Origin of the sequence: Leclercia sp. UBA5958, from assembly GCF_002430365.1 — a bacterium.
GTDB classification, from domain to species: Bacteria; Pseudomonadota; Gammaproteobacteria; order Enterobacterales; family Enterobacteriaceae; genus Enterobacter; species Enterobacter pneumoniae.
Genome location: NZ_DJCE01000011.1, coordinates 228633 through 453780, shown reverse-complemented (window position 1 = coordinate 453780; position 225148 = coordinate 228633). Strand labels below are relative to the sequence as shown.

Sequence of the window (225148 nt, the reverse complement as noted above, 5' to 3'; positions counted from 1 at the left end):
AATGGTCGCGCTGCTGGGGCCGTCCGGCTCTGGTAAAACCACGCTGCTGCGCATCATCGCCGGGCTTGAGCACCAGACCAGCGGACATATCCGCTTCCACGGTACCGACGTGAGCCGCCTGCATGCCCGTGACCGTAAAGTGGGTTTTGTGTTCCAGCACTATGCGCTGTTCCGCCATATGACGGTGTTCGATAACATCGCCTTCGGCCTGACCGTGCTGCCGCGCCGCGAACGCCCCAATGCGGCGGCAATTAAAGCGAAAGTAACCAAACTGCTGGAGATGGTGCAGCTCGCCCATCTGGCGGATCGTTTTCCCGCTCAGCTTTCCGGCGGGCAGAAGCAGCGTGTCGCCCTGGCGCGTGCGCTGGCCGTTGAACCGCAAATCCTGCTGCTGGATGAACCCTTTGGCGCACTGGACGCACAGGTGCGTAAAGAGCTGCGTCGCTGGCTGCGTCAACTGCATGAAGAGCTGCAGTTCACCAGCGTGTTCGTTACCCACGATCAGGAAGAGGCGATGGAAGTGGCCGACCGGGTAGTGGTGATGAGCCAGGGGAACATTGAACAGGTAGACGAACCAGAGCAGCTCTGGCGTGAACCGGCGACCCGTTTCGTGCTGGAGTTTATGGGCGAAGTCAACCGCCTGCATGGCACCGTGCGCGGCGGGCAGTTTCACGTCGGCGCGCACCGCTGGCCGCTGGGTTATACCCCCGCGCACCAGGGGCCAGTGGATCTCTTCCTGCGTCCGTGGGAAGTGGATGTCAGTCGCCGTACCAGCCTCGACTCCCCGCTGCCGGTGCAGGTACTGGAGGCCAGCCCGAAAGGACACTATACCCAGCTGGTGGTACAACCGCTGGGCTGGTACACCGATCCCCTGACGGTAGTCATGCGCGATGAAACCCCGCCACACCGCGGTGAGCGCTTATTTGTCGGGCTACAGCATGCCCGTATCTATCACGGGAAAGCGCGTATCGAAACGCGTGGGGATCTTGCTCTGGCCGAATCAGCCTGATAGGTTAATCAGTATGTTTATCGCCCGGTGGCGCTGCGCTAGCCGGGCTTTTTATTGAGCAAAAATCGTGAACACATTAGAGCAAACCATCGGCAACACTCCTCTGGTCAGGCTTCAGCGCATGGGGCCAGCCAATGGCAGCGAAGTCTGGGTTAAACTGGAAGGCAATAATCCTGCGGGTTCGGTGAAAGACAGAGCTGCGCTGTCGATGATTGTGCAGGCCGAGTTGCGGGGCGAGATTAAGCCCGGCGACGTGCTGATTGAAGCGACCAGCGGCAACACCGGCATTGCGCTGGCGATGATCGCTGCCCTGAAAGGTTATCGCATGAAACTGCTGATGCCCGACAACATGAGCCAGGAGCGACGGGCTGCCATGCGGGCCTACGGCGCCGAGCTCATTCTGGTCACGAAGGAGCAGGGGATGGAAGGGGCACGCGACCTGGCCCTTGAGATGGCCAGTCGGGGCGAGGGTAAGCTGCTGGATCAATTCAATAATCCGGATAACCCGTATGCGCATTACACCACCACTGGCCCGGAAATCTGGCAGCAGACCGGGGGGCGGATCACCCATTTTGTCTCCAGCATGGGCACCACCGGAACCATTACCGGCGTGTCGCGCTTTCTGCGCGAGCAGCCCAGCGCGGTCACGATAGTTGGCTTACAGCCGGAAGAGGGGAGCAGTATCCCGGGCATTCGTCGCTGGCCGCAGGCATATATGCCGGGCATTTATAATGCACAACTGGTGGATCAGGTACTGGATATTCATCAGCGCGAGGCGGAAAATACAATGCGTGAGCTGGCCATGCGCGAAGGTATCTTCTGTGGCGTCAGTTCGGGTGGCGCAGTAGCCGGTGCGTTGCGTGTCGCCGCGCAACATCCGGGCGCGGTCGTAGTGGCGATTATCTGCGATCGTGGCGATCGTTATCTTTCTACGGGCGTCTTTGGTGAAGAGAGTTATTCGCAGGGTGCGGGGATTTAAGCCTCATGGAGATGATTTTATTTCGGGATAAAACCCGGGCGCAGCAGAGCGATATCGTGGCGGTACAGTCTCAGGTCGTTTATGGCAGCGTGGGTAACAGCGTTGCGGTGCCAAACATTCGCCGCCATCAGCTTACCGTCACCGCCGTTCCTACGGTGCTTTTCAGTAATACGCCACACTATGACACCTTCTACGGCGGCGTCATTCCTGACGAGTGGTTTGTCGGCTATCTGCAGGCGCTGGAAGAGCGTGACGTCCTGCGTGAACTGAAGGCAGTGACCACGGGCTATATGGGGAGCGCCAGCCAGATTGCGCTGTTGGCCAAATGGCTGAGTGCGATTAAAGCCAGCCATCCCGAACTGCTGGTGCTGGTCGATCCGGTGATCGGCGATGTGGATAGCGGGATGTACGTTAAGCCCGAGATCCCTGAAGCCTACCGCCAGTATCTGCTGCCGTTAGCGCAGGGGATTACGCCCAACGTTTTCGAACTGGAAGTACTGAGCGGCCAGTCCTGTCGTACGCCGGAGAGCGCAATTGCGGCGGCGAAAAGTCTGCTCAGCGAGACGCTGAAGTGGGTCGCCATCACCAGCGCACCCGTTGCGGCGGATCCCGACCACATTCACGTGGTGCTGGTGACGGCCGGGGGCGTTAGCGTGAGCGCGCATCCGCGCGTGCAGGCCGATCTGAAAGGGACGGGCGATCTGTTCTGCTCAGAGTTGGTAAGCGGTATCGTACGAGGCAAGCCGGTAGCTGAGGCGATAGCACTGGCCGGTAATAGGGTGACTGAAGTGATGGACTATACCCTGCAAAAGGGCTACGACGAGCTTATTCTCCCAGCGTAGAAACAAAAATGGCGCCCGAAGGCGCCATTTTTCTGTGTGGCAAATTACTTCTTGATGCGGATAACCGGGGTTTCGCCCACGGTGACGCTGCCAGACAGTTTGATCAGTTCTTTGATTTCGTCCATGTTGGAGATCACAACCGGCGTCAGGGTAGACTTGGCTTTCTCTTCCAGCAATGGCAGATCGAATTCAATGACCGGGTCGCCCACTTTCACACGCTGACCTTCTTCAGCGATGCGCTTGAAGCCTTCGCCTTTCAGTTCGACGGTGTCGATACCGAAGTGTACGAACAGTTCAATACCGCTATCAGATTCGATAGAAAACGCGTGGTTGGTTTCAAAAATCTTACCGATAGTACCGTCAACCGGTGCAACCATTTTGTTACCGGTCGGTTTGATAGCAATGCCATCACCAACGATTTTCTCTGCGAACACTACATCCGGCACGTCTTCGATGTTGACGATCTCGCCGGAGAGCGGAGCAACAATCTCAATAGTTCCGGAGTCTTTTTTATCATCAGAAACCAGAGATTTCAGTTTATCGAACAAACCCATGATCTTCTCCTAAGCAGTAATTTGGGCCGCATCTCGTGGATTAGCAGATTGTTTTTTCTTCAATGAACTTGTTAACCAGCGTCATTAACTCGTCCGTTGTCGGTTGAGCAAGAGCTTGCTCTGCTAATACCTTCGCATCTTCGAAGTTCGTGTTACGGATAATCTTCTTAATGCGCGGGATGGAAATGGCGCTCATAGAGAATTCGTCCAGACCCATACCCAGCAACAGAAGTGTAGCACGTTCGTCGCCTGCAAGCTCACCACACATGCCTGTCCATTTACCTTCAGCATGAGAAGCATCAATAACTTGCTTGATAAGCGTCAGTACGGACGGCGACATTGGCTGGTAGAGATGTGAAATCATATCATTACCACGGTCAACTGCCAGGGTGTACTGCGTTAAATCATTGGTACCAATACTAAAGAAGTCGACTTCTTTGGCTAAATGACGCGCAATTGTCGCCGCTGCCGGTGTTTCCACCATCACGCCCACTTCGATTGACTCGTCAAATGCCTTACCTTCGTCACGCAGTTCCTGTTTGAAGATTTCGATCTCTTTCTTCAGCGCACGCACTTCTTCAACGGAGATGATCATCGGGAACATGATGCGCAGCTTACCGAAAGCGGAAGCACGCAGAATGGCGCGAACCTGGTCACGCAGGATCTCTTTGCGATCCATGGCAATACGCACTGCACGCCAGCCCAGGAACGGGTTCTCTTCTTTCGGGAAGTTCATGTACGGCAGCTCTTTGTCGCCACCGATGTCCATGGTACGGACAATGACCGCCTGAGAGCCACAGGCTTCAGCAACGGCTTTGTATGCGGCGAACTGCTCTTCTTCAGTAGGCAGCGCGTCACGGTCCATGAACAGGAATTCAGTACGATACAGACCCACACCTTCCGCACCGTTGCGCTCAGCGCCATCGACGTCACGGACGGTACCGATGTTAGCGCAAACTTCAACCTGATGACCATCCAGCGTGATAGCCGGCAGATCTTTCAGCTTCGCGAGTTCGGCTTTCTCGGTAGCAACCTGCTCCTGAACGGCACGCAGTTGCTCGATCTCTTCGTTAGTTGGGTTGACGTAAACTTTGTTGTTTACGGCATCCAGAATCAGATAGTCGTTGTTTTTCACCTGAGTGGTGACGCTACCGGTGCCCACAATGGCTGGCAGCTCCAGAGAACGCGCCATAATTGAGGTGTGGGAGGTACGTCCGCCCGCATCGGTGATGAAACCCAGCACCTTGTTCAGGTTCAGCTGTGCGGTTTCAGATGGGGTAAGGTCAGCAGCAACCAGAATAACTTCGTCCTGAATGGAGCTCAGGTCGATGATTGCCAGACCCAGGATGTTGCGCAGCAGGCGCTTACCGATGTCACGTACGTCAGCCGCACGCTCTTTCAGGTACTCATCATCCAGTTCTTCCAGGGCGGTTGCCTGGCCTTCGATAACTTCATGCGCAGCCGCGTCGGCCGTCATGCCCTTATCTTTAATCAGGGCTATGATTTCCTGCTCCAGCTCCTCATCTTCGAGCAGCATGATATGCCCTTCGAAGATGGCTTCTTTTTCTTCGCCAAAAGTTTCACCAGCTTTTGTTTTGATCGCTTCCAGCTGCGCAGATGCTTTTGCACGACCGCTCAGAAAACGTTCAACTTCCTGATCAACCTTGTCGGCAGAAACTTTTTTCCGGTCGATGACGATCTCGTCTTCCTTCAGCAGAAGTGCGTTGCCGAAAGCGATACCCGGGGATGCTAAAATGCCTGAAATCATAACCCTACCTTACTTGTGACTGATATTGAAAAGAACCCGGATACTTACTCGAGCTCAGCCATCAGTTTTACCAGATGCTCAACTGCTTTCTGCTCGTCTTCGCCTTCAGCGGAGATGGTGACGACGGTACCCTGAGTCAGGCCCAGAGTTTGCAGTTTAAACAGGCTTTTTGCGCTGGCGCTTTTGCCGTTGGAAGTCACAGTGATCTCAGAAGTGAAGCCTTTTGCTTCTTTAACAAACTGAGCAGCAGGGCGGGTGTGCAGACCGTTCGGAGCGGTAATGGTAACTTCTTGCTGGAACATTGTATTTCCCCAACTTATAGGTTTAGTGTTGTGGAACTAAAGTCTAGCCTGGCGGCTCCACTTTAGCCTGTATTGTTAGCACCGACTTAAGGGTACGCGGTATACGTTAGCGCATGACGTAACCTGGTGCCTGCATGTCTTGCAACTGACGCTTCGTCACATTAAACATTATGCCGTGGAAGCAAGACTTGAACCAAATCATAAAATCGATTCAGCAGCGTGATTTCGTGCGTTGATTAATTTCGCGCATCAAAATAATTGCCAGCTTAAATACCAGAGCTAACAGGGTGAAGCAATGCCGATAGAGGCAAAAGTTTGACGTGGGCCACAAAAAAGCACCCATAAGGGTGCTTTTTTACGCGTTATTTACATTCTGGCATTACTGTTGCAGTTCTTTCTCAGTGAAGAGATCGGCAAACAGGGCCGTACTTAAATAACGCTCACCCGAAGACGGCAGAATAACCACGATATTCTTGTTGGTAAAGGTTTCATCTTCAAGCAATTTTAACGCAGCGGCCACGGCGGCACCAGAGGAGATACCCGCCAGAATACCCTCTTCTTCCATCAGGCGGCGTGCGGTAGAAATCGCTTCGTCGTTACTGATGGCAACCACTTTATCGATAAGCTTCAAATCCAGGTTACCCGGGATGAAGCCTGCTCCAATGCCCTGAATTTTGTGCGGACCTGGTTTTAACTCTTCACCTGCCAGTGCCTGAGCAATGACCGGGGAATCTGTTGGCTCGACGGCGACGGTAATGAGATCTTTTTTGCCCTTCGTGCCTTTAATATAACGGCTTACGCCCGTCAGCGTACCGCCGGTACCCACACCGGAGATAAACACATCGACCTGGCCGTCAGTATCTTCCCAGATTTCCGGACCGGTGGTTTTCTCGTGAATTTCCGGGTTTGCCGGGTTGCTGAACTGCTGAAGCAGCAAATATTTAGCCGGATCGCTGGCAACAATTTCTTCTGCTTTCTGGATGGCACCTTTCATCCCTTTGGCACCTTCAGTCAGCACCAGATTCGCCCCCAGCGCTTTCAGCAGTTTGCGGCGTTCGATACTCATGGTTTCAGGCATGGTTAACGTCAGTTTATAACCACGCGCCGCGGCGACGTAGGCCAGAGCAATACCGGTGTTCCCGCTGGTTGGCTCAACCAGTTCAACGCCCGCTTTCAACACGCCACGTTTTTCCGCATCCCAAATCATGTTGGCACCGATACGGCATTTCACGCTGAAGCTCGGGTTACGTGATTCGACCTTCGCCAGGATGCGTCCATTACCGATACGGTTCAGTCGAACCAGGGGCGTATGACCGATAGTCAGCGAGTTATCTTCAAAAATCTTACTCATGGCCTGTCCTTAACTGTATGAAATTGGGATACCGACCCAGCATACCTGCTGAATAAGTATGGGGAAGTAAGGAATTCGCATATCTATATGCTACAAGGAAATAATGGGGATCAGTATGGAATAAGGAGTGATATAAGCCACTCCTTTTTGACCTTATTTCCACAAAGCATGTTTCGGACGGTAGCAGTCCACCCACATGGCGGTCGCGCCACAGACGGCGACGGGCATAATAAAGAGGTTAAGCAGCGGGATCATCGTGAAGAGGCTCGTCAGGGCACCAAACTGCATATTCGCAACTTTTTGCGAACGAAGAGCCGTGCGCATCTCTTTAAAAGGCACTTTATGGTTGTCGAAGGGGTAGTCGCAGTATTGAATCGCCAGCATCCAGGCGCTAAACAAGAACCAGAGCACCGGGGCCACGGTTTGTCCGATACCGGGGATAAAATAGAGAATCAGCAGCACCACGGCACGGGGGAGGTACCAGGCGAGCTTTTGCCACTCGCGTTTCATGATGCGCGGCAGATCTTTCATGATGCCCAGGATGCCGGTATCGGGCGGCGTTGCGCCGGTAAGGCGCGCTTCGAGCTGTTCGGCCAGTAGACCGTTAAACGGCGCCGCAATCCAGTTCGCCAGGGTTGAGAAAAAGTAGCCAAAGACCAGTAACACGGAAATGACTGCAATAGGCCATAACAGATAGCTCAGCCATTGCAGCCAGTCGGGTACATGACTCATCAATGATGGGATCCAGCTATCGAGCTGATGAAACAGCCACCAGAATGCGCCCCCCATCAGTAAGATATTGATCACCAGTGGCAGGATCACAAAACGGCGGATGCCTGGCAGGGAGACCAGCTTCCAGCCTTGTGAAAAGTACCAGACGCCACTGCGAGGGGAGGTAGAATTTGATGAAACCATAACCAGGTTGAGCTCCTTTTATCGCAACCAGTGAAATTGCCTGCCTATATTAGCCAGTTGCACGCTGTTGACCAGTTCGGAAATGTTCGAAAAAACAGCAAAAAGCACGATTTAATTCATCTTTATGCGGTGAATGCTCTGCATCCACTTGCACTTGACGTAATCGGCAAATACTCTTAGTGAGTAAATGTTTGCCGTGGTGGCAAGGTGTTAGAACAACAGAGAATATAATGATGCAGGATTTGCGTCTGATATTAATCATTGTTGGCGCGATCGCCATACTCGCTTTACTGGTGCACGGTTTCTGGACCAGCCGTAAAGAGCGTTCCTCTATGTTTCGCGATCGCCCACTAAAGCGCATGAAGTCTCAACGTGACGATGAGAACGATGATGACGACATGGAATCTGAAGACGAAGGCGTGGGTGAAGTTCGCGTTCATCGTACTCACAGTGCGCCCGGCGCAGGCTTTGGGGAGCACGAAGCCCCCCGTCCTTCGCAGCACCAGTACCAGCCGCCGTATGCCTCTGCTCAGCCGCGCCCCGCTAAGCCGGCACCGGTAGAAGCGCCTGTTCATCAGCCGCAGCAGCCTGTACAGACTCAGCCGGAGGCTCCGCAACCCGCAGCACAGCAGCCTGTGCATCAACCGCAGCCTGTGCACCAGCCTCAGCCTGTGCAACAGCAGCCTGTCCATCAGCCGCAGCCTGTGCAACAGCCACTGCAGCCAGAGCCGCAGCCTGTTCAGGTGCAGCAGCCTACGCCAGTAGTTGAACCAGAGCCGGTTGTGGTTGAAGAGCCCGTGGTAGAAAAACCGCAGCGTAAAGAGACGGTCATCGTCATGAACGTCGCTGCGCATCATGGGACATGGTTAAACGGTGATGTATTACTGAACAGTATTCAGCAGGCCGGTTTTAAGTTTGGCGATATGAATATCTTCCATCGTCATCTGAGTCCGGACGGCAGCGGCCCAGCCCTCTTTAGCCTGGCCAATATGGTGAATCCGGGGACCTTTGACCCCGAAATGACCGGTGATTTCACCACGCCCGGCGTCACAATCTTTATGCAGGTGCCCTCTTACGGTGATGAAGTGCAAAACTTTAAGCTGATGCTGCAGTCCGCTCAGCATATCGCCGATGAAGTGGGCGGGGTGGTACTTGACGATCAGCGTCGCATGATGACGCCGCAGAAGCTGCGTGAGTATCAGGACCGTATCCGCGAAGTTAAGGAAGCAAACGCCTAAGCCTGGCGTTCGTTTCATCCCTTATCAACCCCCGCCTGTCGGGGGTTTTTCTCATTGATGGTGCGACATGGACTCTATCGAACAACAACTCACTGAACTGCGAACCACGCTTCGCCATCATGAATACCTGTATCACGTGATGGATGCCCCCGAAATCCCGGACGCGGAGTACGATCGCCTGCTGCGCCAACTGCGCGATCTCGAAGCGCAGCATCCGGAGCTTATCACACCGGACTCGCCTACCCAGCGCGTGGGTGCCACGCCGCTGACGGCGTTTACTCAGGTACGTCATGAAGTGCCGATGCTGTCCCTGGATAACGTTTTTGATGAAGAGAGCTTCCTCGCCTTTAATAAACGCGTGCAAGACCGTTTAAAGAGCGTGGATGTACTGACCTGGTGCTGTGAGCTTAAGCTCGATGGCCTGGCGGTGAGCTTGCTGTATGAGAACGGTGTGCTGGTACGTGCCGCCACCCGCGGCGATGGCACTACCGGTGAAGATATCACCACAAACGTCCGCACCATTCGCGCCATTCCGCTGAAGCTGCACGGCGACAACATCCCTGCGCGGCTGGAAGTGCGCGGAGAAGTGTTCCTGCCGCAGGCCGGGTTTGAAAAAATTAACGACGACGCTCGCCGTACGGGTGGAAAAGTCTTCGCCAACCCCCGTAACGCTGCGGCTGGTTCATTGCGCCAGCTTGACCCGCGTATCACCGCGAAGCGACCACTTACTTTCTTCTGTTATGGGGTAGGAATACTGGAGGGTGGTGAACTGCCGGATACCCATCTGGGACGTTTACTCCAGTTTAAAGAGTGGGGCCTGCCGGTGAGCAATCGCGTGCAGCTTTGCGATTCTCCCGAAGCCGTGCTGGCGTTCTACCGCAAGGTTGAAGAGGACCGCCCAACGCTCGGCTTCGATATTGATGGCGTGGTGATCAAGGTCAACTCGCTCGCGTTACAGGAGCAGCTTGGCTTTGTGGCGCGCGCTCCGCGCTGGGCAGTGGCTTTCAAATTCCCGGCACAGGAACAGCTGACCGTTGTTCGGGACGTCGAGTTCCAGGTAGGACGAACCGGGGCAATCACGCCGGTGGCGCGCCTTGAGCCCGTCCAGGTGGCTGGCGTGCTGGTGAGCAACGCCACGCTACATAATGCCGATGAAATCGCGCGCCTGGGTCTGCGCATTGGCGACAAAGTGGTCATACGGCGCGCAGGGGACGTTATTCCGCAGGTCGTTAACGTGGTGGAGTCCGAGCGACCGGCCGATACCCGCGCTATCGTCTTCCCCTCCCACTGTCCGGTGTGCGGCTCTGATGTGGAGCGTGTGGAAGGTGAGGCCGTTACCCGCTGCACCGGCGGATTGATCTGCGGTGCGCAGCGTAAAGAGGCGCTGAAGCACTTTGTCTCCCGCCGCGCCATGGATGTGGACGGCATGGGTGACAAAATTATCGATCAACTGGTCGAGAAAGAGTACGTCCATAACCCAGCCGATCTGTTCAGGCTGACCGCCGGTAAGCTGACGGGCCTTGATCGTATGGGACCTAAATCGGCGCAGAATGTGGTCAATGCTCTGGAAGCCGCGAAACAGACTACCTTTGCCCGCTTCCTCTATGCGCTGGGGATCCGTGAAGTGGGTGAGGCGACGGCAGCCGGGCTGGCGGCCTACTTCGGTACCCTGGAGGCGCTTGAAAAAGCCAGCATTGACGAACTACAAAAGGTGCCGGATGTCGGTATTGTGGTTGCGACACACGTCTTCAACTTCTTTGCTGAAGAGAGCAACCGCGAGGTGATTGGCAACCTGCTGGCAGAGGGCATTCAATGGCCTGCGCCAGTGGTGGTCAATGCCGAGGAGATCGACAGTCCGTTTGCGGGTAAAACCGTGGTATTGACGGGCAGCCTTAGCCAGCTTTCACGTGATGATGCGAAAGCGCGTCTGGTGGCACTGGGGGCGAAAGTAGCGGGTAGCGTCTCAAAGAAAACCGATCTGGTGATCGCCGGCGAAGCGGCCGGCTCAAAACTGGCGAAAGCGCAGGAGCTTGGCATTGACGTTATCGACGAAGATGAAATGATGCGTCTGCTGGGAGAGTAACGTGGAGAAAGAGCAGCTTGTTGAGATTGCCAATACAGAGATGCCATTCGGTAAATATAAGGGCCGCAGGCTGATTGATTTGCCGGAAGAGTATCTGCTGTGGTTTGCCCGTAAAGATGAATTCCCTGCCGGGCGACTTGGTGAGCTGATGGCTATCACGTTACTGATCAAAACAGAGGGGCTGACTCAGCTGGTTCAGCCCCTGAAACGCCCTTAAGCCTTTGCGGCGCGGGTCTCTTCCTGCGCCTGCAACTTCTCGGTCTGCTGTTTATAACGGCGCGCCAGCACTGCGCAGAGCATCAGCTGCAATTGATGGAAGATCATCAGCGGCAGCACCATCATCCCTATTGCCGCTGTCGGGAAGAGGATATTGGCCATCGGGATACCGTTCGCCAGGCTCTTTTTCGACCCACAGAAGACAATAGTGATCTCATCCGCTTTATTGAAGCCGAAGCGGCGGGCGGCAAACACGTTGATGCCAATAATAATCGCCAGCAGCACCAGGCTTACCACCACGATAAACAGCAACGAACCCACGCCCACTTTATGCCAGATACCGTTGACTACCGCTTCACTGAAGGCAGAGTAGACCACCAGCAAAATGGAAGTCTGGTCAGTTTTAGAGATCCACTTCTTGTGTTTTGCCACAAAGGCGGCAGTCCAGGGGCGGGAAAGATGTCCCAGCACAAATGGCAGCAGCAGTTGCAGCATGATTTTACCCACCTGCTCGAGGCTGCCTTCTGCGCCGTGCAGATTCATGACCAGCCCTACCAGCAATGGCGATACGAAGATCCCCAATAGGCTTGAGGCCGACGCCGAACAGACCGCAGCCGCAACGTTACCCCCTGCAAGTGAGGTAAAGGCAATGGCGGACTGGACGGTGGCAGGCAGAATGCACAGATAAAGGAAGCCGCTATAGAGCGCCGGATCTACGTTAACGGGGGCCCACCAGGCAAAAAGCACGCCCAGCACCGGGAAGATAACGAAAGTGCTACACATCACCCAGAGGTGCAGCCGCCAGTGGCTACCGCCCGCAATAATTGCTTCGCGCGACAGCTTTGCGCCATGCATAAAGAACAACAGCGCGATAGCGGCGGTGGTCAGCCCTTCAAAGAAGGGGACAAAACCGCCCCTCGCCGGGAAGAAAGAGGCGAGTAATACGGTGACCACCAGCGTTAACGTAAACGGATCAAGAATCTTTAAAATTTTCATAACCACTCCTGAAAACAGATGCTGCTATTGTGCTTTTATCCGTTTGAGAAATAAAATTGATTTATTGCATCTATTCATGAGTAAAACAGATGAATTACTCCCTGCGTCAACTTCGTGTTTTTGTCACCGTCGCACAGGCGAAAAGCTTTAGCCGCGCCGGGGAGATGATTGGGTTGAGCCAGTCTGCTGTAAGTCATAGCGTGAAAGAGCTGGAACAGCAAACGGGCGTGCGCCTGCTGGACAGAACCACGCGTGAGGTGATACTCACCGAGGCGGGGCAGCAGCTGGCCGCGCGGCTGGCGCGTTTGTTAGATGAGCTTTCGAGCACGCTTCGCGATGTAGGAAGGGTAGGGCAGCAGCTTTCAGGCACGGTACGTGTAGCCGCCAGTCAGACTATTTCGGCGCATTTGATTCCACACTGTATCGCGCAAAGTAATCAATGTTACCCCGATATCAATTTTGTGCTGCATGATCGGCCTCAACAGTGGGTACTGGAAAGTATTCGTCAGGGAGAGGTAGATTTCGGCATCGTTATCGATCCTGGCCCGGTAAGCGACCTTGAGTGTGAAGTCGTGCTCTCGGAGCCATTCTTACTGCTTTGTCGTAACGATAGCCCGCTGGCAGCGCAGACGAGCGTGACGTGGCAAGCGCTGAAAGGAGCAAAACTGGTGTTGCAGGACTATGCCTCAGGAAGCCGACCGCTGATCGATGCCGCCCTTGCGGACCAACAGGTGAATGCCACCATAGTCCAGGAGATTGGACATCCTGCGACGCTCTTCCCGATGGTTGAAGCCGGGATTGGTATCAGCGTTCTCCCGGCTCTGGCTCTGCCTTTACCGCAGGGGAGCCAGCTCACGGTGAAACGATTTACGCCTGCAGTCGAGCGTAAGTTAATGCTGGTGCGGCGTAAAAATCGTTCGCTTTCTGGCGCGGCGCAGGCGATCTGGGAGGTGGTGCGCATCCAGGCTGAACAGCTCACACAAGCCCGTATGCGCGATCCCTTGTTTAACTCTGAGGCGCGTTAAACGTAAATATCAATTTCATGCTCATCGGAAGGTTTGTTTACGCCTTCCACTTTAGCTTGCGCCTGTTCTTGTTTTTGTTTTGCCTCTTCAGCCTGACGACGTAGCAGCATCTGCAGTTGTGCCTGCAGGCCGTCAATCTGCGCTTTCAGTATCTCTTGTTGCTCCTTTTTTTCTTCGGGAGTGCCGCTTCCCAGGGCAATATCCTTAAATTTCTGGCTCAGTTCAGAAATTTGGGCCGTAATACGACTGATTTGCCCAGCAATGCTGTTATTGCTTGAGCCGCTTTTACTGTTACTGCTGGTCTGTATTGATGGGGTTGATGCCTGAATTGTAGTCATATAAAGATCTCTTGCCGGAAATCCCTTTTATCGGCATAAGTTCGCCTCTACTTGAGATCACCTGCAAGAAATGACAGGTAACGAGGCGAAAGGTTATTGGCATGTAAATCTTCGGTTGAGCGATTGATAAAGACGATAGAGAAAGGGGAGTTACCGAGTGCATGCAGAGTACAAATCGCAGATAGCAAAAAAGCGCCTTTAGGGCGCTTTTTTACATTGGTGGGTCGTGCAGGATGACTCGCTTCGCTCGCCCTTCGGGCCGTCGCCGTAAACGGCTCCGGTGCCTCACTGCGTTCGGCTCGAGCCTGCTGCAGGTTCGAATCTTTCAAATCGCAGATAGCAAAAAAGCGCCTTTAGGGCGCTTTTTTGCATTGGTGGGTCGTGCAGGATTCGAACCTGCGACCAATTGATTAAAAGTCAACTGCTCTACCAACTGAGCTAACGACCCGAAATGGTGGGCGATGACGGGCTCGAACCGCCGACCCCCTCCGTGTAAAGGAGATGCTCTACCAACTGAGCTAATCGCCCATTTCGGAACTGCTGCGATAAGGTGAGAATGGTGGGCGATGACGGGCTCGAACCGCCGACCCCCTCCGTGTAAAGGAGATGCTCTACCAACTGAGCTAATCGCCCAATCTCAATTCTTATCTACACTGCGAGCCATCGAAGAAAATGGTGGGTGATGACGGGCTCGAACCGCCGACCCCCTCCGTGTAAAGGAGATGCTCTACCAACTGAGCTAATCACCCCCGCTGTGTGGAGTCGCATTATAGGGAGAGTTGAAAATGAGTCAACGCCTTTTCTAAAGATTTTGTTTGTTCGTCGTAAAATTAGGCAAAACGATCGCAAAACGCGCCATGCAGCATGATTTCTATACAAAAATGGCAAAGGTGGCGGTTCCGGCTGCAACAAGATTGAGGATTCAGGCTGGAGTGATAGAATATTGCCCACTCTCATTTCCAGGATATGCCGGTTGTCGGCATCTTTATTACTGTAAGGCCACTTCATGAAAATCAAAACTCGCTTCGCGCCAAGCCCTACCGGCTATCTGCACGTCGGCGGTGCGCGTACTGCTCTCTATTCCTGGCTTTTTGCGCGTCACAACGGCGGTGATTTCGTTCTGCGTATCGAAGATACCGACCTTGAGCGTTCTACGCCGGATGCAATTGAAGCCATCATGGATGGCATGAACTGGCTGAATCTGGAGTGGGATGAAGGCCCTTACTTCCAGACCAAACGTTTTGACCGCTATAACGCCGTTATCGATGAGATGCTGGAAGCGGGCACCGCCTACAAATGCTACTGCTCTAAAGAGCGTCTTGAGGCGCTGCGTGAGTCGCAGATGGCAAACAATGAAAAGCCGCGTTACGACGGCCGCTGCCGCCACGGTCATGAGCACCACGCAGATGATGAACCTTGCGTAGTGCGTTTCGCCAACCCGGAAGAGGGCTCGGTGATCTTCGACGATCAGATCCGTGGTCCGATTGAGTTCAGTAACCTGGAGCTTGATGACCTGATCATCCGTCGTACCGATGGTTCACCAACCTACAATTTCTGCGTAGTCGTTGATGACTGGGATATGGAGATCACCCACGTGATCCGTGGTGAAGATCATATCAATAACACGCCACGTCAGATCAACATCCTCAAGGCGCTGAACGCACCGGTACCGGTCTATGCGCATGTCTCTATGATCAACGGTGACGACGGCAAAAAACTGTCGAAACGCCATGGTGCCGTTAGCGTGATGCAGTACCGCGATGATGGTTATCTGCCGGAAGCCCTGCTGAACTATCTGGTGCGTCTGGGCTGGTCTAATGGCGATCAGGAAATTTTCAGCCGTGAAGAGATGATTAAGCTTTTCTCTTTGGGCGCGGTGAGCAAATCGGCCAGTGCATTCAATACGGATAAGCTGCTGTGGCTGAACCATCATTACATCAATACGATGCAGCCAGAATACGTTGCAACCTATCTGCAATGGCATATTGAGCAGGCTAACATCGACACCCGCAATGGCCCGCAGCTGGCTGAGCTGGTGAAACTGCTCGGCGAGCGCTGCAAAACGCTGAAAGAAATTGCCGAAAGCTGCCGCTATTTCTATGAAGATTTCGAGCAGTTTGATGCAGATGCGGCGAAGAAACACCTGCGTCCGGTTGCGCGTCAGCCTCTGGAAGTGGTTCGCGATAAACTGGCTGCCCTTACCGACTGGAGCGCTGAAGCTGTGCATAATGCCATTCAGGCGACTGCCGATGAACTGGAAGTGGGGATGGGTAAAGTGGGCATGCCGCTGCGCGTAGCCGTTACCGGTGCGGGTCAGTCTCCGGCGCTGGACGTTACCGTACACGCAATTGGCAAATCACGCAGCGTGGCGCGCATCAATAAAGCGCTGGGCTATATCGCCGAGCGCGAAAGCCAGCAGTAATCTCGTCAGGATGTAAAAATGGCAGGGTCAAGCCTGCCGTTTTTTTTATGTCCCGCTTGCCTGCAGATTGAGGCGGGTGAGAAAACCTTTTATCCCTTCCCGTGCCAACAGCAATGCCAGACGTTCTTGCTCATCTGCCGTCATCTTCTCTAGCGCATCGGTAATTTGCCGTAAAACAGCAGTGGGTCTGTTATCACCATATGGAGGGATACTTTCCGCCAGTTGGTAGAGCGCTTGACGTTTACGGATCGCCGGAATATTCATGATGTGTTTACGCACCTGAGCATCAATATAGACCAGGCGAGCGCGTCCACCTTTGACCCCGTTAATCCCTTCTGTTTTCCAGCCGTTTTTACGTATCCAGCGATTCACGGTCTGCCTGGCGACACCCAGACTATCCGCCAGCTCCTCGGTGGTCATTTTGCTGCGTAAGCTTTTCATAAGCGTTTAATCACGTATCCCTAAGCGTTGTAACAATCCCGAGATCCCTTCCCGGAGTAATAAAGAGGAGAGCTGTTTCTGCTCTTTTGGCGTCATCTCATTTGCCAGCGTCAGGAGCAGGGCAGAGAGCGAGTTGTCTCCGGCTATTTCTGGTAAGGTCGCGGCGTCGGGTGCCCTGCGTGCGCTGCGGATAAAATCGCGAACTTTATCGTTCACATGCACCAGGCGTGCTTTTCCACCTTGTACGCCAGGCTTTGGCGACGTTGCCCAGCCCTCTTTGCGCACCCATTTATTGATGGTTTGTCGACTGTAGCCAGTGAGTCGGGCCAACTCCTCCGGCGTCATTCTTTCCTTGATCATGCCATTTCCAGAGAATTACCAGGGTTAATTGAGGTTTCATCTTATAGCATCATTTAACGTCAAAACGTGACAAGTATAACTACAGGGTGCGAGTCTCCTCGCAATGTGGTTCATTTGCCTGATTTTTCGGCGATCAATCACTGACGGCTGAATTTGCCGTTGACACTCCGCAGCGGAATTCATATGATGCCGCCCGTCAACACGACAAGCTTTACGTATGGGGCTATAGCTCAGCTGGGAGAGCGCCTGCATGGCATGCAGGAGGTCAGCGGTTCGATCCCGCTTAGCTCCACCAATTTCTGAACCCAACAGAGTGAGGTTCGTATAAGCAACGCGTTGGGGCTATAGCTCAGCTGGGAGAGCGCCTGCATGGCATGCAGGAGGTCAGCGGTTCGATCCCGCTTAGCTCCACCAAAATTTAGACCCCCGTCGAAAGACGGGGGTTTTTTTATGCCTATGTAACATCTATTCGCACTTTTTGTTGCCAGAAATAATGCTTTCTATACCTTGACTCAATCTATATCAATAAACAGGTCTCTAAATAGACTTGAACTTGATTCGCGCAATTAATAAACCTATTATCCATCCGGTCAATGAGGCAAACGGTTAATAGATTATTTAATTTGATGAACAGAAAAGCTTACAATAATGTAAAGATATTTATAACAGCGCTGACGCTATGTCTGATTACTGTGCCCTTTTCCCGATATCTTTCTCCGCGCGCTATGGTAAATGGTCATGATGTCTATTTAGCATGGCTACCGTTAAGCGTTATGCTGGCGGTTATACTGTTATTTGGTCGTCGGGCGGTTATTCCTGTTCTTTTAAGTTTTATTGCTACTAACATATTAAGCGTAAGTTTAGCACCGCTACAACATGCTGTATTATTGTTTTGTCAGACTTTTTCGGTGTTTGCCGTCTGTGGCATGATGCGTCTCATGCTAGGCAAGCGCTGGCGCTACCGCGTGCCCAACAAATATGTCGGGTTACGTATTTTCTGGCTCGGTTTTATGGTGCCGATAGGTATCAAATTATCGATGTACCTTGCTGGTTATCTATTTCTTTTCCCGGTAACAATATCGACATTTTTCGGCGAGGGAACGGCAATATATAACGTTGTGGACATTCAGAGCCTGATTTGTGCGGCGTTAATTTTTACCATGATGTTCTATTATCCGTTAAGAATGATAATTAATCCCCGCTACGCCAGAACGTTCTGGCTACAGAGCGTGAAGCCCGTCTTTTTTCACAAGAAATCGTTATATATCGTCATCTGGTTACTGCTTTTAATTCTCATTATCGCCATTTTATGTGCTCCCGTAGAGTCACCCATCATTGCGGGATATCTAATGCCGATTATTTTTATCCTCTTTACGTTAGGTATTAGTCGCCTGAGCTATGCGCTTATATCGCTGTTCTGGGCTGCAACCGCGCTCCTGCTGTTAACCTACAATTACAACTTTCTTACAGGGGTCGAGTCGGGCCATTCTCTCTCCTTCATCCTTTCTGTACTGATCTCTTTTGCGATCTGTTTACTCTACATGTCGAAGATCTACCAGCGAAGTGAATGGCTTAAGCAGGGTTGGCAGGAGAGGGCGCTTACCGATCCGCTTACCGGTTTACCTAACATTCGCGCACTGGAAGACTTTCTACAAATCCACCCTGGCGCGAAACTCTGTTGCCTGCGCATGGATAATCTCGAGTTTCTAAGTCGCCATTACGGCATTCTTATGCGGGTTCATTGCAAACGCAGGATCACCGCATCGTTACAGCCGTTACTGCAAAAGGACGAGACGCTATTCCAGCTACCCGGAAGTGAGCTGGTACTGGCGTTGCTGGGGCCGGGGACGGCCGAGCGACTGCAGCATATGGTCGACCGACTCAACAGCCGTAAAATTGTCTGGAACAACACCGGGCTGGATATTGAATTTGGCGCCTCGTGGGGAGAGGTTGAGAATGGTGAACATCTGCATCATACGCTGGGGCAACTGAGCTGGCTGGCTGAGCAATCCTGCGCCGCGCATAATGTGCTGGCGCTCACCAACAGGATTGAAGATGCCTCCGGCCAAACCACCGACAGGGTATTGCTGCTGGGCCGCATTAAACGCGCTCTTGAAGAGGGGGGCTTACATCTTTACGCCCAGGCGATACGGGATGCTGAGGGGAAAGGTTACTATGAAATTCTCTCACGTCTGGAGAGTGAAGGTGAGATTATCACCCCCGATCGCTTCATTCCGCTGATTGCCCAATTTAACCTGAGCCATCGCTTTGATCTTAACGTCGTTGAGAATCTGCTCATTTGGCTACGCCAGCACCCCGTGACGGATGCCGGGACACGGTTTTCCGTCAATCTGCTGCCGATGACGCTGATGCAGCAAGAGGTGGCAGCAGAGATCATCGGCCTCTTTGAGCGTTACGGGGTGGCCCCGCAGACCGTCGTCATCGAGATAACCGAAGAGCAGGCTTTTTCGAACTCTGGAAGCAGCATCAAAAATATCCAGCAGCTCAGGGACTACGGTTTCCGCATTGCGATTGATGACTTTGGGTCAGGTTACGCCAACTATGAGCGTCTTAAGCGCCTGGAGGCAGACATCATTAAGATCGATGGCTGTTTTGTGAAAGATATCTGTACCGACAATATGGATGCCATGATTGTGCAATCTATTTGCAATCTGGCAAAAACGAAAGCGCTCTCTGTGGTAGCTGAATATGTGGAAACGCCTGAGCAGCGCGACATGCTGCTGCGTTTCGGTGTGGACTATCTTCAGGGCTATTTGATAGGCAAACCGATGCCTTTAGCGGAATTACAGGGATAAAAAAACCGGGAGCATTTGCTCCCGGTTGCTTTTACAGCGTCGTATTACAGAACCAGTGCTGCGATAGAAGCAGACAGGACGCTAACCAGCGTAGAGCCGTACACCAGCTTCAGACCGAAGCGAGAAACCACGTTACCCTGCTCTTCGTTCAGGCCTTTAATCGCGCCCGCGATAATACCGATAGAAGAGAAGTTAGCGAAGGAGACCAGGAATACAGACAGGATGCCTTCCGCGCGCGGCGACAGAGTGCCCGCGATCTTTTGCAGGTCCATCATGGCAACGAATTCGTTAGAGACCAGTTTGGTGGCCATAATACTGCCAACCTGAAGCGCTTCGCTTGCCGGAACACCCATCACCCATGCAACCGGGTAGAAGATATAACCCAGAATTCCCTGGAAGGAGATGCCCAGTACCGCAGCAAACAGGGCATTCAGTGCGGAGATCAGGGCAATGAAGCCGATCAGCATCGCAGCAACGATAATCGCAACTTTAAAACCAGCCAGGATGTATTCACCCAGCATTTCGAAGAAGCTCTGACCTTCGTGCAGATTTGCCATCTGCAGGTTCTCTTCACTCTCATCCACGCGGTACGGGTTGATCAGTGACAGAACAATGAAGGTGCTGAACATGTTCAGAACCAGCGCCGCAACCACGAATTTCGGTTCCAGCATTGTCATATATGCGCCCACGATAGACATGGATACAGTCGACATTGCGGTTGCCGCCATGGTGTACATGCGGTTACGGGACATCTTGCCGAGGATATCTTTATAGGCGATAAAGTTCTCAGACTGACCCAGGATCAGCGAGCTGACGGCGTTGAAAGATTCCAGTTTGCCCATGCCATTGACTTTGGACAGTACTGTACCGATAGCGCGGATCACAATGGGCAGAATGCGAATGTGCTGCAGAATACCGATCAGCGCAGAGATGAAGACTATAGGGCACAGAACTTTCAGGAAGAAGAATGCCAGACCTTCATCATTCATTTTACCGAATACGAAGTTGGTCCCTTCATTTGCGAATCCGAGCAGTTTTTCAAACATTTCGGAGAAGCCTTTCACGAAGCCAAGACCCACGTCGGAGTTCAGGAAGAACCAGGCGAGTAAAACTTCAATAACGAGTAACTGTACAACATAGCGAATGCGGATTTTTTTGCGGTCATGGCTGACCAGCAACGCAAGCGCTGTAACGACAACGAGTGCCAGGACAAAATGAAGGACGCGGTCCATATTTGCTCCAAATATGAGGCAGGTTTAATTTCCGTGCACATTCTATGTAACAACAGTAAAGAAAACGAGATCAAAGCCACACTATAGTCACGTCCTGTGACGAGACTCAAAAATAGTGACACACCATACAATTTTGTTATGTTATGTAAATGAGTTAAAAGTTAAGTTCGTGTGCTACGCTTCACAAATATGGGCGCATTCAATCTGCGCTACGTCTATTTTTATTTTCCAGCCCGATCATTGTTCTTAGCTATCACAGTCATCAATACAACCATCGCAAATGAACTTGATAATCATTCGCATTTTGATAGCATTAAACATAGCAAAGGCTATATTTTAGAGGCAGAGATGACGAACAGTCGCGTTGAGAGTAGCAGCGGCCGCGCAGCACGCAAGATGCGTTTCGCATTAATGGGACCTGCGTTCATCGCTGCGATTGGTTATATCGATCCGGGTAACTTTGCGACCAATATTCAGGCCGGCGCCAGCTTCGGTTATAAATTGCTGTGGGTGGTGGTCTGGGCGAATCTGATGGCAATGTTGATTCAGGTGCTGTCGGCCAAACTGGGTATCGCAACCGGGAAAAATCTGGCGGAGCAGATCCGCGACCACTACCCGCGTCCGCTGGTCTGGTTTTATTGGGTGCAGGCAGAAATCATCGCCATGGCCACTGACCTGGCAGAATTCATTGGCGCGGCCATCGGCTTTAAGTTGATTCTTGGGATTTCACTGTTGCAGGGCGCGGTCTTAACGGGTATCGCCACTTTCCTGATTTTGATGCTTCAACGACGTGGGCAAAAACCACTTGAGCTGGTCATTGGCGGCCTGCTGCTATTTGTGGCGGCGGCCTACATTGTCGAGCTGGTCTTCTCGCAGCCGGACTTTGTGCAGTTAACGAAGGGGATGGCCATTCCGAGCCTGCCGACATCGGAAGCGGTATTCCTCGCCGCCGGGGTTCTGGGGGCGACCATTATGCCGCACGTCATTTATTTGCACTCTTCTTTAACCCAGCATCTGCATCAGGGATCGCCAAAGGAGCAGTATTCCGCAACGAAATGGGATGTGGCGCTCGCAATGACCATCGCCGGTTTTGTTAACCTGGCCATGATGGCTACTGCAGCAGCGGCCTTTCATTTTAATGGCCATACCGGGATTGCCGATCTCGATCAGGCCTATCTGACCCTTGAACCGCTGTTAAGCCACGCTGCCGCCACGATTTTCGGCCTGAGCCTGGTGGCTGCCGGGCTCTCCTCTACGGTCGTTGGCACGCTGGCAGGGCAGGTTGTTATGCAGGGGTTTGTGCGCTTTCATATTCCACTGTGGGTACGCCGTACCATTACGATGATGCCTTCATTCATTGTGATTCTGATGGGGCTCGATCCGACGCGGATTCTGGTCATGAGCCAGGTGCTGCTGAGCTTTGGTATTGCGCTGGCGCTGGTGCCCTTGCTGATTTTTACCAGTGACAAATCCCTGATGGGTGAGCTCGTCAACTCGAAAATGGTGAAGCGAATCGGATGGGCGATCGTCGTGGTAGTGGTTGCGCTTAACCTCTGGTTGCTTATCGGGACAGCGCTGGGGTTATAAACATGGAGTGATAAAAAAAAGGAGCCGGTAGGCTCCTTTTTCGTATTAGTGGTGATGTCCGTGACCATGGCCATGGCCGCGACCACGACCTCCGCGATGATCATCCCGGTCTCTCCAGCCTTCACGGTAGCCGCGCTCATAAGCTTTACGCTTATCCCAGCCACGATGATAGCCATTATCATGTTTACGCCAGTGGTTGCCGCGCCATTCATAATGGCGATGCCAGTAGCCGCGGTCACGCCAGCCACCGCCGTCCCAGTAGTTACCGTAATTATCGCGATCGCCAATTTGTAATTTAATCGATGGCAACAGGGTGATTTCGCCAGCATTAGCAACCAGCGGTGCTGAAGCCAGTAAAACTGCGGCCAGAATCAGGGACCTGAACATTGTTATTCTCCTTCACGATCGGGGCCGAAGCCGGCCTGTTAACGCAATTTTACGGGGCTGTGAAGCCGCGTTTAATGCGCGTAACTCCGAAATGAGAAGGTGAAGCACGATTTGCTAAAAATACTGCTATTTTGCGCTGTCCAGAATCGCTTCGATTTCACTCAACTCTTCAGCAGCAAAATGGCGGTTCGCCAGCATGCCTACCGCATCTTCAATCTGTGCTGTCTTACTGGCACCTATCAGCATTGAGGTGACGGCACGATTTCTCAGCACCCAGGCGAGTGCCATTTGCGACAACTTCTGACCTCGGCGTTCGGCTATCGCATTCAGCATCCGCACTTTTTTCAGCGTCTCTTCTGTGAGCTGATCCGGATTGAGGAAACGGCTGCCGCTTGCGGCGCGGGAATCGGCCGGTATGCCATTCAGATAGCGGTCGGTTAATTGCCCACCCGCCAGCGGCGAGAAGGCAATGCAGCCCACGCCATTTTCTTGCAGCAACTCAAGCAGGCCAGCTTCCGGTGCGCGCTCGAACATTGAGTATTTCGGCTGGTGGATAAGGCAGGGGGTGCCTAAGTCATTCAGAATCTCAATGGCCTGGCGTGCAAGTTCGGCCGGGTAGTTGGACAGCCCGACGTACAGGGCTTTCCCCTGGCGGACAATATGGTCAAGCGCTTTCATCGTCTCTTGCAGCGGCGTTTCGGGATCGGGGCGATGGTGGTAGAAGATATCCACATATTCCAGACCCATGCGTTTCAGGCTCTGATCAAGGCTGGCAATAAGGTACTTGCGCGAGCCCCAGTCGCCGTAGGGACCCTCCCACATGGTGTATCCCGCTTTGCTGGAGATAATTAGCTCATCGCGATAGGGCAGGAAATCCTCCTGCAAAATACGTCCAAAGTTACGTTCAGCGGAGCCCGGTGGCGGGCCGTAGTTATTGGCCAGGTCAAAGTGCGTAATGCCCAAATCGAAGGCGCGCTGTAATAGTTGACGGCTGTTCTCGATCAGGGTGGTGTCACCAAAGTTATGCCATAGGCCAAGCGAGATGGCGGGCATTTTAAGGCCACTGCTTCCGCATCGCTGATACGTCATTGACTGGTAACGGTTTTTATCCGCCTGATAAACCATAGGTACGTCCTCTGAGCCGGAAATAAAGATGAGTGTATACGTTTACACAATAAACGAGATCGGCAGATTACAGCGCGAAAATTTGTAAAGCATTCTTTCCATAACCTCATTGTTTGTGTTTCTGGACACCCATCACGCTTCTTCAATACTCAAATTGAAGTCATCATAATAAGGACACCTGCTATGCGTACCCCCTACTGCGTCGCTGATTATTTACTGGATCGTCTTACTGATTGTGGCGTAGACCACCTGTTTGGCGTGCCTGGCGACTATAACCTGCAGTTTCTTGATCACGTCATCGACAGCCCCGATATCGGTTGGGTGGGCTGTGCCAATGAGCTGAATGCGGCTTATGCCGCCGACGGCTACGCGCGTTGTAAAGGCTTCGCTGCTCTTCTGACCACCTTTGGCGTGGGGGAGCTCAGCGCCATTAACGGCGTAGCGGGCAGCTTTGCAGAACATGTACCGGTTCTGCATATTGTGGGTGCGCCTGGCAGCGCATCTCAGAAAAAGGGGGAGTTGCTCCATCACACCCTTGGTGACGGCGAGTTCCGTCATTTTTACCATATGAGTGAATCCATTACGGTGGCGCAGGCGCTGCTCACCGAACAAAACGCCTGCTATGAAATCGACAGGGTGCTGATTGCCATGCTGCGCGAGCGCCGTCCCGGCTATCTGATGCTGCCTGCCGATGTGGCAAAAAAACCTGCCACGCCGCCTGTAAACGCTCTCATCGATGAGCGGTATGAGAGCGACGGTTTCCGCCTCGAAGCCTTCCGCCAGGCCGCGGAACAACGTCTGGCGATGAGCGAACGTACCGCGCTGCTGGCTGACTTCCTGGTATTGCGTTATGGCCTGCAAAAACAGCTTCAGCAGTGGGTCTGCGAAACGCCTATCGCTCATGCCACTATGCTGATGGGGAAAGGGATATTCGATGAACGTAAACCGGGTTTTTACGGTACATACAGCGGTTCTGCCAGCAGCGCGGCGGTAAGCGAAGCCATTGAAGGCGCAGACACCGTGATCTGCGTAGGGACACGTTTTACCGACACCCTGACGGCGGGCTTTACGCACACGCTCACGCAGCAACAAACTATCGAGGTGCAGCCGCACGCGTCACGCGTGGGCGACACCTGGTTTACCGGCATCCCCATGACGCAGGCCATTGAGGTGCTGCATCGCTTGTGCCGGGAACAGAGTGATGGCAGAAATCTGCCGAAACGGCCTATCCCTTCGACGGCGATGCACCACGGCAGCCTGACGCAGGATAGTTTCTGGAAAACCCTGCAAACCTTCATTCGCCCCGGGGATATTATTTTGGCCGACCAGGGGACCTCTGCGTTTGGGGCCATAGATCTCTGCCTGCCGAACGAGGTGAATTTTATTGTCCAGCCTATCTGGGGGTCGATCGGCTACACGCTCGCCGCCGCCTTTGGCGCTCAGACGGCGTGTCCGGATCGCAGAGTGATTGCCATTACCGGTGATGGCGCCGCGCAGCTGACTATTCAGGAGCTGGGGTCGATGCTGCGTGATAACCAGCATCCTCTCATTCTGGTGCTGAACAACGAAGGGTATACGGTCGAGCGCGCCATTCACGGTCCCGAACAACGCTATAACGATATTGCCCTGTGGGACTGGACCAAAATTCCCCAGGCGCTCAGCCTGGATTGTCAGGCTGAGTGCTGGCGAGTGAGTGAAACGGTCCAACTCGCCGAGGTGCTGGAGAAGGTGGCTCACAGCGAGCGGCTTTCGCTAATTGAGGTGATGTTACCGAAGCATGATATTCCGCCGTTATTGGGTGCTATCACCCGTGCGCTCGAGGCGCGTAATAACGCCTGATTAGCGATCTCTACGCCCGACGATCATCATCGGTCTGCCCGCCAGCAACAGCCAGGCGGGCAGCATGACGATGCAGAGTAACGGCATCAGGTTAAGATCCGGCACCACCACCGCAGCCATAAACAGGCTCAGCCACGCATCCCGCGTCACCACCAGCACCAGCCCCAGAATCGAACATGAAACGGTAATCGCCGCCGGCACTGCTTCGACGTGTTCGTGCAGCATCAGCCCCAGCGCCGCGCCGATAAACACGGCCGGGAAGATACGCCCGCCGCGGAAGCCGCACGCGGCCGCGACCACTAAGGCTGCCAGTTTAATCAGGGCAAACAGCAGATAATCGCTGACGCTGAAGACCTGACTAAAGGCCATCTGCTGCATCTCATCCAGTCCCTTAAATAAGGTTATCGGTCCGCCGATAGCGCCAAGGATCCCCAGCAGCAAACCGCCTGCGCCCAGAATCAACACCGGGTTTTTCAGGCGGTGCATAACCCTGTGCAGACGCGGCAGACACCAGACCGCCACCATGCCCAGAGCAATGGCGATGGCCGCAACCACCGCGCCGCTGAAGAGATCGACTAGCTGCATCTGCCCATAGTGCGCAATGGGCAGGGAGAAGTGGGGATGGTAAAAGAGGCTGGTGGTAAGCGCGCCGGCAGCAGCCGCTAACAGTGGGGCAAACAGACGATCCCAGAGGGGGAGATCATTATTACCGCTCAGGGTTTGCGAGAAAATTAGCGCGGCAGCGACAGGGGTGCCAAACAGTGCGCCAATGGTGCCGGCAGAGGCCAGGATCGTCCAGTCGAGCGCATCCACGCGTGGGAAAGTCCGTGCCCCAATGGCCACGGCCAGCGCAATATTGACTGCCATCACCGGGTGTTCCGGCCCCAGGCTCACGCCACCCGCCAGGCCAATAATCAGGGCGATAATTAACCCTGGCAGTACGCTACCATTCACCGGTGCACCGATCAGAGGTTCGGTGGCCGGATCGGGCCCGGCATGGCCAGGACTGTAGCGCACCACCAGACCGACGGCAATCCCCGTGAGGGTCAGCATCACCAGCGTCCAGACGGGAGAGTCAAAGCGCAAGCCCATGGCGGCAGGCAGCGTTTTCCACAGGAAAGCCTGTAAAACGGAAGCGACCTTCATAATAACGATCAGGATCAGACTGGATGCCACGCCAATAATTAACGCCGGGGGGGCCAGCAACAGCATGGTTCTGGCTCGCGGATGGAGCATGATGATTTCCTTGTAGAAAATGACACGCGTTACTTTGCACAATCAGTTTGTATCTCATAGTGCAATTGGTGCTGAAACGGTAAAGTTATTCTGTGACGTAGATCGATAATCCTGGGGCACTTTCACCCAGGCCGTTGTTGTTACGGTGCCTTGAATTTAGAGTGTGCCAAAGAGTTATTTTGACTTTAGCGGAGCAGTAGAAGAATGACAAAGTATGCTTTGGTAGGTGATGTGGGGGGGACGAATGCGCGTCTGGCATTATGTGATGTCAGTAACGGGGAGATTTCCCGCGCGAAGACCTATTCCGGGCTGGATTATCCCAGCCTGGAAGCCGTGGTGCGCGTCTATCTGACGGAGCACAACGTCAGCGTCGAGGATGGCTGTATCGCCATTGCCTGCCCTATCACGGGTGACTGGGTGGCCATGACCAACCACACCTGGGCCTTTTCCATCGAAGAGATGAAAAACAACCTGGGTTTTGCGCATCTGGAAATTATTAACGACTTCACCGCGGTATCGATGGCGATCCCGATGTTAACGCCAGAGCATCTTATCCAGTTCGGCGGCACGCAGCCGGTTGAAGGCAAACCGATTGCCGTTTATGGCGCAGGCACCGGCTTAGGGGTATCGCACCTGGTGCACGTCGATAAGCGCTGGGTAAGCCTTCCGGGCGAAGGGGGCCACGTCGATTTCGCGCCGAACAGCGAAGAAGAGGGCATTATCCTTGAAGAGCTGCGAGCAGAGATTGGCCACGTGTCGGCAGAGCGCGTCCTCTCGGGGCCTGGGCTGGTGAATCTCTACCGTGCGATTGTCAAATCAGATGGCCGCCTGCCGGAAAATCTGCAGCCGAAAGATGTTACTAAACGCGCACTGGAAGATACCTGTATTGATAGCCGTCGGGCGCTGTCGCTGTTCTGCGTCATTATGGGGCGTTTCGGCGGTAACCTGGCGTTGAACCTTGGCACCTTTGGCGGGGTGTACATCGCTGGCGGCATCGTACCGCGTTTTCTGGAATTCTTTAAAGCGTCCGGCTTCCGTGGCGGCTTTGAAGATAAAGGTCGCTTCAAAGCTTACGTACAGGATATCCCTGTGTTCCTGATCGTCCACGATAACCCCGGTCTGCTGGGGGCGGGCGCCCATCTGCGCCAGACGCTGGGTCAGGTACTGTAACGTCCTCTCCCGGTGGCTGTCAGGTCACCGGGACATCTCCCCTACAAGTGCATAAGCTGGCGAAACTCTTTCACCTTGCTACGGCTGACCGGCACCTGAAAATCGAGATCTTTCAGACGCAAAATATAGGTATTGTTAAACCAGGGCTCAATCTCGCGGATCTTGTTCAGATTGACACAAAATGAGCGATGGCAGCGGAAAAAGCGACTGGCCGGCAGCTTGCTACAAAACTCGGTAATGTTCATTGGCATGACAAAGGAGTCGCGCCGCGTGTAGACAAAGGTCATCTTTTCATGGGCTTCCGCATAGTAGATATCGTCCATCGGCGTCACGATGATGCGTTCGTCTTTGATCAGATTGATGGTGTCATTTTCACGCGGGGCAGGGGAGGCAACGCTCTGCCCGCTGCCCGATTGCTGTTGTGCCCAGGCCTGCTCCAGCTTTTGCAGCATGCTGACGATGCGCGACTCCTGGTAAGGCTTCAGAATATAGTCAAACGCTTCCAGTTCGAAGGCCTCAACCGCATGCTCCTTCCAGGCCGTGACAAACACAATGTAGGGCTTGCTGGCAAACTGGCTGATGTTTTGTGCCAGCAATACGCCATCCAGCGACGGGATGTTAATGTCGAGAAAAATGGCATCGACCCGGTTATGTTGCAGGAATTTTAAAACGTCCAGCCCGTCGTCAAAGGTCCCGACGATCTCCATCTGACTATGCGCTTTAATTAGCCAGCTTAGCTCCTGCTGGGCGAGTATCTCATCTTCCACAATGATGACTTTCATGCTAACTCCGGACTAAGGTAATAACAGCGTCTGGGCATGAACGGCTGAGCGTTCATTTGGGACATAAAACGCGATCTCGGTGCCCGGTTCAAGGCGGCGGATGTGTAGCCCCTCTCCGTAGAGGAGTTTCACCCGGTGATGCACGTTAAGCAGGCCAATTTTGTTGCCGGGCATTTCATTCGCTTCAACCCGCTCAACTACCTTCGGATCGATACCGTGTCCGGTGTCCCGCACCGATACGCGCACCCGATTACCGCACTCGGCAATACTGATGGTGACCACTCCTTTCCCTTTGCAGGGCTGGATGCCATGCACAATCGCGTTTTCCACCAGTGGCTGGATCAGCAGGCTGGGAATTACACAGTTTACCTCTTCATCAATGTCGTATATCACCGTCAATTTATCGCCGAAGCGAGCCTGCTCAATCGCGATGTAATCTTTAATCTGATACAGCTCTTTTTTGATATCGATCTGCTCATCGTCTTTCAGCTCAATGTTGTAGCGCAAATAGCGGGACAAATTAAAAATCAGCTGGCGCGCCGTATCCGGATTAAGGCGGATCGAAGAAGAGATGGCATTCAGCGCGTTAAACAGAAAGTGGGGGTTAATCTTACTCTGTAACGCACGCAGTTCAGCCTTATTGGCCATTTCTCGTAGCTGCTCGGCGCGGGAGACTTCCAGCTGTGTGGAGATAATTTGCGATAACCCCACGGCCATCTCCTGGAGCGAGGAGGTGATCTGGTGCGCATGGCAGTAGTAAATTTTCAGCGTGCCGGTGACCACCCCTTTTTCCCATAAGGGGATCACCAGCATCGAGTGAATTTCCGGCGTACGGTAGGCCTCATCGTTATTTTTGATGATGATCTTGCCGTAATTGATGGCCTGACGCGTAGTCGGGCTCACGTTGTCGTCATTGTCGCGATAGTTATCTTCCCCGACACCCACATAGGCCAGCACGCGGTCAATATTGGTAATGGCAACGGCATCCGCATGAATATCGCGGCGGATGATGTCGCACACCTGACGCAGAGATTCGGCGTTGATATGGCGAAACAGCGGTAGCGTTTTGTTGGCAATATCCAGAGCCAGCTTGGCCTGGCGGGCGGCGCTGGCCTCTTTTTCCCCTTCCACGCTCTGTACCAGCAGCACAATAAAGCCAACGCAGACGCTGCCGAGGATCATCGGCACACCGATTTTCGACACGATATCCAGGCCCAGTGCAATGGTGGGTGCCCAGACAACCACCAGGATCATGGTCAGGGTTTCGCAGGCCATCCCCGCCAGGATGCCAACTTTCCAGTGCTGTTTTTTCGGGACTTTGCGATTGATCCAGCCCGACAGGATGCCGGCAATAATGCTGGTGATAAAGCAGGGGATCGCCGTGACCCCTCCGATATCAATCAGATAGCGGTGCACCCCGGCGATGAGACCGGTAATAATGCCCACCCAGGGGCCAAACAGGATGCCGCCGGACATCACCGCAATAATGCGTACATTGACCAGCGACCCCTCTACCGGTACGCCGGACCAGGTACTGAACAGCGCAAACATCGAAAAGATGGCGGTAACGGCCAGCAGCTCTTTCGGCGAGTGCGCCGACTTATGGAGCAGTTCGCGGAACAGGCGGATGCGGATTAGAAAGAAAAGGCAAATCAGCATCAATGCCGCACGATCAAAGACCGCCAGCAGCATATTGAATATTTCGTGCACGAGAAAACCTGCAAGACGGGGAAAAAGGCATAATAAAAAACCTGACGCCGAATGACCAGCCATCACTCAGAATTATCAAATGAGGAAAGTCCATACAATCCAAAGGGGATAGGACGTAACGGGAAGCTGCTTCGCCAAAGAGAGGGACGTTTAAACCTGAGGGTAAAATGTTTGATATCATCATGTTAACAAAAAAGCATGTTTCAAGAACTTGCGGTCGTTTTAGTTCCTGTTTTCTCTCTGGCACTGTTCCCGTTTTCTGGCCGACGACTTTTTTCACTCAGCCTCTCGACAAGCTGTTTTTTTTCAGGCTATTTTCTCTACATGCCACAAACGTGGCAGCGTCGCTCGGACGGTCCGGGCGCTCACGTTAATCGAGGAATCTATGGCTGACTCCAGTCCTGAACGCCGCTTTACGCGTATTGATCGTCTCCCCCCTTATGTTTTTAACATCACTGCTGAGCTGAAAATGGCTGCGCGTCGGCGCGGCGAAGACATTATCGATTTCAGTATGGGTAACCCGGACGGTGCGACCCCACCCCATATCGTTGAAAAACTCTGCACCGTAGCGCAACGCCCGGATACGCACGGTTACTCGACCTCCCGCGGTATTCCTCGCCTGCGCCGCGCTATCTCCCGCTGGTATCAGGATCGTTATAACGTTGACATCGACCCTGAAAGCGAAGCTATCGTCACTATCGGCTCTAAAGAGGGGTTGGCGCACCTGATGCTGGCAACGCTGGATCACGGGGATACGGTGCTGGTGCCAAACCCAAGCTACCCTATCCACATTTACGGTGCGGTCATAGCCGGCGCGCAGGTACGCTCAGTGCCGCTGGTAGAAGGCGTCGACTTTTTCAATGAGCTGGAGCGCGCGATTCGCGAAAGCTATCCCAAGCCGAAGATGATGATTCTCGGTTTCCCCTCTAACCCAACCGCGCAGTGCGTTGAGCTCGAGTTTTTTGAGAAGGTCGTAGCGCTGGCTAAGCGCTACGATGTGCTGGTGGTGCATGATCTGGCCTACGCCGATATCGTCTATGACGGCTGGAAAGCGCCTTCCATCATGCAGGTACCCGGTGCTCGCGACGTGGCCGTCGAGTTCTTTACGCTGTCGAAAAGCTACAACATGGCCGGCTGGCGTATCGGATTTATGGTAGGTAATAAAACGCTGGTCAATGCGCTGGCGCGTATTAAAAGCTACCACGACTACGGCACCTTCACCCCATTACAGGTTGCGGCCATCGCTGCGCTGGAGGGGGATCAGCAGTGTGTGCGCGACATTGCCGCACAATATAAACGTCGCCGCGATGTACTGGTGAAGGGGCTGCACGAAGCAGGCTGGATGGTTGAGATGCCAAAAGCGTCTATGTACGTCTGGGCAAAAATCCCTGAACCCTACGCGGCGATGGGATCGCTGGAGTTTGCTAAAAAGCTGCTGCAGGACGCCAAAGTGTGTGTGTCCCCGGGTATTGGCTTCGGCGATTACGGTGACACCCATGTCCGCTTTGCGCTCATCGAAAACAGCGACCGTATCCGCCAGGCGGTGAGGGGCATTAAAGGCATGTTCCGCGCTGATGGGCTATTACCGGCTGCCACAAAAAATACGACGGAACAGGCGGGTTAACCATCCCAAAAAAAAACAGGCGCCAACGGCGCCTGCTTTTTTGACTGCATGTTCTTCGCTCAGATCATCAGGGCAAAGGTACCGGCCCAGACTAAAACAATCACCGACATACCCATAAAGAAATATTTCACGTTCATCGCTCCGCGCATCCACTGACACGCCTTAAAAACAGAGTCCAACTGAGTATAGAGAGGTGAAGTCAGGGCAAAGCGGAAATAAGAATTATCCCCGTAATAGACCCAACACCAGCTCAGAATTCTATGGCATCCCATTGCCAGACGGCGTTAATGTACGCTTAAAAATCAGGGGTGACAAGTGAGATTTTTTTAAATGATTTCCGTTACTTAGGGGTGTCGTGGAACGGCGACAGTTTAATTTCGCCGGGTAATAAATTTCACTTGAGCGAAGTCAAAACGAAACGGTAATGGCGAAGATGCAGATGTCTGAAAAGGTTAGTTTCTTAGTGAAACTAACCTGACGTCAGCATTATAAATAGAGGGACGTTTCGCCTTCAGGGCGGGTTTTAAAGCGGCGATGCACCCATAAATACTGTTCGGGAGCACGCATGATTTCGCGCTCAATGATCTTATTGATATAGCTGGCTGCTTCACTCTCATCTTCCGGGTAGTTTTCCATCACCGGTGTGATAAACAGACGATAGCCAGAGTTATCCTTTTTACGGATCATGGTGACGGTGAGCATGGCCGCTTTTGACAGGCGAGAAATCACAAAGGTGCCGTTAGTGGTCGCGACATCCTTCACGGCAAAGAAGGGGGCAAAGTTACTGCCTTTACGCCCATAATCCTGATCCGGTGCAAACCAGACCGCTTCGCCTTTCTTCAGGGCGCTCACCAGGCCACGCAGGTTATTACGGTTAATCATCGCCTTATTCGAGCGCATACGCCCGCGGGTCTGAACCCACTCCATCAGGGGGCTATTATGTTGACGGTAGGTCGCCATCATCGGCTGGCATAAACCCATGACCCGGCCACCGAGTTCCAGCGACATAAAGTGCACGCCGATGACCATCACGCCACGATTTTTGGCCAGAGCATGCTGCAAATGCTCAAGGCCTTCAACGTCAAACCATTTACGTACTCGCCAGTCAGGCCAGAACCAGGCCATGCCGGTCTCCAGCAAAGCCATGCCGATGGCTTTAAAATTTTCGGCGATCATCTGTTCACGCTCGTTTTCAGATAACGATGGGAAACAGAGCTCCAGATTTCTGCGTGCAATCTTCTCGCGACGTTTCAGAAAACGTCGTGACAGGCTACCCAGTCGGGTGCCAAGCCAACGTATCGCAGGGTAGGGGAGCTGCACGAGCAGCCACAAAACACCCAGACCAAACCACGTTACCCAGTAACGAGGATGCAGAAGTGAGCGTTTGAATTTGCTTTGCGACAAGATAAAACAACCTTTATGGAGGGGATATTGGTAACGCTATTATCACGTTACACCATAATGCTTTTAGAGACAGAGACCAATGGGTGGTATCTGAATAATTCGGAAATTAACCCCGACGCGACTGAAGCACACCAGGCGGCGGCGTAATGTAGCACCCTTGCACTGTACGTGACTAACACTACTTATAGTACGGAAAAAGATAATCTCAAAGAGGTCTGCGCAGTGTGCTTTTTATACGATAAAAACGGGTAAAAAGAAGCTTGCTTTTCGCCGGGATCGTTTAAAAAAGCAGCGAGCAAAACTATTTCGCGAACGTGATCAACGAACAGAGCGATTCTCTAAAGCTCCGGCGCGTCGTTATGCGTATCGCTGTACTTTGCATCAGCGAATGAGAAGTTTTGATAAGTGGGAGAGGCGTAAGCGGTGTGCATTAATGGTGTCCCCTGCAGACATCATGTATTGAGTGTAAGTGCAGGGGATTTATAAGGAAAGTTCTATGTGAAGAAAATTATGCCCGCTGTTATGCCCGCAAAGGGAAATCACGATGCTTTTCTTTGAGGGGGGAGGTGACTGAATTTCCAGTGCTGGTAGTCGGAGTACATCCATCTGGATGATCGACCATATTTGATTGGCTTGGGAAGTTTGCCGGCCTTGATTTGGTCATAGAAGTATTTGGCCGTGTAGCCAGCATCCTCGATCATGAACTTCATGTCAATGAGGGAGTCTTCGCGTAATTCGCGCATGGGTTTTACCTCCGGATTAGAAATCAAACCTGGAAGCCAGGCAAAAAAGAAGCCGCCCGTAGGCGGTAATAACATCAAGGGATTTACGAGGCAGTGCATCCGCACCCAATAGCCGACTCAGTGAATCAGCTATCAGTTGCGTTACAGGGTGAGCAGGTCGAGTTTTTCCAGCAGTGACGAGGTGTCTTCGTCGCTAATCTCTCCCTGGGTATTTAATTCTTCAAGGGCCTTAGCCATTACATCAATCTGCTCACCAGTGAAGAAATCATCACGATAGTCGAACCACGAAGCAGCAACGATCCTCCCTCCCGCCACTTCCATTCCAGCGCCTACAGATGGCTCCTTGCCATCCTCATACTCAACGACGAATGTCATTCTCCCCATAATCTCTCCTCATTCCGCACGCATAGCGCGGGTCGACTCTTTTCTGAATTCACGGTCTAGCTGAGCCTTCCAGACGTTGAGGTTCTTTCTAGCCATTTCCGTCATGCCACCTCCGAGATGGTATTTATTGCGATGGCGGTGACAGCGAATCCATATCCAAATTGCCACCACCCAGAAGATAAGTGGCCATAAAATAACTCCTGCCGAAGCTAGTATTAACACCGACAGAACCAGAGGTATTTCTCGTAACTCTGTGCTGAAGAAGTCATAAAATACGTTGCGAATCGCAATGAAAACGCCTCCGTACATACCGGCTGTGTATGACATACAGTCAAAATAATTGAATGGGTATCCGGCTGCAGCTGCCCAAGTAGGACGATCAATGAAGTGCTTAAACGTCAGCATTGGATTTCTCCTGAAGCATCAGAAAGACCACCATCGCTGCGCGGAGAGGGTTAGCATGCACGTGCCCATCGCCTGAATAAATCATCTGGACATCGTCGCCTGTGGTTCCATCTACTGCGGTGTCGTCAGGTACGCAAAGCCATTCATCATCCGCATTGATGAGACTTATTTTGTGGCCGACGATAATCGGCCATGCGTCTGCCGGGTTGTTGCATGGGTCAAACTCACCAACCATAAATAACCCACTATCGTTTTCACCTTTTACAATTGCACCCTTGAGCCCAAGGTTGTTTGTGTAGCTACCATCGCCGTAATAACATGGAAATCCAACTGAAATTGCCACTCGCTTGTTAATCTCAAAGTCGCTCATCTTGCTGTAATCCATCACACCACCTCATCCACTTTCAGGCCTTCAAATTTAACGGTGGCAGCAAACATGTCAGACGGGTCTCGGAAGAACTCGATTTTGTGAATTCGAAGAATCCCCGTCTTGCCATTGGTAAATTTAATCAGCAGCTTGTCACCACGTTTCGGGACTGGAGCAAATAACACCCCTACGTTGCAGCAGTGTCCGGTTATTGAGAACATCCGCTTTTGGTTAAAGTTACTCAAACCGTGAAGCGCATGGCCCCAGAATTGTTTTGTGTAGTCGAACTCCTGACTATCTTCCCAGGACTCCCTACGCAAAAAAGCCATTAATCTTTGCAGCATCAAATACTCCCTTGTTTCATGCGTAGCTCTTCGTCCTGCTGGCAATCAGCACATCGCTGACATCCCGGCACCTTCTCCTGGCGCAGCTCGGGGATAGCTTCACCGCAATCAACACAGTGCGTTGCTGATACCGCGTTGCGGTTGATGCGGTGAGCAGCTATAGCCTGTTCGCGTAGCATTTCTTCAAGCTCGCTGGCCTGGTCGATGATTTCGGTCATGACTCGACCGCCTTTCTAAGCCAAATAGCAACGGCGCCGTCTTCCGTGTCATGAATAGACCCGACAAACCAACCCTCACCGTTAGGCGCTTCAGGTTGCCAGGATGAGATATCGTAACCATCAACTTCAGGGTCGACATCTTCTTCATCTCGATGCACCACCTTCCATTCGAGACCGTACTTACCAAGCCACTCATTGAATTCATCAGGAGCAATAGACTCTCTGCCATCGCAAAAATCATCATATAGCGGGTGAGTCCAGTAGCCGTATTGGTCACGTTCAACGGGTAAGGCTTTAAATTCTATTGTCATGGTCACTCCTGAAACTGTCGGTTAATCCGGCTGACGGCAAACGCCAGCAATAAAAAGGGAGCCATAAGCTCCCGTGTGATTTGTGCTGTCATGCTTCCTCCCGTTGCGGGTCGAATTTATCCCAGCCATTGCGCTCGATGTTTGTCTGCAGCCGCTTATCACCTACCTCTTCAATGGTGCGGCCGGTAATCTCTGCTACCTCTGCGTTGGTGTGTCGCCACAGCAGCGCGAGCTCTTCGGTTGTCCATTCACGCATGATGAGTCCTCCGGCGCGAGCCAGTGATTTGCGCTTGCTGCGCACTGAGTAGATTGAACGCCCTGTTGCCGCTGCTATCTCTTCCGGGGTAAAGCGACCAAACAGAAACAGCTCAGCCTTTGTCCATGGCCTGCCAGTCATTCGAGATGGAAGAGGGGCGCCAATACGTGATGCCTGAGTTGTTACGGCGCGTTCCGTGCGCTCAAGCTTCTCTGCGATAAGGGGTAGAGGCATTGTTTTGCATACGTCGAGGAGGAATAGGTTTTCCCAGGGCTGCCAGAATTCCGCCATGACTACCTCCACTGCTCGCCAAAAGAGAATCCAATCTCTGCCAACGCCTCATCCATCTTCTCAATGAATTCCGGCACCATTTCGTTAAAGTCGGATATGTACTGCGGATCACGCTCAACAACGACGTGATGAATGCCTTCTCGCTTCATGCGCGGGTCGTAGTTCGCAAAGAACCAGGCATCTTTACCAGTCACCCACATGCTGTATTGCACCTGAGCGATATAGGCAGATTTGATAGCCTCGAAACCGCCGAGGCGGAACTTCATAAAATCGCGAGAGGTAAACGGGCATTTCAGTTCAAGGCCGAAACCGTTGCTGCATAGGCCGTCAGGGGAGCACGCCGTGCGCATGCTCTCGTCACGGAATAGGATTGGAGACTCCGTAACTTTGACGTCAGTGGTGAACTCGAAAAGGGAACGAGCGTCTTCCTCGTACTGCTTTCCCCAGGCCAGCGCCTTGGCGTTAACCTCTGGCGCTACTCCGGTGCATACCTCGGCGAGCAGAGTGTGGAAGTAGGAAATCTTCATGTCTGTCCACTTCTTGCCCGATCTTGGCTTGGATATGACGTTGTGCACTTCTGAGGCAGTGATGACACCGAGGCGCAGCCGGTGCCACGCCTCATCTCCCTGCTGGATAGTGGTTACGTCTATGCCGGTTCGATCCAGTATGATTTCTGGTGTCATGCGGCCGCCTTTTGCTTTAGGAAGCCGAGAGCTTTAACCGCTTCGACCTGAGTGAGCTCGCTTGCTTCACGGATATCGCGACGGAAAATCTTGGAGCAAAGCGGAAGCAGGTCGTCATCCCATGTTTTGTTCATCGAGATGAGGACGTCGTTAATCTCTTTAGTGATGGCCTCGTCAGCAGGGGTTACGTCTCGCTCAGGCTGCCGTTCATTGGAGAAATTGATTCCTTCCTCACCCTCTGTGTTCACGTGGTCAATGGCGGCATCCAGACGTTCGCGGCGCGGCCAGTATTTGGCAGCCTGCTTTACGACCGTCTTGAGGATCATCTGCTCCTCATCTGTCACCCACGGACATTTTTTGCTTCTGTCCTGTTTGTACTTCTTCCATGCCTCCGAACGGTCTCGTATCGCAAAGATAGCGTCGATGCGCATCGTATGTGTCAGGTAGTCTCCATCATCCGTTTTGACGGTAACGTAACCGCCAACAATTTCACCGCGCTGCTCTTCGGTATCGAAGTCGTTGTAGATATGAATCGGAGGCTTATCGAGCCCCTCGCGGCGGAACTGGTCATTTTTGCGGACTATGGCAGACTGGCACCACTTAATAGCGCCAGACTGTTGCGCAATGTGCATCAGGCCCATGTAGCTAATATCGAGGCAGATGGCCCCTTTACGCGGAACAAGATAAGCCAGCTTCTGAGCTGGATTGAGCGAGATACCGATAGCCGCAACGTTGATGATCGCGTTCTGTGTGCTGGTCTGGTTCTGGAATGCAACTTTGGCGAGGTAGTCGTTGTTCTGAAATAGCTGGATGGCAAACTGGCTTTCCTTAGCCCAAACCACCCGCTCGTCAGTGGCCGCCTTAATGAAAAGCGGCTCCTGTTGTTTAACGAAATCAACAAGGGTTAAGCTCATAATCCCTCCTTAGAACGGGCAGCCGGTACGGTGATTCCAGTCGTACTCCGCCTGGGCGTAAGCAACTGCCGAAATGAAATCGTTGTAGGCCTCGCCAGCTTTATCGCTGCGAAGTCCTTCGTATGGGCTGGAGTCAATCGGGACCGTGAAGTGGAAGAGGCCGGACGGCTCTTTTGGCATCATGTCGATGATTTGCTGCGCCCGGCCGTCGATCCACTTCTCTTTCTCGTCGTCGAGCTGCTGCTCAACCCAGCGCCGATCTTCGATTCGGTCGTAAGTGAGGTATGCGTTCATGGTTTCCTCAGTAGTGGATTTTCGCGCAGGGGATCAGGTCATCTTTCAGAGCAGTTAGCACTTCGATAGCCTGCTCGCGGGTTAAACTGGTGTGGCTGGTGAGCGCGTTAACGATGTTGGTGCCTACTGTCTTGCGGTGTTTCACGTCAGCTTCACGTTTTGCCTTCTCATCGGCGATGCGCTTCTCTTCAGCCATGCGGGCTGCTTCCGCCTGTTTTGCTTTCAGGCGCTCAGCCTCAACCGCCACGGCCTTTTCGCGTTCCGCCCGGGCTTCTGCTTCCTGCTTCTCTCGTACCGCACGCTGTTCCGCTTCAATGCGCTGGCGTTCGGCCAGCTCTGCACGCGCTTTCTCTTCGGCTTCACGGCGCGCTGCGGCTTCAATCTCTGCTTTGTGCTTCGCTTCGGCATCGCGGCGGGCCTGTTCTGCCGCTTCCTGCTTCAGCCGTTCGTCACGTTCGCGCTGTACCTGTTCCGCCTGGCGGCGCTGCTCTTCGCGGTCACGGTCAAACTTCTCATTCATCAGCAGGGCCAGTTCGTGGTCTGCTTCGATCTGCGCGGTGCGCTGGCGGTCAAACTCTTCGTTCATCACCAGCGCTTCGGCGTGCATCGCGTTCATGGCTTCTTCAGCCTTAATGCGTTCCTGATCGGCTTCCCATTCGGTGAGTGGGCGACGGGTTGCATCACGTAGCTCGTCACAGGCATCAACGAAACGCTTAATTTCGGCCTCAGCCGGACGCACAGCCTCTTTAAGGCGTTTCAGGTACTCACGTCCTGGCTTTTCGATTGCCGTCTTGCTGCGTGACACCTGCGCCGCCAGAGAAGCGACACGGTCACGACCTTTCTTCGTGGAAAGGTCCGGCACTTCATTTACTGCTTGGCGGATCTGTTCAAGAAAAGCGTCAAGGCCGCCCGATACGTAAAGCACTGGCGCCTGCTCCGGCTTGATTTCGATGACAGTTAAGTCCGTTACTTCGCTCATGGTTTCTCCTGAAATTTGGATGTGCAGATCCCGCCCGCAGAAAGCCAGGCCGATCGGTTGAATAGGGGGTTAGTGCTGGATAGGGTTGCCGTGACCATCCAGAAGGACGTCAATCACGCAGTCACTGAGGCGGATGATTTCTGCATCGGTGTGAAGGTACACCCATTTGCGCTCCTGAATGACTGCTGAGACACGATAGGTGCGGCCTTCATGCAATGCCACCATGCCGGGAGTGACGCACTGGCGAATGATTGGAGTGGTTCCGTAGTGATGAATCATTGCTTCACCTCCACCTGCTCTAGTAAGCCAGCGATGTGCATCTGCCAGCGGTTAAGCGTGAGCCTTTCCCGTGGTGCCGATACTGCAGTCAGCTGCCACTCGTTATCGTTGAGCTTTTTGGCGGTGTACTGCTTGCCGTTGTGGGTGACTTTCATGAAGCCTCCGGAGAAACAACGCCGCTCTTGCTAATGGTGCCCCTGCAGAAAGCAACGCCTTCACAGGGAAAAACCTTTACCTTTTCTCCATCCTTCAGCGTGAAGAGGACAAAAGTGCTCTCTTCAATCGTTAAAGGCCTCTGCACTATCTGGCCGTCTTCCAATTCGATAATCACAGTTGCGTGCTTAATATTCATAATCATCTCCGCCCTTAAGCCGGGCCGCTGAACGTGGGGGAATGCGCTATTGCGCTAAAGCATGGTTAGCGGTGGATGGCCGCCGGTTCATAACTGACCGCACTCGTAAATGCGGTGAGGTATTAGGCATTAAAAAACCCGCCGGAGCGGGTCTGTATGGTGGTATCAGAGTTAGTAGTCGTACTCGTAGGGGTAGTCCTGGTACTGACTCATGTCGTCCTGCGGATGCTCTTCAAATTCTTCTTCCATTGCCTCACCTCAATAAGTTGTTATTAACGCGCTGTGAAATGTGTTGGCGGGGACCTCCAGCTCTTGTCTGGCATGTCGCAGGTTGGACCCTGCGACGCTTTCACGCACATCACCGCGGCGCCACGATGATTAGCTATTAAGCGATGTCCCCATAATTGTTAACGCGCTGTGACCTGACCAGATTTGCGATGGCCAGCTGCGTACAACGCGACGTCAGGCAAGCATGCAGATCCGGAATTCTCTTCTTTGCCGAACATCGACAGCGTAGTGGCTGTATAGATTGCCCGGTCAACCTTGCTCATGCGCTTTGGTTTGTCCTGAGAAGCGCCAGAAGCTGCCTCAGCGCGTCGTTTAGCCATCAGCTCACCACGCTTCAGATAACGCCGTGTAACGCTGTTGGATGCGATTAAAGTGGTCATTCGATATCTCCGTTGGTGCACATCCTTGTGCGGCGATGGTTATCTGTGTTTGCGATCCCACATCCAGTCGCTTACTGTGGACCAGATGGTGAATGCCATTCCGATTGCGAAGGTGGCGATCATGCCGCCGAGAATTGGGTTGGTGATGATTTCTTGCATTTTGAATTCTCCGGTGGTTGCTTTGGTGTTGTGGTGCCTGTGGCCACAGGAGATCGTTTACCCCGTGCTAATAGCAGCTTTCACCACACCCCAAAGCAACTTCCTTTGGTCTCCCACAAGGGCGGGAGAAATTACCCCATCATGTTAAAGAACTGAGACTTCGTTCCGTGTCTCGGTGTTGCGTCCTGCTGATGGGATAAGAATACGGCAGGTATTCCAGTGTGTAAATACCCTGAGTATTTATTTTAGGTGTGAGATTGATAAGGTTATGAATATATGAGGTATTTATTTTTTGTGATTGGGTGATTTGTGATGTGCTGAGGTGGATTGTATGAGGACAAGCCCGGATATGAACCGGGCATTTTCGATTTTTAGTCTGCGAAAGTTAAGATTATGATCCCTTTGAGGATATCAGCAGCTAATGAGATGGCCATTGCTAAGCCAAAGATAATCCATGCAACCGAAATATCACTCTCTCCGCCATAGAGAAATCCATATTCTGGATCGGGGATATAAGTGGCGCCTTTGTAAAGCATGTAGCAACTACCCACGTAAAGCGCTATGCCTGCTATAGCTTGAACGGCGCTCAGCAATAAAATTACAAACCTGGCTCCTTTATGCTTCCAGGCCTGATGAATTTTTTCCGAAAGATTTTTCGTTATCTTCTTGTATCCCAGTCCATACATTGTCGATATGAACAGCATCGCGATGAAACTACCGATTGCGTAACCCAGCATCCATGTCTCCTTGTTAAGAATTAAATCAGCCTCAGCTTAGTCTCTACAGCAACACCAATGATCCTGCAGTTGCCGTTAACAGGAATCAGTGGCCATGCTGGATTTAATCCTTTCAGATAATGCTGACCGCCGTCGATTATCAATTTTTTGAAAGTTGCTTCGTTTGAATCGGAGAGTTTAGCGATAACCAAACTACCGTTGATAGGCTCTCTTCCTGTATCGAAGAGGACATAAGTACCCTCTGTTATGCTCAAACCTACAGGAGCTGTCATTGAGTCACCTTCGACCTTTAACCAGAAGGCGTCGCCCTGAATGTGTGCATCTGATTCAAGCCATAAATCGACATCTTTGAGTGTGTAAGGCTCACAAGCCTCGCTCCATGAACCTGCCTGAACGCTACTTAGCACTGGATATCGCTCCCCTTGTCGGTATGCTCCAACATACTTAACGTTTGATTCACCGCTGAGGCTTTCAGCCTGCTCCGCCGCTTTCGCTGCGAGAGATTTGCTAAAGTCGGAGATCGAAACCTGAAGCAACCTGGCGAAACCAGATGCCATCTCTACGTTAAGAGCGTTCCTACCGTTGAGGTAATGACCTACAGCACCCTGAGTAATTCCAAGCTCGTCAGCGATAGTGTATTGAGTTACACCCAACTCTTTCTTTTTCGACTCATACAAAGCCTTGAGACGCTTAGCATCTTCGAGCTGTTCTGTCGTCAGGGATTTTTTTGTCTCCATAACCGGCATTGTAATACCAGCACTATTCATATTAAAAATACCTGCCATATTGATTGTTATAAATACCTGTAGTATTCTTCATGTAAGGTAACAAACGGAGAGTGCCTATGAACCGAATGACACTTGCCGATTACGCGAAGAAATACGGGCAGGCGAAGGCCGCAAATGACTTTGGCGTAATTCAGTGTGCAATCAGTAAAGCCATCCGGTCTGGAAGAAACATCATCGTGACTGTCCAGGCAGATGGAAGCGTTGTTGGTGAAGAGGTTCGCCCTTTCCCAAGCAACAAGAAAACAGACTAAGCAACACCGCTCTTTAACATCGCTGCTCATCCTCTCCGCCCTTGTGGAGATAACAACTACGCATCAAAGGATGCGCATTAACTAATTCAACACAAAGGAATTTTAACTAATGGATAACACAACTACCCGAAACAAAACTCAGGCTCGAAAAATCGAATCCTGGATCCTGAATCAGATTGCATTGAAAGGCGCCTCAAACGTGGCCAAGGCAATCGGGATGGATAAATCAGGCATTACCCGCTGGAAAGAAAACATGCTGCCTAAGCTGGCGATGCTCTTAGCGGTTCTGGAGTGGGGTGTCGTAGATGACGACATGGCGAGACTTGCTAAGCAGGTAGCGGAGATCCTCACAAATGAAAAGCGCCCAGCTGTTGGTAGCAGTCTGGACGCTTAAGCACACTGTGTTACGCCAAGTAACGGAGCAAGTATGACAAAACCACTCAGTCCTTTCCAGGACAAATTACACAAAAACATACTACGTGATCGCTTCCTGTCCAGCTTCAAGCAGCCTGGTCGATTCCGGGCTGAGTTGGAGAAAGTGAAGCTGATGCAGAAGGAGAAAAGGTCATGAGTAATCTCGCAACCGTAACACAGTTAAGGCCAGCGCAACGGCCTGTGGAGCGTCGTGTGGCAGAACTTGAAGATGGATACACCCGTCTTGCAAATGCCCTGTATGACGAGCTTATCGGCGCAGATTTAACGAAGAATCAGAGCAAGGTCGCTCATGCCATTTGCCGGAAAACATACGGGTTTGGTAAGAAACTGGATCGCATATCTGACAGCCAGTTAGCCCAACTTACCAGGCTGCCAAGACAGAAAGTAAACAAGGCCAAGAATGAGCTTATCGCGATGAAGGTAATCCTCCGTGAAGGCAGTCAAATCGGGCCAAACAAGAACATCACAGAGTGGGAAATCGAAGGGTGTCACTACTCTGGTGATAATGTCACTGCATTGGTGACAAAAAATGTCACCAAAACGGTGACTAGCCTGTCACCAAAACAGAGTCACACAAAAGAAACTATTACAAAAGAAAAGAAAGAAAATACCCAAACCCACGAAGTGGGCTTGTTGGGTGAAGAAAAATTAACACCTCGCCAGAAGGGTACAAACCCCCGGGCAACGAAAACCAATCCTCGCTCTGCAGTACCAGAGTTCGATCGGGAACGTTTCAAGAACACCTGGAACTGCAAAGCCAATAAGTTCGGCATCCCAACTATCCGAAGCATCACGACATCCACCGAAGCTGGAATCAAGCGCCTGTGGCAGTCCTACCTGAAGCAGTGCAAGGAACTTGGCAAAGAGCCAAATGCAATTGACGACTTCCTGAATGGCTACATCGAACATGGTTACCAGCCTACGCGGTGGGCCTGCGGTGACAACCCAACAGGAACGCGATACGGAATTGAAACCGCTCTTCGCCAGGAAAAGATTGACCAGATTCTGGGGGCTGGAAGCTGATGGATAGTTACGATTTCGAACATCAACTGGTCGGTTCGATGATGGTTAAGGGCGATCACATCGACTGCCGTGAAATCGCAGGGAAGCTTCCTGCCGAAGCATTCGAGAATTTCCATCTGCGCAGCATGTATCAGGCGATCACCACGCTGCTTAACAAGGCTGAGCCGGTGGACATGTTTACCGTCAAGGATGCGGTGCCGCCAGGCACTAAAGATTTTGTGATTGAGGTGTCATGCAAGTGCACCTCAGCAGCAAACATCAGGGGATGGGCAAAGAGAGTCCGGCAGTGCTGGATGCTCCGCCGCGGGGAAGCTGAGCTAATTCGCGCAGCGTCTATCCTGGCATCTGCAGGAACTCACGACCTGAACGAGAAGATCGCAGAGGTGAGTGGTGTCCTGGCCAAGCTTCAGTTTGAGACAAACGACAAGCTTCCTCGCCGGGTGGGTGATTTGATCGAAGACTACATGACGGTTCTGGAGAGCCGCATGCAGGGCGCTGAATCTGGCATGTACCTGAAAACGGGTATTGAGCCAATGGATGACGAGTACGGAGGATTTGATCGTACAGACCTGATCATCATCGCTGGCCGCCCCGGGATGGGCAAAACAGAGCTGGCCATCAACATCGCCAACTCAATTGGCCGGCAGAAGGGAAGGGGCCTTGTTGTCTCGATGGAAATGTCAGAAATGCAGGTGGTAGAGCGCCACGTTGCTGACAGGGCCGGGTTATCTGTAGGAGCACTTCGCAACCCACTAGGGATGATTCAGGAACAATACACGAGACTCACAGCTGCGACCGGGATGTTACTGGAAGAGGACAACTACGTCATAGACGGCTCATTCACCGTTGACGAGTGCATTGCTCACGCAGAACGACTGAACATGGATGGCGGCCTGAGCTTCCTAGCCATCGATTACCTCGGACTGATTGAGAAGCCAAAAGCAGATCGTCATGACCTGGCCATTGCGGAAATCACTCGCAAGTTGAAGCAATTCTGCCTTCGAAACAAGGTGCCGGTAATCCTCCTCTCCCAGCTCAACCGCGCCGTAGAAAGCAGAGCAGATAAACGACCAAACCTAGCCGACCTGAAGGACTCAGGCGCCATCGAGCAGGATGCTGACGTGATTATCTTCCCCTATCGAGACGAAGTTTACGAAGAGCACAGCCACATGAAGGGCATTGCTGAAATCATCGTAGGCAAGTACCGGTCTGGCCAGCCCAAAACGTTTTACATGGGATGGAAGAATGGCCACTTCGTAAATATCGATCAGGAAGATGCAGCTAGGCAGTTCGCCGCCAATCAGGCAGAGCCGAAGTCGAAAGACTGGAGATAACAAATGAATACCGCAATGCAAATCATCATGAACTCACAATACCGTGAGTTCCCTGAAGCGCTTCTGACACTTGAACTCTGCCGCGCAGCAGCCCGGGCCGACGGTCGCAAGATTGGCGAATCACTCCGGGCCTGCGCGAAGGTGAAAGCCAGTCAAGCGAAGAACCGGAACCTGTTCAACACTCTCACCGAAATGAGCCGCAGCCAGTTTCCTGAGACGCAGATGATCCGTATCCGCGGATGTGTCGAGAAGATGGAAAAGGCTCTTGCCCGTGAAGTTGGCAACATGACACTAACGGAAGAAAATTTGCGCGAACTGCGCGGGGAGGCGGCATGAAACAGCTAAGCCAGCCGGATAAAGCCCTGGACTACATCGCAGAACATCCGGGATGTTCTCTCACTGAAATCATCCGGGCGACGAAGATTCCAAGAAAGTCTCTTGCTTCTCTGCTCAACAAATTAGCTTCAGACAGGACGCTCAGGCGAGAGGGTGAAACAGGTAAATATCGATACTACCTGTGCAATCCCGGGCAGAAACGAGTAACCGCCAAGAGTCGCCCAGCCAACTACAACCACAACGAAGTAAACCCCCTCACAACCCTATTCAACGAGCGCCTGGCATCAGTCAGGAGCGGGAGAGCATCAGCATGAGCAGCAGAGAGCAATTTGAAGCGTGGTTATCAAGCGAATATCAGTGGGCCAATGACGCGCTGAACGAGGCCCATTTTCATGGAGATGACGCTACATGTTACTACACCGGGGGCGACTTCATTTACGACGGACGCAGTTGTAGCGATGCGCTTTTCTGGGCGTGGCGTGGATGGCAGGAAAGCCACCAACAAGGCGAAGCCAAGTGCGCGGCGCTGGCTGCGGAGAATACGGGGCTGAATTCATTTGTTGACGCGTTGCTCTCCATCGCCTGGCATGGTGGCTCAGCTGATGGTGCGGAAATTCAGGAAATAGCTCTGAAGCATGGTCTACTTCGTCAGGAAGTCTACTCTGCTGATGAGCACGAAAATCAGGTTGATGACCCGGGTAACTTTGAAGACGGCGATCCGGTCTATTTCCGCGTTGAAACCCCGGCCACCGACGCCTTCCTGGCTGAAGTGCGGGCTCAGGGTGTGGAAGCGGCAGCGCAAAGCGAACAATTCTCGATGTGGGTTCAGCAGGGCCTACGTAGTTTCGCTATCGGCTTACGTCAGGGGGATTGGCAATGACCAAGCTTAATGAACCGACCTATGAAGAGCTGGAGCGTCGTTTCCAGAATTACTGCAAACATGACGGTGGCCGTATTTACGACGGAGTGACAAACACCATTTGCGCCATCTGCGGCTGGGATACCACCAAATGCCAACATCGCAAAGCCGATGGCTGGGATAAACATTGCCGCGAGTGTGGCGAACTGCTGAAACCGGAGGTAGCCCAATGACCAACAAACAGGCTTATCGCGCCGACAGCATCCACACCAACGGGGAGGGGTGATATGGCTCGTTATATCGCAGTAATTCACGGTTGGCACGTGGATAGCAATGGGTTCGGCGTGCATGAACTGAACGCTATAGACAAGGAATCCGCCTACAAAGAAGCGGTTTTGCTGAAACATAAGAGAGAAAGCACCTTCGATAGATGCGCATTCACCGTGGTTGAGATTGATGATAATGAAAGGATGGCACGCAAGCTCACCCTTCGCGAACGACTGACGGGGAGGACTAACCCATGACATTAACCAAAGAGTGGCTCCTGAAAACAATCGCAGAGCTTGAAAATGAGCGCGATGCTATTCCGGGAGCGGTAAACGAAGATGCGGCTATGGCGCTGGCGGCGATGAAACTGGCGCTGGCATCGCTGACGGCTGAGCCTGTTCTTTACGCTGCTAAGGAAACGCTTGCTTACGCTAAGATGGGAGAACCGCTCCTTAAGTGCTTATCTCAGCCAACCGGGGATGCGGTAATCCCCCTATACACCGCCACGCCAGCGCCGGTATCTGCGCCAGACTTTGGCGCATTAACGAAGTGTATCGTTCAGCGTCTGGTTGATTATGGCACCGCGGATGATGAAGCTATCGCAAGCGCGGAGGAGTTTGTTTACAACGCCTGCCGCGCCGCCATGCTTCAGGGAGGTGAATCATGATTAACCGCGCCAAGCTTCAGCACATTCTCGAATACGCCAAACAGCAAAGGCACATTGGCATGCACTGCAAGGTTCCGCCAGAGGATATGGTAGAAATCGTGGAGATGGCCATGCTTCAGGGTGCCGCTGGAAACTCTCCGGCGATTCCGGATGGCTGGGTGGCTTGCAGTGAGCGGATGCCGGAAGGGATGCAGACCGTAATTACTTCTAACGGTTTCGATATCGGACAGGCTTGGTGGGATGGAGAAGGCTGGAATTCATTTGACTGTCATGACGTAGTTCCCGGCGCTGTAACCCACTGGATGCCACTGCCAGCAGCACCGCAGCAGGAGGCTAAGTAGATGCCTAACCCATTCGACGCTGTGATGTATTTTCACTTGCGTACAAATTGGACCAAGACACGTAAAGGGAGTAAGAATTAAACTCCACAGTCAAAACGGAGTACGGCCATGACATGTGAAATCTGTGAAAAGCAGCCAAGAGGAAGGCGGGCCGCACCGCTTCCTTGCATGAATGAGGACCCAAACAAGAAGCCTATTAGCGCTCGGTTTCATGGCAGAGGCACAGACGAGACGTTTTATATCTGCGCAGAATGCGGTCATGAATGGGCGAGGGAGTCAGGGCCAGATGGCATGGGATGGCAATCGTAGGCGCAACTGCAAGAAACATTGATAACCAATTCTCAAATCTAGTGGTATAATTACCCCGTCGGCAGCCTGAACAACTGTCGATGGGGAATGCGCATTTGATGGGGACATTAAATGCGACCACAATCTGAACATATTCACCTGTCACAGATGCAGAAATGCACCTGCGATTTCTTGCATTCAGCGTTACCTCTCGGAGGTGGCGTGTGAAACAGCAATTCCTCCTCCGCAACGCCAACATTCGCGCCAATGCCATCAACGCGATTAACCAACTGCAACTCGACGAGAAGCGCCCGGTAGTCATCGAGATAAAAGAGATGACGCGCTCTATCGACCAAAATTCGAAGCTTTGGGCCATTCTGGGAGACATCAGCAGCCAGGTTGAATGGCACGGTCGCAAGCTCTCTTCTGAAAGCTGGAAGCACATCTTCACTGCTGCACTGGTTAAGCAGGAAGTGGTGCCTAACCTTGCCGGCGATGGCTTCGTTGTGCTGGGTCAGTCAACAAGCAAGATGACAGTTGCGCAGATGCGTGACCTCATCGAACTAATCCATGCCTTCGGGGCAGAGCGTAACGTCCGCTGGGACGAGGAATCCCGCTTAGCTATGGAATGGGCCTCTCGCTTTGGAGGTGCCCGTGGATAGCCCTCTCGTTCGCGTAATGAGCAATCACATCTTCAAGGTCAGAGCTAAGCGCAAAGCAGTTCCTGCACCTTCAGAAATTCCAACCCTCAAGGGCTACACGGCTCGCCTCGTCGATCAGAAATGGCTGCGCCTTGCAGCAAGGAGAGGTCATGCGTAAACCAACCCGTCGCACCTGCAAGGTATGCAAAGAGAAATTCACTGCCACCTTCGACAACGTCTGGTGGTGCTGTCCTGAACACGGCGCTATCTACGCACTTGAGCTGCGAGCTAAGCAGAAGGTGAAAGAGACAGCCAAGCGCATCAAGGAGCAGAAGGAAGCCGAGAAGGAAGGCCGCAAGCGTCGTTCTGAGCGCCGTAATGAACTGAAGCCGATCCGTCACTGGGTGCAAATGACTCATCGCGCATTCAACGACTGGCGCCGTGAGATGCTCTTGGCTGCTGGGCATGGCTGTATCTCCTGTGGAACCAAATCTGCATTTGCCTGGCATGCCGGACATTACCGCACCACTTCCGCTGCACCTCAGCTTCGCTTTAACCCCGACAATGTCTGGCTCCAGTGTTCCGCGTGCAACGTTCACAAATCCGGGAATATAGAGGCGTACCGTGCCGCCTTGGTCGAGCTGATTGGTGAAGAGCGCGTGCTGGCGCTGGAATCCAACAACGAAACCCACCGATATACCCGCGAAGAACTGGACGGCATCCGCGCCAAGGCTAGGGCAGAGCTTCGCGCACTGAAACAGCAGGAGGCCGCATGACAGACGCTTTACTTCTATCGGCATATCTCATTGCGGTCACCTGCTTTCTGATTAGGGAATGGGTTAAGCACAAGAGGCTTAAAAGGAAGATCGGCATAAAGATTAGAGCCATTCGATATGCGGAAAAATATCGAATGCTTAAAAGACTAATGAGGGGTTAGGCGTATGAATTTAACCGAATCCCAAAGATACGAAGCAGAGAGCGTAGTCAGGGCAAAGCTGCCACCCATAGCAAAGCACAGCCAGACTCAGACCAACCAGCCACAGAAGGAAGCCGCATAATGAAACTGGAATTAACCAACGACCAGCATCAATGGGTAGACCAGTGGCTCCAGTTGTGGGGCGCATGGTGCCAGACCGGCAAGATTGATAAAGCTATGATCAACATGATTGCCAGATTCATGGCGACCGTTGAGCCCCAGCAAGCATCACGACCGGTATGTAGTGATGATGACGGGATGCTCATTGATGCGGTCATTCGCCATTACCTGAAGAATGTGGATGAAAATGCCTGGCGGGTAATCTTCGCATACTACGTCTGCAACTCCAGTGAGATCCGCATTGCATCATGGCAGCATGCAGTAAGTAAGCCTCGCCTGATGAAGACCCGTGGCGGCAATCAGTATAAACACCCAAGCATCTCGACAATCCGCAGAGAGGTGAAGCAAATCATCAATGCCTCTCTGTTCTGTTTGTACCAGCCGCTGCAAAATGCGTTTAACGATCGCGAAAATGTGAGGAAAATTGCAAATAAATCACACAACGTGCTTGCAATTTAATGAACAAATGAGCAAACTAATTCGTATATGTTGCCAGTGTTGTGTGTGACATGACATTTTCGAATCAATAAAGCCTCGGTTAAATGCCGGGGCTTTTTCGTTTTTGCACAACAGGTAATAGCATTGGCGTCACCGACTCCGCGCTAACCACCATAGTCGATACAGTGGCAGTGCTCTTTCCGTTGTGGTGAATTGAAAAGGCATAGGACAAGCTGCCAGGCGTAAGTCGGACTTAGCCACCGGCCACCACACCTCAAATCCCGCCAGCTGGGATAGGCCGAAGAGCCGACATAAAACCCTCGTATTGCCAGTCTCGCCGCTGGCTTTTTTATTCCGTAGCGTTGATCAGTCAGCGCAAAAACGAACAAACCCGCACTAGGCGGGTTCGTGAATATGGGCGGCAAGAAGCTGCGCTAACAGCCTCCTGCCTGATTTGCTCATGCCTTTAGTCACGAACAAACCACGTTACTGCTAACCGTATCCTGGATTTGTTCAACTAACTATCATCCCTAATCCTAATTTGAACGAATCCTCCTGCTAAGCCGGAGGTTGGAATGAAACATATGGCAGACAAAGTAACCACTGCCGCTGCTTACACCACATCTGGGGCAACATTTCTGGCGGGGAGTATGTCATTAAACGAATGGCTGGCTCTCGGCGGTTTCGTTCTGGCTGTATTCACGTTCGCTATCAATCTGCACTACCAGCGAAAACGAGATCGCCGAGAAGAAAGTGCTCTAAGAATGCAGTTTGGAGATCGGCGCAATGAGTCAAATAATCCCCCTGCTTAACTACGAAGAGGGCTACAGGGAAAAGCCATACATTGATACCGAAGGCTATCCAACCGTGGCTTGCGGTATCAAGATAGGCCCAAAAGGCGCTTCGTTAAGTAACTACACATTCACCGTGCCACGAGAAGTAGGCGATGTCTGGCTTGAGTCATTCGTCAAAACCACTGTTGGTAAGATGAATGGAAATCCATCCATAGTGGCAGCCCTCAAATCATGCAACCCAGCTCGCCGTGACATTCTGATCAGCATGGCATACCAGATGGGCGTAGCCGGTCTTGCAGGGTTCAAAAATACTCTCGCCATGGTGGCCGCAGGGAATTACGCTGGCGCAGCTAACGGAATGCTATCAAGCCTGTGGGCCAAGCAAACACCAAACCGCGCGAAGCGTCATGCTGAAGTAATGCGTACTGGTGAAATGACAGCGTACGTGGGGCTTCTATGAAACTCAGACTCGTAGACGACTGGAGGCACTGGTGGAGATGGAACTCAACAAAGGTGATCGTCGCACTAGGTGCGCTACCGACGATCTGGTTTGAGCTTCCTCCCGAGTGGAAAGCAGAAGTCCCTTCAAGCTGGATGCGAGCCGGAGCCATAGCCCTGATGGTTATTGGCGTGATATCCCGAATGACTCTGCAAAAGCCACCTGAAGATAAACCGGAGGGTGATGATAAATGACGGCGATCCTTTCAAGTGGATGGGAAAGCATTCTCGGTATTGCCGGAGTGGTAATCGCTTTGCTCTTTTCCTGGTTCGGCGGGAAGAGTAAAGGCGCGACTACCGAGAAAGCAAAAGCAGACGTAGCTGCAGCAAATGAGACGGCAAAACAATCTCAGGCAGCAACAGATAAGCAAGCCGAGGTAATCAAGGTTGCCAAAAATGCAGAGCAAACTAACCAGTCTCTTTCTGATGACGCTTCTCGTGAGCGGATGCGCCAGTCGAAATACCACTCCGACGATTAAATACATCAATGTTGATTCAGCCTGCACCGCCTTCGGACCGATCATTACTCACGGTAAAGACCCTGACGTGATGGACGCAAGGACAGTAAAGGCTATAAACACCCATAACGACAAGTGGGATTCCCTATGCGCAAAAAGAGAGAGCGCGAAATAACTCTGCTCTACGGAATTTCACTGATACGCGATGATGTCCTGAATCATCCATTGCCAGAGCAATCATCAACAGACAGGATGATAACAATTGTTCATTGCGTATTTGCATTCACGATTGCGGTCACTATGGCCGGCGCATCAATCATCCTGATTTTATCGATTATCCCCACTAAGAGATAAGTCATCACACATCCCCTACACCGGATAAACGGAGCCAACAATGGCAGAAACAACCCTTATGACGGACGCGCAAAAGCTCAAGCTTGAAGTTTTTCGCATGGTGATGAATGACTCAGCTGCCACTGAAAAGGCAATTGAGTTCATTGCGGGCAGCGAACTCAACTTTGAGCTGTTCAAAGATGCTTATGCCAAAACGGCAACAGAGCCAACCGCCCTTGCTAAGACAGAGAAGGCGATCCGTGAAGCGAAAGAAGTATTAGACCTGTTCGCATAATCCATCAGGAGAAACACAATGATCAACCAACCATGGCCTACATACTCAGATGCCAGCGGGGCATTTGTTCGAGGCTTACCAATCAAAACCCTGACACAGGCTGTGGATGGTTCGGCAGTAGCAGAGTTCGACGGTCCATATCCAGACCAATACCTGTCTGCGCTGTTCATGTCCACATTCAAGCCGGTAGTGGGTGGCTACATCTTCCAGAGCCAATACGGCGAACTGCTGTATATGAGCAAATCGACATTCGAAGCTCAGTACACAGCAACCAGTACGCCGATCGCCTGGGGTTCAGTAACCGGGAAGCCGTCAACGTTCGCGCCAACGATCGGCACGACCGCAACAACCGCAATGGCTGGTAATAAAACACCAACCACCACTGAACGCGGTGGGGTGCTGCAACAGGCAGCAGAGGCAGCACTGGCAGCCCAGACAGTTACGGATATTGCCACTGCACAAACCGCTGTTAACAACATCGTCACCAAGATCAACAGCATTCTGACGAAGCTGAAAGCTGGCGGCGAACTGGCGTAGTTATTACAAAGCGTCTCTGATGGGGCGCTTGATAATAACTGAAGAGGGAATGGATATGGCAGCACCCAAAGACAACAATTTTGCCGAGGGGAATAGCGGCAAGCCATCTCAGTACAAGCCTGAATACGCAGCACAGGCAGAGAAGCTTTGCTTGCTGGGTGCAACGGACGATGAAATGGCTGAATTTTTCGGCGTTCATCGCTCAACCATCTACCGTTGGAAGCTTGAGCATGAAGAGTTTTGCAACTCCATAAAAGCCGCAAAGGATATTGCTGATGAGCGAGTCGTAAGGAGCCTGTATCAAAAGGCTACGGGCTACAACTATGTCGAGCAGCAGGCCTTCAAGCTTAAGGTTGACCAGCATGAAGAAGAGATCGAAGTTGTTGATGTTGAGCGTCACGCCCCAGCAGATACCACAGCCGCCATCTTTTGGTTGAAGAATAGACAAAAAGACCTGTGGCGAGACAAGCAAGAGATTGAGCACTCCGGCGAGATTAGCCTGATCGACCGAATCCAGGAGGCCCGTAAACGAGCGAGAGGTGAGTGATGTCTGACTTTGAGGCAATGCTTGCCGAGGATATGGGAAAGTTTTTCTACGACCCGCTCGGGTGGGTTAGGTATGCGTTCGACTGGGGTAAAGGCGAGCTATCTGGCTACGACGGCCCTGACGAATGGCAGAAAGAGTTTCTGACAGATTGGGGCGAAGCCATCAAGAATAACGACTTCGACGGCGTGATGCCGGTTGAGGCGTATCGATGTGCAACCAGTTCAGGCCACGGCATTGGCAAGTCAGCATTAACCGCCTGGATCATCCTCTACATCCTGAGCACGCGTCCGCAATGCAAGGGCGTGGTCACTGCGAACACCTCTGAGCAGCTTCGTACCAAAACGTGGGGCGAGCTTGGCAAGTGGAAGAAGCGCTGCATCACCGGCCACTGGTTCGAGTACAACAACGGCAAAGGCAACATGAACATCTACCATGTGGATCACATGGAGTCATGGCGTTGTGACGGGCAGACCTGCCGAGAGGAAAATAGCGAGTCGTTTGCTGGTCTCCACGCTGCCACATCCAGCCCGTTCTATATCTTCGATGAAGCATCGGCAGTGCCTGACAAGATATGGGAAGTTGCTGAAGGCGGTCTGACTGATGGAGAGCCGTTCTGGTTTGCGTTTGGAAACCCGACACGTAACACCGGTCGCTTTCGAGAGTGCTTCCGTAAGTTCAAGCACCGCTGGCGCCGCCGTCAGATTGATAGTCGCCTTGCCAAGATGACTAACAAGGCGCTGATCGCTGAGTGGGCTAGTGACTATGGCGAAGATAGCGACTTCTTCAAAGTGCGTGTGCGTGGCCTTTTCCCATCATCATCTGAAATCCAGTTTATCCCGCAGAACTACGCTGATGCCGCAATGAATCGGCAGTTAGAGCATGGGCAATATAACTTTGCACCGAAGATTATCGGCGTTGATCCTGCTTATACCGGTAGTGATGAAGCGTCTATCTACCTGCGGCAAGGGCTGCATTCCAGATTGCTCGGCACATACCCTAAAACCGATGACGACGTGATGTTTGCTCAGATCGTCGCATCGTTTGAGGATGAGCATAAAGCAGATGCAGTGTTCATCGACTTTGGTTACGGAACTGGCATCCACTCCATCGGGAAATCATGGGGCAGGGGATGGCGTCTGGTTAATTTTGCTGGCGAATCGAAAGACCCTCAGATGCTTAACAAGCGTGGCGAAATGTGGAACGCGCTGAAAAGTTGGCTGAATGAGGGAGGAAGCATTGATGACCAACAAACCTCTGATGAAATTGTCGCTCCTGAATACAAGGTGAAGCTCGACGGCAAGATCGTTCTTGAATCCAAAGACGAGATGAAGCGCCGCGGCATTCCATCACCAAACAGGGCTGATGCGCTGGCTCTTACCTTCGCGTTCCCTGTCGTCAAAAACAAACCTAAACCCACAATGCCCGCCCCGATTAGACCAGTTTCCAGAGGACGATAATGGCTGACAACGAAAACAGGCTGGAAAGCATTCTGTGCAAGTTCGACGCAGACTGGACAGCCGGAGACGAAGCCAGAACCGAGGCGAAGAATGACCTCTTCTTCTCCCGAGTCTCTCAGTGGGATGACTGGCTTAATCAGTACACAACATTGCAGTATCGCGGCCAGTTCGACGTGGTGCGCCCGGTAGTACGCAAGCTGGTCGCAGAGATGCGCCAGAACCCGATTGATGTTCTCTACCGCCCGAAAGACGGTGCAAGCCCTGATGCAGCTGACACGCTGATGGGCATGTACCGAACTGACGCCCAGAATAACGCGTCGAAGATATCGGTGAACGTCGCTGTGCGCGAGCAGATTGAATGCGGTATCGGGCACTGGCGGCGCGTCACCCGATACGAAGACCAAAGCCCGACCAGTAACAACCAGATTGTGCTTCGTGAGCCGATCCACTCCTCATGCTCCAGCGTGGTGTGGGACAGCAACAGTAAGCAGATGGATAAGTCTGACGCCCGTCACTGCACTCTGATCCACTCGATGAGCCGTGACGGCTGGAAAGCCTTTGCTGAAGAGCATGGACTTGATGAGGATATAATCCCGTCATTCCAGAGTCCGAATGACTGGGTATTCCCGTGGCTGACGCAGGACACCATACACGTCGCTGAGTTTTACGAGGTGGAGAGGAAGAAAGAGACCGTCTACATCTATCAGGATCCGATTACTGGCGCTCCGTCAGCCTACTACAAGCGTGATATCAAAAACGTCATCGATGACCTTGCCGACCGTGGCATGGTCAAGGTTGCTGAGCGTAAGGTAGAACGCTGCCGGGTGTATAAGTCCATCATCACCTGCACCGAAATTCTGAAAGACCGGCAACTCATTGCAGGCGAGCATATCCCCATTGTGCCGGTATTTGGTGAGTGGGGCTTTGTCGAAAGCAAAGAGGTGTATGAGGGCATTGTCCGCGGCACCAAAGACGGCCAGCGCCTGCGCAACATGATCATGTCATTCAACGCTGACATTGTGGCTCGCAACCCGCAGAAGAAGCCATTCTTCTACCCTGAGCAGATCGCCGGTTATGAGCACATGTACGACGGCACTGATGCTTATCCGTACTACCTGATCAACAGAACTGATGAAAATGGTGGCGATCTGCCTCCAACTCCTGTTGCGTATATGGAGGAGCCAGCCGTACCACAGGCCAATGCCTACATGCTTGAGGCCGCTACTGCAGCAGTGAAAGAGGTGGCTACGCTCGGCGTGGATGCTGAGGCTGTGAATGGTGGACAGGTTGCCTTCGAAACGGTCAACCAGCTGAACATGCGTTCTGATCTGGAAACGTTCGTATTCCAGGACAACCTCGCAACAGCGATGCGCCGCGACGGTGAGATTTACCAGTCTATCGTCAACGACATCTACGACATCCCCCGCACCGTTACCATCACGCTTGAAGATGGTAGCGAGAAAGAAGTGCAGCTGATGGAGCAGGTTGTTGACCTCTCCACTGGAGAAACAACCGTCCTTAACGACATCAGGGGCCGCTATGAGTGCTACACCGATGTTGGCCCATCCTTCCAGTCGATGAAGCAGCAGAACCGCGCTGAGATTCTGGAATTGCTCGGAAAGACGCCGCAGGGAACTCCTGAATATCAGCTGCTGTTGCTGCAATACTTCACGCTGTTGGATGGTAAAGGCGTCGAGATGATGCGCGACTACGCCAATAAGCAGCTGATCCTGATGGGCGCTAAGAAACCTGAAACGCCTGAAGAGCAGCAATGGCTTGCTGAGGCGCAGATGGCTAAACAAGGCCAGCAAGACCCGGCAATGGTTCAGGCTCAGGGGGTGCTTCTGCAAGGCCAGGCTGAACTGGCTAAAGCCCAGAACCAGACACTGTCACTGCAAATCGACGCCGCTAAGGTTGAGGCTCAGAACCAGCTTAACGCAGCGAAAATCGCGGAAATCTTCAACAACATGGATCTCAATAAACAGTCCGAGTTTAGAGAGTTCCTCAAAACCGTTTCAACCTTCCAGCAACAGCGCAGCGATGATGCCCGCGCCAATGCTGAATTACTTCTCAAAGGTGATGACCAGACGCATAAACAGCGCATGGATCTCGCCAGCATCCTGCAATCGCAGAGACAAAACACACCTTCCGGCAGCGTAGCCGAGAATCCTCAATAAGAGAGAGTTAATCATGCAAGACACCATCAATATTCAGGAAACTGAAGACTTAAACACGTCCGGCAATCAAGCAGCGGCATCTGCTGATGGCTCTGTTGTCGATAATGCCAACGACAACGCAGGGCATGGAGAAGGCTTCGAGATCGTCCTGAAAGACGATGAGGTAAAGCCAAAGCAAGACCCGGCAACAAACGCACACTTCGCAGCTAAGCGACTGGAGCGCAAGCGTCAACGTGAGCTTGAGCAGCAGGCGGAAGCAGTAAAGCGTGGCGAACTACCGGAGAACTTACGGGTTAATCCTGAATTACCCGCTCAGCCGAATGCTAATGACTTTTTCTCAGATGAAGCCATGGAGAAGTACGGCTGGGACAGTGGTCGCGCTCAGGCGGCATTCCAGCAAGCGAATAATGAGTGGCTTATCAAGGCTCAGGATGCGCGAAGCAATGCTGTCGCAGAGCAGGGTCGCAAGACTCAGGAATACACCCAGCAATCAGCGCAATACGTCGAGGCTGCCCGTAAGCACTATGACGCGGCGGAAAAGCTCAACATTCCTGATTACCAGGATAAAGAAGATGCGTTCATGCAGATCGTTCCGGCACCGGTAGCGACTGACATCATGCGTCTTTTCCCAGAGAAATCCGCCGCGCTCATGTATCACCTCGGGGCCAACCCAGAGAAAGCTCGCCAGTTACTGGCAATGGACGGGCAGTCAGCGCTGATTGAACTCACTCGACTCTCAGAACGTTTAACTCTCAAGCCTCGCGGCCAACAGGTTTCATCCGCTCCTCCTGCAGATCAGTCCATCACTGGCGATGTTTCGGCGGCTAACGTCGAAGCTATGCGCAAGGCCATGGAAAAAGCATCAAGCAAGGGCGATGTAGAGACCTATCGCAAGCTCAAGGCAAAACTTAAAGGAATTCGATAATGGCATTGAACGAAGGTCAAATCGTTACGCTGGCAGTGGATGAAATCATTGACACCATTACCAGCCTGACACCTATGGCGCAGAAAGCGGGTAAGTACACACCGCCTGCATCTGAAATGCAGCGTTCCAGCAACACAATCTGGATGCCTGTAGAGCAGGAATCACCGACTCAGGAAGGTTGGGACTTAACTGGTAAATCAACCGGTCTGCTGGAGCTTAACGTTCCAGTTAGTCTGGGTGAGCCTGATAACGACTTCTTCCAGCTGCGTGCTGACGATCTGCGTGATGAGACAGCATATCGCCGCCGCATTAACGCAGCAGCCAAGAAACTGGCGAGCAACTGTGAAGTTAAAGTTGCCAACCTGGCGGCGGAAATGGGTTCTCTGGTAGTTACCAGCAATGACCCTATCGGCACTGCAGCAGGTAGTGGCTGGGATTTCGTTGCTGACGCTGAAGAAATCATGTTCTCGCGCGAACTGAATCGCGATTCCGGCCTGTCATACTTCTTCAACCCGAAGGACTACAAGGCGGCCGGTCGCGATCTGGTTAACCGCGACATCTTTGGCCGCATCCCGGAAGACGCATACAAAAATGGCAGCATTCAGCGCCAGGTTGCTGGCTTTGATGATGTGTTGCGCTCTCCTAAACTGCCAGTCCTCCCGGCATCAACGGCAACCGGCCTGACCGTCAGCGGAGCTCAGAAGTTCAAGCCAGTAGCGTGGGATCTGGATGCCGACGGCAACAAGCGCAACGTTGATAACCGCCTGGCCACCGTAACGCTCTCTGCGACAACCGGACTGAAGCGCGGCGACAAAATCAGCTTCACCGGAGTTAAGTTCCTCGGCCAGATGGCTAAAAACGTACTGGCGCAGGATGCGACGTTCTCTGTCGTGCGTGTCATTGACGGTACGCATATCGAGATTACGCCTAAGCCGATCGCCCTGGATGACACTTCCCTGTCTCCTGAGCAGCGCGCGTATGCCAACGTGAACACCTCACTGGCAAACAGCATGGCCGTAAACCTGCTTAACAAAGTGACCGCCCGTACCAACGTATTCTGGGCGGATGATGCAATCCGTATCGTTAGCCAGCCGATCCCGGCTAACCACGAACTGTTCGCAGGCATGAAGACCAAGTCATTCTCCATCCCGGAAGTGGGCCTGAATGGCATCTTCGCGACGCAGGGCGACATCAACACTCTGTCTGGGCTGTGCCGTATTGCGGTCTGGTATGGCGTTAACGCAACCCGACCTGAGTCAATCGGGGTCGGCCTGGCTGACCAGGCGTAATCACTCAACCGCTAAGGGGCTTCGGCCCCTTTGTTCATTCTGGAGCAGAACATGACACAGATGGTGTATCGCCAAGGCGACATGAATAAGTGGAAGGGTGTTGGCTACGACTTCGAGATCATCGGTGAAGATGAGTTGCAGGAGTATCTCGATGCTGGCTGGTTTGCGCATCCTGATGACCTGGTGAAATCTCTTGCAGAGCCAGAGCCAGAGCCAGAGCCAGAAGTGAAACAACGTAAAAAGCCGGGGCCAAAGCCTAAGGCGGAAGACAATGCTGATAGCGACTAAAGGCGACATCGTCAGGGCGGCGCTGCGTAAGTTGGGTGTCGCGTCTGATGCCACGCTCACCGACGTTGAACCTCAGTCAATGCAGGACGGCGTTGATGACCTCGAAACGATGATGGCCGAATGGTACCAGGACGGTAAAGGCATCATTACTGGCTACGTGTTTACCGACCCGGACAACCCGCCCGCAGAAGGCGACGATCACGGCATGCGTTCCAGTGCTGTTAGCGCGGTGTTGTTTAACCTTGCCTGCCGCATTGCACCGGATTATCACATCGAACCAACAGCAAAAGTCATCACCACCGCCCGAAACGGGAAAGAGCTGCTTGTCAAAAACACGGCTCTCAGTCGCGCCAAGCGATCGTCTTATCCTAACCGGATGCCGATAGGCAGTGGTAACAGTTTCGCCACTCTGAATGGATGGCATTACTTCCCGGGAGAGCAGAACAATGCCGATCCAGCAACTTCCTCTGATGAAGGGAACGGGTAAAGACTACCGAAACGCCGACTACATCGACTACCTCCCGGTTAATATGCTGGCCACGCCGAAAGAGGTGCTTAACAGCAACGGCTATCTACGATCTTTCCCTGGCGTAGTAAAGCGAAGCGATGTTAACGGAATATCTCGAGGAGTTGAATATAACTCCGATCAGAACTCAGTATATCGAGTATGCGGCAACAAGTTGTATAAGGGAATCGAGGCGGTTGGAGACGTCCCAGGGACAGGAAGAGTCTCAATGGCTTACGGTAGGACATCACAGGCGGTGGGAGTTAACGGTCAAATTATTGAGTACCGTTACGATGGAACAACCAAAACCGTGGCTAACTGGCCGACAAGCTCAGGATACACACAATATGAACTAGGGAAGGCGCGCGATATTACCAGGCTAAGAGGGAGATATGCCTGGTCTAAGGATGGATCGGATTCATGGTTTATTTCTGACCTACAGGATGAATCACATCCGGACAGAAATGCAGCCGAATACCGCGCAGAGTCTCAGCCAGACGGAATAATTGGTATAGGGTCATGGCGTGATTTCATTGTGTGCTTTGGTGCTACCACAATTGAATATTTTTCTCTTACTGGAGCCACCACTGCTGGGGCTGCGCTTTATGTATCTCAGCCGTCACTGATGGTTCAGAAAGGAATCGCTGGTACCTACTGTAAGACCCCATTTGCCGATTCCTATGCCTTCATTAGCCACCCTGCTACTGGCGCCCCATCGGTGTATGTGATTGGTTCAGGACAAGCAACTCCTATTGCAACATCCAGCATTGAAAAGATTATCCGTTCATACACTGCTGATGATTTGGCTAATGGGACAATGGAATCCCTGCGCTTCGACTCGCATGAACTATTGATTATCCATCTTCTTAGGCATGTTCTGGTATATGACGCAGCCTCTAGCCAAAGCGGTTCCCAGTGGTGCGTTCTAAAAACCGGTCTGAGTGATGATGTGTACCGCTCTGTCGATTTCATTTTTGAAGGAAACCAGATTACCTGCGGAGACAAGTTCGAACCGGTATTAGGGCAACTTCAATTTGACATAAGCAGTCAGTACGGAGAGCACCAGGAGCATCTCCTGTATACACCTCTATTCCGCGCAGACAATGCGAGGGTATTTGATTTTGAGGTGGATGCCTCAACAGGAATCGCTCAATACGCCGACAGGCTTTTCTTGTCAGCGACAAATGATGGAATAAATTACGGTCGGGAGCAGATGATTGAGCAGAACGCGCCCTTTGTATATGACAAGCGCATTCTTTGGAAAAGGGTAGGGCGCATTCGGAGACTTGTTGGTTTCAAGCTGCGAGTCATAACCAAATCACCCGTAACGCTATCTGGATGCCAGATAAGGATTGAGTAATGGCGGATGACTCACTCAACACGCCAGTAACCATTCAGGCAACTCGTCTTGACGCCTCTGTTCTTCCTCGAAATATATTCAGTCAGTCTTATCTCTTATACGTCATAGCCCAGGGCACAGACCTTGGTAATGTGGCTGGGAAGGCTAATGAGGCAGGACAGGGTGCTTATGACGCTCAGGTAAGAAATGACGAGCAGGATGTAATACTTGGTGACCACGAAACCAGAATTCAGCAACTGAGAATAGAAGTCGATGATCACGAAGTCAGGATTACTGCTAACACCTCGGCTATTTCTGCGCTGGAAATTCGTGTAACCAACGCCGAAGGGGCAATCACAACCATCCAGACTGACCTGGCAAACCTGACTAATCGGGTATCAACGGCTGAAACAGATATAGACAGCCTGCAGGACGATTATGTATCCAGGACAAGAACAACCTCACAGTCACTGGCATCTCCACTGAATGTAACAACCTCGTACTCAGTTGGCGGAACTAAGGTTGTGGGCGCCAGGCAAACTGGATGGACAGCAGCAACCGGCACTGCACTACGAGGAGCTTTCAACTCCAATCAGGCATATACGATTGGCGCCACGTATTCACAGTCAGAAATCCAGGCCTTGGCAACCGGTCTTCAGCAGGCACGGCAAAGAATTAAGGCACTGGAGGACGACAGCAGAACTCACGGGCTTATCAACTAGGTGACGACATGCTCACAAAAATCGACGCCCTTACCGGGCAGGCATTGATGCGTCTATGGGGCGTCCCATCATTCCCTGTCGTCGAGGGCGATCACCTTCTCTGGAATGGCGTGGGCATCTTCGTTTGCATGGATTTCGGCGACCACGTTGACCTGCACATGGCAATGAAGCCAGGCGAGCGATACCGATGCCGGGAGGCGGTATCTGATGTCCTTTCGCTAATCGGAAACCGTGAGGTTCATGCACCAATCCGCATTGAGCACAAGCAGGTGTGCAATCTGGCTCGTAAGTTCGGATTTATCGAAACATGGCGCGGTGTTGTTGAGTACATAGACGATACTTGCGGAGAGTTGATTTTAATGAAGAGGTTCGCAAATGGGCGGCATAGCTAAAGGTATTGGTAATGCTTTAGGGAGTGTAGTTGGCGGTATCACCGGTGCCAACCAGGCGGCTGATGCTCAGGTAAAAGCCGCCAACCAGAGTAACGCAACCAATCTACAGATTAACCGAGAGCAGCAGGCGAGACTAAACCCTTGGCTGACAGCAGGGCAAACTGCGCTAACTGGTCTGACAGGTATTGCGGGAAACCCAATCGACCGCAATGCTTCGCTGCAATCCTATTTTTCCAGCCCGGAGTACCGGCAGCTATCAGATCAGGCCAGGTATCAGGGATTGAATGCCGCAGAGGCAACCGGTGGTCTTGGTTCGACCGCCACCGGCAACATGTTGGCAGCTATCGCCCCACAGCTTGGGCAGAACTACCTGAGTATGATGACCGACCAGCAAAATAACATGTATCAGCAATTGATGGGGCTTTCTAACGTTGGATTGTCGGCTGCAGGTGCCTCCAATGCTGCGGCGGGTAATTACGCCAATAGCTATGGGGATAACGTGTCGCAGATTGGCGCAGCCAAAGCTGGTAATTATCTGGCAAATGGACAAGCCATTACGCAAGGGCTCGGATTCCTCTCGGGAACTAGCGCTGGGCAGGCGTTCGGAACGGGCGTCGGCAACATAGTAAAAGGCTTGTTCTAAGGAGGAATGATGGCAATTAGCCCGATCGACTACACCTCTGGAAACGGATTTGCCCAGGGGCTTCAATTAAAGGGTTTGCAGGAAGAAATCCAGCAGAGATCTCTGGCAAATGAGCAGGCTCAGGCGGATCAGAACCGTCGCCGAAGCTTCTATGATGCGATTGGCTCCGCAACACCGGAACAATTGCCAGCTCTCCGCAAACAATTCCCGGAGTTCGCCCAGAACATCCAGCAGGAGATCGGCATTCAGGGCGCAGAGCATGCAGCCTTTGTTCACAGTGCGTTGAATAACTTGTCCGTGGCGGCAGCCAGTGGTAATCCTGATGCTGTACAGGCTGCAATTCAAAAGAGCGGACCAGCTCTCGCTAGTCTTGGGGTATCAACGGAACAGGCTGCGCAACTCTACCAACAGGACCCGCAGCAGTTCAATGGTCTGTTGAATGCTACCAGGCTGGCTACACTGCCAGCGGATAAGCAGTTTGATGTGCAGCAGAACCAGCAGAAGATTGACGAAACCATACGAAGCAACCAGGCAGGAGAGTCATTGCAACGCCGCGGTCAGGATATCTCCGCCGCAACTGCTCGACGTGGTCAGGACATGGCGAACCAGAGAGCAAGCGCCAGAACAATGGCCGCCGCTGATGGTAGTCGAGTGGTTCAGTTAGCAGATGGCCGAACTGTTAACGTGGGAGGGAAGCTACACGGTGCCGGAGCGAATGCGTTCTACGAAGGTATTGATGACAACGGGAACATGGTAAGGGTGCCGGCCAGTGCTATTGCTGCCCCAGCGACATCTGCAGCCTCCGCTCAGAATTACGCAATGGCAAAGGATCTTGATGCAATAGAAGGCGCCGACGCTCAGGCTGGGGATTTGGACTTCCTAACAGGTGTAACAGGAGGTAATGGTACACCGGCGCTGGGATCTGATTACCGTAGTCGCCTTACAGGAGGAGAGCAGCGCAAGCTATATAACGCAGCGCAACGAATTCAGGGGAAAATGCAGAACCAGGGCATTGCTGCTGCACGAGATATGGGAGCTAGCGGAATTAATACCGTCGCAGAGGCGAAAATGTATTTCCAGGGCATGCCGCAATTAGATTTCTCAAGCCCTGAGTCAGCTCAAGAATCCGTTAAAAACATACGGCAATATACCGACCAGTACAACCAGCAGTACAACGTAAACGTCGGCGGCGGACGGGCCCAACCATCGCAGCCAGCGCGTCAACAAAGTTCCGGGTTCTCTTCACTGTGGGGTGATTAATGGCTAAGGCATGGAAGGATGTTATTGCCTCTCAGCAATATCAGACAATGGCGCCAGAACAGAAAGCTCAGGCGCAGGAGCAATACTTCAATGAGGTTGTTGCTCCCCAAGCTGGCAGCAATGCAGTGCAGGCTAAACAGGCGTTCTATGCTGCGTATCCAGTACCAACGGCTGAGTCCCAGCCACTGCAAGCACAACAATCTCCCACGGCAGAACAACCGCAGCAACAGGGTGGGTTCATGTCAGACTTGGGTGATGCGGCGGCAGAGACTGGACGCGGCCTTCTTCAGGCTGGCGTTAACCTTGCCAATATTCCAGCCTCTATCGCTGATGCAGTAGTGAGTGCAGGCGCATGGGCTGGTAACAAGCTTGGAATGGGAGATGGAACCTACCAACCAGCCCCACGAGTAACCACTGAAGGACTTGCGCAAGATTTTGGAATGCAGCCCGGATCGTTAACGCCTCAGACCACAGAAGGCAAGATATTTGCGGAAGCTATTCCTTACCTGACCCCGGCAGGGGCAGAGCGGGCCGCTACTCAGGCGCCAACTATTGCTGGACGTGTGGCGCAAGGAGCATCACGCCTCCTGGCTGAGAATGCCGTTGGATCCATGGCTGCCAATAGCGAGCAGAATAACCCTGAGGCACTTGCTACAGACCTCGGCACAGGAGTGGTGTTAGGCGGTGCCATTAATCAGCTTGGGAGAGCTGCAGGGGCCGCATATCGTGGCGTAAAAGGAGCCATTTCTCCGGAGGCGCAGCAGGCGATCCGGTTTGCTGACTCTGCTGATGTCCCGTTGCACACGACTGATGTATTGCCTCCGAACTCACGCGTCGGGCGAATGGCTCAGACTACCGCTGAAAACATTCCGTTCGCCGGCACTAGCACCATGCGAGCCAATCAGCAGGAAGCTCGCAGCCAGTTGGTAGATGAATTTGCATCAAGGTTTGGTGAGTACGATCCGTCAATTGTTATTGGCAGCCTGAAGGCGAAGACAGCCGGGATTAAGCAAGCCGCAGGCAATCGTCTTGAGCAGGTGCAGAGCGCCATGACGGGCGTAAATATCCAGCCATCAAGGGCGTTACAGCAAATTGACACTGAGATAGCCAGTCTGCAGAAACTTGGAAAGGTTGCTGATAACGAAACAATCTCAAAGCTGCAAGCCTATCGTGACGAGCTGACAAGAAATGCAGGGGCAAGCGGTCCTATGGCAATGGATCTGCAGCAACTGAGTGGGCTCAGAAGTCAATTCCGACAGGATGTCAAAGGTGAGCGCGTTGTCATGCCCAACCGCTCTGATGCTGCCGTGCAGCGCGTCTATAAGGCCATGACAGGCGATATTGATAGTGCGATCGGTCAGAATCTTGGCAGTGACACGCTGCGTCGCTACAAGCAGGCCAATGCGGTATACGCAGACGAGGCAAGCAAACTTCAGAATACGCGACTGAAGAACGTGATAATGAAGGGCGACCTCACTCCTGAGGTGGTCAATAACATGCTCTTCAGCAAAAACAAATCCGAAGTCCAGAATCTTTATCGCTCAGTCGGCCAGACAGGACGAGCTCAAATGCGTAACGGCATAATTGGCAAAGCGATGGAGAAATCGGGTGGCTCACCAGACCAGTTCCTGCGCCAGGTTAACCTGATGTCTAACCAGACGGGGATTACGTTCAAAGGAAGAGATGCGGCTTATCTGAAAGGACTGAAAAACTACCTTGAGTCTACGAAGAGAGCTGGACAGGCTGGGGTTACTACACCTACAGGGCAGCAGGCTATTCCATTTATCATGGGGATAGGATCTGTAGTGAATCCTAAAGTTGCTGCAATTGGTGGAGGCTATGGGTTGCTTTCCAGGGTGTATGAGAGCGAGCTGGCGCGAAATGCAATGCTTCGCTTGGCAAATACTCCGAGAGGATCTACGGCGTTTGAGAAAGCATTATCTGATGCTGAAAGGGTAGTTAACTCATTTGCTCAGGGCGCCAAGTCTGAAGCATTAAGCGAATAGAGCTACGCCCACACAAATACCAAAAATCAAGAAAGCAAAGTTCAGCCAATCTCGTTCCATAACTCCTCCTCTGTTTAACCAATTATAAACGACCTTAACGCAACGCTGCGCAACATTTGTTGTGCGGCTTTGCTGCGCCCGGAGCACAGTAAATGTCAGATATAAATGCTAACGTAGTGGTGAGTAACCCTCGCCCTATTTTTACCGATTCCAGATCATTTAAAGCGGTGGCAAATGGGAGGATTTATGTTGGTGTTATCGACACAGACCCTACCCTCCCTGCAAATCAGATCCCTGTCTATCTTGAAAATGAAGATGGTTCGCACATACAGATACCTCAGCCATTGCTGATTAATGGTGCAGGTAAAATCGTATATTCTGGCAATTTGGTAAAAGTTGTTACCGTCAAAGGCCACAGCCTGGCTGTGTATGATGCTTACGGCGCTCAGGTAGACTACATCCCCAATGTATTAATGTATGACCCAGACCAATTAAGAACGCAGTTGGCCAGTGGGTCCCCAGGAGGTGGAGATGCGCTTGTCGCAGTTAACCAGCCTCCAGTAAATGGAATAGCCAGAACTCAGCACGATAAAAATTATGAGAGGGTGTCATTGAGAGACTTTGCTGGCGCTGTCGGCGATGACTGGACGGTTGCTTTGCAAAACGCCTTTAACTGGCTTTCTTCTGCATCAAACAGAACGCTTGTAATCCCTCATGACGGCGTTTTTGGTATTACATCTGCAACTCTTACATTGAATGGAGATTTAAGCAGAAACGCTCGCATTTTATGCGAAGGAAGCTTGACTCATCTCAGCACCACCGGAGATATGATCACTATCTCTGGCGGGATGTATGGTTCTTTTGAGTTCAACATCACTGGTGGTGGGTATATTCCGGGGAGCATTCCTGATTATCAATCAGCGGATCCAATAGGTTGCCAGCAGGCAATAGTATTCGCGGGTAACAGAGCGTGCAAGCTTAAGATAAGGGCGGTAGGCTACCCAGGGCGGGTGCTGAGAACTAAATCTTCAGGCCCTGTGAAGCAAAGCTTTATAGACCTCGACATCACAACAGGTAATGATACTTGTGGTCAGGCTATGTATTTGCAGGGCACCGACGCTTTTGGTTGTATCAGTTTCGCTAATACAAACTGGGATTATCATGGAAGTGTTTTAGATGGAATAACAGATTTAAGCGTAGTTTATTGGGAGGCTGGTTCAAAAGGATCGGGGACTCCGACGGTCACGTTTAATAACCTCACCAACTGTCACATAGGCACGCTGGCTATCGGTCAGGACAGAACAAATTCCTCCCTATTAGTTAACAATGGCAGGGCAATAACGATCCAAAAAGCACTCCTGGGTGAGTCCACGTATGGCCTGGAGGTTATTGGTAGTGGTAATGGGCAACCAATGCACCAACTGACCATTCACTCATTATTGTGCGCTAACGTGAGCACTGCGGGGGTAAGGCTTTCAAATGCGGTTGGTGTGACTATCAATGACCACGTCTTTGATGGTTGTCCTTATGATGTCATGTTCTATAACTTATGCCGAGATGTGATCATTAAGGGCCATCACAGAAACCCAACAACTGCATGCTTCTATGGCGCAGCATCTTCAACGTTAGAAAATTTGGTTCTTAGCGGTAAGTTCTACACGGCCGGCAATAGCATGTTCTGTGACCTCCGATTATCTGACACCACCAACGTTTTAATCGAAGACTTTACAGTGGTAACACAAGGCTATTACCTCAGGCTTAAGGACGCTAGCAACGGTGTATCTGTCAGGGGTGGTAACTGGTCAGGTACTTTGTTACCAATTACCAGCGCCATTGAATTCCAGCCGCGGTCAATAAAAGATATCACTGGGGTTGCTACCAGAAAGACTAACGTAGCTCAGTCATTCCCTATTGGAACTGTCACAGGAGGCAAGCTTTCTTACGCACACGGCCTGTACCGATCGCCTTCGGAGATGTCCGTGGTTGTATTCGATACGGCAGATGTTTTGGGGGCCACTAACTCATCTATAATCGTTCAAAACGTTGATAACGTGAACATTGTGTTTAAATACGTTGGCAGCGCAACATTAGCTAATACGCTGAACTTCAGGGTAACTTTGAAGTCAGAGGACCGGTCTAATTAAAAAGGGGCGCAAGCCCCTTTTGTTCAAAAGTAGAAATAGATTAGAGACGTCACCGACGCATAGAGCGATGCAACAAATATCACAGGCAAGGTGATTCGTTTGTTTACTATGCGTCCAAATTTAGACTCATTGAAGCAGAACAGGAATATTATTGCAGGGCAGATGAAATATCGACCCTGAATGCCATTAATCTTAACTGCAGGGAATTCAGTCCATTGCACAAGTAACGCACAAAAGATGAGCCCGATGGAGCAAATGGAGATCACAAGCGCAGAGTAGCTAATCCCGCCTTGTCTGGTTGTCAGCATAGCTAGCGCAATCGATGCCACAAACAACAAACTAAGGAGTTTATAATGATTATCGCTTAGGAACACATCCAACGGGCCAAGAACGCCGATAAAAGAGCGATAATAGAAATCGATTAATGTCGCATTGGTGATAGTGTTGAAGACGATAATTAGAGTTTCAACAGGATGTTTAATGTAATACTTCATTACATCGCCCTGTGAGTACCCAGGATGATGGACGCCAGCATCATTGGTGTTTGAAAGGGCAATAATGATCCACAGGATGGACATTATCAAGGGTAAGCCAGCAATAATGTATTTATATGCTGCCCTGATGTTTACCCTGGTGAAAAATGGAAGTGCACACACTGGTAACATGTTAGCTTTGCTTGTGGAAACAAGGAAGCAACATGCAGCAAGGGTAAAGAACAGACCTGTGCTTATCTCCTTTATTCGCGACTGGCAGAAGATGCACATCATCAAAACAGTTAAGCTTATCGTGATTGAGTCCAGCACAGGAGAAGCTATCTGGAACATTGCCATTGGCAATATTAACAGAGCTATAACTGGAGTAGGGAACCTGTAGATGCTCCATGCAGCCGCGAGGATTAGCATCGAGCAGGCAAACGTAATCACCCTTGCCAGATAATATGTATCAGTGATCCTGAAATTCAAAGCCTCCCCAATGAAAAGCGACACCGCCTGGGGAAGGTATACTAACGGGAAGTTGTAAGCAGTGTTGTAAGCTATGCTATATCTGGTCTCATCTTCCCACCTGTATTTATTAAGCATTCCTTCAACAGATGACGCATCGCCCTTTCCGATGCCATTTGCGTCACGGATAAAATTATCCAGGCCAACGGAAATATGCCCACCTGATCTAAGTCCATCCTCATGCCCCATAACGATGACGCCCTGAGTCAGCAGAGCTGCACGCTTGAAATGGGCGCCCTCGTCAGGTGACTGCATGGGTGGAGTCGCGAAAGATATCATCATGAAAGCAAATATTGCCGCGCACAGGAAAATAACATTCTTGTTTAGGAAGGATGTTACGCTCACTTCTCACTCCCTTTTGATTCGCAGTTATAGCTAAGGTAAGAAAGGTATTTCGCTTCCCTTCTACACACTGTGATCAGGTGCGAAATAATGGCACATCCAAGGCATAGCATAGCCATCACCATCACAGACGCAGCAGCTATTGCTGAAGGGAGTTTTGGAACAATGCCCATCTCTACAAAATCAGCAACTACCGGGGCGCCAATCATTAAAGATATGAATGCGAAGAAAGCGGCGACAAGGCTATAAAAAAGTAACGGACGTTCGTAGGCATAAAGCTGGATGATAGTCTTAAGTATTTTAATGCCATCTTTATAGGTTGATAGTTTACTGAGAGAACCTTCTGGCCTTTCACCATATGCGGTAGGAACTTCCCCTATGCGCATGCGCAATTCAAGCGCGTGAATAGTTAGCTCAGTTTCTATTTCAAAGCCGTGAGACTGGCATGGAAATGATTTTGCGTATCGACGGCTGAATACTCTGTATCCAGACAGCATGTCTTTGAAAGAGCCTTTAAATATTTTCGACACCGCACCAGTCAGCATTTTATTTCCAAAGCGATGCCCAGGGCGGTAGGTTTTCTCATCTCCATTCTCAACCCTTGTACCTACCACCATATCCAGATGATCGGCAAGAAGCCGCTTAATCATAGCTGGAGCCGCTGCAGCCTCGTAGGTGTCATCTCCATCGACCATAACGTAAATGTCTGCATTAACATCGGCAAACATACGACGTACAACGTTACCCTTACCTCTATAGCCTACATGCCTTACGATCGCGCCCTCTCTGGCAGCAACCTCTGCAGTGAAGTCGGTTGAGTTATTATCAAACACATAAATGTCAGCATCAGGTAAGTGCATTCTGAAATCAGTGATTACTTTCCCGATGGCTGCGGCCTCGTTATAGCATGGGATGACCACTGCAATTTTTTTATTGCTGTACATGTTCAATTCCTATTTGAAAACTACGAACTTTGAATAGATAAATCCAAGCACAAGGCTTGTACCAGAGAAGAAGATAAGCGTGGCTATTCCAGGGATGGAAAAATGGTCTGCAATCTTTCCTGTCGCGAAAGCCAAGAACCCCATGAAAGATACAAAAATTATATACCTTAACCCTGTGGCCTCCGCCTTGAATGTGTATTTAGCATTCATAAAAAAACTAAAAGTAACAGCCACACAGAAGCCGGCAAGATTGGCGACAGACTGACCAGTGTTAAGCAGGTGCATTAGCAGCGCGAAAACACCCCAGTGGATGAGAGTGTTGATCACCCCTATCGACACATACCGTGAGAATATTTTTAACATTTTCTAAATCAATGATTTTAGTGTGGCGAGAAGTCTATCATCCTATTCCTGGTTGATCGACCATAAACCCTTGCGATACTGTATATGTATACAGTTATTACGGGAGGGAAATTTATGCCACGCAGATACGAAATACCAGGCGCGTTCAAGGCAGCCATCAAGAGAGAGCCTAACGGGCGCCAGACAGTTTCCACGCAGGACTTTGTTACCCAGCTCGCTAAGGTGAACTGGAACTGGTCTCTGCATGAGGCCAACCAGTGGATAGAGCATTACGTCACCACCTTCAAGGACATCTCACCTAACGAGGGAGAGAACCGCTTGTTCATGCTCTACAACCCGAACGGAGGGCTGTGACATGGGATTTCCTTCGCCAGCAATGGATTTTATTGAGCAGCGTCTTACGCCTGCTGGTCTGTGCATGACCGGCGATAGCAGAATCGTCGAGACAGCGGACGGTTACGCCGTCATTGAGCCGGTTCGCAGGTTACGGGATGGAGAGGTATTGCTGATACTCATTGGCAGCAGCACTCAGTTTGCAAAGATGCAGGGCAGGGCGCTGATAACGAGTGATGGTGAGGCGATAGAAGGTGAGGCCATGGAAGAGGCTGAAGTGATGGGTAGGGTGACATATTTTATCAACCGGGCTCTGGGTAGTGATGACTGCCCGGTATAAGAAGTGGTGCGCACCTGAAATCTTACAAACGGATCGGTAGCGATTGTGATCTCAGGTGCGCTGCTTGTAAATGGGTAGGCTTCATTACTGGAAGGAGCTACGCAAATTAAGAAACCTTTTCATCAAGCCAGTCAGCCCAGAACTGCATCATCTCGCGACGAGTATCGAGATAGGCGGCATGGTTGTACACAGACCGGGTTCCTCCGCTGACGTGCGCCAGCTGCATCTCGATAGCGTCGCTATTCCAGTGCTTCTCATTCAGCACCGTGCTGAACTGGTGCCGCATACCGTGGCCGCTGGTCTCTCCTGCGTATCCTATACTCCTTATCACCCCGAGCACGGCATTTTCACTAACAGGCTTCTTCCTGTCACTGCGCCCCGGGAAACACAACTCGTATTGGCCGGTAATTTTTTGCAGAAAACGGAATAGTTCGATAACCTGGTCCGACATTGGAACGATATGAAGCTTTCTTCCCTTCATGACCTCAGGATCAACAGTAATTAACCTGTTTTCATAATCTATTCCCGACCATACCAGCGAACGCAATTCCACTGTGCGCATTGCTGTGTAGTGAAGGATCTGCGCAGCCGTTTTAGTGACAACCCACCCGCCATATCCATTTAAAGACCTCTGGAATTCGTGTATGCGGTGCATTGGAAGAAAAGGGTAGTTCTTCTTCCTGTAACCACGCATCGCGCCGGAAAGGTCCCTCGATGGATTGTATTTAGCCCTGCCAGTTACGATAGCATAACTGAAAACCTCGCCGCACCTTCTCCTAGCCTTATCAGCGCGTTCCATTGCGCCCCTGTCCTCGAAAAGCCGGATAACCTTCAACAGGACCATGGGCTCTACTTCCTCCATTCGCAAATGTCCGATGATCGGCAGTACGTCGTCAGTAAACATGCTCATCATCTCGTCGGCGTATCCTTTGGACCACACTTTTGATTTGTGGGCATGCCACTCTTTGAAGATATCCCCGAACGAATCAGTGACATCCTCTTTCTCTTTCTTCTTTATTGCCTGCTTCTGCTCTGCCGGGTCTATGCCTGAGAGCAACTTCATTTTTGCCTCAGACTGTTTCGCCCTGGCTTCGGTGAGGGAGATTTCAGGATAGGGCCCGATTACAAACGTCTTTTCTTTGCCGTCGAAGCGGTAACGCATGCGCCACACCTTTTTTCCTGACGGAGGTACGAACAGGAATAGGCCGCCAGCATCAGCCAGGCGATATGATTTTTCCGCAGGCTTAGCTGCGTCGATCTGCTTTACCGTAAGCATGTGGGCATAATTCCGTGGTCATTTTTGACTATGCCCGCAATATGCCCGCAAAAGTTTAGTGGAGTCAACACATGCCGGGTAACGTCAGGTAATGTCGAGGTGGCTAAGGCGGTTGCTGTGAGAGGGGTCTTGGTAACTTCAGGAAATGTGAGGTAATGGAAATGTGGTGTCCCCTGCAGGAATCGAACCTGCAACTAGCCCTTAGGAGGGGCTCGTTATATCCATTTAACTAAGGGGACGAGGCGGCACGAGTATAACGTCATTTACACTTTGCGTTAAGCGCGTGGCCGCCCGACTGCTTAAAGAGTCGCCATTCAGGTTGATTTTTTTGCGTCTTTCCCGCTTTCCTGCAACTCCTGTTCTTTCGCTTTGGCTTCGGCCTTGCGCTTATTTGACATGTCGTTACGGATTTGCGCATGGCTCAGCAGAGCAAAAATAAAGGTGCCGCCGCAGATATTTCCCGCCAGAGTTGGCAGAGCGAATGGCCAGAAAAATTCCGTCCAGGGGATTGTCCCATTGAAAACCAGGTAGAGAATTTCAACGGCGCCAACCACGATATGCGTCGTATCGGCCAGCGCAATTAGCCAGGTCATCAGAATAATGACCACGATTTTCGCCGAGCCAGCAGAGGGAAACATCCACACCATGGTGGCGATGATCCAGCCGGAAATAATCGCGTTGGAGAACATCTCCAGCGGAGTATTCTTCATCACGTCCATACCAATTTTGACAAAAGCATCTCGCGTCTCTTCATCAAAAATGGGCATATATTCAAACGCCCAGGCCGCTATCCCGGTCCCGACGATATTCCCCAGCAGTACCACGCTCCACAACCGCATCAACAGGCCAAAGTTGCTCCATGTCGGGCTCTGCATAACGGGCAGAACGGCGGTGACGGTGTTTTCGGTAAAGAGTTGCTGACGCGCCATAATGACGATAATAAAACCAAAGGTGTAGCCGAGGTTTTCCAGCAGAAAAGCACCCGGCACGCCGTCAAGCTGTACGTGGAAAATCCCTTTCGCCAGCAGAGACGCGCCCATCGATAGCCCCGCGGCGATAGCCGACCAGAAGAGGGCCATCGCATCGCGTTCCATCTCTTTTTCACCATCCTGGCGAATGTGCTCATGAATCGCCATCGCCCGAGACGGAAGATGTTCCTCGTCGACCTCTATTTTTTTGCCCCGACTTTTCTCTTCACTTTCGACTTCCAAATCTTCGGTATGCTCATCAATTTTCTCTTCTTTTAATTCATCCATTTCGCTGCTCCTGACGGGGTTCTTATCTATTAAGCGTAGCGACTTTTTGCCCGTATCCCTTGGGGAAGCTCCGAAATTCTTCTAAAGCTTATAAAGCCAATACATCTTCTTTAAAGCAGAGTTAAAATCGGCGGCGATCGAAAATGCTAAGCCAGGCTATTCTGAAATCATAAAGATGATGATTCCTGCCCGTAATTGTGTTCGTGGACATCGATAAACGTGCTGATACAATCACCTGCATGTTTACAGACGGAGCGCAAACGCTTCGTTGCGGATGGCAATCAACGATGGCCATACTTAACAGGGAGAAACCTATGAAACTTCGGCTATCGGCGCTTGCGCTGGGCACGACTTTGCTAGTGGGGTGTGCCAGTTCCGGAGAGCAGCAGGGGCGCTCGGACCCGTTCGAAGGGTTTAACCGCTCTATGTACAGCTTCAACTACAACGTGCTGGATCCTTATGTCGTCCGTCCCGTGGCGGTCGCCTGGCGTGATTACGTCCCTCAGCCGGCCCGTAACGGTCTGAGCAACTTCACCAGCAACCTTGAAGAGCCTGCCGTGATGGCGAACTATTTCCTGCAGGGCGATCCCTATCAGGGCATGGTGCATTTCACCCGCTTCTTCCTGAATACCTTGCTGGGGATGGGGGGCTTTATTGACGTGGCGGGGATGGCTAATCCTAAACTGCAGCGTGAACAGCCGCACCGTTTCGGTAGTACGCTTGGGCATTACGATGTGGGTTACGGCCCGTACGTCCATTTGCCATTCTATGGCAGCTTTACGCTGCGTGAGGATGGCGGTGATATGGTCGATACCCTTTACCCAGTGCTCTCCTGGCTTACCTGGCCACTCTCTATCGGTAAGTGGACCCTTGAAGGTGTTGAAAGCCGCGCGCAGCTGCTGGATTCCGATGGGCTGCTGCGTCAGTCTTCCGATCCGTACATTCTGGTGCGTGAGGCGTACTTCCAGAATCACGACTTTATTGCCAGCGGCGGTAAGTTGAAGCCGGAAGAGAACCCGAACGCCAAGGCGATCGAGAACAACCTATCCGAGATTGATGCGGAATAAAAAAAAGGTGAGCTAAGCTCACCTTTTTTACTGCCTGCGCGAAATCAGAACGCGTAGTTAAAGTTCGTACCGAACAGCCAGGCTTTCCCTTCAGATTTGAAGTCGTAAGCCGCAGCGCCTTCACCTTCGGTGAAGCTCACTTTCTGGCCGTGCATATAAGATGCACCGACGTCGATAGAGGCATCATCGTTGAAGGCATACGTCATACCGGCACTCAGCCACAGACGATCCTGGTCAGGAATGGAGATAGAGCGTTTGTCAGCCGGAACCGGGCTGTCATCGAAGGCAATACCGGTGCGGAAGGTCCAGTTTTTATCGTAATAATAAGTGGTACCCAGCGCGATACGATAGGCATCTTTAAAGCCTTCGTCCTTCTGGAACAGCACCTGGCCATTGTCGCCTTTCGCTTTCAGCTCCTGGAACTGACTCCAGCTGGTGTATGCCAGGCTGTAGTGAATCGCCCATTGCGGCGCAACGCGGTTATAACCCGAAACTTCCCACATTTCCGGAAGATTCAGGGTCAGGGAGCCGTTAACGGTTCTGCCGCCGGTGCCCGCTGGCAGCTGAGTCATCCCCATGCTGGCGAAGATTGAGCTTAACGCCGGATTGATAGAACTCTTGTAGTCGCCGTCGAAGTCGATTTTCACTTCAGAGCGATAGGTCAGGCCCCAACGGTTGTTTTTATCCAGCTCATAGAGGATACCGGCGTTCCAGCCATAGCCCCACTCATCCCCTTTCAGGTGAGCAATCTGATCGTCCGGAGAGTTGATACCGTCAACTAGCTGGGAAGGGACACCCTGCTGTTGCAAGCCGCCAGCCAGCAGTGGACCCAGGGAACCTGCGTAGCGCTCAATTTTGGCCTTCGCGTAAACGGCATCGAAACCAAGACCGAAGCTCCAGCTATTATTCAGACGATAGGCACCGCTCAGATTCAGGTTCACGGTAGTCAGATCGGTTTTACCGCCGTAAATCCCGGCACCATAATTATTATTAAATTCGGTTGCCAGACCATAGTTAGAGGTTACGGATGCGCCCCAGCCAAACTGTTCATTGATTGGCATAACGAAGTGCATATTCGGCACCCAGGCTACCGGGGCAATATTGTCCTGGTTGGCACTGCCCGTCAGGGCTGAGTTACCTTTTACGTCAACATCCGGATCGATATAAACGGCACCGATCGAGAAGGTCGGACGGTCGAACAGGGTAATCAGGGCCGGGTTACGGCTCACGTTACCTGCGTCGTCAGCGATTGCACCTTCCCCGGAATAGGCACGGCCAAGGCCCGAGGAAGAGAATTCGTTAAGCTGGAAGCCCGCTGACCAGGCGGAGGTGGAGACGATTGCCACTGCGACTGCTAACGCAGTTTTTTTAAACAGGGTTTTCTGGCTCATGACCATAACCTCATTGAGTTATTTTTATGCAATTTTTGTTACATAGAGTAACAGGAGCGCGAAGTGTAGGGTCTGAGGTAACACTTAGAAATCAGACCAGTGGCGAGAGTATAGGTCTGACCAGATGGAATGTTGCAAGTATGTTTATTAATTTCGCACAACATGTTTTTCGAAACGGGATCTGGCTGGCAATTTTGCCGCCCATCGGACTCCTCCGAATGGGTGATTTTTGTTTTAGATCATTTTTAAGTGGGATAAAGCGTCAGGGTCGCGCTTTACGCCATTAACGACTGGAGAGCGGATTCCCCGGGGAGTAAAATATCAGCATCGTGTTTAGCTCGCGCCCTGCGCGAAAAGAGAGGAAAGCGACTATGAGTAAATGCAGTGCTGATGAAACCCCGGTTTGCTGCTGTATGGATGTTGGCACCATCATGGACAACTCCGATTGCACCGCCTCATACAGCCGTGTGTTCGACACCCGTGCCGAGGCTGAAGAGACCCTTGCCGCATTAACAGAACGCGCGCGTGGCGTGGAGTCCGATCCTTGCCAGATCACCCCTACCTTTACAGAGGTTGAAGGTGGCGTGCAGCTGGATATCGATTTTGTCTTTGCCTGTGAAGCCGAAACGCTGATTTTCCAGCTTGGGCTGCGTTAAGATTCGCATCAACGCCTCTGATTCCAGAGGCGTTTTCTCTCCCTCTCTGTGTTACCGCTCGCAATTTTTCTTCCTCCTGATTGGCTTATGTAAAAATTTGGTTAAGACTGTTATCAGGTCAGACCACTTTGCGCTTAATTTTGTCATTACAGGGGAGTGTTATGAGTCAGGCATTACCGCTAATCACCCGTCAGGGCGATCGCATTGCCATTGTCAGTGGATTACGTACCCCCTTTGCCCGCCAGGCAACGGCGTTTCACGGGATACCGGCTGTCGATCTGGGAAAAATGGTCGTGGGGGAGATGCTTGCCCGCAGCGAAATACCTCCCGAGGTGATTGAACAGCTGGTCTTTGGCCAGGTTGTGCAAATGCCGGAAGCGCCAAACATCGCCCGTGAAATTGTGCTGGGCACGGGTATGAACGTACATACCGATGCTTACAGCGTCAGCCGCGCCTGCGCCACCAGCTTCCAGGCGGTGGCTAACATTGCCGAAAGCCTGATGGCGGGCACCATTCGCGCCGGTATTGCCGGCGGCGCTGACTCCTCGTCTGTGCTCCCCATTGGCGTGAGTAAATCGTTGGCCCGGGTGCTGGTAGATGCCAACAAAGCCCGGACCCTGGGGCAACGTTTAAAACTCTTCTCACGGCTGCGTCTGCGCGATCTGCTTCCGGTGCCCCCTGCGGTTGCCGAGTACTCCACGGGTCTGCGGATGGGCGACACCGCCGAACAGATGGCAAAAACCTACGGCATCACCCGCGAGCAACAGGATATGCTGGCTCATCGCTCCCATCAGCGCGCAGCGCAAGCCTGGGCGGAGGGAAAGCTGGCTCAGGAGGTCATGACGGCATACACCCCGCCATACCGTGAGCCGCTAAGTGAAGACAACAACATTCGTGGTCAATCAACGCTTGCCGATTATGCCAAACTGCGCCCGGCTTTTGATCGTAAACATGGCACCGTAACGGCCGCAAACAGCACGCCGCTCACCGATGGTGCCGCCGCCGTGATCCTGATGACCGAATCTCGTGCCAAAGAGCTGGGGCTCACGCCGCTCGGCTACCTGCGCAGCTACGCCTTTACCGCCATTGATGTCTGGCAAGACATGCTGCTGGGCCCTGCCTGGTCCACGCCACTGGCGCTGGAGCGAGCGGGTCTTACCCTCGGCGATCTTACCCTTATTGATATGCACGAAGCGTTTGCCGCCCAGACGCTGGCGAACCTGCAATTGCTTGCCAGCGAACGATTCGCCCGTGATGTACTGGGGCGCTCTCATGCCACCGGCGAGGTTGATGAGAGCAAATTCAACGTGCTGGGTGGATCTATTGCCTACGGACATCCGTTCGCGGCAACCGGGGCGCGCATGATTACCCAGACGCTGCACGAGCTGCGCCGTCGCGGTGGTGGATTTGGCCTCGTCACCGCCTGCGCGGCGGGTGGTTTGGGTGCAGCCATGGTACTGGAGGCGGAATAATGGATAACATGACAGCATTTACCCTACATGTACGGCTGGATAACGTGGCGGTGGTGACCATCGACGCCCCCGGCGAAAAGATGAATACCCTGAAAGCCGAATTTGGCGCGCAGGTGCGTGCCATCCTCAAACAGGTGCGTGAAAACAAAGCGCTGCGCGGCCTGGTGTTCATTTCTGCCAAACCCGACAACTTTATTGCCGGCGCCGATATCAACATGATTGCCAGTGCGCCTGACGCACAGGCTGCCGAAGATCTGGCCCGCCAGGGACAGCAGATCATGGCCGAGATCCATGCCTTGTCGATCCCGGCGATCGCCGCGATCCACGGCGCCTGTCTCGGCGGTGGTCTTGAGCTGGCGCTGGCATGTCATGGGCGCGTCTGCACTGACGACAACAAAACGGTACTGGGTTTACCAGAAGTTCAGCTCGGCCTGCTTCCCGGCTCTGGCGGCACGCAGCGTCTGCCGCGTCTGGTGGGTGTCAGCACGGCCCTGGAGATGATCCTCACCGGCAAGCAGCTGCGTCCGCGCCAGGCGCTGAAGGCGGGGCTGGTGGATGAAGTGGTACCGCACTCCATTCTGCTTGAGGCGGCCGTCGAGCGCGCCCTGCAGGGGCGTACGACCCGTCGCCTTCTGCCCGTGCGCGAGCGTGTGCTGGCCGGGCCGCTGGGGCGCACCTTGCTCTTCAGCATGGTGGGTAAAAAAACCGAGCAGAAGACCAAAGGAAACTACCCGGCGGCAAAACGCATTCTCGAGGTGGTGGAGACAGGTCTTGCTCAGGGCAGCAGCAGCGGTTATGCCGCTGAAGCGAAAGCCTTTGGTGAACTGGCGATGACCCCCGAATCGCAGGCGTTACGCAGTCTCTTTTTTGCCAGTACCGATCTGAAAAAAGATCCCGGCAGCGAGGCTCAACCTGGTCCGCTCAATGCAGTTGGCGTGCTGGGAGGCGGACTGATGGGTGGGGGAATTGCCTTTGTCAGCGCCAGCAAGGCCAGAGTGCCAGTACGTATTAAAGACATCAATCCAAAAGGGATAAATCATGCGCTGCAGCACAGTTGGCAGCAGCTTGATAACAAGGTCAAACGGCGCCATATCAAAGCCAGCGAGCGCGATAAAACCCTGGGGATGATCTCCGGCACCACGGACTACAGCGGATTTCATCACCGGGATGTGGTGATCGAGGCGGTGTTTGAAGATCTGGCTCTTAAACAGCAGATGGTGGCAGAAGTTGAAGCGCACTGCGCGCCGCACACGATTTTTGCGTCAAATACCTCTTCGCTGCCGATTAGTGATATTGCCGCCCTTGCTGCGCGGCCGGAGCAAGTGATTGGGCTCCATTTCTTTAGTCCGGTTGAAAAAATGCCGCTGGTGGAGGTGATTCCACACGCTGCGACCAGTCCGCAAACCGTGGCAACTATCGTCAGTCTGGCGAAAAAGCAGGGAAAAACGCCGATCGTGGTGGCGGATAAAGCCGGTTTCTACGTGAACCGTATTCTTGCTCCCTACATTAATGAGGCGATGCGTCTACTCACCGAAGGGGAAAAGGTCGAGCATATCGACGACGCACTGGTGAAATTTGGTTTCCCCGTCGGCCCAATCCAACTTTTGGATGAGGTAGGAATTGATACCGGAACTAAAATTATTCCTGTACTGGAAAGTGCTTACGGTGAACGATTTGCTGCCCCTGCAAACATCGTTGCAGCGATTTTGAATGACGATCGCAAAGGCAGAAAAAATGGCCGTGGTTTCTATCTTTACGCTGCAAAAGGGCGTAAAAGCAAGAAGCAAGTTGACCCAGCGATTTATGGGCTTATTAGGTCACAGGGGCAGAGCAAACTCTCCGCAGCGCAGTGCGTAGAACGCTGCGTAATGATGATGCTTAACGAAGCGGCGCGCTGCTTTGACGAGGGTGTGATCAAAAACGCCCGGGATGGCGATATCGGTGCGGTGTTTGGTATCGGTTTTCCACCTTTCCTGGGTGGCCCGTTCAGGTATATGGATACGCTGGGAGCGGGTGAAGTGGTTGCAACGTTGCAGCGTCTGGCTGCGCAATATGGCCCACGGTTCGCACCGTGCGACGCACTATTGCAGATGGCCGCGCAGGGGCTGAAATTCTGGCCAGCAAAAGAAACTGATCTTGTAAGTTAAGGTCAAAGAAGAGTAAATCCTTCGTTGAATGAAGGGTCTCTGTCCAAATTGTAAACGGGCATTGACTATAATTACGCCGATGAGGTAAAAAACGGCGTTTCATTCAACGATGGGATCAGGCACAATGCCCGGCCATTGGGTTTGCTACCCTGCAATTTTTGCAGGTTGTGAACGCCGATGATCCTGGTCAACAAAAGCGGTGCAATATGCAAGTTTTTATCATGCGTCACGGCGACGCGGCTCTTGAAGCCGCCAGTGACTCTGTCCGTCCTCTTACACCTTGCGGCTGTGACGAATCCCGTCAGATGGCTACCTGGCTGAAAGGGCAAAAAGTGGATATTGAACGTGTCCTGGTGAGCCCGTATCTGCGAGCTGAACAGACGCTGGATGTGGTAGGGGAGTGTATGAACCTGCCAAAAGAGGTCGATGTTCTGCCTGAGCTTACTCCGGGCGGCGATGTCGGTCTGGTCAGTGCCTATCTTCAGGCCCTGTGCAATGAAGGTGTCGCCTCGGCGCTGATCATCTCCCACCTGCCACTGGTTGGTTATCTGGTTTCTGAACTCTGCCCGGGCGAAACGCCGCCGATGTTCAGCACCTCAGGGATAGCGAATGTCACCCTCGATGAGTCGGGTAAAGGGGTATTTAACTGGCAGATCGGCCCTTGCAATCTAAAGATGGCCAAAGCCATCTGACGCCAATGTCATTAAGGCGGGGCGCTTAGCACCCGCCTTTCTGTCAGGGCAGCTCAGGCGGTTGCCACTCTTCTACCTCAATCAGCACCAGTAATGCGGCATCTCCACCGTACTCTTTGGGTGCCTGATGAAAAGCCATAATATGCGGATGCTGGGCAAGCCAGAGCGGGGTTTGCTGTTTAAGAATATGCTTTCCGTGGCCGTGCATCACGCAGGCGCAGAAAACATGCTCCCGACGGCAGGCGGCGATCAATGCGCCCAGCTCCTGTTTGGCCTGCATCTGGGTTAATCCGTGCAGATCGAGAAATAATTCCGGCGAATAATCTCCCCGACGCAATTTCTTCAGCTCGAAGTGGCTCACATCCGGGCGCACATACTTCATCGCCCCTTCCGTATTCAGCAGCGGCTGAAATTCATCCGAGAAATAGTGGCTGGCATCGGCCTGCTCTGAGATCAGGCGTTTTACCGGTAGCTCGGTGATTTTTTTACGCTGCGGGCGGTGGACAAAGGTGTCCTGCTTAATTTTACGCGTGCCGGTCATGAGCTGACGAAACAGCGTTTGATCCTCCTCGCTGAGCGATGTTTTCTTTTTCATTTGGTCGTCTCATCTTCTGTTTGCCACAGTGTACCTGACTCCCCGCCCCGCAAAACGCATTTTTTAAACGCCAGCCGTTGCTGACAATGCTGATTTATCGCCGTCTTCATGGCAAACTAGCCGCCGAAAAATTAGCGAGCATGCCCTGGAGGGAAAAGTGGATAAAATATTTGTCGATGAAGCAGTGAATGAGCTGCATACCATTCAGGACATGTTGCGTTGGTCGGTTAGCCGCTTCAGCGCCGCCAACATCTGGTATGGTCACGGTACTGATAACCCGTGGGACGAAGCGGTGCAGTTAGTGCTGCCGTCGCTCTATCTGCCACTGGATATCCCGGAAGATATGCGCACTGCGCGCCTGACCTCCAGCGAGAAACACCGTATCGTTGAGCGCGTCATTCGCCGCGTGAACGAGCGTATTCCGGTAGCCTACCTCACCAATAAAGCCTGGTTCTGCGGCCACGAATTCTACGTTGATGAGCGCGTGCTGGTTCCGCGTTCGCCTATTGGTGAGCTGATTAACAATCAGTTCTCTGGCCTTATCGACCATCAGCCTGAACATATTCTGGATATGTGCACCGGTAGCGGCTGTATAGCCATTGCCTGTGCTTACGCCTTCCCGGAAGCGGAGGTGGATGCGGTCGATATCTCTTCCGACGCGCTGGCGGTGACGGAACATAACATCGAAGAGCATGGCCTGATCCATCACGTTACGCCGATCCGCTCCGATCTGTTCCGCGATTTGCCGAAGCTGCAATATGATCTGATTGTCACCAACCCGCCGTACGTCGATGCGGAAGATATGTCCGATCTGCCAAACGAGTATCGCCACGAACCAGAGCTGGGTCTTGCCTCCGGTAGCGACGGCCTGAAACTGACCCGCCGCATTCTGGCCTGCGCGCCAGAGTACCTGACCGACGACGGCGTTCTGATTTGTGAAGTGGGCAACAGCATGGTACATCTGATAGAGCAGTACCCGGATGTGCCGTTCACCTGGCTCGAATTTGACAACGGTGGCGACGGCGTCTTTATGCTGACCAAAGCGCAGCTGATCGCAGCGCGTGAATACTTCAGCATCTACAAAGATTAATCCAGCGGGCTTCGGCCCGTTTCACAACGCTCAAATACAGAACAACGACAACGGAGCCGTGATGGCAGGAAACAGTATTGGACAATTATTCCGCGTGACCACGTTCGGTGAGTCACACGGGCTGGCGCTGGGCTGTATCGTTGATGGCGTGCCGCCAGGCATCGAACTGACAGAAGCGGATTTACAGCACGACCTCGACCGCCGTCGTCCGGGCACCTCGCGCTACACCACGCAGCGTCGCGAGCCGGACAGCGTCAAGATCCTTTCCGGCGTTTTCGAAGGCCGCACAACCGGCACCAGCATTGGTCTGCTGATTGAAAACACTGACCAGCGCTCGCAGGATTACGGCGCCATTAAAGATGTGTTCCGTCCGGGCCATGCCGATTACACCTACGAACAAAAATACGGTTTTCGCGACTATCGCGGCGGCGGACGCTCTTCCGCGCGTGAGACAGCGATGCGCGTGGCGGCAGGGGCGATTGCCAAGAAATACCTGGCCCAGAAATTTGGCATCGTGATCCGCGGCTGCCTGACCCAGATGGGCGACATTCCGCTGGCCATCAAAGACTGGGATCAGGTCGAACAAAACCCGTTCTTCTGCGCCGATGCCGATAAACTTGAGGCGCTGGACGAACTGATGCGTGGCCTGAAAAAAGAGGGCGACTCCATCGGTGCCAAAGTCACGGTTGTGGCGGAGGGCGTTCCTGCGGGCTGGGGTGAACCGGTCTTCGACCGCCTGGATGCTGATATCGCCCACGCGATGATGAGCATCAACGCCGTGAAAGGGGTGGAGATTGGCGACGGTTTCGGCGTTGTGGCGCTGCGCGGTAGTCAGAATCGCGATGAAATTACCAAAGAGGGCTTCCAGAGCAATCATGCGGGCGGCATTCTGGGTGGTATCAGCAGCGGTCAGCACATTGTGGCCAATATTGCGCTGAAACCGACCTCCAGCATCACCGTGCCGGGTCACACGATTAACCGCTCTGGCGAAGACGTTGAGATGATCACCAAAGGGCGTCACGATCCTTGTGTGGGGATCCGCGCGGTGCCGATCGCAGAAGCGATGCTGGCCATCGTGCTGATGGATCACTTCCTGCGCCAGCGCGCGCAGAATGCGGATGTGACGACCACCATTCCACGCTGGTAAACATGAAAAAAACCGCAATTGCTCTGCTGGCGCTGGTTGCCAGCGGAGCCAGCCTGGCAGCGACGCCGTGGCAGAAGATTACCCATCCGGTGGCGGGAAGCGCGCAGTCAATTGGCGCCTTCTCAAACGGCTGTATCGTCGGCGCGCAAGCGCTGCCGTTACAATCCAGCACGTATCAAGTCATGCGCACCGATCAGCGACGTTACTTCGGCCATCCGGATCTGGTCTCGTTTATCGAACGTTTGGGTACCCAGGTTAACACTCTCGGGCTGGGAACGATGCTGATAGGCGATATGGGGATGCCAGCGGGCGGGCGCTTCAATGGCGGCCACGCCAGCCATCAGACCGGGCTGGATGTCGATATCTTCCTGCAACTCCCTAAAACACGCTGGACGTCTTCGCAATTATTAAAGCCCCAGGCGCTGGATTTGGTGGCGCGTGACGGCAAAAACGTGGTGCCGTCGCTCTGGACCCCCGAGGTATTTAGCCTGATCAAGCTTGCGGCAAAAGACAACGACGTGACGCGCATCTTTGTTAACCCGGCCATTAAACAGCGTCTTTGCCAGGATGCCGGCAGCGATCGTGACTGGCTACGCAAAGTGCGGCCGTGGTTCCAGCATCGCGCGCATATGCACGTCCGGCTGCGCTGCCCGGCAAACAGCCTGGAGTGTGAAGATCAGCCTTTGCCTCCGGATGGCGACGGCTGTGGCATGGAGTTACAAAGCTGGTTTGAACCGCCAAAACCGGGTACCACTAAACCTGAGAAGAAGACACCGCCTCCGCTGCCCCCTTCCTGTCAGGCGCTACTGGACGAGCATGTACTGTAATGGATAATTTCGTTGAGTTATTTATGGTGTCACCGCTGCTGCTGCTGGCACTTTTTTTTGTCGCTATGCTGGCGGGCTTTATCGATGCCCTGGCGGGCGGCGGCGGCTTGTTAACTGTCCCTGCGCTGTTAGCGGTAGGGATGAGCCCGGCGCAAGCGCTGGCGACCAATAAGCTGCAGGCCTGCGGGGGATCCGTCTCCGCCACGCTCTATTTTGTACGCCGAAAAGTGGTCAGCATTGCCGATCAGAAACTCAATATTTTGATGACCTTTATCGGCTCAACGAGCGGGGCGCTGCTGGTGCAGCACGTTCAGTCCGACATCTTACGTCAAATCCTGCCGCTGCTGGTCATCTGCATTGGTCTCTACTTCCTGCTTATGCCAAAACTGGGCGAAGAGGACCGCCAGCGCCGACTGCACGGTCTGCCGTTTGCCCTCATCGCCGGGGGTTGCGTGGGATTCTACGACGGCTTTTTCGGGCCGGGGGCCGGGTCGTTCTACGCGCTGGCCTTTGTCACCCTGGCCGGTTTTAACCTCGCTAAATCCACCGCCCATGCCAAAATGCTCAACGCCACCTCGAATCTGGGCGGCCTGCTGCTGTTTATCATCGGCGGTAAGGTGATCTGGGCAACCGGTTTTGTCATGATGGCAGGACAATTTCTTGGAGCGCGAATGGGGTCGCGCCTGGTGCTCAGCAAAGGGCAACAGCTCATTCGTCCGATGATAGTGATCGTCTCGGCGGTGATGAGTGCAAAACTACTTTATGACAGCCACGGACAGGAGATCCTCAGCTGGTTGGGGATGAACTAATGAACAGTACGCATAAATATGAACAGCTGATCGCCATTTTCGACGGCTGCTTTGCCGATGATTTTAATACCCGTCTGATTAAAGGCGACGACGAACCGATCTATCTTCCTGCAGATGCGGAAGTGCCGTACAACCGGATCGTCTTTGCCCACGGATTTTACGCCAGCGCCATGCACGAGATCTCACACTGGTGCATTGCCGGAAAAGCCCGCCGCGAGCAGGTCGATTTCGGGTACTGGTACTGCCCGGACGGTCGCGACGCCGCGACGCAGGGGCAATTTGAGGATGTGGAAGTGAAACCGCAGTCCCTCGAATGGTTGTTCTGCGTCGCGGCGGGTTTTCCCTTTAACGTCAGCTGCGACAATCTGGAAGGCGAGTGCGAACCGGATCGTATCGCGTTTCAACGTCGCGTGCATGCGCAGGTCATGACGTACCTGGATAAGGGAATACCGGAACGCCCGGCGCGCTTTATCCAGGCGCTGCAAAACTATTATCACACACCGGCCATAACGGCGGAGCAGTTCCCGTGGCCGGAAGATCTTAATTGAGGAAAGAAGATGATCGCAGAATTTGAATCACGCATCCTGGCGTTAATTGATGACATGGTAGAGCACGCCAGTGACGATGAACTGTTTGCCAGCGGTTATCTGCGTGGGCACCTGACGCTGGCGATTGCCGAGCTGGAAGCGGGTGACGATCACTCTCCGCAGGCCGTGCACCAGGGGGTGAGCCGCAGCCTTGAAAAAGCGATTCAGGCCGGTGAACTCAACCCGCGCGACCAGTCTCTGGTGGTGGGCATGTGGGACAACCTGTTCCAGCAGGCCAGCAAGCACTAAGCTTTACCCTCCCTCTCCCGCGGGAGAGGGAAGTACCCCTATTTTACCTGCTTTCCTTTTAGCAATTTTCTCACCCATAGCCGGTTCGGATTCAATCCCGCCAGGGTCGTCGCATCCAGCGGAATAGGCTCATTACTCATTTGCGATGCCAGCACCTCTGCCGCCAGCGGCGCGGAGCAGAGGCCACGCGAACCCAGCGCACCCAGCAGATAGAGATCGGGCCACACCGGCGCAGAGTCGGCCTTCTCTTTATTGCCTACCAGATCGGCATAGCGCGCCAGCGTGGCGTCGTAATCTGCCGCGTTACCGATCATCGGCAGATGATCGCGCGAGGCGCAGCGCACCCCGTTACGGGCCTGCTTGCCGCTGACATCCACCTCTTTAGCCCACTCAGCACTGGGGAAGCAGTCCAGCAAGCGCTGACGATTATGCTGCTGATCTTCATCGCGATAGCGAGCCTCGGTCTCGCCGCGATGATAACTGGCGCCAATACAGTGCTGGCCGTTGGAGGGATTCTGTGGCGTGAGGTAGCCGTCATAACAGAGTACCTGGCGCAGCTGGCTGAGCCGAGGTGCCGCCGGAATATGGCTGACCTGGCCACTCACCGGATAGACCGGTAGGGCCTCTGTCTGACTGAACCCACTTATATTTTCCCCGTTGGCCAGCACTACCGCGTGATGCTGCTCGCGCTGGCCGTCGCTAAAGGTAATCGTCCACTGTGCCTCTTCACGCGTTAAAGATGCTGCGGTGCGGGCGTAGTGCACCTGTAAACCGCGCTGGCAGGCGAGGGCGATAGCGCCTGCGGTGAGTTCTGCCGGGCAGAGCCAGCCGCCGAGCGGGTACTGAATGCCACCGCAGCCGGTTTCCACCCCGGTTGTTTCCTGCACCTGCTCCGCGTTCACCGCTGCGGCGAGGGGAGCCGGCAGCCCCAGTGAAAGCATCTGGTCGATTTTTTGCTGACTTTTTTCATCCCAGCCGAGCTGGGTTACACCGCACCAGTCATGATCAAAGCTAACCGGCAGGGCATCGTAGAAACGACGGGCGAAAGTAAAGGCCGCCGGGAAAAAGCGGCTCAGGGCCGGATCGTGAGCGCTGAGTAGCGGGTAAAGCGCCCCCTGGCGATTGCCGGACGCTCCCGCGGCCGGGGCGTCGTCGGCGCAGTACAAGGTGACCTGCCAGCCGCGCTGAATCAGGGCCAGCGCGAGAAGGGCACTGGCGACGCCGCCGCCGATAATGGCCGTTTCCCGTTTCTCACTGCCGCTGCGGGCAAACCAGGGGGCGCGGGCCGGGGAGGCGTTGTCCTGCTCCATCACCCCCACCAGCATTTCCCGTTTGCGGCCAAAACCTTTTACCTTCTGCACGCTGAAACCGGCCTCTTTTAACCCGCGACGGACAAAACCGGCGCAGGTAAAGGTCGCAAATGTCCCGCCCGGGCGCACCAGGCGCGCCATTGCAGAAAACAGATTGTCATTCCACATCTCCGGATTTTTCGCCGGGGCAAAGCCATCTAAAAACCAGGCATCGACCTTCTGATTAAGCGAGTCATCCAGGGTTTCGGTTAGCGCGTTGATGTCCCCAAGCCACAGATCGAGTGTGACGCGCCCCTCGTCCATGATCAGGCGATGGCACCCCGGCAGCGGCAGGGGCCACTGCTTTTGCAGCTGCTCTGCAAAGGGGGCGAGTTCTGGCCAGTGCTGATGCGAAAGGATCAAGTCGTCCTGGGTCAGCGGAAATTTTTCAAAACTGATGAAATGTAATCTTTGCAGGGTAGCGTCGGGGTGTGCGGTGCGGAAATGCGCAAACGCCTGCCAGAGGGTAAGAAAGTTTAAACCCGTACCAAAACCGCTCTCAGCCACCACAAACTGGCTGCGCGGGTGGTCAGGGAAGCGCGAAAGAATGTGGTTTCCGTTGAGGAAAACATAACGAGTTTCCTCCAGTCCGTTATCATTAGAGAAGTAGACGTCATCAAAATCTCGGGAAACAGGTGTACCCTCAGCGTTGAATTCGAGGTTGGCGGGTTGTATAGCGTTATGTTTCACGTAAGTTACTCGTCTGACAGGCAGTGGCACGATCTTAGCGATGTGTGCGTGAGGGTGCAAATTTCCGCAGAAATTGGCTGATCGGACTTGTTCGGCGTACAAGTGTACGCTATTGTGCGACTCGAAACTTACTTTAGTGCGACTTACAGAGGTATTGAATGAAACGTGCAGTGATTACTGGCCTGGGCATCGTTTCCAGCATCGGTAATAACCAGCAGGAAGTCCTGGCATCTCTGCGTGAAGGACGCTCCGGGATCACTTTCTCTGAAGAGTTTAAAGATTCAGGTATGCGTAGCCACGTATGGGGTAACGTCAAACTGGACACCACCGGTTTGATCGACCGCAAAGTGGTTCGTTTCATGAACGATGCCTCTATTTATGCTTATCTCTCCATGCAGGAAGCGATTGCTGATGCTGGCCTGAGCGAAGACGTTTATCAGAACAACCCACGTGTGGGTCTGATCGCCGGTTCCGGTGGTTCGTCTAAGGCGCAGGTATTTGGTGCTGACGCAATGCGTAGCCCGCGTGGTCTGAAAGCGGTTGGCCCGTATGTCGTCACCAAAGCAATGGGTTCTGCGGTCTCCGCGTGCCTGGCAACCCCTTTCAAAATCCATGGCGTTAACTACTCCATCAGCTCTGCCTGTGCGACCTCCGCGCACTGCATCGGTAACGCGGTTGAGCAGATCCAGTTAGGTAAACAGGACATCGTGTTTGCTGGCGGCGGCGAAGAGCTGGGCTGGGAAATGGCCTGTGAGTTCGACGCAATGGGTGCGCTCTCTACCAAGTACAATGAAACGCCTGACCAGGCTTCCCGTACCTATGATGCAAACCGTGACGGTTTCGTTATCGCAGGCGGCGGCGGCATGGTTGTGGTTGAAGAGCTGGAACACGCCCTGGCGCGTGGTGCTCACATCTACGCTGAAATCGTTGGCTACGGTGCAACTTCCGATGGTGCAGATATGGTTGCTCCGTCTGGCGAAGGCGCAGTGCGCTGCATGAAGATGGCGATGCACGGCATTGACACCCCAATCGATTACCTGAACTCCCACGGCACCTCCACGCCGGTAGGCGATGTGAAAGAACTGGGTGCGATTCGTGAAGTCTTCGGCGACAACAGCCCGGCTATTTCTGCAACCAAAGCGATGACCGGCCACTCTCTGGGTGCAGCTGGCGTGCAGGAAGCTATCTACTCTCTGCTGATGCTGGAACACGGCTTTATTGCCCCAAGCATCAACATCGAGGAGATGGACGAGCAGGCTGCGGGTCTGAACATCGTGACCGCGCCAACCGAGCGTGAACTGAATACTGTTATGTCTAACAGCTTCGGTTTTGGTGGTACCAATGCCACGCTGGTAATGCGTAAGCTGAACGCGTAAGTTCAGGCAGTTTGCAAAAAGGGAGCCTTAGGGCTCCCTTTTTTACGTTGACAAGGTGCTGATCCGGCAGGCAAACTTCCTGGCTCAACATTATCATCACGGTAATGCGTAAGCGTTTAACGTCAACCAACGCACCTTAATCCTGATCGTCAGGTAGAGGGGGCGTGGCATTTCTCCCCGCCTTACTCTTCATTTCGGAGTAAAGCATGATAGCAATAACCCAACAAGAAACCTCTTCAGCGAATGTCTCGCTGTTTCGCATCGCCTTCGCGGTGTTTCTCACCTACATGACCGTCGGCTTGCCGCTACCGGTGATCCCCCTGTTTGTTCACCAGGAGCTGGGCTACGGCAATACTTTGGTCGGCATTGCCGTGGGTATACAGTTTTTAGCTACCGTACTAACCCGTGGCTACGCCGGGCGACTGGCGGATCAGCATGGCGCCAAACGTTCGGCGTTACAGGGAATGTTTGCCTGTGGGCTGGCCGGCGGTGCCTGGCTGCTGGCGGCGCTACTGCCGGTGGATGCAGTGGTGAAATTCGCGCTGCTCATTGTAGGTCGCCTTATTCTGGGCTTTGGTGAAAGCCAGCTTCTGACCGGGACCCTCACCTGGGGAATGGGGCTGGTTGGCCCTGCGCGCTCCGGGAAAGTGATGTCCTGGAACGGTATGGCTATCTACGGTGCTCTGGCGGCGGGTGCGCCGCTGGGCCTGCTGATTCACAGCCATTTTGGTTTTGCTGCGCTGGCTGGCACCACCATGCTACTGCCATTGCTGGCCTGGGCCTTTAATGGCCCGGTACGAAAGGTGCCTGCCCATAAAGGCGAGCGACCGTCGCTATGGAGCGTAGTCGGGCAGATCTGGCAGCCAGGTCTGGGGCTGGCGTTGCAGGGAGTGGGATTCGCCGTTATTGGGACCTTCGTGTCGCTCTACTTTATGAGCCGCGGCTGGGCAATGGCGGGCTTTACCCTGACGGCGTTTGGCGGAGCTTTTGTACTGATGCGCGTGCTTTTTGGCTGGATGCCGGATCGCTTTGGCGGGGTGAAGGTTGCCGTCGCGTCGCTGGCGATCGAGACGGTAGGTCTGCTGATGTTGTGGCAAGCGCCAGTGGCTTCGGTTGCACTCCTCGGGGCGGCGCTAACCGGCTGCGGTTGTTCGCTCATCTTCCCGGCGCTGGGCGTAGAAGTGGTGAAGCGTGTGGCGCCGCAGGTGCGCGGCACGGCACTGGGTGGTTATGCGGCGTTTCAGGATATCTCGTACGGCGTAACCGGCCCGCTGGCAGGGCTACTGGCAACCTCGATGGGTTATCCGTCGGTATTTCTGGCAGGGGCCGTTTCAGCCGTCGTGGGGATTGTCGTTACGCTGCTGGCATTTCGTAAAGGGTAGCTCGCTGCCGGGGGATCTCCTCATCCTTGAGGAGAAGCCTGTCAGACCACCAGCCAGAACAGCGCCAGCGCGACCATCAGCGCCACAAACATCAATCCCGGACGTGCAGTCAGCGTTCGGAAGGTCTCTACAACCGGGGCAAACAGCGGGCTGTAAATAGGCTGAATATTGCGAGCCTCTGGCACGCCGCTCTCACGTTCGGCACGGCGAACGAAGATCTGGTTCAGGATATCCTGCACCTGAGCGGTCGTCAGCACCGTTTGCGGCGTCGCCTGCCAGTTCTGCTGGGCATAGTCGCGTATCGTCTCGAACTCCTGTGGCTCCAGTGGCTGTTTCAGCGCGGCCTGCACCGTGTGCAGCGTTGGCGCACTCTGGGCATTCAGCGTCTGGCGCGCCTGCAGCCAGGTAACCAGATGGGTGAACTGTTTCGCCGGGATGAGCTCTCCCGCCTTCACCCCTGAAAGCTCCAGCATCGACTGCCAGATAAGCTTCGTTGGCTCGCCGGTAGCGGCAGCCAGCCGGGTGACCATCTGTTTAAGGGTGTTGTGCTCGGCAGGCTGAAGCGGACGTTCCGTCGCGGGCCGCTGTTGCGGCTGAGGGATGGTCAGCTCTTTGTTCTGTAAAAGCGTCAGCACCGTCTTTAGCTGCTCCGGCGTCAACTGGCTTAGCGCCGTGTGTCCGAACTCATGGCGAATAAAATCACTCACCGCCTGGCGGTTATTCCCCTGGCTTAACAACTCCGTCAGTTGTGACACCATCTGACGCGTAGTGTGATTCTGCTGCGCAGCGTTAAGGCGCTGGTTGAGATTCTGTTCGGCCGCAGGGAAGTGGCGCGATTGCAACGGAGTATCGTTCTTCAGCCCCAGATCATGCTTAACCCCGGCCCAGACCTCCGCGTTTTGTTGCGACGTTAGCGCAATAAGACGCGTAATAAGGCGCTCCAGCACGGTGCGCTGCTGCGTGGAGAGAGGCTGTTCGCCAACGTTCGAAGGGGCTACGGGGCCTTCACCCGGAGGGCGCGGCGGCGTGCCTGAAATGGGCTGCATCGTCTATCAATCCTTAAAGTCATTACTCACCGTAAACCGGGTTTACGTGTATGCCTGGCGGCGAGATTATGGCACACTTGGCAGGTTTTCTTCCTCTCAAACAGGTACTCAGCCGTGAAAATCCTCGTTGATGAAAATATGCCTTACGCGCGTGAGCTTTTCAGCCGTCTGGGCGATGTAAAAGCGGTTGCTGGTCGCCCCATCCCCGTCGCGGAACTGGACGACGCGGATGCCCTGATGGTGCGCTCGGTAACGAAGGTGAATGAGGCGTTACTGGCCGGTAAGCCGGTAAAATTTGTCGGCACCGCAACAGCAGGCACCGATCATGTGGATGATACATGGCTGAAACAGGCCGGTATTGGCTTTTCTGCCGCCCCCGGCTGTAATGCCATTGCAGTGGTGGAGTATGTCTTTTCCGCTCTCTTAATGCTGGCCGAACGCGACGGCTTTGCCCTGCGCGATCGCACCGTGGGCATTATCGGGGTGGGGAATGTGGGCGGTCGCCTGCAAAATCGCCTTGAGGCGCTAGGCATACGTACGCTGCTTTGCGATCCGCCGCGTGCCGATCGGGGTGACGAAGGCGAGTTCCATTCGCTGGAGCAGCTGGTGGCAGAGTGTGACGTTTTGACTTTCCATACCCCGCTCTTCAAAGATGGTCCTTATAAATCGCTGCACCTCGTCGACGACGCACTCCTCCGCGCCCTTAAGCCTGGCACTATTCTGATTAACGCCTGTCGCGGGCCGGTCGTGGATAACGCCACGCTCCTGAACCGTCTCGACGCCGGACAGGATCTGAGCGTGGTACTGGACGTGTGGGAGCCGGAGCCGGATCTCAACGTCGAATTACTGGCGAAGGTGGATATTGGCACCGCGCACATTGCAGGCTACACCCTTGAGGGGAAAGCGCGCGGCACCACCCAGGTCTTTGAGGCCTACAGCGCCTTCATTGGCCAGGCGCAGCAGGTGGCGCTCGACACGCTGCTGCCGACGCCTGAGTTCGGCCGCCTGACGCTGCATGGCCCATTCGATGAGTCGACGCTAAAAAGGCTGGTCCATTTAGTGTATGATGTGCGCCGCGATGACGCGCTGCTGCGTAAAGTGGCGGGTATTCCGGGTGAGTTTGACAAGCTGCGCAAGCATTACCATGAGCGTCGCGAATGGTCTTCCCTGTATATCATGTGTGATGACGCCAATGCCGCGTCCATGCTGCATAAGCTGGGTTTCAACGCCGTTCATCATCCGGTACGTTAATATCTTCTTTATGCTCCCTGTCGGCGATCCCGGCAGGGACGCTTTTTTCTGGAGTAAACCACCATGTCTGAAGGCTGGAACATTGCCATACTGGGCGCCACGGGTGCCGTGGGCGAAGCCCTGCTTGAAACGCTTGCCGAGCGTCAGTTCTCAGTGGGTGAGATCTTTGCCCTGGCGCGTACCGAGAGCGCGGGGGAGTATCTGCGCTTTGCCGGTAAATCGGTAATGGTACAGGATGCCGCGCAGTTCGACTGGACCCAGGCCCAACTGGCCTTCTTCGCCGCGGGCGTTGAAGCCAGCGCAGCCTACGCCGAAGAGGCGACCAATGCGGGCTGTCTGGTCATTGACCTGAGCGGTCTGTTTGCCCTTGAACCCGATGTCCCGCTGGTCGTGCCGGATGTTAACCCCTTTGTGCTGGCCGACTATCGCAATCGCAACATCATTGCCGTGCCGAACAGCCTCACCAGCCAGCTGCTTACCGCGCTGAAACCGCTGATCGACGATGGCGGCTTATCGCGCATCACCGTTACCAGCCTGCTCTCCGCCTCCGCGCGGGGTAAAAAAGCGGTGGATGCCCTGGCAGGGCAGAGCGCGAAGCTACTGAATGGTATTCCTGTCGACGAAGACGATTTCTTTGGACGTCAGCTGGCTTTCAATATGTTGCCACTCCTGCCGGATCGGGAAGGTAGCGTGGCTGATGAGCGCCGTATTGTCGATGAAACCCGCAAAATTATGCAGGACGAAGGGCTGATGATCTCCGCCAGCTGCGTGCAGTCGCCGGTCTTCTACGGCCACGCTCAGATGGTGAATTTCGAAGCGCTGCGCCCGCTGGCGGCAGAAGAGGCCCGCGATGCCTTTGCGCGCGGCGAGGATATTGTCCTGAGCGAAGAGAGTGAGTTCCCGACGCAGGTCGGCGACGCGACGGGCAACGGGCATCTTTCCGTAGGCTGTGTGCGTAACGATTACGGCATGCCGGAACAGGTACAGTTCTGGTCGGTTGCCGATAACGTCCGTTTCGGCGGCGCGCTGATGGCGGTGAAGATCGCCGAAAAACTGGTGCAGGAGTATCTGTACTGATGTCAGAAGTGGAACACAAGCCAGTACATAAGATTGCCCTCGGCATTGAGTACGATGGCAGTAAATATTATGGCTGGCAGCGCCAGAATGAGGTGCGCAGCGTCCAGGAAAAACTGGAAAAAGCGCTCTCTCAGGTGGCGAATGAACCCATCAGCGTCTTCTGTGCCGGTCGTACCGATGCGGGGGTGCATGGCACGGGCCAAGTAGTGCATTTCACCACTACTGCGGTGCGTAAAGACGCGGCATGGACGCTGGGTGTAAATGCGAATTTACCTGGTGACATCGCGGTGCGTTGGGTGAAAGATGTGCCGGATGATTTTCACGCGCGCTTTAGCGCCACCGCGCGCCGTTATCGCTACATCATCTACAATCAGCGTCTTCGCCCCGCGGTCTTAGGCCAGGGGGTGACCCATTACTTTGAGCCGCTGGATGCCGATCGTATGCATCGCGCGGCCCAGAGTCTGCTGGGTGAAAATGATTTTACCTCGTTCCGTGCGGTGCAGTGCCAGTCGCGCACACCGTGGCGTAACGTGATGCACATTAACGTCAGTCGTTATGGCGCGTATGTGGTGGTGGACATCAAAGCCAATGCCTTTGTACATCATATGGTGCGGAATATTACAGGCAGCCTGATGGAAGTGGGTGCCGGACACCAGCCGGAGAGCTGGATTGCAGAGCTGTTAGCGGCAAAGGACAGAACGCTGGCGGCAGCAACGGCGAAAGCGGAAGGGCTGTATCTGGTCTCTGTGGATTATCCGGACCATTTTGACCTACCGAAGCCGCCAATGGGACCGCTGTTTTTAGCGGACTAAGCGCATGTGCAATTAAGGCTAAGACAATATGGATTTAATTCGCTTTCTGATTGATTTCATTCTGCATATTGATGTTCACCTGGCTGAACTGGTGGCGCAATACGGCGTCTGGGTGTATGCCATTCTGTTTGTGATCCTGTTTTGTGAAACCGGGCTGGTGGTTACGCCGTTTTTACCGGGCGATTCGCTGCTGTTTGTCGCGGGCGCGCTGGCGTCGCTTGAGACCAACGATCTGAACGTTCACCTGATGGTGGTGCTAATGCTGATTGCCGCTATCGTCGGCGATGCGGTGAACTACACTATAGGGCGGTTGTTCGGCGAGCGGTTATTCAGTAACCCGAACTCGAAAATTTTCCGTCGCAGCTATCTGGATAAAACCCACGCGTTTTACGAGAAGCACGGCGGAAAAACCATTATCCTCGCGCGATTCGTGCCTATCGTCAGGACGTTTGCGCCCTTTGTTGCGGGGATGGGGCATATGTCCTACCGTCATTTTGCCCTCTATAACGTGACGGGGGCCCTGTTGTGGGTGCTCAGCTTTACTTACGCGGGTTATTTCTTTGGCACCATTCCGATGATTCAGGAAAACCTTAAACTCCTGATCGTTGGGATAATTGTGGTGTCCATCCTGCCGGGCGTGATTGAGATTATTCGTCACCGACGCGCGGCGGCAAAGCAAGCGAAGTAAAGGCGCATTAGCGGTTCGACCACTTTTTTGTCCAAAGTTTCGGGCTGTTATGTTTTAATGTGCAACATTCATGGTCTGTTGGGGGCAAAAATGGCATTATGCGCCCCTTACAGCAAAACTGGCATAGAACCAGGTTCAGGCAGAAAGGTTATCAATGAGCTGGATTGAACGAATTAAAAGCAACATAACCCCCACCCGCAAGGCGAGTATTCCTGAAGGGGTGTGGACCAAGTGTGACAGCTGCGGTCAGGTCCTGTACCGCGCCGAGCTCGAGCGTAATCTTGAGGTCTGTCCGAAGTGCGACCATCACATGCGTATGTCGGCGCGTAACCGCCTGCATAGCTTGCTGGATGAGGGATCTCTGGTAGAACTGGGTAGCGAACTTGAGCCGAAAGACGTGCTGAAGTTCCGTGACTCCAAGAAATACAAAGATCGTCTGGCCTCTGCACAGAAAGAGACCGGCGAGAAAGACGCCCTGGTTGTGATGAAAGGCACGCTGCACGAGATGCCGGTTGTCGCGGCGGCGTTTGAGTTCGCCTTTATGGGCGGCTCGATGGGTTCTGTCGTGGGCGCGCGCTTCGTGCGTGCCGTTGAGCAGGCGCTGGAAGACAACTGCCCGCTGATCTGCTTCTCCGCCTCCGGCGGGGCGCGTATGCAGGAAGCGCTGATGTCACTGATGCAGATGGCGAAAACCTCTGCGGCACTGGCTAAAATGCAGGAGCGTGGACTGCCGTACATCTCCGTCCTGACCGACCCGACCATGGGCGGCGTATCAGCGAGCTTTGCAATGCTGGGCGACCTGAACGTGGCTGAACCTAAAGCGCTGATCGGTTTTGCCGGTCCGCGTGTTATCGAACAAACGGTACGTGAAAAACTGCCGCCGGGCTTCCAGCGCAGTGAATTCCTCATCGAGAAAGGCGCTATCGACATGATCGTCCGCCGCCCGGAAATGCGCCTGAAACTGGCAAGCATCCTGGCGAAGCTGATGAATCTGCCATCGCCGTCTCCGGATGAGCCGCGCGAAGGCGTGGTCGTACCGCATCAGGAACCCGAGGCCTGATAACTGCAAAGGGCAGGGCCAGACGGCGCTGCCCTTTTGCTTTCTCACCGTAACTGAAAAGTGCGCATCATGGAAAAGAACCCAATCCCTAAAGCCACGTCGCCTCTGGCCGCGTGGCTTTCTTATCTGGAAAACCTGCACAGTAAAACCATCGACATGGGCCTTGCCCGTGTGAGTCAGGTGGCGGCGCGCCTTGATGTTCTGAAACCGGCCCCTTTTGTCTTTACCGTCGCAGGTACTAACGGTAAGGGCACGACCTGCCGTACGCTGGAAGCGGTGCTGATGGCCGCCGGCTACAAAGTGGGGGTGTACAGCTCCCCGCACCTGGTACGTTACACAGAGCGCGTGCGCGTACAGAATCAGGAGCTCACCGAAGCAGCCCACACCGCTTCATTTGCCGAGATCGAGGCTGCGCGCGGTGATATCTCATTAACCTACTTCGAGTACGGAACGCTCTCGGCCCTGTGGCTGTTTAAGCAGGCGCAGCTTGACGTCGTCATTCTGGAAGTGGGTCTCGGCGGCCGTCTGGATGCCACCAATATGGTGGATGCGGATGTGGCTGTGGTGACCAGCATCGCGCTGGACCATGTCGACTGGCTTGGTCCGGATCGCGAAAGCATTGGCCGCGAAAAAGCGGGAATCTTCCGCCCCGGCAAACCTGCCGTAGTGGGGGAGCCCGATATGCCGCATACCATCGCCGATGTGGCTCAGGAGAAGGGCGCCACGCTGCTGCGCCGTGACGTTGACTGGCATTATGCCGTGAGCGAACACGACTGGCGCTTTAGCGACGCGAAGGGCGTGCTCGAAAACTTGCCGCTACCGCAGGTGCCGCAGCCGAACGCCGCCACCGCGCTTGCTGCCCTGCGAGCCAGTGGGTTGGCCGTTAGCGAGCAGGCGATTCGGGAGGGCGTTCAGCATGCCATACTGCCGGGACGTTTTCAGATTGTCAGTGACGCACCGCGCGTGATACTTGACGTCGCCCATAACCCCCACGCTGCGGCGTACCTTGCAGGACGTCTCAAAAGCTTGCCAAAAACCGGGCGTGTCCTGGCGGTTATCGGTATGCTTCATGATAAAGACATTGCGGGGACGCTGGCCTGCATGGAGAGTGCGGTCGATAGCTGGTATTGTGCTCCTCTGGAAGGTCCACGCGGCGCGTCTGCCGAACAGCTGACGGAACACCTCGGCGAAGGCAAACGCTTTGATAGCGTGGAGCAGGCATGGCATGCAGCCATGGCCGATGCCAGACCAGAAGATACCGTGCTGGTGTGTGGGTCGTTCCACACGGTGGCACATGTCATGGAAGTGATGGACGCGGGGAGAACCGGTGGCAAGTAAGTTTCAGAACCGTTTAGCAGGAACCATTGTGCTGGTAGCGCTGGGGGTGATCATCCTCCCGGGGCTGCTCGACGGGCAGAAAAAACATTATCAGGATGAGTTCGCGGCGATCCCGCTGGTACCAAAACCTGGCGACCGTGATGAGCCGGATATGCTGCCTGCCGCGACGCAGGCCCTGCCTGCTCAGCCGCCTGAAGGCGCCGCAGAAGAGGTGCAGGCGGGCGATGCCGCTGCGCCGTCAATAGATCCTGCGCGCATGGCCGCCAGTAATAATGGCGAACTGGATCCCGTGCCGGTACAGGCTGAACAGCCTGCGCCAAAGTCGGTACAAAAACCGAAGCCTGCCGAGAAACCGCAGCCGAAGCCGCAGCGTGATAATACTCGCGACCAACTGGCCGCAGCCACGGAAACGCCTCCAGCGAAACCGGCGGCGGAAGAGAAGCCCGCACCGACTGGCAAAGCGTATGTGGTGCAGCTCGGCGCGCTGAAAAATGCGGATAAGGTTAACGAGATCGTTGCCAAACTCCGTGGCGCGGGGTATCGCGCTTACACTTCACCTGGTACACCGGTACAAGGTAAAATCACCCGTATTCTCGTCGGGCCTGATGCCTCAAAAGAGAAGCTAAAAGGCTCGCTGGGGGAACTCAATCAGCTCTCAGGATTGAGCGGTGTGGTGATGAATTATAGCGCGAACTGACGCGCGCTATAGGCCCGTTTCTTAACCGATAAGGGCCGGGGCATCCGTCCGCAGAGACGTAACCCGCCACAGGCGTTGACTATTTTTTCAACGCCTTTTTTATTTACGCATGGGAAGGAAATCCCTACGCAAACGTTTTCTTTTTCTGTTAGAATTCGCCCCGAACTGGATGACAGGGCGTTAAATCGTGGGACACATATGGTCTGGATTGATTACGCCATCATTGCGGTGATTGGTTTTTCCTGTCTGGTTAGCCTGATCCGTGGCTTTGTTCGTGAAGCGTTATCGCTGGTAACCTGGGGCTGTGCCTTCTTCGTTGCCAGTCATTACTACACTTACCTGTCTGTCTGGTTCACGGGCTTTGAAGATGAACTGGTCCGAAACGGAATCGCCATCGCGGTACTGTTTATCGCGACGTTGATTGTCGGCGCTATCGTCAATTATGTGATAGGTCAGCTGGTCGAGAAAACCGGTCTGTCAGGTACGGACAGGGTGCTCGGCATCTGTTTTGGGGCATTGCGAGGCGCGCTGATTGTGGCGGCGATACTGTTCTTCCTTGATACCTTTACCGGGTTCTCAAAAAGTGAAGACTGGCAGAAATCGCAGCTGATTCCACAATTCAGTTTCATCATCAGATGGTTCTTTGACTATCTGCAAAGCTCGTCGAGTTTCTTGCCCAGAACCTGATCGGTTCTGAGATGTGGCTTAACGAGGAAAAGACGAATGTGCGGTATTGTCGGTATCGCCGGTTTCATGCCGGTAAACCAGTCGATTTATGACGCGTTAACGGTGCTTCAGCACCGTGGGCAGGATGCTGCGGGTATCATCACCATTGATGCAAACAACTGCTTCCGTTTACGTAAGGCGAATGGCCTGGTAAGCGATGTGTTTGAAGCCCGCCATATGCAGCGTCTGCAAGGTAATATGGGTATTGGTCACGTTCGTTATCCTACCGCTGGTAGTTCCAGCGCCTCTGAAGCACAGCCTTTCTATGTAAACTCCCCGTATGGCATCACGCTTGCTCACAACGGCAACCTGACCAACGCGCACGAGTTACGCCAGAAGCTGTTTGAAGAGAAGCGTCGCCACATTAACACCACTTCTGATTCTGAAATTCTGCTGAATATTTTTGCCAGTGAACTGGACAACTTCCGCCACTATCCGCTTGAAGCAGATAACATTTTTGCTGCCGTGGCTGCCACTAACCGTCTGATCCGTGGTGCTTATGCCTGCGTAGCGATGATTATCGGCCACGGTATGGTTGCCTTCCGCGACCCGAACGGTATCCGCCCGCTGGTGCTGGGTAAACGTGACATGGGCGACGGCCGTACCGAATACATGGTGGCCTCTGAGAGCGTGGCGCTGGATACCCTGGGCTTTGAATTCCTGCGTGATGTCGCGCCAGGCGAAGCGATTTACATCACCGAGAAAGGGCAGCTGTTCACCCGCATGTGTGCGGATAATCCGGTCAGCAATCCGTGTCTGTTCGAGTATGTTTACTTCGCGCGTCCAGACTCCTTCATCGATAAAATCTCCGTCTACAGCGCCCGTGTGAATATGGGAACCAAGCTCGGCGAGAAGATTGCGCGTGAGTGGGAAGATCTGGATATCGACGTGGTGATCCCCATCCCGGAGACCTCCTGCGATATCGCACTGGAGATGGCACGTATTCTGGGCAAACCCTATCGTCAGGGTTTTGTGAAAAACCGCTACGTGGGTCGTACCTTTATCATGCCAGGCCAGCACCTGCGCCGTAAATCTGTGCGCCGTAAGCTCAACGCCAACCGCGCTGAGTTCCGCGATAAAAACGTGCTGCTGGTTGATGACTCTATTGTACGCGGCACAACCTCTGAGCAGATTATCGAAATGGCCCGTGAAGCCGGAGCGAAGAAGGTCTATCTGGCCTCTGCTGCGCCGGAAATCCGCTTCCCGAACGTCTACGGTATCGACATGCCAACAGCGAACGAGCTGATTGCCCACGGTCGTGAAGTGGACGAGATTCGCCAGATCATCGGCGCGGACGGCCTGATTTTCCAGGATCTCAACGATCTCATCGAGGCGGTGCGTGCGGAAAACCCGGATATTCAGCAGTTTGAATGCTCAGTATTTAACGGTATTTACGTCACAAAAGATGTCGATCAGCAGTATCTCGACTATCTCGATTCCCTGCGAAATGACGACGCGAAAGCGGTTCAGATGCAGAACGATCTTGAAAGCTTAGAGATGCACAACGAAGGCTAATCGCCGAAGCAAGCGAGGGCAGTGGCCCTCGCTTGCAACTCCTCGCAAAATCCTGCACAGTCAGCCCTGAACTGGAAAGGGCGAAAATCATGAAACGACTGATAGTAGGGATCTCAGGTGCCAGCGGTGCCATATACGGTGTGCGTTTACTGCAGGTGCTGCGTAACGTGCCGGACGTGGAAACCCATCTGGTAATGAGCCAGGCGGCGCGCCAAACCCTCTCCCTTGAAACAGACCTCTCTCTGCGCGACGTTCAGTCTTTGGCCGACGTCATTCATGACGCCCGTGATATCGCCGCTACCATCTCTTCCGGCTCGTTTAAAACATCGGGAATGGTCATACTGCCCTGTTCGATTAAGACCTTGTCTGGCATCGTGAACAGCTACACCGACACCCTGGTAACCCGTGCGGCCGATGTAGTGCTAAAAGAACGTCGTCCGTTGGTGTTGTGCGTACGTGAAACGCCGCTGCATCTGGGGCATCTGCGTCTGATGACTCAGGCGGCAGAACTGGGCGCGGTGATTATGCCGCCGGTGCCGGCGTTCTACCATCGCCCACAAAGTCTGGATGACGTAATCAATCAAACGGTTAATCGCGTGATCGATCAGTTCGACATTGAACTACCTGCCGATCTTTTTACCCGCTGGCAGGGTAGCTAAAAATGTGCACTGGCTGAGTGCGATAAAACACCGTGTTGCCCTGTTTCAGGGCAATTATGCAACAGCGATCATATCCTCAACATTTAATTCCTTTTTTGCCCTCTCCTCGCTGCGGTTCGTTTGGCAGACCTGCTATCTTTCACCATTAAGGCATTCTTGCAACCTTTCATTAACATATTAAACGTTGAATTTTTATACCGACGTCAAAATGGCATAAGACCTGCAAGACAATGCCTGCAACACACAACACAACAGATAATAAAATCACGATACTTGAGGGTAAATGTATGAAGAAGACGGTTCTGGCTCTGTCTTTACTGGTGGGATTAAGCGCGGCCGCAGGGAGCTACGCAGCGCTTCCGCAAACCGTACGTATCGGTACCGATGCGACCTATGCGCCATTCTCATCTAAAGATGCGAAAGGGGAGTTCGTCGGGTTTGATATCGATCTGGGGAATGAGATGTGCAAACGCATGTCTGTGAAATGTACCTGGGTAGGCAGCGATTTCGATGCGCTGATCCCGTCCCTCAAAGCCAAGAAAATTGACGCGATTATCTCGTCGCTCTCCATTACTGAGAAGCGCCAGCAGGAGATCGCGTTTTCTGAAAAACTCTACGCAGCAGATTCGCGTCTGATTGCCGCAAAAGGCTCCCCCGTACAGCCGACCATCGACTCGCTGAAAGGCAAGCATGTGGGCGTGCTGCAGGGCTCGACGCAGGAAGGTTACGCTAATGCCAACTGGCGTGAGAAGGGGGTCGATGTAGTGGCCTACCAGAACCAGGATCTGATTTACTCTGACCTGTCGGCGGGCCGTCTTGATGCGGCATTCCAGGATGAAGTTGCGGCCAGCGAAGGCTTCCTGAAACAGCCAGCGGGCAAAGAGTTTGCTTTTGCAGGCCCATCGGTTAAAGACAAAAAATACTTTGGTGACGGTACCGGTATTGGCCTGCGTAAGGACGATACTGAGCTGAAAGCGGCCTTCGATAAAGCCTTCGACGACCTGCGCAAAGATGGGACTTACGACAAACTGGCGAAAAAATACTTCGACTTCAATGTCTACGGTGATTAATCGGCTTTAAGCGAATGCACCATAATGGTGGGTCATTATGGTGCATGGCGGGTGAGCGTGAACCAGAAGAGTGCACATCATGTGCCCGGCTGGTTATAAAGTGAATAATTAAGCAGTAATGATGCACTTTTTGGCGCAAGGCGAGCATATTCTTTTGCCTTGTCGCGTGGATTAATGGCACATTACTTACACCCCGTCGACGTAGAAAACCCGTAAGAAGACAGTTTGTTGAGGATAGATATGAAAAAATTGGTATTGTCACTTTCTCTGGTTCTGGCCTTTTCCAGCGCCACCGCGGCATTTGCAGCAATTCCGCAAAAAATTCGTATCGGTACTGACCCAACTTATGCCCCGTTCGAATCGAAGAATGCGAAGGGTGAACTGGTCGGTTTTGACATCGATCTGGCGAATGAGCTGTGCAAACGGATCAAAGCACAATGTTCTTATGTTGAAAACCCGCTGGATGCGCTGATTCCGTCGCTGAAAGCGAAAAAAATCGACGTCATCATGTCGTCGCTCTCCATCACCGAAAAACGTCAGCAAGAGATTGCCTTTACCGACAAACTCTACGCAGCCGACTCCCGTCTGGTGGTGGCCAAATCCTCCGATATCCAGCCAACCGTTGAGTCACTGAAAGGTAAACGCGTAGGTGTGCTGCAGGGGACCACTCAGGAGACCTACGGTAACGAACACTGGGCGCCAAAAGGGATTGAAATCGTCTCGTATCAGGGCCAGGAGAACATCTACGCCGACCTGACTGCGGGCCGTATCGATGCCGCCTTCCAGGATGAAGTTGCGGCCAGCGAAGGTTTCCTGAAGCAGCCGGTCGGAAAAGAGTATAAGTTCGGCGGCCCGTCCATTAAGGATGAGAAGCTCTTCGGCGTCGGCACCGGTATGGGACTGCGCAAAGAAGATAACGAGCTGCGTGAAGCGCTGAACAAAGCCTTTGCAGAGATGCGTGCCGACGGCACCTATGAAAAACTCGCCAAAAAGTACTTTGATTTCGACGTATACGGCGGTTAAGCCCCGCTAAATAACGTGCGCCCCCTCCCGCTTCGGGAGGGGAAAAGACACGGTTGACCACACTCACGACAGGGCAGGCTGTATGCTGTACGGATTTTCTGGCGTTATTCTACAAGGCGCGCTGGTCACCCTGGAACTGGCTCTCAGTTCCGTGGTGCTGGCCGTGCTGATAGGCCTGGCGGGCGCGGGGGCAAAACTTTCGGCAAATCGCGCGCTGGCGTTGATTTTCGAAGGCTATACCACACTTATTCGCGGTGTACCTGACCTCGTACTGATGCTGTTGATTTTCTACGGCCTGCAGATTGCGCTAAACGGCGTGACCGATGCCATTGGCATGGGGCAGATCGATATTGATCCTATGGTGGCGGGTATCATCACCCTCGGTTTCATTTACGGTGCTTACTTTACGGAAACGTTCCGCGGCGCCTATCTCGCGGTACCCAAAGGCCATATCGAGGCGGCCACCGCCTTCGGTTTTACCTCCTCTCAGACCTTCCGTCGCATTATGTTTCCGGCCATGATGCGCTTTGCACTGCCTGGCATCGGCAACAACTGGCAGGTGATCCTCAAAGCCACGGCGCTGGTCTCGTTGCTGGGTCTGGAAGACGTTGTGAAAGCCACTCAACTGGCGGGCAAAAGCACGTGGGAGCCGTTCTACTTCGCCATTGTTTGTGGCGTTATCTATCTGGTTTTTACCACCGTCTCCAATGGTGTACTGCTGCTGCTCGAACGTCGCTACTCCGTGGGTGTGAAGAGGGCTGACCTGTGATCGAGATTATTCAGGAGTACTGGAAATCGCTGCTCTGGACCGATGGCTATCGCTTTACCGGCGTGGCCATCACCCTGTGGCTGCTGATTTCATCCGTGGTGATGGGCGGTATCCTGGCGGTGTTTCTCGCCATTGGCCGGGTATCAAACAATAAATTCATCCGCTTCCCGATCTGGCTGTTTACCTACATTTTTCGTGGCACGCCGCTGTACGTGCAGCTGCTGGTGTTCTACTCCGGCATGTATACGCTGGAGATTGTAAAAGGCACCGAAATGCTGAACGCCTTTTTCCGTAGCGGCCTGAACTGTACGGTACTGGCGTTGACGCTGAATACCTGTGCCTACACCACCGAGATCTTTGCCGGTGCCATCCGTTCGGTGCCCCATGGTGAAATCGAGGCGGCGCGGGCTTACGGCTTCTCCTCGGTGAAACTTTATCGCTGCATTATTCTGCCGTCGGCCCTGCGTATCGCGCTGCCTGCCTACAGCAACGAAGTGATCCTGATGCTGCATTCCACCGCACTGGCCTTTACTGCCACCGTACCGGATCTGCTGAAAATCGCCCGGGATATTAACTCAGCGACCTATCAGCCCTTTACCGCGTTCGGCATCGCGGCCGTGTTGTATCTGATGATTTCGTATGTCCTGATTAGCCTCTTCCGCAAGGCGGAGAAGCGCTGGTTACAGCATATCAAACCTACTTCGACGCACTGAGAACATGATGGCTGAGAACAAATTAAACGTTACCGATTTGCACAAACGCTACGGCGAACATGAAGTGCTGAAAGGGGTATCGCTCCAGGCGAATGCCGGCGATGTGATTAGTATTATCGGCTCATCCGGCTCGGGTAAAAGTACCTTCCTGCGCTGCATCAACTTCCTCGAAAAGCCGAGCGAAGGCTCTATTGTGGTCAGCGGCGAGAACATCAACCTGGTACGTGATAAAGACGGCCAGCTGAAGGTGGCGGATAAGCATCAGCTGCGGATGCTGCGTACGCGCCTGACGATGGTGTTCCAGCACTTTAACCTCTGGAGCCACATGACGGTGCTCGAGAACGTGATGGAAGCGCCGATTCAGGTGCTGGGCTTAAGCAAACAAGACGCGCGCAAGCGTGCGGAGAAATACCTCGCAAAGGTGGGGATCGACGAGCGCCAGCAAATTAAATACCCGGTACATCTGTCAGGGGGCCAACAGCAGCGTGTCTCTATTGCCCGCGCGCTGGCGATGGAACCGGAAGTGCTGCTGTTCGATGAACCCACCTCCGCGCTGGATCCAGAGCTGGTAGGCGAAGTGCTGCGTATTATGCAGCAGCTTGCCGAAGAGGGAAAAACGATGGTGGTGGTGACGCACGAGATGGGCTTTGCGCGTAACGTCTCTAACCACGTTATCTTCCTGCATCAGGGAAAGATCGAAGAGCAGGGGCATCCGGACGAGGTATTAGGTAACCCCCAGAGCGCCCGCTTGCAGCAGTTCCTGAAAGGCTCGTTGAAGTAGCCTTTTGCTTTCTCCTCTCTCTTTAAGGGAGAGGGGAATTGGCCGCATCAAGCTCCAGCCGATACACCCAATCGTCATACCGCACGCCATCAATCTCGTAAGCTTTTTCCAGCACCTGGGTACGGACAAACCCGGCTTTCTCAAGCACCCGCACTGAACCGCCGTTATCCGCCAGTACATAAGCATTGACCGCCTTCACGCCGGCCTGGGTAAACCCATAGTCACACACCGCCTGAAGCGCCTCGCTGGCGTAGCCCTGGCCTTGCGCCTGGGGCACGATGGTATAACCGATATCCGCCTCTTCAGGATGGTGGTCGCTGATTTGCAGGCCGATGTCCCCCAGCGGGGTGGGATCGTCATGGCGGCGAATCACAAAGAGATGTTTCGATGTCAGGCGCAGCGCAAACAGGCGCTGCGTCTCTTTCTCAGGGGCAATAGCGGCCATGTAGCGCATTATCGCCGGATCTTCACGCAGGGCGCGGAAAAAGGGCCAGTCAGAGGGTTCGAACGGGGAGAGGGAGAGCCGGGGAGTGGTAATGATCGCCATAGTCATGCCCTTGCAGGGAAACAGGCGAATAACAGTACCATAACCGGCCGCTACGCTTAACCTACCACATCTCCCAGCGCATCTTCTAAGTCAAACCAACAGAACGCAAAGCCAGCCGCCTCCAGCCGCTTCGGCAGAGCGCGCTGGCCGCCTAATACCAGCACAGCGGACTCTCCCATCATCAGGCGCACCGCCGTGGCCGGAGCGCGAACCACCGCCGGGCGATGCAGCGCATGACCGAGCGCGTGGGCAAACTGCTCATTACGCACCGGGTAAGGCGAGACCATATTGAACGGGCCGCGCAGATCGTTATCCAGCAGCCACAGAATACCGTTGACCATATCATCGACGTGGATCCACGCCAGATACTGCCGTCCATTGCCAATCGGCCCGCCGAGGCCGAGCTTAAATACCGGCAGCATTTTCGCCAGGATCCCGCCCTTCGGTGCCAGGACCACGCCGGTGCGAAGCAGGCAGACGCGCGTGGAATCGCTTTGCGCACCGCAGGCTATCTGTTCCCAGCGGGCGCAAAGTTTGTGGGTAAATTCGTTATGCGGGGGCTCTTCTTCGGTAACGACCACTTCACCCAAATCGCCATAATAGCCCGTCGCCGACCCGGAAATCAGGACCGACGGCGGTGTATTGCTGGCCTTGAACAGGTCAACCAGCCGCTGGGTAATTTGCCAGCGACTGTTACATAAACGCTGCTTCTGCTGTTCAGTCCAGCGTTTGTCGGCGATAGGCTCACCCGCGAGGTTGATGACGGCGTCGAAGCCGTCGAGATTCTGCCGTTCAGCCAGCCCTTTCCAGAGGGTAATATCGCTACCCAGTACCTGCCGTGCTTTTTCCGGGCTGCGCGTCACCACCGTGATCTCATGGCCCAGCTGGCGCAAGCGGGGGATCAGATGACGGCCAATCAGGCCGGTTCCGCCGGTTAACAGAATCTGCATACAACCTCCAGGGTTGCGCTTAGCGTTGCCAGCTTAACGTCATAGAGACGGAGTCGGCGTAGCGCAGCGCATGAAGTTTATCGATTTCGACTTCAGCATAGGTGACCCAGTGATGTTCGCGTGCGAGATCGAGCACATCCTGAGTTAATTTTTCGAGCAATGAGAAGCGGTTATTCTCGACCAGCTGAATGATGCTCTTGGTAATGGTGCGGTAGTTCAGCGCGTCGTTAATATCTTCGCTGGCGCGCGCTTTATCGGCAGGATAGTGAATGGTCACATTGATGACGATATCCTGACGATTAGCGCGCTCTTCCTCTTTAATACCAATATAGGTACGCAGGCGTAAATTTTTGATTCTGATTATTGCGTCGTGTTGGGACATTGCAGGCTTCCTCCGTGTCATTTTCCGCAACATGATACATGAGGATTCATCGGAAAACGCCTGCTTCTATTACGCTTTTAACAGGGCGCGTTGGGTTGCCGGGCGCGTACGTATGCGTTCAAACCAGTTGTTGACCGCAGGCCAGGTCGCCAGGTCTACGCGCTGACGTACGTGCTCGTTCACCCAGGGCCAACAGGCGATATCGGCGATGCTATAGTGATCGCCCGCCAGCCACGGTGTTTTTTCCAGCCGCTTGTTAAGCACGTTATAAAGCCGCTGCGTTTCCACCTGATAACGCTCGATGGCATAGGGGATCGGCTGCGGAGCATGGTAGTTGAAATGGTGGTTTTGTCCCAGCATCGGCCCTAATCCGCTCATCTGCCAGAACAGCCACTGCAAGGTAACATGCCGCTCGCGCAGCTCGCCGCTCAATAACGTGCCTGACTTTTCTGCCAGATAGAGTAGGATCGCTCCCGATTCAAACAGGCTTAACGGCTGGCCACCATCCTCGGGATCGTTATCCACGATGGCGGGGATTTTATTGTTGGGTGAGAGGGCCAGAAACTCAGGGCGAAACTGCTCTCCCCGGCTGATATCCACCCGAATCAATCGGTAATCTAGCTGCGCCTCTTCCAGAAACAGCGTGATCTTATGTCCGTTAGGGGTCGGGGCGTAATAGAGGTCAATCATCTCCACTCCTGTCGCTACATTTTTACGGCACTGGATCGAGTATAGGTGGTGATGCTACATCGTGATTTTTCATCAGGTGACAGAGAGGCCGACAGACTATATGTTGGATGAAAACCCTACAGCCAGTGAGCATCCTATGAATCAACCTGCAATAACTTTGTGGTCCGATGCGGATTTCTTTTCCCCTTACGTGATGAGCGTTTACGTTGCGCTGGCAGAGAAAGGGCTGCCGTTTACCCTGAAGACCGTGAGTCTCGATAAGGGGGAGCACTTAAATCCCCGGTGGCAGGGCTATGCGTTAACCCGCCGGGTACCCGTGCTGGAGATCGACGGTTTTGAGCTGAGCGAGTCGTCGGCCATCGATGAATACCTTGAGGAACGATTTGCCCCGCCGGAGTGGGAGCGAATCTATCCTCATGATCTGCAAAAACGCGCCCGTGCGCGGCAAATTCAAGCCTGGTTACGTAGCGATCTCGGTCCAATACGCGAAGAGCGCGCCACCGATGTGGTGTTCGCCGGGGCTAAGAAACCGCCGCTGAGCACCGGGGCGCAAAGCGCGGCGGGTAAACTTATCGATACCGCGAGCACCTTGTTGGCTCAGGGGCATCAGAATTTGTTTGGCGAATGGTGTATTGCGGATACCGATCTGGCGCTGATGCTTAACCGTCTGATACTGAATGGTGATGAGGTGCCGCCGCGTCTGGCTGACTATGCCGCGTTCCAGTGGCAGCGCGCGTCCGTGCAGCGTTATGTTGCCCTTTCCGCGAAGCGTCCGGGCTGATAAGGCTGGCTGAATAAGGTAAGATAGGCCGTGGTTTTTAGAAGGAGTTATCAATGAAGCTGATGTTTGCCTCAGATATCCACGGCTCGCTGCCCGCAACCGAACAGATCCTTGAACGTTTCACACAAAGCGGGGCGAACTGGTTGATTATCCTGGGTGATGTGCTTAACCACGGTCCGCGCAACGCGCTGCCGGAAGGCTATGCCCCGGCGCAGGTCGCCGAACGTCTGAACGCGTTTGCCTCGCGCATTATTGCCGTACGCGGCAATTGCGACAGCGAAGTCGATCAGATGTTGCTCCAGTTCCCCATCACCGCCCCGTGGCAGCAAATTTTGCTGGAAAATCGCCGTCTGTTTTTGACCCACGGTCACCTTTTTGGCCCCGATAAACAGCCGCCGCTGAACGCTGGCGATGTGCTGGTTTATGGTCATACTCATATTCCAGTGGCGGAGGCGCGGGAGGCTATCGTCCATTTCAATCCCGGCTCCGTTAGTATCCCGAAAGGGGGATTCCCGGCGAGCTATGGCTGGCTTGAAGGAGACCATTTGTGCGTTATGGCGCTGAATAATGGTCAGGTTATTGCGCAGACAACGATTAATCCGTAATTTACACCTCAACCGTAAACGCGCCGCGAGAGCGCTATGAAGAGAAGGTTTCCCCGATGGTGGAGCAGAGTCATTTGGCAAGTACAGAGTGGGTTGATATTGTCAGCGAAGACAATGAGGTGATAGCACAGGCGAGCCGCGAACAGATGCGGGCGCAGCGCTTGCGTCATCGCGCAACCTACATCGTCGTGCATGATGGGATGGGTAAAATTCTGGTCCAGCGCCGTACCGAAACGAAAGATTTTATGCCGGGTATGCTTGATGCGACCGCCGGTGGCGTGGTTCAGGCCGATGAAGTGCTGCTCGACTCCGCACGTCGTGAAGCGGAAGAGGAGTTAGGTATTGCCGGCGTGCCCTTCGCCGAGCATGGCCAGTTCTACTTCGAAGACGACAACTGCCGCGTCTGGGGTGGGCTGTTCAGCTGCGTCTCTCACGGGCCGTTTGCGCTTCAGGAAGAAGAGGTGAGTGAAGTCAGCTGGATGACGCCGGAAGAGATCACCGCGCGTTGCGATGAGTTCACGCCGGATTCATTAAAAGCGCTGGCGCTGTGGATGACCCGCAACGCCAAAAACGAATCCGCTAAACCGGAAAAAGAGGAAGAGGCGGAATAAGCCTCAGCAACTTTCCCGCAAGCACAGGCTGGACGCGATAGGTTTATGGTCGCGCCAGTCTCCGTCATTCAGACGTTCCAGTAACGCTTTCCCGGCTTCAACCCCGATTTTACGATGCGGTACCGCCATGGTGGTCAACGGCGGCACGCACACGCGGCTCACATCGCTATCGCCAAAACCGACAACGGCGAGATCGTCCGGCACTTTAATTCGTCGGCGTTGGCACTCATAAAGTACCCCGCAAGCCAGCTCATCAGAGACGCAGACCAGCGCATCCAGCTCTGGCCAGGCCAGGAGAAACTCCGGCAGCTGCGATGCTCCGGTCGAGAAACTGGGAGGCAGCGCCGCGTTGATCACCCGGTTTGGCGCCAGGTGGTGACGCAGCATCGCTTTGTACCAGCCCTGCAAATGCTGCTGAAAAATCCACTGCTCCTGGTTAGCGCACAGCAGGCCGATGTTCTGATAGCCACGCTGAATCACCATCTCGGTGAGCTCATACATGGCGGCAACGTTATCAATACCGATATTCATATCGATAGGGTCGGCGCGCATCGCCCCCATCTCTACCACCGGAATAGAGCGATGCTGCAGCCAGTGGCGCACCGTTTCGCTGTGCTCCACGCTGAGTAAAATCGCGGCGGCAATGTTCGATGCCAGCAGTGTCTCGAGCAATTTTTCTTCCTGCTCAAGTCGATGCTGTGATTCCGCCAGCATGATCTGATATCCGGCAGGCTGGAGCACTTGCTGTAGGCCGGCAAACATTTCGGAACACCCCGCCTCGGCAAGGTTTGGCACCACCATAGCGATCGTCCACGAAGAGGCCGATGCCAGCGCGCTGGCGGCCAGGTTGGGCATATAGCCCAGCTCATGAACCGCAGCGTCGATCTTTTCACGCAATTTATCAGACACTTGTTCAGGGGTACGCAGCGCCCGCGATACCGTCATGGTACCGACCCCTGCCAGCTGCGCCACGTCTGCAATAGTGACTTTGCCGGTACTTCGCCTTTTTCTGGTCAGAGACATACAGATTCCTGCTGTTTTACAACATGTTGGCACACGTTTTTCTTATCGTTCGTCACGTGCTGTGCTCGAAGTATACGCCTTAAATCCCGTTTTCTGGTTGTGATTTGCTGCGCTGATTGCATTTTGATAGCGCTATCACATTTATGAATGTTAACGATTGGTAGCGCTATCTTTGTGATCCTGATCGCAGCCAATTTGGGTAGGCTTGCATAAAGTTTGCCCATCTTAGCCCCTGATACGAGGAACAAGCGTGCTCAATAAGTGGATTTTTGAACAGACGATCCAGCTTCAGGACAGCGTGGAAAACTGGCCGCAGGCGCTTGAAATTTGCGCGCGTCCGCTGCTGGAGATGAACGTTATTGCGCCGGAGTACATTACGGCGATTGTCGAGCAACACCAGAAGCTTGGCCCCTACTATGTGCTGGCGCCTGGGCTGGCAATGCCGCATGCACGCCCGGAAGAGGGGGCAAAAGGGTTAGGTCTTTCGCTGCTGAAGTTGAAAGAGGGAATTTCGTTTGGTGCAGGTGAGTTTGATCCGGTCGATGTGATCGTCATGCTCGCGGCACCAGACAAACATAGCCACATTGAAATGATCTCTGCGCTGGCAGAATTATTTTCGAGCGATGAGGATATGGCGCAATTACATGTCGCAACGACCCGGGAGGAAATAAAAGCCATTATCGAACGCTTCTAGCTTTAATTCCGACATCGTTTTTAACCACATTACGCTCGAGCGTGATGGGGACGTACTCTACTCAAAAAAGGGCATAACAATGAAAATTATGGCGATTTGCGGCTCCGGGCTGGGCAGTAGTTTTATGGTCGAAATGAACATTAAAAAAGTCCTCAAAAAACTCAATATCGATGCCGAGGTGGAGCATTCTGATCTCTCTTCAGCCACCCCAGGCGCGGCCGACCTGTTCGTGATGGCCAAAGATATCGCGGCCAGCGCCAGCGTGCCGGAGAGCCAGCTAGTGGTGATCCAGAACATCATTGATATCAACGAACTTGAAGCGCAGCTTAGCGCCTGGTTCGCGAAACACTAACCCTGACTGTGACGAGGTGGATATGTTTATCCTTGAATCGCTGAACTTCGTTGTTGATATTTTAAAAGTACCCTCGGTGCTGGTGGGCTTAATTGCATTAATCGGCCTGGTGGCGCAGAAAAAAGGGTTTTCGGATGTGGTGAAAGGCACGATTAAAACCATTCTGGGTTTTATTGTGCTGGGTGGCGGAGCCACCGTGCTGGTGGGATCGCTTAATCCGTTAGGCGGTATGTTTGAACATGCCTTTAATATTCAGGGCATCATTCCGAATAACGAAGCAATCGTCTCTATTGCGCTGGAAAAATATGGCGCCTCTACGGCTCTGATCATGGCCTTCGGTATGGTGGCGAATATTATTGTCGCCCGCTTTACCCGCCTGAAATACATCTTCCTGACCGGGCACCATACGTTTTATATGGCGTGCATGATTGGCGTGATCCTGACGGTGGCAGGCTTTGAAGGGGTGGGGCTGGTCTTCACCGGCTCACTGATCCTTGGGCTGGTGATGGCCTTCTTCCCGGCCATTGCCCAGCGCTATATGAAGCGCATCACCGGTAATGATGACATCGCCTTTGGCCACTTCGGTACCCTGGGCTATGTGCTCTCAGGCTGGATTGGCAGCAAGGTGGGCAAAGGCTCTCGCTCCACCGAAGAGATGAACCTGCCGAAGAACCTAAGCTTCCTGCGCGACAGCTCTATCTCCATCTCCCTGACCATGATGATTATCTATCTGATCATGGCGGTGAGTGCCGGACGTGAGTACGTGGAGGCCACCTTCAGCGGCGGACAGAACTATCTGGTCTACGCCATCATCATGGCCATTACCTTCGCGGCGGGGGTATTTATCATCCTGCAGGGGGTGCGACTGATTCTGGCGGAAATCGTTCCGGCTTTTACCGGCTTCTCCGAAAAACTGGTGCCCAACGCGCGTCCTGCGCTGGACTGCCCGGTGGTCTACCCGTATGCCCCTAACGCCGTGCTGATTGGCTTCCTGTTTAGCTTCCTCGGCGGTCTGGTTGGACTCTTTATCTGCGGGCAGTTTAGCTGGGTGCTGATCCTGCCGGGCGTCGTGCCGCACTTCTTCACCGGTGCAACCGCAGGCGTGTTTGGCAACGCCACGGGCGGACGTCGCGGGGCAATGATAGGCGCCTTTGCCAATGGTGTACTGATTACCTTCCTGCCGGTGTTGCTGCTGCCTGTGCTGGGTGCGATTGGATTCGCCAACACCACCTTCTCTGATGCGGACTTTGGCGCCATCGGCATTGTGCTGGGTAACCTGGCACGCTACCTGTCGCCAATGGCTATTACGGGTCTGGTTGTGGCGGTGTTCGCGCTGCTGGTGGCCTGGAACCTCTTCGCTAAAAACAAAAGTGCGGGTAATAGCGCGCAAGAAAATACCGGAGCCAAATCATGAATGTAACTGAAGTGACCCAACTGGCACGCGAGATCCGTATTGCCACCCTGAAATCGCTCACCCAACTGGGGTTCGGGCACTATGGTGGCAGTATGTCGGTGGTAGAGACGCTGGCGGTGCTGTACGGCGCGGTAATGAAGATTGATCCTGCCGATTCCGACTGGCCTGAGCGTGACTATTTTGTGTTATCCAAAGGCCATGCGGGCCCGGCGCTCTACAGCACCCTGGCAATCAAAGGCTACTTCCCGATTGAGGAACTTAGCACCCTGAACCAGAACGGAACGCGGCTGCCAAGCCATCCGGACAGGCTAAAAACGCGTGGCGTGGATGCCACCACGGGCTCGCTGGGGCAGGGGATCTCCATTGCCGGCGGAATGGCGCTGTCGCACAAACTGGCGGGGCGCGCGAATCGCGTCTTCTGCATCGTGGGCGATGGTGAGTTGAACGAAGGGCAGTGCTGGGAGGCGTTTCAGTTTATCGCTCACCATCGCCTGAATAACCTGACGGTCTTCGTGGACTGGAATAAACAACAGCTAGACGGTGAGCTGGATGAGATCATCTGCGCCTTCGACCTGGAAGGAAAATTCCGCGCTTTTGGCTATGACGTGGTTAAGGTCAAAGGGGACGACATTCCGGGGCTGCTTGAGGTGACGTCGCTCATCCCTGAAGCGGATGCTCGACCGCTGGTCGTGATCCTTGACAGCATCAAAGGGCAGGGGGTGCCGTATCTGGAGCAGCTCAGTAACTCCCACCATTTGCGACTGACTGATGACGTTAAAGCCGCCCTTACCGAGACGATTCGCCAGCTGGAGGCCACACATGATTAAGCTTGCACCCACAGGACAAAAAGATGCCGTCGAGATGCGCAAAGTCTATGCCGGATTCGTCGCGAGCCAGATTGAAGCGGGGAGTGAAATTATCGCCCTGGAAGCGGATCTGATGAGCTCCATGGCGATGGACGGCGTGGCGCGCGATTATCCCCAGCACGTCATCAACTGCGGGATCATGGAGGCCAATGTCATCGGTACCGCAGCGGGGTTGTCGCTGACCGGGCGTAAGCCGTTTGTGCACACCTTTACCGCCTTCGCCAGCCGCCGCTGCTTCGACCAGCTGTTTATGTCGCTGGATTATCAGCGTAACAACGTGAAGGTCATCGCCTCGGATGCGGGCGTTACCGCTTGTCACAACGGCGGTACGCATATGTCGTTTGAAGATATGGGCATTGTGCGCGGGCTGGCTCATTCGGTGGTGCTGGAAGTGACCGACGCGGTCATGTTTGAGGATGTCCTGCGCCAGTTGATTGACCTTGAGGGCTTTTACTGGGTGCGAACTATCCGTAAGCAAGCCCCGAGCATCTACGCCCCGGGCTCGACCTTTACCATCGGCAAGGGCAACGTGCTACGCGAAGGAGACGATATCACCCTGATTGCTAACGGCATCATGGTCGCAGAGGCGCTGGAGGCGGCGCGGCAGCTTGAACTGGAGGGCGTCAGCGCGGCGGTGATCGATATGTTCACCCTGAAGCCTATCGACCGGATGCTGGTGAAAAATTATGCCGAGAAAACCGGACGTATCGTTACCTGTGAAAATCACAGTATTCACAATGGCCTGGGGTCGGCGGTGGCTGAAGTGTTAGTGGAAACGTGCCCGGTGCCGATGCGGCGGGTGGGGGTAAAAGAACGCTACGGCCAGGTGGGCACGCAGGACTTCCTGCAACGCGAGTACGGCCTGACGGCGCACGACATTGTGTCGGCGGCAAGAGAACTGCTTTAAATAAAAAAGGCGACCATCGGGTCGCCTTTTTAATGCAGCTAAAAGTTACTGCTGCTGCTGTGAAGACTGGATCGCGGTCAGGGCGATGGTGTAGACGATGTCGTCTACCAGCGCGCCACGAGACAGGTCATTCACCGGCTTGCGCATACCCTGCAGCATTGGCCCGATAGAGATCAGGTCTGCAGAACGCTGTACCGCTTTGTAGGTGGTGTTACCGGTGTTCAGATCCGGGAAGATGAACACGGTAGCGCGACCTGCAACCGGCGAGTTCGGTGCTTTGGATTTCGCCACGTCTGCCATCACGGCGGCATCGTACTGCAGCGGGCCGTCGATCATCAGATCTGGGCGTTTTTCCTGCGCAATACGGGTCGCTTCACGTACTTTCTCTACGTCGCTACCTGCACCAGAGGTGCCGGTGGAGTAGGAGAGCATGGCTACGCGCGGTTCGATACCGAAGGCAATAGCGGAGTCTGCGGACTGGATAGCGATCTCAGCCAGCTGCTCTGCGGTTGGATCCGGGTTGATCGCACAGTCGCCGTAAACGTAAACCTGTTCAGGCAGCAGCATGAAGAACACGGAAGAGACCAGAGAGCTGCCTGGGGCGGTTTTGATCAGCTGCAGCGGCGGACGGATGGTGTTCGCGGTGGTGTGAACAGCACCAGAAACCAGACCGTCAACTTCGTCCTGTTCCAGCATCAGGGTACCGAGAACCACGTTGTCTTCCAGCTGTTCGCGCGCAACGGCTTCGGTCATGCCTTTGCTCTTACGCAGCTCAACCAGACGTGCAACGTAGCTTTCACGTACCACTTCCGGGTCAACGATTTCGATGCCCGCACCCAGTTCAACGCCCTGAGATGCCGCTACGCGGGTGATCTCGTCCGGGTTACCCAGCAGCACACAGGTCGCGATACCGCGCTCTGCACAGATGGCGGCTGCTTTAACGGTACGTGGTTCGTCGCCTTCTGGCAGAACAACGCGTTTACCCGCTTTACGCGCCAGCTCGGTGAGCTGATAGCGGAAGGCTGGAGGAGACAGACGGCGGCTGCGCTCGGAGGTTGCAGTCAGGGATTCGATCCAGTCTGCGTTCACGTAACCTGCCACGTATTCCTGAACTTTCTCGATACGCTCGTGGTCATCAACCGGCACTTCGAGGTTGAAGCTCTGCAGGCTCAGAGAGGTCTGCCAGGTGTTGGTGTTCACCATGAATACCGGCAGGCCAGTCGCAAAGGCGCGCTCGCACAGTTTGCTTACGCGTGGGTCCATCTCGTAAGCACCGGTCAGCAGGATAGCGCCGATTTCAACGCCGTTCATTGCGGCCAGGCAGGCAGCAACCAGCACGTCAGGACGGTCAGCGGAGGTGACCAGCAGGGAACCTGCACGGAAGTGTTCCAGCATGTGCGGAATGCTACGCGCACAGAAGGTGACAGACTTCACGCGACGGGTATTGATATCGCCTTCGTTGATCACGGTGGCGTTCAGGTGACGCGCCATGTCGATGGCACGGGTCGCGATCAGATCAAAGCTCCATGGCACCGCGCCCAGCACTGGCAGCGGGCTGGTTTCCTGCAGTTTTGCCGGATCGATTTTCACGACTTTCGCTTTGGAAGAGTCATCGAAAATTTCGGACAGGTCAGGACGGGTGCGACCTTGTTCATCAACCGGTGCGTTCAGCTTGTTGATGATAACGCCGGTGATGCTGGTGTTTTTCGCGCCGCCGAAGCTGCTACGGGTCAGTTCGATACGCTCTTTCAGCTGCTCCTGGGTATCAGTACCCTGAGACATCACGAAGACGATCTCGGCGTTCAGCGTTTTGGCGATTTCAAAGTTCAGCGACTGGGCAAACTGATGTTTGCGGGTCGGAACCAGACCTTCAACCAGTACCACTTCCGCGTCCTGCGCGTTCGCGTGATAGTTGGCGATAATCTCTTCCATCAGCACGTCTTTCTGATTGCTGGAGAGCAGAGACTCAACGTGGGACATTTTCAGCGGCTCTGCGGCGGGCAGATTAGAGTTCTTACGAACAATGCTGGTGGTCTGGTCTGGCGCATCGCCACCGGCACGTGGCTGGGCGATAGGTTTAAAGACGCTCAGACGAACGCCTTTGCGTTCCATAGCACGGATGACGCCGAGGCTGACGCTGGTCAGGCCGACGCTGGTTCCGGTAGGGATCAGCATAATTGTACGGGACACGGTTTATCCTCTTTTGGCTACCGCCGAAGTCAGGCGGGTTTCAAAACAGCACCGCCAGCTAGGCTGGCGGTGTGGAATCAGGCAGTCAGACGGTTCGCGTCTTGCGCGATGACCAGCTCTTCGTTAGTTGGGATAACGATAGCAGGGCGGGTGCCTTCTTTGTTGATGAAGCCAGACTTGCCGAAGCGGGCAGCCAGGTTACGCTCGTGATCAACTTCGAAGCCCAGAACGCCCAGTTTACCCAGGGACAGTTCACGAACCATTGCTGCGTTTTCACCGATACCACCGGTGAAGATAACCGCGTCCAGACGACCGTCCATCAGTGCAGTGTAAGAACCGATGTATTTCGCCAGACGATGGCAGTAAACGTCCATAGCACGTTTCGCATCTTCTTTGGCTTCGTAGTTATCTTCAACATAACGGCAGTCGCTGGTGACTTCGGTCAGACCCAGCAGGCCAGACTCTTTGGTCAGCATTTTGTTGATGTCATCGACGCTCATGCCCAGGGTGTCGTGCAGGTGGAAGATAATCGCCGGGTCGATGTCACCAGAACGGGTACCCATCACCAGACCTTCCAGCGGGGTCAGACCCATGGAGGTATCAACACATTTACCGTTACGGATAGCAGAAACAGAACCGCCGTTGCCCAGGTGGCAAGTGATGATGTTCACTTCTTCTACCGGCTTGTTCAGGACTTTTGCCGCTTCCTGAGTAACATAGAAGTGGCTGGTGCCGTGTGCGCCGTAACGACGTACGCCATGCTCTTTGTACAGTTTGTACGGCAGGGCATACAGGTAAGACTCTTCCGGCATGGTCTGATGGAACGCCGTGTCAAATACAGCCACGTTTTTGTCTTTCAGCTGCGGGAAGGATTTCAATGCTTCAGCGATACCGATCAGGTGAGCCGGGTTATGCAGCGGCGCGAAAGAGGCGGAGTCTTTGATGCCCTGGATGACAGAGTCGTCGATCACAACAGAGCTGGTGTATTTTTCGCCGCCGTGGACGATACGGTGACCGATTGCGGTCAGCTGAGCAGACAGTTCTGGTTTTTGTGCCAGAATAGTGTTAACGATAAAGTTCAGCGCTTCACTGTGAGCGGCGCCTGCACCTAAAGCCGCTTCTTGTTTGCTGCCGTCCATCTTCCACTTGATACGCGCTTCAGGCAGATGGAAACATTCGGCCAAACCAGAGAGGTACTCGTCACCGTTGAGCGCATCGATGATGGCGAATTTCAGTGAGGAGCTACCGCAGTTCAGAACCAGTACTAACTTACTCGACATGGAAGTACCTATTATTGATACGTGGCTAAAAAAACGTCAGTGAGAATCGTAGCGTAGCGCAAGAATCCGCTGACATTTATGATTAACATCATGCCGAAAGTACTTTTTGGCATGACGAAAGGAATACATAAGATTTTATGCCATTTTGCGCATTTTTCCGGCAATGGCATAATGTGCTTAAACTTGACGAATTTACGATTATCGTCCAGGGCCTTTTCAGGCCGGCACAGGATACCTGATACTGGGTAGTTAAGACAAAAGTTTTTGAACGATGTCATGACCAGTTGGGTATTTGCACGAATTTTTTAATTTTTATATGTGAAGTTGAGGTAAAGCCATGTCGACACCCGAAACCCCCTCAGTGAACTTTTTTAGTCTGTTTCGCCGGGGACAGCACTATTCGAAGACGTGGCCGCTGGAAAAACGCCTTGCGCCTGTCTTTATCGAGAACCGTGTGATCCGTGCTACCCGTCACGCCATTCGCCTGATGCCCCCGATTGCCATTTTCACCCTCTGCTGGCAGATAGCGCTTGGCGGCCAGCTTGGACCGGCCGTCGCCACCGCGCTGTTTGCGCTTAGCCTGCCGATGCAGGGGCTCTGGTGGTTAGGTAAACGCTCCGTCACGCCGCTCCCCCCGTCCGTGCTGCAGTGGTTCTATGAAGTACGCGGCAAGTTGCAGGAGGCGGGACAGGCCCTGGCCCCGGTCGAGGGCAAGCCCGATTATCAGGCGCTGGCCGACACGCTAAAGAAAGCATTTAAACAACTTGATAAAACATTCCTGGATGATTTGTGATTGATCATCGAAACGATCATTAAAAGAAGGCACAGTAACCCTTAGTTACCGTGTCTTTTTTTTAGATTGCTTCGCGCAACAGGAGTCGAATGATGGAAATGACCAATGCTCAACGTCTGATTTTGTCTAATCAGTACAAAATGATGACCATGCTTGATCCCGACAACGCAGAGCGCTATCGCCGCCTGCAGACTATCGTCGAACGTGGCTTTGGCCTGCAGATGCGCGAACTGGATCGCGAGTTTGGCGAATTAAAGGAAGAGACCTGCCGTATTGTCATTGACATCATGGAGATGTATCACGCATTGCACGTCTCATGGGCTAACCTGAAAGACGCGCAGATAATTGATGAGCGTCGTGTGACCTTCCTCGGTTTTGATGCTGCCACCGAAGCGCGTTACCTGAGCTACGTCCGCTTTATGGTTAACACCGAAGGGCGTTACACCCACTTCGATGCCGGTACGCATGGCTTTAATGCCCAGACCCCGATGTGGGACAAATATCAACGTATGCTGAGCGTCTGGCACGCCTGCCCGCGCCAGTACCATCTGAGCAGCAACGAAATTCAACAAATCATTAATGCCTGACGGAGGTCGATGTGCAGTGTAAAGGTTTTCTGTTTGATCTGGACGGTACGCTGGTGGATTCCTTACCGGTGGTTGAGCGCTCATGGTGCCGCTGGGCCGACAGGCACGGTATTAGCCATGATGAAGTCCTCCATTTCATCCATGGCAAACAGGCCATTACCTCTTTACGTCACTTTATGGCGGGCAGCACTGAAGAAGAAATTCAGGCCGAGTTTCGCTGGCTGGAGCAGCTAGAGGCGAAGGATACCGACGGCATCGTCGCGCTTCCAGGCGCGCACGCGCTGCTTCGTCACCTGAATGAATCACAGATTCCGTGGGCTATCGTCACCTCCGGCTCGGTTCCGGTGGCGCACGCCCGCCATAAAGCGGCGGGTTTGCCAACGCCTGAAGTCTTTGTCACCGCCGAGCGTGTCGCTCGGGGCAAGCCGGAGCCCGACGCCTTTTTGCTGGGCGCCGAGCTGCTAGGGCTGGCACCAGAACAGTGCGTGGTGGTGGAAGATGCCGCTGCCGGCGTCCTTGCCGGGCTGGCGGCGGGGTGTCATGTCATCGCCGTGAATGTACCTGCCACGGCGCCGCGCCTGAATGAAGCCGGTTTTGTGCTGACTTCGCTGGCAGCCATTGAGGTCAGCAAAACGGCCGACGGAACGGTAACCGTGACGCAGAAAATGTAATCCCATGATTTAGCCCCACAACTGTGGGGCTTTTTTATGGCAGTATGCTGTCACTCTTTTCTGACAAGGACCTGTTGTGAACGGTGAATTAATCTGGGTATTGAGCCTGCTGGTCTTCGCCATCATTCTCTTTGCTACCGGTAAAGTGCGCATGGATGCCGTGGCATTACTGGTGATAGTGGCGTTCGTGCTAAGCGGCACCCTCACGCTCCCCGAAGCGTTATCGGGCTTTAGCGATCCGAACGTTATTTTGATTGCCGCACTCTTTATTATTGGTGATGGGCTGGTTCGCACCGGCGTCGCCACCAGTATGGGCTCCTGGCTGGTGAACGCCGCAGGCAGCAGCGAAACCAAAATGCTTATCCTGCTGATGCTGACCGTGGCCGGGTTGGGAGCCTTTATGAGCTCCACCGGCGTAGTGGCCATCTTTATCCCGGTGGTGTTAAGCGTCTGCATGAGGATGCAGATCCCGCCATCACGCCTGATGATGCCGCTCAGCTTCGCCGGGCTTATCAGCGGCATGATGACGCTGGTAGCAACGCCACCCAACCTGGTGGTTAACAGCGAACTTTTGCGCGAAGGGCTGCAGGGATTTAGCTTTTTTAGCGTCACGCCGCTGGGGTTGGTGATTCTGGTGCTGGGTATTGCCTACATGCTGCTGACTCGCTTTGTCCTGAAGAGCGAAACGCAGGATAAATCCCGGGACGGCTGGAAGCGCCGCACATTTCGCGATTTGATCAAAGAGTATCGCCTGACCGGGCGGGCCCGTCGTCTGGCTATCCGCCCCGGTTCCCCCCTGATTGGTCAACGGCTGGACGATCTTAAACTGCGTGAACGATACGGCGCGAACGTGATTGGGGTAGAGCGCTGGCGCCGTTTTCGGCGGGTGATCGTGAATGTTAACGGTGTATCTGAATTCCGCGCCCGTGACGTATTACTTATCGACATGTCCTCTGCCGATGTCGATCTGCGTGAATTTTGCAGTGAGCAGTTGCTGGAGCCGATGGTGCTGCGGGGAGAGTATTTCTCCGATCAGGCGCTGGACGTGGGGATGGCAGAAATTTCGCTGATTCCCGAATCGGAACTGCTGGGCAGGACCATGCGCGAGATCGGTTTTCGTACGCGCTATGGGCTCAATGTAGTGGGATTGAAGCGTGACGGCGTGGCAATGGATGGCGCCGTGGTGGATGAACCCTTACAGTTGGGCGACATTTTCCTGGTGGTGGGGAACTGGAAACTTATCTCCCAGCTCGGCCAGCGCGGGCGCGACTTTGTGGTCATGAACCTGCCCGTTGAGGTGAGTGATGCCTCACCGGCTCACAGCCAGGCGCCACATGCTATTTTCTGTCTGGTGCTGATGGTCGCGCTGATGTTAACGGATGAGATCCCTAACCCGATTGCGGCGATTATCGCCTGCCTGCTGATGGGGAAATTCCGCTGTATTGATGCACAAAGCGCCTATAAGGCAATCCACTGGCCGAGCATCATACTCATCGTCGGGATGATGCCCTTTGCGCTGGCGCTGCAAAAAACGGGCGGGGTAGATTTGGTGGTTAAAGGATTGATGGAACTCGGCGGCGGATATGGGCCTTACATGATGCTAATCTGCCTGTTTGTAATGTGCGCCACCATTGGTCTGTTTATCTCCAATACCGCCACGGCTGTGCTGATGGCGCCCATTGCGCTGGCGATGGCGAAATCGATGGGGGTCTCGCCTTACCCGTTTGCAATGATGGTGGCGATGGCCGCTTCAGCCGCCTTTATGACCCCGGTCTCTTCTCCGGTTAACACGCTGGTACTGGGGCCCGGGAACTACCGGTTTAGCGATTTCGTAAAATTGGGCGTGCCTTTTACCGTGCTGGTTATGGTGGTGTGCGTCATTTTGATCCCGGTGCTGTTTCCATTTTAATACCGCGCGTAATTCGGGTGGCGACAGCGCCACCCGGCCCGGAAATTACAGTGGGGAATCCTGGCTAATCTCATCCAGCGACAGGTGGAAGCTCGGGACAAATACCTGCATAAAGTAATCCATTTCGTCACTGCGACGGGCTTCCAGCGTCTTTTCCAGGCGCGTTTTCGCCAGCAAGAATTCATGATTGCCGGCCGAGAGCTCCTCAAGGCATTTCAGATAAGCACAGAGCGCATCTGCCTGCTTAACCAGAGACTTCTCTTCCTCGCTGTATTGGTATTCGTCGATCAGGGGGGCAAAAATATCGCGCAGCTCTTCAGGCACCATGTCGACCAGCTTCTGCTGAGCTATTTTTTCAATCGCTTTGTACTCCTGAGCAATCTGCGAATTGAAATACTTCACCGGCGTGGGCAGATCCCCTGTCAGCACTTCAGAAGCATCATGATACATCGCCAGCAGTGCGATTCGCTCTGCATTCACCTGTCCGTTGAATTTGCGGTTTTTAATGGCGGCCAGCGCATGGGCAACCATGGCGACCTGCAGACTATGCTCTGAGACGTTCTCGGTCCGCACGTTGCGCATCAGCGGCCAGCGGTTAATCAGTTTCAGGCGGGAAAGGTGGGCAAAGAAATGACTCTCACTCATAGGTTACCTTTTGTCTAACACGGCGACAGACTTCATTGTGAGGGGAGGGGCGGGCAGATGCAAATCGGGCTGCCATTGGCAGCCCGGAAGGTGTTACTGATGATACCCAGAGAGGAATCGACCAAAACGACTGACCGCCATCTCAAGTTCATCCTCACGCGGCAGGGTAACAATGCGCACATGATCCGGCCATGGCCAGTTGAACGCCGTTCCCTGGACGAGCAGCACTTTTTCTTGCAGCAGGAAGTCGAGCACCATTTTTTGATCGTCAAAGATGTTAAAGCGTTTGATGTCGATTTTCGGGAACATATAGAGCGCGCCTTTTGGCTTCACGCAGGAGACGCCCGGAATGTCATTAATCAGCTCCCATGCGCGATTACGTTGCTCATACAGGCGACCGCCTGGCACGATAAATTCGCTAATGCTCTGATAACCACCCAGCGCCGTCTGAATAGCGTGCTGGGCTGGTACGTTGGCGCACAGGCGCATAGAGGCCAACATTTCCAGCCCTTCGATATAGCCTTTGGCGTGCTTTTTCGGGCCGTTCAGAACCATCCAGCCCTGACGGAAACCGGCGACGCGGTAGGTCTTAGACAGGCCGTTGAACGTGACGGTCAGCAGATCCGGAGCCATCGCGGCGATAGAGTGGTGTTGCGCTTCGTCGTAAAGGATCTTGTCGTAAATTTCGTCGGCGAAGATGATCAGGTTATGCTGACGGGCGATCTCAACGATCTCCATCAACAGCTCTTTTGAATAGACCGCACCCGTTGGGTTGTTCGGGTTGATGATCACGATGCCGCGGGTGCGAGGGGTAATTTTAGCGCGGATATCGTCCAGATCAGGGAACCAGTCGGATGACTCATCACAGAGGTAATGCACCGCTTTACCACTGGAAAGCGAGACAGCGGCGGTCCAGAGTGGGTAATCCGGAGCGGGCACCAGCATTTCGTCACCGCTGTTGAGCAGCGCCTGCATGGCCTGCACGATCAGCTCTGATACGCCGTTGCCAATATAGATATCTTCTACCGTAACATCGCGCATCCCGCGAGCCTGGTAGTGCTGCATAATGGCTTTACGGGCGGAGTAAAGCCCTTTCGAATCACAGTAGCCCTGTGCGGTAGGCAGGTTTCGGATCACATCAACCAGTATTTCATCCGGGGCATCGAAACCAAATGGCGCCGGGTTACCGATATTGAGTTTGAGAACTTTATTGCCTTCTTCTTCGAGGCGTTTGGCCTCTTTAAGAACGGGCCCGCGGATGTCATAACAGACGTTGTCTAATTTACTGGATTTTTCGATAGGGGACATGAACCTTTGACCTTTTAACTGTTATTGCCACTCCCTGCCGTGGAAGTCAGCACGAAACAATGTACTCCTTGAAAGGCCTTTTTTAAAGCATGAGCAGAAGAAGATTTTGCTAATTAAGAAAAACTATCATTAAAATTTTAATCTACTATTTGCGTTACGACGAATAAGACCTGCCACGGGTTTGTTATAATCTGGTGTAAAGTTTTGCAAGTGACATCTTTTACTGGATTTTACACTAACGGATGAATCGGCATTGGCTTCGCAAACCGATATACAGAGGTTTCCCCTGGCAATTTTTCGTAAATGCTGAATTAATTGCGATTATCACGATTCAAATCCCGCTTTATATAAACGTTGATCATGTGAATATAATGTTAAGTATAATTAATGAATAATCTTTTTTTAAATTATTGTGTATTTCAAAATAAGGGTGAAATCGTAACTTTCGTTAATATTAATAAAAATAATTTAGACTCTTATCAACAGGGTTAAATCATCCGGGATGCAATAAGACTTATAAATAAAATGGATTTAGGTTAAGATGATGCAACAGGCCTGCAGTACGCGATTGCGGCTTGTTGTAAATCTTAGTTATGCCTCCATTAATAGCATATTGTTATTAATAGATTTATCTTTACCCGGAGAAGCGAAGCGACGCCCATTGCTGCTTTAGCTTGACTACGATAAAGTTGAGCCTGAAGCGCCACTGCCTTTCGTGCATTACCTAATCCGGTAAAAATTTATATTTACTGAACGTAAAGCTAATAAAAATATCGTCAGATACGTTGTGTTTGACGACGGATATACCTGGACTTCAACTTTCTGTCTGGCAGTCTGCCGGTCGGGATTACAAGGATTCTTGTTCAGAAGGACCTGTTTTACTTTTACGCACACAGCTTCTACCCGAGGCAGCTCCGCATGAGCCACCTGTAAGTGAAAAGATATGATGAATGCAAATCGTCCGATACTGAACCTCGATCTCGATCTGCTGAGAACTTTTGTTGCAGTCGCCGATCTGAATACATTTGCAGCTGCGGCTGCGGCAGTCTGCCGTACCCAATCGGCTGTTAGCCAACAAATGCAACGACTGGAACAACTGGTCGGGAAAGAGCTTTTTGCCCGCCACGGCCGCAACAAACTCCTGACTGAACATGGTATTCAGTTGCTGGGCTATGCCAGAAAAATACTTCGCTTCAACGATGAAGCCTGCACGTCGCTAATGTTTAGTAACCTACAGGGTGTCTTAACCGTAGGGGCGTCTGATGAGTCGGCTGATACTATTTTGCCTTTCCTGCTTAATCGTATTAGTTCGGTTTATCCGAAGATTGCGTTGGACGTCAGGGTTAAACGCAATGCGTTTATGATGGAGATGCTGCAGGAGCAGGAAGTAGACCTGGTTGTCACAACCCAACGAATGGAGCATTTCAGTTGCCTGACGCTCCGTACGTCACCCACTCACTGGTATTGTGCAGCCGAGTATCAACTGCAGCGCGGCGAGCCCATCCCGCTGGTACTGATGGATGATCCCAGCCCGTTCCGCGACATGGTTCTGGCCACATTAAATGCCGCCAATATTCCCTGGCGTCTCGCCTACGTAGCGACAACCCTGCCAGCCGTCCGTGCGGCGGTGAAAGCCGGACTAGGCGTCACCGCGCGCCCGGTTGAGATGATGAGCCCGGATTTGCGAGTATTAGGCAAATCAGACGGGCTGCCGATGCTGCCCGATACGGAATATTTGCTGTGTCATAACGCGACTAGTCAGAACGAGTTAGCGCAAACCATCTTCTCGGCAATGGAAAATTATCAGAATCCATGGCAGTACAATAATGTTACCCCGGAAGGAGGGGATGACTCTCTCGTCATCGAAGGAGATTTTGAATAAAAGTTCGGCAATTTCCTCGTAACAAAATGTAAGTGTTAAAAAAGAGCCACTGACGCCACTTTCGCGCGCTGTGGTTCTTTTTTTGCAATTCGATTTGAAAAGTTTCTGTTAAGTAAAGTTAATTTTATTGTTTATCAAGATTATATGGATTACGCGCTGTATTCGTTACTCCCATTCTTACAGCTTATGGTTGTCAATTTGCATGTTAAAAAAACAGCGAAGATGTTGCCGTTTTTTTGATTGAATTAACAAAAGCGTGTCTCAGATCAAGAAAATACTCCTCTTTGGGGGGAGGAATCAGCGACAAATCCTGTCAAAATAGGAGGGTAATCTTTTTTTTACATCAAAACGGACACGATTCAACAGTATGCAGTTGACCAAATGTCATGTTCCCGCCAGGGTTAAAGGGCATTAAATGTTAACGAGAATCGTTCGATGTAATTTAATGTGAAGAAACCTTTGTTAAAGTTGACAAAAGGTTATAGAAAGGAGTAAAAAACCACATCATTTTGCTGTCTATGTCTCATTTCTGACAGTTGGTGTAAGGTTATTTGTTCCTCCCCATGAATCGATGTGATGCCCATCTGCCAGCAAGAGCAGTGTCGTCGGTATCACTTTTGATGAGTAAGCAATGAGTATGTCAACATCCACAGAAGTCATCGCTCATCACTGGGCATTCGCAATCTTTCTTATTGTAGCCATTGGCCTGTGCTGCCTGATGTTAGTCGGCGGCTGGTTCCTGGGCGGTCGCGCCCGCGCAAGGCACAAAAACACACCTTTTGAATCAGGTATTGATTCTGTAGGTACTGCTCGCTTACGCCTGTCTGCCAAGTTCTATCTGGTAGCCATGTTCTTCGTCATCTTCGACGTTGAAGCGCTCTATCTTTTCGCATGGTCTACCTCCATTCGTGAAAGTGGTTGGGTAGGCTTTGTCGAGGCCGCAATTTTCATTTTAGTGTTACTGGCCGGTCTGGTTTATCTGGTGCGCATTGGCGCGCTGGACTGGACACCTGCACGTTCACGTCGTGAACGTATCAACCCGGAAAACAGTATCTCTAATCGTCAGCAGTAACAGCGAGGCAATAAGATGGATTATACGCTCACCCGCATAGATCCTAACGGTGAGAATGACCGTTACCCCCTGCAAAAACAGGAGATCGTAACCGACCCCCTGGAGCAAGAAGTCAATAAAAGCGTGTACATGGGCAAACTCGAAAATGCCATGCACGATATGGTCAACTGGGGTCGTAAGAACTCCATTTGGCCGTATAACTTTGGTCTTTCTTGCTGCTACGTTGAAATGGTGACGTCATTCACTGCGGTGCATGACGTTGCGCGTTTTGGTGCAGAAGTACTGCGTGCCTCTCCGCGTCAGGCTGACCTGATGGTGGTGGCCGGTACCTGCTTTACCAAAATGGCGCCGGTCATTCAGCGTCTGTACGACCAGATGCTCGAGCCAAAATGGGTTATTTCCATGGGCGCTTGTGCAAACTCAGGCGGAATGTACGACATTTACTCCGTTGTCCAGGGCGTAGATAAGTTCATCCCGGTTGATGTGTACATCCCAGGTTGCCCGCCGCGCCCGGAAGCTTACATGCAGGCGCTGATGCTGCTGCAGGAGTCGATTGGCAAAGAACGCCGTCCGCTCTCCTGGGTGGTAGGCGACCAGGGTGTCTATCGCGCGAACATGCAGTCTGAGCGCGAGCGTAAACGCGGCGAACGTATTGCAGTGACCAACCTGCGTACGCCTGACGAAATTTAATTTGCGCCTGCGGGCGGTGGAGAAAAGCTTCGTACATCACTATTCAAATAGCGCGAAGCCCCGCCTGGCAGTCACCACGGACCATTTGCAATGGTGAACAATATGACCGACTTAACCGCGCAAGACGCCGCATGGCAAACACGGGATCACCTGGATGACCCGGTCATTGGCGAACTGCGCAACCGTTTTGGGCCGGATGCCTTTACTGTTCAGGCCACCCGCACCGGGGTACCCGTTGTTTGGGTGAAGCGTGAGCAATTACTGGAAGTTGTCGATTTCCTCAAGAAATTGCCAAAACCTTACGTCATGCTGTTTGACTTACACGGCATGGATGAACGTCTGCGTACGCACCGCCACGGGTTACCCGCGGCGGATTTTTCCGTTTTCTACCACCTGATCTCAATAGACCGCAACACGGATATCATGCTCAAGGTGGCCTTGTCTGAAAACGACATGCATCTGCCGACGATCACCAAAATTTTCCCGAACGCGAACTGGTATGAGCGTGAAACCTGGGAAATGTTTGGTATGACTTTCGATGGCCACCCAAATCTGACGCGCATCATGATGCCGCAGACCTGGACCGGCCACCCGCTGCGTAAAGATTATCCGGCCCGTGCGACCGAATTCGACCCGTTTGAGCTGACCAAAGCCAAGCAGGATCTGGAGATGGAAGCGCTGACCTTCAAGCCGGAAGACTGGGGCATGAAGCGCGGTACCGATAACGAGGACTTCATGTTCCTCAACCTCGGTCCAAACCACCCGTCTGCGCACGGTGCCTTCCGTATTATTCTTCAGCTTGATGGCGAAGAGATTGTCGACTGTGTTCCGGACATCGGTTATCACCACCGTGGTGCTGAGAAGATGGGCGAGCGTCAGTCCTGGCACAGCTATATTCCGTATACCGACCGTATCGAGTATCTGGGCGGCTGCGTTAACGAAATGCCATACGTGCTGGCCGTTGAGAAACTGGCAGGGATCACCACGCCGGATCGCGTTAACGTAATCCGCGTTATGCTGTCTGAACTGTTCCGTATCAACAGCCATCTGCTGTACATCTCCACGTTCATTCAGGACGTCGGTGCGATGACCCCGGTCTTCTTCGCCTTTACCGACCGTCAGAAAATTTACGATCTGGTGGAAGCAATCACCGGTTTCCGTATGCACCCGGCCTGGTTCCGTATTGGCGGTGTCGCACACGACCTGCCGCGCGGCTGGGACCGTCTGCTGCGTGAGTTCCTCGACTGGATGCCGAAACGTCTCGCCTCCTACGAGAAAGCTGCGCTACGCAACTCCATTCTGAAAGGCCGCTCTCAGGGCGTTGCTGCCTATGGCGCGAAAGAAGCGCTGGAGTGGGGCACAACAGGTGCAGGTCTGCGCGCTACCGGTATCGATTTCGACGTGCGTAAAGCCCGTCCATACTCTGGCTACGAGAACTTCGACTTTGAAATCCCGGTTGGCGGTGGTGTTTCCGACTGCTACACCCGCGTGATGCTGAAAGTGGAAGAGCTGCGTCAGAGTCTGCGCATCCTTGAGCAGTGCCTCAACAACATGCCGGAAGGGCCGTTTAAAGCGGATCACCCGCTGACCACGCCGCCGCCGAAAGAGCGCACGCTGCAACATATCGAAACCCTGATCACGCACTTCCTGCAGGTTTCCTGGGGTCCGGTCATGCCGGCGCAAGAATCCTTCCAGATGATTGAAGCGACCAAGGGTATCAACAGTTACTACCTGACCAGCGACGGCAGCACCATGAGCTACCGTACCCGCGTGCGTACGCCAAGCTTTGCGCACCTGCAACAGATCCCGGCCGCCATTCGCGGCAGTCTGGTCTCCGACCTGATTGTTTATCTGGGTAGTATCGATTTTGTTATGTCAGATGTGGACCGCTAATTATGCACGAGAATCAACAACCACAGACCGAGGCTTTTGAGCTGAGTGAAGCAGAGCGTGCCGCCATTGAGCACGAGATGCACCACTACGAAGACCCGCGTGCGGCGTCCATTGAAGCGCTGAAAATCGTTCAGAAACAGCGTGGCTGGGTGCCGGATGGGGCGATCTATGAGATTGCAAAAGTGCTGGGTATTCCGGCAAGTGACGTTGAAGGCGTAGCCACGTTCTACAGCCAGATCTTCCGTCAGCCGGTAGGCCGCCATGTGATCCGCTACTGTGACAGCGTTGTTTGTCACATCACGGGCTATCAGGGCATTCAGGCCGCCATTGAGAAGAAACTCAATATCAAGCCGGGTCAGACGACCTTTGATGGTCGCTTTACCCTGCTGCCAACCTGCTGCCTGGGTAACTGCGACAAGGGGCCGACCATGATGATTGATGAGGACACTCACAGCCATCTGACGCCGGAAGCGATTCCTGACCTGCTGGAGCAGTATAAATAATGAAAAATATTATTCTGACTCCCGAAACCCATCCGCTGACCTGGCGTCTTCGCGACGACAAGCAGCCGGTGTGGCTGGAAGAGTATCAGGCGAAAAATGGCTATGCTGGCGCGCGCAAGGCGCTCGGCGGTATGGCCCCGGATGAGATCGTCAATGCGGTTAAAGACGCTGGCCTGAAAGGGCGCGGCGGCGCGGGCTTCTCCACTGGTCTGAAGTGGAGCCTGATGCCAAAAGACGAATCCATGAACATCCGTTACCTGCTGTGTAACGCTGATGAAATGGAGCCGGGTACTTATAAAGACCGCCTGCTGATGGAGCAGCTGCCGCACCTGCTGGTGGAAGGCATGCTGATCTCCGCGTTTGCGCTGAAAGCCTACCGTGGCTACATCTTCCTGCGCGGCGAGTATATCGAAGCGGCAGAAAACCTGCGTCGCGCGATTGCCGAAGCGACCGAAGCCGGTCTGCTCGGTAAAAACATTCTGGGCACCGGTTTTGACTTCGAACTGTTCGTGCACACCGGGGCAGGGCGTTATATCTGCGGTGAAGAGACCGCGCTGATTAACTCCCTGGAAGGTCGCCGTGCGAACCCACGTTCCAAGCCGCCGTTCCCGGCCAGCTCCGGCGTGTGGGGTAAACCGACCTGCGTTAACAACGTCGAAACCCTGTGTAACGTTCCGGCGATCCTCGCCAATGGCGTGGAGTGGTATCAGGGCATCTCTTCAAGCAAAGATGCCGGCACCAAGCTGATGGGCTTCTCCGGCCGCGTGAAGAATCCTGGCGTCTGGGAACTGCCGTTCGGTACCACCGCGCGTGAGATTCTTGAAGACTACGCGGGCGGCATGCGTGATGGCCTGAAGTTCAAAGCCTGGCAGCCGGGTGGAGCAGGAACAGACTTCCTGACCGAAGCTCACCTCGACCTGCCGATGGAATTCGAAAGCATTGGTAAAGCGGGCAGCCGTCTGGGTACGGCGCTGGCGATGGCCGTCGACCACGAGATCGGCATGGTTCCGCTGGTGCGTAACCTGGAAGAGTTCTTTGCCCGCGAGTCCTGCGGCTGGTGTACGCCGTGCCGTGACGGTCTGCCGTGGAGCGTGAAAATTCTGCGTGCTATCGAACGTGGCGAAGGTCAGCCTGGTGATATCGAGACACTTGAGCAACTGTGTCGATTCCTGGGCCCAGGTAAAACCTTCTGTGCCCACGCACCGGGTGCCGTCGAGCCGCTGCAGAGCGCGATTAAATATTTCCGCGAAGAATTCGAAGCAGGCATCAAGCAGCCGTTCAGTAATACCCATTCGATCAATGGTATTCAGCCGAACCTGCTTAAAGCACGCTGGTAATTCCCCCTTGCCCCGGACCTCTTCCTCAAGGGAGAGGGAGAAAACCGGGCTCTATCCTCTCCTTCAGGGAGAGGGGTAGGGTAAGGGTGATAAAAAGAATTTTGATTAACGCTCGAAGCAATTCGAGCCAACTGGAAGCATGCTAATGGCTACGATTCATGTAGACGGCAAAGAATACGAAGTCAACGGGGCGGACAACCTGCTAGAAGCTTGTCTGTCTCTTGGCCTCGATATTCCGTACTTTTGCTGGCATCCGGCGCTGGGCAGCGTCGGTGCTTGCCGCCAGTGTGCGGTGAAGCAATATCAAAACGCGGAAGACACGCGTGGTCGCCTGGTGATGTCCTGTATGACGCCGGCCACCGAAGGCACGTTTATTTCGATTGATGACGAAGAAGCCAAACAGTTCCGCGAAAGCGTGGTGGAGTGGTTGATGACCAACCACCCGCACGACTGTCCGGTGTGTGAAGAGGGCGGTAACTGCCACCTTCAGGATATGACCGTCATGACCGGTCACAGCTTCCGTCGCTATCGCTTTACCAAGCGTACCCACCGTAACCAGGACCTGGGGCCGTTCATCTCTCACGAAATGAACCGCTGCATCGCCTGCTACCGCTGCGTGCGTTACTACAAAGATTACGCAGACGGTCAGGATCTGGGCGTGTATGGCGCGCATGACAACGTCTACTTCGGTCGTCCGGAAGATGGCGTGCTGGAAAGCGAATTCTCCGGTAACCTGGTAGAAATCTGCCCGACCGGCGTATTCACAGATAAAACGCACTCCGAGCGCTACAACCGTAAATGGGACATGCAGTTTGCACCAAGCATCTGCCAGCAGTGTTCCCTCGGCTGTAACACCAGCCCGGGTGAGCGTTACGGCGAACTGCGTCGTATCGAAAACCGTTACAACGGTACCGTTAACCACTACTTCCTCTGCGACCGCGGTCGTTTCGGCTATGGCTACGTGAACCTGAAAGACCGTCCGCGTCAGCCGGTTCAGCGCCGTGGCGATGACGTCATCACCCTGAACGCCGAGCAGGCGATGCAGGGCGCGGCTGATATTTTGCGTCAGTCGAAGAAGGTGATCGGTATCGGCTCCCCGCGCGCCAGCATCGAAAGCAACTTCGCGCTGCGCGAGCTGGTTGGGGCAGAAAACTTCTATACCGGTATCGCGAAGTCAGAGCAGGAACGTCTGCAGCTGGTACTGAAAGTGCTGCGTGAAGGTGGCGTTCACACCCCTGCGCTGCGCGAAATCGAATCTTATGACGCGGTGCTGGTGCTGGGTGAAGATCTGACTCAGACCGGCGCACGTGCGGCTCTGGCGGTTCGTCAGGCGGTGAAAGGTAAAGCGCGTGAAATGGCAGCGGCCCAGAAAGTGGCTGACTGGCAGATTGCGGCGATCCTGAACATCGGTCAGCGCGCGAAGCATCCGCTGTTTGTAACCAACGTCGACAATACCCGTCTGGACGACATCGCCGCGTGGACCTACTGTGCACCGGTGGAAGATCAGGCACGCCTGGGCTTCGCCATCGCGCATGCGCTCGATAGCAACTCTCCGGCCGTTGAACTGGATCGTGACCTGCAGAACAAGGTTGACGTGATTGTTCAGGCTCTGGCGGGCGCGAAGAAACCGCTGATTATTTCCGGTACCAACGCCGGTAGTGCCGAGATCGTACAGGCGGCAGCGAACGTTGCTAAAGCCCTGAAAGGCCGCGGCGCGGACGTGGGTATCACCATGATTGCCCGTGCGGTGAACAGCATCGGTCTGGGTATGATTGGCGGCGGCTCGCTGGAAGACGCGTTAAGCGAACTGGAATCCGGTTCTGCTGACGCCGTTGTGGTGTTGGAAAACGACCTGCATCGCCACGCCTCTGCCGCTCGCGTTGACGCAGCGCTTTCAAAAGCGCCGCTGGTGATGGTCATTGACCATCAGCGCACCGCGATTATGGACAAAGCGCACCTGGTGCTCTCTGCGGCAAGTTTCGCCGAAAGCGACGGTACGGTCATCAACAACGAAGGACGCGCACAGCGCTTCTTCCAGGTTTACGACCCGGCCTACTACGACAACAACATTATCATGCTGGAAAGCTGGCGCTGGCTGCACTCCTTGCACAGCACCCTGCTCAGCCGTGAAGTGGACTGGACGCAGCTCGACCACGTTATTGATGCGGTAGTCGAAAAACTGCCTCAACTGGCCGGTATCAAAGACGCGGCGCCGGAAGCGAGCTTCCGTATTCGCGGTCAGAAACTGGCGCGTGAGCCGCACCGCTACAGCGGCCGTACCGCGATGCGTGCCAACATCAGCGTGCATGAGCCTCGTCAGCCGCAGGACAAAGACACGATGTTTGCCTTCTCGATGGAAGGGAACAACCAGCCGTCTGCACCGCGTTCACAGATTCCGTTCGCATGGGCTCCGGGCTGGAACTCACCGCAGGCATGGAACAAGTTCCAGGCTGAAGTGGGCGGCTCCCTGCGCCACGGCGATCCGGGCGTACGCCTGATTGAAGCCTCTGAAACCGGTCTGGACTTCTTCACGACCGTGCCGGCGAGCTTCCAGGCGGAAGAGGGTAACTGGCGTATTGCACCTTACTACCATCTGTTCGGTAGCGATGAAATGTCCCAGCGCTCTCCGGTCTTCCAGACCCGTATGCCGCAGCCGTACATCAAGCTCAACCCGGCGGACGCCGCGAAGCTTGGCGTTAACGCGGGTGCGAACATCGCTTTCAGCTACGATGGCCAGACGATCAGCCTGCCGCTGATTATCTCCGAAGGTTTGACCGCCGGCCAGGTGGGTCTGCCGATGGGTATGCCTGGCATCGCGCCGGTTCTGGCGGGTGCGCGTCTTGATAACCTGCAGGAGGCAAAAGCATGAGTTGGTTAACGCCGGATCTTATCGACATCCTGCTGAGCATTCTGAAGGCGGTTGTGATTCTGCTGGTGGTGGTCACCTGCGGTGCATTCATGAGCTTTGGTGAACGTCGCCTGCTCGGTCTGTTCCAGAACCGTTACGGGCCGAACCGCGTGGGCTGGGGTGGTTCACTCCAGCTGGTCGCGGACATGATCAAGATGTTCTTTAAAGAGGACTGGATCCCGAAATTCTCGGATCGCGTCATCTTTACGCTGGCCCCAATGATCGCCTTTACCTCGCTGCTGCTGGCGTTTGCTATCGTTCCCGTCAGCCCGACCTGGGTTGTGGCTGATCTGAACATCGGCATCCTGTTCTTCCTGATGATGGCAGGCCTCGCGGTTTACGCGGTACTGTTCGCAGGCTGGTCCAGTAACAACAAATACTCACTGCTGGGTGCGATGCGTGCTTCCGCGCAGACCCTGAGCTACGAGGTGTTCCTGGGGCTCTCCCTGATGGGCGTGGTGGCGCAGGCCGGTTCATTCAACATGACCGACATCGTCAACAACCAGGCCGACATCTGGAACGTTATCCCGCAGTTCTTTGGTTTTGTTACCTTTGCTATCGCAGGCGTGGCGGTGTGTCACCGTCACCCGTTTGACCAGCCAGAAGCCGAACAGGAACTGGCCGACGGTTACCACATTGAATATTCCGGTATGAAGTTCGGTCTGTTCTTCGTGGGCGAGTACATCGGTATCGTCACCATTTCCGCGTTGATGGTAACGCTGTTCTTTGGTGGCTGGCATGGCCCGTTCTTACCGCCATTCATCTGGTTCGCGCTGAAAACCGCGTTCTTTATGATGATGTTTATTTTGATTCGCGCAGCGTTACCGCGTCCTCGTTATGACCAGGTAATGTCCTTCGGCTGGAAAGTGTGCCTGCCGCTGACGCTCGTCAATTTATTGGTAACGGCGGCTGTCATTCTCTGGCAGCAGCCATAAGGGGCTTTAGACCATGACCTTAAAAGAATTATTGGTAGGTTTCGGCACCCAGGTACGCAGTATCTGGATGATCGGCCTGCACGCGTTTGCAAAACGCGAAACCCGGATGTACCCGGAAGAGCCGGTATATCTGCCGCCGCGCTACCGTGGCCGTATCGTGCTGACGCGCGATCCGGACGGTTCAGAGCGCTGCGTAGCCTGTAACCTGTGTGCGGTAGCCTGTCCGGTAGGCTGTATCTCTCTGCAGAAAGCAGAGACGGTCGATGGCCGCTGGTACCCGGAGTTTTTCCGCATCAACTTCTCACGCTGCATCTTCTGCGGTCTGTGTGAAGAAGCGTGCCCAACCACGGCGATTCAGCTGACTCCAGACTTCGAGCTGGGTGAGTACAAGCGTCAGGATCTGGTGTACGAGAAAGAGGATCTGCTGATTTCCGGTCCGGGCAAATACCCGGAATATAACTTCTACCGGATGGCGGGTATGGCAATCGACGGCAAAGATAAGGGCGAAGCAGAGAACGAAGCTAAGCCTATCGACGTCAAGAGCCTGTTACCGTAAGGAGAGGGCAATGGAATTCGCTTTTTATATCTGTGGCCTTATCGCCATCCTGGCTACGCTGCGAGTGATTACGCACACCAACCCGGTGCATGCGCTGCTCTATTTAATCATCTCGCTGCTGGCTATTTCCGGGGTGTTCTTTGCGCTGGGCGCGCACTTCGCCGGTGCGCTGGAAATCATTGTTTACGCCGGTGCCATTATGGTGCTGTTCGTCTTCGTGGTGATGATGCTGAACCTGGGCGGCTCCGAAATTGAGCAGGAACGTCAGTGGTTAAAACCGCAGGTGTGGATTGGCCCGGCGATTCTGTCGGCCATCATGCTGGCGGTGATTGTTTACGCCATTCTGGGCGTGAACGATCAGGGCATCGACGGCACGCCGATCAGCGCCAAAACCGTGGGTATTGCCCTGTTTGGCCCGTACGTTCTGGCGGTTGAGTTGGCCTCAATGCTGCTGCTGGCGGGCCTGGTTGTTGCCTTCCACGTTGGCCGCGAAGAGCGCGTCGGCGAGGTGCTGAGCAACCGCACTGACGACCGCGCGAAAAGAAAAACGGAGGAGCGCGCATGATCCCCTTAACACATGGACTGATCCTCGCTGCGATTTTGTTCGTCCTGGGCTTAACCTGTCTGGTTATCCGCCGCAATCTGCTGTTTATGCTGATTGGACTGGAAATCATGATTAACGCTTCGGCGCTGGCCTTCGTGGTCGCCGGGAGCTACTGGGGCCAGGCCGATGGTCAGGTGATGTACATTCTTGCTATCAGCCTCGCGGCTGCCGAAGCGAGTATTGGCCTGGCGCTGTTGCTGCAGCTCCATCGTCGCCGCCAGAACCTGAACATCGATTCAGTAAGTGAGTTGCGTGGATGAACATGCTTGCCTTAACCATTATTTTTCCGCTGATTGGCTTCCTGCTGCTGTCGTTCTCACGCGGCCGCTGGTCTGAGAATCTCTCTGCCACCGTTGGTATGGGGTCTGTCGGTCTGGCTGCGCTGGTCACGGCGTATGCGGGTATCGACTTCTTTAATAACGGGCGTCAGGCCTTTAGCGTTCCACTGTGGACCTGGATGTCGGTAGGCGATTTCAACATCGGCTTTAATCTGGTGCTGGACGGACTGTCGCTGACCATGCTCTCTGTGGTCACCGGCGTGGGCTTCCTGATCCACATGTTCGCCTCCTGGTATATGCGCGGTGAAGAGGGTTATTCCCGCTTCTTCGCCTACACCAACCTGTTTATCGCCAGCATGGTTGTCCTGGTGCTGGCCGATAACCTGCTGCTGATGTATCTCGGCTGGGAAGGGGTGGGTCTCTGCTCTTACCTGCTGATCGGGTTCTACTACACCGATCCGAAGAATGGCGCAGCGGCCATGAAAGCGTTTGTCGTAACCCGCGTGGGTGACGTCTTCCTCGCCTTTGCGCTGTTCATTCTCTACAACGAACTGGGCACGCTGAACTTCCGCGAAATGGTGGAACTGGCGCCGGCGCACTTCGAGGCAGGTAATAACATGCTGTGGTGGGCGACGCTGATGCTGCTGGGTGGTGCTGTGGGTAAATCCGCACAGCTGCCGCTGCAGACATGGCTGGCCGACGCGATGGCGGGCCCAACGCCTGTCTCCGCGCTGATCCACGCCGCGACCATGGTGACCGCAGGGGTTTATCTGATTGCGCGTACCCATGGTCTGTTCCTGATGACCCCGGAAATTCTGCATCTGGTGGGTATCGTGGGTGCCGTAACGCTGGTGCTGGCAGGTTTCGCCGCGCTGGTGCAGACCGACATCAAGCGTGTTCTCGCATATTCCACCATGAGCCAGATCGGCTACATGTTCCTGGCGCTGGGCGTTCAGGCGTGGGACGCGGCCATTTTCCACCTGATGACTCACGCGTTCTTTAAAGCGCTGCTGTTCCTCTCATCCGGTTCGGTGATTCTGGCCTGCCACCACGAGCAGAATATCTTCAAAATGGGCGGACTGCGTAAGTCCATCCCGCTGGTTTACGCTTGCTTCCTGGTGGGCGGCGCGGCGCTGGCGGCACTGCCGCTGATCACCGCGGGCTTCTTCAGTAAGGACGAAATCCTTGCGGGCGCCATGGCGAATGGTCATATCAATCTGATGGTTGCGGGTCTGGTCGGTGCATTCATGACCTCCCTGTACACCTTCCGTATGATTTTCATCGTCTTCCACGGTAAAGAACAAATTCACGCTCACGCAGGGAAGGGGATTACCCACCACCTGCCGCTGATTGTACTGCTGGTACTCTCCACCTTCGTTGGCGCGATGATCGTGCCACCGCTGCAGGGCGTACTGCCAGCAACCACCGAACTTGAGCACGGTCGCGTTCTGACCCTCGAAATCACCTCCGGTGTGGTCGCGATTGCGGGCATCCTGATTGCGGCATGGCTGTGGCTGGGCAAACGTACGTTGGTGACTGCGGTTGCTAACAGCGCGCCGGGCCGTCTGCTGGGCACCTGGTGGTACAACGCGTGGGGCTTCGACTGGCTGTACGACATGATCTTCGTAAAACCGTTCCTCGGCATTGCGTGGCTGATTAAGCGCGATCCACTGAACTCACTGATGAACATTCCGGCAATCCTCTCTCGCTTTGCAGGTAAAGGCCTGCTGTTCAGCGAGAACGGTTATCTGCGCTGGTATGTGGCGTCCATGAGCATCGGTGCGGTTGTCGTGCTGGCGCTGCTGATGGTATTGCGTTGATCGTTAAGTGAATTTTATTCGAATTCGTTGAAAATCAGGCCCCTGCTGGGGGCCTTAAAAAGGAATGCAAATCGCCATGTTACTACCCTGGCTAATATTAATTCCCTTCATCGGCGGCTTCCTGTGCTGGCAGACTGAACGCTTTGGCGTGAAGATGCCGCGCTGGATTGCGCTGATTACCATGGGATTGACGCTCGCGCTTGGCCTGCAACTGTGGTTGCAGGGTGGCTACTCCCTGACGCAGTCTGCGGGCATTCCGCAGTGGCAGTCGGAGTTTATTCTGCCGTGGATCCCACGCTTTGGCATAACCATTCACCTGGCGATTGACGGCCTGTCGCTGCTGATGGTGGTGTTGACGGGTCTGCTCGGTGTTCTGGCGGTGCTCTGCTCCTGGCGAGAAATCGAAAAGTACCAGGGCTTCTTCCACCTGAACCTGATGTGGATCCTGGGCGGCGTTATCGGCGTGTTCCTTGCCATCGACATGTTCCTGTTCTTCTTCTTCTGGGAGATGATGCTGGTGCCGATGTACTTCCTGATCGCGCTGTGGGGCCATAAGGCATCCGACGGTAAAACGCGTATCACGGCGGCTACCAAATTCTTCATCTATACCCAGGCGAGCGGTCTGGTGATGTTGATTGCGATTCTGGCGCTGGTATTCGTGCACTACAACGCGACCGGTGTCTGGACCTTCAACTACCAGGATCTGCTGAAGACGCCAATGTCTCACGGTGTTGAATATCTGCTGATGCTGGGCTTCTTCATTGCCTTCGCGGTGAAAATGCCGGTGGTTCCTCTGCACGGCTGGCTGCCGGACGCGCACTCTCAGGCACCGACGGCAGGTTCCGTTGACCTGGCAGGCATCCTGCTGAAAACCGCGGCCTATGGTCTGCTGCGTTTCGCACTGCCGCTGTTCCCGAACGCCTCTGCTGAATTTGCGCCGATTGCGATGTGGCTCGGTGTGATCGGTATCTTCTACGGCGCGTGGATGGCTTTCACGCAATACGACATCAAGCGTCTGATTGCTTACACCTCTGTTTCCCACATGGGCTTCGTGCTGATTGCTATCTACACTGGCAGCCAGCTGGCGTACCAGGGGGCGGTGATTCAGATGATTGCACACGGTCTCTCTGCGGCCGGTCTCTTCATCCTGTGTGGCCAGCTGTACGAACGTCTGCACACCCGCGACATGCGTCAGATGGGCGGTCTGTGGAGCAAAATTAAGTGGCTGCCGGCGATGTCGATGTTCTTCGCGGTGGCAACGCTGGGGATGCCTGGCACCGGTAACTTCGTCGGCGAATTTATGATTCTGTTCGGCAGCTTCAAAGTGGTGCCGGTTATTACCGTGATCTCTACCTTTGGTCTGGTGTTCGCTTCCGTCTACTCCCTGGCGATGCTGCACCGCGCCTATTTCGGTAAAGCGAAGAGTGAAATCGCTGCCAAAGAGCTGCCGGGGATGTCGCTGCGTGAGCTGTTCATCATCCTGCTGCTGGTCGTACTGCTGGTGCTGTTGGGCTTCTTCCCGCAGCCGATTCTGGATACCTCGCACAGCGCGATGGGTAACATCCAGCAGTGGTTTGTTAATTCTGCTTCTACTACAAGGCCGTAAATCGCCATGACAATAACTCCACAACAACTGATTGCGCTGCTACCGCTGCTGATCGTCGGATTGACGGTGGTGGTTGTGATGCTCTCCATTGCGTGGCGACGCAATCACTTCCTGAATGCGACCCTGTCGGTTCTGGGTATGAACGCTGCGTTGGTTTCCCTCTGGTTTGTTGGCCAGGCGGGCGCGATGGATGTCACGCCGCTAATGCGCGTTGACGGCTACGCCATGCTGTACACCGGTCTGGTTCTGCTGGCGAGCCTGGCGACCTGTACCTTTGCTTATCCATGGCTGGAAGGTTACAAGGACAACAAAGAAGAGTTTTACCTGCTGGTACTGATTGCCGCACTGGGCGGCATTCTGCTGGCGAATGCGAACCACCTGGCCGCGCTGTTCCTCGGTATTGAGCTGATCTCATTGCCGCTGTTCGGTCTGATTGGCTACGCCTTCCGCCAGAAACGCTCGCTGGAAGCGGCGATCAAGTACACGATCTTGTCCGCTGCCGCGTCGTCGTTCCTGCTGTTCGGTATCGCACTGCTGTACGCACAGACGGGTAACCTCTCCTTCCTGGCTATCGGCAAGAGCCTGGGCGACGGTATGCTGCATGAGCCGCTGCTGTTGGCAGGCCTGGGTATGATGATTGTTGGCCTGGGCTTCAAGCTCTCTCTGGTTCCGTTCCACCTGTGGACGCCAGACGTTTACCAGGGTGCTCCGGCACCGGTATCGACCTTCCTGGCGACGGCGAGCAAAATCGCTATCTTCGGTGTGGTCATGCGTCTGTTCCTGTACGCACCGGTGGGTGATAGCGAAGCGGTACGCGTGGTGCTGGGCATTATTGCGTTCGTCTCCATTATCTTCGGTAACCTGATGGCGTTGAGCCAGACCAATATCAAGCGTCTGCTGGGCTACTCGTCTATTTCCCATCTGGGTTATCTGCTGGTGGCGCTGATTGCGCTGCAGAGCGGTGAAATGTCGATGGAGACCGTAGGCGTCTATCTGGCCGGTTATCTGTTCAGCAGCCTCGGCGCGTTCGGCGTGGTGAGCCTGATGTCCAGCCCGTACCGTGGCCCGGATGCCGACTCACTGTTCTCCTACCGTGGTCTGTTCTGGCACCGTCCGATTCTGTCTGCGGTGATGACGGTGATGATGCTGTCCCTGGCAGGTATTCCGATGACCCTGGGCTTTATCGGTAAGTTCTACGTGCTGGCCGTCGGTGTGCAGGCTGGCCTGTGGTGGCTGACCGCCGGTGTGGTTATCGGTTCCGCGATTGGTCTGTACTACTACCTGCGTGTTGCCGTGAGCCTTTACCTGAGCGCGCCTCAGCAGCTCAACCGCGATGCGCCGTCTAACTGGCAGTACAGCGCCGGTGGTATCGTGGTGCTCATCTCCGCGCTGCTGGTGCTGATCTTTGGTATCTGGCCGCAGCCGCTTATCACCATCGTGCAACACGCGATGCCGCTGATGTAAGCAAGCAAAAAACAAAAACCCGCTCCGGCGGGTTTTTTTATATTTACACCCTCTCGCCGCGGAAAGGGCACCAGATCCGCACCAAATAAAAACCCGCCNNGCGGGTTTTTGATGTTTACTCCCTCTCCCCGTGGGAGAGGGTCGGGGTGAGGGCATCAGCCCGCACCGATCTTACGCCAATTGTTTACGGCTAATCAGCGGCCCGTCAATTCTCTTCATTGAACGGTCCAGCACCTCTTCGATCACCGACGACAGTTCGTTCAGCTCGAACTTCGCCACATACCCGTCGGCCTTCACTTTACGAATATGATCTTCGTTAGCATTTCCTGACAGTGAAGAGTGGATCACCACCGGAATGTCCTTCAGCACCGGGTCGGTTTTAATCTTACGCGTCAGCGTAAAGCCGTCCATCTCGGGCATTTCCAGGTCGGTCAGCACCAGCGAGATCTTGTCGGTGATCGGCACCCCTTCTGCCTGCGCCTGAGCCGCCAGCACGCCAATCTTTTCCCAGGCCTCTTTCCCGGTGATATGCAGCTGTGCCGGGATCGCCATCGCCTGCAGACCCTTCTCCAGCATCGAGCGCGCAACCTTCGAATCTTCCGCCACGATGGCCACCGCACCAGGTTTGATATTGAACTTGGTGGTTTTCAGGTTGGTAGCATGCAGATCGTGATTGGCCGGGGTGATATCGTACAGGATCTGTTCCACATCCAGCACCATCGCCAGATCGTTGGTGTCCGTCTGCTCGTCCAGGCAGGCAATACTAGTAATGTAACGGCCGCTGACGGCGGTTTCGGCAGCATGAACCTGCTTCCAGTCCAGACGCATAATGTTCTCGACGGACTCAACCGCAAATGCCTGTACGCTACGGGCGTATTCGGTAATCAGCAGGATATTGAGGCCGGTGGAGGGTTTACAGCCAGCCACGGCGGCCAGGTCGATAACCGGGATCACCTGGTCGCGAATATTCACCATCCCCATCAGCGGTGACTTCATACCCGCAGGTTTGGTGAACTCCGGCATCGGCACAATTTCACGCAGCTTAAATACGTTAATGCCAAACAGCTCGGACTTGTTTTCGTGCATCGAGGTGCCGAGACGGAACAGCAATAGCTCAAATCGGTTCGACAGGGTGAGATTCGCCCTGTCATCAATGTCTTTCTGGAAATTATCCATTTTACCCTCAAGTGAAATGCCTGCCTTTTAATCGTTATCGGCACGCGGAGGGAAAAGTGAAGGACTAAACGCTGACTTGAGTGAAATCGTCGGCTAACTCGGTATTCGCAAAGTATACACGGCACTCTGCCAGTAGCGCCTGGCAACCCTGCGCGTCATAGCGTGAGCTGACGTGGGTCACTATCAGCTTTTTCACCCCAGCCTGACGCGCTAATTGCGCCGCCTGGCGGGTAGAGCTGTGCCCACGACTGTTGGCTTTCTCTTCCATCGCCGTTTCCAGCGTGGCCTCGTGCACCAGCAAATCGACGCTCTCTGCCAGCAGATGTGCGGCAGGGCAGGGGGCGGTATCCCCGAAAATGGCCAGTTTCTTCCCGGGCAGTGGGGCAGAGAGATAATCCTGCCCATTAATTACGCGCCCGTCCTCCAGCGTCACGGTTTCGCCACGTTTCAGGCGCTGGAATAAGGGGCCGGGCACAATACCCTCGGCGACCAGGGCGGCCGCATCCAGCGCGCCCGGTTTATCTTGCTCCTCTATGCGGTAGCCATAGCACTCGACGGGATGATTAAGCGGCAGGGCAGTAACGCGGTACAGCCCATCATCCAGGACGATCCCTTCGCCTATCTCGATGATCTCAAGAGGGTAGTCCGTCCAGGAGCCGCTCAGACGCAGCGTGGTATCGACAAATTCGCGAATGCCTGCCGGGCCGTAGAGGGTCAGCGGCCGGGCATTGCCTGCCATCGAGCGACTACACAGCAAACCCGGCAGGCCGAAAAGGTGATCGCCGTGCAGGTGGGTAATAAAAATCTTATCGAGTTTGCCCGGATGATAAGCCGTTTCAAGCAGTTGATGCTGGGTGCCTTCGCCGCAGTCGAATAACCACAAACCTGCATGGGTAGGATGCTGTAAATCGAGCAGCATGGCCGTCACATTTCGTTGTCGTGTCGGTACGCCCGCAGACGTACCCAGAAAAAGCAGTTCCATAACGCGGTAACACCCTTTGCCGAACCGAAAGCATTTAGTATAACGGGATGATAACCCATAAGGAGCCTGACATGATTCAGTGGCAAGATTTACACCATCGCGAGCTTACCGTTTCGACCCTCTATGCCCTGCTTAAACTGCGCTGTGAAGTGTTCGTCGTTGAGCAAACCTGCCCCTATCTGGATATTGACGGTGACGATCTGGTGGGGGAGAACCGCCACATTTTGGGCTGGAGAGATAACGAACTGGTGGCGTATGCGAGGATTCTGAAAAGTGAGGATGATCTGGAGCCGGTGGCCATCGGGCGGGTGATCGTCAGCAGCAAAGCGCGGGGCGAAAAAATGGGATATCAACTGATGGAGCAAACGCTGGCTGCGTGTCAAAAACAGTGGCCTGACAAGGCGTTATATCTGGGGGCGCAGGCACATCTTCAGCCGTTCTATGCTCACTTTGGCTTCCGCCCGGTCACCGAAATCTATGACGAAGATGGCATTCCTCACGTCGGCATGGCGAAGGAAGCGTAACAGGCGAAATCGCCAGGCATTGTCTATAGTTAGCGAACTGGTACAACTACATGGAGATAACTATGTCATATCAATCCTGGGATTCTCGTGTCGATGACGATCTGGCGCTGTTAAGCGAAACGCTGGAAGAGGTACTGCGCTCTTCTGGCGATCCGGCCGATCAAAAATACATTGAGCTTAAAGCGCGCGCCGAGCAGGCGCTGCACGAAGTGAAGGCTCGCGTCAGTAATGCCTCCGATAACTATTACTATCGGGCGAAACAGGCGGTTTATCGCGCAGATGACTATGTGCATGAAAAACCGTGGCAAGGCGTTGGCGTCGGCGCGGCCGCAGGTCTGGTTCTGGGTCTCCTGCTCGCTCGCCGCTAATCGCACTCATCCTTCTCCCTGCTATATCGGGGGTACTGCCTTTTAATGCTAGTACCCCGTATAATGTAGGGTTTTAGCAGGGAGAGGTTTGCGTGCATTCAATGACTACCGCGCTGCAGGGACTCTGCAGCCAGCTTGACCAGGATATTCCCGCGACGCCAGGCTTACGCCAATATGACGTCACCTTCCCGCTTAATGATGCCTTCGACCCGCTCGCGTGGCTCAACGCGCAGCAATATTATCCGCAATTCTACTGGCAGCAGCGCAACGGCGATGAAGAGCTGGCGGCGCTGGGGGCTATTAAACGTTTTTCATCGCTGGCGGCCGCCCGGCAGTTTTTACATCTGTTTCCCGACAGCCCGGCTACCCGCATTGTCGGCTTAAACGCTTTTGATCCGCATCAGGGCGAACTCTTCCTGCCGCGGCTGACCTGGCAGCGGCATGGCGGGCGCGCCACTCTTCGCCTGCTGCTCTGGAGCGACACTTCTCTGCATGACGACGCTAAAACCGCCCGCGCATTTTTACTTTCGCTAAATGTCGCCAGGCCGATTGTTCCGCTCTCCCTGCACAGCGTGAGCGAAACGCATCTCCCTGACAAGGCCGCATGGTTAGCGCTGGTAACCAGCGCCACAGAGGCTATCGCCCGCCATGATTTTGACAAAGTGGTGCTGGCGCGGGCCACCGACCTGCAGTTTAACCGCCCGGTCAATCCTGCGGCACTGATGGCTGCCAGTCGGCGCGTTAACTTACGCTGCTTCCACTTCTTTATGCAGCTTGATGCTGATAACGCCTTTCTCGGTTCTACGCCTGAACGCCTGTGGCGGCGCAGGGGCGAGTTACTGCGCACCGAGGCACTGGCAGGCACCGTTGCCAGCCACAGCGATGATTATCGCGCGGGCCGCCTGGCCGACTGGCTGATGAACGACGACAAGAACCAGCGTGAAAACATGCTGGTGGTCGAAGATATCTGTCAGCGCTTGCAGCATCACACCCAGCCGCTGGAGGCGTTGCCCCCGCAGGTTGTGCGCCTGCGTAAAGTGCAGCATCTGCGTCGCTGCATCTGGACCGCACTACGACAGCCGGATGATGAACAGTGCCTGCTGTTGTTACAGCCGACCGCCGCCGTGGCGGGGTTGCCGCGTCAGGCGGCCTGGGACTTTATCGCCCATCATGAATCCTTTGACCGGGAGTGGTATGCCGGTTCCGCCGGGTATCTCAGCCTGGAGCAGAGCGAGTTTTGCGTGTCGCTGCGTTCAGCGCGGGTGGCGGCAAACCGTGTCCGTCTGTACGCCGGAGCGGGGATCGTCAGCGGCTCCGATCCCGAACAGGAGTGGCAAGAGATAGAAAACAAAGCCGCAGGGCTGCGCTCTTTGCTCCTTAGGGATTAAGTCAAAGTCGCGCAATACCGATTCATATCAAAATTACGATTTTTTCTATTATTTATACTGTGTCGCATATTTGATACCGGACAACCTCATGTCAGTAAGTTCTTTTAACCGGCGCTGGGCGACGGTCATTCTTGAAGCCCTGACTCGCCATGGCGTCAGGCATATTTGTATCGCACCGGGTTCCCGCTCTACGCCGCTGACGCTGGCCGCTGCCGACAACCCGGCTTTTATACATCACACCCATTTTGATGAGCGTGGTCTGGGACATCTGGCGCTTGGGCTGGCAAAAGCGAGCCGCGAGCCGGTGGCGGTAATTGTGACCTCCGGCACGGCGGTGGCTAACCTTTATCCGGCACTGATTGAGGCCGGGCTGACGGGGGAAAAACTGATCCTGCTGACCGCTGACCGTCCTCCGGAGTTGATCGACTGCGGCGCGAATCAGGCCATCCGCCAGCAGGCTATGTTCGCTACCCACCCCACACAAACGCTCTCTCTTCCTCGGCCAACGCGGGATATCCCCGCGCGCTGGCTGGTATCCACGGTCGATAACGCCGTGGGATCACTGCGTCAGGGCGCACTGCACATTAACTGTCCTTTCGCCGAGCCTTTGTATGGCGAAATGGATAATGCCGATCTTGACTGGCAGCAGGCGCTGGGCGACTGGTGGCAGAGCGATAAACCCTGGCTGCGCGCCCCCGCTGAGCTTGTCAGCCCGAAACAGCGCGACTGGTTCTTCTGGCGCCAGAAACGCGGGGTGATCGTGGCAGGCAGAATGAGCGCCGCCGAAGGAAAGCGGGTGGCCGAATGGGCCCAGACTCTGGGTTGGCCGCTGATTGGCGATGTGTTATCCCAGACCGGGCAGCCGTTACCCTGCGCCGACCTCTGGCTCGGAAATGCCCGCGCGGTGACCGAACTCCAGCAGGCGCAAATCGTTGTGCAGTTGGGCAGTAGCCTGACGGGCAAACGGCTGCTGCAGTGGCAGGCCACCTGCGAACCCGAAGAGTACTGGCTGGTCGAAAACCGCGAAGGGCGGCTCGATCCGGCCCACCACCGCGGGCGCCGCCTGGTATCGGGGGTTGCGGAGTGGCTGGACCTGCATCCGGCTGAAAAGCGTAAACCCTGGGCAACGGCCATTCCTGAACTCTCCCGCCAGGCCTGGGCGCTCGTCGAGCAACATAGCGAGCAGTTTGGTGAAGCGCAGCTGGCGCACCGTATCCGGCACTGTCTGCCCGAGCAGGGGCAGCTCTTTGTCGGTAATAGCCTTGTTGTCCGCCTGATCGACGCCTTTTCCCGGTTGCCGGCGGGCTATCCGGTTTACAGTAATCGGGGAGCAAGCGGCATCGACGGCTTGATCTCGACCGCTGCAGGGGTGCAGCGTGCGACCGCCAAAGCCACGCTGGCTATCGTGGGCGATCTCTCTGCGTTATACGATTTGAATGCGCTGGCGCTGCTGCGCCAGGCTTCGGCACCTTTTGTGCTGCTGGTGGTGAACAATAATGGCGGGCAAATTTTCTCTCTGTTACCCACACCGCCGCGCGAACGCGAGCAGTTCTACCTCATGCCGCAGAACATAAACTTTGAACATGCGGCGGCCATGTTTAGCCTTAAATACCAGCGCCCACAAAGCTGGGCCGAGCTTGATATGGCGCTTAACAGTGCCTGGAGTAAGCCGGGCGCCACGCTGATCGAGGTCGTTGTTAATGACAGCGACGGCGCGCAGATGCTACAGAACATGCTCGCACAGGTAAGCCACCTGTGATCCTCGCCGGAGAAGTGCAGGCGGGCACAGTCGGCCAACCCTGGCTGGTATTTCTGCATGGTTTTTCCGGCGATGCTGCCGAGTGGCAGCCGGTGGGCGAGCAACTTAGCGCTATGCCCCGGCTCTATCTTGACCTCCCGGGCCATGGCGGGTCGGCCGATATTGCGGTCGCGGATTTCGCCCAGGTCGATGCGCTACTGCGTGCTACGCTAATTAGTTACAACATACTAGATTACTGGCTAGTGGGGTACTCTCTCGGCGGCCGCATTGCAATGTATCATGCCTGTCAGGGGCCGAAAGGGCTGCGGGGCCTGATTGTCGAAGGCGCGCATCCGGGCCTGAGCCACCCTGACGAACGTCACCAGCGCAGGGTGTCGGATGCCGGCTGGGCGGAGCGGTTTCGCCATGAACCTCTGCCGGAAGTCTTTGCCGACTGGTATCAGCAGCCCGTTTTTGCCTCGCTCACGGCGGGGCAGCGCCAACAGCTCATTGCCCTGCGTAGTAAGAACAATGGCCGCACGCTGGCCGCCATGTTACAGGCCACTTCGCTTGCAGAGCAGCCGGACCTGCGTCCGGGCCTCAGTCAGCCCGCTTTCCCTTTTTATTATCTCTTTGGCGAGCGGGATAACAAATTCGCTCACATCGCTGGTGAACTTGCCGCCACCTGTTTCGCAATTCCTCATGCCGGACACAACGCCCATCGGGATAACCCCGCTGCGGTGACTGCCCGGCTGTATCAGATACTCCGACTTCCCGTTAAGGAAACGCTATGATCTATCCTGATGAAAACATGCTCTACGCACCGGTTGAATGGCAAGACTGCTCCGAAGGCTATACCGATATTCGCTATCACAAATCGGCTGATGGCATTGCCAAAATCACTATCAACCGCCCGCAGGTGCGCAACGCGTTTCGCCCGCTGACCGTAAAAGAGATGATTCAGGCGCTGGCGGATGCACGCTATGACGACAATATCGGCGTCATCGTCCTGACCGGTGAAGGTGACAAAGCTTTCTGCTCCGGCGGTGACCAGAAAGTGCGTGGCGATTACGGCGGATACCAGGATGATGCCGGTACGCACCACCTGAACGTGCTCGATTTCCAGCGCCAGATCCGCACCTGTCCAAAACCGGTTGTTGCCATGGTTGCGGGCTACTCCATCGGCGGCGGCCACGTGCTGCACATGATGTGTGACCTGACCATTGCCGCTGAAAACGCCATCTTCGGCCAGACCGGCCCGAAAGTCGGCTCGTTCGACGGCGGCTGGGGCGCGTCCTATATGGCTCGCATCGTGGGTCAGAAAAAAGCGCGCGAAATCTGGTTCCTGTGCCGTCAGTACAACGCTCAGGAAGCGCTGGATATGGGCCTTGTGAACACCGTGGTACCTATCGCCGATCTGGAAAAAGAGACCGTCCGCTGGTGTCGCGAAATGCTGCAAAACAGCCCTATGGCGCTGCGCTGTCTGAAGGCGGCACTCAATGCCGACTGCGATGGCCAGGCGGGTCTGCAGGAGCTGGCGGGTAACGCCACTATGCTGTTCTATATGACCGAAGAGGGTCAGGAAGGACGTAACGCGTTCAACGAAAAACGTCAGCCAGACTTCAGTAAATACAAACGGAACCCGTAATGCGTCGCGCGCAGGTTTACCGCTGGCAGATACCCATGGACGCGGGCGTGGTACTGCGTGAACGGCGATTAAAAACCCGTGACGGGCTGTTCGTGCATCTCCGGCAGGGCGAGCGCGAAGGGTGGGGCGAGGTTTCGCCCCTTCCGGGCTTTAGTCAGGAGTCGCTGGAGGAGGCGCAGGCTGCAGTGCTTGCCTGGGCGCGCGCCTGGCGCGAGGGGGCCGAACCGGCACTGCCGGACATCCCCTCCGCTGCCTTCGGTGTCAGCTGCGCGCTGGCTGAGCTTGAGGGCCGCTTGCCCGACGCGGCGAACTATCGCGCCGCACCGCTCTGTACCGGCGATCCGGATGAGCTATTTGCGCTGCTCTCCGCCATGCCCGGCGAAAAAGTGGCGAAAATTAAGGTCGGACTGTACGAAGCGGTGCGCGACGGCATGGTGGCGAATCTGCTGCTCGAAGCGATCCCCGATTTGCACCTGCGTCTGGACGCCAACCGCGCCTGGACGCCGCTCAAGGCTCAGCAGTTTGCGAAGTACGTTAATCCTGCGTACCGCAACCGTATCGCCTTCCTTGAAGAGCCCTGCAAAACCCGCGATGACTCCCGTGCCTTTGCCCGTGAAACGGGCATTGCAATTGCGTGGGATGAAAGCCTGCGCGAGGCGGATTTTGCATTCATTGCCGAGCCTGGCGTGAGCGCGGTGGTGATCAAACCCACGCTTACCGGCAGCCTGGAGAAAGTGCGCGAGCAGGTCGCGGCGGCCCATGCCGTAGGGCTGACGGCGGTGATCAGCTCGTCCATTGAGTCCAGCCTCGGACTGACTCAACTGGCGCGCCTCGCCGCGTGGTTAACACCGGAAACCATTCCGGGTCTCGACACGCTGAACCTGATGCAGGCGCAGCTGATCCGCACATGGCCGGACTGTGCTCTGCCGTGCCTCGGGGTCGAGGCGCTGGAGCCGTTGCTATGATCTTTACCGACTGGCCGTGGCGACACTGGCGCGCGCAGCGTGCGGATAAACCCGCGCTGCGGTTAAACGACGATGCGCTGAGCTGGCAGCAGCTGTGCGAGCGGGTGGACAGGCTGGCGACAGGCTTCCACCGTCAGGGGCTTGGTGAGGGCGACGGCGTGATGCTGCTCGCCCATAACCATCCTCAGACGCTGCTGGCGTGGCTGGCGCTGTTGCAGTGCGGCGCTCGTATTCTTCCGGTCAATCCGCAGCTTCCGCGCCCTCTGCTTGACGTCCTGATCCCGCAGATGACGCTGCGCTTCGCGCTGCTGCTTGACGGCGCGTTTGACGGGCTTTCGCGGCTCGCGCTGGATGACCAACCCGGTGATTATGCCGCCCCGTGGCAGCCGGAGCGTCTGGCGTCGATGACGCTCACTTCCGGCTCTACCGGCTTACCCAAGGCGGCGGTACACACCTGTGCGGCGCATCTTGCCAGCGCGGCAGGCGTGTTGTCGCTGATGCCTTACGGCGATGACGACGACTGGCTGCTCTCCCTGCCGCTGTTTCACGTCTCCGGCCAGGGGATTTTGTGGCGCTGGCTCCAGGCCGGGGCGCGTCTAACGGTGCGTGAGAAGCAGCCTCTGGAGCAGGCGCTACAGGGCTGCACCCACGCCTCGCTGGTGCCAACACAGCTGTGGCGACTGCTTAATGGCGAGTGCCGCATCGCGCTGAAAGCCGTGCTGCTTGGTGGGGCAGAAATCCCCGTTGAACTGACTGCACGGGCACGCGAAGCAGGTATTCGGACTTTTTGCGGCTATGGACTGACCGAGTTTGCCTCCACCGTCTGCGCCAAAGAGGCTGACGGCGCGCCGGACGTGGGTAGCGCGCTCCCGGGCAGAGAGGTGCAGGTGGTGAACGGTGAAGTCTGGATCAGGGCGCAGAGCATGGCGGCGGGCTACTGGCGAGACGGCGCGCTCTTGCCGCTGGTCAACGAGCAGGGCTGGTTTGCCACCCGCGATCGCGGTGAGTGGCACAACGGTCGCCTGACCATACTGGGCCGTATGGACAATCTCTTTTTCAGCGGGGGAGAGGGGATCCAGCCGGAATCGCTGGAGCGCGTCATCGTCACCCATCCGCAGGTAAACCAGGTGTTTATCGTCCCGCTGGACGACGCAGAGTTCGGGCAGCGCCCGGTCGCGGTCATGGAATGTGAGCCGGACACGGACATCACAGCGTTACCGGAGTGGGTTCAGGGCAAGCTGGCGCGCTTTGAACAGCCGATCCACTGGCTGGCGCTGCCGCCAGAGCTGAAAAATGGCGGGATAAAGATCTCCCGCCAGGCGTTAAAACAGTGGGTTAATGCCCTGCTGAGAAGATAGTTAGCCGAAATCCGGCTGTTCGGTGTACATTGCCAGACCCGGTGAGATGTTGTAGAGGGTAAGCGCCCACCTTCAGTTAACGCGCAGTGAAAATGCGCTTTTTATTGATGCTGTAAATACCGAAATTATCAAACCGTTACAAACTAATTGCCTGACGCACACAGAGTGCTTGATCCCAAAGACACGCAGGTTAAAATCTCGCGGTTTTGGGAGATCTCTACTTATTACGTGCGGGACACGACAATGAAAAAAGTGGCATTTTTGGGCGCAGGCCTGATGTTTGTTTCAGTAGCAGCAAACGCAATTTCCTTTAACGGCTCGGCGGGTAAAGAGTACACCCATCTGGGCTTTGGCCTGGGGACGGAAACCTCCGGCCTGGCGATGACGGGCGGCTGGACGCATAACGACGACGACGGCGATGCGGCAAGCCTCGGCCTTGGCCTGAACGTTCCGCTGGGGCCATTCCTGGCAACCGTGGGCGGTAAAGGTATCTACACCAACCCGAACGACGGTGACGAAGGATACGCGGCGGCCGTTGGCGGCGGACTGCAGTGGAAAATTGGCGACAGCTTCGGCCTGTTCGGCGAGTACTACTACTCTCCGGACTCGCTCTCCAGCGGTATCGACAGCTATCAGGAAGCTAACGCCGGTGCGCGCTGGACCATCATGCGTCCTGTTACCATCGAAGCAGGTTACCGCTATCTGAACCTGGCCGGTAAAAACGGCAACCGCGACAACGCCCTGGCCGACGGTCCATACGTGGGCGTGAGCGCAGGCTTCTAATCCCCCCGGCGCGGCGGCCTGCCGCGCCAGTTTATCGCTTCCCCCCTCTCCCAATTGCGCTATAGTGTTTTGACTATTAAAGCGGGAGAACACAATGATTAACGTGGAGATGTTATCCACCGGCGATGAAGTGCTGCATGGTCAAATTATCGATACCAATGCGGCCTGGCTCGCCGATTTATTCTTTGAACAGGGAATACCGTTAACGCGCCGCAATACGGTAGGCGACGACCTTGAGTCGCTGGTGAACATTCTGCGCGAACGCAGCGAGCACGCTGACGTGCTGATTGTGAACGGCGGCCTTGGCCCAACCGGGGACGATCTTAGCGCGCTGGCCGCCGCCACGGCGAAAGGCGAAGGGCTGGCCCTCCACGAAGCGTGGCTGGCGCAGATGGAGCGCTTTTTCACGGATCGCGGTCGCGTCATGGCCCCCAGCAACCGCAAGCAGGCCGAAATCCCGGCCAGCGCCGAGCTGGTGGATAACCCCGTCGGCACCGCCTGTGGCTTTGCCATTAAACTTAACCGCTGCCTGATGTTCTTCACCCCGGGCGTGCCGTCTGAATTTAAAGTGATGGTCGAGCAGCAAATTCTGCCGCGCCTGCGCGCGCGTTTCACTCTGCCTGAGCCGCCGCTGTGTCTGCGTTTGACCACCTTTGGCCGCTCTGAAAGCGATCTTGCCCAGAGCCTCGACAGCCTGCCGCTGCCGCCAGGCGTCTCGATGGGCTACCGCTCCTCCATGCCGATTATTGAACTGAAGCTGACCGGCCCGGCGACGCAAAAGGAGGCCATGCTGGCGCTATGGCCTGAGGTGCAGCGTGTGGCGGGAGAGAGCCTGATCTTTGAGGGAACAGAAGGGCTGCCTGCGCAGATTGCCCGCACCCTGAAGGCTCGCCAGCTGAGCGTCACGCTGAGCGAACAGTTCACCGGCGGGTTGCTGGCGCTGCAGCTTTCTCGGGCGGATGCGCCGCTGCTGGCCAGTGAAGTGGTGCCGTTCCAGCAGGAAACGCTGGCACAGACCGCGCGCTGGGCGGCCGAGCGCAGGGTTAAGCATTTCGCCGGGCTGGCGCTGGCCGTCGGCGGCGTGGATGACGAGCATCTTAATTTTGCTCTCGCGACGCCGGAAGGGACCCATGCGCTGCAGGTAAAAATGAGTATCACCCGCCACAGCCAGGCGGTGCGTCAGGAGGTATGTGCGATGATGGCGCTCAACATGCTGCGGCGCTGGCTGAACGGCAAACCGGTCGCCAGCGAGCATGGCTGGATCAATGTGGTTGATTCGCTGTTTGTTGAGTAACGGATGTGCCGGGGCGAACCGCCCCGGCAACGCTTAGCCCAGCGCCTTTGCCAGCAGGGTGATGGGATGTTCGCAGCGTTTGCTGGTAGACATTTCAATCTGCCATTTGCAGGTTTCGCAGTCGGTCACCACCAGATCGGCGCCACTCTTCTCTATCTTCCTGAACAGCGGCGCGCCAATCGCCTGCGATGTATCGTAGTTTTCACGCTTAAAACCGTAGGTGCCCGCTATCCCGCAGCAGCGCGAATCCAGCACCGTCAGCTCCAGCCCGGGGATCAGCCGCAGCAGCTCCAGCGTATACAGCGACCAGCCCATCTTTTCCATATGACATGGCGTGTGATAGACCACCTTCAGCGGCAGAGTGCCCAGCGGTAAGGTCTTCCCGCTGTCCAGCATGCGCCACAGAAACCGCGTTGCCAGTTCAATATGGTCGCGCAGATCGGTGTTATCCACGTCTAGCAGGTGGGGGTACTCATCGCGAAGGGTGAAGGTGCAGGTAGACGAGGTAGCCAGGACCGGTATCCCTTTCCCGACGATCGCATCGCGCAGGGAGGTGACGTTGCTGCGGGCCTGCCTGCGCGCTTTATCCGTAAAGCCGTTGGCAATCAGCGGTACGCCGCAGCACTTTTCCTTGCTGAGGAGCTGCACACCCGTGCCCATCGCGTTCAGCACTTTCAGCAGATCTTTTCCCAACTGCGGATGGTTGTAATTCACGTAGCAGCCATGGAAGAACGCTACCTGATCGGCAAAGCGGGTCTGCTCTGCCGCCACCGATTTGTACCAGCGACGGAAGGTGCCGTGGGAGTATTTGGGCAGGCTGCGGTGGTGGTCTATTTTCAGCGTCGCGTCGAGCAGCCGGCGTACCGGTTTCAGGGAGGTGGCGGCATTCACCAGCGGCGCGAAGGGCGTGGAAACGCTGCCCATCAGGTCGGTATGGCTGAGGATCGCATCGCGCAGCGTCGGTTTTTGCGTGCTGTACTGCGCCCGTGCGCGCTGGATGATGTCGCCGATTTTGACGTCTGACGGACAGGCCACCTCGCAGCGCTTGCAGTTAATGCAGTATTTCAGCGCATCATCGTAGAGTGCGGCGTCTTTCAGACGCAGGCGCTCGCCGTCAGGCCCGGCCTGTTTTGGGCCAGGATAACGCGGGTTCACGCCGCTGACCGGGCAGACCGTGGTACACACCGTGCATTTTATGCAGCTTTCGAAACGGCTATCGCTCATTGTTCTGCCTCCGTGCGTTGAATAATCTGCTCTGCGGCATGAAGCGCCGTGATAGCACACACGCCGCCGCCACAGCCCTGGGCAATCGGATCGTAGCCGCCCAGAATCGAGCCGATGGCGTAGAGACCGTTAAGCGACTGGCCGCTGAGCTGCGGGTGCAGGTGGTGATCAACAATCACGCCAAACTGCTGCCAGGGCTGCGGCGTAAAGAAATCACTCTGATACCAGTCCGAACGGGAGGCGCTCTGCCGGACATCCAGCCCCAGAATGGCTTCGCGGATCCCCTCGCGGGTACTCAGTAAGCCGTTACTGAAGAAGCTGCCGCTGGCCAGTACCACGGCGCGTGCGCGCAGCGGAATGTCACCGTGGTTTCGCGTCAACACCTCGCTGACGTCGTTATCAGATAGCGTGATCTTTTTCACCTCGTCACCCGCCATCCACACGCCGCCCTGGGCAATAAATTTTTGCTTAAGCTGCGTGTGCAGCCGAATACCCGGTACGGAAGGGGGAAGGGTAGGCAGCAAGCCGAGCGTGCACGGCAGGCGGTTCGACAGCCAGCGCCAGAGTCGATTGTCGGTGAGGCCAAAGCACGCAGGCATCAACAGGGCGTCACACTGTTCAGCGAGCGGCCTGAGCGCGTCATACAGCAGCGGCCAGTTATCGTCGTTATCCAGCAGCCGCGCGATATTCACTGCCCGAAACTCGCTGGGGTTTTCGCGCAGCACGTCCAGTTCGGGAAGGTCTATTTCCGCCGCCGTCGCGTTAATGCCGCGCTGACAGAGCGAGGCCGCCGCCAGGTGCGGCTGAAAATCAAGAAAACCGCCAATCCCCACCACCATTACGCGTTCTGCGCCGAACGGGGCGACAGGAACTTCTTCCGGGCTGAGCCACGCGGAACGCAGGGTGCCGAGCGGCGTCACACGCTGGTGATTTTTCTCAGCGCTGCCCTGCATCCGCGTGCCACAGGCGCTCAGCAGCCTTTCGGTTTCTTGCGCCAGGCGGGCAATGTTGTGCTCGCCGATCAGGCTGTAGGGATGCTCTGGGGCAAGTGCGCCGCGACAGGCATCGTCGAGGAGATCCAGCGATCCGGAAGAGAAGTGCAAAGCGCTCTGCCCGCGGGTGACGATGGCGCAGCGCAGACCACGTTGCGTGAGCGTGATCCCGCACAGTAGCCCTGCCAGCCCGCCGCCGACAATAACGGTATTAAATTTCATTATGTGGCTCCTTCTGCAGGCCGCAAAGTCCCTGATAAACCCAGCGGGTAAACTCGCTTTCGCGCAGGGCATCGCCCCAGGCAACGGGCTGAATGCCTTTCCAGCGTTCATTGAGGAAATCGCTGAGCTGGGTCAGGGACTGCGTTGAGGTGGTGGCGTGAAAGCGTTGCAGCAGCCCGGCGGCGCGACAGGCGCAAAGCTCGCCCTGACAGGTACCCATGCCGACGCGCGTGCGGCGGCGAAGATCGAGCAGCGTATTGACCGTCAGGTTCTCGACGGCATATTGCACCTCGCCTGCGGTCACCGCTTCGCACTCGCACACCAGGCTGCGGCTTAGTCGCCCCTCGCCAAGCCACTGCGGCGTTCTGTCGCCGTGGCGATAAATAGCAGAGCCGCGCAGCGGGGCGGGCAGGGAGATGATTTTCTGCAGCGTTTTCTCGGTGGACTGACGCGAGCCGGGCAGGGGCTGCTCTGCCGTGACGCACGGCGTGGTGTTACCCAGCTTGCGGCAGACCGCATCCGTGGCCCACTCCGCCATCAGGCGATAGGTCATGAGCTTGCCGCCGGTGATGGTGATAAAGCCCTCCATGCCGTCACGTTGGGCATGATCGAGCAGGACAATTCCCCGGCTGACGTTGCGCCCGCTGGGGTCGTTATCGCTGGCAACCAGCGGCCGCACGCCCGCATAGGCGCGCAAAATGCGGGTTTGCGCCATCACCGGAGCCAGTTTCTCGCCTTCGCGCAGCAGAATATCCACCTCTTCGGCCGTCACCCGGTTAATGTCAATCTCACTGTAATCGACGTGGGTAGAGGTGGTGCCGATAAGCGAAATGGTATCGCCCGGGACCAGAATATCGGCGTCGGAAGGCTTACGACAGCGGTTGATGACGTGGTTGTTGATGCGATGGTCGAGGATCAGCAGTGAACCTTTCGCCGGGAACATGCGGAGGGATAAGTCGGCGTATTCCGCGATGCGCTGCCCCCAGATCCCCGCCGCATTGATAACCACGGCGGCGTACAGTTCGCTGCGCTCGTTATATTGCGGGTCGAACACCCGCACGCCGCGCACAGTGTTGCCGTCGCGGATAAGCCCGGTGACTTCATGCCCGGTCAGAATGCGCGCGCCGTGTTCCCGTGCGTCCAGCATATTGGCGGCGGTCAGGCGAAACGGATCGACCGTGCCGTCGGGGACTTTCACCGCACCGGTGAGGGCCGGGTTGACAGACGGCTCCAGCCGACGCGCCAGCGCCGGGTCGATGGCCTCGGCCTGGATCCCTGCGGCCGTACAGGCGGTGATAAAGGTTTGCTGAAACGCGAGATCGTCTTCGGGGAGGGTAATGAACAGTCCGTTGGTCGGCTCGACGCAGTGGCGGGCGATGCGTTTCAGGATCTGGTTTTCCGTAATGCACTCCCGCGCCGACTCGCCGTCGGTTACCGCGTACCTCGCGCCGCTGTGCAGCAGGCCGTGGTTGCGGCCCGTGGCGCCTGTCGCAATATCATGGCGCTCCAGCAGGGTCACGCTCAGGCCACGCAGGGCACAGTCGCGGGCGATGCCGGCCCCGGTTGCGCCGCCGCCAATGATTATTACATCGCTGTAGCGAGGATCGAGAACCGTCATTGTCTTCCCTCTATGTTCGTTTTTTATCATTTAGCCACACTAAAAATGTGGTTTGTTTGATTTCGAACATAAACGCGCGTTATTCGAAAGTGAAACGTGATTTCATGCGCTATTTTGCGCATTCTGTCATATTTCTGTAACAATCTGTGCGTTGATTCACAGTAACAATCACCGTGATTTCTTAACATCCCCGCCTCTGGAATCGGGTGCGAAGCACCTTCTCATTCATCACAAGGCCACGGAGGCTGTCATGCTCAGTATCTTTAAACCTGCGCCGCATCGGGCGCGTCTGCCAGAGGCAGAGATAGATCCGCTTTACCGCCGTCTGCGTTGGCAAATCTTCCTGGGGATTTTCTTCGGGTACGCGGCGTATTATCTGGTACGTAAAAACTTCGCGCTCGCCATGCCGTATCTGGTAGAGCAGGGCTTCTCGCGCGGTGATTTAGGGTTTGCGCTCTCGGGGATCTCGATCGCCTACGGCTTTTCCAAGTTCATTATGGGGTCGGTGTCGGATCGCTCGAACCCGCGCGTGTTCCTGCCAGCCGGTTTGATTCTGGCGGCCGCAGTGATGTTGTTTATGGGCTTTGTGCCCTGGGCGACCTCCAGTATCGCGATTATGTTTGTGCTGCTGTTCCTCTGCGGCTGGTTCCAGGGGATGGGCTGGCCGCCGTGCGGACGCACCATGGTGCACTGGTGGTCGCAGAAAGAGCGTGGCGGAATTGTGTCGGTCTGGAACTGCGCGCATAACGTGGGCGGCGGTATCCCTCCGCTGCTGTTCCTGCTCGGGATGGCATGGTTCAACGACTGGAAAGCCGCGCTTTACATGCCGGCGTTTGGCGCGATCGTGGTAGCGATTATCGCCTTCGCCCTGATGCGCGATACGCCGCAGTCCTGCGGCCTGCCGCCAATCGAAGAGTATAAAAACGACTATCCGGACGACTATAGCGAACAGCATGAAGAGGAGCTGACGGCCAAACAGATCTTCATGAAATACGTGCTGCCCAACAAACTGCTGTGGTATATCGCGGTCGCTAACGTCTTTGTTTACCTGCTGCGCTACGGCATCCTCGACTGGTCGCCAACCTACCTGAAAGAGGTGAAACACTTCGCGCTGGATAAATCCTCCTGGGCCTACTTCCTGTATGAATATGCGGGTATCCCGGGCACGCTGATTTGTGGCTGGATGTCGGACAAGGTCTTCCGCGGCAACCGTGGTGCAACGGGTGTCTTCTTTATGACCCTGGTGACCATCGCCACCGTCGTTTACTGGCTTAACCCACCGGGCAACCCGGGCGTGGACATGGCCTGTATGATTGTGATCGGCTTCCTGATCTACGGCCCGGTGATGCTGATTGGCCTGCATGCCCTTGAGCTGGCACCGAAAAAAGCAGCAGGGACGGCGGCAGGCTTTACCGGCCTGTTTGGCTACCTTGGCGGCTCGGTCGCCGCAAGCGCCATTGTCGGCTATACCGTCGACTTCTTCGGCTGGGATGGCGGCTTCATGGTGATGATTGGCGGTAGCGTACTGGCGGTACTGCTGCTGATTGTTGTCATGATTGGTGAAAAACGTCATCACGCCGAAATACAGGCACGTCGTCAATAAGGAGCATTACGATGAAACTGACTCAACTCGCGACCGGCCTGCTGCTGGCCAGTGCCATGACAGGCTCGGCGCTGGCGGCAGACAAGATTGTCATTGCTCACCGCGGCGCCAGCGGCTATCTGCCCGAGCATACGCTGCCAGCGAAAGCGATGGCTTACGCGCAGGGGGCGGATTATCTTGAGCAGGATCTGGTGATGACCCGGGACGACCATCTGGTCGTCCTGCATGACCACTATCTTGACCGCGTTACCGATGTCGCCGACCGTTTTCCCGACCGTGCCCGCAAGGACGGCCGTTATTACGCCATCGACTTCACGCTTGACGAGATCCGCTCGCTGAAATTTACCGAAGGCTTCGAGATTGAAAACGGCAAGAAGGTACAGGTCTATCCGGGGCGTTTCCCGATGGGCAAATCCGACTTCCGCATTCATACCTTTGAAGAGGAAATCGAGTTTGTGCAGGGGCTGAACCACTCTACCGGTAAAAACATCGGCATCTACCCGGAGATCAAAGCGCCGTGGTTCCATCATCATGAAGGGAAGGACATTGCGGCGAAAACGCTGGATGTGCTGAAGCAGTACGGCTACACCAGTAAGAAGGATAAGGTCTACCTCCAGTGCTTTGATGCGGCTGAACTCAAGCGCATTAAAACCGAGCTGGAACCGAAGCGGGGGATGGATCTCAACCTGGTGCAGCTGATTGCCTATACCGACTGGAATGAAACGCAGGAGAAGCAGCCGGACGGCAAGTGGGTTAACTACAACTACGACTGGATGTTTAAGCCGGGCGCGATGAAGCAGATTGCCCAATACGCCGACGGCATCGGGCCGGATTACCACATGCTGGTGGCGGAGGGCTCAACGCCGGGTCACATAAAGCTGACGGCAATGGTCAAAGAGGCGCATGCGAACCATATGCAGGTCCATCCTTTTACGGTGCGAGCCGACCAGCTGCCTGATTATGCGACGGACGTGAACCAGCTTTACAACGTGCTGTACAACCAGGCAGACGTAGATGGGCTGTTTACGGATTTCCCCGATAAGGCTGTGGAATTTTTGAATCACAAGCGTTAATGACAGACGTTACCTCATCCGGCCTGCGATTTCGCAGGCCGGGACCGCCGAACCTTCGCCACTAACCCTTTACGCAGCCTTACTCCGTTCGCCTATCCTGCCTGCCATGAATAAAGCCTTTATTAAGTGGGACGTTGTCTGCTTCCCGACACAAATTGTTGAGATTTTTCCTAATCATCCTGGTTATCATAAGGCTGATTATTTACCTGTGAATAGTAACGGATGGTACAGCATGAACATGGCTGCAAAAGATAAAGAATTTAGCCATTGGTGGGCCACAGAAGGCGACTGGGTTGAAGAACCGAACTTTCGGCGTAAGGGAATGAGCGGCGTGCAATGTGTCGAGCGTGACGGCAAAAAGCTATATGTCAAACGCATGACGCACCATCTGTTCCACTCCTTACGTTACCCTTTTGGCCGCCCCACCATTGTTCGTGAGATCAGCGTTATCCACGATCTGGAAAAAGCGGGTGTGATCGTTCCTAAGATCGTTTATGGCAAAGCGATGAAGGTCGAGGGTGAATGGCGTGCCCTGCTGGTCACCGAAGATATGGCGGGATTTATCAGTATTGCTGACTGGTATCATCAGCACGCAATTACGCCGTTCCCGGACGAGGTGCGTGACGCCATGCTAAAAGCGGTCGCCCTGGCGTTCAAAAAAATGCATAGCGTTAACCGCCAGCATGGTTGCTGCTATGTACGTCATATCTATGTGAAGACCGAAGGGGTGGTCGAGGCAGGATTTCTCGATCTTGAGAAGAGCCGCCGTCGTCTGCGCCGTCATAAGGCTGCGAATCACGACTTCCGGCAGCTGGAAAAATATCTGGACCCGATTCCGAAGCGTGACTGGGAACAGGTCAAAGCGTATTACTACGCGATGTAATCGCTGTTACATCTCGATCTCAATATCCCCTTTAGCCCTGCAGCAGCAGGGCAAAATTTCCCCTTCGCTGATGAAGGCCAGCGGTTCGGCAATCCAGTCTACCTGACCGGACACCAGGCGACAGCGGCAAGAGCCGCAGTAACCTTCACGACACTGGTATTCTACTTCAACCTGATGCGACTCAAGAGCAATCAGCAGGGAGGGGTGCTCATCCCGGCACATAACCTCTGTGCCGGAAAGGCGAAGCGTCACGCGGCTCATCAGAGCTGGAAGTCGCTCAGGTCGTCGGTATTGACTTCAGAGTCAATCTGACCGACCAGGTAAGAGCTCACCTCCACTTCCTGCGGCGCAACCTGCACATTGTCAGAGACTAGCCAGGTGTTGATCCACGGAATCGGGTTAGAGCGCGTCTGGAACGGCAGGTCAAGGCCCACCGCCTGCATACGGATATTGGTAATGTACTCGACGTACTGGCAGAGAATATCTTTGTTCAGGCCAATCATGGAGCCGCCCTGGAACAGATACTCTGCCCACTCTTTTTCCTGCACTGCAGCCTGAACGAACAGGTCGTAGCTCTCCTGTTTGCACTCTTCTGCGATCTCGGCCATTTCCGGATCGTCTACACCGCTGCGCAGCAGGTTCAGCATATGCTGAGTACCTGTCAAATGCAGGGCTTCGTCACGGGCAATCAGGCGGATGATTTTGGCGTTGCCTTCCATCAGTTCACGTTCAGCAAAGGCGAAGGAGCAGGCGAAACTGACGTAGAAGCGGATCGCTTCCAGCGCGTTCACGCTCATCAGGCACAGGTACAGTTTTTTCTTCAGCTCGCGCAGGCTCACGGTGACGGTTTTACCGTTAACGGTGTGCGTACCTTCGCCCAGCAGATGCCAGTAGCTGGTCATCTCAATCAGATCGTCGTAGAAGTGAGAGATGCCCTCTGCGCGCTTCAGGATCTGGTCGTTCGTCACGATATCATCAAACACAATCGCCGGATCGTTAACGATATTACGGATGATATGGGTATAGGAGCGTGAGTGGATCGTCTCGGAAAACGCCCAGGTCTCAACCCAGGTTTCCAGCTCCGGAATAGAGATCAACGGCAGCAGCGCCACGTTCGGGCTACGTCCCTGAATAGAGTCCAGCAGCGTCTGGTATTTCAGGTTGCTGAGGAAGATATGCTTCTCATGCTCTGGCAATGCCTGGAAATCGATGCGATCGCGTGAAACGTCCACTTCTTCCGGGCGCCAGAAGAAGGAGAGTTGCTTTTCAATCAGCTTTTCGAAGATGTCATATTTTTGCTGATCGTAGCGTGCCACGTTGACCGGCTGGCCGAAAAACATCGGCTCTTTGAGCTGGTCATTTTTCGTCTGTGAAAAGGTGGTGTATGCCATGAATGTGTCCTGTGGTGTTATTTCCCTCACCCCGGCCCTCTCCCACAGGGAGAGGGGGAAAGAGTTCCCTCTCCTTGTAAGAGAGGGTTAGGGTGAGGGGATTTATTAGATCTTACATGCGCCGCTTTCGCAGCCATCATCCTGGATAGAAGGAGCCAGGTCATCCTGTGCATCTTCTGCACCGTCACGGGTGTTTTGATAGTACAGGGTTTTCACGCCAAATTTGTAAGCGGTAAGCAGGTCTTTCAGCAACTGCTGCATCGGCACTTTTCCGGACGGGAAACGTGACGGGTCATAGTTAGTATTCGCCGAGATCGCCTGATCGATGAACTTCTGCATGATACCCACCAGTTGCAGGTAGCCGTCGTTGTTCGGCATTTCCCACAGCAGTTCGTAGTTGTTTTTCAGCAGTTCATAATCCGGCACCACCTGGCGCAGGATGCCATCTTTCGACGCCTTAATGCTCACGTGGCCGCGCGGCGGCTCAATGCCGTTAGTGGCGTTAGAGATCTGCGAAGAGGTCTCGGACGGCATCAGGGCAGAGAGCGTAGAGTTACGCAGGCCGTGGGTCTTGATGGACTCACGAAGCGCGTCCCAGTCCAGGTGCAGCGGCTCGCTGACAATCGCATCCAGGTCTTTCTTGTAGGTGTCGATTGGCATAATGCCTTTTGCATAGGTGGTTTCATTGAACCACGGGCAAGCACCTTGCTCTTTCGCCAGTTCGTTAGAGGCTTTCAGCAAGTAGTACTGAATGGCTTCAAACGTCTCATGGGTCAGGTTGTTGGCGCTGCCATCGGAGTAACACTTACCGTTCTTCGCCAGCCAGTAGGCGAAGTTGATGACACCAATACCCAGGGTACGACGACCCATTGCACCGCGTTTGGCCGCCGGGATTGGATAATCCTGGTAATCCAGCAGGGCGTCGAGCGCGCGAACCGCCAGTACCGCCAGCTCTTCCAGCTCGGACAGGCTCTTGATCGCGCCCAGGTTAAACGCGGAGAGCGTACAGAGCGCGATCTCGCCGTTTTCGTCGTTCACATCGTCCAGCGGTTTGGTCGGCAGCGCGATTTCGAGGCACAGGTTAGACTGACGCACCGGGGCAATCGCCGGATCGAACGGGCTGTGGGTGTTGCAGTGGTCAACGTTCTGAATGTAGATACGGCCAGTCGAAGCACGTTCCTGCATCATCAGGGAGAAGAGATCGACCGCTTTCACGCGCTGCTTACGAATGCTGTCATCTTTTTCGTATTTGGTGTACAGACGCTCAAACTCGTCCTGATCGGCAAAGAAAGCGTCGTACAGGCCCGGTACGTCGGACGGGCTAAACAGGGTGATGTCTTCGCCCTTCAGCAGACGGGTGTACATCAGTTTGTTGATCTGTACGCCGTAGTCCATGTGACGCACGCGGTTGCCTTCCACGCCACGGTTATTTTTCAGTACCAGCAGGCTTTCCACTTCCAGGTGCCACATTGGGTAGAAGAGGGTAGCCGCACCGCCGCGCACGCCGCCCTGAGAGCAGGACTTCACGGCGGTCTGGAAATGTTTATAGAACGGAATACAGCCGGTGTGGAACGCTTCACCGCCGCGAATAGGGCTACCCAGCGCACGAATACGGCCCGCGTTGATACCAATGCCGGCACGCTGGGAGACATATTTCACAATGGCGCTGGAGGTGGCGTTAATGGAATCCAGGCTATCGCCGCATTCGATCAGTACGCAAGAGCTGAACTGACGCGTTGGGGTACGCACGCCAGACATGATTGGCGTAGGCAGCGAAATTTTAAAGGTGGAGACCGCATCATAGAAACGCTTCACGTATTCCAGACGGGTGTCACGCGGATAGTTAGAGAACAGGCAAGCGGCAACCAGAATATAGAGGAACTGTGCGCTTTCGTAGATCTCACCGGTCACGCGGTTCTGCACCAGGTATTTGCCTTCCAGCTGCTTAACGGCAGCATAGGAGAAGTTCATGTCACGCCAGTGGTCGATAAACCCGTCCATCTGCTTGAACTCTTCTTCCGTGTAGTCTTCCAGCAGATGCGTGTCGTACTTGCCCAGCTCGACCATTTTCACGACGTGATCGTACAGGGCTGGAGGTTCAAACTGACCGTAGGCTTTTTTGCGCAGATGGAAGATGGCCAGACGTGCCGCCAGGTACTGATAATCCGGCGCTTCGCGGGAGATCAAATCTGCCGCGGCTTTGATGATGGTCTCGTGGATATCAGAGGTTTTAATGCCATCGTAGAACTGGATGTGCGATCGCAGTTCGACCTGGGAGATTGATACGTTATTCAGTCCTTCTGCTGCCCAGTCGAGAACACGATGGATTTTGTCCAGATTGATACGCTCGGTTGCACCGTCGCGCTTTGTCACCAGCAGACTCTGATTCATGTGGGTTTTTACCTGTCCGTGAAATAAAAAAATATCCCCCGCTTATCCACAGATTCGCCTTGTGACTAACTCTGTGGATAAATACTACATATAGGGGGTTTGCGATAAGAGAAACGCTATATGGTGAGTATTCTAGTATCGAATCATTTCAGTACAAGGGTTGATTTTGACGTTAATTTGAGGTTGTGAAAGGGTAAAAAAGCGTAAGTCCTCGTGCTATAAGGCCTGGACCCCGTGTCAATAATCTAGAAAAAAAATCCAAATTTTGATCAAGTGCTGATTTCTTCAACGACGGGCAAAATTGCGCAACACAGGGTTGCGCATTGTTTATAAGAATTCGTGATGTCGTTAGTCTTTTTTTGCCGTTGTATGCAACATATAATTAACATCAACGCCCGGCCCAAGCTTGAATTTATCCAGAACAGGATTGTAGTGGAGACCGGTCATGTGCTGCTCTTTAAGCCCCGTCTGGTCAACCCAGCTCAGTAACTCGGCAGGCTTAATAAATTTCTTCACGTCGTGGGTCCCTTTCGGCACCATGCGCAGGACATATTCAGCCCCGACCACCGCCATCAGCCAGGCCTTGCCGTTACGGTTGATGGTAGAGAAGAAGACCTGACCGCCGGGCTTAACCAGTTTTGCACAGGCGCTCACCACCGACTGCGGATCAGGAACGTGCTCGAGCATCTCCATGCAGGTCACTACGTCATACTGATGGGCATACTTAGCGGCGTGCTCTTCCACGGTCTCTTGAACATACTCAACCTGTACACCCGATTCCAGCGCATGCAGCCGTGCTACCTGCAGTGGCTCGAAGCCCATATCCAGCCCGGTAACGTTCGCGCCTTCGCGCGCCATGCTTTCTGCCAGAATTCCGCCGCCGCAGCCGACATCAAGCACCTTTTTGCCAAACAGGCCACCGGAGCGCTCGGCGATGTAGCCCAGACGTAGCGGGTTAATACGATGCAGCGGTTTAAACTCGCCTTCAAGGTCCCACCAGCGCGAGGCGACGGCTTCGAATTTGGCGATCTCTTCATGGTCAACGTTGTGACCCACCGACGTTTTTTCGGCATTCATGGGCGCTTTTACTCCTTTTGTGGTCAGACCCGGAAGTATATCAGGTGAAGGGGATGAATAAACCGTATTGGTTTACCTCTTACACCGCGGCTGTGTTATAATTTGCGACCTTTGAATCCGGGATACAGTAGAGGGATAGCGGTTAGATGAGCGACCTTGCGAGAGAAATTACACCGGTTAACATCGAGGAAGAGCTGAAGAGCTCCTATCTGGACTATGCGATGTCGGTCATTGTTGGCCGTGCGCTGCCGGATGTCCGCGATGGACTTAAACCGGTACACCGTCGCGTACTATACGCCATGAACGTATTGGGCAATGACTGGAATAAAGCCTACAAAAAATCTGCCCGTGTCGTTGGTGACGTAATCGGTAAATACCACCCCCATGGTGATACCGCCGTATATGACACCATCGTCCGTATGGCGCAGCCATTCTCCTTGCGTTACATGCTGGTAGATGGTCAGGGTAACTTTGGTTCTGTTGACGGCGACTCCGCAGCGGCGATGCGTTATACGGAAATCCGTATGTCGAAAATCGCCCATGAGCTGATGGCCGACCTGGAAAAAGAGACCGTTGATTTCGTCGATAACTACGATGGTACCGAGCGAATCCCAGATGTCATGCCTACCAAGATCCCGAACCTGCTCGTTAACGGGTCGTCCGGTATCGCCGTAGGTATGGCAACCAACATTCCGCCACACAATATTACCGAAGTCATCAACGGCTGCCTGGCCTATATCGACGATGAAGAGATCAGCATTGAAGGGCTGATGGAACACATCCCGGGCCCGGATTTCCCGACAGCGGCGATCATCAATGGTCGTCGTGGTATTGAAGAGGCGTATCGCACCGGTCGCGGCAAGATTTATATCCGTGCCCGTGCGGAAGTGGAAGCGGACGCCAAAACCGGCCGTGAAACCATCATTGTTCACGAGATCCCGTATCAGGTGAACAAAGCGCGTCTGATTGAAAAAATCGCCGAGCTGGTAAAAGAGAAACGTGTTGAAGGTATCAGCGCGCTGCGTGACGAGTCCGATAAAGACGGGATGCGCATCGTGATTGAGATCAAACGCGACGCAGTGGGTGAAGTGGTTCTTAACAACCTCTACTCCCAGACTCAGCTGCAGGTCTCCTTCGGTATTAACATGGTTGCGCTTCACCATGGCCAGCCGAAGATCATGAACCTGAAAGAGATTCTGAGCGCGTTCGTGCGTCACCGCCGTGAAGTGGTAACGCGTCGTACTATTTTCGAACTGCGCAAAGCGCGCGACCGTGCGCACATCCTTGAAGCGCTGGCCGTGGCCCTGGCAAACATCGAACCGATTATTGAATTGATTCGTCGTGCGCCAACCCCTGCGGAAGCGAAAGCGGCGTTAGTCTCTCAGCCATGGGCGCTGGGTAACGTCTCTGCCATGCTCGAACGTGCGGGTGATGACGCTGCACGTCCTGAGTGGCTGGATCCTGAATTCGGCGTGCGCGATGGTCAGTACTATCTGACTGAGCAGCAGGCCCAGGCGATTCTGGATCTGCGTCTGCAGAAACTGACCGGCCTTGAGCATGAAAAACTGCTCGACGAGTACAAAGAGCTGCTGGAACAGATTGCTGAGCTGCTGCACATCCTGGGCAGCGCCGAGCGTCTGATGGAAGTGATCCGCGAAGAGCTGGAGCTGGTCCGCGACCAGTTTGGCGATGCGCGTCGTACTGAAATCACCGCTAACAGCTCTGATATCAACATTGAAGATCTGATCAACCGCGAAGATGTGGTGGTCACCCTGTCTCACCAGGGCTATGTGAAGTATCAGCCGCTCACCGACTACGAAGCTCAGCGTCGTGGCGGTAAAGGCAAATCTGCCGCACGTATTAAAGAAGAAGACTTTATCGACCGCCTGCTGGTGGCGAACACCCATGACACGATCCTCTGCTTCTCAAGCCGCGGTCGTCTCTACTGGATGAAAGTCTATCAGCTGCCGGAAGCGAGCCGTGGCGCGCGTGGTCGTCCAATCGTCAACCTGCTGCCGCTGGAAGCGAACGAGCGTATTACCGCTATCCTGCCGGTGCGTGAGTACGAAGAGGGCGTGAACGTCTTTATGGCGACCGCCAGCGGTACCGTGAAGAAAACCGCGCTGACCGAATTCAGCCGTCCGCGTTCTGCCGGTATTATTGCGGTGAACCTGAACGAAGGCGACGAACTGATTGGCGTGGATCTGACCTCCGGTTCTGATGAAGTGATGCTGTTCTCTGCCGCCGGTAAAGTGGTGCGCTTTAAAGAGAACGCGGTGCGCGCAATGGGTCGTACGGCGACCGGCGTTCGCGGTATCAAACTGGCGGGCGAAGATGCCGTGGTCTCCCTGATCGTTCCACGTGGCGAAGGAGCAATCCTGACCGTTACCCAGAACGGCTATGGTAAACGTACGGCGGAAAGCGAGTATCCAACCAAGTCTCGCGGCACCCAGGGCGTTATCTCTATCAAAGTGACCGAGCGTAACGGTTCCGTTGTGGGCGCGGTACAGGTAGACGATGCTGACCAGATTATGATGATCACCGATGCCGGTACGCTGGTGCGTACACGCGTTTCCGAGATCAGCATCGTCGGCCGTAATACGCAGGGCGTGATCCTCATCCGTACTGCGGAAGACGAAAACGTAGTGGGTCTGCAGCGTGTTGCCGAACCGGTAGATGATGAAGAGCTTGATTCTATCGACGGTACCGTAGCGGAAGGCGATGATGAAATCGCGCCGGAAGCAGACGTAGACGACGATGCAGCGGACGACGCTGACGAGTAATGTCTCCCTGTTGCAAAAGGGCCGGTTTCCGGCCCTTTTCTTTTGCACAAGCAGACAAGTGAACGTTGCGACCCGGCGCGTTTACCGCTACCTTAACCACATTCTTTTTTACCCCGATGGCGGAGCCTCGCCCCCTTGAAATACCTCGTCTCCTTTCGAACTACGCTAAAAGTCTCCCGCTATCTGTTTCGGGCGTTGGCACTACTACTCTGGCTATTGATCGCGCTCTTCTCGGTGTTTTACATCGTGAACGCGCTGCATCAGAAGGAGTCGGAGATTCGTCAGGAGTTCAATCTTAGCTCCGATCAGGCTCAGCGTTATATTCAGCGCACCTCAGACGTGATGAAAGAGCTGAAATACATCGCGGAAAACCGCCTGACGGCAGAAAACGGCATCATGGCCAGCCGTGGGCGCGATAGCAAAGCCGAAGTGCCCGATTTCGAACCGCTTTTCCCGGATTCCGACTGTTCTACGATGGGCAGTGCATGGCGCGGTTCGCTGGAGTCGCTGGCCTGGTTTATGCGCTACTGGCGCGATAACTTCTCCGCCGCCTACGATCTTAATCGTGTCTTCTTAATTGGCAGTGACAATCTTTGTATGGCCGATTTTGGCCTGCGTGACGTACCGGTTGAGCGCGATGATGCGCTGAAGAGCCTGCATGAGCGCATCGTCAAATACCGCAATGCGCCGCAGGATGAGCGGGGCAATAACATCTTCTGGATTAGCCAGGGGCCGCGTCCGGGGATAGGGTACTTCTATTCCCTGACCCCGGTGTATCTGGCGAACCGCCTGCAGGCGCTGCTGGGTATTGAACAGACTATTCGGATGGAGAACTTCTTTACCCCGGGCACCTTACCAATTGGGGTGACTATTCTGGACGAAAACGGTCATCCCCTTATTTCCCTGACCGGACCGGAAAATCGCATCAAGATCGATCCGCGCTGGATGCAGGAGCGTTCCTGGTTTGGCTATACCTCCGGTTTCCGTGACCTGGTGCTGAAGAAAAGCTTACCGCCGTCCTCGTTGAGCATCGTCTATTCGGTGCCGGTGGATATGGTGCTTGAGCGGATCCGCATGTTAATCCTGAACTCGGTGCTACTGAACGTGCTGGTGGGGATTGCCCTCTTTACCCTCGCGCGGATGTACGAACGCAAAATCTTTATTCCGGCAGAAGCCGACGCCCAGCGCCTTGAAGAGCACGAGCAGTTCAACCGCAAGATCGTCGCTTCGGCGCCGGTGGGGATCTGCATTCTGCGTACGGTCGATGGCACTAACATTCTGAGTAACGAGCTGGCGCATAACTATCTGAACATGCTCACCCACGAAGACCGGCAGCGGCTGACGCAGATTATCTGCGGACAGCAGGTGAACTTTGTGGACGTGCTCACCAGCAATAACACCAATCTGCAGATTAGCTTTGTCCACTCGCGCTACCGTAATGAAAACGTGGCGATCTGCGTGCTGGTCGACGTCTCGGCCCGCGTCAAAATGGAAGAGTCGTTACAGGACATGGCCCAGTCGGCAGAGCAGGCGAGCCAGTCGAAATCGATGTTCCTTGCCACCGTTAGCCATGAGTTGCGTACCCCGCTATACGGCATCATCGGCAACCTGGATCTGCTGCAAACCAAAGAGCTGCCGCGGGGTGTAGACCGTCTGGTGACGGCAATGAATAACTCCTCCAGCCTGCTGCTAAAAATTATCAGCGACATTCTCGACTTCTCTAAAATCGAGTCGGAACAGCTGAAGATCGAGCCTCGTGAGTTCTCTCCCCGTGAGGTCATGAACCATATCAGCGCTAACTACCTGCCTCTGGTGGTGCGCAAACAGCTGGGACTGTACTGCTTTATCGAACCTGATGTGCCGGTTACCCTGCAGGGCGACCCGATGCGCCTGCAGCAGGTCATCTCTAACCTGTTGAGTAACGCCATTAAATTCACCGATATCGGCTGTATTGTACTGCATGTCACCCGGGCCGGTGATTATCTGAGTATCCGCGTGCGCGACACCGGGGTAGGGATCCCGGCCAAAGAGGTGGTGAAGCTTTTCGACCCGTTCTTCCAGGTTGGGACCGGGGTGCAACGTAACTTCCAGGGCACCGGACTGGGGCTGGCGATCTGTGAAAAACTGATCAGCATGATGGACGGGGATATCTCGGTAGATACCGAACCGGGCATGGGCAGCCAGTTTACTATTCGTATTCCTCTCTATGCTGCCCAGTCGCCGTCCAGCGTGGTGGTGAAAGGGTTAAGTGATAAACGCTGCTGGCTGGCGGTTAATAACGCCTCGCTGCACAGCTATCTTGAATCCCTGCTGACCCGCAGCGGTATCCGCGTGGCGCGCTATCAGGGGCAAACGCCGGATGCGGAAGATGTGCTGCTCACCGATGATGAACTGGCACAGCCGTGGCAGGGCAAGGCGTCAGTACTCTTCTGCCGTCGTCATATTGGTATTCCGCTTGAGCGTGCGCACGGCGTGTGGGTAAACAGCGTGGCCTCTCCTCATGAGCTGATTGCGCTGCTGGCGCGTATTTGGCGCGTAGAGCTTGAGACCAGCGACGGTACGGCGGCGCTGCCGTCACCGGAAACGGCGCAGTTGAACGACGATATGATGATTCTGGTGGTAGACGATCATCCTATCAACCGCCGTCTGCTGGCCGATCAGCTCGGCTCGCTGGGCTATCAATGTAAAACCGCGAACGACGGCGTGGATGCCCTTAATGTCCTGAGCAAAAACCACATTGATATCGTGCTGAGTGATGTCAACATGCCGAATATGGACGGTTATCGCCTCACGCAGCGGATCCGTCAGCTTGGCCTCACGCTCCCGGTCGTAGGCGTAACGGCCAACGCGCTGGCGGAAGAGAAGCAGCGCTGTCTGGAGTCGGGGATGGATAGCTGTCTCTCCAAGCCGGTCACGCTGGATGTATTAAAACAGACGCTGGCGGTCTATGCGGATCGGGTGAGAAAAGCGCGGGTATAAAAAAACGCCCGCAGGCGTTATTGAGAAGCCGGGCACGCGTAAGCGTAGCCCGGTTTTTTTACGGGGTTAATCTTTATCCGCCGGGCTCAGGGTCACGGAAGAGAGGTAGTTAAGCAGTGCGATATCATTTTCCACGCCCAGTTTCATCATCGCTGATTTCTTCTGGCTACTGATGGTCTTGATACTGCGGTTCAGCTTTTTGGCGATCTCGGTAACGAGGAAACCTTCGGCGAACAGACGCAGAACTTCGCTCTCTTTCGGTGACAGACGTTTGTCGCCATAGCCACCTGCGCTGATTTTCTCCAGCAGGCGAGAGACGCTCTCCGGGGTAAACTTCTTCCCTTTCTGCAGTGCGGCCAGCGCTTTCGGCAGATCGGTTGGCGCACCCTGTTTCAGGACAATCCCTTCAATGTCGAGATCCAGCACGGCGCTTAAGATCGCCGGGTTATTGTTCATGGTCAGAACAATAATCGACAGGCTTGGGAAATGGCGCTTGATGTATTTGATAAGCGTAATGCCGTCACCGTACTTATCTCCAGGCATGGAAAGGTCGGTGATGAGCACGTGCGCATCAAGTTTCGGGAGGTTATTAATCAGTGCTGTGGAGTCTTCAAATTCGCCAACAACATTCACCCACTCGATCTGTTCAAGTGATTTGCGAATACCGAACAGTACAATCGGATGGTCATCGGCAATAATTACGTTCATATTGTTCATGTATAGGGCTACCTTGCTACAGCAAGCTTTTGACGTAGGCGTCAATGTCGCTGATGTATTTTTCTATGCTGGCGGCATCTTTCTCACGAATAAGATGTTCCAGCGTTTCACATAATTGCTTGCCTGGAACCAGATTAAGCATGGCAAACACCCCTTTTAGTCGGTGTGCTGTCTGAGCCAGCGCCGCAAAATCGCTCGCGGCGGATTCAGTATACAGCCTCTTAACATCATCTGGTACTGTGTCTACAAAGAGCGAATAATAACCGCTGGCCTGAAGCTCGGCATTTTCATTACCGCCAAGCGGGGAGTCCGGGATCGTTTCCTGGGCCAGCTGCTCTTCTATTAGTTGTAGTACAGCTTCCTGCATAGCATTGCTCATATTAAAGTTGACGCGCATCTGCCCGGGGCCGATATTTCGCACGCCTGGCTCATCATCGCTTAAAAGCAAGCCGGAGGCAGTAAGATTAGACGGATTATCAGTTAAAAACAGATCATATTCTTGACTTACCAGCCTTTCGTCAGGCGTGATGCAGCTTGCACCCCAGTTTTCCAGCTGACGAACCACGATATTACGAATCTCATTAGAGGTGACGTCAATCATGGCTACCACGTCATCGAGCAGACGTTCATCATCTTCAGCTTCTTGTGCCGTCGCCGCCATTTTTACGTGCAGAGAGTAACGGGTTCCCAGCGATTCGCGGGCTTTAATATTCAGATGACCGCCAAGCTTACGGGCGAGCTGATCGCAGAGCCAGAAGGTGAGGGGGTTGGCTTTACCGTAACTATCCCCCTGGGTCTCGTTCAGGAACGGGAAGTGGAGATTATCGATTTCGTTCAGCGTGACCCCTTCACCGGTATCCAGAATACGGAAGGTCAAGCGATCGTCTGCCGATTCGTCATTGCTCACTTCAAGGGTGATCTTACCGATCTGGGTGGTGGTGACGGCATACTGAATCAGCAGCAACAAGATCCGGCGCAGCGCTTCGCGATCCCCGTGACGTTTATCGTTAGCCGGCAGCGGGTTGTTAATAAGAAGCTGCAGACCCTTGCGCTTAACAACAGGCAGCACCTCCGGAACGACTTCATCAATCAGATCCTGAATAGAAAACAACTCTGCGTTGCTCTTCCAGCTATCATTCTCCAGCATATTTGCCAGCTGAATCTCGTCCACTAGCCTTACCAGCGTATCGGCGTGTCTGGCAAGCTGCAGACTGTCCGCGCCGTTGAGATGTGCAGCCTCATCGGCCAACGTCTTCAGAGGCTGTTTAAACGCCTCACCAATGTTCTGCATAAAGGCCGCCCGGCCCTGTTGATTCTTTTCATACAGCCGTTGTGCCTGCTTGAGCTTTTTGTTCACCAGCACTTCGCGATCCTGGTCGCGGATAATAAAGATCTGGGTACGCGAAGCCACCTGGCTGCGGAACTGACGAATTTCATACAGCTCATTATTAATGGTGGCCTGAATCACACCCTGATGCTGATCGGCCATCGTGGTGATGTTTTGCAAATTGAGGTGCGGTAGCAGGTGATCGGCGATCTTATTGCTGATAATAGTGCGGTTTGCTTCCTGATCATGCACCAGCAGACCAAGGGGCAATACCGAGACAATTTCTTCATTCAGGGCGCGCAGGACGCGAAGCTCATTGCTGCTTCCGGTATTGACCGGGACATCGCTCTGACGCCCGGACTGCGTACGGAATGTACTGTAACCAAACAGCGCCAGAGCCAACAGGCCAATGTTCAGCAACAGTGGCAATAGAATATTTTGCAGCGTATCGAGCAGCAGGGTACCAAAAGGCACCTGCCAGACCAGTCGCATCCCGGTACTGTTCAGGGAAGAGGCGATCTCGATCTTCGAGCCGTTGAAAGAGATGCTTACGCTGTCCGGGCTCTCTTTATCTTGTGATGAACGCAGATTTTGCGAGGCAGTATCCGGATCGAGGCGGAAACTATCCAGCGGCATATCCGGTGGGATCAAATCGTTTATCGGCAGGTCGAACGCCACCACCGTTGCCAGATGCCCCGGTTGGTTAAAGGTGGTGCGTAGCGTGAAGTAATGCCCGTTCTGCCATGCAAGCCGGCGCAGAGAAGAGAAACTTTCGCGCTCATCCAGCGCATTGGCCTGCTGCAACATCTCTGCCCGACGCGAGTCAACGATATTGCCGACCGTGGTCTCTTTAAACCCGGAGGAGAGGTCTTTCAGCGGCAGAGTAGAGATTAAAATCATGCTGTTATCCTGGCCGTTCAGGTAGTACATCGACCAGGGAATAGTTTCGGCGCCCCACAAGGTATCAAGATAGGTAGAGATACGCTGCGTCATCTCAAGGGTGGCGCTGTCGTGCGAGCCAAAAATCAGGGCTTCGGTTTTCCGACGCGTCTTCTCAAGATAGTAAACGTCTTGTTTAAGGCGGGTTTCCTGCAAGCCTTCTCCCGAAGAGTTACCAGGCGTTGCAGCGATATTGTCGTAAATCTGCCAGGTGGCATAGCGCCAGGTATCAATGCGTTTATGAAGGGCATGGGTGATATCCACAACCTGATAACTGCGATCCTTTAGCCAGGCATTTACCGCACTCTGCACCATCACGCCCAGGGTGACTAACAGCACAACGATCAATAGAAGAAAGAAACGGGTAATGCTGCCCGGAAGCAGTGAAAATTTACTGGCGGCTGTGGTTTCAGACTGACTCATTGCTATGTTTAACCCGTTATGGCTGCGCTGCAGGCGGAAAGGGCAGTATAAAGGGTAATAATCGAATTTCCAGCGTCACGCTACTTGATGAGCTGACTTTTTACGTCAGAAAACCCCGCCCATTCATCTGGCGAAAATTTGTACACCATGAAATGTATTGTACAAATTATTAGCGATAATTAAAGAAAATAGCACAATCAAACAAACAATTATATTTGCCTTTCATTTTTGCTGTCTAATTTTCAGCACAACGGCAATTAATTAATAGTCGTTATAGTTTCAGGGCGGTAGCACAAATAATGACTATTTGTGTAGAGAAGTGTAAAAAAAAACCGAATGCAGGGCATTCGGCTCAATTTGGGATAAACAGACATTCAAAACTGAATGACGGTAATAAATAAAGTTAATGATGATAGCGAGAGTTATTTTAGACGGGAGATAAGAAATTGTTTTGTCAATCAGTGCTATAACGCATCCCTGACTATGTCATTGATAATTATAGTTTTTATTTGAATACGCTGTATGGTGTGTTTGTTTTTTAACTATTTGTGCTGTCAGAAAGTTCCCTGTTTTTTACAAAATGAAACATCCTGGTCGAAAAGTGAAACATCTTCAAAGTTTTCGTATCATATTCCCGTTGGATTATTCTGTATTTTTGCGGAGAATGAAGTTGCCGACTGGTTAAGAGGGTTAATCAGTAAGCAGTGGTAATAAAAATAAGGCATATAACAGAGGGTATAAAAATGAAAGTTAAAGTACTTTCCCTCCTGGTACCAGCACTGCTGGTAGCGGGCGCAGCGAATGCGGCTGAAATTTATAACAAAGACGGCAACAAATTAGATCTCTTCGGCAAAGTTGATGGCCTGCACTATTTCTCTGATGACGACGGTAACGATGGCGATCAGACCTATATGCGTATCGGCTTTAAAGGCGAAACGCAGGTTAATGACCAACTGACCGGGTACGGCCAGTGGGAATACCAGATTCAGGGCAACACCTCTGAAAGCGATAACCAGTCCTGGACCCGTGTGGCATTTGCAGGTCTGAAATTCGGCGACGCAGGCTCTTTCGATTACGGTCGTAACTACGGCATTATCTACGATGTCACCTCCTGGACTGACGTTCTGCCAGAATTCGGCGGCGACACCTACGGTGCAGATAACTTCATGCAATCCCGTGCTAATGGCGTCGCAACCTACCGTAACCAGGACTTCTTCGGTCTGGTTGAAGGCCTGAACTTCGCGCTGCAGTACCAGGGCGCGAACGACAACGTAAGCGGCGAGAATGACTCTGCCGGCGGTCGTAGCCTGCTGAAACAGAACGGTGATGGCTATGGCGCGTCTCTGACTTACGATCTGGGCGAAGGTTTCAGTGCGGGTGCCGCTCTGGCCTCCTCTAAACGTACCGCTGACCAGAACGCAGCAGATGTCTACGGCGACGGCGATCGCGCTAACGTATACAGCGGCGGCCTGAAATATGACGCGAACAATGTTTACCTGGCAGCACAATACTCCCAGACCTATAACGCGACCCGTTTTGGTTCTTCTAACGGCAGCAGCATCACCGATGCCTACGGTTTCGCTGATAAAGCGCAGAACTTCGAAGTGGTCGCACAGTACCAGTTCGACTTCGGTCTGCGTCCGTCCGTGGCGTACCTGCAGTCTAAAGGGAAAGACATCCGTAACAACACCACCAACTTCGGCGATCAGGATTTGCTGAAGTATGTTGATGTTGGCGCGACTTACTACTTCAACAAAAACATGTCCACCTACGTTGATTACAAAATCAACCTGCTGGATAAAAACGAATTCACCGAACAGGCTGGCATCAGCACTGACGACATCGTCGCGCTGGGTCTGGTTTACCAGTTCTAAGACGCATAGCGTGTCAGATAAGGGGCCTGATGGCCCCTTTTTTGTTCCTGTAATCGGCTCTTACAAATCCCTGTTTTTGGTGTACTCTTGCCGGGCTCAGGCCAGAGGATAATAAATAATGGATATGACTTTTCTTCGTGTCGGCGTCTTGTCGGCACTTTTTATGTTAACAGCGTGCGATGCCCCAAAAACGCCGGAAAAAAGTGAAAATGCCGCAGTGGCAACGGTGTTAGAAGGTAAAACCATGGGCACCTTCTGGCGCGTTAGCGTTATCAATGTTGATAAAGCCAGGGCTGAAGCACTACGCGGTAAGATCCAGACGCAGCTGGATGCCGACGATCAGCTCCTTTCTACCTGGAAAAACGACTCCGCGCTGATGCGCTTTAATCACTCAAAAAGCACCTCTCCGTGGCCCGTTAGCGAGGCGATGGCAGATATCGTGACCGAATCCCTGCGCGTGGGCTACAAAACCCAGGGGGCGATGGATATCACCGTGGGGCCGCTGGTTAACCTGTGGGGATTTGGTCCCGACAAACAGCCCGTAAAAACACCCAGCCAGCAACAAATTGATGATGCGCGAGGACAAACCGGGCTGCACCATCTGTCGGTGTTGTACCAGTACGGTCAGCAGTATCTGGAAAAGAATATCCCCGACCTGTTTGTTGATCTTTCTACCGTTGGCGAAGGCTATGCCGCCGATCACCTGGCCGCGCTGATGGCCGAAGAGGGGATCCCCCGCTATCTGGTGTCGGTAGGGGGCGCGCTGGTCAGTCGGGGGATGAATGCCAGCGATAAACCGTGGCGCGTGGCGATCCAAAAACCTACCGATGAGCAGAATGCCGTACAGGCGATCGTTGACATCAACGGCCACGGCATTAGTACGGCGGGCAGCTATCGTAACTATTATGAGCTGGACGGCAAGCGCATCTCCCACGCGATCGACCCTCAGACCGGGCGACCTATCACCCATAATCTGGTGTCCGTGACGGTGATAGCCCCCACGGCGCTGGAGGCCGATGCCTGGGATACAGGTCTGATGGTGCTGGGGACGGAAAAAGCGAAGGAAGTTGTGCGCCGGGAAGGGCTGGCGGTCTATATGATCACCCGTGAAGGTAACGGGTTCAAAACCTGGATGTCACCGCAGTTCAGCGGCTATCTGGTTAACGGAAAAAATTAAAAAGCAAGGTTACGGGTTTTTGTTCTCTGGCGCTCAGGCAGGGTAGGAGTATGCTTACTGAAGGAGCGCATGATGAACAAAACGACCCTGATTAATGATGACCCACGCTGGCAGGCGGTGTTGTCTCGCGACACCGCCGCTGACGGCCAGTTCGTCTTTGCCGTGCAAACCACCGGTATCTTTTGCCGCCCGTCGTGTCGGGCGCGCCACGCCTTACGCCAGAATGTCCGTTTCTTTGACGATGCTGATACCGCCTGTCAGGCCGGCTTTCGTCCCTGTAAACGTTGTCGCCCCGATGAACATGATCCGCAGGCGCGGCGCGTTTTGCTTATCGAGAAAGCCTGCCGCCTGCTGGAGCAGGAAGAGCCCCTCACGCTGGATGCACTGGCGCAGCAGGTGGCAGTAAGCCCTTATCATCTGCACCGTCTGTTCAAATCCGCCACCGGGATGACGCCCAAAGCCTGGCAGCAGGCCGCCCGCGCGGCGCGTCTTCGTAGCCGGTTAGCGCAGGGCGAAAAAATTACCGATTCGTTGCTGGCGGCCGGTTTTCCGGACAGCAGCAGCTACTACCGTAACGCAGACGCCGCGCTTGGCATGACCGCGAAGCAGTTTCGCCGGGGCGGCGATAAGACAACCGTCCGTTACGCGCTCAGCGACTGCGCGCTGGGCCGCTGTCTGGTCGCGGAGAGCGAGCGCGGGATCTGTGCCATACTGCCCGGAGATGACGACGCGGTGCTGCTGAACGAACTGCAGACGTTGTTCCCGCACGCCCGCCACGAGCAGGCAGATACCGGATTTGCCGCACGCGTGCAGCAGGTTATCGCCAGCATTGATAACCATACCCTGAGCCTGACGCTGCCGCTGGATATTCGCGGTACCGCCTTCCAGCAGCAGGTCTGGCAAGCATTACGCACTATTCCGGCCGGGGAAACCGTCAGTTATCAGCAGGTGGCTACCCGCCTCGGTAAACCGAATGCGGTGCGGGCAGTGGCCCGTGCCTGTGCGGCCAACCGGCTCGCCATTATCATTCCGTGTCACCGGGTAGTGCGAAACGACGGCGGGCTTTCAGGGTTCCGCTGGGGAATAGCGCGAAAAGCGGCGCTTCTGCGCCGTGAAGCCGGAAATGAGGAGGAGTAATGCTCGATCTTTTTGCCGATGCCGAACCCTGGGAAGAGCCGCTGGCGCCGGGGGCCGTGATCTTGCGCCGCTTTGCGCTCGCCTCTGACTCCGCTCTGATGGCGGCGATTGCCGACGTGGCGACGCACGCCCCCTTTCGCCAGATGGTGACCCCGGGCGGGTATACCATGTCAGTGGCCATGACCAACTGCGGCCCACTCGGCTGGACGACCGACCAACGCGGCTATCTATACTCTCCCAACGATCCGCTCACCGGTCATCGCTGGCCGCCGCTACCTGTCGCCTTTGCTACGCTTTGCCACCGGGCGGCTATCGCGGCAGGCTACGCCGATTTTCAACCCGACGCCTGCCTGATCAACCGCTACGGCGTAGGGGCAAAGCTCTCGCTGCATCAGGATAAAGACGAAGCCGACCTGCGGGCACCGATTGTTTCGGTCTCGCTGGGATTGCCGGCCGTCTTCCAGTTTGGCGGAATGAAACGTAATGATCCCCTACAACGCCTGCTGCTGGAGCATGGTGATGTGGTGGTGTGGGGCGGTGCATCGCGCCTCTTTTATCACGGGATCCAACCGCTCAAGCCAGGCGAACATCCCCTGACCGGCGAGTATCGCTACAACCTTACGTTCCGCCAGGCAGCGAAGAGCGAATAAAAATAAGAATTATTCTTGATGTAAGCGGCGGGCAGTTTAAACTGCTGGCTGTTTTTTCTTGTCCGGAAAGCTCTGCATGGAACTCCTTCTTCTGGTCTGGCGACAATATCGCTGGCCTTTTATTGCGGTGATGGCGCTAAGCCTGCTCAGCGCCGCGCTGGGAATAGGGCTCATCGCCTTTATCAATCTGCGTTTAATCGAAACGGTCGATACCACCCTGACGGTGCTACCCGAATTTCTCGGTTTGCTGCTGTTGCTGATGGCGGTAACGCTGGGCTCACAGCTGGCGCTGACCACGCTGGGCCACCACTTCGTTTATCGCCTGCGCAGCGAGTTTATCAAGCGTATTCTGGATACCCATGTAGAGCGCATCGAGCAGTTAGGCAGCGCTTCGTTGCTGGCCGGGCTGACCAGCGATGTGCGTGCCATCACCATTGCCTTTGTGCGTCTGCCGGAGCTGGTGCAGGGGATTATTCTGACCTTCGGATCGGCAGCCTATCTCGCATTCTTGTCTACCAAAATGCTGGCCATCACCGCACTGTGGATTGTGATCACCATCTGGGGCGGGTTCGTGCTGGTGGCGCGGGTCTACAAACATATGGCCGTGCTGCGTGAAACCGAAGATAAGCTCTACAACGATTATCAGACCGTGCTGGAAGGGCGCAAAGAACTGACCCTGAATCGCGAGCGCGCTGAACACATCTTCAATAATCTCTATGTTCCGGATGCCCGCGAGTATCGCCACCATATAATTCGCGCCGATACCTTTCATCTGAGCGCGGTAAACTGGTCGAATATTATGATGCTGGGCGCTATCGGCCTGGTGTTCTGGATGGCGAACAGCCTCGGTTGGGCCGATACCAACGTGGCGGCAACCTACTCGTTGACGCTGCTGTTCCTGCGTACGCCGATGCTCTCTGCCGTGGGTGCGTTGCCGACCCTGCTGAGCGCGCAGGTGGCATTTAATAAGCTTAACAAATTTGCGCTGGCGCCCTACAAGCCTGCGTTCCCGCGTCCACAGGCCTTCCCGAACTGGCAGACCCTGGAGTTACGCAATGTCACGTTCCACTACCAGGACAACGCCTTCGCCATTGGGCCGGTAAATTTAACGATCCATCGCGGTGAGTTGCTGTTTCTGATTGGCGGGAACGGTAGCGGTAAATCAACGCTGGCGATGCTGTTAACGGGCCTCTACCAGCCTCAGTCAGGCGACATCCTGCTTGACGGCAAACCCATGAACGTTGAGCAGCCTGAAGACTACCGCAAGCTCTTCTCGGCGGTCTTCACCGACGTCTGGCTGTTTGACCAGTTGCTGGGGCCAGAGGGCAAACAGGCCGATTCGGCGCTGGTCGCGAAGTGGCTCGACTATCTGCAAATGTCGCATAAGCTTGAGCTGGAGAATGGCAAAATTCTCAACCTGAAGCTGTCGAAAGGGCAGAAGAAGCGCGTGGCGCTACTCCTGGCGCTGGCCGAAGAGCGTGACATCATTTTGCTCGACGAGTGGGCGGCAGATCAGGATCCCCACTTCCGCCGCGACTTCTACCAGGTGCTGCTACCGCTGATGCAGCAGATGGGCAAAACCATCTTTGCCATCAGCCATGACGATCACTACTTTATTCATGCGGATCGGTTGCTGGAGATGCGTAATGGCCAGCTGAGCGAGCTGACCGGTGCCGAGCGCGATGCTGCCTCCAGGGATGCGGTTGCCCGTACTGCCTGACTTCTTTGCCCGGCCGTCCCAATGGCCGGGTATTTTCCCTCTTTATGCTCTTTTTTTGTTCATCTCCGCCCGTCGTTTATTCTTATTTACATATCCTGCCGCTATTCTTAATGCCATCACATTACATGGATTTATGATCAATGCCGTTAAAAAACAAAAACAGCGCAAGGCTGCGCGATGAAGAGCGTGCGCGACTGATCTGGTTGATGACCACCGATAAAGCGCTGGTCTCCACGCTGCTGGGTAAACTGACCCTGGCTGAGCAATATGACGTCGGCACCTTAGCCGACGATATTGCTGAGGTAGGGGCACTGGTGTCGCATCTGCCACCGCCCGATCTTGCCGATACCCTTGAAGCATTGCCCCGGGAAGAGCGTCTCGCTCTGTGGCGGCTGGTGGAAGATCACGAGCGCGGCCAGGTGCTGCTTGAAGCCTCAGAGAACGTCTGGGACGACTTGATCGAGGAGATGAGCGATCACGCTATCCTTGACGCGCTCCGGACCCTTGATATTGATGAGCAGATTTACCTGGTACAGCATCTGCCGCGTAATCTGACGGGCCGTCTGCTGGCCTCGATGCCGGCTGATGAACGCGCCCGCGTTCGCCAGGTGATGCATTATGAGAAAAACAGCGTCGGCGCGATCATGGAGTTTGGCGTGATTCTCGTGCGCCCGGACGTCACTCTGGGCGCGGTGCAGCGCTATCTGCGACGTCTGGGGAAAATGCCCAATAACACTGACAAACTTTTTGTCACCTCACGGGATAAAACCTTACTGGGCGAGCTGGATCTGCAAACCATTCTGCTGCACGGCGCGAAGCGGCGAGTGAGTGAAGTGATGGAGCCCGATCCGGTGATCTTCATGCCGGAAGATGACGCGGAAAAAGCGGCGCGCACCTTCGAACGTGACAACCTGCTCAGCGCCGCCGTCGTGGACTCGACGGGCAAATTGATGGGACGTGTGACCATCGATGAAATCGTTGATGTGGTCTATGAAGAGACCGATAACGATATGCGCGCCATGGGGGGCTTGAGCGCGGAAGAGGATGTCTATGCGCCGGTCAGTAAAGCGGTAAAAACCCGCTGGGCTTGGCTAGCCATCAACCTTTGCACCGCCTTTATCGCCTCGCGGGTGATTGATGGTTTCGAACATACCATCTCGCAGCTGGTCGCCCTGGCCTCGCTGATGCCGATTGTCGCGGGGATTGGCGGCAATACCGGTAACCAGACCATCACCATGATTGTCCGTGCGCTGGCGTTGCAGAACATCCAGCCCGGCAACTTCACCTTCTTGATTTTCCGCGAACTGGGCGTGGCGCTTATCAACGGTCTGGTGTGGGGCGGGATTATGGGCGGAGTGACTTGGTGGTTGTACGATGATATGGCACTGGGCGCGGTCATGACCCTGGCAATGGTGCTCAACCTGCTGGTGGCGGCGCTGATGGGGGTGATTATCCCGATGACCATGAATCGTCTCGGGCGCGACCCCGCAGTGGGGTCGAGCGTGATGATCACCGCCATCACCGATACCGGGGGCTTCTTTATTTTTCTTGGGCTTGCGACGCTGTTTCTGCTGTAGCGGCGTGCTTGCGCTTAAGACGGGCCGGGATGATCGCCATGGCGATAATCCCGCCTACCACGCCAATGGCCAGGTTACCGGTTGAAACGGTCGCCGCAACGGTCACCAGCATCACCAGCGTTTCAGCCACCGGCGCACCTTTCACCGTACCGGGCTGGATGCTATGCCAGCTGAAGGTTTTCACCGCGACGATGGCCATAATCCCCGCCAGCACCGCCATCGGGATTTTGGCCATCACTTCGCTCAGCGCGGTCACCAGGAGCAGGAGCACCAGACCGGCAGCGAAGGTGGATACGCGACTGCGGCCTTTACCCATCTCGACGTTGACGATGGTTTGCCCGATCATCGCGCAACCGGCAATCCCACCAAAAAAACCAGCCAGGATATTGGTGACGCCGAGCCCGATGCTTTCCCGGCGCTTGCTGGAGGGGGTTGCCGTCAGCTCATCCACCAGTTTTGCCGTCAGTAACGACTCCATCAGTCCGACAAAGGCGATACTGAGCGCACAAGGCCAGATAATGCTAAGGGTGTTCAGGTTTAAGGGCACCAGCAGTTCAGTCAGCCCTGGCAGTCCGCCGCCCATGGAACCTTCATCGCCTACGGTCGGCAGGATCTGTCCGCTGGTGACGGTAAACAGGGTCAGCAGCACAATGGCAATCAGCGGGGAGGGGACGCTCTTAATGTAGCGTGGCACCCAGAGCACAATCAGTATCGTCAGTACAAACAGACCGACAATCAGCGGGCTTTTGCTCCAGAAGTGGGGAACCTGCGCGAAGAAGATCAATATCCCAAGGGCGTTAACAAACCCGGTCATCACCGACTGGGGAATAAAACGCATCAATCGTGCCATCCCCAGCGCGCCGAAGAGGATCTGAATTAACCCGGCGAGCAGTACCGCTGGCAGGATGTACTGCACGCCATGCTGCGCCACCATCGGACCAATGACCAGCGCCACCGAACCGGCTGCCGCGGTGACCATCGCCGGGCGACCGCCCAACACAGAGAGCCCCAGGCAGAGCACCACCGAGGCAAAGAGGCTAACTTTCGGGTCGACGCCAGCCACCACAGAGAAGGAGATCACTTCCGGGATCAGCGCCAGGGCGGTGATAACACCCGCCAGAATTTCGCGGACAAAGAGATTCGGCGAGCGCAGGATATGCGCTACACGGCCCTCATCGGGCTGGTGAGAGGTCAGGATTTTAGACATAAGGCTTCGCAGGTCAGGGCGGGCTTCCGTGCGCGCGATCACAAAGTGCAGCATAGTAGCCAGAAAATGGTCGCGTTGCCAGTCCGATGCACCATTCCCGTATAAACAATCCACCATTAAATTTCACAATTACAATAATTTCGTAACCTTTAAACAATATTTAAATGTTGCTACCGTTGCCCCGCAGCTTATTTCACCTGCAATTTCCACGTATAACTTAAGGCATAAATGATGAAAAAAATGACTGCCGTGCTCTTTTCGCTGGCCGTGGGGCTGAACGCTGTCTCAATGGCGGCGAAGGCTGACGCACCAAAAGAGCAGCAAACGGATGTCCTTTTAATTGGTGGCGGGATCATGAGCGCAACGCTCGGAACCTACCTGCAAGAACTGCAGCCAGACTGGTCAATGACCATGGTTGAGCGCCTGGATGGGGTGGCGAAAGAGAGTTCGAACGGCTGGAACAACGCCGGTACCGGCCACTCGGCATTGATGGAGCTGAACTATACGCCGCAGAAGAAGGACGGCTCCATCAGTATCGAAAAAGCGGTTGAGATTAACGAAGCGTTCCAGATTTCTCGTCAGTTCTGGTCTCATCAGGTGAACAGCGGCGTGCTGCACGATCCACACAGCTTCATTAACACCGTGCCACACATGAGTTTTGTCTGGGGCGATGACAACGTTAACTTCCTGCGTGGACGTTATGCCGCCCTGCAGCAGAGCACCCTGTTCCGCGGCATGAAATACTCTGAAGATCATGCGCAGATCAAAGGGTGGGCGCCGCTGGTGATGGAAGGGCGTGATCCCAACCAGAAGGTAGCTGCAACCCGTACCGAAATCGGCACCGATGTGAACTACGGTGAAATTACCCGTCAGCTGGTGGGCGCTTTGCAGAAGAAAGAGCACTTCAACCTGGCGCTGAATACCGAAGTCCGTGGCTTTAAGCGTAACGCTGATAACTCCTGGAGCGTAACCGTAGCCGACCTGAAGAACAATGAAGAAGAGCACGTCATTAAGGCGAAGTTTGTCTTCATCGGTGCCGGCGGCGCAGCGTTAAAACTGCTGCAGGAAACCGGTATTCCGGAAGCCGACAACTATGGCGGTTTCCCGGTGGGCGGCCAGTTCCTGGTCTCTGAAAATCCGGAAGTGGTGAATCGTCATCTGGCGAAAGTGTATGGCCAGGCCTCTGTGGGCGCACCGCCAATGTCTGTACCCCATATCGATACCCGTATGCTGGATGGCAAACGCGTCGTGCTGTTCGGGCCGTTCGCGACCTTCTCCACGAAATTCCTGAAAAACGGTTCGCTGTGGGATCTGCTGAGCTCCACCACCACCTCAAACATCGTGCCGATGATGAACGTCGGGCTGGATAACTTCGATCTGGTGAAATACCTGATTAGCCAGGTCATGCTCTCTGATGAAGAGCGTTTCGAGGCGCTGAAAGAGTACTATCCGCAGGCGAAAAAAGAGGATTGGCGTCTGTGGCAGGCAGGTCAGCGCGTGCAGATCATCAAACGTGATGAAAAAGAGGGCGGCGTTCTGCGTCTCGGCACTGAAGTGGTGAGCGATAAAGAGGGCACCATTGCGGCGCTGCTGGGCGCTTCTCCAGGCGCATCTACCGCTGCACCTATCATGCTGCACCTGATGGAAAAAGTGTTCAAAGATAAAGTCGCGACGCCGGAATGGCAGGCGAAACTGAAAACCATTATTCCGTCTTACGGCACCAAACTGAACGGTAATGTGGCAGCGACTGAACAGGAGCTGGAGTACACCAGCCGCGTTCTGCAGCTGAAATATGAAAAACCGCAGGCGGCCGATGTGGCGCCAAAAGCGGAGCCGCAGGGCAAGCCCCAGCCGGCAGTTAACAAGCCCGTGGCAGATATCGCACTGTAATGTCACGCTGAGAGAAAAAGGCCGGTTCTTCCGGCCTTTTTTACGCGTAAAGCAAACCCGCGAGGAAAAGTACCCCGGCAATATTTAGGCGTGCGCACGCGCTTTTGCTACCAATGTGGCCTTTCATATCAGGAGATAATAATGAAAAGGACCACCCTCTCTGCCGCGATGGCGTCGGCCATGCTACTTCCCTCCCTTTTTGCTCACGCCGGCCCGCAGGCTCACGTGGTTTGCGCCATGAGCCATACGCGTGGCGATGACGCGATCATGATGTACGGTATGCCCAATCAGGCCATGTGGCATGACTTTTTTGGCAACACCCATGCCGATGCCTGGTCAGATTATTCATCGCTGCGTCAGCGCCCTGAGACCACCTGCGATAACAAAGCCGATAGCTCTGCTTACTGGGCGCCTTCTCTGCGTCTGCCGGATGGTACGGTCGTGCAGCCTGCTTATCAGAAAACCTATTATCAGGCTTCGCATGTTACGCAATATCCACTAACCCCTTTTCCGGCGGGGCTGGCGCTGCTGGCGGGCGATCACCATGGCACGCAGCCTAACGGCAGAATTACCTTCTTATGCGCCAACGGCAAAGGTTACAGCAATAAGGTGGGTGAGGTATGCGGACTGCGTAAAGCCAAAGATGCGGTGCAGTTCAATATCGGTATCCAGTTTCCTAACTGCTGGGATGGGATCCATCTTAAGCCGATGCACGGTATGAAAAATGCCGTTTATGACGTGAAAGGGCAGTGTCCATCCGGGTATCCGGTGAAGATCCCGACCGTCAATATGAATGTGGCCTATGTGCTAAAGGGCATTACCTCCCTGGATACGGCAAAAGCGCAGCTTTCTCTCGATCCCACGATGAATGGTGATACGCGGGAGGAGCACTGGGGGAGCCTCTATACGGCCCACGCCGACTTTATGAACGGCTGGACAAAGGAGGGGGCGCAATTTATGACCGATCTCTGTATGAACCAGGGGATGGACTGCGGTACCAACGTGCCCTACGGGTATTCGAAGGCGCTGGCGAATGTCACTGTCAGCAGCGAGACTCCATCAGGGCAGGGGCTGCAGATTAGCGATAACTGGAAACAGGGGGGCCGCACCCGCAACCCGGAAACGCTGAGCCTGGTGAAATTTGCCATCCCACCGCTGCCGGCCGGGCAGGATCCTGCGCAGTTTAAGTACCGTATACGCCTCTATGGCGGGAAGGTAGAGAATAATGGTGCCGATCAGATCTTCTTCTATCCGGCGAGCAATGACTGGGATCCCGCCACGGTGAACTGGAAACAGCGTCCTGCCTGCAGTTATCGCTCAGAGGCGTTGCTCTATCTCAATCATGTCCGGGAATACCGGATGGTGGATGTCGATACCGCAGTACGTAAAGCACTGGCCGCAGGGAAAACGGAGATCTCCTGGTATATCGGAGGCGATCGGCAGGGTAACCATTATCAGTTCAACACCGCTGCGTCGAAAGAGAGCCTTGTGCTGATGCTGACAGGCTTTAAACACACGCCAGAGATTTAGGTAAGAAGGGGTTCCAGGCGAGCGCTGGAACCCTGAAATCGCCTCTTTAACGCACTTGTGCGTCGTCGATTTTCTCGTCTGCCTTCCAGAGGCGGTACTTCACGTCGATATTTTCCGGGGTATAGACCACAATCGGCAGCTTGCTGTTATAGCGCAGCAGGCTGTGGTCGCCGAGGTATGCCGTAACAAATTTCTCGGTTTTCTTGCCGTCCGGACAGGCCATCATCGTTGAGACCGGTGAAGTAACGTTATCGAAGCGGTAGTAGTCGTAACCCCAGCCTTCCAGCGTTTTTTGGGACAGCTCGCCGCCCAGTCGGTGCTGATTGCAGTCCACTTCCAGCGTCTTACCAATCAGCAGTTCGACTTTGTACTGCGCCTCATCCTTCTGCTCCGGCAGCTGGATCACCTGACGTTTCATCCCTTTTTCGGCCTGCGGGAAAGGGGTCAGAATATCATTGCTGGCAAAAGCGCTGGTACAGGTGGCCGCCAGCAGGGCGATAGCAATCTTCGGTACTTTTTTCACAATCATTCCTTTTGTTCAACGATCGTGGCAAGCGTAGCATATTGAACCCTCACTGGCAGGGTGATTTACTTAAATTTTATGTTTAACCGGTTTAATCAGCTGGTTGCTTGCTTGTTGTTTAGTGTTAAATGCTGATATGGCGTGACCGGCAAGATCGTGGTAGGGTTAGCGGCAATCATGGTTATTCATCTGTAAAGGAAAGAGCGATGGTACGCGCAAAACTTAACACCCCGTCGGGCAGAAAGTTTCTTCTGGCATTGTTGGTGGTATTTTCAATTGCTGTGGCCTGCGTTGGCCGCGCAACCATCGTTGGTGTCATTGAACAGTACAACATCCCACTCTCTTCGTGGACGACCAGCATGTTTGTTTTGCAGTCGGCCATGATCCTCGTCTATAGCACCGTCTTTACCGTGCTGCTGGCCATCCCGCTGGGGATTTTTTTCCTCGGTGGCAGTAATAAACAATAAGCCCCGCACGGTGATACGCCAGACCAGCCCACGGGCTGGTTTTTTTACATCTGAAAAACGTGCCTGATGAATTAACGATACCCGGTCGCGTTTCCAAATCTCACCCTTTTGGCTTGTTCACTCTGGTAAGCGGCGTTGTCTTCTGGCGCGGGCATCATCCGGGAAAGCTGGGGGGGCGGGGTAGACATTTCAGATCGGGGCGTTTAAACCGCTGGTAACGCTCGTTTACCTGCTGCGTTGGCTGCCAGAATTGGTCTCACCCTCAGCGAGGGTTTATTACAGGCATAAAAAAACCAACCGTAGAAGGTTGGTTTCTTTGGGATTTTTGGTCGGCACGAGAGGATTTGAACCTCCGACCCCTGACACCCCATGACAGTGCGCTACCAGGCTGCGCTACGTGCCGACACTGGTAGCTAATACTACTCAATTTACGGTCTATTGCAAGCGCCCTGACCGCTAACTGATTTAATATTAATCAGTTAGCGATGAAGCGTTTCTCATCGGTCAATACCTGCAGCAACAGGCTGAGCTGCGGTTTCTGATCGTTGATTCTTTCGCCCTTCAGGGTATAGGTCTTATAGGTGCCGTTGCTATTCAGCACCAGCGACAGATTGGGCGTCATCACGGTCAGCGTATTTCCGTCTGCGGCGGTCACCCAGTCATGACGACGCGTCGCGCTGAACAGATCCTGCCCCTGTGAGTACTCGTTAGCTGGCGTATTCACATGCAGTAAGCGCTGCATCAGCGTGGTCATCACATCTTTATGATCGGTAAGCCTGTTGATGCGCTGGGAAGGTGTGCCCGGCCAGTGAATAACCAGCGGTACCTGCAGGCGAGGGCGAGACCATTCCATGCTGTCGCGATCGCTACCCAGCGCCACGCCATGGCCCGCCGTGATCACCACCACGGTATTTTCCAGCTTGCCAGAATCGCGTAAGGCGTTCAGCACACGGGCAATTTGAGCATCGACCTCACCGGCCGCGCGCGCATAACGCTGGTTAAAGCCCTTCTGCTGACTGTCGTCGATTGCGGTGCCGTTCAGGGCGACCCACGAGAACCAGCGGTTATCTTCCTGCGCATAACGCTGCAGCCAGTTAATCCACTGACCGGCGGTTTGCGCATCAGTTTGCGTTTTGGCGGTAGGCAGAGAGAAATCGGACAACAGCGCCTGACGATAGAGCGGGCTGCTAAAGCCGTCTGAAGAGAAGAGCCCCAGCTGATAACCCTGCTGATTCAGCGCGGTGATCAAGGCCGCAGGGATGCGCGCCGACAGCACGCCGTCCATATAGGCAGGCGAAATCCCGTAGAACAGGCCAAAGATCCCCGCATCCGTCGAATTACCGGCACTCATATGCTGCGTAAAGTTAATGTTCTTATCCGCAAATTCGGCCAGCGTCGGCATCTGTTTTTCGAAGCGCGAGTAGTTCAGGCCGTCGACGGTAATCAACAGCACGTTCTGGCCCTGGCCCATATCGCGGAAACGCAGCGGGCTGAGTGGATACTGCACGGATACCGCTTCCGGATTGCCCTGCTCGACAAGACGGCGCTGATACTCCTGCGCATCCAGCAGACCGTGTTTTTCCAGAAAGCGTCGCGCGGTCATCGGATAAGAGAGCGGCAGGTTGGCGCGCTGCATCGTGACCGGACGATAGAAGTTGGCATCAGCCCAGATATACATAACGTGTGAGCTGATAAAAGCGACGAAAAAGAGCGCCGCAATGGGTTTGGCGTAATGACGGCGACGCGTCAGGCTACGCAGTTTTTGCCAGCTCCAGGTGGCAAAAAGCATCTCAATCATCAGGATGATAGGCGCGCTGATAAACATTAGCTGCCAGTCACGCGCGGTTTCGTTCTGGTCGGGGTTAATCACCAGTTCCCAGACGATGGGATTGAGATGCAGGTGGAAACGGGTAAAGACTTCGCTGTCGATTAACAGCAGCGTCATGCCTACAGTGGCCAGAATCGCGGAGATAAACCGCATAAGCCGCTGCGACATGACAACGAAGGTCAGTGGAAACAGAATCAGCAGATAGGTGGCGAAAACCAGAAAGCTAAAATGGCCAATGACGCTGATCCAGGAGTAAATCCGCCCGGCCAGCGTGGTTGGCCAGTCGGCTACAAACAGATAGCGGCTGCCAAGCACCATCGCCAACAGAATGTTGAACAGGGCAAACCAGTGCCCCCAGCTTACCATCTGGGACACTTTTTCGCGGTAGCGCTGACGATTCGTCACCATAAGCTGTCGTTCGTTTCCCTTAGTGTGCCGGGTCGTCGTTAACCGAGGACTGCAACGCCTGTGCGAAGGATTTCGCAATGGCCTGACGTTGAGCCGGAGCAACGCTGGTATTAATCAGGTTGGTCACCATATTCCCCAGTACCATCAGGGAAAGGTCGGTTGGCGTTTTGTGTTTTTCCAGTACGTTAACCAGCTCACTCAGAAGCTGTTCTACGTGTTCGTCACTGTAGCGGGAATGTTGTGGCATAAATCAAAATCATTTCGTTGATGAAAGGGCAACATAGTACCGTAGCAACAGCATTTTTTCCCCTTTTTTATCTTCTATTGCGCACATGCGCAGGGGATGGTTGAATACCGCCCGGTCTAACAGGAGAGTTTATCATGAGTCTGGATATCAACCAGATTGCGCTGCACCAGCTTATCAAGCGTGATGAGCAAACCCTTGAGCTGGTGCTGCGCGATACGTTACTTGAACCGACGCCAACCGTCGTGGACATGATGGCGGAGCTACACCGCGTCTATAGCGCCAAAAATAAAGCTTACGGCATGTTCAACGAAGAGAGTGAACTGGCGCAAAGCCTGCGCTTACAGCGTCAGGGCGAAGAGGAGTTCCTCGCCTTTAGCCGGGCGGCGACCGGACGCCTGCGCGATGAGCTGGCAAAATATCCTTTTGCTGACGGCGGTATCGTGCTGTTCTGTCAGTACCGCTACCTGGCGGTAGAGTATCTGCTGGTGACGGTGCTGAACAACTTAAGCAGCATGCGCGTAAATGAGCAGCTGGACATCAGCTCGACCCACTATCTGGACATCAATCATGCCGATATTGTGGCGCGTATTGACCTTACCGAGTGGGAAACCAATCCGGAATCCACACGCTACCTCACCTTCCTTAAAGGGCGGGTAGGGCGTAAAGTGGCCGACTTCTTTATGGATTTCCTCGGCGCCAGCGAAGGGCTTAACGCGAAAGCGCAAAACAAAGGCTTGCTGCAGGCGGTGGACGACTTTACCGCAGAGGCGCAGCTCGATAAATCCGAGCGTCAGACCGTGCGTCAGCAGGTGTACACCTACTGCAACGAACAGCTGCAGGCGGGGGAAGAGATCGAGCTTGAGTCGTTATCGAAAGAGCTGGCGGGCGTCAGTGAAGTGAGTTTCCAGGAATTTACGGCTGACAAAGGTTACGAGCTGGAAGAGAGCTTCCCGGCGGATCGTAGCACCCTGCGTCAGTTGACCAAATTTGCCGGGAGCGGCGGCGGGCTGACGATCAACTTCGATGCCTTGCTGCTGGGTGAGCGCATTTTCTGGGACCCGGCCACGGATACCCTGACGATCAAAGGTACTCCGCCAAACCTGCGCGACCAGCTTCAGCGTCGCACCTCCGGCGGCAAATAAGCGCCATAAAAAAACCCCGCAGAGCGGGGTTTTTTTATTCAACTTGTCAGCGATTACGCGCGAACGAAGTCGATGTGAGACAGTTTTGGCTTGAACGGGTGACGCTGCACCGCCTGAGCTTTAACTTTCTCTTCTTTACCGTCAACAACGATAGTCAGAACTTCGCTGTAGAACTCAGCTTTGTTCTGCATGTTCCACACTTTGTCGTGGTCCAGTTCGATTGCGACAGGAGCAGCTTCGCCGCCATAGATGATGGCCGGGAATTTGTTAGCTGCGCGCAGGCGGCGGCTCGCACCCTTACCCTGCTCTTTACGTGCTTCTGCATTGATAGTGAACATTGATTTCTCTCTGTATATAGATCCTGCTACAGGCGACCCAGCAGCAGGCAGGTGTTCTGCTTCACGGATGTGAGGCGGGCGGCATTTTATACGTAATCAGCGCTGACATCAATGAAAACTCCCTTTAGCCACGCAATTCATTCGCCCGGCGGTAGCGCCCTTCGTAGTCAAACACCTTCTCGCGCACCTGCCAGAACTGCCCTTTTTTACGGGCCACCACAAAGTCCGGATGGCGAAGCAACGCCTGCTGGTGAAGGATATCCCCGGCGGTGATCCAGCGCAGGGGCACCCCTGGCGTACGGGTATGCGGACGGATAAACAGCTGTTCGAAGGCGGTACGCTGGGCGGGTGTGTGCAGACGGAAGCGCTCACTCACATCGGCACCGTCTTCATCGTAATAGGTGATTTTTAACCACTCGCCTTTCTCATCCGCCCCCTGGGCCAGCACCATGCCGCTACAGCGCAACACCAGCGCATCTTTCAGCTTCAGCGCCGCTTTTAACATATCGTCCGGATCGACCAGCACCGTATCGCACTCGCGGCAGCGGCGGGCAGCAATGTCGTTTTCAGCATTGCATTGCGGACAATTTTTAAAGCGGAAACGATAATCGCACTGCTCGCGATGGCCGTCGTCATCCTCCAGCCAGCCCTGACAGCGCCGGCCAAAGTGTTCAATAAGGGTGCCGTCGGCCGTTGTCTTTCCCCAGAAGGTATTGGCGAAGCCGCATCCGGGGCAAAATACCTGCACCGGAACGTTGTCACTTTTGCCTTTTGGCGTACCCACTTCCGGGGCATACAGGTCGTGGGGATTGCCGGCGTAATCCAGAATCAGGCAGTCGGTTTTACCCGGCGACAGACGCAACCCCCTGCCGACGATCTGCTGATACAGGCTCACCGATTCGGTAGGGCGCAGAATCGCAATCAGATCCACGTGGGGAGCATCAAAACCGGTGGTCAGGACCGCTACGTTCACCAGATAGCGAAACTGCTGCGCTTTGAAGGCTTCAATTAAGCGATCGCGTTCGCTGCCCGGCGTTTCACCGGTGATCAGCGCCGCATCGTCAGCGGGTAACAACCCGGTGATTTCGCGGGCGTGTTCCACGGTGGCGGCAAAAATCATCACCCCTTTGCGGGTTTCGGCAAATTCCATTATCTGGCTGATAATGTGCGGGGTAATACGATCCTGTTTTTTGAGTTCGCGATTAAGATCCGCTTCGCTAAACAGGCCATTACTCTGCACCTGCAGGCGGCTAAAGTCGTACTGCACCACCGGCATATCCAGCCGCTCAGGCGGGGTGAGGTAACCGTGCTTTATCATGTAACGCAGGGGTAACTCGTATATACAGTCGCGAAACAGCGCTTTGTCTGTGCCGCGCACCATGCCGTGATAGTGGAAATGGTAAATCCAGCCTTTGCCCAGACGGAACGGCGTGGCAGTTAATCCCAGCAGCCGAATCGAGGGGTTAACGCTTTTCAGATGGGCAAGGATCTGCTGATACTGGCTGTCGTCGTCATCGCTGATGCGATGACACTCGTCCACAATCAACAGCGAAAATTCGCTGCGGAACTGATCCAGATTACGCGCCACCGACTGCACGCTACCAAACACCACTTTGCCGTGGCTCTCTTTACGCTGCAGGCCGGCGGCAAAGATATCCGCCTCAAGGCCGAGGGCCAGGTACTTGGCATGGTTCTGCGCCACCAGCTCTTTCACATGCGCCAGCACCAGCACGCGCCCGCGCGCCAGCCGGGCCAGTTCGGCGATCACCAGGCTCTTGCCAGCCCCGGTAGGGAGCACAATGGCCGCCGGTTCTTTATGCTTGCGAAAGTGGGCGAGGGTCGCGTCAACCGCTTCCTGCTGATAGGGGCGAAGAGTAAATGTCATGGGATCTCAGTTTGGTTATCTCGCATATAGTATGCCACGAAACTTTTTCCCTTGAGTGGCGCAGATAGCCCGTTATACTGGCTTCTTCAGACTGCCTCTTTTCCGGATGTGTTGTCCGGCTCCTGGCACCATTAAGGCTAAAAATACTTCATGCGACTTGATAAGTTTATCGCTCAGCAACTCGGCGTAAGCCGCGCTATTGCCGGGCGTGAAATTCGCGCCAGCCGCGTTACCGTGGATGGCGATATTGTGAAAGATAGTGCGTTCAAACTCCAGCCTGACCATCAGGTTGAGTACGACGGTAATTCGCTGACTCAGCAGAATGGCCCGCGCTATTTCATGCTCAATAAACCGGAAGGTTATGTCTGCTCCACCGACGATCCGGATCATCCGACCATTCTCTATTTCCTTGATGAGCCGATGGCGCACAAGCTACACGCCGCCGGGCGTCTGGATATCGACACTACCGGACTGGTGCTGATGACCGACGACGGTCAGTGGTCGCACCGCATTACCTCACCACGCCATCATTGTGAAAAGACATATCGGGTGATGCTGGAATCACCGGTGAGCGATAATACGGCGGAACAGTTCGCGCAGGGTGTACAGCTGCATAATGAAAAAGATCTGACCAGGCCGGCCACGCTCGAGGTGATCACACCGACCGAGGTGCGCCTGACCATCAGCGAAGGGCGTTACCATCAGGTAAAACGTATGTTCGCCGCGGTGGGTAACCACGTGATTGGTTTACACCGGGAGCGTATCGGCGCCATCGAGCTTGATGATGATCTGGAACCCGGTGAATACCGCCCGTTAACGGATGAAGAAATTGCCAGCGTTGGCCTGGCTCCACGCTAATCCAGGAGTTTATTGTGACCAACAGGCCACACTCGTCATTTAGCATTGTCTTTATCCTTGGCCTGCTGGCCATGCTGATGCCGCTCTCTATCGATATGTACCTGCCCGCACTGCCGGTCATTTCCGAGCAGTTCGGCGTACCGGCAGGCAGCGCGCAGATGACCCTCAGCACCTATATTCTCGGCTTTGCCGTGGGGCAGTTGCTATACGGACCGATGGCCGATAGCCTGGGGCGCAAACCGGTTATCCTCGGCGGTACCCTGGTGTTTGCCGGTGCGGCCGTTGCCTGTGCGCTGGCGCAGACCATTGACCATCTGATTGTCATGCGTTTCTTCCACGGCCTGGCCGCTGCCGCTGCCAGCGTGGTGATTAATGCCCTGATGCGCGATATCTACCCGAAAGAAGAGTTCTCGCGCATGATGTCCTTCGTCATGCTGGTCACCACTGTGGCGCCGTTGATAGCGCCGATGGCGGGTGGGGCTGTGCTGGTCTGGTTTAGCTGGCACGCTATCTTCTGGATCCTGGCGCTTGCGGCGCTGCTGGCGTCGGCAATGATCTTCTTCTTTATCAAGGAAACCTTGCCGCCTGAACGTCGACAAAAGTTCCACATCCGCACCACGCTCGGCAACTTCGCATCGCTGTTTCGTCATAAGCGGGTGCTGAGCTATATGCTGGCCAGCGGATTCAGCTTCGCGGGGATGTTCTCATTCCTGAGCGCCGGGCCCTTTGTTTACATTGAACTGAACCACGTCTCACCGCAGCATTTCGGCTACTACTTTGCACTGAACATCGTCTTCCTGATTGTGATGACGCTGATCAACAGCCGCTTTGTCCGCCGCGTTGGAGCGCTGAATATGTTCCGTGCCGGGCTGTGGATCCAGTTCGCCATGGCAATCTGGATGGTGGTGACGGCATTCTTCGATGTGGGCTTCTGGTCGCTGGTGGTGGGCGTGGCGGCGTTTGTCGGTTGCGTCTCCATGGTCTCGTCGAACGCGATGGCGGTCATTCTGGATGAGTTCCCGCACATGGCGGGCACGGCGTCGTCGCTCGCCGGGACCTTCCGCTTTGGCATTGGCGCCATTATCGGTGCGTTACTGTCGATGGCCACCTTCAACAGTGCCTGGCCGATGCTCTGGTCCATCGCTTTCTGTGCGACGGGCTCCATTCTTTTCTACCTCTATGCCAGCCGACCCAAAAAAACGGTTAAATGACGCACAAAAAAGGGTTCCACAGGAACCCTTTTTTGACACATATCAACCAAAACGTTCATCCCGGTCTCCTTGTTTGTTTCTTTTATGTAAAATCTATTTATGTAAAAAGTCACATCGTTGTAGTTAAAAAGGTTGAGTTAGATCGCAGAAACGGGTACATATAGCGCCGTTGCGAACCTGAAACTCATACAAAAAGCCCTGAGAAATAAGACGCTAACGCCGATGATATCTGGCTGTAACCGCTTTCTCACTAAAAACAGGGCAGGTGAGTAATGATGTGTTACTATAAATGTAAATAGATTGTGAAGTATATTTTGCTTCCGGGGAACAAACGTGGATACATTACAGCTCTCCATCGTCCATCGCTTGCCGCAGAGCTATCGCTGGTCGGCGGGTTTCGCAGGTTCGAAAGTTGAACCGATTCCGCAAAGCGGGACGAACTGCGATAACTGCCTGGTGGCGCTTAAATTGCTCAGTCCGCAAGACGAAAACGCGTGGCCGGTAATGGAAAAGCTCAGCCAGGCGCTGACGGATATTGAACTCGACAGCTCCGTGCTGGAGTGCGAGGGCGAACCCTGCCTGTTCGTGAAAAGTCAGGACGAATTTGCCGCCACCTGCCGCCTGAAAAATTTCGGCGTAGCCATTGCTGAGCCGGTGTCTGGCCAGAATCCTTTCTGAGTGTCAACGTAACGCCAACAGCTGGCGGGTATATGCCTGCGTCGGCGCGGCAAACACGCGCTGACACTCTCCCTGCTCGACAACCTCTCCCTGACGTAAAACAATGACCTGATGGCAAAGCGCCTGCACGACCTGCAGGTCATGGCTAATGAAGATATACGCCAGCCGATACTGCTGCTGAAGATCTTTCAGTAACGCCAGAATCTGCGCCTGCACGGTGCGATCCAGCGATGACGTCGGTTCATCAAGGATGATCAGCTCCGGTCGCAGGATCAAGGCGCGGGCAATGGCGATACGCTGTCGTTGACCGCCGGAAAAGGCCCCCGGATAACGTTGCCGGGTTTCGGGATCCAGCCCCACCTCGCCCATTACCCGAATCACCTCGGCTTCTCGCTGCGCCGGGGTGAGCGCAGGCTGGTGTACGCGTAACCCCTCTTCAATAATCTGCAGGACATTGAGTCGCGGGTTGAGTGAGGAGTTGGGATCCTGGAAAACCACCTGCATTCGATGGCGCAACGGAAGCATCTGACGGCGATTGCGGTCATGCAGCGTCTTACCATCGAAAGTCATCTCACCTTGCGACGTAATCAGCCGCAGTAGTGCCAGCCCGGTGGTGCTTTTACCGGAACCTGACTCCCCCACCAGCCCCAGAGTTTCACCTGCACGAAGGGTAAAGCTGACCTTGTTCAGCACCCGTTTGCTATCCACCTCCCGGCGTAAAAGACCCTTACGTATCGGGAAGGCCACCGACAAATTATTCACGGTGAGTAGCGTCGGGGCGCTCTCTGCCAGTGGAACAGGGCCGCCGGCGGGTTCACTATCAAGGAGTCGCTGCGTGTAGGGATGTTGCGGAGCACTAAACAGGGCAGGGGCGCTGTTCTGCTCGACGCAACGCCCGCTTTGCATCACCGCGACCCTATCGGCAAGCTTTTTAACGATGCTGAGATTGTGGGTGATAAACAGCAAGCTCATGTTCAGCTCGTCGCGCAGTTCCCGCAGCAGTTGCAGGATCTGCGCCTGTACCGTGACGTCCAGCGCCGTGGTGGGTTCATCGGCAATGAGTAGTTCAGGGCGGGTGAGCAGGGCCATGGCAATCATGACGCGCTGACGCTCTCCTCCCGAGAGCTGATGCGGGAAGTCAGAGAGCCGTTTGGCCGCGTGACGAATGCCGGTGCGCTCCAGACAGTCGAGCATCTCGCCGCGCGCGGCCTCTTTACGCATCCCCCGATGCAGAGAGAGCACTTCATACAGCTGTTTTTCAAGCGTATGCAGTGGGTTGAGCGAGACCATCGGCTCCTGGAAGATCATCGCGATTTTATTGCCTCGCACGCCGCGCAGGGTACGTTCATCGGCATGCAGCAGTGACTGCCCCTGAAAGAGAATATCCCCCTGCGGATAGATGGCCGGTGGCGAAGGCAGCAGGCGCAGCACTGAGAGGGCCGTAACGCTCTTCCCCGAGCCGGATTCACCCACCAGCGCCAGCGTTTCTCCCGGATCGATATGCAGCGAGAGATCGCTCACTACCGGACGCGTTTCGCCCTGCTGACGAAAAGCGATGGAGAGGTTATCAATATGCAGAAGGGGCTGCGTCATGTTACACCGCCTTGTTAGGGTCGAAGGCATCGCGTACCGCTTCGCCAATAAAGATCAGTAACGACAGCAGCAATGCCACCGAGATAAACGCGGTGATCCCAAGCCATGGCGCCTGTAGGTTATTTTTGCCCTGCAATAACAGTTCCCCCAGCGATGGCGATCCCAGCGGCAGGCCGAAACCGAGAAAATCGAGAGAGGTCAGGGTAGTGATGGAGCTGCACATAATAAACGGCAGGAAGGTGAGGGTAGCCACCATCGCATTGGGCAGAATGTGGCGGAAAATAATTCCCCGATCGCCCACGCCCAGCGCCTGCGCGGCACGGATATAATCAAAATTACGGGTACGCAAAAACTCAGCCCGTACCACGCCGACCAGCGCCATCCAGCCGAACAGCACGGTGATGGCGAGTAACCACCAGAAATTCGGCTGCACTACGCTTGAGAGCAGAATGATCAGAAACAGGGTCGGCATGCCCGACCACACCTCAATAAAACGCTGTCCCCAGAGGTCCATTTTGCCGCCGTAATAGCCCTGAAGGGCGCCCGCCAGTATCCCCAGAACGCTAGAGAAAAGGGTCAATAACAGGCCGAACAGAATCGAGATGCGGGTGCCATAGAGAATGCGAGCCAGTACGTCGCCGCCGTTGGCATCGGTGCCTAACCAGTTCTGACTGGAGGGGGGAGAAGGAAAGGGACGGGTAGTGGCAAAGTTAATGCTGGTGGCGCCAAAACGAACCGGCGCCCACAACGCCCAGCCGTGGTTATCGAGCTGAGCGCGAAGCCACGGATCCTGATAATCTGCCGGGGTGGCGAACGGGCCGCCAAAGTCGCTCTCGCTGTAGTTATTTATCGCTGGCAGATACCAGCGGTCGTTAAAATGTACCAGTAGTGGCTTGTCGTTAGCCACCAGTTCAGAGAACAGGCTCAGAATAAAGATCACCGCAAAGATCCACAGCGACCAGTAGCCGCGGCGGTTGTGGCGAAAACGGGCCCAGCGGGCCTGGTTTATGGGGCTTAGGCGTAGCATCAGCGGCCCTCAAAATCGATGCGTGGGTCGACCAGCGTATAGCTGATATCACTGATGATATTCAGCAGCAGGCCAATCAGGGTGAAGATATAGAGCGTGCCGAACATCACCGGATAGTCGCGGGAGAGCGTCGCTTCGTAGCCCAGCAGGCCGAGGCCGTTCAGGGAGAACATCACCTCTATGAGCAGCGAGCCGGTGAAGAACATGCTGATAAAGGTGGCCGGAAAGCCCGCGATGACCAGCAACATGGCGTTGCGGAATATATGCCGCCACAGAATTTTGCGCTCGCTCACCCCTTTCGCCCGGGCGGTGACCACATACTGTTTGCGGATCTCATCAAGAAACGAATTTTTGGTCAGCATGGTGAGCGCCGCGAAGCCGCCAATGACCGTGGCCAGCACCGGCAAGGTGATATGCCAGAGGTAATCCGTCACTTTCTGGTACCAGGGCAGAGAGTCAAAATCCGCCGAGACCAGCCCGCGCAGCGGGAAAAGGTCGTAATAGCTGCCTCCGGCAAAGAGGACGATCAACACTACGGCGAAAAGGAAGGCCGGAATAGCATAGCCGATAATGATAAAGGTACTGCTCCAGGTATCGAAACGGCTGCCGTTATAGACCGCCTTGCGAATACCCAGCGGGATAGAGACCAGGTAGATAATCAAGGTACCCCATAGCCCCAGGGTGATGGAGACGGGCAGACTCTCCTTAATCAGTTGCAATACCGAGGCGCTGCGGAACAGGCTATTACCAAAATCGAAGCGCGCGTAATCCCATAGCATTTTGAAATAGCGTTCATGCAGCGGTTTATCGAAACCGTAGCGCTGAGTGATCTCGGCGATCACCTCCGGATCGAGGCCGCGTCCGCCGCGATAGTGGCTTTCACTGATATTACCCACGCCGGTGCGGGCATGGCTGGCGCGCATCCCTTCGCCACCCCCACCGGGCAGGCTGTTGCTGCTACCCATTTCGATAGCGGCTATGGCCTGATCCACCGGACCACCGGGGGCAATCTGCACGATAAAAAAGTTGATGGTGATGATGGCCCACAGGGTGGGGATCACCAGTAATAAGCGACGAATCAGATAAGCGCCCATAACATTCCTTACCGTCGCTCGGCGGGTAATTTCGCCGCTTTGTTCACGTCATACCACCAGTTTTCAAAACCGAGGGCGTAAACCGGACGTACCGCCGGGTGAGAAAATTTATCCCAGCTGGCGACGCGATCCTGTGCCATATACCACATGGGCAGCATGTAATAGTTCCAGGTCAGAACCCGGTCGAGCGCCCGCCCGAGCGGCAGCAATTTCTCTTTATCGCCCTGGGCGTCAATGATCCGGGCGATAAGCGCGTCGAGGGCCGGGCTTTTTACTCCCGGGGAGTTATAGGTGGAGTCGATATATGCCGAAGCCCAGGAGAGCTGCAGATCGGAGCTTGGCCATGGCATCGCCCGCCACAGGCGCGGCATCATATCGTAATCGCGGCTACGCATACGATTGGTGATTTGCGAATTATCGACCTGGCGAATCGTCATCGTCACGCCCAAGCGTTCGAGATTGTGCTGGAACGGCAACACCCACTGATTATTGCCGCCGGAGGGAAGTAGCAGCTCAAAGGTGAGCGGTTTCCCGGTCTGGATATTAACGCGTTTCTGATTTTTTAGCGTCCAGCCTGCTTCATCCAGCAATTTACTGGCTTTAAGCAGGTTGTTGCGATCGTAGCCGTCGCCCTTTGACACCGGCGGCTGATAGACGGAGGTAAAGACCTCGGCCGGGATTTCACCCTTGAGCGGAGCGAGCAGCGTCAGCTCAGCGGCGTCCGGATACCCTGTTGCGGCGTACTCCGTATTTTGAAAATAGCTGTTCACCCGGCTGTAGGCTCCGTAGAAGAGCGCTTTGTTCATCCATTCAAAGTCGAAGGCGAGGGTAATGGCTTCGCGCACGCGTCGGTCGGTAAAGACGGGGCGCTGGATATTAAACGCCAGCCAGCGGGTGTCCTGCGCCGAATCGCTCTTAAACTCATCTTTAACGATATAGCCGCGCTCGAAATTTCTGCCGGTGTAGCGGGTGGCCCAGTTTTTGGCGCTGCTCTCAAGGCGCATATCAAATGCCCCGGCCTTGAAGGCCTCAAAGGCGACATTATCGTCCAGATAATAGTCATAGCGCAGGGTGTCGAAGTTCCAGCGGCCGCGGTTAACAGGCAGGTCGGCGGCCCAGTAATCTTTTACCCGTGACCAGATGACATACTGCCCCATACGCCAGCTGGTAATGCGATACGGGCCGCTGGCCAGCGGCGGCGTGGAGATAGGATCGCTGAGTTTATGATTTTTCCAGAATTTCTCTGGCATTACCGGCAGGGAGAAGAGGCTCAGCATATCCTCTTTATTGGGCTTCGCCAGCTCAATACGCACCGTAAGCGGCGCGATGGCTTTAACGGTGGTGCCTTTATAGACCAGTCGGAACTGGGGGACCCCTTCAGTCATAAATTTATGAAAGGTAAACTCGACGTCACGGGCGCTGACCGGTGTCCCATCATGAAAGCGCGCTTTCGGATTGATCGTAAGCTCCACCCAGGAATAATCATCAGCGTAGCGTGCAAACTCAGCGACCAGAGGATAGTAGCTGCCGGGTTCATCGTCCGAGGTGGTGAAGAGGGGATCGTAAAGTGATTCAGTGCGTTCGGCGGCCACGCCGCGCAGAGCATAGCGGTTGAAGTTATCAAAGGTACCGATAACGGAAAGGGTAGCCTTTCCCCCTTTTGGCGCCGCCGGGTTGACGTAATCGTAGTGATCGAAATTGATGGCGTATTTCGGCTCGCCGATGACGGCGAACGCGTAGCTCTCTTTGATGGTCTGCGCCTGACAGAATCCACTCAGCGCTACAAGCAGTAGCATCATTACGCGCACTATCATTCCGCTACGCATTCCTTATTATTAGCTGGCCACCCGATGATCATTGAATAATAAGTGACGAGGCGACCGTTGTGCAATTATTCACGACTAAGCCCGGGATCTTCTTGCCACGTCAGCAGCGCGTCCAGCGGCATAGGGCGACTAATCCAGTATCCTTGTAAGAAATTGACGCCATGTTCCCGCAGCCACTTTGCCTGCTCGACTGTTTCTACCCCTTCCGCCACGGTGACCATATTTAGCCGGCGCGCCAGGGTAATGACCGCGTCGAGGACGGGGGAGGTAACCGTTTCCATACCGATGGTGTTGACGAACCCACGATCGATTTTGAGATAGTCCATCGAGAAGCGCTCAAGATAGATGAGCGCGCTATGCCCGGTACCAAAGTCATCAATCGCCACTTCAAAGCCTTCATGATGAAGCCAGTCGAACAGCCGGGCCGCTTCGCTGTGTTGCAGCATATTGCGCTCGGTAATTTCAAGCACGACCTGGAAGTGATTCGGCGGTAGCGAGGCGGCAAATTTGCGCATGTCTTCTTTAAAACTTTCGGCATGCAGGTGGCCTGGAGCAATATTGATCCCCAGTTTTGCACCCGGCGGTAGCCGTTTTTTCAACATTGGCGCATCGCGCAGTATCAGGTCAAAGAGGTGCAGCGTCAGCGGGACGATCAACTTTTGTGCTTCAGCAAAGTTGATAAACGCATCAGGCGAGATCTCTCCGGCACCCGGATGACGCCAGCGCATGAGTACCTCTACGCCAGTCATTTTTAGATCGTTGACATCTACAACCGGCTGATAGACCAGATAAAACTGATCCTGCTTAATGGCCGTCAGGATCTCTTTTCTTGGGTTAGCCCGCGCCATCGACAGGTAGTAGCAGACAACCGCACTGCTGATGCCGCAAATCACGCCAAACAGTAATGCAAACAGCAAGTCTTCTCGTGTCCAGGCTTCGGCGTAGAGATTTATTTGCAGCGGCAACTCTTCAATGCGGGTGGACCGTATGGGTGGCGTAGTTAATTCGTTGGTATGCAGCAGGTGATCGGCATAGGTTGAAAAGGCGGTGTTTCCTACAACCAGCGCAATGGCCGCAAACTCATCCTGACGGGCGGTATATAAAAGGTAAGGGGTCAGGTTGAGGTTAATTGAGGTAAAAATGCCGCCATCGTTTACCAGCGGGTTACGGTACCACAGCACAATGGCGGATTTATTCGGCATCATTGGCGTGCCTGAGACCAGCGCCATATCGATTGGCTTTTTCAGATCAATTTCGGGAACCAGATCCGCAAGGGGGGTGTTCATCGGCCCGGTGGCCGAAGAGCAAAAAGCGATTTTGTCTTTCACCAGCAGAAATGCGCGAACGTTCAGGCTAAAGGCCGCGCGCGAGGTCAGCTCTGAACCCACATCCTCACATCTATTCAAAGTCATGGGTTGCAGCTGGTCGACAGAGGTACGCAGCTCGGTGAAATAGCTCTCCATATACAGTCGAAGATCGACAATCAGGTTATCGAACCTTACCGCGCGTTTATGATAACTGGAAAAAAATTGCAAACCGCCGCAGAGCAGGGCGATAAACAGGCCGGTAAGAAGGCTAATGATCAGCACCTTACGGCGGGATGAAAAGTAGCGGGTGAACATTGATGTTATCAGATCCTGATTTGCCGCCCCCGTCTTCATGACGGCTAAATTCATGCAGTTACACGACTATAGCCTGGATTGGCTTTACCAGAGAAAGGTTACGCTCTCTTGCCTGGCGATGAAACAAAAAAAAGCACCGCCGTAGCAGTGCTTTATTCAACGTGTTGTCAGCCAAGGGTAACGGACAACACGCATCGATTAACTCCGCGTCAGTACACGGCGCGCTTCATTGTAGCGCTTCTTCCAGTAAGGCTCGTTCATACTGGAGATCATCACACCGTTGCTGGTGGATGCGTGGACGAACTGATCATTACCGATATAGATGCCGACGTGTCGGCCGGTCGAACCTGCGCGGAACAGGACTAAATCGCCGGTGCGTAAGCTGGTACGCGAAATCGACTTGCCCATCTCCTGCTGTTCATAGGTTGAACGCGGAAGTTCTAAACCAAACTGCTCACGGAAAGTACGCTGTACGAAACCGGAACAATCAATACCTTTTTTAGTGCTGCCACCCAGGCGGTAACGAACGCCTTTCCAGCTGGCATACTGGTCCATAAGTCGGGATTTCACATCCAGATTACGTACCATTGTTTCAAATTCATCCTGAGAGGCTTGCAGTGAAGAGGCGTCTTCTGACCCCACAACACGCGTCTCAGGATGCATATTCTTCGCGGTATTCGTTGTGCTACAAGCAGAAAGCAGAACCGCAACTGCAATCGCCGGGATCCCCCGCAAGATATATCTCAAAATCGGTTGAGATTTGACCATTTTGTTTATTTTCCCTTGAAGTCCTTAACGATCAATATCGTTATAAAAATGCCAAACGTGACGAGACTAATTACCTGCGCACTTTGAGACAATTCTTTATGGTCAAATCTGTGGCGAATCGCACAAATTTTTCTGCATTAGAAATAATTACGGTGCTGGGTAAAACGAGTCTGAGAGTAACCGATTGCCGAACCCAATGCGAGTAAAAAAAGCCAATTTTTTATAAGTATTTGTGATAGCCAAATCAGGCTGATGGGAAAGGGAAATGAGGGGAGAAATCAGACTAAAAATCACACAACTGATTCATTTGTAAGCCGATTAATGTTACAGCATGATGACATAATGTTAATTAAGCAGCCGTTAAATCGTCAGGGATCGATAACGATCCCTGACGGCGCTTAATAATTTCGGTTAGTTATTTGTTTTATTTTTGTTGAATTTATGAGGTAAATAACGATCGAATACGGCGATTAATTTATCACTTAATGGAGTCATCAGACACCAGGGAAGACCAATCAGCGCTACAGAGAGCGACCCGACAGCAATATCGGTGAACCAGTGGGCGCCAATCATGACCCGCGGGAAAGCAAAGACCATAAAGATAATCAGGGCAACCATAAAGGCTTTACGACCGAAATAGCGCCATACTACTGCCGCAAAAATAAGCAGCATCATCCCGTGATCGCCAGGGAAACTGTCTTTCGAGGCGTCTTTCGTTGAAATATGCAGCAATTCGCTAACGCGATAAATATCAGAAAACCAGAGCGTAGGGCTCGAACGCTTCACCGGAATAAGGGCTGATGCCAGTTGATTCAGCACCACGGCGATCAATAACATTACCAGCCCGATAATAATAATGCGCCGACGGCCTTCTGCCGATGACTGGCGCCAGAACCAGAGAAGCAGACAGCCCATCGCCAGTAACGAACATCCGTCAAAAGCACGGTTATTGGTGATGGCGACCAGCCACAGGAAGGCACGACTCTCCACCAGCTTATGGTTAAAGAAGTGGAAGATGCCACTGTCCAGCGGGAACCAGAAGCCGTGGTTAACCGGCAGGTACCATGAGAAGAAGAGCGCCAGGCCAGCGACATTAAGCAGTATTATCTGGGGGAATCGTGTTTTCATCATCGTTTACTAAGCTAAGAAGTCCGGGCAACGTTAGTTGTCGGAAGTTAAACGAAGCTTCAACAGACTAGCCTGAAGTGCGTTCCAGTCGGTATTTACCGCACTAATTAGCTCTATACGACTGTCCGGCGGAGCCACTCCCTGGGTTTCGATGAAGTAATCTTCCCCCTGGCGATTAATCCGCACCAGGCCATCTGGCGTGCGCATCACCCCTTTAACGCGATCAACCGGCGCCAGTCGCGCCCATTCCAGCAGACCGATAGTGTCGAAACAGGTATCAGCGTCAAAAATCCATCCGCACGCCTGATGGCCCTGGCCGCTATTGAGGTTACGCCGCCAGCGCTGGTGGGCGGGCAGGCTCAGGGCGGCAAGCCCTTTCTGATCGCGATGGGAATGGTTGTGTTCCGCGCTGGCAGGCAGTTCCACCGTATTCAGGCGCGGCAGATCTAACAAGGCGATATCGATATTGCCCTGCGTTGCGTACTGCAACTGACGCTCCCCGCCGACGTGTTGCCACCAAATCTGAAGCGCTTCACGGCTTTCTTGCGTCGCCCGGTCTTCTTTGTTGGCAATGATAATATCGGCAGAAGCCAGCTGATCGCGGAAGTTGTCATTTTGTACCGCTTTTTCGTCCAGCAGCTGACGCGGGTCGAGTACGCACAACGTCGCACGCAGATCGATCCAGGGTTCATAAACCGGCGAGGTGAGCAGGTCGAGGATCTGCTTAGGATGGCCAAGGCCAGTGGGCTCGATGAGCAGGCGGTCGGGTTTACCCTGTCGCAGAAGCGTGTTCAGGCCAACCTGCATCGGCAGACCATTAACACAACACATGCAGCCTCCGGGTATCTCTTTGATCATCGCGCCGCTGTCGGCCAGCAGCGCGCCATCGATACCCACTTCGCCAAATTCATTGACCAGTACGGCCCATTTTTCGGCAGGATCTTTATTGGCCAGCAGATGCAAAATTGAGGTGGTTTTGCCGCTGCCGAGAAAACCGGTGATCAGGTTAGTCTTGGTCACATGTGCTCCAGGAGTGATAACTGTAATCTTATAACAATTATCAATAATCCTGGCTGAAAAGAACAGTCATGAGAAGAGGTCACGCGAACGGAACCCTATTCCGTCCGCGTAAACCGCCATTATTGGGAAAGGTTTAGCGTATCAATGATCGCCTGGCGGGCGCCGGTGTGCTGAATACGCTGGTAAGCGTTGCTGACGGCGTCAACAAACCCGGCATCCTGCGGCAGATCCTCGCCAAAAATTTCGCTCAGGCCAAGCAGCGCCTGCACGCGCGTCTGCTCGGTACTGCTGTCGACGATAGCGCGGATTTTGTCGCTCAGGGGATCGCGTACGTCGATGGCCTGACCCGCATCATCCACGCCGCTGACGTAACGCATCCAGCCCGCTACGCCAAGCGCCAGCAGTGGCCACGGGGTGCCGCGCTGCAGGTGCACGCGGATCCCTTCCAGCATGCGCTGAGGCAGCTTCTGGCTGCCATCCATCGCAATCTGCCATGTACGGTGCTGCAGGGCCGGGTTGGTAAAACGGTCGATCAGACTGTCGGCATACGCATCCAGATCCACACCGGTAATGCGCAGGGTAGGGGCTTGTTCGGTCAGCATCAGCTGACGGGCAGCCTTGCGCAAAGCCTCGTCCTGCATGCAGTCGCTGATATGGGCAAACCCGCTGAGATAACCCAGCCAGGCGAGGAAAGAGTGGCTGCCATTAAGCATTCGCAGCTTCATCTGTTCCCAGGGCAACACATCCTGCACAAGCTGAACGCCCGCGGCTTCCCACGCCGGGCGACCGGCCACAAAATTATCTTCAACCACCCACTGGATAAAGGGCTCACAGCTGATGGCGCAGGGATCATCCACACCCAGCACGTCAGCAATTTCCGCAAGGGAAGCGTCGGTCGCTGCAGGAACAATGCGATCCACCATCGTCCCCGGGAAGCTAACATGTTCCGCAATCCATTCAGCCAGTTCCGGCGAGCGTTTCTGCGCCATGCCCAGCACCGCGTTTTTCACTACATGACCGTTATCGGGGATGTTATCGCAGGAGAGTACGCTGAAGGGCGTCAGGCCGCGTTCGCGACGACGGTGTAACGCTTCGACCAGAATACCCGGCGCCGAGTGTGGCTCAGTGGGATTTTCCAGATCGTGAAGAATACGTTCGTTCTGCACATCCAGTTTGCCGGTGGCAGGATCAATGCAGTAACCCTTTTCCGTAATGGTCAGAGAGACTATCGCCACCTGCGGTTCGCAGAACTTCTCAATAATGGCGGCCAGCGAATCAAGCTTCGCGTTCAGGCACTCATGCACCGCGCCGACGATGATGGGTTGATTCCCGTCCGCCCCTTTTTCCAGCACGGTAAACAGGTGATCCTGCGCGCGCAGCTGGCTCATCAGCTTATCGCCGCTAAACAGGCTAATCTCACAGATACCCCAGTCGCCGCCCTCGGAATTCAGCACGCGATCGGTTAACAGCGCCTGATGCGCGCGATGAAAAGCACCAAATCCAAAATGGACGATGCGGGAGCGCAGTTGCTGACGATCGTACTGGGGCTGCTTAACGTTAGCGGGCAGCGTAATAGAGGCAATTGTCTTCATGAAATACACACCTGATTAACCGTTAATTAACAATGTCAGTCTAAAGTTATATGACAGCAATTTAAATTGGTGAGCCGTAAATATGCGGGAACTGTGAGTTTGATCAATCAATGAGGCGAGGCGCGTTGACCCGGCGCGTTAGACATGTATGGTAGTCGTCATTGCGTCACATTATATTGGTATAACAACTTTGCGAGGATGAAGCGATGGAACAAACCTGGCGTTGGTATGGCCCGAACGATCCGGTTTCTCTTGATGACGTGCGCCAGGCAGGCGCGACCGGCGTGGTGACCGCGCTGCATCATATTCCTAACGGTGAGGTATGGCCGGTAGAAGAGATTAAACAGCGCCAGAAGCTGCTGGCCGAAAAAGGGCTCACCTGGTCGGTCGTGGAAAGCATTCCGGTGCACGAAGAGATCAAAACTCATTCCGGGCAGTGCGCGACCTGGATTGCCAACTACCAGCAGAGCATTCGTAACCTGGCGGCCTGCGGTATTGATACGGTCTGCTACAACTTTATGCCTATCCTCGACTGGACGCGCACCGATCTGGAATACGAATTGCCGGATGGCTCCAAAGCACTGCGCTTTGATCAGATCGCCTTCGCCGCATTTGAGCTGCATATTCTGAAGCGTGAAGGCGCCGCAGCCGATTACAGCCCTGAAGAGCAGCAACAAGCCCAGGCATGGTTTAATGCGGCCAGCGCGGCAGAGATCGAAAAATTGACCCGCAATATTATTGCCGGCCTGCCGGGCGCTGAAGAGGGCTATACCCTCGACCAGTTCCGCGCGCGTCTGGCGGAGTATGGCAATATCGATAAAGCGCAGCTGCGGGAAAACATGGCGCACTTCCTGCGCGCTATCGTCCCGGTGGCAGAAGAAGCGGGCGTGCGTCTGGCAGTGCATCCGGACGATCCACCGCGTCCAATTCTCGGTCTGCCGCGTATTGTCTCTACCATTGAAGATATGCAGTGGCTGAAAGAGACCGTCGACAGCATCAACAATGGCTTTACCATGTGTACCGGCTCCTACGGCGTGCGTGCCGATAACGATCTGGTGCGGATGATCGAAACCTTTGGTGACCGTATTCACTTTACTCACCTGCGCGCTACCTGCCGGGAAGAGAATCCAAAAACCTTCCACGAAGCCGCGCATCTGGGCGGTGACGTGAATATGGTGGCGGTGGTGGACGCTATCCTCAGCGAAGAGCAACGCCGCAAGAAAGCGGGCGATGTGCGACCGATTCCATTCCGTCCCGATCACGGCCATCAAATGCTGGATGACCTGCGTAAGAAAACCAATCCTGGCTATTCGGCGATAGGGCGACTGAAGGGGATGGCGGAAGTACGTGGTGTGGAACTGGCGCTAAAAATGACCAAATATCCCGAACTGCTGTAAAAAAGAAACCCGGCGAAAGCCGGGTTTTTTGTCTTAGTCTGCACGACCCATATAGCGTTTTTCTTCGATATGGATACGGATCTTCTCGCCGGCGGAGAGGTACTCCGGAACCTGCACTACCAGGCCGGTGGTCAGCGTCGCCGGTTTGTTACGGGCGCTGGCTGAAGCCCCTTTGATGCCCGGTGCGGTCTCAACGATTTCCAGATCAACGGTCTGCGGCAGCTCAAGCGCCAGCAGCTGGCCGTCCCAGGTCAGTACCTGCATATCCGGCATGCCGCCTTCAGGCATAAACTGCAGTTCGTCTGCGATCTGATCTTTGGTGAAGATATACGGGGTGTAATCTTCTTTATCCATAAACACGTATTCGTTGCCATCAATATAAGAGAAGTCAACGAAGCGGCGGGTCAGGGTTACGGTATCGACGATATCGTCGCCTTTAAAGCGCTCTTCCACTTTAAGACCGGTGCGGACATCGGAGAAACGCATTTTATACAGCGTCGCTGCGCCACGGGCGCTCGGTGCCTGGATATCAATATCCTTCACAATCAGCAGTTTGCTGTTGTAGTTCAGCACCATACCTTTTTTAATTTCGTTCGCTCTTGGCATTGCAGTAATCCTGTTAACGGGGAGGTCAAAAATATCGCGTCAAAGTACTCGCGCGCGGGCTTTCAGGCAAGAGGAATTCGTGGGTTTTGCTATCAATACATAAAAGGTGTTACTGTGCGCGCCACGCCCGCTCTGCGGGTTCTCGTCAGGGTAAGAGAGCCTTTATGGAATGCCGTCCAGACTGTGGAGCGTGCTGCACTGCACCCTCCATTACCAGCCCGATTCCCGGCATGCCCAACGGCAAGCCGGCGAATACACCGTGCGTACAGCTGGATGCGCAGCAGCGCTGTAAGATTTTTGGCTCACCGCTACGCCCAAAAGTCTGCGCCGGCCTGCAGCCCGCCGCCGATATGTGCGGCAGTTCGCGCCAGCAGGCGATGACCTGGCTGCTGGAGCTGGAGGCGCTGACCGCGCCTTAAATGTCTTTTATGCGCGTCAGGCAAACGCAGGTGATCATGCACATCGCCAGCGCTATCCAGAAGACCGCGTGATAGCTCCAGATCTCGGCCACCACACCGGCCATCGAGCCCGCGATAATCCAGCCTACGCGCGTCGTATTGGTATAAAGCGTAGTGGCTGCCCCCGCCTGGCCGGGCATTAAATCCTGAAAATAGAGCATGCCGATCCCCGCCAGAATGCCGATGTAAATCGCATTGAGCAGCTGTAACCCCAGCAACAACGCCGGTGAGCTGGCGGTCAGCATCCCGACATAGAACAGCAGCCCTGCGACGGCGGCAATGCGCATCAGAAAGCGCTTGCCGAAGCGCCTGGCGTAATAGCCGGCAATCAGCATGGTCGGGATTTCCAGCCCCGCCGCCGCGCCCATCATGATGCCCGCCAGTTTTTCCGACAGATGCAGTTCATTAATAATAAACAGCGGCATATTGATGATGTACAGACTGTTGGTACCCCACATCAATGTGCAGATAATAAACAGCAGCAGGGCGTCGCGGCGGTTACGACGCGGGGCTTCCAGCGTACCGGTCGCCAGCTTCGGCTCTTTACGCATATAGGGTAAAAAGAACCATACCATCAGGCCGCAAATGATGTACGCCGCTGCGGCGCTGAGATACATCACCGTAAAGCCAAAACCCATTGCCAGGGCGTAAGCCAGCGGCGGACCTATCACCCAGGCCAGCGAAACCTGGGCACGCAATATTGAACTGAACATCACCGCTTCACGCCCGGTGCGATCCGCATGTTCGCGGGCGAGGGCAAACATCTGCGGGTTAGCCGTAGAACCAAAACTCCCCAAAAAGACGCCAACGAACAACAAAATGAAGTAGTTACGGTTCCAGGCAAATAGCAGGCAGGCGAACACGCCCAGCAGACAACAGAAGACGATCAAGCTTTTGCGATCGCCCTTTTTGTCTGAGCGGCCCGCCAGAAACTGGCTAACAAAAATGCCGATGATGGCGCTGCCGGTAAAAAAGAAGCCAACCATCGCCGGACGAGCATGCACTTCCGTAGTCAGGAACAGGCTCAGCGTAGGGGTTTGCAGTGCACCGGCAATACCGGTGAGGAAGGCCACAATCAAAAACGCCGATGACGTCAAATCAAACGATTTTTGCCTGGCGGCAGCGGGAGTCGTATGCATGTTTCTGTATCAGTAATATGGAGAGAGGCGGAGTTTACGCCGCTTGTCAGAAAATGAACAGATGCGCACTCTTATTACCCACAAAAAATCAAAATGGCATTTCATATTACCGCTGCGCTTGCTGAAGCTGCTGAAGTAAAGCGCGCTGGTCTCTTTTATTGCCCGCGAAAGAGGACGTAATGTTGCAAAAATGTGCTGCAACTCTAAATTCCGAAAGCTGAAACGTAACTTTACTTGCAAGGATGGCGATAAAAAGCAAGACTTCTTGAAACGTTTCAGCGCTAATTGGTTGATCTAACACAAACGGATTGGCGCCTATTTTCACATTTAAGCTGAAACGATTCAATTTCAGCAGGAGTGGAGAGCTATGTTCCAGTTATCCGTACAGGACATTCATCCGGGCGAACAGGCCGGTAATAAAGAAGAGGCCATCCGGCAGATCGCTGCCGCGCTGGTGCAGTCTGGCAATGTTGCCGCTGGCTATGTTGATGGCATGCTGGCGCGTGAGCAGCAGACCTCAACCTTCCTCGGCAATGGCATCGCCATTCCCCATGGCACCACTGATACCCGCGATCAGGTTCTGAAGACCGGTGTGCAGGTATATCAATTCCCGCAGGGCGTGCTCTGGGGCGAAGGGCAGGTGGCGTATGTCGCCATCGGTATCGCCGCCAGCAGTGACGAACATCTGGGCCTGCTGCGTCAACTGACGCACGTGCTGAGCGATGACGCAGTGGCGGAACAACTGAAATCTGCCACCACCGCTGAAGAGCTGCGAGCACTGCTGATGGGTGAAAAGCAGAGCGAAGCGCTGAAGCTGGATAACGCGACGCTGTCGCTGGATGTGGTCGCCTCCGATCTGGTGACGCTTCAGGCGATGAACGCCGCACGTCTGAAAGAGGCGGGTGCGGTCGACACGGCATTTGTCACCCATACCATAACGGACAAGCCGCTGAACCTGGGCCAGGGCGTCTGGCTGAACGACAGTGCTGAAGGCAATCTGCGCAGCGCTGTTGCCGTCAGCCGTGCGGCCTCCGCATTTGATGTTGAAGGTGAGAAAGCAGCCCTGCTGGTGACCGTGGCTATGGCCGATGACCAGCCGGTTGCCGTGCTCAAACGCCTGAGCGATCTGCTGCTGATCAACAAAGCTGACAAATTGCTGAACGCAGATGCCGCGACCCTGCTGGCGCTGCTGACCAGCGATGACGCGCTGACCGACGACCTGCTTAGTGCAGAGTACGTGGTGCGTAACGAACACGGTCTGCATGCCCGCCCCGGCACCATGCTGGTTAACACCATCAAGCAGTTTGAAAGCGACATCACCGTCACTAACCTCGACGGCAGCGGTAAGCCCGCTAATGGCCGTAGCCTGATGAAAGTGGTCGCACTGGGCGTGAAAAAAGGCCATCGCCTGCGCTTCACCGCCCAGGGTGCCGATGCTGAACAGGCGCTGAAAGCCATTGGCGATGCCATCGCGGCAGGTCTGGGGGAGGGCGCATAATGAGCAGACGTGTTGCAACGATTACGCTGAACCCGGCTTACGACCTGGTAGGATTCTGCCCGGAGATTGAGCGCGGCGAAGTCAACCTGGTGCGCACCACTGGACTGCATGCGGCAGGTAAAGGGATCAATGTGGCGAAGGTGCTGAAAGATCTGGGCATCGATGTCACCGTAGGCGGCTTCCTGGGCAAAGATAACCAGGACGGCTTTCAGCAGCTGTTCAGCGAACTGGGCATTGCTAACCGTTTCCAGATTGTGCAGGGCCGTACCCGCATCAACGTGAAGCTGACCGAGAAAGACGGTGAAGTGACCGACCTGAACTTCTCCGGCTTCGAAGTGACGCAGTCAGACTGGGAACGTTTTGTTAACGACTCGCTCTCCTGGCTGGGCCAGTTCGACATGGTATGCGTCAGCGGCAGTCTGCCGTCGGGCGTCAGCCCGGAAGCCTTTACCGACTGGATGACGCGTCTGCGCAGCCAGTGCCCGTGCATTATTTTCGACAGCAGCCGTGATGCGCTGGTTGCAGGCCTTAAAGCCGCACCATGGCTAGTCAAACCAAATCGTCGCGAACTGGAAATCTGGGCTGGCCGTAAGCTGCCAGAATTGAAAGATGTGATTGATGCTGCCCATGCGCTGCGTGAACAGGGTATCGCTCATGTGGTGATTTCATTGGGTGCAGAAGGCGCGCTGTGGGTTAACGCGTCTGGCGAATGGATTGCCAAACCGCCGTCGATGGAAGTGGTAAGCACCGTTGGCGCAGGGGATTCCATGGTAGGTGGGCTGATTTACGGCCTGCTGATGCGTGAATCCAGTGAACACACGTTACGTCTTGCTACCGCTGTTGCTGCCCTGGCCGTGAGCCAGAGCAATGTCGGTATTACCGATCGTACCCAGTTAGCCGCGATGATGGCGCGCGTTGACTTAAAACCCTTTAACTAACAGCAGGAGAGGCATAATGAAAACGCTGCTGATTATCGACTCTGCTCTCGGACAGGCCCGCGCCTATATGGCAAAGACCCTGCTGGGCGCGGCGGCACACAAAGCACATCTGGATATCCTGGACAACCCGAACGATGCCGAACTGGTGATCGTTCTGGGCGACACCATTCCTGCTGACAGCGCGCTGAACGGCAAAAAGGTGTGGCTGGGCGATATCAATCGCGCGGTTGCCCACCCGGAGCTGTTCCTGAGCGAAGCGAAGGATCACGCCTCGGTCTATACCCTGCCAGCGGCAACGGCACCGGCCCTGAGCGGCGGTCCGAAACGCGTGGTGGCGGTGACAGCCTGTCCAACGGGCGTGGCACACACTTTCATGGCGGCTGAAGCCATTGAAACCGAAGCCAAAAAACGCGGCTGGTGGGTAAAAGTTGAAACCCGCGGCTCCGTGGGTGCAGGCAATGCCATCACCCCCGAAGAGGTGGCTGAAGCAGATCTGGTGATCGTGGCGGCAGACATCGAAGTGGATCTGGCGAAATTCGCCGGAAAACCGATGTACCGTACCTCTACTGGTCTGGCGTTGAAGAAGACCGCGCAGGAGTTCGATAAGGCCGTAGCAGAAGCGAAGCCGTATCAGGCGGCGGGCGGTGCCCAGGGCGCGACGGAAACCAAAAAAGAGTCTGCTGGCGCTTATCGTCACCTGCTGACCGGGGTTTCCTATATGCTGCCGATGGTGGTGGCTGGTGGTCTGTGTATCGCACTCTCCTTCGCTTTCGGTATCGAAGCCTTTAAAGAGCCGAACACGCTGGCTGCGGCGCTGATGCAAATTGGTGGGGGTTCTGCCTTCGCGCTGATGGTACCTGTCCTGGCAGGTTATATTGCCTTCTCTATCGCGGATCGCCCGGGTCTGACTCCAGGCCTTATCGGCGGTATGTTAGCTGTAAGCACCGGTTCAGGTTTCATCGGCGGGATCATCGCGGGCTTCCTGGCCGGTTATGTCGCGAAGCTGATTAGTTCGAAGTTGAAATTGCCGCAGAGTATGGAAGCGCTGAAGCCGATCCTGATCATTCCGCTGCTTTCAAGCCTGGTGGTGGGTCTGGGAATGATCTACCTGATCGGTAAGCCGGTCGCGGGTATCCTCGAAGGCCTGACCCACTGGCTGCAAACCATGGGCACTGCCAACGCGGTACTGCTGGGCGCAATCCTCGGTGGCATGATGTGTACCGATATGGGCGGCCCGGTGAACAAAGCGGCATATGCGTTTGGTGTTGGCCTGCTGAGTACCCAGACTTACGCGCCGATGGCTGCCATTATGGCTGCCGGTATGGTGCCACCGCTGGCGCTGGGCCTGGCGACTATTATTGCCCGCCGTAAATTCGATAAGGCACAACAGGAAGGCGGCAAAGCAGCGCTGGTTCTCGGTCTGTGCTTCATCACCGAAGGTGCCATTCCGTTCGCTGCGCGTGACCCAATGCGCGTTCTGCCTTGCTGTATCGCGGGTGGTGCAGTGACCGGTGCTATCTCTATGGCCATTGGTGCGAAGCTGATGGCACCGCACGGCGGTCTGTTTGTCCTGCTGATCCCTGGGGCAATCACGCCGGTACTGGGTTACCTGCTGGCGATTATCGCCGGTACCCTGGTGGCGGGCCTCTCTTACGCGGTGCTGAAGCGCCCGGAAGCGGAAGCAGTTGCCAAAGCGGCTTAAACCCGCTCACGTATAAAGGCAGAGGTGACTCTGCCTTTTTTTCATCTCAAAAACGCGGCGTCGGCCGCGTTTTTTTATGGCCTGACAAACGGCCATTTTCCCTCCGGACATATCGCTTTTCCGCACTCATCCCGTCTGGCGTACGGGTGGCAGAGTCGATAGACGTAATATAACGAGAAAGGCGTGAAGCGGTTAACGTAATAATTCAGAGAAATTATTTTCGGGATCCATCTCCCGCGCCAGATTAAGCAGTCGGGATTTATTTTTGATGATATAGCCCGCTTTTTGCTTTATCAGTACACCTTCCTGAGTGAACTGCGCAATAACATAAAGAAGATGACGGTAGGAGACCCCCATATATTCGGCCGCCTGCGTATGTTTTTCGCGATAGATATCACAATTCTGCGTTAATAAAATAAAGGCCGCCAGTCGATTAATCAGCGGGAAAGACTGATTTTGGGTAAGCGAAACAATATTTCGATAATTTTTGCGGCTTAGCGCAATGCACAAATGCCGTAAAAATGTTGCATCATTCAACAATAAGGGGCGGTACTGCTTCATCGGCAACGCCAGACACCAGCACGCTTCAATGGCCTGAACGGCCCGGGGTTCGTGATCCGCGTCAACTAATTCAATTTCGCCAATAAAACAGGGTGCAGTAAAGAAGTCGATCAGCGACACCCGCCCATTGGCTGAGGTGGCGTACAGTCTGGCGCGTCCGCGCACGAGATAGAAGAGCCAGGCAGGTTGTTGGCCTACTCTCACGATCTCCTCACCTGCTGCGACCTCAAACAAGCGGGTATCCCGCAAAATATCCACGGAAAACCGTTCCTTATATCCTGACTGCAGAATCAATTCCTGTTTAACAACCTCATTGTGGATCTCTTTCACGGCCCATTCCTGATGTGAGATTTCTCATATTTAGCATACGTTCTCCGTTGTTAACATTCAATCGTCGACACTACCCCCTTAATGACTGAAATGAAATTAACGCAACAGCGAACCGAGGAAATAAAAATGGAAAAGAGAAAGATTATTCTTGATTGCGATCCAGGCCATGACGATGCTATTGCGATAATGCTGGCAGCAAGGCATCCGGCTATCGATTTATTAGGGATAACGATCGTTGCCGGTAATCAGACGCTTGATAAAACATTAGTCAATGGATTAAATGTCTGTCAGACATTAGATATTCATGTTCCGGTCTATGCGGGTATGCCGCAGCCGATAATGCGCCAGCAAATCGTTGCCGATAATATCCATGGCGAAACGGGTCTGGATGGCCCGGTATTTGCTCCGTTGACCCGCAAAGCGGAAAATACGCATGCCGTAAAATTCATTATCGATACGCTGATGGCAAGCGAAGGGGATATCACCCTGGTGCCCGTCGGTCCGCTGAGCAATATTGCGGTGGCGATGCGTATGCAGCCCGCCATTGTGCCCAAAATCCGTGAGATTGTGCTGATGGGTGGGGCCTACGGCACCGGTAATTTCACCCCATCCGCTGAGTTTAATATCTTTGCCGATCCGGAAGCGGCCCGCGTTGTCTTCACCTCCGGCGTGCCGCTGGTGATGATGGGGCTGGATCTGACTAACCAGACGGTCTGCACTGCCGACGTGATCGCCAGAATGGAAAAAGCAGGGGGACCGGCCGGCAAGCTCTTCAGCGACATCATGAACTTTACCCTCAAAACCCAGTATGAAAACTATGGCTTAGCGGGCGGCCCGGTACACGACGCCACCTGTATTGCCTACCTCATCAACCCTGCCGGCATTAAAACCCAGGAGATGTACGTCGAAATCGACGTCAACAGTGGCCCTTGCTATGGACGTACAGTGTGCGATGAGCTGGGCGTTCTCGGCAAACCGGCGAACACCAAAGTGGGCATCACCATCGACACCCACTGGTTCTGGGACTTAGTGGAAGAGTGTGTACGTAAGTACCACTAATCCTCTGGGCGTGCGGTGTGACAGCCATAGCGCAAAGCGCCATCGCTGTCACACCCAACGGGCAGCAAGCGGTAGCCCGCAACAAAATCAGACCTGGCCGTAAGAGAAAATCATTATGGACGTCATGAGAAGTGTTCTGGGTATGGTGGTATTACTGGCAATCGCGTTTCTGCTGTCAGTGAATAAAAAGCGTATTAGTCTGCGCACGGTAGGGGCGGCGTTGCTGCTGCAAATCGCCATCGGCGGCATCATGCTCTATTTTCCACCCGGGAAGTGGCTGGCAGAAAAGGCTGCCTACGGCATCCACAAAGTGATGACCTATAGCGATGCCGGTAGCGCCTTTATCTTTGGCTCGCTGGTCGGACCCAAGATGGACAAAGTCTTTGATGGCGCCGGCTTTGTGTTTGCCTTTCGCGTGCTGCCCGCCATTATTTTTATCACCGCGCTGGTCAGCCTGCTCTATTACATTGGCGTGATGGGCTTCCTGATTCGTCTTCTTGGAGGGATTTTCCAGAAAGCGCTTAATATCAGCAAAATCGAATCCTTTGTCGCGGTCACCACCATTTTCCTCGGGCAGAATGAGATCCCGGCGATCGTGAAGCCTTTTATGGAGCGTCTTAACCGCAATGAGCTTTTTACCGCGATCTGTAGCGGGATGGCGTCGATCGCGGGTTCGACAATGATTGGCTACGCCGCTTTAGGGGTACCCATTGGTTACCTGCTGGCCGCCTCGCTGATGGCGATCCCGGGCGGTATTCTCTTTGCTCGCCTGCTGAGCCCGGCGACGGAAGCCTCGCAGGTATCGTTTGATAACCTCTCTTTTACCGAAACGCCGCCAAAAAGCGTAATTGAAGCGGCCGCCAGCGGGGCGATGACCGGGCTGAAAATCGCCGCCGGCGTGGCGACGGTGGTCATGGCCTTTGTGGCCATTATCGCCATGATCAACGGGATTATTGGCGGTATTGGCGGTTGGTTTGGTTTCGGCGGGGCGACCCTGGAGGGGATTTTTGGCTACGCGCTGGCGCCGCTGGCATGGTTGATGGGGGTCGACTGGAGCGATGCGCATCTGGCCGGTAGCCTGATTGGTCAGAAGCTGGCGATAAACGAATTTGTCGCTTATCTCCACTTCTCGCCCTGGCTACAAACTGCCGGTCAGCTGGATGTGAAGACCATCGCCATTATCTCGTTTGCGCTGTGCGGGTTTGCGAATTTCGGATCGATTGGGGTCGTGGTCGGGGCGTTTTCTGCCGTTTCCCCCCGACGCGCGCCGGAAATTGCGCAGCTGGGGTTGCGGGCACTGGCCGCCGCCACGCTCTCTAATCTGATGAGCGCCACCATTGCGGGCTTCTTTATTGGTCTGGCTGGGTAAGAGTCGCGCCGCGGGAGGGGGGGGGGGGGGNNGCCGCGTAAGCGGCGCGATAGTCGATCGAAATGGGCCTGCGGCCAGAGGACGTTATCAGCTGGACCCGGGGCTTAAGCTGACGCCGTTGCCTCCGCCGTTTGCTGTGCCTTCAGCCAGGCAATCTCTTCGGCCCAGATATCCGGATTAATGGTCTCCAGAACCATGGGAATACCGTCGAAGCGGGCGTCCTGCATAATAAAGCGGAAGGCATCATGGCCGATATTGCCTTCACCCAGGCTGTGATGGCGGTCAACGCGGCTACCAAAGGCGCTTTTCGCATCGTTCAGGTGCATACCGCGCAAATACTGGAAGCCGACGATACGCTCGAATTCTGCGAAGGTTTTTTCGGTCTCTTCGGTAGTACGGAGATCGTAGCCTGCGGCAAAGGCATGACAGGTATCAATACACACCCCCACGCGGGTTTTGTCCTCTACCCCTGCGATAATCTCGGCCAGCTGTTCGAATTTAAACCCGAGGTTGCTGCCCTGACCGGCCGTGTTTTCGATGACGGCGGTCACCCCTTGCGTTTTGTCCAGCGCGATATTAATGGACTCAGCGATGCGTGCCAGACAGGTGGATTCGTCGATTTGCGACAAGTGGCTACCAGGGTGGAAGTTCAGCAAGCTCAGGCCAAGCTGTTCGCAGCGCTGCATCTCATCAATGAACGCGTCGCGAGATTTATCGAGAGCCTCCTGGACCGGATGACCTAAATTAATCAGATAGCTGTCATGCGGCAGAATTTGGCCGGGACCAAAGTGGTATTTCTCGCATGCGGCTTTAAAATCATCAATCACTTGTGTGGAGAGCGGGGCGGCGCGCCACTGGCGCTGATTTTTGGTGAACAGGGCGAAAGCGGTCGCCTCAATTTCAGCAGCGCGAATGGCAGCATTAGCAAGACCGCCAGCTGCGCTGACGTGCGCTCCAACATATTTCATAAAGGGACTCCTGTTTAACCCGCCAGGGGAAAGCAAACGCTTATGATAGCGGGTTAACAGGAGAAGGATGTAGTGGTTTATGCCATCAGGCTATGAACCGCCAGGTTGATGGCACCCCCGCCGACGATCAGCCAGATAAAGAGGATCAGCGCCATCAGCAGCGGCTTAACGCCGGCCTTTTTCAGAGCACTGACATGGGTTGTGACCCCCAGTGCTGCCATCGCCATTGCCAGCAGGACGGTATCCAGGGTGATCAGCATGTCCACCACCGCTTTCGGCAGCAGGTGGAAGGAGTTAAAGATAGCCACCACGATAAAGAGGATAGCGAACCACGGAATGGTGATTTTACCTTTCTGCGCCTGGCCCGCCGGTG

223 protein-coding genes, 8 tRNA genes, 1 other RNA gene and 1 pseudogene (2 of these 233 only partly in view) are annotated in these 225148 nt (G+C 54.4%); 142 read left to right on the top strand and 91 right to left on the bottom strand.

Translation table 11 applies throughout. From position 1 onward, the window contains the following. From cysA to pdxK, 3 genes are all read left to right on the top strand, one after another. A protein-coding gene (gene cysA, locus B2Q93_RS17700; protein ID WP_040074583.1) for a sulfate/thiosulfate ABC transporter ATP-binding protein CysA crosses the window boundary here: on the top strand, positions 1 to 1009 show its 3' portion. 86 nt of this gene lie to the left of the window's left edge; 1009 of the gene's 1095 nt are visible here — the last part of the coding sequence; its start codon lies beyond the left edge, outside the window; the stop codon is at positions 1007 to 1009. 67 nt (positions 1010 to 1076) lie between these two features. Then, positions 1077 to 1988 carry a cysteine synthase CysM gene (gene cysM, locus B2Q93_RS17695; RefSeq protein WP_040074584.1) on the top strand — a complete coding sequence of 304 codons (912 nt, stop codon included), beginning with the start codon at positions 1077 to 1079 and terminating at the stop codon, positions 1986 to 1988. A 5-nt stretch (positions 1989 to 1993) separates the two neighbouring features. After that, a complete protein-coding gene (gene pdxK, locus B2Q93_RS17690) occupies positions 1994 to 2830 on the top strand; it encodes a pyridoxine/pyridoxal/pyridoxamine kinase (RefSeq protein ID WP_040074585.1) in 837 nt (278 codons plus the stop codon). A gap of 44 nt (positions 2831 to 2874) precedes the next feature. Here the strand turns inward: pdxK and crr are convergent, their stop codons facing one another. The 5 genes from crr to cysZ all read right to left on the bottom strand — a co-directional run bounded on the left by crr (position 2875) and on the right by cysZ (position 7720). After that, the gene (gene crr / locus B2Q93_RS17685; protein WP_003861316.1) at positions 2875 to 3384 is read right to left on the bottom strand and encodes a PTS glucose transporter subunit IIA; all 510 of its coding nucleotides are present in this window, start codon (positions 3382 to 3384) and stop codon (positions 2875 to 2877) included. 40 nt (positions 3385 to 3424) lie between these two features. Then, a complete protein-coding gene (gene ptsI, locus B2Q93_RS17680) occupies positions 3425 to 5152 on the bottom strand; it encodes a phosphoenolpyruvate-protein phosphotransferase PtsI (RefSeq protein WP_040074587.1) in 1728 nt (575 codons plus the stop codon). Between the two features lie 44 nt (positions 5153 to 5196). Then, positions 5197 to 5454 carry a phosphocarrier protein Hpr gene (gene ptsH, locus B2Q93_RS17675; protein WP_000487600.1) on the bottom strand — a complete coding sequence of 86 codons (258 nt, stop codon included), beginning with the start codon at positions 5452 to 5454 and terminating at the stop codon, positions 5197 to 5199. Between the two features lie 379 nt (positions 5455 to 5833). Beyond that, positions 5834 to 6805: a cysteine synthase A gene (gene cysK / locus B2Q93_RS17670; protein ID WP_046884645.1), complete on the bottom strand. Its 972-nt coding sequence runs from the start codon at positions 6803 to 6805 to the stop codon at positions 5834 to 5836. A 153-nt stretch (positions 6806 to 6958) separates the two neighbouring features. After that, the gene (cysZ, locus tag B2Q93_RS17665; RefSeq protein WP_040074589.1) at positions 6959 to 7720 is read right to left on the bottom strand and encodes a sulfate transporter CysZ; all 762 of its coding nucleotides are present in this window, start codon (positions 7718 to 7720) and stop codon (positions 6959 to 6961) included. 230 nt (positions 7721 to 7950) lie between these two features. Between cysZ and zipA the strand changes: the two genes are divergently transcribed. The 3 genes from zipA to B2Q93_RS17650 all read left to right on the top strand — a co-directional run bounded on the left by zipA (position 7951) and on the right by B2Q93_RS17650 (position 11258). Next, positions 7951 to 8958 carry a cell division protein ZipA gene (gene zipA, locus B2Q93_RS17660; RefSeq protein WP_040074590.1) on the top strand — a complete coding sequence of 336 codons (1008 nt, stop codon included), beginning with the start codon at positions 7951 to 7953 and terminating at the stop codon, positions 8956 to 8958. A 67-nt stretch (positions 8959 to 9025) separates the two neighbouring features. Next, positions 9026 to 11041, top strand: coding sequence for an NAD-dependent DNA ligase LigA (gene ligA / locus B2Q93_RS17655; RefSeq protein WP_046884646.1), 2016 nt, complete (start codon positions 9026 to 9028; stop codon positions 11039 to 11041). 1 nt (position 11042) lies between these two features. Continuing rightward, on the top strand, positions 11043 to 11258 hold the full coding sequence (locus tag B2Q93_RS17650; protein ID WP_003861328.1) for a DUF3820 family protein: 216 nt from the start codon (positions 11043 to 11045) through the stop codon (positions 11256 to 11258). On the opposite strand, the gene B2Q93_RS17645 is transcribed toward B2Q93_RS17650, so the two are convergent. Continuing rightward, complete coding sequence (locus tag B2Q93_RS17645) at positions 11255 to 12253, bottom strand: bile acid:sodium symporter family protein (RefSeq protein ID WP_046884647.1); 999 nt, start codon at positions 12251 to 12253, stop codon at positions 11255 to 11257. The two genes, B2Q93_RS17650 and B2Q93_RS17645, sit on opposite strands and share 4 nt — an antisense overlap. A gap of 89 nt (positions 12254 to 12342) precedes the next feature. On the opposite strand from B2Q93_RS17645, the gene B2Q93_RS17640 reads away from it, so the two are divergent. Beyond that, positions 12343 to 13278 carry a LysR family transcriptional regulator gene (locus B2Q93_RS17640; RefSeq protein WP_286933931.1) on the top strand — a complete coding sequence of 312 codons (936 nt, stop codon included), beginning with the start codon at positions 12343 to 12345 and terminating at the stop codon, positions 13276 to 13278. On the opposite strand, the gene B2Q93_RS17635 is transcribed toward B2Q93_RS17640, so the two are convergent. The 6 genes from B2Q93_RS17635 to B2Q93_RS17610 form a co-directional block, all read right to left on the bottom strand. Then, entirely contained in the window at positions 13275 to 13616 is a 342-nt protein-coding gene (locus B2Q93_RS17635; protein WP_286933930.1) for a FlxA-like family protein, read from the bottom strand. The two genes, B2Q93_RS17640 and B2Q93_RS17635, sit on opposite strands and share 4 nt — an antisense overlap. Positions 13617 to 13833: 217 nt before the next feature. Next, positions 13834 to 13959: non-coding RNA, RtT sRNA (locus B2Q93_RS17630), on the bottom strand. Positions 13960 to 13988: 29 nt separating this feature from the next. Continuing rightward, positions 13989 to 14064: transfer RNA gene (locus B2Q93_RS17625), tRNA-Lys, on the bottom strand. A gap of 4 nt (positions 14065 to 14068) precedes the next feature. Next, positions 14069 to 14144: transfer RNA gene (locus tag B2Q93_RS17620), tRNA-Val, on the bottom strand. Between the two features lie 29 nt (positions 14145 to 14173). Next, positions 14174 to 14249: transfer RNA gene (locus B2Q93_RS17615), tRNA-Val, on the bottom strand. Positions 14250 to 14289: 40 nt separating this feature from the next. Next, positions 14290 to 14365 (bottom strand) — tRNA-Val (locus tag B2Q93_RS17610). 257 nt (positions 14366 to 14622) lie between these two features. On the opposite strand from B2Q93_RS17610, the gene gltX reads away from it, so the two are divergent. After that, the gene (gene gltX / locus B2Q93_RS17605; protein WP_286933928.1) at positions 14623 to 16038 is read left to right on the top strand and encodes a glutamate--tRNA ligase; all 1416 of its coding nucleotides are present in this window, start codon (positions 14623 to 14625) and stop codon (positions 16036 to 16038) included. Between the two features lie 45 nt (positions 16039 to 16083). Here gltX and B2Q93_RS17600 read toward each other — a convergent pair whose 3' ends face one another. Both B2Q93_RS17600 and B2Q93_RS17595 read right to left on the bottom strand, forming a co-directional pair. Then, positions 16084 to 16479 (bottom strand): YfeC-like transcriptional regulator, encoded by a 396-nt coding sequence (locus B2Q93_RS17600; RefSeq protein WP_212478493.1) that lies wholly within the window; start codon positions 16477 to 16479, stop codon positions 16084 to 16086. Positions 16480 to 16485: 6 nt separating this feature from the next. Continuing rightward, positions 16486 to 16839 carry a YfeC-like transcriptional regulator gene (locus tag B2Q93_RS17595; RefSeq protein ID WP_040074598.1) on the bottom strand — a complete coding sequence of 118 codons (354 nt, stop codon included), beginning with the start codon at positions 16837 to 16839 and terminating at the stop codon, positions 16486 to 16488. 219 nt (positions 16840 to 17058) lie between these two features. Here B2Q93_RS17595 and B2Q93_RS17590 point away from each other — a divergent pair. From B2Q93_RS17590 to B2Q93_RS17580, 3 genes are all read left to right on the top strand, one after another. After that, a tRNA-Ala gene (locus B2Q93_RS17590) sits at positions 17059 to 17134 on the top strand. 43 nt (positions 17135 to 17177) lie between these two features. Further along, positions 17178 to 17253: transfer RNA gene (locus B2Q93_RS17585), tRNA-Ala, on the top strand. A gap of 212 nt (positions 17254 to 17465) precedes the next feature. Beyond that, positions 17466 to 19655, top strand: coding sequence for a sensor domain-containing phosphodiesterase (locus tag B2Q93_RS17580; RefSeq protein WP_286933927.1), 2190 nt, complete (start codon positions 17466 to 17468; stop codon positions 19653 to 19655). 44 nt (positions 19656 to 19699) lie between these two features. On the opposite strand, the gene B2Q93_RS17575 is transcribed toward B2Q93_RS17580, so the two are convergent. Next, a complete protein-coding gene (locus B2Q93_RS17575) occupies positions 19700 to 20887 on the bottom strand; it encodes a NupC/NupG family nucleoside CNT transporter (RefSeq protein WP_046884653.1) in 1188 nt (395 codons plus the stop codon). Between the two features lie 348 nt (positions 20888 to 21235). Between B2Q93_RS17575 and B2Q93_RS17570 the strand changes: the two genes are divergently transcribed. Continuing rightward, positions 21236 to 22474: an Nramp family divalent metal transporter gene (locus B2Q93_RS17570; protein ID WP_046884920.1), complete on the top strand. Its 1239-nt coding sequence runs from the start codon at positions 21236 to 21238 to the stop codon at positions 22472 to 22474. 45 nt (positions 22475 to 22519) lie between these two features. On the opposite strand, the gene ypeC is transcribed toward B2Q93_RS17570, so the two are convergent. Then, entirely contained in the window at positions 22520 to 22861 is a 342-nt protein-coding gene (gene ypeC / locus B2Q93_RS17565; protein ID WP_046884654.1) for a DUF2502 domain-containing protein YpeC, read from the bottom strand. 126 nt (positions 22862 to 22987) lie between these two features. Next, positions 22988 to 23986 (bottom strand): L-glyceraldehyde 3-phosphate reductase, encoded by a 999-nt coding sequence (gene mgrA / locus B2Q93_RS17560; RefSeq protein ID WP_286933926.1) that lies wholly within the window; start codon positions 23984 to 23986, stop codon positions 22988 to 22990. A gap of 183 nt (positions 23987 to 24169) precedes the next feature. On the opposite strand from mgrA, the gene ipdC reads away from it, so the two are divergent. Next, positions 24170 to 25825, top strand: coding sequence for an indolepyruvate decarboxylase (gene ipdC, locus B2Q93_RS17555; protein WP_286933925.1), 1656 nt, complete (start codon positions 24170 to 24172; stop codon positions 25823 to 25825). Here ipdC and B2Q93_RS17550 read toward each other — a convergent pair whose 3' ends face one another. Beyond that, positions 25826 to 27061: an ion channel protein gene (locus B2Q93_RS17550; RefSeq protein WP_286933923.1), complete on the bottom strand. Its 1236-nt coding sequence runs from the start codon at positions 27059 to 27061 to the stop codon at positions 25826 to 25828. Between the two features lie 204 nt (positions 27062 to 27265). Here B2Q93_RS17550 and glk point away from each other — a divergent pair, with 204 nt between their 5' ends. Beyond that, positions 27266 to 28231, top strand: coding sequence for a glucokinase (gene glk, locus B2Q93_RS17545; protein WP_212478498.1), 966 nt, complete (start codon positions 27266 to 27268; stop codon positions 28229 to 28231). 41 nt (positions 28232 to 28272) lie between these two features. Here the strand turns inward: glk and B2Q93_RS17540 are convergent, their stop codons facing one another. Next, positions 28273 to 29013 (bottom strand): LytR/AlgR family response regulator transcription factor, encoded by a 741-nt coding sequence (locus tag B2Q93_RS17540; RefSeq protein ID WP_040074607.1) that lies wholly within the window; start codon positions 29011 to 29013, stop codon positions 28273 to 28275. A 12-nt stretch (positions 29014 to 29025) separates the two neighbouring features. Then, complete coding sequence (locus B2Q93_RS17535) at positions 29026 to 30723, bottom strand: sensor histidine kinase (RefSeq protein ID WP_046884659.1); 1698 nt, start codon at positions 30721 to 30723, stop codon at positions 29026 to 29028. Positions 30724 to 31108: 385 nt separating this feature from the next. Between B2Q93_RS17535 and alaC the strand changes: the two genes are divergently transcribed. Further along, positions 31109 to 32347, top strand: a complete 1239-nt coding sequence (gene alaC, locus B2Q93_RS17530) for an alanine transaminase (protein WP_212478500.1) — start codon at positions 31109 to 31111, stop codon at positions 32345 to 32347. 59 nt (positions 32348 to 32406) lie between these two features. On the opposite strand, the gene ypdK is transcribed toward alaC, so the two are convergent. The 20 genes from ypdK to B2Q93_RS17430 all read right to left on the bottom strand — a co-directional run bounded on the left by ypdK (position 32407) and on the right by B2Q93_RS17430 (position 42872). Next, a complete protein-coding gene (ypdK, locus tag B2Q93_RS17525) occupies positions 32407 to 32496 on the bottom strand; it encodes a membrane protein YpdK (RefSeq protein ID WP_207292170.1) in 90 nt (29 codons plus the stop codon). A 337-nt stretch (positions 32497 to 32833) separates the two neighbouring features. Then, the gene (lpxP, locus tag B2Q93_RS17520) at positions 32834 to 33754 is read right to left on the bottom strand and encodes a kdo(2)-lipid IV(A) palmitoleoyltransferase (RefSeq protein ID WP_154298761.1); all 921 of its coding nucleotides are present in this window, start codon (positions 33752 to 33754) and stop codon (positions 32834 to 32836) included. A gap of 536 nt (positions 33755 to 34290) precedes the next feature. Beyond that, entirely contained in the window at positions 34291 to 34494 is a 204-nt protein-coding gene (locus B2Q93_RS17515; RefSeq protein WP_286933920.1) for a helix-turn-helix transcriptional regulator, read from the bottom strand. A 141-nt stretch (positions 34495 to 34635) separates the two neighbouring features. Beyond that, entirely contained in the window at positions 34636 to 34878 is a 243-nt protein-coding gene (locus tag B2Q93_RS17510; RefSeq protein ID WP_286933919.1) for a hypothetical protein, read from the bottom strand. Positions 34879 to 34887: 9 nt separating this feature from the next. Further along, entirely contained in the window at positions 34888 to 35283 is a 396-nt protein-coding gene (locus B2Q93_RS17505; protein ID WP_286933918.1) for a hypothetical protein, read from the bottom strand. Next, positions 35270 to 35668, bottom strand: a complete 399-nt coding sequence (locus B2Q93_RS17500; RefSeq protein WP_286933917.1) for a phage protein NinX family protein — start codon at positions 35666 to 35668, stop codon at positions 35270 to 35272. Before B2Q93_RS17500 ends, B2Q93_RS17505 begins: the two co-directional genes overlap by 14 nt. After that, positions 35668 to 35994 carry a hypothetical protein gene (locus B2Q93_RS17495; protein ID WP_286933915.1) on the bottom strand — a complete coding sequence of 109 codons (327 nt, stop codon included), beginning with the start codon at positions 35992 to 35994 and terminating at the stop codon, positions 35668 to 35670. Before B2Q93_RS17495 ends, B2Q93_RS17500 begins: the two co-directional genes overlap by 1 nt. Beyond that, a complete protein-coding gene (locus B2Q93_RS17490) occupies positions 35994 to 36212 on the bottom strand; it encodes a TraR/DksA family transcriptional regulator (RefSeq protein ID WP_286933914.1) in 219 nt (72 codons plus the stop codon). Before B2Q93_RS17490 ends, B2Q93_RS17495 begins: the two co-directional genes overlap by 1 nt. After that, positions 36209 to 36523 carry a hypothetical protein gene (locus tag B2Q93_RS17485; RefSeq protein ID WP_286933913.1) on the bottom strand — a complete coding sequence of 105 codons (315 nt, stop codon included), beginning with the start codon at positions 36521 to 36523 and terminating at the stop codon, positions 36209 to 36211. The genes B2Q93_RS17490 and B2Q93_RS17485 overlap by 4 nt, the downstream gene beginning before the upstream one ends. A gap of 88 nt (positions 36524 to 36611) precedes the next feature. Continuing rightward, positions 36612 to 37070: a hypothetical protein gene (locus B2Q93_RS17480; protein ID WP_286934004.1), complete on the bottom strand. Its 459-nt coding sequence runs from the start codon at positions 37068 to 37070 to the stop codon at positions 36612 to 36614. A 2-nt stretch (positions 37071 to 37072) separates the two neighbouring features. Then, entirely contained in the window at positions 37073 to 37753 is a 681-nt protein-coding gene (locus B2Q93_RS17475; RefSeq protein ID WP_286933912.1) for a lambda exonuclease family protein, read from the bottom strand. Next, positions 37750 to 38667, bottom strand: coding sequence for a recombinase RecT (locus B2Q93_RS17470; protein ID WP_286933911.1), 918 nt, complete (start codon positions 38665 to 38667; stop codon positions 37750 to 37752). Before B2Q93_RS17470 ends, B2Q93_RS17475 begins: the two co-directional genes overlap by 4 nt. Before the next feature lie 9 nt (positions 38668 to 38676). After that, positions 38677 to 38961, bottom strand: coding sequence for a host nuclease inhibitor GamL (gamL, locus tag B2Q93_RS17465; RefSeq protein ID WP_286933910.1), 285 nt, complete (start codon positions 38959 to 38961; stop codon positions 38677 to 38679). 7 nt (positions 38962 to 38968) lie between these two features. Further along, entirely contained in the window at positions 38969 to 39940 is a 972-nt protein-coding gene (locus B2Q93_RS17460) for a hypothetical protein (protein WP_286933909.1), read from the bottom strand. Between the two features lie 69 nt (positions 39941 to 40009). Further along, positions 40010 to 40219 carry a cell division protein FtsZ gene (locus B2Q93_RS17455; RefSeq protein WP_286933908.1) on the bottom strand — a complete coding sequence of 70 codons (210 nt, stop codon included), beginning with the start codon at positions 40217 to 40219 and terminating at the stop codon, positions 40010 to 40012. After that, the gene (locus tag B2Q93_RS17450) at positions 40216 to 40374 is read right to left on the bottom strand and encodes a hypothetical protein (protein ID WP_286933907.1); all 159 of its coding nucleotides are present in this window, start codon (positions 40372 to 40374) and stop codon (positions 40216 to 40218) included. The genes B2Q93_RS17455 and B2Q93_RS17450 overlap by 4 nt, the downstream gene beginning before the upstream one ends. Continuing rightward, positions 40371 to 40571, bottom strand: coding sequence for a hypothetical protein (locus B2Q93_RS17445; protein WP_286933906.1), 201 nt, complete (start codon positions 40569 to 40571; stop codon positions 40371 to 40373). Before B2Q93_RS17445 ends, B2Q93_RS17450 begins: the two co-directional genes overlap by 4 nt. 407 nt (positions 40572 to 40978) lie before the next feature. After that, positions 40979 to 41239 carry a hypothetical protein gene (locus tag B2Q93_RS17440; RefSeq protein ID WP_286933905.1) on the bottom strand — a complete coding sequence of 87 codons (261 nt, stop codon included), beginning with the start codon at positions 41237 to 41239 and terminating at the stop codon, positions 40979 to 40981. Between the two features lie 530 nt (positions 41240 to 41769). Beyond that, positions 41770 to 42135 (bottom strand): hypothetical protein, encoded by a 366-nt coding sequence (locus B2Q93_RS17435; protein ID WP_286933904.1) that lies wholly within the window; start codon positions 42133 to 42135, stop codon positions 41770 to 41772. A gap of 20 nt (positions 42136 to 42155) precedes the next feature. Continuing rightward, positions 42156 to 42872, bottom strand: coding sequence for a LexA family protein (locus tag B2Q93_RS17430; RefSeq protein ID WP_286933997.1), 717 nt, complete (start codon positions 42870 to 42872; stop codon positions 42156 to 42158). A gap of 107 nt (positions 42873 to 42979) precedes the next feature. Here B2Q93_RS17430 and B2Q93_RS17425 point away from each other — a divergent pair, with 107 nt between their 5' ends. The 36 genes and pseudogenes from B2Q93_RS17425 to B2Q93_RS17245 all read left to right on the top strand — a co-directional run bounded on the left by B2Q93_RS17425 (position 42980) and on the right by B2Q93_RS17245 (position 69508). Then, the gene (locus B2Q93_RS17425; RefSeq protein WP_286933903.1) at positions 42980 to 43174 is read left to right on the top strand and encodes a Cro/CI family transcriptional regulator; all 195 of its coding nucleotides are present in this window, start codon (positions 42980 to 42982) and stop codon (positions 43172 to 43174) included. A 109-nt stretch (positions 43175 to 43283) separates the two neighbouring features. Beyond that, positions 43284 to 43568, top strand: coding sequence for a CII family transcriptional regulator (locus tag B2Q93_RS17420; protein ID WP_286933902.1), 285 nt, complete (start codon positions 43284 to 43286; stop codon positions 43566 to 43568). Between the two features lie 33 nt (positions 43569 to 43601). Continuing rightward, positions 43602 to 43749: pseudogene (locus tag B2Q93_RS17415) on the top strand (DUF2740 family protein). Next, positions 43742 to 44632, top strand: coding sequence for a replication protein (locus tag B2Q93_RS17410; protein WP_286933898.1), 891 nt, complete (start codon positions 43742 to 43744; stop codon positions 44630 to 44632). Before B2Q93_RS17415 ends, B2Q93_RS17410 begins: the two are co-directional and overlap by 8 nt. Beyond that, positions 44632 to 45966 (top strand): replicative DNA helicase, encoded by a 1335-nt coding sequence (locus B2Q93_RS17405; protein WP_286933897.1) that lies wholly within the window; start codon positions 44632 to 44634, stop codon positions 45964 to 45966. Before B2Q93_RS17410 ends, B2Q93_RS17405 begins: the two co-directional genes overlap by 1 nt. Positions 45967 to 45969: 3 nt before the next feature. Then, positions 45970 to 46302 (top strand): hypothetical protein, encoded by a 333-nt coding sequence (locus B2Q93_RS17400; RefSeq protein WP_286933896.1) that lies wholly within the window; start codon positions 45970 to 45972, stop codon positions 46300 to 46302. After that, entirely contained in the window at positions 46299 to 46616 is a 318-nt protein-coding gene (locus B2Q93_RS17395) for a hypothetical protein (protein ID WP_286933895.1), read from the top strand. The genes B2Q93_RS17400 and B2Q93_RS17395 overlap by 4 nt, the downstream gene beginning before the upstream one ends. Next, positions 46613 to 47182 carry a hypothetical protein gene (locus B2Q93_RS17390; RefSeq protein ID WP_286933893.1) on the top strand — a complete coding sequence of 190 codons (570 nt, stop codon included), beginning with the start codon at positions 46613 to 46615 and terminating at the stop codon, positions 47180 to 47182. The genes B2Q93_RS17395 and B2Q93_RS17390 overlap by 4 nt, the downstream gene beginning before the upstream one ends. After that, entirely contained in the window at positions 47179 to 47394 is a 216-nt protein-coding gene (locus B2Q93_RS17385; protein ID WP_286933892.1) for a hypothetical protein, read from the top strand. Before B2Q93_RS17390 ends, B2Q93_RS17385 begins: the two co-directional genes overlap by 4 nt. A 54-nt stretch (positions 47395 to 47448) precedes the next feature. After that, positions 47449 to 47685, top strand: coding sequence for a hypothetical protein (locus B2Q93_RS17380; RefSeq protein ID WP_286933891.1), 237 nt, complete (start codon positions 47449 to 47451; stop codon positions 47683 to 47685). Continuing rightward, a complete protein-coding gene (locus B2Q93_RS17375) occupies positions 47682 to 48095 on the top strand; it encodes a hypothetical protein (protein ID WP_286933890.1) in 414 nt (137 codons plus the stop codon). Before B2Q93_RS17380 ends, B2Q93_RS17375 begins: the two co-directional genes overlap by 4 nt. After that, a complete protein-coding gene (locus B2Q93_RS17370) occupies positions 48092 to 48436 on the top strand; it encodes a DUF551 domain-containing protein (protein ID WP_286933888.1) in 345 nt (114 codons plus the stop codon). Before B2Q93_RS17375 ends, B2Q93_RS17370 begins: the two co-directional genes overlap by 4 nt. Positions 48437 to 48948: 512 nt before the next feature. Next, positions 48949 to 49386, top strand: a complete 438-nt coding sequence (locus B2Q93_RS17365) for a recombination protein NinB (protein ID WP_286933887.1) — start codon at positions 48949 to 48951, stop codon at positions 49384 to 49386. Continuing rightward, positions 49379 to 49543 carry a NinE family protein gene (locus B2Q93_RS17360; protein ID WP_286933886.1) on the top strand — a complete coding sequence of 55 codons (165 nt, stop codon included), beginning with the start codon at positions 49379 to 49381 and terminating at the stop codon, positions 49541 to 49543. Before B2Q93_RS17365 ends, B2Q93_RS17360 begins: the two co-directional genes overlap by 8 nt. After that, entirely contained in the window at positions 49536 to 50141 is a 606-nt protein-coding gene (locus B2Q93_RS17355; RefSeq protein ID WP_286933884.1) for a recombination protein NinG, read from the top strand. The genes B2Q93_RS17360 and B2Q93_RS17355 overlap by 8 nt, the downstream gene beginning before the upstream one ends. Before the next feature lie 281 nt (positions 50142 to 50422). Further along, the gene (locus tag B2Q93_RS17345; RefSeq protein ID WP_032180574.1) at positions 50423 to 50920 is read left to right on the top strand and encodes an antiterminator Q family protein; all 498 of its coding nucleotides are present in this window, start codon (positions 50423 to 50425) and stop codon (positions 50918 to 50920) included. A 554-nt stretch (positions 50921 to 51474) separates the two neighbouring features. Further along, positions 51475 to 51711, top strand: a complete 237-nt coding sequence (locus B2Q93_RS17340) for a holin (protein ID WP_286933881.1) — start codon at positions 51475 to 51477, stop codon at positions 51709 to 51711. Next, a complete protein-coding gene (locus B2Q93_RS17335; RefSeq protein WP_286933880.1) occupies positions 51686 to 52153 on the top strand; it encodes a glycoside hydrolase family protein in 468 nt (155 codons plus the stop codon). The genes B2Q93_RS17340 and B2Q93_RS17335 overlap by 26 nt, the downstream gene beginning before the upstream one ends. 53 nt (positions 52154 to 52206) lie before the next feature. Next, complete coding sequence (locus tag B2Q93_RS17330) at positions 52207 to 52386, top strand: hypothetical protein (RefSeq protein WP_286933879.1); 180 nt, start codon at positions 52207 to 52209, stop codon at positions 52384 to 52386. Beyond that, positions 52383 to 52670, top strand: a complete 288-nt coding sequence (locus B2Q93_RS17325; protein WP_286933878.1) for a hypothetical protein — start codon at positions 52383 to 52385, stop codon at positions 52668 to 52670. The genes B2Q93_RS17330 and B2Q93_RS17325 overlap by 4 nt, the downstream gene beginning before the upstream one ends. 373 nt (positions 52671 to 53043) lie before the next feature. After that, positions 53044 to 53277: a DUF2560 family protein gene (locus B2Q93_RS17320; RefSeq protein WP_286933876.1), complete on the top strand. Its 234-nt coding sequence runs from the start codon at positions 53044 to 53046 to the stop codon at positions 53275 to 53277. 18 nt (positions 53278 to 53295) lie between these two features. After that, entirely contained in the window at positions 53296 to 53814 is a 519-nt protein-coding gene (locus B2Q93_RS17315; RefSeq protein WP_286933875.1) for a hypothetical protein, read from the top strand. Between the two features lie 55 nt (positions 53815 to 53869). Then, a complete protein-coding gene (locus B2Q93_RS17310; protein ID WP_286933874.1) occupies positions 53870 to 54361 on the top strand; it encodes a terminase in 492 nt (163 codons plus the stop codon). After that, positions 54358 to 55818: a terminase gene (locus B2Q93_RS17305; protein WP_414672038.1), complete on the top strand. Its 1461-nt coding sequence runs from the start codon at positions 54358 to 54360 to the stop codon at positions 55816 to 55818. Before B2Q93_RS17310 ends, B2Q93_RS17305 begins: the two co-directional genes overlap by 4 nt. Further along, the gene (locus tag B2Q93_RS17300) at positions 55818 to 57995 is read left to right on the top strand and encodes a portal protein (RefSeq protein ID WP_286933871.1); all 2178 of its coding nucleotides are present in this window, start codon (positions 55818 to 55820) and stop codon (positions 57993 to 57995) included. Before B2Q93_RS17305 ends, B2Q93_RS17300 begins: the two co-directional genes overlap by 1 nt. A gap of 13 nt (positions 57996 to 58008) precedes the next feature. Next, positions 58009 to 58920, top strand: coding sequence for a scaffolding protein (locus B2Q93_RS17295; RefSeq protein WP_286933870.1), 912 nt, complete (start codon positions 58009 to 58011; stop codon positions 58918 to 58920). Beyond that, positions 58920 to 60209: a P22 phage major capsid protein family protein gene (locus B2Q93_RS17290; protein ID WP_286933869.1), complete on the top strand. Its 1290-nt coding sequence runs from the start codon at positions 58920 to 58922 to the stop codon at positions 60207 to 60209. Before B2Q93_RS17295 ends, B2Q93_RS17290 begins: the two co-directional genes overlap by 1 nt. Positions 60210 to 60260: 51 nt before the next feature. Beyond that, positions 60261 to 60497 (top strand): hypothetical protein, encoded by a 237-nt coding sequence (locus B2Q93_RS17285; protein WP_286933867.1) that lies wholly within the window; start codon positions 60261 to 60263, stop codon positions 60495 to 60497. Continuing rightward, positions 60481 to 60984 (top strand): packaged DNA stabilization gp4 family protein, encoded by a 504-nt coding sequence (locus tag B2Q93_RS17280; protein ID WP_286933866.1) that lies wholly within the window; start codon positions 60481 to 60483, stop codon positions 60982 to 60984. Before B2Q93_RS17285 ends, B2Q93_RS17280 begins: the two co-directional genes overlap by 17 nt. Next, the gene (locus tag B2Q93_RS17275; RefSeq protein WP_286933865.1) at positions 60944 to 62362 is read left to right on the top strand and encodes a packaged DNA stabilization protein; all 1419 of its coding nucleotides are present in this window, start codon (positions 60944 to 60946) and stop codon (positions 62360 to 62362) included. Before B2Q93_RS17280 ends, B2Q93_RS17275 begins: the two co-directional genes overlap by 41 nt. Beyond that, positions 62362 to 63063: a phage tail protein gene (locus B2Q93_RS17270; RefSeq protein ID WP_286933864.1), complete on the top strand. Its 702-nt coding sequence runs from the start codon at positions 62362 to 62364 to the stop codon at positions 63061 to 63063. The genes B2Q93_RS17275 and B2Q93_RS17270 overlap by 1 nt, the downstream gene beginning before the upstream one ends. An 8-nt stretch (positions 63064 to 63071) precedes the next feature. Next, a complete protein-coding gene (locus B2Q93_RS17265) occupies positions 63072 to 63455 on the top strand; it encodes a hypothetical protein (RefSeq protein WP_286933862.1) in 384 nt (127 codons plus the stop codon). Continuing rightward, on the top strand, positions 63439 to 64098 hold the full coding sequence (locus tag B2Q93_RS17260; protein WP_286933860.1) for a DNA transfer protein: 660 nt from the start codon (positions 63439 to 63441) through the stop codon (positions 64096 to 64098). Before B2Q93_RS17265 ends, B2Q93_RS17260 begins: the two co-directional genes overlap by 17 nt. A 9-nt stretch (positions 64099 to 64107) precedes the next feature. Further along, complete coding sequence (locus B2Q93_RS17255; protein ID WP_286933859.1) at positions 64108 to 65358, top strand: phage DNA ejection protein; 1251 nt, start codon at positions 64108 to 64110, stop codon at positions 65356 to 65358. After that, entirely contained in the window at positions 65358 to 67364 is a 2007-nt protein-coding gene (locus B2Q93_RS17250) for a lytic transglycosylase domain-containing protein (RefSeq protein WP_286933858.1), read from the top strand. The genes B2Q93_RS17255 and B2Q93_RS17250 overlap by 1 nt, the downstream gene beginning before the upstream one ends. Positions 67365 to 67516: 152 nt before the next feature. Next, the gene (locus B2Q93_RS17245) at positions 67517 to 69508 is read left to right on the top strand and encodes a phage head-binding domain-containing protein (protein WP_286933857.1); all 1992 of its coding nucleotides are present in this window, start codon (positions 67517 to 67519) and stop codon (positions 69506 to 69508) included. A 23-nt stretch (positions 69509 to 69531) separates the two neighbouring features. Here the strand turns inward: B2Q93_RS17245 and B2Q93_RS17240 are convergent, their stop codons facing one another. The 3 genes from B2Q93_RS17240 to B2Q93_RS17230 are packed head-to-tail and all read right to left on the bottom strand — an operon-like array spanning position 69532 to position 72158. Beyond that, positions 69532 to 70854, bottom strand: coding sequence for a DUF2142 domain-containing protein (locus B2Q93_RS17240; protein WP_286933856.1), 1323 nt, complete (start codon positions 70852 to 70854; stop codon positions 69532 to 69534). After that, positions 70851 to 71795: a glycosyltransferase family 2 protein gene (locus B2Q93_RS17235; protein WP_286933854.1), complete on the bottom strand. Its 945-nt coding sequence runs from the start codon at positions 71793 to 71795 to the stop codon at positions 70851 to 70853. Before B2Q93_RS17235 ends, B2Q93_RS17240 begins: the two co-directional genes overlap by 4 nt. A 9-nt stretch (positions 71796 to 71804) precedes the next feature. Then, complete coding sequence (locus B2Q93_RS17230; RefSeq protein ID WP_286933853.1) at positions 71805 to 72158, bottom strand: GtrA family protein; 354 nt, start codon at positions 72156 to 72158, stop codon at positions 71805 to 71807. A 114-nt stretch (positions 72159 to 72272) separates the two neighbouring features. Between B2Q93_RS17230 and B2Q93_RS17225 the strand changes: the two genes are divergently transcribed. Both B2Q93_RS17225 and B2Q93_RS17220 read left to right on the top strand, forming a co-directional pair. Beyond that, complete coding sequence (locus tag B2Q93_RS17225) at positions 72273 to 72512, top strand: DNA polymerase V (protein WP_286933852.1); 240 nt, start codon at positions 72273 to 72275, stop codon at positions 72510 to 72512. A gap of 1 nt (position 72513) precedes the next feature. Beyond that, positions 72514 to 72831, top strand: a complete 318-nt coding sequence (locus B2Q93_RS17220; protein ID WP_286933851.1) for a hypothetical protein — start codon at positions 72514 to 72516, stop codon at positions 72829 to 72831. A 106-nt stretch (positions 72832 to 72937) separates the two neighbouring features. Here the strand turns inward: B2Q93_RS17220 and B2Q93_RS17215 are convergent, their stop codons facing one another. The 3 genes from B2Q93_RS17215 to B2Q93_RS17205 form a co-directional block, all read right to left on the bottom strand. Then, complete coding sequence (locus B2Q93_RS17215; RefSeq protein WP_286933850.1) at positions 72938 to 74107, bottom strand: tyrosine-type recombinase/integrase; 1170 nt, start codon at positions 74105 to 74107, stop codon at positions 72938 to 72940. Between the two features lie 164 nt (positions 74108 to 74271). Next, positions 74272 to 74346: transfer RNA gene (locus B2Q93_RS17210), tRNA-Arg, on the bottom strand. Between the two features lie 75 nt (positions 74347 to 74421). Further along, entirely contained in the window at positions 74422 to 75363 is a 942-nt protein-coding gene (locus tag B2Q93_RS17205; protein ID WP_046884661.1) for a formate/nitrite transporter family protein, read from the bottom strand. A 314-nt stretch (positions 75364 to 75677) separates the two neighbouring features. Between B2Q93_RS17205 and mlaA the strand changes: the two genes are divergently transcribed. Beyond that, positions 75678 to 76430 (top strand): phospholipid-binding lipoprotein MlaA, encoded by a 753-nt coding sequence (mlaA, locus tag B2Q93_RS17200; RefSeq protein ID WP_046884662.1) that lies wholly within the window; start codon positions 75678 to 75680, stop codon positions 76428 to 76430. A 44-nt stretch (positions 76431 to 76474) separates the two neighbouring features. Here the strand turns inward: mlaA and fadL are convergent, their stop codons facing one another. After that, entirely contained in the window at positions 76475 to 77821 is a 1347-nt protein-coding gene (fadL, locus tag B2Q93_RS17195) for a long-chain fatty acid transporter FadL (protein ID WP_040074613.1), read from the bottom strand. A 371-nt stretch (positions 77822 to 78192) separates the two neighbouring features. On the opposite strand from fadL, the gene B2Q93_RS17190 reads away from it, so the two are divergent. The 4 genes from B2Q93_RS17190 to sixA all read left to right on the top strand — a co-directional run bounded on the left by B2Q93_RS17190 (position 78193) and on the right by sixA (position 82788). Next, on the top strand, positions 78193 to 78477 hold the full coding sequence (locus B2Q93_RS17190; RefSeq protein ID WP_046884663.1) for a YfcZ/YiiS family protein: 285 nt from the start codon (positions 78193 to 78195) through the stop codon (positions 78475 to 78477). 161 nt (positions 78478 to 78638) lie between these two features. Beyond that, the gene (fadI, locus tag B2Q93_RS17185) at positions 78639 to 79949 is read left to right on the top strand and encodes an acetyl-CoA C-acyltransferase FadI (RefSeq protein ID WP_286933849.1); all 1311 of its coding nucleotides are present in this window, start codon (positions 78639 to 78641) and stop codon (positions 79947 to 79949) included. Continuing rightward, positions 79949 to 82096, top strand: coding sequence for a fatty acid oxidation complex subunit alpha FadJ (gene fadJ, locus B2Q93_RS17180; RefSeq protein ID WP_286933848.1), 2148 nt, complete (start codon positions 79949 to 79951; stop codon positions 82094 to 82096). The genes fadI and fadJ overlap by 1 nt, the downstream gene beginning before the upstream one ends. Before the next feature lie 206 nt (positions 82097 to 82302). Beyond that, a complete protein-coding gene (gene sixA, locus B2Q93_RS17175) occupies positions 82303 to 82788 on the top strand; it encodes a phosphohistidine phosphatase SixA (RefSeq protein WP_207292163.1) in 486 nt (161 codons plus the stop codon). 43 nt (positions 82789 to 82831) lie between these two features. On the opposite strand, the gene smrB is transcribed toward sixA, so the two are convergent. Beyond that, positions 82832 to 83383, bottom strand: coding sequence for an endonuclease SmrB (gene smrB, locus B2Q93_RS17170; RefSeq protein WP_040074618.1), 552 nt, complete (start codon positions 83381 to 83383; stop codon positions 82832 to 82834). Positions 83384 to 83540: 157 nt separating this feature from the next. Here smrB and prmB point away from each other — a divergent pair, with 157 nt between their 5' ends. The 6 genes from prmB (at position 83541) to B2Q93_RS17140 (ending at position 88092) form a co-directional block, all read left to right on the top strand. Next, positions 83541 to 84473, top strand: a complete 933-nt coding sequence (gene prmB, locus B2Q93_RS17165; protein ID WP_040074619.1) for a 50S ribosomal protein L3 N(5)-glutamine methyltransferase — start codon at positions 83541 to 83543, stop codon at positions 84471 to 84473. A 61-nt stretch (positions 84474 to 84534) separates the two neighbouring features. Continuing rightward, entirely contained in the window at positions 84535 to 85620 is a 1086-nt protein-coding gene (gene aroC / locus B2Q93_RS17160) for a chorismate synthase (RefSeq protein ID WP_286809455.1), read from the top strand. 2 nt (positions 85621 to 85622) lie between these two features. Beyond that, entirely contained in the window at positions 85623 to 86447 is an 825-nt protein-coding gene (gene mepA, locus B2Q93_RS17155) for a penicillin-insensitive murein endopeptidase (protein WP_286809454.1), read from the top strand. Then, positions 86447 to 87256, top strand: a complete 810-nt coding sequence (locus B2Q93_RS17150; RefSeq protein ID WP_040074622.1) for a sulfite exporter TauE/SafE family protein — start codon at positions 86447 to 86449, stop codon at positions 87254 to 87256. The genes mepA and B2Q93_RS17150 overlap by 1 nt, the downstream gene beginning before the upstream one ends. Further along, positions 87256 to 87804 (top strand): elongation factor P hydroxylase, encoded by a 549-nt coding sequence (locus B2Q93_RS17145; protein WP_040074624.1) that lies wholly within the window; start codon positions 87256 to 87258, stop codon positions 87802 to 87804. The genes B2Q93_RS17150 and B2Q93_RS17145 overlap by 1 nt, the downstream gene beginning before the upstream one ends. 9 nt (positions 87805 to 87813) lie before the next feature. Further along, positions 87814 to 88092 (top strand): YfcL family protein, encoded by a 279-nt coding sequence (locus B2Q93_RS17140; protein WP_040074625.1) that lies wholly within the window; start codon positions 87814 to 87816, stop codon positions 88090 to 88092. 38 nt (positions 88093 to 88130) lie between these two features. Here the strand turns inward: B2Q93_RS17140 and mnmC are convergent, their stop codons facing one another. Continuing rightward, positions 88131 to 90131: a bifunctional tRNA (5-methylaminomethyl-2-thiouridine)(34)-methyltransferase MnmD/FAD-dependent 5-carboxymethylaminomethyl-2-thiouridine(34) oxidoreductase MnmC gene (gene mnmC, locus B2Q93_RS17135; protein ID WP_286933847.1), complete on the bottom strand. Its 2001-nt coding sequence runs from the start codon at positions 90129 to 90131 to the stop codon at positions 88131 to 88133. Between the two features lie 158 nt (positions 90132 to 90289). Between mnmC and fabB the strand changes: the two genes are divergently transcribed. Continuing rightward, positions 90290 to 91507 (top strand): beta-ketoacyl-ACP synthase I, encoded by a 1218-nt coding sequence (gene fabB / locus B2Q93_RS17130; protein ID WP_040074627.1) that lies wholly within the window; start codon positions 90290 to 90292, stop codon positions 91505 to 91507. Positions 91508 to 91713: 206 nt separating this feature from the next. Further along, positions 91714 to 92889 carry an MFS transporter gene (locus tag B2Q93_RS17125; RefSeq protein WP_286933846.1) on the top strand — a complete coding sequence of 392 codons (1176 nt, stop codon included), beginning with the start codon at positions 91714 to 91716 and terminating at the stop codon, positions 92887 to 92889. A 41-nt stretch (positions 92890 to 92930) separates the two neighbouring features. On the opposite strand, the gene flk is transcribed toward B2Q93_RS17125, so the two are convergent. Continuing rightward, positions 92931 to 93935, bottom strand: coding sequence for a flagella biosynthesis regulator Flk (gene flk / locus B2Q93_RS17120; RefSeq protein WP_212477659.1), 1005 nt, complete (start codon positions 93933 to 93935; stop codon positions 92931 to 92933). 114 nt (positions 93936 to 94049) lie between these two features. Between flk and pdxB the strand changes: the two genes are divergently transcribed. The 15 genes from pdxB (at position 94050) to hisP (ending at position 108114) form a co-directional block, all read left to right on the top strand. Next, complete coding sequence (pdxB, locus tag B2Q93_RS17115; RefSeq protein WP_286933845.1) at positions 94050 to 95186, top strand: 4-phosphoerythronate dehydrogenase PdxB; 1137 nt, start codon at positions 94050 to 94052, stop codon at positions 95184 to 95186. A 63-nt stretch (positions 95187 to 95249) separates the two neighbouring features. Then, on the top strand, positions 95250 to 96263 hold the full coding sequence (locus tag B2Q93_RS17110) for an aspartate-semialdehyde dehydrogenase (protein ID WP_040074633.1): 1014 nt from the start codon (positions 95250 to 95252) through the stop codon (positions 96261 to 96263). After that, the gene (gene truA / locus B2Q93_RS17105) at positions 96263 to 97075 is read left to right on the top strand and encodes a tRNA pseudouridine(38-40) synthase TruA (protein WP_286933844.1); all 813 of its coding nucleotides are present in this window, start codon (positions 96263 to 96265) and stop codon (positions 97073 to 97075) included. Before B2Q93_RS17110 ends, truA begins: the two co-directional genes overlap by 1 nt. A gap of 28 nt (positions 97076 to 97103) precedes the next feature. After that, on the top strand, positions 97104 to 97763 hold the full coding sequence (locus tag B2Q93_RS17100) for a DedA family protein (protein ID WP_040074636.1): 660 nt from the start codon (positions 97104 to 97106) through the stop codon (positions 97761 to 97763). 154 nt (positions 97764 to 97917) lie between these two features. Further along, positions 97918 to 98823 (top strand): acetyl-CoA carboxylase, carboxyltransferase subunit beta, encoded by a 906-nt coding sequence (gene accD, locus B2Q93_RS17095; protein WP_040074637.1) that lies wholly within the window; start codon positions 97918 to 97920, stop codon positions 98821 to 98823. Positions 98824 to 98892: 69 nt separating this feature from the next. After that, entirely contained in the window at positions 98893 to 100161 is a 1269-nt protein-coding gene (gene folC / locus B2Q93_RS17090; RefSeq protein ID WP_286933842.1) for a bifunctional tetrahydrofolate synthase/dihydrofolate synthase, read from the top strand. Then, entirely contained in the window at positions 100151 to 100858 is a 708-nt protein-coding gene (gene dedD / locus B2Q93_RS17085) for a cell division protein DedD (RefSeq protein WP_046884673.1), read from the top strand. The genes folC and dedD overlap by 11 nt, the downstream gene beginning before the upstream one ends. Before the next feature lie 198 nt (positions 100859 to 101056). Further along, entirely contained in the window at positions 101057 to 101545 is a 489-nt protein-coding gene (cvpA, locus tag B2Q93_RS17080) for a colicin V production protein (protein ID WP_040074640.1), read from the top strand. A gap of 36 nt (positions 101546 to 101581) precedes the next feature. Further along, positions 101582 to 103099 carry an amidophosphoribosyltransferase gene (gene purF, locus B2Q93_RS17075; RefSeq protein ID WP_040074641.1) on the top strand — a complete coding sequence of 506 codons (1518 nt, stop codon included), beginning with the start codon at positions 101582 to 101584 and terminating at the stop codon, positions 103097 to 103099. A gap of 89 nt (positions 103100 to 103188) precedes the next feature. Then, positions 103189 to 103758 (top strand): UbiX family flavin prenyltransferase, encoded by a 570-nt coding sequence (locus B2Q93_RS17070; RefSeq protein WP_040074642.1) that lies wholly within the window; start codon positions 103189 to 103191, stop codon positions 103756 to 103758. Positions 103759 to 104045: 287 nt separating this feature from the next. After that, the gene (gene argT / locus B2Q93_RS17065; RefSeq protein WP_040074643.1) at positions 104046 to 104828 is read left to right on the top strand and encodes a lysine/arginine/ornithine ABC transporter substrate-binding protein ArgT; all 783 of its coding nucleotides are present in this window, start codon (positions 104046 to 104048) and stop codon (positions 104826 to 104828) included. A gap of 240 nt (positions 104829 to 105068) precedes the next feature. Beyond that, positions 105069 to 105851, top strand: a complete 783-nt coding sequence (gene hisJ, locus B2Q93_RS17060) for a histidine ABC transporter substrate-binding protein HisJ (RefSeq protein ID WP_207292154.1) — start codon at positions 105069 to 105071, stop codon at positions 105849 to 105851. A gap of 82 nt (positions 105852 to 105933) precedes the next feature. Next, positions 105934 to 106620 carry a histidine ABC transporter permease HisQ gene (locus B2Q93_RS17055; RefSeq protein WP_040074645.1) on the top strand — a complete coding sequence of 229 codons (687 nt, stop codon included), beginning with the start codon at positions 105934 to 105936 and terminating at the stop codon, positions 106618 to 106620. Further along, positions 106617 to 107333 (top strand): histidine ABC transporter permease HisM, encoded by a 717-nt coding sequence (gene hisM / locus B2Q93_RS17050; protein ID WP_040074646.1) that lies wholly within the window; start codon positions 106617 to 106619, stop codon positions 107331 to 107333. Before B2Q93_RS17055 ends, hisM begins: the two co-directional genes overlap by 4 nt. Positions 107334 to 107340: 7 nt before the next feature. Then, entirely contained in the window at positions 107341 to 108114 is a 774-nt protein-coding gene (hisP, locus tag B2Q93_RS17045; RefSeq protein ID WP_040074647.1) for a histidine ABC transporter ATP-binding protein HisP, read from the top strand. A 22-nt stretch (positions 108115 to 108136) separates the two neighbouring features. Here the strand turns inward: hisP and B2Q93_RS17040 are convergent, their stop codons facing one another. From B2Q93_RS17040 to yfcG, 4 genes are all read right to left on the bottom strand, one after another. Then, positions 108137 to 108661, bottom strand: a complete 525-nt coding sequence (locus B2Q93_RS17040) for a GNAT family N-acetyltransferase (protein ID WP_286933839.1) — start codon at positions 108659 to 108661, stop codon at positions 108137 to 108139. A 56-nt stretch (positions 108662 to 108717) separates the two neighbouring features. Next, positions 108718 to 109611 carry a TIGR01777 family oxidoreductase gene (locus B2Q93_RS17035; RefSeq protein WP_286933838.1) on the bottom strand — a complete coding sequence of 298 codons (894 nt, stop codon included), beginning with the start codon at positions 109609 to 109611 and terminating at the stop codon, positions 108718 to 108720. 19 nt (positions 109612 to 109630) lie between these two features. After that, complete coding sequence (folX, locus tag B2Q93_RS17030; protein ID WP_040074650.1) at positions 109631 to 109993, bottom strand: dihydroneopterin triphosphate 2'-epimerase; 363 nt, start codon at positions 109991 to 109993, stop codon at positions 109631 to 109633. 69 nt (positions 109994 to 110062) lie between these two features. Further along, entirely contained in the window at positions 110063 to 110683 is a 621-nt protein-coding gene (gene yfcG / locus B2Q93_RS17025; RefSeq protein ID WP_286933837.1) for a GSH-dependent disulfide bond oxidoreductase, read from the bottom strand. Positions 110684 to 110819: 136 nt separating this feature from the next. Here yfcG and yfcF point away from each other — a divergent pair, with 136 nt between their 5' ends. The 3 genes from yfcF to yfcD are packed head-to-tail and all read left to right on the top strand — an operon-like array spanning position 110820 to position 112680. Continuing rightward, positions 110820 to 111464: a glutathione transferase gene (gene yfcF, locus B2Q93_RS17020; protein WP_046884921.1), complete on the top strand. Its 645-nt coding sequence runs from the start codon at positions 110820 to 110822 to the stop codon at positions 111462 to 111464. Between the two features lie 53 nt (positions 111465 to 111517). Continuing rightward, a complete protein-coding gene (gene yfcE / locus B2Q93_RS17015; RefSeq protein WP_286933836.1) occupies positions 111518 to 112069 on the top strand; it encodes a phosphodiesterase in 552 nt (183 codons plus the stop codon). Positions 112070 to 112125: 56 nt separating this feature from the next. Beyond that, complete coding sequence (gene yfcD, locus B2Q93_RS17010; RefSeq protein WP_040074653.1) at positions 112126 to 112680, top strand: NUDIX hydrolase YfcD; 555 nt, start codon at positions 112126 to 112128, stop codon at positions 112678 to 112680. A gap of 3 nt (positions 112681 to 112683) precedes the next feature. On the opposite strand, the gene B2Q93_RS17005 is transcribed toward yfcD, so the two are convergent. Beyond that, positions 112684 to 113703, bottom strand: a complete 1020-nt coding sequence (locus tag B2Q93_RS17005; protein WP_040074654.1) for a LacI family DNA-binding transcriptional regulator — start codon at positions 113701 to 113703, stop codon at positions 112684 to 112686. Positions 113704 to 113953: 250 nt separating this feature from the next. Between B2Q93_RS17005 and B2Q93_RS17000 the strand changes: the two genes are divergently transcribed. From B2Q93_RS17000 to B2Q93_RS16980, 5 genes are all read left to right on the top strand, one after another. Then, positions 113954 to 114397, top strand: coding sequence for a PTS sugar transporter subunit IIA (locus tag B2Q93_RS17000; RefSeq protein WP_046884681.1), 444 nt, complete (start codon positions 113954 to 113956; stop codon positions 114395 to 114397). Positions 114398 to 114476: 79 nt separating this feature from the next. Continuing rightward, the gene (locus B2Q93_RS16995) at positions 114477 to 114749 is read left to right on the top strand and encodes a PTS sugar transporter subunit IIB (RefSeq protein ID WP_040074658.1); all 273 of its coding nucleotides are present in this window, start codon (positions 114477 to 114479) and stop codon (positions 114747 to 114749) included. A gap of 22 nt (positions 114750 to 114771) precedes the next feature. Next, the gene (locus B2Q93_RS16990) at positions 114772 to 116163 is read left to right on the top strand and encodes a PTS ascorbate transporter subunit IIC (protein WP_286933834.1); all 1392 of its coding nucleotides are present in this window, start codon (positions 114772 to 114774) and stop codon (positions 116161 to 116163) included. Beyond that, positions 116160 to 116990: a transketolase gene (locus B2Q93_RS16985; protein WP_286933833.1), complete on the top strand. Its 831-nt coding sequence runs from the start codon at positions 116160 to 116162 to the stop codon at positions 116988 to 116990. The genes B2Q93_RS16990 and B2Q93_RS16985 overlap by 4 nt, the downstream gene beginning before the upstream one ends. After that, the gene (locus tag B2Q93_RS16980) at positions 116983 to 117936 is read left to right on the top strand and encodes a transketolase family protein (protein WP_286933832.1); all 954 of its coding nucleotides are present in this window, start codon (positions 116983 to 116985) and stop codon (positions 117934 to 117936) included. The genes B2Q93_RS16985 and B2Q93_RS16980 overlap by 8 nt, the downstream gene beginning before the upstream one ends. Before the next feature lie 45 nt (positions 117937 to 117981). Here B2Q93_RS16980 and pta read toward each other — a convergent pair whose 3' ends face one another. Continuing rightward, a complete protein-coding gene (gene pta, locus B2Q93_RS16975; RefSeq protein WP_040074663.1) occupies positions 117982 to 120126 on the bottom strand; it encodes a phosphate acetyltransferase in 2145 nt (714 codons plus the stop codon). Between the two features lie 77 nt (positions 120127 to 120203). Continuing rightward, complete coding sequence (ackA, locus tag B2Q93_RS16970; RefSeq protein ID WP_207292150.1) at positions 120204 to 121406, bottom strand: acetate kinase; 1203 nt, start codon at positions 121404 to 121406, stop codon at positions 120204 to 120206. A gap of 337 nt (positions 121407 to 121743) precedes the next feature. Here ackA and yfbV point away from each other — a divergent pair, with 337 nt between their 5' ends. The 4 genes from yfbV to B2Q93_RS16950 all read left to right on the top strand — a co-directional run bounded on the left by yfbV (position 121744) and on the right by B2Q93_RS16950 (position 125366). Beyond that, complete coding sequence (gene yfbV, locus B2Q93_RS16965; protein ID WP_040074666.1) at positions 121744 to 122199, top strand: terminus macrodomain insulation protein YfbV; 456 nt, start codon at positions 121744 to 121746, stop codon at positions 122197 to 122199. Between the two features lie 92 nt (positions 122200 to 122291). Beyond that, entirely contained in the window at positions 122292 to 122786 is a 495-nt protein-coding gene (locus tag B2Q93_RS16960) for a YfbU family protein (protein ID WP_040074667.1), read from the top strand. 11 nt (positions 122787 to 122797) lie between these two features. After that, positions 122798 to 123457 carry a sugar phosphatase gene (locus B2Q93_RS16955; RefSeq protein WP_046884683.1) on the top strand — a complete coding sequence of 220 codons (660 nt, stop codon included), beginning with the start codon at positions 122798 to 122800 and terminating at the stop codon, positions 123455 to 123457. A 76-nt stretch (positions 123458 to 123533) separates the two neighbouring features. Further along, positions 123534 to 125366: an SLC13 family permease gene (locus tag B2Q93_RS16950; protein WP_286933831.1), complete on the top strand. Its 1833-nt coding sequence runs from the start codon at positions 123534 to 123536 to the stop codon at positions 125364 to 125366. 45 nt (positions 125367 to 125411) lie between these two features. On the opposite strand, the gene yfbR is transcribed toward B2Q93_RS16950, so the two are convergent. After that, positions 125412 to 126011 (bottom strand): 5'-deoxynucleotidase, encoded by a 600-nt coding sequence (yfbR, locus tag B2Q93_RS16945; protein WP_286933830.1) that lies wholly within the window; start codon positions 126009 to 126011, stop codon positions 125412 to 125414. A 93-nt stretch (positions 126012 to 126104) separates the two neighbouring features. After that, positions 126105 to 127319: an alanine transaminase AlaA gene (gene alaA, locus B2Q93_RS16940; protein ID WP_046884686.1), complete on the bottom strand. Its 1215-nt coding sequence runs from the start codon at positions 127317 to 127319 to the stop codon at positions 126105 to 126107. A gap of 943 nt (positions 127320 to 128262) precedes the next feature. Between alaA and lrhA the strand changes: the two genes are divergently transcribed. From lrhA to nuoN, 14 genes are all read left to right on the top strand, one after another. Further along, the gene (lrhA, locus tag B2Q93_RS16935; protein ID WP_046884687.1) at positions 128263 to 129201 is read left to right on the top strand and encodes a transcriptional regulator LrhA; all 939 of its coding nucleotides are present in this window, start codon (positions 128263 to 128265) and stop codon (positions 129199 to 129201) included. 631 nt (positions 129202 to 129832) lie between these two features. Next, positions 129833 to 130273, top strand: a complete 441-nt coding sequence (gene nuoA, locus B2Q93_RS16930; protein ID WP_032612789.1) for an NADH-quinone oxidoreductase subunit NuoA — start codon at positions 129833 to 129835, stop codon at positions 130271 to 130273. Positions 130274 to 130288: 15 nt separating this feature from the next. After that, positions 130289 to 130963 (top strand): NADH-quinone oxidoreductase subunit NuoB, encoded by a 675-nt coding sequence (nuoB, locus tag B2Q93_RS16925; RefSeq protein ID WP_032612787.1) that lies wholly within the window; start codon positions 130289 to 130291, stop codon positions 130961 to 130963. Positions 130964 to 131053: 90 nt separating this feature from the next. Then, complete coding sequence (nuoC, locus tag B2Q93_RS16920; protein WP_154298765.1) at positions 131054 to 132856, top strand: NADH-quinone oxidoreductase subunit C/D; 1803 nt, start codon at positions 131054 to 131056, stop codon at positions 132854 to 132856. Positions 132857 to 132858: 2 nt separating this feature from the next. Continuing rightward, the gene (gene nuoE / locus B2Q93_RS16915) at positions 132859 to 133359 is read left to right on the top strand and encodes an NADH-quinone oxidoreductase subunit NuoE (protein ID WP_006176513.1); all 501 of its coding nucleotides are present in this window, start codon (positions 132859 to 132861) and stop codon (positions 133357 to 133359) included. Further along, complete coding sequence (nuoF, locus tag B2Q93_RS16910) at positions 133359 to 134696, top strand: NADH-quinone oxidoreductase subunit NuoF (RefSeq protein ID WP_046884688.1); 1338 nt, start codon at positions 133359 to 133361, stop codon at positions 134694 to 134696. Before nuoE ends, nuoF begins: the two co-directional genes overlap by 1 nt. A gap of 145 nt (positions 134697 to 134841) precedes the next feature. Continuing rightward, entirely contained in the window at positions 134842 to 137565 is a 2724-nt protein-coding gene (gene nuoG, locus B2Q93_RS16905) for an NADH-quinone oxidoreductase subunit NuoG (RefSeq protein WP_040074680.1), read from the top strand. Then, positions 137562 to 138539 (top strand): NADH-quinone oxidoreductase subunit NuoH, encoded by a 978-nt coding sequence (gene nuoH, locus B2Q93_RS16900; RefSeq protein WP_040074682.1) that lies wholly within the window; start codon positions 137562 to 137564, stop codon positions 138537 to 138539. The genes nuoG and nuoH overlap by 4 nt, the downstream gene beginning before the upstream one ends. A gap of 13 nt (positions 138540 to 138552) precedes the next feature. Further along, the gene (gene nuoI, locus B2Q93_RS16895) at positions 138553 to 139095 is read left to right on the top strand and encodes an NADH-quinone oxidoreductase subunit NuoI (protein ID WP_003861491.1); all 543 of its coding nucleotides are present in this window, start codon (positions 138553 to 138555) and stop codon (positions 139093 to 139095) included. Between the two features lie 10 nt (positions 139096 to 139105). Beyond that, positions 139106 to 139660: an NADH-quinone oxidoreductase subunit J gene (nuoJ, locus tag B2Q93_RS16890; protein ID WP_040074683.1), complete on the top strand. Its 555-nt coding sequence runs from the start codon at positions 139106 to 139108 to the stop codon at positions 139658 to 139660. Continuing rightward, the gene (nuoK, locus tag B2Q93_RS16885) at positions 139657 to 139959 is read left to right on the top strand and encodes an NADH-quinone oxidoreductase subunit NuoK (protein ID WP_040074684.1); all 303 of its coding nucleotides are present in this window, start codon (positions 139657 to 139659) and stop codon (positions 139957 to 139959) included. The genes nuoJ and nuoK overlap by 4 nt, the downstream gene beginning before the upstream one ends. Next, positions 139956 to 141797: an NADH-quinone oxidoreductase subunit L gene (gene nuoL, locus B2Q93_RS16880; RefSeq protein WP_040074685.1), complete on the top strand. Its 1842-nt coding sequence runs from the start codon at positions 139956 to 139958 to the stop codon at positions 141795 to 141797. The genes nuoK and nuoL overlap by 4 nt, the downstream gene beginning before the upstream one ends. A 76-nt stretch (positions 141798 to 141873) precedes the next feature. Further along, complete coding sequence (nuoM, locus tag B2Q93_RS16875; protein ID WP_040074686.1) at positions 141874 to 143403, top strand: NADH-quinone oxidoreductase subunit M; 1530 nt, start codon at positions 141874 to 141876, stop codon at positions 143401 to 143403. A 6-nt stretch (positions 143404 to 143409) separates the two neighbouring features. After that, complete coding sequence (gene nuoN, locus B2Q93_RS16870) at positions 143410 to 144867, top strand: NADH-quinone oxidoreductase subunit NuoN (protein ID WP_046884689.1); 1458 nt, start codon at positions 143410 to 143412, stop codon at positions 144865 to 144867. Positions 144868 to 145038: 171 nt separating this feature from the next. On the opposite strand, the gene B2Q93_RS16865 is transcribed toward nuoN, so the two are convergent. Continuing rightward, positions 145039 to 146043: a chemotaxis protein gene (locus B2Q93_RS16865; protein ID WP_040074689.1), complete on the bottom strand. Its 1005-nt coding sequence runs from the start codon at positions 146041 to 146043 to the stop codon at positions 145039 to 145041. Between the two features lie 64 nt (positions 146044 to 146107). Further along, positions 146108 to 147025: a ribonuclease Z gene (gene rnz / locus B2Q93_RS16860; RefSeq protein WP_286933829.1), complete on the bottom strand. Its 918-nt coding sequence runs from the start codon at positions 147023 to 147025 to the stop codon at positions 146108 to 146110. Between the two features lie 71 nt (positions 147026 to 147096). Here rnz and B2Q93_RS16855 point away from each other — a divergent pair, with 71 nt between their 5' ends. From B2Q93_RS16855 to B2Q93_RS16810, 10 genes are all read left to right on the top strand, one after another. After that, entirely contained in the window at positions 147097 to 147549 is a 453-nt protein-coding gene (locus B2Q93_RS16855; protein WP_046884691.1) for a GNAT family N-acetyltransferase, read from the top strand. Between the two features lie 62 nt (positions 147550 to 147611). Continuing rightward, the gene (gene elaB, locus B2Q93_RS16850; protein WP_040074693.1) at positions 147612 to 147917 is read left to right on the top strand and encodes a stress response protein ElaB; all 306 of its coding nucleotides are present in this window, start codon (positions 147612 to 147614) and stop codon (positions 147915 to 147917) included. 92 nt (positions 147918 to 148009) lie between these two features. Then, positions 148010 to 149305: an isochorismate synthase MenF gene (menF, locus tag B2Q93_RS16845; RefSeq protein ID WP_286933828.1), complete on the top strand. Its 1296-nt coding sequence runs from the start codon at positions 148010 to 148012 to the stop codon at positions 149303 to 149305. Between the two features lie 88 nt (positions 149306 to 149393). Further along, the gene (gene menD, locus B2Q93_RS16840) at positions 149394 to 151064 is read left to right on the top strand and encodes a 2-succinyl-5-enolpyruvyl-6-hydroxy-3-cyclohexene-1-carboxylic-acid synthase (RefSeq protein ID WP_286933826.1); all 1671 of its coding nucleotides are present in this window, start codon (positions 149394 to 149396) and stop codon (positions 151062 to 151064) included. Beyond that, positions 151061 to 151837, top strand: a complete 777-nt coding sequence (menH, locus tag B2Q93_RS16835; protein ID WP_286933825.1) for a 2-succinyl-6-hydroxy-2,4-cyclohexadiene-1-carboxylate synthase — start codon at positions 151061 to 151063, stop codon at positions 151835 to 151837. Before menD ends, menH begins: the two co-directional genes overlap by 4 nt. Continuing rightward, positions 151834 to 152691: a 1,4-dihydroxy-2-naphthoyl-CoA synthase gene (gene menB / locus B2Q93_RS16830; RefSeq protein WP_029740930.1), complete on the top strand. Its 858-nt coding sequence runs from the start codon at positions 151834 to 151836 to the stop codon at positions 152689 to 152691. The genes menH and menB overlap by 4 nt, the downstream gene beginning before the upstream one ends. Beyond that, positions 152691 to 153656 carry an o-succinylbenzoate synthase gene (menC, locus tag B2Q93_RS16825; RefSeq protein ID WP_286933823.1) on the top strand — a complete coding sequence of 322 codons (966 nt, stop codon included), beginning with the start codon at positions 152691 to 152693 and terminating at the stop codon, positions 153654 to 153656. The genes menB and menC overlap by 1 nt, the downstream gene beginning before the upstream one ends. Beyond that, positions 153653 to 155014, top strand: a complete 1362-nt coding sequence (gene menE, locus B2Q93_RS16820; RefSeq protein WP_286933822.1) for an o-succinylbenzoate--CoA ligase — start codon at positions 153653 to 153655, stop codon at positions 155012 to 155014. Before menC ends, menE begins: the two co-directional genes overlap by 4 nt. A gap of 243 nt (positions 155015 to 155257) precedes the next feature. After that, complete coding sequence (locus tag B2Q93_RS16815) at positions 155258 to 155797, top strand: YfaZ family outer membrane protein (protein ID WP_046884697.1); 540 nt, start codon at positions 155258 to 155260, stop codon at positions 155795 to 155797. A gap of 94 nt (positions 155798 to 155891) precedes the next feature. Then, on the top strand, positions 155892 to 157091 hold the full coding sequence (locus tag B2Q93_RS16810) for a nicotinamide mononucleotide deamidase-related protein YfaY (RefSeq protein WP_286933820.1): 1200 nt from the start codon (positions 155892 to 155894) through the stop codon (positions 157089 to 157091). Between the two features lie 33 nt (positions 157092 to 157124). On the opposite strand, the gene glpC is transcribed toward B2Q93_RS16810, so the two are convergent. The 3 genes from glpC to glpA are packed head-to-tail and all read right to left on the bottom strand — an operon-like array spanning position 157125 to position 161147. Further along, the gene (glpC, locus tag B2Q93_RS16805) at positions 157125 to 158315 is read right to left on the bottom strand and encodes an anaerobic glycerol-3-phosphate dehydrogenase subunit GlpC (RefSeq protein WP_286933819.1); all 1191 of its coding nucleotides are present in this window, start codon (positions 158313 to 158315) and stop codon (positions 157125 to 157127) included. After that, positions 158312 to 159529: a glycerol-3-phosphate dehydrogenase subunit GlpB gene (gene glpB / locus B2Q93_RS16800; protein WP_286933818.1), complete on the bottom strand. Its 1218-nt coding sequence runs from the start codon at positions 159527 to 159529 to the stop codon at positions 158312 to 158314. Before glpB ends, glpC begins: the two co-directional genes overlap by 4 nt. Then, positions 159519 to 161147 carry an anaerobic glycerol-3-phosphate dehydrogenase subunit A gene (glpA, locus tag B2Q93_RS16795; protein ID WP_286933817.1) on the bottom strand — a complete coding sequence of 543 codons (1629 nt, stop codon included), beginning with the start codon at positions 161145 to 161147 and terminating at the stop codon, positions 159519 to 159521. Before glpA ends, glpB begins: the two co-directional genes overlap by 11 nt. Positions 161148 to 161397: 250 nt before the next feature. On the opposite strand from glpA, the gene glpT reads away from it, so the two are divergent. The 3 genes from glpT (at position 161398) to inaA (ending at position 164706) form a co-directional block, all read left to right on the top strand. Beyond that, the gene (gene glpT / locus B2Q93_RS16790; protein WP_006176478.1) at positions 161398 to 162750 is read left to right on the top strand and encodes a glycerol-3-phosphate transporter; all 1353 of its coding nucleotides are present in this window, start codon (positions 161398 to 161400) and stop codon (positions 162748 to 162750) included. A gap of 11 nt (positions 162751 to 162761) precedes the next feature. Continuing rightward, a complete protein-coding gene (glpQ, locus tag B2Q93_RS16785) occupies positions 162762 to 163823 on the top strand; it encodes a glycerophosphodiester phosphodiesterase (protein ID WP_286933816.1) in 1062 nt (353 codons plus the stop codon). Between the two features lie 232 nt (positions 163824 to 164055). Next, a complete protein-coding gene (gene inaA, locus B2Q93_RS16780) occupies positions 164056 to 164706 on the top strand; it encodes a lipopolysaccharide kinase InaA (RefSeq protein ID WP_046884703.1) in 651 nt (216 codons plus the stop codon). A gap of 6 nt (positions 164707 to 164712) precedes the next feature. On the opposite strand, the gene yfaE is transcribed toward inaA, so the two are convergent. The 4 genes from yfaE to ubiG all read right to left on the bottom strand — a co-directional run bounded on the left by yfaE (position 164713) and on the right by ubiG (position 169565). After that, the gene (gene yfaE / locus B2Q93_RS16775) at positions 164713 to 164967 is read right to left on the bottom strand and encodes a class I ribonucleotide reductase maintenance protein YfaE (protein WP_040074722.1); all 255 of its coding nucleotides are present in this window, start codon (positions 164965 to 164967) and stop codon (positions 164713 to 164715) included. Further along, entirely contained in the window at positions 164967 to 166097 is a 1131-nt protein-coding gene (gene nrdB / locus B2Q93_RS16770; protein ID WP_040074723.1) for a class Ia ribonucleoside-diphosphate reductase subunit beta, read from the bottom strand. The genes yfaE and nrdB overlap by 1 nt, the downstream gene beginning before the upstream one ends. A 105-nt stretch (positions 166098 to 166202) precedes the next feature. After that, entirely contained in the window at positions 166203 to 168488 is a 2286-nt protein-coding gene (gene nrdA, locus B2Q93_RS16765) for a class 1a ribonucleoside-diphosphate reductase subunit alpha (RefSeq protein ID WP_286933814.1), read from the bottom strand. Between the two features lie 348 nt (positions 168489 to 168836). Then, a complete protein-coding gene (gene ubiG / locus B2Q93_RS16760; RefSeq protein ID WP_046884704.1) occupies positions 168837 to 169565 on the bottom strand; it encodes a bifunctional 2-polyprenyl-6-hydroxyphenol methylase/3-demethylubiquinol 3-O-methyltransferase UbiG in 729 nt (242 codons plus the stop codon). A gap of 146 nt (positions 169566 to 169711) precedes the next feature. Here ubiG and gyrA point away from each other — a divergent pair, with 146 nt between their 5' ends. Next, the gene (gyrA, locus tag B2Q93_RS16755) at positions 169712 to 172348 is read left to right on the top strand and encodes a DNA topoisomerase (ATP-hydrolyzing) subunit A (protein WP_046884705.1); all 2637 of its coding nucleotides are present in this window, start codon (positions 169712 to 169714) and stop codon (positions 172346 to 172348) included. A 135-nt stretch (positions 172349 to 172483) separates the two neighbouring features. Further along, a complete protein-coding gene (rcsC, locus tag B2Q93_RS16750) occupies positions 172484 to 175327 on the top strand; it encodes a two-component system sensor histidine kinase RcsC (protein ID WP_040074731.1) in 2844 nt (947 codons plus the stop codon). A 66-nt stretch (positions 175328 to 175393) separates the two neighbouring features. On the opposite strand, the gene rcsB is transcribed toward rcsC, so the two are convergent. Together rcsB and rcsD are read right to left on the bottom strand one after the other, a co-directional pair. Then, on the bottom strand, positions 175394 to 176044 hold the full coding sequence (rcsB, locus tag B2Q93_RS16745; RefSeq protein WP_001061917.1) for a response regulator transcription factor RcsB: 651 nt from the start codon (positions 176042 to 176044) through the stop codon (positions 175394 to 175396). Between the two features lie 16 nt (positions 176045 to 176060). Further along, positions 176061 to 178733 (bottom strand): phosphotransferase RcsD, encoded by a 2673-nt coding sequence (gene rcsD / locus B2Q93_RS16740; RefSeq protein ID WP_286933811.1) that lies wholly within the window; start codon positions 178731 to 178733, stop codon positions 176061 to 176063. A gap of 743 nt (positions 178734 to 179476) precedes the next feature. On the opposite strand from rcsD, the gene B2Q93_RS16735 reads away from it, so the two are divergent. From B2Q93_RS16735 to mgtE, 6 genes are all read left to right on the top strand, one after another. Then, positions 179477 to 180607, top strand: coding sequence for a porin OmpC (locus B2Q93_RS16735; protein ID WP_286933809.1), 1131 nt, complete (start codon positions 179477 to 179479; stop codon positions 180605 to 180607). Between the two features lie 118 nt (positions 180608 to 180725). After that, positions 180726 to 181784 (top strand): FAD:protein FMN transferase ApbE, encoded by a 1059-nt coding sequence (gene apbE, locus B2Q93_RS16730; RefSeq protein ID WP_286933808.1) that lies wholly within the window; start codon positions 180726 to 180728, stop codon positions 181782 to 181784. Between the two features lie 72 nt (positions 181785 to 181856). Then, positions 181857 to 182921, top strand: coding sequence for a bifunctional DNA-binding transcriptional regulator/O6-methylguanine-DNA methyltransferase Ada (ada, locus tag B2Q93_RS16725; protein WP_286933996.1), 1065 nt, complete (start codon positions 181857 to 181859; stop codon positions 182919 to 182921). Next, on the top strand, positions 182921 to 183571 hold the full coding sequence (alkB, locus tag B2Q93_RS16720) for a DNA oxidative demethylase AlkB (protein ID WP_040074739.1): 651 nt from the start codon (positions 182921 to 182923) through the stop codon (positions 183569 to 183571). The genes ada and alkB overlap by 1 nt, the downstream gene beginning before the upstream one ends. Positions 183572 to 183647: 76 nt before the next feature. Further along, positions 183648 to 185291, top strand: a complete 1644-nt coding sequence (locus tag B2Q93_RS16715) for a multidrug ABC transporter permease/ATP-binding protein (protein WP_286933807.1) — start codon at positions 183648 to 183650, stop codon at positions 185289 to 185291. A 140-nt stretch (positions 185292 to 185431) separates the two neighbouring features. Continuing rightward, complete coding sequence (gene mgtE / locus B2Q93_RS16710; protein ID WP_207292126.1) at positions 185432 to 186868, top strand: magnesium transporter; 1437 nt, start codon at positions 185432 to 185434, stop codon at positions 186866 to 186868. Here the strand turns inward: mgtE and B2Q93_RS16705 are convergent. Then, positions 186831 to 188129 carry a SulP family inorganic anion transporter gene (locus B2Q93_RS16705; RefSeq protein ID WP_046884712.1) on the bottom strand — a complete coding sequence of 433 codons (1299 nt, stop codon included), beginning with the start codon at positions 188127 to 188129 and terminating at the stop codon, positions 186831 to 186833. The genes mgtE and B2Q93_RS16705 overlap by 38 nt on opposite strands. A 177-nt stretch (positions 188130 to 188306) precedes the next feature. Between B2Q93_RS16705 and mqo the strand changes: the two genes are divergently transcribed. Both mqo and B2Q93_RS16695 read left to right on the top strand, forming a co-directional pair. Continuing rightward, a complete protein-coding gene (gene mqo, locus B2Q93_RS16700; protein WP_286933806.1) occupies positions 188307 to 189965 on the top strand; it encodes a malate dehydrogenase (quinone) in 1659 nt (552 codons plus the stop codon). Between the two features lie 141 nt (positions 189966 to 190106). Further along, positions 190107 to 191495, top strand: a complete 1389-nt coding sequence (locus B2Q93_RS16695; RefSeq protein WP_286933805.1) for a DUF1996 domain-containing protein — start codon at positions 190107 to 190109, stop codon at positions 191493 to 191495. A 46-nt stretch (positions 191496 to 191541) separates the two neighbouring features. Here the strand turns inward: B2Q93_RS16695 and eco are convergent, their stop codons facing one another. After that, positions 191542 to 192018, bottom strand: a complete 477-nt coding sequence (gene eco / locus B2Q93_RS16690; protein WP_253274036.1) for a serine protease inhibitor ecotin — start codon at positions 192016 to 192018, stop codon at positions 191542 to 191544. Positions 192019 to 192224: 206 nt separating this feature from the next. Between eco and B2Q93_RS16685 the strand changes: the two genes are divergently transcribed. Continuing rightward, positions 192225 to 192485 (top strand): DUF2534 family protein, encoded by a 261-nt coding sequence (locus B2Q93_RS16685; RefSeq protein WP_040074749.1) that lies wholly within the window; start codon positions 192225 to 192227, stop codon positions 192483 to 192485. A gap of 326 nt (positions 192486 to 192811) precedes the next feature. Here the strand turns inward: B2Q93_RS16685 and B2Q93_RS16680 are convergent. The 3 genes from B2Q93_RS16680 to B2Q93_RS16670 all read right to left on the bottom strand — a co-directional run bounded on the left by B2Q93_RS16680 (position 192812) and on the right by B2Q93_RS16670 (position 194968). Beyond that, positions 192812 to 192888 (bottom strand) — tRNA-Pro (locus B2Q93_RS16680). Between the two features lie 72 nt (positions 192889 to 192960). Continuing rightward, positions 192961 to 194721 (bottom strand): LPS biosynthesis-modulating metalloenzyme YejM, encoded by a 1761-nt coding sequence (gene yejM / locus B2Q93_RS16675; protein ID WP_286809419.1) that lies wholly within the window; start codon positions 194719 to 194721, stop codon positions 192961 to 192963. A 19-nt stretch (positions 194722 to 194740) separates the two neighbouring features. Next, positions 194741 to 194968, bottom strand: a complete 228-nt coding sequence (locus tag B2Q93_RS16670; protein WP_040074752.1) for a YejL family protein — start codon at positions 194966 to 194968, stop codon at positions 194741 to 194743. Between the two features lie 134 nt (positions 194969 to 195102). Here B2Q93_RS16670 and yejK point away from each other — a divergent pair, with 134 nt between their 5' ends. Continuing rightward, the gene (gene yejK, locus B2Q93_RS16665; protein ID WP_040074754.1) at positions 195103 to 196110 is read left to right on the top strand and encodes a nucleoid-associated protein YejK; all 1008 of its coding nucleotides are present in this window, start codon (positions 195103 to 195105) and stop codon (positions 196108 to 196110) included. Between the two features lie 53 nt (positions 196111 to 196163). Here yejK and rplY read toward each other — a convergent pair whose 3' ends face one another. Next, positions 196164 to 196448 carry a 50S ribosomal protein L25 gene (gene rplY, locus B2Q93_RS16660; RefSeq protein ID WP_040074755.1) on the bottom strand — a complete coding sequence of 95 codons (285 nt, stop codon included), beginning with the start codon at positions 196446 to 196448 and terminating at the stop codon, positions 196164 to 196166. A 124-nt stretch (positions 196449 to 196572) separates the two neighbouring features. Next, positions 196573 to 198333 carry a DEAD/DEAH box helicase gene (locus B2Q93_RS16655; RefSeq protein WP_040074756.1) on the bottom strand — a complete coding sequence of 587 codons (1761 nt, stop codon included), beginning with the start codon at positions 198331 to 198333 and terminating at the stop codon, positions 196573 to 196575. 150 nt (positions 198334 to 198483) lie between these two features. On the opposite strand from B2Q93_RS16655, the gene rsuA reads away from it, so the two are divergent. The 3 genes from rsuA (at position 198484) to B2Q93_RS16640 (ending at position 201080) form a co-directional block, all read left to right on the top strand. Next, positions 198484 to 199191, top strand: coding sequence for a 16S rRNA pseudouridine(516) synthase RsuA (gene rsuA, locus B2Q93_RS16650; RefSeq protein ID WP_040074757.1), 708 nt, complete (start codon positions 198484 to 198486; stop codon positions 199189 to 199191). Positions 199192 to 199205: 14 nt separating this feature from the next. Beyond that, on the top strand, positions 199206 to 200402 hold the full coding sequence (locus B2Q93_RS16645; RefSeq protein WP_046884717.1) for a Bcr/CflA family multidrug efflux MFS transporter: 1197 nt from the start codon (positions 199206 to 199208) through the stop codon (positions 200400 to 200402). 333 nt (positions 200403 to 200735) lie between these two features. Continuing rightward, positions 200736 to 201080 carry a YejG family protein gene (locus tag B2Q93_RS16640; protein ID WP_040074760.1) on the top strand — a complete coding sequence of 115 codons (345 nt, stop codon included), beginning with the start codon at positions 200736 to 200738 and terminating at the stop codon, positions 201078 to 201080. A 3-nt stretch (positions 201081 to 201083) separates the two neighbouring features. Here the strand turns inward: B2Q93_RS16640 and yejF are convergent, their stop codons facing one another. The 9 genes from yejF to B2Q93_RS16595 all read right to left on the bottom strand — a co-directional run bounded on the left by yejF (position 201084) and on the right by B2Q93_RS16595 (position 212750). Beyond that, positions 201084 to 202673 carry a microcin C ABC transporter ATP-binding protein YejF gene (yejF, locus tag B2Q93_RS16635; protein WP_286933803.1) on the bottom strand — a complete coding sequence of 530 codons (1590 nt, stop codon included), beginning with the start codon at positions 202671 to 202673 and terminating at the stop codon, positions 201084 to 201086. Position 202674: 1 nt separating this feature from the next. Then, positions 202675 to 203700, bottom strand: coding sequence for an ABC transporter permease (locus B2Q93_RS16630; RefSeq protein ID WP_263616495.1), 1026 nt, complete (start codon positions 203698 to 203700; stop codon positions 202675 to 202677). Continuing rightward, on the bottom strand, positions 203700 to 204794 hold the full coding sequence (locus tag B2Q93_RS16625; protein ID WP_046884720.1) for a microcin C ABC transporter permease YejB: 1095 nt from the start codon (positions 204792 to 204794) through the stop codon (positions 203700 to 203702). The genes B2Q93_RS16630 and B2Q93_RS16625 overlap by 1 nt, the downstream gene beginning before the upstream one ends. An 8-nt stretch (positions 204795 to 204802) precedes the next feature. Beyond that, positions 204803 to 206608, bottom strand: a complete 1806-nt coding sequence (locus tag B2Q93_RS16620; protein ID WP_286933802.1) for an extracellular solute-binding protein — start codon at positions 206606 to 206608, stop codon at positions 204803 to 204805. A gap of 77 nt (positions 206609 to 206685) precedes the next feature. Continuing rightward, positions 206686 to 208242: a cyclic di-GMP phosphodiesterase gene (locus tag B2Q93_RS16615; protein WP_286933801.1), complete on the bottom strand. Its 1557-nt coding sequence runs from the start codon at positions 208240 to 208242 to the stop codon at positions 206686 to 206688. A gap of 198 nt (positions 208243 to 208440) precedes the next feature. Further along, entirely contained in the window at positions 208441 to 209010 is a 570-nt protein-coding gene (gene mepS, locus B2Q93_RS16610) for a bifunctional murein DD-endopeptidase/murein LD-carboxypeptidase (RefSeq protein ID WP_040074767.1), read from the bottom strand. Positions 209011 to 209421: 411 nt separating this feature from the next. Next, positions 209422 to 210138 (bottom strand): phosphatase PAP2 family protein, encoded by a 717-nt coding sequence (locus B2Q93_RS16605; protein ID WP_286933799.1) that lies wholly within the window; start codon positions 210136 to 210138, stop codon positions 209422 to 209424. A 33-nt stretch (positions 210139 to 210171) separates the two neighbouring features. Next, the gene (locus tag B2Q93_RS16600) at positions 210172 to 211158 is read right to left on the bottom strand and encodes a CobW family GTP-binding protein (RefSeq protein ID WP_046884723.1); all 987 of its coding nucleotides are present in this window, start codon (positions 211156 to 211158) and stop codon (positions 210172 to 210174) included. 119 nt (positions 211159 to 211277) lie between these two features. Next, a complete protein-coding gene (locus B2Q93_RS16595; RefSeq protein WP_040074770.1) occupies positions 211278 to 212750 on the bottom strand; it encodes a mannitol dehydrogenase family protein in 1473 nt (490 codons plus the stop codon). Positions 212751 to 212956: 206 nt separating this feature from the next. On the opposite strand from B2Q93_RS16595, the gene uxuA reads away from it, so the two are divergent. After that, on the top strand, positions 212957 to 214147 hold the full coding sequence (gene uxuA / locus B2Q93_RS16590; RefSeq protein ID WP_040074771.1) for a mannonate dehydratase: 1191 nt from the start codon (positions 212957 to 212959) through the stop codon (positions 214145 to 214147). A gap of 33 nt (positions 214148 to 214180) precedes the next feature. Here uxuA and yeiP read toward each other — a convergent pair whose 3' ends face one another. Further along, a complete protein-coding gene (yeiP, locus tag B2Q93_RS16585; protein ID WP_040074772.1) occupies positions 214181 to 214753 on the bottom strand; it encodes an elongation factor P-like protein YeiP in 573 nt (190 codons plus the stop codon). A gap of 164 nt (positions 214754 to 214917) precedes the next feature. On the opposite strand from yeiP, the gene B2Q93_RS16580 reads away from it, so the two are divergent. Then, positions 214918 to 215172 carry a YkgJ family cysteine cluster protein gene (locus B2Q93_RS16580; protein ID WP_046884725.1) on the top strand — a complete coding sequence of 85 codons (255 nt, stop codon included), beginning with the start codon at positions 214918 to 214920 and terminating at the stop codon, positions 215170 to 215172. Here the strand turns inward: B2Q93_RS16580 and setB are convergent. Beyond that, positions 215169 to 216350, bottom strand: coding sequence for a sugar efflux transporter SetB (gene setB, locus B2Q93_RS16575; RefSeq protein ID WP_286933798.1), 1182 nt, complete (start codon positions 216348 to 216350; stop codon positions 215169 to 215171). The genes B2Q93_RS16580 and setB overlap by 4 nt on opposite strands. Before the next feature lie 367 nt (positions 216351 to 216717). Between setB and fruB the strand changes: the two genes are divergently transcribed. From fruB to fruA, 3 genes are read left to right on the top strand one after another with little or no spacing between them, the layout of a single operon-like run. Then, complete coding sequence (fruB, locus tag B2Q93_RS16570) at positions 216718 to 217848, top strand: fused PTS fructose transporter subunit IIA/HPr protein (protein WP_040074776.1); 1131 nt, start codon at positions 216718 to 216720, stop codon at positions 217846 to 217848. After that, positions 217848 to 218786, top strand: coding sequence for a 1-phosphofructokinase (fruK, locus tag B2Q93_RS16565; RefSeq protein ID WP_040074777.1), 939 nt, complete (start codon positions 217848 to 217850; stop codon positions 218784 to 218786). The genes fruB and fruK overlap by 1 nt, the downstream gene beginning before the upstream one ends. Positions 218787 to 218802: 16 nt before the next feature. Continuing rightward, positions 218803 to 220488 carry a PTS fructose transporter subunit IIBC gene (gene fruA / locus B2Q93_RS16560; RefSeq protein WP_040074778.1) on the top strand — a complete coding sequence of 562 codons (1686 nt, stop codon included), beginning with the start codon at positions 218803 to 218805 and terminating at the stop codon, positions 220486 to 220488. A gap of 192 nt (positions 220489 to 220680) precedes the next feature. On the opposite strand, the gene B2Q93_RS16555 is transcribed toward fruA, so the two are convergent. Next, positions 220681 to 221379, bottom strand: a complete 699-nt coding sequence (locus B2Q93_RS16555) for a transcriptional regulator YeiL (protein WP_046884729.1) — start codon at positions 221377 to 221379, stop codon at positions 220681 to 220683. A 126-nt stretch (positions 221380 to 221505) separates the two neighbouring features. On the opposite strand from B2Q93_RS16555, the gene rihB reads away from it, so the two are divergent. Together rihB and B2Q93_RS16545 are read left to right on the top strand one after the other, a co-directional pair. Beyond that, positions 221506 to 222438 (top strand): ribosylpyrimidine nucleosidase, encoded by a 933-nt coding sequence (rihB, locus tag B2Q93_RS16550; protein ID WP_207292115.1) that lies wholly within the window; start codon positions 221506 to 221508, stop codon positions 222436 to 222438. Between the two features lie 115 nt (positions 222439 to 222553). Continuing rightward, entirely contained in the window at positions 222554 to 223807 is a 1254-nt protein-coding gene (locus B2Q93_RS16545) for a NupC/NupG family nucleoside CNT transporter (protein WP_046884731.1), read from the top strand. 104 nt (positions 223808 to 223911) lie between these two features. On the opposite strand, the gene nfo is transcribed toward B2Q93_RS16545, so the two are convergent. Both nfo and B2Q93_RS16535 read right to left on the bottom strand, forming a co-directional pair. Then, on the bottom strand, positions 223912 to 224775 hold the full coding sequence (gene nfo, locus B2Q93_RS16540) for a deoxyribonuclease IV (protein WP_212477737.1): 864 nt from the start codon (positions 224773 to 224775) through the stop codon (positions 223912 to 223914). Between the two features lie 77 nt (positions 224776 to 224852). Then, positions 224853 to 225148, bottom strand: the end of a protein-coding gene (locus tag B2Q93_RS16535) for a YeiH family protein (RefSeq protein ID WP_286933797.1). 751 nt of this gene lie beyond the right edge of the window; the window shows 296 of its 1047 coding nt (coding positions 752–1047); the start codon falls outside the window, past its right edge; the stop codon is at positions 224853 to 224855.

What these genes read in the sequence shown, in the direction of transcription:
- B2Q93_RS16960 (WP_040074667.1), top strand. Translation starts at nt 122,292, where the DNA reads ATGGAAATGACCAATGCTCAACGTCTGATTTTGTCTAATCAGTACAAA.
- B2Q93_RS17230 (WP_286933853.1), bottom strand. Translation starts at nt 72,158, where the DNA reads ATGTTAAAAATATTCTCACGGTATGTGTCGATAGGGGTGATCAACACT.
- B2Q93_RS17250 (WP_286933858.1), top strand. Translation starts at nt 65,358, where the DNA reads ATGGCTAAGGCATGGAAGGATGTTATTGCCTCTCAGCAATATCAGACA.
- B2Q93_RS17310 (WP_286933874.1), top strand. Translation starts at nt 53,870, where the DNA reads ATGGCAGCACCCAAAGACAACAATTTTGCCGAGGGGAATAGCGGCAAG.
- B2Q93_RS16985 (WP_286933833.1), top strand. Translation starts at nt 116,160, where the DNA reads ATGAATGTAACTGAAGTGACCCAACTGGCACGCGAGATCCGTATTGCC.
- B2Q93_RS17640 (WP_286933931.1), top strand. Translation starts at nt 12,343, where the DNA reads ATGAATTACTCCCTGCGTCAACTTCGTGTTTTTGTCACCGTCGCACAG.
- B2Q93_RS17475 (WP_286933912.1), bottom strand. Translation starts at nt 37,753, where the DNA reads ATGACACCAGAAATCATACTGGATCGAACCGGCATAGACGTAACCACT.
- yfbR (WP_286933830.1), bottom strand. Translation starts at nt 126,011, where the DNA reads ATGAGTGAGAGTCATTTCTTTGCCCACCTTTCCCGCCTGAAACTGATT.
- B2Q93_RS16605 (WP_286933799.1), bottom strand. Translation starts at nt 210,138, where the DNA reads ATGAAAACACGATTCCCCCAGATAATACTGCTTAATGTCGCTGGCCTG.
- B2Q93_RS16855 (WP_046884691.1), top strand. Translation starts at nt 147,097, where the DNA reads ATGATTCAGTGGCAAGATTTACACCATCGCGAGCTTACCGTTTCGACC.
- B2Q93_RS17265 (WP_286933862.1), top strand. Translation starts at nt 63,072, where the DNA reads ATGCTCACAAAAATCGACGCCCTTACCGGGCAGGCATTGATGCGTCTA.
- rsuA (WP_040074757.1), top strand. Translation starts at nt 198,484, where the DNA reads ATGCGACTTGATAAGTTTATCGCTCAGCAACTCGGCGTAAGCCGCGCT.
- B2Q93_RS16990 (WP_286933834.1), top strand. Translation starts at nt 114,772, where the DNA reads ATGTTTATCCTTGAATCGCTGAACTTCGTTGTTGATATTTTAAAAGTA.
- B2Q93_RS17140 (WP_040074625.1), top strand. Translation starts at nt 87,814, where the DNA reads ATGATCGCAGAATTTGAATCACGCATCCTGGCGTTAATTGATGACATG.
- B2Q93_RS17540 (WP_040074607.1), bottom strand. Translation starts at nt 29,013, where the DNA reads ATGAAAGTCATCATTGTGGAAGATGAGATACTCGCCCAGCAGGAGCTA.
- B2Q93_RS17455 (WP_286933908.1), bottom strand. Translation starts at nt 40,219, where the DNA reads ATGATTCATCACTACGGAACCACTCCAATCATTCGCCAGTGCGTCACT.
- B2Q93_RS17315 (WP_286933875.1), top strand. Translation starts at nt 53,296, where the DNA reads ATGATCAACCAACCATGGCCTACATACTCAGATGCCAGCGGGGCATTT.
- crr (WP_003861316.1), bottom strand. Translation starts at nt 3,384, where the DNA reads ATGGGTTTGTTCGATAAACTGAAATCTCTGGTTTCTGATGATAAAAAA.
- yfcE (WP_286933836.1), top strand. Translation starts at nt 111,518, where the DNA reads ATGAAGCTGATGTTTGCCTCAGATATCCACGGCTCGCTGCCCGCAACC.
- B2Q93_RS17100 (WP_040074636.1), top strand. Translation starts at nt 97,104, where the DNA reads ATGGATTTAATTCGCTTTCTGATTGATTTCATTCTGCATATTGATGTT.
- alaC (WP_212478500.1), top strand. Translation starts at nt 31,109, where the DNA reads ATGGCTGACTCCAGTCCTGAACGCCGCTTTACGCGTATTGATCGTCTC.
- B2Q93_RS16670 (WP_040074752.1), bottom strand. Translation starts at nt 194,968, where the DNA reads ATGCCACAACATTCCCGCTACAGTGACGAACACGTAGAACAGCTTCTG.
- ypeC (WP_046884654.1), bottom strand. Translation starts at nt 22,861, where the DNA reads ATGTTCAGGTCCCTGATTCTGGCCGCAGTTTTACTGGCTTCAGCACCG.
- sixA (WP_207292163.1), top strand. Translation starts at nt 82,303, where the DNA reads ATGCAAGTTTTTATCATGCGTCACGGCGACGCGGCTCTTGAAGCCGCC.
- B2Q93_RS17395 (WP_286933895.1), top strand. Translation starts at nt 46,299, where the DNA reads ATGAAACAGCTAAGCCAGCCGGATAAAGCCCTGGACTACATCGCAGAA.
- B2Q93_RS17575 (WP_046884653.1), bottom strand. Translation starts at nt 20,887, where the DNA reads ATGGACCGCGTCCTTCATTTTGTCCTGGCACTCGTTGTCGTTACAGCG.
- glpT (WP_006176478.1), top strand. Translation starts at nt 161,398, where the DNA reads ATGCTCAGTATCTTTAAACCTGCGCCGCATCGGGCGCGTCTGCCAGAG.
- nrdA (WP_286933814.1), bottom strand. Translation starts at nt 168,488, where the DNA reads ATGAATCAGAGTCTGCTGGTGACAAAGCGCGACGGTGCAACCGAGCGT.
- mgtE (WP_207292126.1), top strand. Translation starts at nt 185,432, where the DNA reads ATGCCGTTAAAAAACAAAAACAGCGCAAGGCTGCGCGATGAAGAGCGT.
- B2Q93_RS16815 (WP_046884697.1), top strand. Translation starts at nt 155,258, where the DNA reads ATGAAAAAAGTGGCATTTTTGGGCGCAGGCCTGATGTTTGTTTCAGTA.
- B2Q93_RS17005 (WP_040074654.1), bottom strand. Translation starts at nt 113,703, where the DNA reads ATGTCTCTGACCAGAAAAAGGCGAAGTACCGGCAAAGTCACTATTGCA.
- accD (WP_040074637.1), top strand. Translation starts at nt 97,918, where the DNA reads ATGAGCTGGATTGAACGAATTAAAAGCAACATAACCCCCACCCGCAAG.
- fruK (WP_040074777.1), top strand. Translation starts at nt 217,848, where the DNA reads ATGAGCAGACGTGTTGCAACGATTACGCTGAACCCGGCTTACGACCTG.
- mlaA (WP_046884662.1), top strand. Translation starts at nt 75,678, where the DNA reads ATGAAACTTCGGCTATCGGCGCTTGCGCTGGGCACGACTTTGCTAGTG.
- B2Q93_RS16705 (WP_046884712.1), bottom strand. Translation starts at nt 188,129, where the DNA reads ATGCTGCACTTTGTGATCGCGCGCACGGAAGCCCGCCCTGACCTGCGA.
- B2Q93_RS17505 (WP_286933918.1), bottom strand. Translation starts at nt 35,283, where the DNA reads ATGCTGACGTTTAAGCACTTCATTGATCGTCCTACTTGGGCAGCTGCA.
- B2Q93_RS17485 (WP_286933913.1), bottom strand. Translation starts at nt 36,523, where the DNA reads ATGACAATAGAATTTAAAGCCTTACCCGTTGAACGTGACCAATACGGC.
- purF (WP_040074641.1), top strand. Translation starts at nt 101,582, where the DNA reads ATGTGCGGTATTGTCGGTATCGCCGGTTTCATGCCGGTAAACCAGTCG.
- hisP (WP_040074647.1), top strand. Translation starts at nt 107,341, where the DNA reads ATGGCTGAGAACAAATTAAACGTTACCGATTTGCACAAACGCTACGGC.
- fadI (WP_286933849.1), top strand. Translation starts at nt 78,639, where the DNA reads ATGAGTCAGGCATTACCGCTAATCACCCGTCAGGGCGATCGCATTGCC.
- B2Q93_RS17570 (WP_046884920.1), top strand. Translation starts at nt 21,236, where the DNA reads ATGACGAACAGTCGCGTTGAGAGTAGCAGCGGCCGCGCAGCACGCAAG.
- ligA (WP_046884646.1), top strand. Translation starts at nt 9,026, where the DNA reads ATGGACTCTATCGAACAACAACTCACTGAACTGCGAACCACGCTTCGC.
- B2Q93_RS17355 (WP_286933884.1), top strand. Translation starts at nt 49,536, where the DNA reads ATGCGTAAACCAACCCGTCGCACCTGCAAGGTATGCAAAGAGAAATTC.
- B2Q93_RS16595 (WP_040074770.1), bottom strand. Translation starts at nt 212,750, where the DNA reads ATGAAGACAATTGCCTCTATTACGCTGCCCGCTAACGTTAAGCAGCCC.
- B2Q93_RS17220 (WP_286933851.1), top strand. Translation starts at nt 72,514, where the DNA reads ATGGGATTTCCTTCGCCAGCAATGGATTTTATTGAGCAGCGTCTTACG.
- nuoL (WP_040074685.1), top strand. Translation starts at nt 139,956, where the DNA reads ATGAACATGCTTGCCTTAACCATTATTTTTCCGCTGATTGGCTTCCTG.
- yfcD (WP_040074653.1), top strand. Translation starts at nt 112,126, where the DNA reads ATGGTGGAGCAGAGTCATTTGGCAAGTACAGAGTGGGTTGATATTGTC.
- B2Q93_RS17245 (WP_286933857.1), top strand. Translation starts at nt 67,517, where the DNA reads ATGTCAGATATAAATGCTAACGTAGTGGTGAGTAACCCTCGCCCTATT.
- yejM (WP_286809419.1), bottom strand. Translation starts at nt 194,721, where the DNA reads ATGGTGACGAATCGTCAGCGCTACCGCGAAAAAGTGTCCCAGATGGTA.
- B2Q93_RS17035 (WP_286933838.1), bottom strand. Translation starts at nt 109,611, where the DNA reads ATGCAGATTCTGTTAACCGGCGGAACCGGCCTGATTGGCCGTCATCTG.
- B2Q93_RS17425 (WP_286933903.1), top strand. Translation starts at nt 42,980, where the DNA reads ATGAACCGAATGACACTTGCCGATTACGCGAAGAAATACGGGCAGGCG.
- B2Q93_RS17400 (WP_286933896.1), top strand. Translation starts at nt 45,970, where the DNA reads ATGAATACCGCAATGCAAATCATCATGAACTCACAATACCGTGAGTTC.
- B2Q93_RS16685 (WP_040074749.1), top strand. Translation starts at nt 192,225, where the DNA reads ATGGTACGCGCAAAACTTAACACCCCGTCGGGCAGAAAGTTTCTTCTG.
- flk (WP_212477659.1), bottom strand. Translation starts at nt 93,935, where the DNA reads ATGCAGCCCATTTCAGGCACGCCGCCGCGCCCTCCGGGTGAAGGCCCC.
- B2Q93_RS17580 (WP_286933927.1), top strand. Translation starts at nt 17,466, where the DNA reads ATGAACAGAAAAGCTTACAATAATGTAAAGATATTTATAACAGCGCTG.
- rihB (WP_207292115.1), top strand. Translation starts at nt 221,506, where the DNA reads ATGGAAAAGAGAAAGATTATTCTTGATTGCGATCCAGGCCATGACGAT.
- B2Q93_RS17345 (WP_032180574.1), top strand. Translation starts at nt 50,423, where the DNA reads ATGAAACTGGAATTAACCAACGACCAGCATCAATGGGTAGACCAGTGG.
- B2Q93_RS17325 (WP_286933878.1), top strand. Translation starts at nt 52,383, where the DNA reads ATGACGGCGATCCTTTCAAGTGGATGGGAAAGCATTCTCGGTATTGCC.
- glpC (WP_286933819.1), bottom strand. Translation starts at nt 158,315, where the DNA reads ATGAGCGATAGCCGTTTCGAAAGCTGCATAAAATGCACGGTGTGTACC.
- elaB (WP_040074693.1), top strand. Translation starts at nt 147,612, where the DNA reads ATGTCATATCAATCCTGGGATTCTCGTGTCGATGACGATCTGGCGCTG.
- B2Q93_RS16980 (WP_286933832.1), top strand. Translation starts at nt 116,983, where the DNA reads ATGATTAAGCTTGCACCCACAGGACAAAAAGATGCCGTCGAGATGCGC.
- cysK (WP_046884645.1), bottom strand. Translation starts at nt 6,805, where the DNA reads ATGAGTAAGATTTTTGAAGATAACTCGCTGACTATCGGTCATACGCCC.
- mepA (WP_286809454.1), top strand. Translation starts at nt 85,623, where the DNA reads ATGAAAAAAACCGCAATTGCTCTGCTGGCGCTGGTTGCCAGCGGAGCC.
- nuoM (WP_040074686.1), top strand. Translation starts at nt 141,874, where the DNA reads ATGTTACTACCCTGGCTAATATTAATTCCCTTCATCGGCGGCTTCCTG.
- B2Q93_RS17255 (WP_286933859.1), top strand. Translation starts at nt 64,108, where the DNA reads ATGGCAATTAGCCCGATCGACTACACCTCTGGAAACGGATTTGCCCAG.
- B2Q93_RS17480 (WP_286934004.1), bottom strand. Translation starts at nt 37,070, where the DNA reads ATGGCGGAATTCTGGCAGCCCTGGGAAAACCTATTCCTCCTCGACGTA.
- smrB (WP_040074618.1), bottom strand. Translation starts at nt 83,383, where the DNA reads ATGAAAAAGAAAACATCGCTCAGCGAGGAGGATCAAACGCTGTTTCGT.
- glpB (WP_286933818.1), bottom strand. Translation starts at nt 159,529, where the DNA reads ATGAAATTTAATACCGTTATTGTCGGCGGCGGGCTGGCAGGGCTACTG.
- gamL (WP_286933910.1), bottom strand. Translation starts at nt 38,961, where the DNA reads ATGAACGCATACCTCACTTACGACCGAATCGAAGATCGGCGCTGGGTT.
- menC (WP_286933823.1), top strand. Translation starts at nt 152,691, where the DNA reads ATGCGTCGCGCGCAGGTTTACCGCTGGCAGATACCCATGGACGCGGGC.
- yfcG (WP_286933837.1), bottom strand. Translation starts at nt 110,683, where the DNA reads ATGATTGACCTCTATTACGCCCCGACCCCTAACGGACATAAGATCACG.
- B2Q93_RS17500 (WP_286933917.1), bottom strand. Translation starts at nt 35,668, where the DNA reads ATGGATTACAGCAAGATGAGCGACTTTGAGATTAACAAGCGAGTGGCA.
- alkB (WP_040074739.1), top strand. Translation starts at nt 182,921, where the DNA reads ATGCTCGATCTTTTTGCCGATGCCGAACCCTGGGAAGAGCCGCTGGCG.
- mepS (WP_040074767.1), bottom strand. Translation starts at nt 209,010, where the DNA reads ATGGTCAAATCTCAACCGATTTTGAGATATATCTTGCGGGGGATCCCG.
- ubiG (WP_046884704.1), bottom strand. Translation starts at nt 169,565, where the DNA reads ATGAATGCCGAAAAAACGTCGGTGGGTCACAACGTTGACCATGAAGAG.
- mqo (WP_286933806.1), top strand. Translation starts at nt 188,307, where the DNA reads ATGAAAAAAATGACTGCCGTGCTCTTTTCGCTGGCCGTGGGGCTGAAC.
- glk (WP_212478498.1), top strand. Translation starts at nt 27,266, where the DNA reads ATGACAAAGTATGCTTTGGTAGGTGATGTGGGGGGGACGAATGCGCGT.
- B2Q93_RS17490 (WP_286933914.1), bottom strand. Translation starts at nt 36,212, where the DNA reads ATGACCGAAATCATCGACCAGGCCAGCGAGCTTGAAGAAATGCTACGC.
- B2Q93_RS17470 (WP_286933911.1), bottom strand. Translation starts at nt 38,667, where the DNA reads ATGAGCTTAACCCTTGTTGATTTCGTTAAACAACAGGAGCCGCTTTTC.
- B2Q93_RS17150 (WP_040074622.1), top strand. Translation starts at nt 86,447, where the DNA reads ATGGATAATTTCGTTGAGTTATTTATGGTGTCACCGCTGCTGCTGCTG.
- rcsD (WP_286933811.1), bottom strand. Translation starts at nt 178,733, where the DNA reads ATGAGTCAGTCTGAAACCACAGCCGCCAGTAAATTTTCACTGCTTCCG.
- folX (WP_040074650.1), bottom strand. Translation starts at nt 109,993, where the DNA reads ATGTCCCAACACGACGCAATAATCAGAATCAAAAATTTACGCCTGCGT.
- zipA (WP_040074590.1), top strand. Translation starts at nt 7,951, where the DNA reads ATGATGCAGGATTTGCGTCTGATATTAATCATTGTTGGCGCGATCGCC.
- glpA (WP_286933817.1), bottom strand. Translation starts at nt 161,147, where the DNA reads ATGACGGTTCTCGATCCTCGCTACAGCGATGTAATAATCATTGGCGGC.
- nuoC (WP_154298765.1), top strand. Translation starts at nt 131,054, where the DNA reads ATGGTGAACAATATGACCGACTTAACCGCGCAAGACGCCGCATGGCAA.
- B2Q93_RS16625 (WP_046884720.1), bottom strand. Translation starts at nt 204,794, where the DNA reads ATGGGCGCTTATCTGATTCGTCGCTTATTACTGGTGATCCCCACCCTG.
- B2Q93_RS17110 (WP_040074633.1), top strand. Translation starts at nt 95,250, where the DNA reads ATGTCTGAAGGCTGGAACATTGCCATACTGGGCGCCACGGGTGCCGTG.
- B2Q93_RS17290 (WP_286933869.1), top strand. Translation starts at nt 58,920, where the DNA reads ATGGCATTGAACGAAGGTCAAATCGTTACGCTGGCAGTGGATGAAATC.
- B2Q93_RS17040 (WP_286933839.1), bottom strand. Translation starts at nt 108,661, where the DNA reads ATGGCGATCATTACCACTCCCCGGCTCTCCCTCTCCCCGTTCGAACCC.
- B2Q93_RS16580 (WP_046884725.1), top strand. Translation starts at nt 214,918, where the DNA reads ATGGAATGCCGTCCAGACTGTGGAGCGTGCTGCACTGCACCCTCCATT.
- yeiP (WP_040074772.1), bottom strand. Translation starts at nt 214,753, where the DNA reads ATGCCAAGAGCGAACGAAATTAAAAAAGGTATGGTGCTGAACTACAAC.
- B2Q93_RS17205 (WP_046884661.1), bottom strand. Translation starts at nt 75,363, where the DNA reads ATGGATGAATTAAAAGAAGAGAAAATTGATGAGCATACCGAAGATTTG.
- yejK (WP_040074754.1), top strand. Translation starts at nt 195,103, where the DNA reads ATGAGTCTGGATATCAACCAGATTGCGCTGCACCAGCTTATCAAGCGT.
- uxuA (WP_040074771.1), top strand. Translation starts at nt 212,957, where the DNA reads ATGGAACAAACCTGGCGTTGGTATGGCCCGAACGATCCGGTTTCTCTT.
- nuoK (WP_040074684.1), top strand. Translation starts at nt 139,657, where the DNA reads ATGATCCCCTTAACACATGGACTGATCCTCGCTGCGATTTTGTTCGTC.
- cvpA (WP_040074640.1), top strand. Translation starts at nt 101,057, where the DNA reads ATGGTCTGGATTGATTACGCCATCATTGCGGTGATTGGTTTTTCCTGT.
- ypdK (WP_207292170.1), bottom strand. Translation starts at nt 32,496, where the DNA reads ATGCGCGGAGCGATGAACGTGAAATATTTCTTTATGGGTATGTCGGTG.
- ada (WP_286933996.1), top strand. Translation starts at nt 181,857, where the DNA reads ATGAACAAAACGACCCTGATTAATGATGACCCACGCTGGCAGGCGGTG.
- B2Q93_RS17145 (WP_040074624.1), top strand. Translation starts at nt 87,256, where the DNA reads ATGAACAGTACGCATAAATATGAACAGCTGATCGCCATTTTCGACGGC.
- nuoE (WP_006176513.1), top strand. Translation starts at nt 132,859, where the DNA reads ATGCACGAGAATCAACAACCACAGACCGAGGCTTTTGAGCTGAGTGAA.
- B2Q93_RS17430 (WP_286933997.1), bottom strand. Translation starts at nt 42,872, where the DNA reads ATGGAGACAAAAAAATCCCTGACGACAGAACAGCTCGAAGATGCTAAG.
- B2Q93_RS17320 (WP_286933876.1), top strand. Translation starts at nt 53,044, where the DNA reads ATGGCAGAAACAACCCTTATGACGGACGCGCAAAAGCTCAAGCTTGAA.
- B2Q93_RS17270 (WP_286933864.1), top strand. Translation starts at nt 62,362, where the DNA reads ATGGCGGATGACTCACTCAACACGCCAGTAACCATTCAGGCAACTCGT.
- fadL (WP_040074613.1), bottom strand. Translation starts at nt 77,821, where the DNA reads ATGAGCCAGAAAACCCTGTTTAAAAAAACTGCGTTAGCAGTCGCAGTG.
- B2Q93_RS17260 (WP_286933860.1), top strand. Translation starts at nt 63,439, where the DNA reads ATGGGCGGCATAGCTAAAGGTATTGGTAATGCTTTAGGGAGTGTAGTT.
- fadJ (WP_286933848.1), top strand. Translation starts at nt 79,949, where the DNA reads ATGGATAACATGACAGCATTTACCCTACATGTACGGCTGGATAACGTG.
- B2Q93_RS16865 (WP_040074689.1), bottom strand. Translation starts at nt 146,043, where the DNA reads ATGGATAATTTCCAGAAAGACATTGATGACAGGGCGAATCTCACCCTG.
- B2Q93_RS17335 (WP_286933880.1), top strand. Translation starts at nt 51,686, where the DNA reads ATGAGTCAAATAATCCCCCTGCTTAACTACGAAGAGGGCTACAGGGAA.
- B2Q93_RS17435 (WP_286933904.1), bottom strand. Translation starts at nt 42,135, where the DNA reads ATGCTGGGTTACGCAATCGGTAGTTTCATCGCGATGCTGTTCATATCG.
- nuoN (WP_046884689.1), top strand. Translation starts at nt 143,410, where the DNA reads ATGACAATAACTCCACAACAACTGATTGCGCTGCTACCGCTGCTGATC.
- pdxK (WP_040074585.1), top strand. Translation starts at nt 1,994, where the DNA reads ATGGAGATGATTTTATTTCGGGATAAAACCCGGGCGCAGCAGAGCGAT.
- B2Q93_RS17285 (WP_286933867.1), top strand. Translation starts at nt 60,261, where the DNA reads ATGACACAGATGGTGTATCGCCAAGGCGACATGAATAAGTGGAAGGGT.
- B2Q93_RS16995 (WP_040074658.1), top strand. Translation starts at nt 114,477, where the DNA reads ATGAAAATTATGGCGATTTGCGGCTCCGGGCTGGGCAGTAGTTTTATG.
- fruA (WP_040074778.1), top strand. Translation starts at nt 218,803, where the DNA reads ATGAAAACGCTGCTGATTATCGACTCTGCTCTCGGACAGGCCCGCGCC.
- B2Q93_RS17070 (WP_040074642.1), top strand. Translation starts at nt 103,189, where the DNA reads ATGAAACGACTGATAGTAGGGATCTCAGGTGCCAGCGGTGCCATATAC.
- menD (WP_286933826.1), top strand. Translation starts at nt 149,394, where the DNA reads ATGTCAGTAAGTTCTTTTAACCGGCGCTGGGCGACGGTCATTCTTGAA.
- B2Q93_RS17225 (WP_286933852.1), top strand. Translation starts at nt 72,273, where the DNA reads ATGCCACGCAGATACGAAATACCAGGCGCGTTCAAGGCAGCCATCAAG.
- inaA (WP_046884703.1), top strand. Translation starts at nt 164,056, where the DNA reads ATGAACATGGCTGCAAAAGATAAAGAATTTAGCCATTGGTGGGCCACA.
- yfbV (WP_040074666.1), top strand. Translation starts at nt 121,744, where the DNA reads ATGTCGACACCCGAAACCCCCTCAGTGAACTTTTTTAGTCTGTTTCGC.
- B2Q93_RS17380 (WP_286933891.1), top strand. Translation starts at nt 47,449, where the DNA reads ATGGCTCGTTATATCGCAGTAATTCACGGTTGGCACGTGGATAGCAAT.
- B2Q93_RS17340 (WP_286933881.1), top strand. Translation starts at nt 51,475, where the DNA reads ATGAAACATATGGCAGACAAAGTAACCACTGCCGCTGCTTACACCACA.
- B2Q93_RS17440 (WP_286933905.1), bottom strand. Translation starts at nt 41,239, where the DNA reads ATGACCACTTTAATCGCATCCAACAGCGTTACACGGCGTTATCTGAAG.
- B2Q93_RS17375 (WP_286933890.1), top strand. Translation starts at nt 47,682, where the DNA reads ATGACATTAACCAAAGAGTGGCTCCTGAAAACAATCGCAGAGCTTGAA.
- B2Q93_RS16615 (WP_286933801.1), bottom strand. Translation starts at nt 208,242, where the DNA reads ATGTTCACCCGCTACTTTTCATCCCGCCGTAAGGTGCTGATCATTAGC.
- B2Q93_RS17215 (WP_286933850.1), bottom strand. Translation starts at nt 74,107, where the DNA reads ATGCTTACGGTAAAGCAGATCGACGCAGCTAAGCCTGCGGAAAAATCA.
- B2Q93_RS17510 (WP_286933919.1), bottom strand. Translation starts at nt 34,878, where the DNA reads ATGGGGAGAATGACATTCGTCGTTGAGTATGAGGATGGCAAGGAGCCA.
- B2Q93_RS17420 (WP_286933902.1), top strand. Translation starts at nt 43,284, where the DNA reads ATGGATAACACAACTACCCGAAACAAAACTCAGGCTCGAAAAATCGAA.
- B2Q93_RS17390 (WP_286933893.1), top strand. Translation starts at nt 46,613, where the DNA reads ATGAGCAGCAGAGAGCAATTTGAAGCGTGGTTATCAAGCGAATATCAG.
- ptsI (WP_040074587.1), bottom strand. Translation starts at nt 5,152, where the DNA reads ATGATTTCAGGCATTTTAGCATCCCCGGGTATCGCTTTCGGCAACGCA.
- menE (WP_286933822.1), top strand. Translation starts at nt 153,653, where the DNA reads ATGATCTTTACCGACTGGCCGTGGCGACACTGGCGCGCGCAGCGTGCG.
- B2Q93_RS17460 (WP_286933909.1), bottom strand. Translation starts at nt 39,940, where the DNA reads ATGAGCGAAGTAACGGACTTAACTGTCATCGAAATCAAGCCGGAGCAG.
- B2Q93_RS16695 (WP_286933805.1), top strand. Translation starts at nt 190,107, where the DNA reads ATGAAAAGGACCACCCTCTCTGCCGCGATGGCGTCGGCCATGCTACTT.
- nuoG (WP_040074680.1), top strand. Translation starts at nt 134,842, where the DNA reads ATGGCTACGATTCATGTAGACGGCAAAGAATACGAAGTCAACGGGGCG.
- B2Q93_RS17385 (WP_286933892.1), top strand. Translation starts at nt 47,179, where the DNA reads ATGACCAAGCTTAATGAACCGACCTATGAAGAGCTGGAGCGTCGTTTC.
- rcsB (WP_001061917.1), bottom strand. Translation starts at nt 176,044, where the DNA reads ATGAACAATATGAACGTAATTATTGCCGATGACCATCCGATTGTACTG.
- B2Q93_RS17235 (WP_286933854.1), bottom strand. Translation starts at nt 71,795, where the DNA reads ATGTACAGCAATAAAAAAATTGCAGTGGTCATCCCATGCTATAACGAG.
- B2Q93_RS17635 (WP_286933930.1), bottom strand. Translation starts at nt 13,616, where the DNA reads ATGACTACAATTCAGGCATCAACCCCATCAATACAGACCAGCAGTAAC.
- lrhA (WP_046884687.1), top strand. Translation starts at nt 128,263, where the DNA reads ATGATGAATGCAAATCGTCCGATACTGAACCTCGATCTCGATCTGCTG.
- nuoF (WP_046884688.1), top strand. Translation starts at nt 133,359, where the DNA reads ATGAAAAATATTATTCTGACTCCCGAAACCCATCCGCTGACCTGGCGT.
- folC (WP_286933842.1), top strand. Translation starts at nt 98,893, where the DNA reads ATGGAAAAGAACCCAATCCCTAAAGCCACGTCGCCTCTGGCCGCGTGG.
- B2Q93_RS17275 (WP_286933865.1), top strand. Translation starts at nt 60,944, where the DNA reads ATGCCGATCCAGCAACTTCCTCTGATGAAGGGAACGGGTAAAGACTAC.
- argT (WP_040074643.1), top strand. Translation starts at nt 104,046, where the DNA reads ATGAAGAAGACGGTTCTGGCTCTGTCTTTACTGGTGGGATTAAGCGCG.
- B2Q93_RS17190 (WP_046884663.1), top strand. Translation starts at nt 78,193, where the DNA reads ATGAGTAAATGCAGTGCTGATGAAACCCCGGTTTGCTGCTGTATGGAT.
- fabB (WP_040074627.1), top strand. Translation starts at nt 90,290, where the DNA reads ATGAAACGTGCAGTGATTACTGGCCTGGGCATCGTTTCCAGCATCGGT.
- B2Q93_RS17595 (WP_040074598.1), bottom strand. Translation starts at nt 16,839, where the DNA reads ATGATCAAGGAAAGAATGACGCCGGAGGAGTTGGCCCGACTCACTGGC.
- gyrA (WP_046884705.1), top strand. Translation starts at nt 169,712, where the DNA reads ATGAGCGACCTTGCGAGAGAAATTACACCGGTTAACATCGAGGAAGAG.
- B2Q93_RS17055 (WP_040074645.1), top strand. Translation starts at nt 105,934, where the DNA reads ATGCTGTACGGATTTTCTGGCGTTATTCTACAAGGCGCGCTGGTCACC.
- ipdC (WP_286933925.1), top strand. Translation starts at nt 24,170, where the DNA reads ATGCGTACCCCCTACTGCGTCGCTGATTATTTACTGGATCGTCTTACT.
- B2Q93_RS17125 (WP_286933846.1), top strand. Translation starts at nt 91,714, where the DNA reads ATGATAGCAATAACCCAACAAGAAACCTCTTCAGCGAATGTCTCGCTG.
- truA (WP_286933844.1), top strand. Translation starts at nt 96,263, where the DNA reads ATGTCAGAAGTGGAACACAAGCCAGTACATAAGATTGCCCTCGGCATT.
- nfo (WP_212477737.1), bottom strand. Translation starts at nt 224,775, where the DNA reads ATGAAATATGTTGGAGCGCACGTCAGCGCAGCTGGCGGTCTTGCTAAT.
- rplY (WP_040074755.1), bottom strand. Translation starts at nt 196,448, where the DNA reads ATGTTCACTATCAATGCAGAAGCACGTAAAGAGCAGGGTAAGGGTGCG.
- B2Q93_RS17645 (WP_046884647.1), bottom strand. Translation starts at nt 12,253, where the DNA reads ATGAAAATTTTAAAGATTCTTGATCCGTTTACGTTAACGCTGGTGGTC.
- apbE (WP_286933808.1), top strand. Translation starts at nt 180,726, where the DNA reads ATGGATATGACTTTTCTTCGTGTCGGCGTCTTGTCGGCACTTTTTATG.
- nuoB (WP_032612787.1), top strand. Translation starts at nt 130,289, where the DNA reads ATGGATTATACGCTCACCCGCATAGATCCTAACGGTGAGAATGACCGT.
- cysZ (WP_040074589.1), bottom strand. Translation starts at nt 7,720, where the DNA reads ATGGTTTCATCAAATTCTACCTCCCCTCGCAGTGGCGTCTGGTACTTT.
- alaA (WP_046884686.1), bottom strand. Translation starts at nt 127,319, where the DNA reads ATGTCCCCTATCGAAAAATCCAGTAAATTAGACAACGTCTGTTATGAC.
- B2Q93_RS17405 (WP_286933897.1), top strand. Translation starts at nt 44,632, where the DNA reads ATGGATAGTTACGATTTCGAACATCAACTGGTCGGTTCGATGATGGTT.
- B2Q93_RS17515 (WP_286933920.1), bottom strand. Translation starts at nt 34,494, where the DNA reads ATGCGCGAATTACGCGAAGACTCCCTCATTGACATGAAGTTCATGATC.
- B2Q93_RS17370 (WP_286933888.1), top strand. Translation starts at nt 48,092, where the DNA reads ATGATTAACCGCGCCAAGCTTCAGCACATTCTCGAATACGCCAAACAG.
- ackA (WP_207292150.1), bottom strand. Translation starts at nt 121,406, where the DNA reads ATGTCGAGTAAGTTAGTACTGGTTCTGAACTGCGGTAGCTCCTCACTG.
- B2Q93_RS17495 (WP_286933915.1), bottom strand. Translation starts at nt 35,994, where the DNA reads ATGCTGCAAAGATTAATGGCTTTTTTGCGTAGGGAGTCCTGGGAAGAT.
- B2Q93_RS16715 (WP_286933807.1), top strand. Translation starts at nt 183,648, where the DNA reads ATGGAACTCCTTCTTCTGGTCTGGCGACAATATCGCTGGCCTTTTATT.
- menB (WP_029740930.1), top strand. Translation starts at nt 151,834, where the DNA reads ATGATCTATCCTGATGAAAACATGCTCTACGCACCGGTTGAATGGCAA.
- B2Q93_RS17550 (WP_286933923.1), bottom strand. Translation starts at nt 27,061, where the DNA reads ATGCTCCATCCGCGAGCCAGAACCATGCTGTTGCTGGCCCCCCCGGCG.
- B2Q93_RS16655 (WP_040074756.1), bottom strand. Translation starts at nt 198,333, where the DNA reads ATGACATTTACTCTTCGCCCCTATCAGCAGGAAGCGGTTGACGCGACC.
- yfcF (WP_046884921.1), top strand. Translation starts at nt 110,820, where the DNA reads ATGAATCAACCTGCAATAACTTTGTGGTCCGATGCGGATTTCTTTTCC.
- yfaE (WP_040074722.1), bottom strand. Translation starts at nt 164,967, where the DNA reads ATGAGCCGCGTGACGCTTCGCCTTTCCGGCACAGAGGTTATGTGCCGG.
- fruB (WP_040074776.1), top strand. Translation starts at nt 216,718, where the DNA reads ATGTTCCAGTTATCCGTACAGGACATTCATCCGGGCGAACAGGCCGGT.
- B2Q93_RS17450 (WP_286933907.1), bottom strand. Translation starts at nt 40,374, where the DNA reads ATGAAAGTCACCCACAACGGCAAGCAGTACACCGCCAAAAAGCTCAAC.
- nuoH (WP_040074682.1), top strand. Translation starts at nt 137,562, where the DNA reads ATGAGTTGGTTAACGCCGGATCTTATCGACATCCTGCTGAGCATTCTG.
- B2Q93_RS16620 (WP_286933802.1), bottom strand. Translation starts at nt 206,608, where the DNA reads ATGATAGTGCGCGTAATGATGCTACTGCTTGTAGCGCTGAGTGGATTC.
- B2Q93_RS16735 (WP_286933809.1), top strand. Translation starts at nt 179,477, where the DNA reads ATGAAAGTTAAAGTACTTTCCCTCCTGGTACCAGCACTGCTGGTAGCG.
- B2Q93_RS16545 (WP_046884731.1), top strand. Translation starts at nt 222,554, where the DNA reads ATGGACGTCATGAGAAGTGTTCTGGGTATGGTGGTATTACTGGCAATC.
- nuoI (WP_003861491.1), top strand. Translation starts at nt 138,553, where the DNA reads ATGACCTTAAAAGAATTATTGGTAGGTTTCGGCACCCAGGTACGCAGT.
- B2Q93_RS17410 (WP_286933898.1), top strand. Translation starts at nt 43,742, where the DNA reads ATGAGTAATCTCGCAACCGTAACACAGTTAAGGCCAGCGCAACGGCCT.
- setB (WP_286933798.1), bottom strand. Translation starts at nt 216,350, where the DNA reads ATGCATACGACTCCCGCTGCCGCCAGGCAAAAATCGTTTGATTTGACG.
- B2Q93_RS17295 (WP_286933870.1), top strand. Translation starts at nt 58,009, where the DNA reads ATGCAAGACACCATCAATATTCAGGAAACTGAAGACTTAAACACGTCC.
- glpQ (WP_286933816.1), top strand. Translation starts at nt 162,762, where the DNA reads ATGAAACTGACTCAACTCGCGACCGGCCTGCTGCTGGCCAGTGCCATG.
- nuoA (WP_032612789.1), top strand. Translation starts at nt 129,833, where the DNA reads ATGAGTATGTCAACATCCACAGAAGTCATCGCTCATCACTGGGCATTC.
- aroC (WP_286809455.1), top strand. Translation starts at nt 84,535, where the DNA reads ATGGCAGGAAACAGTATTGGACAATTATTCCGCGTGACCACGTTCGGT.
- ptsH (WP_000487600.1), bottom strand. Translation starts at nt 5,454, where the DNA reads ATGTTCCAGCAAGAAGTTACCATTACCGCTCCGAACGGTCTGCACACC.
- B2Q93_RS16630 (WP_263616495.1), bottom strand. Translation starts at nt 203,700, where the DNA reads ATGCTACGCCTAAGCCCCATAAACCAGGCCCGCTGGGCCCGTTTTCGC.
- rnz (WP_286933829.1), bottom strand. Translation starts at nt 147,025, where the DNA reads ATGGAACTGCTTTTTCTGGGTACGTCTGCGGGCGTACCGACACGACAA.
- hisJ (WP_207292154.1), top strand. Translation starts at nt 105,069, where the DNA reads ATGAAAAAATTGGTATTGTCACTTTCTCTGGTTCTGGCCTTTTCCAGC.
- nuoJ (WP_040074683.1), top strand. Translation starts at nt 139,106, where the DNA reads ATGGAATTCGCTTTTTATATCTGTGGCCTTATCGCCATCCTGGCTACG.
- yejF (WP_286933803.1), bottom strand. Translation starts at nt 202,673, where the DNA reads ATGACGCAGCCCCTTCTGCATATTGATAACCTCTCCATCGCTTTTCGT.
- mgrA (WP_286933926.1), bottom strand. Translation starts at nt 23,986, where the DNA reads ATGGTTTATCAGGCGGATAAAAACCGTTACCAGTCAATGACGTATCAG.
- B2Q93_RS17300 (WP_286933871.1), top strand. Translation starts at nt 55,818, where the DNA reads ATGGCTGACAACGAAAACAGGCTGGAAAGCATTCTGTGCAAGTTCGAC.
- B2Q93_RS17445 (WP_286933906.1), bottom strand. Translation starts at nt 40,571, where the DNA reads ATGAATATTAAGCACGCAACTGTGATTATCGAATTGGAAGACGGCCAG.
- B2Q93_RS17280 (WP_286933866.1), top strand. Translation starts at nt 60,481, where the DNA reads ATGCTGATAGCGACTAAAGGCGACATCGTCAGGGCGGCGCTGCGTAAG.
- gltX (WP_286933928.1), top strand. Translation starts at nt 14,623, where the DNA reads ATGAAAATCAAAACTCGCTTCGCGCCAAGCCCTACCGGCTATCTGCAC.
- B2Q93_RS17600 (WP_212478493.1), bottom strand. Translation starts at nt 16,479, where the DNA reads ATGAAAAGCTTACGCAGCAAAATGACCACCGAGGAGCTGGCGGATAGT.
- nrdB (WP_040074723.1), bottom strand. Translation starts at nt 166,097, where the DNA reads ATGGCATACACCACCTTTTCACAGACGAAAAATGACCAGCTCAAAGAG.
- B2Q93_RS16810 (WP_286933820.1), top strand. Translation starts at nt 155,892, where the DNA reads ATGATTAACGTGGAGATGTTATCCACCGGCGATGAAGTGCTGCATGGT.